Here is a 228,326-nt window from a genome sequence, read left to right as displayed (position 1 = left end):
GACGAGTTCGTCCGCATCTCGGCCGATCCCTCTCGCCACGTTGCCTGGTTCGAGGAAGACATGGGCATGGGTTTTGAGCAGGTCTACGTCCACAATGTCGGACGCAATCAGTTGCAGTTCATCGATGTCTTCGGTGCACAGGTCATTCCGCGGCTGAAATGACCTGCCTTCGCCGCTCAGGCGGTCGCGCGTCGTCCTTCCGGCGCCACAAGGCGATCGGCAAGATCTGAAATGCGCTTCATGGCGATGAGCAGCGTATCGTCGGGAACCGTGAGGGAGATGCGGAGGAAGCCGTTGGCCTGCTGACCGAACGATCCTCCGGGCATGACCGCGACGCCTTCCTGCTGCAGAAGCTCCCAAGCAAATTGAAGCCCCGTGAGGCCGGTCGCGGAGATGTCGAGAAGGATAAACATTCCTCCTTCCGGCAGCATCGGTCTCACAAGATTGTTGCCGGCGAAAGCCTGAGCTGCAGTCTCCGCGCGCCGGCGGTAGTTCGCACGCATGGTCGGCGCCATGTGGAAGTCCTGCGAAAGCGCGAGCGCCGTCATGTCGGCAATGAAGGGCTGGACGCCAAACAGCATCGTCTCGGAGATGGGAAGCAAGCGTTTGCAGAATTCTGCAGGGCCTGCGGCCCAACCGCTGCGGAAGCCCGGCGCCGCATGAGACTTGGAGATCGACGACACCACGATGGTCCGCTCTGCCAGTTCCGGCATGTCGAATGGCGATGCAAACGGGACGTCATCAAATACTAGTTGCTCATAGACCTCGTCGCAGACGATCCAGAGGTCGTGCTTGCGACAGACTTCCCCGATCGCGTAAATTTCACTGGCCGTCAGTACGGCGCCGGTCGGATTGTGCGGTGTATTGAGGAGCACCACGCGTGAGTTTGGCGTGATAGCTCGTTCGAGGTCCTCGGCCTGCATGTGGAATCGCTTCTCAGGACGAAGCGGAACCATCACCGGATGGGCACCGGTGGAGGCGATCACGCCTTCATAGGTTGCGTAGAGCGGGTCGCCGACGAGTACGTCGTCACCGGTTTCGACCAGGCCCGTCATCACGGCGTAGAGGGCTGTCTGGGTCCCGGGGAAGCAGAGGAAGTTCTCCTCCGTCACGCCGGTGCGGCGCTTTGCATATCTCTCGACCAGCGCCTTCAGTACGGAGGGTTCGCCGCGTCCATTCGAGTAACGGATGCGTCCGGAATGCATGGACCTCGTCGCCTCGTCCAGGAGCGCCTTGTCCGGCGCGACATCCGGTTCGCCAATGGTGAGCTCGATGATATCGGCGCCCTCCTGCTTCATCTGGCGAGCGGTGGTGTGCACCGCCCAGCGGCCGGAACCGAGATCGGCAAGACGGTCTGTTATGGAGGCGTAACGCATTGTGGGTCCTCTATTCATCTTCAAGCCAGAGACAGATCACCCGGTGGAAGCCTCAGCAGCGCCTCCACCGAGACGATGGCTGTCCCGGCAATTTCGTTGTCGTCGAACATGTCCGGCGCGAGCGTCCCTTCGAGCCAGAGGCCGTCGATCAATCCGTTCAGCGCAATCGCGTAGGAGCGGCACTCGGTGGCGCTCACCGTCCGCTTGCGGTCTGCAAAGAAGTCCGAGAGGAGTCTTTCCAGCTCTCCAAGGAAAGCCAGATAGCTCTCGCGATGGATGGCGGCGAATGCGGGATCGAGCGGGATATGGCTGATAAAGGCGGCCCACAGGGACAGCGTCCGGCTGTCGGTCACGGGTGGCGTGACGTTCGCGACGATGAACTGGCGCAGCCGAGTGCGTGGGTCATCTCCTTGAGCCGCCGCCGTTGTGGTCTGCGTGATGCCGTTCATCAATTGCCGGTAGGCAGCCTGCAGCATCTGGTCCTTGGTCATGAAGTAGTGACGGATCAATCCGGGCGTCACACCGGCGCGCGCCGCGATTTGGCGCACCGTTGCGCCCTCTATTCCAGCTTCCGCTATACAGTCGAGCGTTGCTGCTATGAGCTCTTCTCGCCGCTCGCCTTCGCTGGCACGGTGATAACTGCGGCGCGTATTCATGCAAGCCTTGGTCCAGTGAGAGGGAGCATACGATAGGGACACGGTGATATCACTTTCGTGTCCACCTTATCCGCTGTTGTTATACGTTTGGATAATAACCTGCAAGCGCCAAGTCAGCGGCGTCCATTCGCGAGCCGGGTCGCGGCAGGCAGCCGACGCAGGTACAGCATGGCAGCAGCGCCGACGAAGGGTCCGACCGCAAGCACGGAGAAAGTCCATTGCCATCCGCCCAGCAATTCGGCCAGTCTGGGCAGCGCCCAAATCATGCCGATCGTCAGCGCGAAACCCATGCCCATCTGCAGGGAGAGAGCGGTGCCGATGTAATTACGATCGGCAAGTTCGGTGACCGCCGCCGAGAACTGTGCGGAATCGCCGATGATGCTGATCCCCCAGACGACGACCACGATGGCAAGGAGCCATAGCGGTCCGTCATAGACGAAGCCGACGGTCAACGCGCAGAGGCCCGAGGCGATCATCATGCCGGCGGTCGTCGCGGTGCGCCCGATGCGATCCGAAAGCACGCCGCCAGCGAAACAACCGGCTACCCCGAGAGCCACGGTTGCAAAGGTCAGGAGGGATGCATCCTGCGCCGTGCCGTAGTCGCCGGCCTCGAAGGCCGCGGTCAGGTAGGTCAAGAGCCATGCCCACATGGCATAGAGTTCCCACATGTGACCGAGGTAGCCGATATTCACCAGGGCGACATGGCGGTCGCGCAGCACACGGCCGATCTGGCGTGGGTCGAACATAGCCTTGCCGTATGGGAACGGACCTTCTCTCACGCAAAGCAGGAAGAGCACCATGCTTGCGAGGGCGGCGATGGTCGACAGCACGACGACCTGTTGCCAGGCGATTCCGGAGGTCGTGCCACGGAAAAGATGCGGAAGAGCTGACCCGGCCGTTATCGCCCCGATTACGGCGGCGAAGGCAAGGCCTCGGCCGGCCACGAACCACGTGGAGACGAGCTTGAGCGCCGGCGGATAGACACCGGCAAGCGCGAAACCGGTGATGATCCGGCAGAGGATCGCGACGATGGGAGGCGGCTCCAGCAAGAGGGCAGCATTGGCGATGACGGCCAATGTCGCCGATCCGGCCATGAGGCGGTTCATCCTGATCAGGTCCGGCAGATTGAACAGGCTCGCAAGCAAGGCGCCGGTGACGAAGCCGATCTGGACACCATTGGTCAGCCAGGTCGCTTCAGCGGTCGAGAGGTTCCAGGCGCGGGTCAGCTCTGGAGCGATGGCGGTCGCTGAAAACCAGGTCGAGAAGGACAGGACGACCGCACAGCAGAGAAGGGCAAGGGTCGTCCAGCGTTGGCGCGCTTCGCTATCCCGTTGCACCAGTGGTTCTGCGGCCAAGTCCCGTCGCCTCCTTACATGCCGATGCGCCGCATTCCGCGTCCGCTCAAGCTCAGGCGACTGTAACCTGTTTGACGGTGGCGTCCAGCCGCTGCATCCCGCTTGGTGGCAGGTGGTGTCGGCGCGCACCGCGTCGAGAGATGGACTTAGGTACCGAGCCAGAGCTTGATGACTAGCCCGACGACAGTCACTGCAAGGACGCCCGCCAGCCACAGGCCGACGAACCACGCAAGCCGCCTGAGGGTCCCAGACGCTGCCATCAGTGGTAGCCTTCCTCGGGATTCACCTTGCCCCGGAACACCCAGTAGGCATAGGCGGTGTAGGCGAGGATCAGCGGCACGAGGACCAGCGCACCGACCAGTAGGAAGGCGAGGCTCTCGTCGGGAGCCGCAGCATCCCAGATCGTCACCGAGGTGGGGACAATATAGGGATAGAAGCTGATCCCGATCCCGGCATAGCCGAGCACGAAGAGACCAAGCGACGCAATGAAGGGGCGGCTGTCGTGACGGGTGCGCAGGCCGTGGGCCAGCACCAGGAAGCAGGCGGCGACCAGAGCGGGGACGATCAGGCTGAAGGCTGCGGTCGGCCAGCTGAACCAGCGCTGGAGATAGAGCGGCTCGAGGAAGGGCGTCCAGAGGCTGACGATACCCATGGCCACCAGCGTGGCGACCCCGGCCATATAGGCATAGCGCCGTGCCCTTTCCGCCAGTTCTCCGCTCGTCTTCATGATCAGCCAGGTCGCCCCGAGCAGCGCATAACCGATCAGGACGGCTAGCCCCGTGGCGATTGAGAAGGGCGTGAGCCAGTCCCACCAGCCGCCCGTATACGCCCGGTTCTCAACCGGAATTCCCTGCACCAGTGCCCCCAGCGCCACGCCTTGGGCAAAGGCTGCGACGACCGACCCGCCCGTGAAGGCCCAGTTCCAGAGCGGCTCCGCCCGCTTGGTGCGCCAGCGGTATTCGAAGGCGACGCCGCGGAAGATCAGCCCGAGCAGCATGGCAATGATTGGAGCATAGAGCGCCGGCAGGATGGTAGCGTAGGCAAGGGGGAAGACGGCAAGCAGCCCGCCGCCGCCGAGGACCAGCCATGTTTCGTTGCCGTCCCATACGGGTGCAACGCTGTTCATCATCACGTCCTTATCATGCTTCTCCGGAAAGAACGGGAAGAGGATGCCGACGCCGAGGTCGAAGCCGTCGAGGATGACGTAGGCGAGGACCGCGAAGGCGATGATGGCGGCCCAAATGAAGGCGAGATCAAGCTCCATGACGCACTTCCTCGTGTTTGGCTGCCTGAGGGGCAGGCGTGATGCCCGCCGTACGGATCGGCCCCTCATCGAGGTCGCCCATCGGGTCGCGCGGCAGGCGGGACATCAGCCGGAGAATATAGAAGGTGCCCGCGCCGAAGATCAGGAAATAGACAATGATGAAAGCGATTAGCGAGGTGGCAACCGCCGGTGCCGCAATCGGCGAAACGGAATCGGCCGTCAGCAGGTGCCCGTAGACGGTGAACGGCTGTCGCCCGACTTCGGTGGTGATCCATCCTGCCAGGACTGCAACAAATCCTGCAGGTCCCATCACGATCGCAGACCGGTGCAGCCATTCGCTGCCATAGAGGGAGCCGCGCCAACGACAGTAGAGGCTCCACAAGCCGAGGCCGAACATCGCAAAGCCAATGGCGATCATGATGCGGAAGGACCAGAAGACGATCGGAACCGGTGGATGCAGTTCTTCGGGAACTGTGTCGAGGCCATCCAGAGGCGCGTTGAGATCGTGCTTCAGGATGAGACTGGAGAGTTTGGGAATCTCCACTGCGTAATCGACCCGTTTCTCCTCAGGATTGGGGAGGCCAAAGAGGATCAGCGGGGCTCCATCGGGATGGCTTTCGTAGTGGCCCTCCATGGCCATGACCTTGACCGGCTGATGCTCGAGCGTGTTGAGGCCGTGCATGTCGCCTGCGAGGATCTGGAGGGGTGCGACGATCGTCAGCATCCACATGGCCATCGAGAACATCGTTCCCGCGCGAAGCGGCGATGTGCGGCGCAACAGGTGGTAGGCCCCCACGGCACCCACAACCAGTGCAGTGGTCAGATAGGCGGCCAGCACCATGTGCACCAGCCGGTATGGGAATGAAGGGTTGAAGATGATGGCCCACCAGTCCACCGGCACAAACTGTCCTGCGTCGTTCATGGCGAAGCCGACCGGCGTCTGCATCCAGGAATTCACAGCGAGGATCCATGTCGCCGACATCAGCGTGCCGAAGGCAACCATGAGCGTGGCGAAGAAATGCAGGCCGGGGCCGACGCGATTCCTCCCGAACAGCATGACCCCGAGGAAACCGGCTTCGAGGAAGAAGGCCGAAAGGACCTCGTATCCCATCAGCGGACCGATGATGGGCCCAGCCTTGTCGGAGAATACGCTCCAGTTCGTGCCGAACTGGTAGGACATCACGATGCCCGATACCACGCCCATCCCGAAGGCCAATGCGAAGATTGTCTTCCAGAAGTCGAAAAGCTCGAGATAGACCTCCTGCTTCGTCCACAACCACAGGCCCTGAAGCACCGCCAGATAACTTGCGAGGCCGATCGAGAAGGCGGGGAAGATGATGTGGAAAGAAACAGTGAAGGCAAACTGAACCCTGGCCAGGAGTGTGGCGTCGAGGTTTTCGAGCATCGTCCATCCTCACTTAACAACTGCAGCGACGGGTCCGCTGGTTGAAAAATGGGTTGAATGCCAGGGAGGTCAATACGGGCGGATCGACGCAGAGCCGTCGGAAGAAAGACGGCGCACTCCCGAAGGAGGCGCCGAGTTGGGGAGGGTACTATGACGCTGTCGTCCGCATTCTAGAGCTTTCGACGGGTGATCAACCGCGGACGCAGCAGAAAGGTTCCCGCTGTCGAGACAGGTTTCGGTCCGGAACAATCGCATCCGGCTCAGGTTCGGGTGCGAGATGTTCAAAGGAGGTCAAGATGAGCAAATCGGTAGAGACCACCGACCACAAGCAAATCCGCAACTGGATCGAGGAACGCGGCGGTCACCCGGCGCGGGTCAAAGACTCTGGCGAAGGAGGCATCCTACGGGTGGATTTCGGCGAGCCGGAAGAGTCGCTGGAGCCGATCGAGTGGGATGACTTCTTCGAAATATTTGACAAGAACGAGCTGTGCTTCCTCTATCAGGAAGAGACCTCCAGCGGGAAGACCAGCCGGTTCAACAAGTTCGTATCTCGTGGCAAGCACTGAAGCTTGCTGCAGAACAGGGGCGATTAAGGTAGGTATGCCATTCAAAGGCGAATAGTCGCCAGTAGCGGCAGGTGGTCCGATGCCCGGCGTGTCAGCGAGGTGGAGATCACTTCCGCGTCGAGCACTTCGATACCCTCCGATACGAAGATGTGATCGAGGCGCATCATCGGATAGCGGGATGGGAAGGTGGGCTGCGGCCGGCGCGGCGCTTCCAGTTGGACATCCTTCAGATGCTTCGTAACAAGGCGATAGGAGGCGGACCTGCCGATGGAATTCAGGTCGCCGATGAGGATGCGCGGTTTGTCCGCATTGTCCGGATTGCCGAGCCAGCCGGGACCAAGCAGTGTCGTCATCTGGCTGACGCGATCCCTGCGGCGCAAGCCCAGGTGAGTATTGAAGACCTGCACGGTCCGATCTCCGGCAGTCACTTCCGTCCACAAGGCCCCGCGCTGCTCTCCGGAGGATGGAAGCATGGCTCCCTTTACGAAACGCATCGGCAACGCGGTCAAAACAGCGTCGCCATAGCGTTCTTCCGCCACGTGAAGTGCAGCATGGAAGTGAAATTCCATGCGCAGGAGCGACGCGACGATATGTGCCTGATCAGCGCCACCGGTCCGTCGGCGGCCGACATCCAGTTCCTGCAGGCCGATGATATCGGGAGCAATGGTTGCGATCACCTCGGCAATGCGCGCACAATCGAGCTTGCGGTCGGTGCCGATGCAACTGTGGACGTTGTAGCTGAGGACCTTGAGGATGGTGCCGGGCTTGGCTGGTGGTTGCTGCGGAGTGGCTGACATGAGCGGGGGAACCCGTTTGTCCGGTTTTCGTTCCCCGTCCACGAACTGAGAGAGGAGCGGATGGTTACGAGGCGACGCGTTTTCAAAATTCTGGCTGCGTTGGCGATCGTGGTCGCGGCCTTCCTCGTCTACCGTAGTCTCGGACGCTATAGTCTAGAGGAGATCAGGCTGTCGGTGGCTTCCATCCCGCAGCAGAGGTTGCTCTTCGCCTTCGCATTCGTCGTCGGCTCCTATACGTGTCTCTCTGGTTTCGACTGGCTCGCCGTGCGCTATGCGGGTCACGCCTTGCTCTATCGGCAGGTGGCGCTGGCGTCCTTTTGCAGCCTTTCCATCGGCCACAACGTTGGGATGGCTGCCCTGAGCAGCGGTGCGGTGCGCTACCGCTTCTATTCGCGCTGGGGGCTTTCGGGCGAGCAGGTTGCCAAGGTCATCATCTTCTGCGGCGTCACCGTTGGTCTAGGCCTGGTCACCCTTGCCGGTTTAGCGCTGATCATAACACAGGGGCGGGGCGGAGACCTGCTCGGCATCAACGAAATGACGGCGGTTGCTCTGGGCTGCATCTGTCTGCTGGTGCCGACGCTGTACCTGCTGATCTGCTGGCGCGTGCGGCTACCCCTTATCCTGTACCGGTGGAGCTTCCAGCCACCCTCCGTCTGGCTTGCGCTTGGCCAAATCGCGGTCGGCACGCTCAACTTTGCCTGCGTCGCCGCATGCATTCATCAACTCCTACTGGGCATTTCTGCGGTCAACTACCTGACGGTGGCCACGGCCTACGTCACTGCGAACATCGCTGCCCTGATCAGCCACGTGCCGGGAGGCCTGGGCGTGCTGGAAGCCACCATTCTCGGTGTTCTTCCCATCGATGCGTCGATTGGCGCGCTGGTTGTCTTCCGGATCCTGTACTTCTTCGTTCCGCTGATGGTGGGGGTGCCGACGCTGGTGGCGAGCGAAACCTATTTTCGCCGCCAGCCGCGCGGGAGGATATCAAAGCAGCCGGCGGGTTAGGCGGGAAAAGCTGCGCCTTACGAATGCCAGCATGGGGCGAATCGGCCAGAAGGGCTGCTTGGGATCGATGATACCCGTGCCCACCACCGATTCCGTGTCGCCCTCCTTGGGCCCGACGTGAAATTGGCGCAGCCCGCGTGGAGATGTGTTAAGTGACTCAATCGCCGCGATGAGGGAGCCGGTGTTGCGGACCTGTGCGGATACCTGCTCCGGTGACGCATCCAGGTGCTCCGCAATGAGATCGTCGCGCACCCGCTCGATCGACTGGCGTCCTTCAGCGCTATATGTCTCCAGGGCAATATCGCATTCCGTGTCCAAGCCCTCGGACCGGTTATTGAGGTTCGAGGAGCCGACGCGGATGAACCGATCATCGACGATAATTACCTTCGAATGAACCACGATCTCACGGTCATTACCCTGTGCGTCCGGGGTTACCGCATAGTAGACACGCAGCCGGTTATACCGATCAGCCCGCATGAGCCTGCGGATCAGGCGGTTGCGGTTCTTGCCCATCATCAACTGCTCGACGAAACCGTGGGATTCGCGCGTCACGACGACCACGATCTCAGGCCCGCGCGGCTCCTTCAGCCGTCGCGCAATCGTTCTGGCGACACCGAAGGAAGCCAGATATTGCGTCTCGATATACAGGTGGCGCTCCGCAGCGCGTAACGCGTCGTGCGTCAGGCGGATGGCCTCCCTGTGGCCGCGCCGACCCTTCCATTTCCATGCTTCGGTCAGGGCCAGTGCCGCAGAGCAATCTCTCAAGGTGGCGTCGAGATCGTCAGGCCAGGGGTTGGAGCCCTCCAGGGAGGGTAGCGGCTGAAGCGTCTCGCCCGTCAACTTGCGCCACCGGCGCCGCGCAACATCGCCTATCAGAACGGCTGCAGGCCCCGTGACAATGCTCTGGACATCATGAACCGGGCCATAGGCCGTGCCGTCGGGAGATTTTCGGAGCGGGTTATCAGATCGGTGCTCGCGATCATCCCATCTGCGGGCGGTGAGGTCGATGCCGCCGAGAAACGCGGTTTTATCGTCGATGGCGACGATCTTCTGGTGATGGCTGGCGCGCAGCGGATGGTCGAAGTCGAATTTCAGGATGATCCGCTCGTGGTCGCTCCAATCCATCTTGCCGAACATCTTCAGGCTCTTGCCGGAGTAGACTGGCCCCATGCCCCAGACGATGAGCCGCACCTCCAGGTCCGGCCGGCTCTCGACCTGACTCCGAAGCCGCTCGCCGAGCGTCGGGCAGTCCGGATCTTCCGGTCTCAGTCGAATATCCGGATTAAAGTCCCAGCCGATGATGAAGATAGAGCGCCGGGCATGCTCCAGAACCTGGTCCAGGCGACGGAAGTAATCGGCTCCGTCGACCAGAAATGCAGCTTTCTCAGCGCGCGAACTGCGCCATGCATTGTGTCCGGGCTTGATGATTGGATTTTTACGGGATTCCTGGTCTGCCGGAAAAGCGGTTGTTGTCACGTCCACCTACGCACCCCTTGATAGCGATCATAGATGAACGCGCGCAGATTACTCTAGTTCCATGAGAGTCAGCGAGTGTACTAGGCGTAGACAGGCGGTTCGCTTGTCTCGTCAGGATTGGGCACTGGATCTTCGTCCGGCAGCCGATCTGGTTCAGGCTCGTCGATCGGTGGCACAGGGTTGAGATCCGGTGCCGGAACCGGCGGGGTTTCGTGGGGCTCTCTTGGATCTGGCGAGTTGATGTCCGTCTCCTTCGTACCTGATCTAGTTCTTGATCGCCGCCGCGCCTATCATCGCGCATGCGTGGTTCAAGTTCCGCATCAGGCGACCTTGTTCTTCATGGCTATGATCGATGAACTGCAGATGCCGCCCTAAGTTCCCATTTTTGTCGGAACCGGTCTGATAAAGGTCGAGTTGAGGGCAAGCGCTCGAGTCCCTGAGGAGATCAAGATGCACATGAAGGATCGCTTTATTGCCTGGCTACGCGACGCGCATGCGATGGAGGAGCAGGCGCTGACCATGCTGACCGCGCAGGCCAAGCGGATACAGAGTTATCCGGAACTGAAGGCGCGGATAGAGAGGCATGTTCTGGAGACACAGGAGCATCTGCGTCTTCTCCAGGAATTGCTGGATACCCTACCATCCGGAGGGATTTCGCTGGTCAGGGATCTGACGGGGAGACTGGCGGCAACGGCTCAGGGGCTCGGGGGTGTCCTGACATCCGACGAGGTTGTGAGGGGAGCGATGGCGGGTTACGCTTTCGAGCACATGGAAATCGCTGCCTATCGTGTTCTCATCGCTGCGGCTGACGAACTCGGCGAGGTCGAAGCAAAAGCGGTCTTCGAACGAATCCTCCAGGAAGAGATTGCCATGGCCGATTGGCTTGAAGGTAATCTGGACGACACCACACGTCTCTACCTTCTCCGGGACGAGCGAGACCTCCAGGCCAAGCGATGAGTTGTGGCAACTTATGCCAGCAGGTGAGAACCTAGATCCTTCTCTTCTCGCAGGCCCTGCTGATAGAGTTCGAAGATGCGAGCGGCGAGCTGGTTGGCCGCTTCCCCCTTGCCGTCGACGCCTCGTGCGGCGCAGGCTGCGCTGAACAGCCTCTGCATGCAGGCCAGATCCTGCGGCTCGAATGCACTTCCCTGAATATGCTGAGTCATTGGTGGCCCTCGTGGTCCGGAGCAACGTCCTGGCGCATGTGGTCCCGGCGCTTCCAAGGTATGACGCAAAGCCTACTCCTCCCACGGCAACATGCAAGCGCCGTGGGAGGTTAGAATCGTTTACGAACGGCCGATGTCTGAATTCTCACGCAGACTTTACAGGTTACCTCTCCAGGTGATTGTCCTGGTGGTCATGAAACTGGTCGGTCTGTACAGTCTTGCTGTCCAGACCGCGCTCTCGCGAATGCTGCGCCTTGTCACGGTTCGACAGGACCATGTTGTCCGGCAGAACATCCTTGTCCACGTCGGTGAGTGCTCCGGTTCCGGAGGACTTCCCGTGCGCGCCGGATCCGATGTGCTTTGAACTCGCGTTCGCCATTGCGATTTCTCCTTCCTGTTTGGGCAGGCGGCGCGAATGAGCGCGCCCCATGCCACCGTCACCCAACCACATCGATAGCGATTTGATCCCGTTGCCGGCGGATAAGGGATCAGTCGAGTTCCAGCAGGAAGAAGGTTGTCGGGCCGAAGGGGGTATCGTTGCTGAGAGTGAAATCCACCGGGCCAGCGCGTTGAAGCACCGGCTGATGGACCGTGCCGTCCAGTCCGACCGGCAACAAACGCCAAGAGCCGGATCTCTGAGGCAAGGACAGTGAAACACTTCCCTTTCGGATAAGTACGGGAAGCTTTCCGAAGTCGTCGATCACCCTGTTTCCGGCATCCCGAAACCGCATGCCGGTGTTGCGGGCATCGGTCGCGTAGATAATGAGAATACGCCGGCTTTGCGCGAGGGAAGGGGCGCCATCGGTGACCGAGGCCGCCAACAACCCTCCTCCCTCGGCGCCAATGATACGCAGGGAGCCAAGAGAAATGGGCGCTGTGACGGATGAAAACGCCGCAGCTTCCGTTCGCGGCGTAACCACTTGGAGGGTCTTTTTCGCGACATCGAACAGGAGCTCGCGCGTGTCGCTTTCGAAAACCCCGATGGAAGGATCGGTACGGTTGGTAGAGGCCAGAAGGCCAGCATCTTTCATGGAGCGCAGGAGGTTTTCGGCCTGACCATCCGATCGCGGCTGCCCGATGGTGTAGGGCGTTCTGAGGCCCTCGCTTTTCTGCAGGCCGATGCTAGAAACCAGGGCCAGAAACGTCAGCCCATCCGGCTCCGCCGCCTGCATGTCTCCCGTCAGATCCGAAACGCCTTCGACGAGGAAGGGAATGGTGTTCCTTGCCCGGGAAACATCCTGTCGCCTGAACAGCAGGGCCGCAAGGGTTTCCCCGGCCCGTGCCACCGGATCGAGTGCAATGGCATAGGGAAGCATTGCCCGCTTGTGCGCGAACGGCTCCCCATAGCGCAAGGCAATGGGGCCGTGCCCATGGCGGCAAAGCGCATCCCAGCCCTGCAGGGCTGCGTAGGACGGAACAGCAAGTCCGGCCTCGTAGCGGTAGGGGTTCCAGAAGAGGTGGTCGTATTCGCTCATGACGAACGGCTTTCCCAGCCAGCGCGCTGCTGCCGCCATGCGCAGATAGGCTGCCCCATCGCCGATCGAACTTTCACCCGTGATCTTCGCGCCGGACTGATACCCGCTCACCCAGTCGTGGTAGGTATTCATGGTGACCGCCTGTAGTCGTGAGCGTGTGAGTGCGGTCTGGTTGGTCGTCCAGTTGTTATAGGAGCTGACGAGGCCGTCATATCCGAGGCGGTGAACCACCTCCGTCATCTTCTCCAGGAGTGCTTGTTCGGCGCTGACGAAGTAGGCCTGCAGATCCCGCATTCGAGCCGTGTCATTGTATCGGTCGGCGGGCAATCGGATCGTACTCGACTGCAGGCTTTCGCTTGGCTGCAGGTCACCCCATGCCTGCTGGAGCTCCGCATCGCTCGAATAACGCCGCTGCAGCCATTCATTTAAGGGCTTACGCAACCCCTCCGGATAGTGCGGCTTTCCATTCCTTCCATGGACGACGGTCTCGAATTCCATTCCGCCTTCGTTGGCAAGGATCAGCAGTGCGAGAGCCTCGTCACGGATCGGAGCGACACCGGTATACGGGTTCACCCCGGCCAGAAGGCTGGTGACCAGTCGTCGCCAGTGAGAAAAAGCTTGTTCATCGTAGTGCATCTCGAGCTTCAATCCCGGAGTGGGGTCCCAGCGATGCTCGATATCGCCATAGCCTCCACTCCAAGATGTGAGGCCATCGATCATCCAGTAGATGCCCTCTTTCTTCAGCGCGGCCATCAGGTAGTGGATCCGATCCAGCGTCTCAGGGTCGAAGTCGAAATCCCGGTCGCGCCCCATCATCAGGCTGGCGTCGACGAAGTGGAGACGGGCGAGGTTATAGCCGCGCATCGCCAACTGGCGGGCGTAGATGTCGGCAGTGGCGTGATCGGGGAAACCGCCGGAAGCCGGGCTCCAGGCCAGTGACGCACAGTGCAGTCGCAACGGTTCCGCCGGCGCCTCGGCGCGCGCCATGCGTCCGCCTTCGCCGGCTATCAGGCGAGCGCCGGACCCATTTATCGGGAGGTTGGGCAGAAAGGGCGAAAAATCGAGCGGACTGCCTGCTGCGATGGCAAGGTTTGTCTCCCGCACCGGAAGCCAGTCATCCGACGCGCTGGCAGACTCCGGTCCAGCGATTGCCATCGCCATCCAGACCAGCCGGAGCATTTTCCGCATCCTGTCCTCCCAGTTCGCGGCTCTCGATCCATTGCCGCGGATCTCGTCGCGGTCGAAGATAACCGAACGGCACGGCGGTGGTATGGAAAAGCCAGGCAACGACCGTGTAGAGCCCCATCGTGAAGCTGCGTTTGCGTATCGACATGGCGGCGACTACAGCCGCCGCCAAGACAAGTACGGCCGACACGGCCAAAGCCTTCGCCGGAACGAAAACCAGCATTGCGAGCGATGCCAGCATCCAGCATGCAACCAGTGCCCACAGCCTCAATTCCGGCAGATCAGCCAGAACGTTCTTCCAATATGGTTGCCCTACCGAGGCACGCAGCAACTCTCCAATCCCGAAGAGATACTTCGTGCGCCAACGTCGAACCAGCAGCCGATATGAATTGATGCTGTGGCCGTAGTGGGAGACGAAGCGCCAGTCGAGCCGGTGGAGGAGCCATCCCTTGCTCCGCAAACGGACGCCCAGGTCGAATTCCTCATGGCAATGGAGATTTCGGTCGGTGAAGTAGCCAACGCTCCCTATCGCCGCGCGACGATAGAGACCACCGCCATTCATTCGGTCGATACTGCCTGTCCTTGCTTCCGGAGCGTTTCGCGTCACGCGTCTGGTGTATTCCAAGCTATCGAGCATCTTCTCCTCGACGTGACCCGTGACTCCTGCGACGTTCGGGTTCTTTGCGAGGAAGTCCAGTCCCTCGCCCAGGAAGGTCTCGTCCAGTTCCATGTCGCCGTCGATCAAGCAGATATAGCTGCCTTTGGCATACTGGTAGCCAAGCTGGGGACCAATGCCGCAGCTCGGTTCGGCCGGAGGCATGATCTGCACGATACGCACCGGATAGGCAGAGGCAATTTCGATCGTGCGATCGGAGGAGCCGCTGTCGGCGACGATGATCTCGCCGTCGACGGACGCGATTGCCGCCAGGGCGGTCTCTATGGTCCGCCTGATCCGCCTTTCCTCGTTCAGTGTCTTTATGATGACGGAGACGATCAATGGCGCTTCCCGACCTTCCCGCCATCAAGGACGGATTGATAGACCGCAGTCGTGGCCCCAGCGATCGAGGACCAGGTGTAGTTCTTCTCCGCATAGCGGATACGCGCCAGGGCCGCTTGTTCATTGAAAGGCTCGGCCAGTTTGCGGCGAAGTGCGGCAGTGAGGGCGTCAACGTCCCCCGGAGGGAAATAGTCCTGATCGGGAAGCTCAACCTCATGATTGGCGGGAATATCGCTGGCAAGCACGGGGAGGCCATAGCTCATGGCCTCGAGAAGGGAGATCGGCATGCCTTCGTGGAGGGAGGGCAGAACGAACAAACCCGCCTGCGACAAAAGTCCCGCGAGGTTATCGCCACTTTGGAAACCGGTCATCACGACGCCCGGAACTTCTCTCGCAAGGGCCTCTACTTCCTCGTGGTAACGGCTCTTGTGATCGGCTCCGCCGATAATGGCGAGTTTCCAGTCCGCGCTGCGCAACTGAGCGAAGGCCTTGATGAGGTCCGTCTGGCGCTTCTCTGGCACGATCCTTGCGACCATGACGACGTAGCGGCGTCGTGTCAGGCCAAACCTCTCCAGAATTTCGGGATGGGGAGCGGCTGGCCGAACCAGGACGCCGTTCGGCACGTGGCTGAGGCGGCGATCGTAACGTTCCTGCATCGTCTCGGTCACATCGCGGGAGACGGCAATCGCCGCATGCGACATCCTTACCGCAAGCCGCTCTCCAAGCCGCAGGATCTTTTTTGCATTGGCGCCCCATTTCTCGCGGTCGTAGTCGTAGCCATGGTGAGTGGTGACAACCCGCAGACCGAACAGCCTTGCAAGGGGCACGAGCAGGCCAGGGCCGATTGCATGAATATGAAGAATGTGAGGACGCTTCAGGGCCGCATAAAGGATGCCGGAGAAGGTATGGACAAATGCCTCCAGCATCATCGAACGCGGTGCGAGAAGCGGCGTCACCCTCATCCCTTTCCAGGTGAAAGGCTTGTTTTCCTTCAGATAGGGGCGACGCCCGAGAACTTCGACCGACCAGCCCTCGCGGGCCAGTTCCTGGCCAAGCATCTCCACATGCCGTTCGATACCTCCCTGAACGTCGGGAACGCCGCGCAGGCCGAGCATCATGACAAGGGGTCGGGCGCTCCCGCCGCGATCAGCGTTGGATCTCGCGGCGGCCAAATCCTTGAATGCAGGGTGTGGCTGAAAACTACCGGCGACGGAAACCGCAGCCGTCCCATTCGCCTCGACTTGTTCGAATTGTTCAGCCGAGTAGGCATCAGCTCCGTCGAGCGCGGGTGGCGCGATCGACTGCCGCTGTGCCGGCTCTGCTCCCGCCGCTGGCTCCCGATGCTTCGTTTTCATGGTGTCCGGTCCGGAAATCATTTCTGCGAAGGTTCTACAGATGGAACATTCGATTTCCGAGAACGTGATCAGTAGAATTTGATCGATCCTGTGCCTGTTTGGCACAGGATCGAGGAAAAAAGCCTTGCTCTCGTGCTATTGCGGGACTGCTTGCGCCTGGGCGGAGATGCCGGGAGAAAGCTCCCCGTACAGCGCCAGCATTCGTTCGCGGTAGGCGGTACGCGAAAAATCGCGGGAGACCCATTCGCGGCCGGCCGCGCCCATCGCTGATCTTCGGGCGGCGCCAAGTGCTGCCATTTGCGACAGGGCGTCGGCAAGGTCCTCCACCGAGCCCGCTTCGGGCGTGAGTCCCGTATCCCCGACCCTCACCATCTCCGGTATGCCGCCGATCGCTGCGCCGATGACGGGACGGCCAAGTGCATAGGCTTCGAGGATGCTGATCGGGGCGTTCTCGTACCATTCCGAGGGCAGCACCAGCGCCTGGGACTGACCGATCAGCCGGTGAAGAGCCTCGCCCGCGACGAAGCCTGCAAAGATGACGTCTGCGCCGGTCTCCTCGACGAGCTTACGCAGCGCTGCCTCTTCCGGTCCAGTCCCGGCGATAATCAGCCGCTGCTTTGCCCTCGCAGCAGCTCGGATCAGGGTAGTCAGGCCCTTTTCGGGTGCGAGGCGCCCGGCGAAGACGAAGTAGTCGCCTTCATTCCAGCCAGTACCGAACCCGTCCAGATCGACAAAATTGGGGACATAGCTCAACTGCTTGGCCGGCCATCCCCATTCCATAAGCTTGGCACGATAGAAGCGGCTCGGTACGACAATGCGGTCCACCTTGTTGCGGTAGAGGCCAAGCATCCTGTGCAGGACCGTCTCGGCAAGAACGACCGTGCTGAGCGGGAGTGAGTCCTTGATGCACCTGTGCCGCACGACGTTGTGAATGCGACCGCCGCGGCAGTCTTCACAGATCCGCCCATCGCGCAGCATCTTGTAGGCCGGACAGGCAATCTTCAGGTCGTGGGCAGTCATGACCACCGGAATGCGCGCCGCTTTCAGTGTCGAGAAGATCGCCGGGGAGAGGTGGTGATAGACGTTGTGGGCGTGGGCGATGTCCGGCGGCGCCTCTGCTATCAGTTTCTTCAGCCGGGACTGCGCCTCGAACGAGTAGATGACCTTGGACGCCTGCAGGACCTTTCCAAGTCCACCAGCTTCCCGGCCATATTCGATTTCGGAGACAAAGTGGTCCGACCAGGGCGATGGGAGGTTCTTCTCGTGCTGCATCGAAAAGGGAACGACATCCCAGCCCGCTTCCTCGAAGAGCGTCGAGTGGTCTAGGAAGACTGCCTCCGCTCCGCCGCGCCGGTAGAAGTAGTTGTTGATATTGAGCAGGCGAGGCGGTGAGGCATTGCGAGCAACGAAATTCATCGGACGTCCCCCCATCCAAGCCGACCAACCGCTTCGGCAACGGTCACCACCTGACAACCCGTCCGAACTGCGTGCCCGACCAAGTGGTCGAAGGTATCCGGCGTACAGCCGTAAGGAGTGGGGCGGTCGGCGATGTCATGGGTGAAGAAGATGAGCCAGCCGCTGTCGGCAACGACGTCGTCGATCCAACGGCTCAGTTCTCGCGCGTGCTTTTCCGGCTGGCGAATTTCGACGGACTTCAGCATCCACGGGTCCACGTGTCCCCGATTGATCGCCTCGCCAGCGCCGCGACAGGTCGCATAGCGAGCCTTCAGTGTCTTCCGTGCCAGCGGCCAGGCGGCATTGTATGGGAAGGCGAAGTTTTTGGGAGCACGGCTCACGCCCGCTTTCTCGAGGAACTGCCTGTTTCTTTCGAGATCCCGGGATAGCGTGCCGCCATAGCTGCGGACGCTGCGATGGGCGAAGGTATGGCAGCCGATCTCATGGCCACGCATTTCCAGCTCCTGGCAGCCGCTGGGCGAGATCAGCGTCCGGTCTGGCTCGACTTGTCCGGCGAGGCCGCCGGCAATGTAGAAGGTACCCCGCACTCCATGCTTCTCGAGGATCGCCGCTCCATTCGTGAGGGCGGTGTCAGGCACGTCGTCGAAGGTGAAGGAGACAAGGGGAACCTTGGTCTCGACAGTGCGGCTTCTGGAGGCCAGGCGCCAGATCAGCCGGTTGCCCAGGCGGTCGATGAACTGTCCCAGCGACGGGGAGGTTTGCTTCATGACGTGCAGGCCCCCCTAGGGCGTTCCCTGACCTGCTGGGCGTCGGCCTCGTACCGAAGACCGAAAAGAGCCAACGCGAACATGAACCAGGCGAGGTTGTAGCCGCTCGCGCTTTCGAAAAAGAGACTTTCCAGCGTGGACGCAAAGAGAAGGTAAAGCCAGATTCTCAAGAAAAGCCGGGCAGCATGGCTCGGCGGGCCGGCCTTTTCCAGACTATTGAAGGCGCGCAAGGGAACAGCGAGGAACCACAAGAGCGAGAGGATCAGGCCCGGAAATCCGACGCTAAGTAAAATTTCCACATAACCGTTATGGCTATGAGCAGCTTGTACCGCCCAGGTTTCGATGCCTGTGCCCCCATAGACGAGTTCCTCGGTGCGCCAGAACGACTTGAGGCCATATCCAGCCAATGGAAACTCGGAGACGGCATTCATTGCGAGCCTCCATATGTCGGCCCGGTTCGTGAATGTCGCGTCGACACCAAGTGACGTAATGAAGCTCGTCAGTCCGGGCGATACGGCCGCTCCTACGGCGACGACGTTTACTAGCAGCACACCGCCGAAGGCGATGGCAGTGCGAAGCCATGCGAAACGCTCGAAGATGAACGCCAGCAGCAGGATGGCGGGAAGCATGGCCGAGGCAGTCTTGCCGCCTGTGTGAAGCAGAAACCATACCGATCCTGCCAGCAGAACAAGACCTGTCCACTTCGACCAGGCGCGCATGACGAAGATTCCGCAGAACGCCAACAGCACCATGGCGCTTGCAGCATTGTTCTTATGCGGGAAGTACCCGCGCCACAGCCCGGCATGCATCGGTTCCATGACCTCTGCTGCCGAATGGATCGAGAGATGCGGGAGAAAGTAGAGCCCGTAGTAGCAGAGCAGAAGAACAGCGCCGGTGCCGATTGCGATAAGCTTCGCAAAGTGCACCTGCGATCGCGGGAGAAGAAGGCAGCAGTTGGCGCCCAGGACGACAAGGTAGGAAAGGATCAGGGCCTTCAGGCTGTTCAGCGTGTGATTGGAGACCAGCGAGGCCAGCAGGAACCACAAGAAGATCGGTACCGTCAGTGCCAGTGGCTGTAGCAGCTTGCCGCGCATGGGGGTCGCCATTGCCATGGCCACGGATGCAAGTGGCAGGCAAAGGAACAGAATCTGGTTCAGTTTATTGGAGTTGTCGGTCGCGATGCTGGCGCTGGCCTGCAACGTCAGGTCGACAAAGGGATTGAGCGAGATCCAAAAGAACAGGAAGATCCCAAGAAAAAGCAGTCCGCCCAAGACCTTCCTGTCCATGGCGAAGGGAGAAATTGCCTCTGCGGCAGCGCTCCTCAACTGAACCTCCTCAGGCAAAGCGCCGGCCTAGGCCGGAGCGTGCTCTCCACAGATGTCCCCACAGGCCAAGTCCGAGTGCAAGGATGATTCCAAAAGCGGCACCAGCCGCTGCTCCTCCCGCAGCCATTATGATTGTCCGGGGCGGCCAGCTCTTTGATTGCGGCGGTACGGCGGGGGAGATCACCCTGACATTGGTGGTGTCGATCTGTTGGCGCTCGGTGATCTGGGTGGTGCGAGCGAGAAATGTCTCGTAGACCGTTGCCTTGGCCCGCGCCTCCCGCTCCAGCTCGCGAAGCCGCACCTGCGCATCATTGTTGCCATAGACGGTCGTCCGCCCATCCTCGGCAGTGGTTCGCAGTTCCTCCAGGGCCGCCTTTGCCTGTTCCGTGTCGGTCCTTGCGGACTGCAGAATGCGTCGGGCTTCGTCGGTGATGGCGTTTTCGAGTGCCGCCTCTTCGGAGCGCAGGGCGATCAGGCGTGGATGCCGGCTGCCGTAGGTCCGCTCCATGGAGCCAATCTGCTGGCGCAGCACGTTGTAGCTACCGCGAAGCGTCGTCATTGCCGGGGACTCGAAGACCGCCGCCGTGGCCGCCTGGCCGTTGGCAACCGCGGCCTGCATCTGCGCGTAACGGGCGTCGGCCTGGATCAGTCTCTGCTGGGCTTCAACGACCTGCGTATCGACCAATGAGGAGATACGGCTGTTCGCCAACTCACCGGCGGTCGCCTGCAGGTCGTTTTCCCGCCGGAATGCTTCCACTTTCTCCTCGGCAGCCGTGACAGCCGCCCGGAGTTCGTCCAGTCGCTCATTCAGGCCCGCCGCAATGCGTCCGGCACTCGTGGCTGCCGATTCGAACAGCTCCGACTCGAAGGCGCGCACGATGGATTCCGACAGCCGGACGGCCTTGTCAGGCTCTTCGCTCCAGACGGAAAGGACGACCACGAAGGACCGCTCTTCGCGGCGCGCGTCTACCCGTTCACTCAGTTGGCGCAGGACACCCAGTTCCCTGTCCTGCAGGGAAGTGGCCGGAGAGAAGAACCGGAAAAGAGGCTCGAGAAGGCCCGGCTTCACAAATTCCGGATCCTCCGTCAGATTGAGGTCGAAGATGACCTGTCGAAGGACGTTTCGCGACGTCAGCACCCTGAGGCGGCTCTCCACCTCCAGCAACTGCGCCTCGCGCTGCGGGTTCGACGCGAAGACATCATCCGAGACGACGTTCAGGTTCTGCGGGTCGATGATCAGGTCGGTGTAGACGGTGTAGCGGGGCGTGGCAGTCAGTCCGTAGGCCACGGCTGCACATATTCCCAATATCGTAGCGACGATGACCAGAAGCAGTCGTTGCTGCAGCCACAGGATAATGTCCGCCGGGCCGAGTTCGCGCAGGCTGCCTAACTGCGCATTGAGCCGGTTCTGAATCCATGTGCGATGGCTGTCCGGAGCCTGTTCTTCCGTCGCGTTGTCAATCTCCGGGGCATTGCCTCGGTTCTCCGGAACTGCGAGCCGGCGATATGTTTCGGCACCTTCTTCTGTCTGTGGGTGGCCGATGAGGTCAAGGAGCGATGCGGGAGAGCGGCCGGGCGACGCCTGACCTGCGTCCGGTCGTCGGGTTTCAGGCTCCTTCGGCCGATACATCTCCTACCTCCAACCGGGCCGGGTCGCGCGGGGAGAGCGCGGTTCTGCGACAGCGAATATCCTGTTGAACCTAGTCTCGCGCGATGAATATTGGGTTAATCCGGTTCAGCGGAAGTCCGTCAGTAGCCGGCTCCAGCTTTCGGAGGCGAGGCCGCCGACGTAGAGATCATCATGCACGACGGCACTGCGCACATCCTTGCGATCCGTCGTCATGCAGAAGTAGCCGCGGTTCGCAAAGCTCGTCCTGCCGGTTCGCAGCAGCGCGTTCATCAGGAAGGGCTGCGCCATCCCGCGCGCCGCCACATGCTCCGATGCCTCGAGCTCGGCAAACATCGCTTCGACCACTTCCACCTCGTGCCCCGGTTCGCTCAGCACGTTCAGCACATGAGCCGTCCGGCGGGGGCTGTGGAAGTAGATGCAGGCTCCGATCTCCTTGTCCTCTCGGTCCAGCAGGACCTTGGATGTCAGCGTGCCCTGCATCCGGTTCGAGGCAGCGTTTTCGAGCAGCCAGACAAACTCATCCTTCGACCAGGAAGGGCGCAGGGGAAAGTGGCGTGTCATGGTTTGGAAGCAGTGCAGCAGGCTGTCGGCGTCCGCAGTGACCCAACGGCCCCGCAGTTCCTGCCGTGCGGCGAGCGAAGGCATCATGCGGCGTGCCATCTGGTCGACGGGGTACGCCAGGATGGAGAGGAACGGCTCGTTCAACCACGGCAATTTGGTCCGTATCCGCTCCATCATCGCGCCTGTCGGGCGGAATGTCCGGCGCCATTCCAGGCTCTGGACCGGAAGCAAGCTGCCGCCTCCGGCCATCCAGTGGTCGGCGCTGACGGGAGAAGCGTTGTCGGAGAAGCAGAACTCCGGATCCGAGACCCGGATGGCGCGGGCTATGCGTGCCGCCCCCGCCAGTCCTGCCCTGCCGTCGGCCATGAAGGCGCAGAGGAGGCGTGCGGTGATCCTCCTGTTCTCGATTTCGAAGGTCATGGGTAGCGCCAGGAGGGCGCTGTCAATCCGCCCGGCGGCGTTTCGATGCACGAGAGATCCAGCTTCTTCCGTGTAGTTGGGCGAAGAAAGGAAGAGGTGATCCAGGTAGGCGACCAAATCTCGGGAAGGTGCCTTGGCCACCTGCCGGAAGGCCTGGTTGAAAAGGCGGCCAACATCCTCGAGGTCGCCCCGGGACATTGGCTGCACCCCGCGAGATGGGGCTGGCGTCGAAGACCCTACAGGTGAAGGAGCGTGGAGGGCGGGGGCGAAGTGGTTCATTCGGCCGGCACACCGGACCGAATGGAGACGTCACCATTACGGGATCTGGCGAGGACGCGGAAATAGACCAGCCAGGCCGCGATCGTCATGGCGATCTCGATCACATAGTAGGAGACGATCGTACCAGCCGGCGGGGCATACCAGGTCGCCCAGGCGGCGAGTGCGGCCCCGAGCAGGCTGCCGCCGCCAAGAACCGCGCCACGGGACCCCTGGTGTCCGGCCGCGCCCAGCGCCTCGAGCGCGATCGCCCAGCAGGAGACCGGGATCAGCACCCAGCAGAGGTAGCGGACGAACTGCACGAGCGAGGTGTACTCGTGGCCGAACAGGTAGGGCAGCACCGGCGCCAGCAGGAACACCGCCACTGCCGCTGCGACACTGATCGCAAGCGCCACGAGGAAGATCCGTCCCACCCGCGCCGAGGCATGGTGCAAGCCGGCGGCGCTTGCCCGGGCAGTTCCCGGATAGAGGATGCGGTTGAGGGCATCCACCGAGAGGTAGCTGCTCTCGATGATCCGTCGGGCAACGCTGTAGCTGGACATGATCTCGGCGCTGGTCACGAGGCTCAGCACGACGAGATCGGCGTTCTGCCTGGCTGCCTTCAGAATGAACGGGATGCTGAAATAGAGCCCGAGCCTGAGCTCTTCCCGGACTATGCGGAACCGAGGTGGGCCGAGAGGGCGCAGAGCGGCGACACATGCAGCCAGAAACAGAGCGTGTGCCGCAAACTGCCAGATGATCCAGCCCTGCAGGGTGGACACCCCGAAGACGATACACGCGAGCGCCGCTGCGGCAGTGCGTATCAACGCAAAGCCCATGACAGCCTTGTTTGCAGCCCCGAAGTTGGAGAAGGCGATGAAGACCTGTTCGGTGAAAAGGATGGCCCGGACAAGGACGATATTCGTCGCCAGCATCGTCGTAATCAGCAGGACGTTTGCCAGCCGGCTCTCGGCGACCTGGAAGAAGAATGGCAGGGCGGCGGCGCCGATCGCAAGCAGAAGAAGCCCGGTTGCCGCGATCAGGATGAGATTGTGACCCAGGAGCATCGGGTAGATTGCCTGGTCCCGCGCGACCCTGCGCACGAGGCATTCCGTCGCCCCTAGTCCGCAGAGATGCACGGCGACGTTGGAAAGAGCCGTTATGGCAACGAAGAGGCTGAACTCATCGACGCCGAGGAAGCGGGCAAGGATGGCGAAGGTGAGGAGCTGCGCGGCCGAGCTGACGATCAGGCTGCCGCCGGATGCGGCATAGGCTGCCGCGTGCGGCAGGAGGGCGCGAAGGTTGCGGATCCGCGACGCGTGCTCACCCATTGCGCTCACCCTGCAACAGGCGCCGCGACGCGGGCGGAGGCGACGCCATGACGGTTGTTTTGCACGTACTGCCGATGCCACAATTGTGTGGAGAGGATGCCGACGAAGGCGGCGTTGTCGCGGAAGCCGGTCAGCGGGCGAGAACGGGATTTGTCGTGAAGGCGCGAGACGGCGCGGGGATTGAAAAGTCCGGTGCCCGCGATCGCCTGCTCGCTCAGGCACTCTCCGACATAGGCCTGAGCCTGCCCGTCGACGAAGGAGCTGCTGTCCGGCGCCCGGTAGGGCTGCTTTGGCCGGTGGATAACCGTATCAGGGACAAGGCCTTTCGCCACGCAGCGCAGGATGTGCTTTTCCTCTAGCCCCTTCAGCTTTGCCTCAGGCGAAAGCCGGCCAGCGAATTCCACCACGCGATGATCGAGGAACGGGAAGCGGCCCTCCACCCCGTGCGCCATCGCCATCCGGTCGCCCTGGCTGGAGAGGATGTAGCCCGGCAGGAGAAAACGCGCTTCGAGGAATTGGGCCTGGTGGAGCGGATGCCAGCGGCCAAAGTCTCGCGGGAGGCGCGACGTCAAGTCTTCGGCAGCATCGTAACTGCCAAGGGTCGCCTTGAATTCATCCGAATAGAAGATCTTTGCGGCGGTGGTGCTGCGGAAGCGCGGCCGGTGTGAGAAAAGCAAGTCGTCGGGCCGGTCGGTGCCAGCGCCGAAGTAGGCCGCCAGATACTGGGGTGATTGCTGCTTCAACCCCGGCAGATAGGGGTAGAGCTTGCGGAACAGATGCGGCCGGATGCGGGAGTGCGGTTGGCGGCCGCAGAAGCGCCGGACGCGTGCCTCGCGAAAGATATCGTAGCCGGCAAACACTTCGTCGGCACCCTCGCCGGTCAGCACCACCTTCATCCCCTCATCGCGTACCAGGCCGGAGAGGCGGTAGAGAGGCGCGGGGGCAGTCCTTAGGACCGGGCGTTCCGCATGGTGCACCACATCTGGAAACCACGAGGCGATTTCTGAGCCAGCGCAACGGACGGACCGATGGTGCGTGTTCAGGCTTTCGGCAACAAGCCGCTGGAAGCTGCTCTCGTCATGCTCGGTGCTGTCGAAGGTTACGGAGAATGTGTTGAGGCCGCTCGGAGCCATCGGAGCCGCGAGCGCAGTTATGAGGGAGGAATCCAGGCCTCCGGAAAGATAGGCTCCCACCGGCACGTCGGCGCGCATGCGCAGTCGCACCGAGTCTGTCAGGAGTGCCTGCAGTTCCTCCTGCCGATCAGCTATCCGACCGGGATCGATATCCCGCGCGTCCGGAAATTGCATCGTCCAGTAGGCCCTGTCCGTGACCTGGCCGCCTTGCGCCATCAGGACGTGGCCGGGTTCTAGCTCAAGGATCCCCTTGAAGGTGGTGCGCGGCGCAATCGGCGCCCACATCGTGAAGATCTGGTCCAGCGCGAAAGGATCGAGTTCCGCCTCCACGCCCGGGACCTCCAGCAGCGCCTTGATCTCCGAGGCAAAGTAGAGGGTGTCACCGGACCGAGTGTAGAAAAGGGGACGGACTCCCATCCTGTCACGGGCCAGAAGGAGACGCCGACGTCGCCCGTCCCAGATGGCGAAAGCGAAATCGCCGTTCAGGTGCTGGAGGCATTGCTCGCCGATGGATTCGTAGAGCTGCAGCAGAACTTCGGTATCGGTTTGGGTGTGGAAACGGTGACCCTTCGCTACCAACTCGTCCCGCAGTTCGACATAGTTGAAGATCTCGCCGTTGAAGGCAATGGCGATGTCCCCGGTGCAGTTGCTCATCGGCTGCCTTCCGTCGGAAAGGCCGACGATCGAAAGGCGCACATGGGCAAGACCCACGCCGTCTGCGGTGAAGGTCCCGCGTCCGTCAGGCCCGCGATGGGCAATCGCCTCCGCCATTCCGTTCAGGAGGCGTTCTTTTCCGCCGGGATGAGTTGTTTCACCCAGAAATCCTGCAAATCCGCACATATCCGGCCACCTTCTCGCGCCGAGAACCTAGCGGACACGCCTGCAATCCGAGTTAAGAATGATCGGCAAAAGGCAGAAACGGTGAACGGAATCTTAAGGCGGTGACATCTGCGAAATCACCGTCGGCCAGAGCTCGGATACCGTCGGATGGATTGGTACGGCCCAGCGAAGCGAATCGACGGTCGCTCCTGCGTTCATGACGTCCAGGACGCCGTGGATTGCCTCGTCCCCGCCGGTTCCGAGGATGGCGGCTCCAAGGATTTGTCTGGTGTCGGCGTCAGCGACGATCTTCATGAAGCCCTGCGTCTCTCCCTTCTCGATCGCTCGCCCCACGCGGCTCATAGGACGCCTGCCAACCAGGACCTTCTTTCCCGCCTTCAATGCTTGAGCTTCGGTCATCCCCACGCGCCCCAGGGGCGGGTCGATATAAAGTGCATAACCCAGAATACGGTCGGAGACGCGTCGGTCCTCCCCATCGAGGAGATTGGCGGCGACGATTTCGAAGTCGTTGTAGGCGGTGTGGGTGAAGGCGCCTTTGCCGTTGCAGTCGCCCAGAGCCCAGATGCCTTCGGCCGTCGTTGCGAGGTCGTCGCCAACCTTGATATAGCCGTGGTCGTCGACTTCCACCCCTGCCGTGTCGAGGCCGAGGTCATCGGTGTTGGGTCGCCGGCCCGTCGCCATAAGCACGTCCGATCCGATGATGGTCGGTGCGCCTTCACTGCAATCCACGCCGACGGCAACGCCATCCGGATGAGGCTCCAGGCGAATGCATTCGGCCCCGATCCGTACTTGGATGCCCTCCGCCTCCAGGATCTCGCGTATGGCGTCGGAGACTTCGTGATCCTCCCGGCCGATGAGACGCTCGCCTTTCTCGATCACAGTAACCTCAGCGCCGAACCGGCGGTACATCTGCGCAAACTCCAGGCCAATATAGCTGCCGCCGACAATGACGAGGTGGCGGGGCACCCGCTCCAGCAGGACAATGCTGCTGTTGGTCAGATAGGGCACCTGATCGACACCGGGGAAATCGGGAATGGCGGCCCGGCCGCCGACGTTCAGAAATATCCGCGGAGCCCGCAGAAGCTCCTCGCCCACCCGTATGACATGGCGGGACTCGAAGCGTGCATGGCCTTCGATCAGGCTGCATTTCTCCATCGACTGCAGCCAATCGCGATTGTTCCTTCGCGCGTTCAGCGTCACCTGGTGAGAGCGCGCCATGACCTTCGGCATGTCCACCGTCGGCACACCTTCCAGTTCAATGCCGTAGTCGGACGCGCGGCGCGTCAGGTGGGCAGCATAGGCGCTGGCAACGAGCGCCTTGGTCGGCATGCAGCCGGTGTTCACGCAGGTGCCACCCACATGCTTGCGTTCGATGATCGCAACGGACATTCCCGCCGCCGTCAATCGACCGGCGAGCGGCGGGCCCGCCTGTCCGGTGCCGACAATGATGGCATCGAAATCCTTCATGAGACGGCAAACACGGTGAGTGCGTTGATGATCAACCAAGCGCCGACGATCGCAATCGCGTCCTCGATGAATGCCGCGGGTGCATCGCGCCGGAACGCCTTGGCCATTACGGACCGGAAAGCCGCGCCACCAAATGTTCCCGCCACAGCACCTATAGCTCCGGCTGCAAGGCCGCTCGTCCATTGCCCAAAACCTGCGCCGATCGCCGCGCCGGCGACGGCTCCCATGATCACCCTGGTTGCGAACTGAACTGGAACGGTTCGGCTGGGCGTGGCGGGAAGCTGATCTGTCACCAGTTCGGCGACGGCCAGCATCGTCAGGATCAGGGCAGCCCAGATCGAGCCCAGGAAGGCCATCCAGGTGCCCGTCAATCCTATGAAACCGAAATAGGCTCCCCAGCTTACCGCCGCAGGCGCGGTCATGGCGCGCAATCCGGCGATCACGCCCATCAATAATGCAAGCAGATAAATCATTGGGCGCCTTTCTGTGGGCGATGTCTCTAATGCTCATCGAGACAGTCATGCGATGCAAGCACGACCACAGGATTAGTCAAGCGGAAAGCGCCGCCGCAATCCTCGGTCCCGAGCGGATGGCCTGTTGACACTGCCGAAGCATATGGAAACCGGCGCGGTATTCTCTATGATGACAAGTCGTTGTCCGTGGGAACTGCTGTCTTGCGTCGCCGTACCGTCATCCTGTCCCTAGTTTTTGTTGCACTCAGTCTCGGCGTGATATTCGGCGGTGGCGAGATCGTCGCGCGCCGGTACATGGACGAAACGGCTGCCCAGGCCGGCACGACGCTTCGTCTGGCGGTCTCGGCACTTGAAGGTCACTTGAAACGTTACGAAGCGCTGCCTGCGCTCATCGCCGATCAGGCACTGGTCGAGGAACTGGTGCAGAAGCCGCATGACGAGCAACTGCGGGAACGGACCAGCCGGTACCTGAAGGAGATCAACACCCTTCTCACGTCCTCCGACATCTATGTGATGACGCCGGACGGCGATACGATCGCGGCGAGCAATTATGACGGTCCGCTGAGCTTCGTCGGCGAGAATTTCAGCTACCGGCCCTATTTCCAGGACGCCGCGAACGGCAAGCAGTCTCGCTTCTATGCTTTGGGTACGACTTCGCTGAAGAGGGGCTATTATTTCGGTTCGCCGATCAAGGTGGGCGGTGCGGTGCTCGGCGTCATCGTCTTCAAGGTCGATATCGATGGCATCGAACGTTCCTGGACCGGCGGTGACAGCCGTATCTTCGTGTCGGATCCGGAAGGCATCATCTTCATGACCGGCTCGCCCGAATGGCTTTACTCGGCGATCGAGCCACTGACCCCGGAGCGTCTCGCCCGCACGGAAGCGTCTCGGCGGTATGCCGATGCCTGGCTGAGGGAGTTGCCGATCCGTCGCGGTAGCTATGCCGGACACGAAAGCATCGCGATTTCCGATACGGCCGGTGAGCGGGAATATCTGGTGGTATCGACCCTGATGCAGGAGGCAGGATGGACGGTCAACGTGCTCATGGATACCGGCACCGTCCGTGCTCAGACCAAGACCACCGTCGTGGCGATCCTCCTGTTCATCTGCCTCGCCGCACTCTTCATGGCAATCATCATGCAGCGCCGGGCGCGGCTGAACGAGCGGATGCAGATGCAGGCGGAGGCAAAGCATGAACTGGAGAGGCGGGTCGCGGAGCGGACGGCCGATCTTGCCCGCGTCAACAGTCGCATCGAAAAGGAGATCGCCGAGCGGCGACTGACGGAGCAGCGCCTTCGGCAGACGCAGGCCGATCTGATCCAGGCGGGCAAGCTCGCCGGGCTCGGGCAGATGTCGGCTGCCCTTTCGCACGAGTTCAACCAGCCGCTTGCGGCAGCGAAGACCTATGCCGAAAGCGCGGACGTCCTCATCGAACTGGGGCGTGTCGACGAGGCTCGTGACAATGTACGGCGTATCTCGGCACTGATCGATCGGATGGCATCGATCAGCAGGCATTTGCGCAACTTCGCTCGCAAGCCGAACGAGAAACTGGGTGCGATAACCGTCAGCGAGGTGGTGAAGGATACGTGCGAGATCGTCGATGCACGCCTGAAGATCGCCAAGGCGGAACTCAGGATCGACCTGCCGCCGGATCTGCCACAGGTCAGGGCAGGGGCTGTTCGTCTGCAACAGGTTCTCGTCAACATCATCACCAACGCCGCCGACGTGGTGGAGGGGCAGGAGCACAGGGTGATCGAGCTCTCCGCGCATCATCAGGCGGGCAAGGTCGTGATACTTGTCCGGGACCAGGGGACGGGAGTTGCGGCAGCGATACGGGAGCGAATATTCGATCCCTTCTTCACCACCAAAGGTGTCGGCAAGGGGCTCGGGCTTGGGCTCTCGATCTCCTACAACATCATCAAGGATTTCGGTGGCAGCCTGACCGTGTCGGATCATCCCGACGGCGGCGCGGTCTTCCGCGTCGAGCTCCATGCCGCTTCCGAAGCCCTGAAGGCGGCGGAATGAGCGAGCAGCGCGTCTTTCTGGTCGACGACGAGGAGGAGTTGCGCCGTTCAACAGCGCAGGCGCTGGAACTCTTCGGTCTGCCGGTCGTCACCTTTTCCAACGCCGACCATGTGCTGGAGCTCATGGGCTACGGCTTCGACGGCGTTGTAGTCACGGATATCCGGATGCCCGGAACGGACGGGATGACGCTGCTGCATCGGATTCGCGACCTCGACAGCGAAATCCCCGTCATCCTGGTCACTGGTCATGGCGATGTGCAACTGGCGGTGAAGGCGATGCGGGAGGGGGCCTACGACTTCCTGGAAAAGCCCTTCACCCCCCAGCACCTCGCTGGCGTGATCCGCAGGGCGATGGACAGACGAGGCCTGGTCCTCGAAAACAGGCGGTTGAGGGCGGTTGCCGGCAAGCGGGACGACCTTGAGGCGCGCTTGCCCGGCCGAACCCAGGTCATGGTGGATCTGCGATACCGGATCCGTGCCATCGGCGCGACGGATGCCGACACGCTGATCATCGGCGACACGGGGGCCGGCAAGGAGGTAGTCGCCCGTGCGCTGCACGATATCAGCCCAAGGGCAAACCGTCCCTTCATCGCGATCAACTGTGCGGCCTTGCCGGAGAACCTGATCGAAAGCGAGTTGTTCGGTCATGAGGCCGGGGCCTTTCCCGGTGCCATCCGGGCTCGCTTTGGCAAGTTCGAGCACGGGCGAGGCGGCACGATCCTGCTGGACGAGATCGGGTCGCTTCCCTTCGACTTGCAGGCGAAGTTCCTGCGTGTCCTGCAGGAACGTGTCATTACCCGCCTTGGATCGAATGAGGTCGTTCCGCTCGACGTACGGTTCATTGCCACCAGCAAGGTCGACCTGGAGGCAGAAGTGGGTGCCGGGCGCTTCCGTGCCGACCTTCTCTACCGTCTCAACGTGGCGACAATTCATGTCCCGTCGCTGGAACAGCGCCGTGCCGACATTCCACTCCTGTTCCTGCAACTGGTCCGTGAAGCAGCGGCCCGCTACGGCCGGGAAGATGCCGAGGTGCCGCCGGATGTGATATCCGCCGTTGCACAGAGGGAGTGGCCCGGCAACGTTCGGGAACTAAGGAATGCCGCGGATCGCTTCGTTCTGGGCTTGGACGCAGGTCCGGGTGACCCCTTGATTATCCGCGAGGGAAGCGAGAGGCTTTCCGACAAGGTGGCAGCCTTTGAGCGCAGCGTTATTGCCAGCGCCATTGCTGCGCATGGCGGAGCCCTGCGACCAGTCTATGAGATGCTCGGGATCTCGCGGAAGACTCTTTACGAGAAGATGCAGAAATACGGATTGGACAAGAAAATGCTCAGTCCAGAGCACGCGGGCTCGGAAGACCGCGAGGGCTGACGCCTCATCGATTTGTCTAGTGGGTGGATTTCCACCCACTATTCTCGGGGCTTGTTTCCTTTTCCACCCATCGTTCTGATCAGAGAAGGCTCTATCGCCCGTTAAACAATCTTGAACAATTGCCTCGTGCTAAATTGCGGCAACAAGGTGCATCACGGCTGGCGACGGAGGAACTTGCGCTGGCTGATTACTGTACTGTGGAGGAATCTCATGAAGATACTGAACGCCATTCTCGGCGCGACGGCTGTCGCCGCCGTTTCGCTGTTTTCAGCCACTGCCGGCGCACAGACCTATCCCGATCGTACGATCACCATGGTCGTGCCGTTTTCCGCAGGCGGACCAACCGACACGGTTGCCCGTCTCGTAGCGGAATCGATGTCCAAGGATCTTGGCCAGCAGGTGATCGTCGAGAACGTCGGCGGTGCCGGTGGCACGCTCGGAGCGGCCCGGGTCGCCAATGCCGAGGCTGACGGCTACACCGTGCTGCTGCACCACATCGGCATGGCGACCAGCGCGACGCTCTACCGGAAGCTTCCCTATGAGCCTCTCAATGCCTTCGAGTACGTTGGTCTCGTGACGGAAGTGCCGATGACGATCGTGGCCCGCAAGGACCTCGAGCCTACGGACATGGCCGGCCTCATCGAATACGCAAAGGCCAACAAGGATACCGTGACCGTTGCTAACGCCGGTATCGGCGCTGCATCGCACCTGTGTGGCATGCTGTTCATGAGCGCCCTCGAAACGCCGCTCGTAACGGTACCCTACAAGGGCACCGGCCCTGCCATGACTGATCTTCTTGGTGGACAGGTCGACATCATGTGCGACCAGACGACCAATACGACGAAGCAGATTCAGGCGGGCACGATTAAGGCCTATGCCGTGACCTCGCCGGAACGCCTCGACGTGCTGAAGGATGTCCCGACGACCGCCGAAGCGGGTCTCGCGGACTTCCAGGTCGGCATCTGGCACGGCATCTACGCGCCGAAGGGCACGCCCGCCGAGGCCGTGGAGCGCCTTTCCAAGTCTCTCCAAGTTGCGCTGAAGGACGAGAACGTCGCGGCCCGCTTCGCAGAACTCGGCACCGAGCCTTCTCCGGAAGCGGATGGCACGCCTGACGCACTGAAGGCGAAGCTCGAAAGCGAGATTGCGCGCTGGAAGCCGGTAATTGAGGCTGCCGGTCAGTACGCGGACTGAGTTCCGTCAAAATGCTGACGCCGATTCTCTCCCTTCAGTGGGCGAGGGTCGGCTTTGCGGCGCCGTCTCGCCGGCGCCGCCTCCTCTTAACGGAGCGACCATGAAATCCTTCAGATTTGACGTCCCCAATGTCATTTGCGGACTCCTGTTTATTGCTCTCGCCCTCTTCTTCGGCATGCAGTCCTATGATTTGGACCTGGGAACGGCCTTCCGCATGGGGCCGGGCTACTTTCCCTTCGTGCTTGCCTGCTGCCTTGCGCTATTCGGATTAATTCTCATCATTCAATCAGTTCGCGTCGAGGGCGAGGCAATCGGACATATCGCCTGGCGAGGCATGCTGTTCATCCTGCCGGCACCGATCTTCTTCGGCTTCACCGTCCGCGGCCTTGGTTTCGTGCCGGCGCTGTTCCTGACAGCGCTGATTGCGTGCTTTGCTTCAAGCCGTATGAAGCCGGTCACTGCCGTACTGCTTTCCGCTGGCCTGACGATCTTCTGCTTCCTCGTGTTCAGCTACGGGCTCAATCTGCCGTTCCGGTCGGTCGGCCCCTGGCTCGGCTATTAAGGGAGGACGCGCCATGGATTTCATCAGCAATCTCGAACTGGGGTTCGCGACGGCAACTTCGTTCAACAACCTGTTCTTCTGCCTTATCGGTGTCCTTCTCGGAACCCTTATCGGCGTCCTTCCTGGGATCGGACCAACGGCGACCATTGCCATGCTGCTGCCGATCACGTTCCAGCTGGAGCCGGTCTCCTCGCTGATCATGCTGGCGGGGATTTACTACGGTGCGCAGTATGGCGGCTCGACGACGGCGATCCTCATCAACCTGCCGGGTGAGTCATCATCGGCTGTGACGGCGATCGACGGCTACCAGATGGCACGAAAGGGCAGGGCGGGCGTCGCGCTCGCAATCGCTGCACTCGGATCGTTCTTCGCAGGCAGCGTCTCAACCTTCCTCGTGGCAATCTTTGCGCCGCCACTCACGGCAATCGCCCTGCAGTTCGGTTCCGCCGAGTACTTTTCCCTGATGGTCGTGGGTCTCGTCTCCTCCGTGGCGCTCGCCCATGGCTCGATCATCAAGGCGCTTGCCATGGTCACGCTCGGCCTCCTGCTGGGGCTGGTCGGTACGGACATCTATACGGGCACCCCGCGCTTCACGTTGGGTATTCGCGAATATGCCGACGGCCTTAATTTCGTGGCAGTGGCGGTAGGCGTTTTCGGCATTGCCGAAATCCTTCGCAATCTGGAAAGCGAAAAGACCCGTTCGCTGCTGATGGCCAAGGTCACCAATCTTTTCCCGACCAAGGACGACTTCAAGCAGATGGTTGCGCCGGTGCTGCGGGGCACGGCAATCGGTTCGGCGCTCGGCATATTGCCAGGTGGCGGTGCAATCCTTGCAGCCTTCGCCTCCTATACGGTGGAAAAGAGGGTGTCGAAAAACCCTGAGGAGTTCGGCCAGGGGGCAATCGCAGGCGTGGCTGGACCTGAATCCGCGAACAATGCCGGCGCGCAGACCTCGTTCATTCCGCTCCTGACGCTTGGCATCCCTGCGAACCCCGTGATGGCCCTGATGATCGGCGCCATGATCATCCAAGGCATCGTGCCGGGTCCGAACGTGGCCACCGAGCAGCCGGCGCTGTTCTGGGGCATCATTGCCTCGATGTGGATCGGCAACCTGATGCTCGTCGTCCTGAACCTGCCCCTGGTGGGGCTCTGGGTGAAGCTCCTGACCGTGCCTTACTACGTGCTGTTCCCCATCATCATGGCGTTCTGCTCGATCGGGGTCTACAGCGTCAACTCCAACGTCTACGACCTCTATGCCGTAGCCTTCTTTGGGTTCATCGGCTACGTGCTGGCAAAACTGCGGTGCGAGCCGGCACCCCTGCTGCTTGGCTTCGTGCTTGGCCCGTTGCTGGAGGAGAACCTCCGGCGTGCGATGATCCTGTCGCGCGGCGACCCGACCACGTTCTTCACGCGGCCGATCAGCGCGACGCTCCTCATCATTGCGCTTGCGGTCCTCGTCGTCGTGCTGCTGCCGAGCGTCAGGAAGAAGCGTGACGAGGTCTTCCAGGAAGAGGACTAATGGAAAACTGCAGGTGCTCAGATCGAATGGAGCACCTGCAGTTCCGAAACCTGCGGCTGCTCCGCGATCCGCCGCAGCAGCAGGCGGCCCATAGTCGCCCCCGCGGCAGCAAGATCCTCGTAGATTGTTTCGATGCGTGGCCTGATCTGGTCAAACAGGCCGGATGTCTGCTTTGCAACGAGGCGGATGTCGCTGCCGAGATGCAGGCCCTTGTCATAGGCTGCGGCCATGGTGGCGAGTGCGGAAACCTCGCCGCCGCAGATGAAGCCGTCGGGAGGCGACGTCTCGCTCAGCAGGCGAAACATTGCCAGCCTTATCTCCTCCGACTTGCTGTCGAGCGTGACGTCCCCCGCGATCTCGAAGGGAACGCCGGCTTCTCGGACGGCCGTCATGAAGCCATGCCGCATGTGGTGGGCGAAGGTGAACCTGTCTGGTGGAAGGATGATGCACAGTTTCCTTGCGCCCGCGGAGATCAGCTTGCGGGCAGCCTCGTAGGCGAAGACATGGTTGTCGAAATCCACATAGGGATGCTGCGTCGCGAGTTCCGTCCTGCCGTGACAGATGAAGGGAAAATTCCGTTCCAGCAGCAGTTTCACCCGTTCATCTGAGGGTTCGGTGCGGGTGAAGATGATGCCATCGGCCATCCGGTTGCGCATGATGTAGCGGACCGGGTCCAACGGTGGCGTGTCTGAGAAATGTGGGGTGATGACCAGATGATATGGCGTGCCGCGCAATGCCTCGGTAAGGCCGTTGATCATCGACGTCGCGTAGCCGAGAATTTCCTCGTGTGGATCGAGCACCAGACTGATCACATTGGTGCGGCCGGTGCGAAGCCGCTGCGCCGCGCGGTCGGGAAAATAGCCGATCTCCTCTGCCACCCGCCGCACACGCTGGCGGGTTTCGAGCGCAATCTGCGGCGCGTCGGCCAAGGCGCGCGATACGGTTGTGACCGCTAGGCCCGTCAATTCGGCGAGGGTCTTCAGGGTCGGCTTTACGTCTTCCGTACCGTAGGGTCGGGTCTGCGGCATCAAGGTTGACGCAGCGCCTCTCTTCTTCCGATTGCTCATCGGCGTAGCATTTCCTCCACCGGACAGATCCCAGCTCCCACGATAACTATATCGTTATAAATTTGAGGGGCAATCGACCTGTCCCGGCAGCGGAATAAAAAATGACAAATGATAACAGACGGATGAATCGATGGCGCGAGACGCTTTAGTCCATGTGGCTCGGGTTGACAGCTCCCGTGTTTGTATCGTTATAAATTGATTATCCGGAGAGGAGCCCGGATCAAGAGGAGATTCCCATGAAGATCGGAATATTTTCAAAGCTGGCCGCCGGCGCTGCCATGATTGCGCTGACGGCCGGGGCAGCGAAGGCCCAGGAAAGCGTCGAAGTCCTGCATTGGTGGACGTCTGGCGGCGAGGCTGCCGCGCTGAACGTCCTGAAAGAAAACCTGCAGAAGCAGGGCATCGGCTGGCAGGACATGCCGGTTGCCGGTGGCTCTGGCGTGCAGGCGATGACGGCGCTTCGCGCACGTGTCACCTCCGGTGATCCGCCGACCGCGGTACAGATGCTCGGTTTCGATATCAAGGACTGGGCGGAAATGGGCGTGGTGGGCAACCTCAACGACCTCGCAACGGAGCAGGGTTGGGACAAGGTCATCCCCGCAGCCCTTCAGGAATTCTCCAAGTTCGACGGCGACTGGATCGCAGCGCCCGTCAACGTACACTCCACGAACTGGCTGTGGCTGAACAAGGCGGCGCTCGACAAGGCCGGCGGCGAGCCGCCGAAGAACATGGACGAACTGTTTGCGCTGCTCGACAAGTTCAAGGAGCAGGGCATCACGCCGCTCGCACACGGTGGCCAGCCCTGGCAGGACGGCACGCTCTGGGAGTCGGTCGTTCTCTCCGTGGGCGGCATGGACTTCTACAAGAAAGCCGTGATCGAGGCAGATGCCGAAGCGCTTTCCAGCGATACGATGCGCCAGGTCTTCGACAACATGTCGAAACTGCGCGAGTACTTCGACGCGAACTTCTCCGGGCGCGACTGGAACCTCTCAACTGCGCTCGTCATCGAAGGACAGGCGGGCGCCCAGCAGATGGGTGACTGGTCGAAGGGTGAGTGGCTGCGCGCGGAGAAGAAGCCGGGCGAGGACTTCGTCTGCATCCGCTTCCCCGGGACGCAGGGCTCGGTGCTCTTCAATTCCGACCAGTTCGTGATGTTCGACGTTGGTGAGGACAAACGCAATGCGCAGCTCAAAATGGCTGCAGCCGTCGAGGATCCTGCCTTCCAGATCGCCTTCAACACGGTCAAGGGTTCGGTCCCGGCCCGGACAGACGTTCCGGACACGGAATTCGACGATTGCGGCAAGAAGGGCATGAAGGACCTTGCCGAGGCTGCTGCAAGCGGTAACCTCGCCGGGTCGCTCGCCCACGGCCACGCCCAGCCGTCGTCGGTTAAGGAAGCCGTGTTCGACGTCGTGACCCAGCATCTCAACGGCCAGATCACGACCGATCAGGCGCTCGAGCGCCTGCCGCAGGCCGTTGCAGCGGCTCAGTAAAGCTGGGGCCTTGAAGACATCTCTGAAAATGGCCGGGAATTCCCGGCCATTTTCTCACCCAGTCCACGCGAGTTGAGCCGGGATCTGCCGGAGGTGGTGCATGACAACCATTGAGCCCGTTCCCTACGTCACGCCCGAGCGACCACGGCGCAGGCTTGCGGCGCGTCTCGGCGCCGCGTTGCCCAAGATCGTGCTGGCACCCTCCTTTGCGATCAGCCTGATCTTCGTTTACGGATTCATCCTGTGGACCGTCTACCTGTCCTTCACGCGCTCCCGAATCCTGCCGATCTACGACCTTGTCGGCTTTGATGCCTACTACCGCCTCTGGTCGCAGCCGAACTGGTACATGGCGATCAAGAACCTCGCGATCTTCGGCGTTCTCTATATCAGCCTCTGCATCGCCATCGGCCTGTTCATCGCGATCCTGATGGACCAGCGCATTCGCGCGGAAGGCGTGCTGCGGCCGATCTTCCTTTATCCGATGGCGCTTTCGTTCGTCGTTACCGGCACTGCCTGGAAATGGTTTCTCAACCCGGGGCTCGGGCTGGAGAAGACCATGCACAACCTCGGCTGGGAGAGCTTCAAGTTCGACTGGCTGATCAACACCGACATGGCGATCTATACCATTGTCATTGCAGGCGTCTGGCAAGCGTCCGGTTTCATCATGGCGATGTTCCTTGCAGGCCTGCGCGGCATCGACGGGGAAATCATCAAGGCGGCGCAGATCGATGGCGCACCGACCCTTGCCATTTACCGCCGGATCATCATCCCCATGCTCCGGCCGGTCTTCCTGTCGGCCGTCATCGTGCTCGCGCACATGGCGATCAAGTCCTACGACCTTGTGATTGCCTTGACGGGGGGCGGCCCCGGCAACGCGACCGAACTGCCGTCGACCTTCATGTATTCCTACACATTCACGCGCAGCCAAATGGCTGTCGGTTCTGCAAGTGCGGTGATGATGCTGATGGGCATCACGGCGATCATCGTTCCCTATCTCTATTCCGAGCTTCGGGAGAAGCGCACATGAGCGCCGCCAGCGATTCCGTCAGTGCAGGTTCGGCGAGAACCGCTCGCATCGTCATCTACACGCTTCTGATCGCTCTGGCAGCAGTCTACCTCCTGCCGCTCTACGTGATGCTGACGACCTCCTTCAAGTCGCTCGCCGAGATTCGCGGCGGCGACATGTTGGCCCTGCCGCGCGATCCTTCCTGGGCCGCCTGGACGAAAGCCTGGGGAGACGCATGCATCGGCGTGACCTGCGAAGGCATCAAGGGATACTTCTGGAACTCCATCAAGATGGTGGTGCCGGCGGTGGCGATCTCCACGGTGCTGGGTGCGCTCAACGGTTATGTGCTGACCAAGTGGCGCTTTCCCGGCCACAAGATCGTCTTTGGCCTCATGCTGTTCGCCTGCTTCATTCCCTTCCAGGCGGTTCTCATTCCCATGGCGCGGGTGCTCGGTATCTTCGGCCTTGCCAATTCGACGTCCGGGCTCGTCTTCGTCCATGTCGTGTACGGTCTCGGCTTCACCACCCTGTTCTTTCGCAACTATTACGAAGCCTTTCCGGATGAGCTGATCAAGGCGGCAATGATCGACGGCGCCGGCTTCTTCAAGATATTCTGGCGGATACTGCTGCCGAGTTCGGGCCCGATCATCGTCGTCACCGTGATCTACCAGTTCACCAATATCTGGAACGACTTCCTGTTCGGCGTGTCCTTCTCCTCCGGCTCGGAATCGCCGATGACCGTCGCACTCAACAACCTCGTTTCCTCATCCACCGGCGTCAAAGAATACAACGTCGACATGGCGGCGGCCGTCTTCGCCGCCCTGCCGACGCTCTTCGTCTACATCGTCGCCGGACGCTATTTCGTGCGAGGCCTGATGGCCGGCGCAGTCAAGGGATAACCGCAATGAGCTTTCTTCGGATCAGCAACCTCTACAAGAAGATCGGCAACAACGAGGTTCTGAAGGATATCAACGTCGAGATGGAGAAGGGCGACTTTCTTGTCCTGGTTGGACCGTCGGGCTGCGGCAAGTCCACCCTGCTCAATGCGATTGCGGGGCTGATGCCGCCGACCTCCGGCGAGATTGTCCTCGACGGCCAGGTGATCAACGACCTGCATCCTTCCAAGCGGGACATCGCCATGGTGTTCCAGAGCTATGCGCTCTATCCAAACATGACGGTGGAGGAGAACATTGGATTCGCGCTCGAGATGCGCGGGGTGGGCAAGGCGGAACGCGCCGAGGCCGTCAAGAATGTCGCCGGAACGCTGCAGATCGAGCATCTGCTGAATCGGCGGCCGAGTCAGCTTTCGGGCGGGCAGCGCCAGCGCGTGGCAATGGGTCGGGCACTGGTCCGGCAACCGCGCGTCTTCCTGTTCGACGAGCCGCTCTCCAATCTGGATGCGAAGCTGCGCGTGGAGATGCGGGCCGAGATCAAGTCGCTGCACCATAATACCGATGCGACCATCATCTACGTCACCCACGACCAGATCGAGGCGATGACCCTGGCAACGAAGATCGTCGTCCTCAAGGATGGCGGTATCCAGCAGGTCGGCACGCCCTCGGAGATCTACAACCGTCCCGCCAACCTCTTCGTGGCTGACTTCATGGGGTCGCCCGCCATGAACATGCTGAAGGGGCGTACCTTGACAAGCAACGGCGTCCGGCAGATTGCGCTCTTTGGTGGCAAGGTGAATGTGGCCATGCCTTCGTCCGTGACGACAGACGTTCCGGACGGCAGGGAGGTCATTCTCGGCCTGCGGCCCGAAGGCATCACCGACGAAGGAATGGTCGACCCCACCGCCCATGCGATCGCAATGGTTGAGGCCGATGTGAGCCTTGTGGAGCCGACTGGCTCGGACACCTTCGTGACTGCCCGCCTCGCAGGTGAAACGTTCACCGGACGTGTGCGTGCGGATGTCGCCATCGCTCCGAAACAACGCTTCACGTTTGTGTTCAATCTCGACAAGGCCGTGGTGTTCGATCCCTCGACCACGCAGCGTCTCGCCTGAGCCGTCCCCACGGAACAATCATTTCCCGCGTCTGTTGGAAGGTGACCGAAATTACCGAAGAGAGGCGTTATCATGAGCAAGGATCAGACACTGTCTGACGGCTACCGCAAAGACGGATTGCGGGACGAGCGCGACGTCCCAAGCGATCGACCCCCTTCCGCCGACAATCGGGAAAGCCCCTCCGCGGCAACTGCCGAAGATTCCTATGGCCGAAACGAGATGTCAAAGGCGTGGGCACGCGAGTCTTATCGCGCCGATTACCAGCGTGCCGGCACCGGCAGCCGCAACGAATTCGGGTCGAAGCGCGTTGAAGGCCGAGAGACGAAGCGCGAGCCGGAGTGACTCCGGCTGTCGTATACTGGCACAGACAGGAGTAGACGATGACTTCCTCTAAAAAACCGGCCGATGCGAAGACAGTCGAGCGTGACGCGACGGGTCAGTTCGCGAACGTGAAGGCGGGCGGGCACAGTTCTGGGGTCGCTAGCGCAAAACCCACCGTGATTACCGGGTCGGAAGACGCCACTGCACATAAGGTTCCGCCAGGCAAGGATGAGCCCGCGAATGAGTGGGATTCGAACTTCGACGTTGGGGAGCATCCTGCGGATCGATAGGGCGTGCTCGGCCACATGTTTCGAAGCGGCGCAACATTGCTTCGATCTGTGACTCCGCATGTCGGCCGAGGCCGTTGCGCGCAGGCAGCCTTTACCCCGGCACGCAAATTTTCATCGCGGACGATCAAAAGATTGGCCCCCTTTGAAAAGTCGCTAAATTACGTCCTCGTGCATATCACGTGAGGGCGGACATATGAGGCTTTCTGCGGATGCGGCCGTTTCAGACGCCGCGGGAGGTAAGATGTAGTGCGGAAGCTGTTTCGGTTTTCACCGACCTTCCCCACTGCACCGATCAGCGTCTATCTGATGGCCCTTTCAGCGGTCGTGGCCCTGCCGCTCGTGGTGTTCGTGCTGCTCCTGATGATGGAGCTGGAGCGCCGCGACCGCGAGATTCTTGCTGCCAATACTGCAGAGGACGCGCAAGTTGTGGCGCGTTCGGTTGAGCGGACGCTGCAGGATATGACGACGACTCTGCGGATTCTCTCCACTTCGCCCGAACTGGAGCAGGGCGATCTTCGAGCCTTCCACAATCGCACGCAAAATAGCCTTCGCTCCAATTCGCTCTATGTTCTGGCGGTGGACGCCGAGGGACAGCAGCTTTTGAACACGCGCCTGCCCTACGGCACGCCGCTCAGGAAAGTGTCGAATCCATCTGCCCTCGCTACTGCGCTCGAGACGGGCGTCACGCATGTCTCCGACGTCTTCTTCGGCGCAACGAGCGAGCAGTTCGTCTTTAACGTCACAATGCCCCTTCCAGAGAGGATGACTCGCTCCTCTGACGCTGTCGCTTTGATCATGACGCAGAACGCGGCCGATCTCGCCAGAGTGATCAGCACGGACAACCTGCCCCCTGGCTGGTCGGTGGCAATCGTGGACGGCGCAGGCACGATAATCACCTCCATGGGAGCCAGTAACGCTTCGCCGATCAGTGCCTTTCCACAAGAGACACTGAAATTGATGACGGGCATCAACGGGACGATCGAAGATGTGGATGGCAAGCCACGGCAGATCTACGGATATGGACAGGTTGTGGGATCGACCTGGAGGGCGGTGATCTGGGGGCCGATCGAGGCTGCTCAGAGTGAAATCGTCGAAGCCTCCCGGAGCCTGATAATCGGCAGCCTGCTCTTTCTTGGTATAGGCATGCTTTGCGGCTACCTGATTGCCCGCCAGTTGCGGATACCCATCCGGCAGATTGCCCAGATGGCGGAGCGTATCGGCAAGGGAGAAATCGTTTCGCCCGTGGAGACGCGAATCCGCGAAGCCAGCCAGATCTCCGTGGCTCTCTCCAACGCATCCTTCGACCGCAGCCAGGCGGAAGACCGGATGCACCTTATCCTCCAGGAACTCGTCCATCGAACCAAGAACATCCTCACCCTGGTCCAGGCCATGATGCGACAGCTGGCTCGCCAGTCAAAGGACATGGATGAGTTCCAGAAGGCGATCTCCGACAGAATCCAGGGTTTGGGGAAGTCTATCGAGGCCCTCGCGATCGAACAGTGGACCGGGGTGCCGTTGCGGCGCCTCGTCACTGTGCAACTTGATACCTTCGCAAACGTCGCGGACCGCGTGGAACTGCAGGGCGACGATTTCCTCCTGCGCGCCGAGGCGGTCCAGAATCTCGGTTTGGTCCTGCATGAACTTGCCACCAACTCCATAAAGTACGGTGCACTTTCGGTTCCTGATGGCCGGGTTCGCATGTCGTGGCGACAGGAAGATCCGTCTGACCCGAAGTCCCTGCTCCACCTGTCATGGGAGGAGATCGGCGGTCCCCCTGCCGTCGAACCGCAGACGACCGGCTTCGGCACGACCATCATCAGGCGTCACGCTGCTGCGGCCTTTGGCGGACAGGTCGAGATCAGCTATCTCGCCACCGGGCTCGTCTGGACCCTTGTTGCGCCGAGGGACGCCTTTGAGCGGGGCCCGGGGGAGGCGGCGCAGGAATTCCTTCTGTGATTTCGCCGCAGCGGAACGAAGGTCAGGGGCCGCCGTTGTTAGGCCCATGGATGCCATCACAGATCTCCCCACCTTCGATGAACAGTCCCTCAAGGCTGCAGGTCTCACCTATGTGAGCGACGTCGAACCCGGAATACGCCGTGAAAGGAGGGGCAAGGGTTTCTGCTATCGTTTACCCGATGGGAGCGTCCTGAGTGACCCGGAGGAGAAGCGCCGGATTGTGGCTCTTGGACTGCCCCCGGCCTATGAAAATGTCTGGATATGCATGGATCGCCGAGGACACCTGCAGGCGACCGGGTATGATGCCCGCGGGCGCAAGCAGTATCGGTATCATCCGGAATGGCAGAGTCTTCGGAGCGAGCTGAAGTTCGATCAACTTGCCCGTTTTGGGGAGGTGCTGCCGCGAATCCGGCGGCGGATCGAGCGGGATCTGGCTTTAGGACTGGACACCCCCGAGGCGGTCCTCGCCGCGATCATCGCGTTGATGGATACCGCGCATCTGCGCGTCGGCAATCAAGCTTATGCAAAGGAAAACAGGACCTACGGGGCGACGACCCTGTTGAAGCGACACATGACGTTGACGGAAGAGGCCGTGGTCCTTCGCTTCACGGCAAAGGGAGGAAAACGGGTCAGTCACACGATCAAGCACCCACGGCTCCAGCGGATATTCGAGGAGATAGCCGATCTGCCAGGGCGTCAACTCTTTTCCTGGCCCGATGATGGTGGTACCGCCCATCCCGTCGATTCCGGCCGGCTCAATGCCTATCTCGCCGACGTCGCGGGTTTTCCGGTCTCGGCGAAAACGTTTAGGACCTGGGGTGGGAGCCTTGCCGGCTTTGCCGCCGTCTGGCAGGCCTGCAAGGAAGGCTCTCAGCCCCGTGTGAAGCTGATCTGCAAGGCCGCATCCGAGCGGCTCCACAATACCCCCGCCGTCTGCCGCTCCAGCTATATCCATCCGGCCGTGCTGGCCCTCGTGGATGACGCATCGCCGGTGGAACGGCTGCTCAAGAACGAGCTTGAGCTTCCGCAGCTGCGTGGCTTGCGCGCCGATGAGCGGCGTCTGCTGGCAGTACTGAAGAGCTCAAGCCTTCAGACGCAAACGGGTGCGGCTGCGGACCCCCTCCAGCGGTGGAGGGCCGCAGCCGCAGAGGCATGATCAGGCCGCGCGACGGGCGTGGCGACCTTCCTTGACTTCCTCGACAATCTTGGCGACGAAGGGCTGCAGGTCCTTCGGCGAGCGCGAAGTGATGATGCCGTTGTCGACAACCACGGCCTCATCCACCCACTGCGCGCCAGCGTTACGTAGGTCGGTCTTGATCGATGAGTAGGACGTTGCCTTGCGGCCGCGCAGCGCGTCGGCTTCTACCAGAAGCCATGGCCCATGGCAGATGGCGGCCACGGGTTTGCCGCTCTTCACGAAGCTCCGGACAAGCTCTACCGCACCTTCGTCGGTGCGGAGGACATCGGGGTTGATTTGCCCGCCGGGAAGCACAATGGCGTCGAACTCCTCGACGTTCACCTCCGAGATGACGAGGTCGACGTGGACGCTATCGCCCCAGTCCGTCTCGTCCCAGCTCTTGATCTGTCCCGGCTTGATCGAGGCGATCCGCACCTCAGCACCCTGTTTTCTGAGTTCCTCGAGGGGGACGCGAAGTTCCGACCGTTCATAACCATCGGTCGCGAGAATAAGAATGGACGCAGACTTGAAGTCAGCCATTGTTTGCTCCTGTTGAGTTTGTTACGTGGGCGAGGCTTAAAGCCTGCCGCTGGAGAGGTCCCGCCCGTTGATCGACGCCGGTACGCTGATTTCCTCCTGGGGCCCCTTGGGCAGGGGCAGTTCCACGGCTTCAGGTACCAGGACCTGCACTTCTTCGGATGCGTGCTCTGTGTGCAGATCCGGATTGGAGGTTCTGGTCCGGCCAAACAAGCGCTGGAGAAAATTGAACATCGTCGATCTTCCTTCTTGAAGGCCTCTCCGAGGAGCAAACCCGCGAGACCGTCCTGGGTTCCACTTTCTTTCCCCTTGAAATTTAACTTGAACCCCTTCCGGGAACAAATCTTCTTTGGATCGGTTACGCCACGAGGCCTTAGGGTGACGCGGACGGGAATACCGGGGGGTGAATTGACGCGACATACAGCTTGCCTGAGCGTTGGAAGAGACGAGCCAAGGCACCTCACTGCCCGCCTTGTCGAGCGGAGGCAGAGACTATTTAGGCACACCCCTTGGGTAATCGCCGTTCCCCTGCTGACCTCCTGCAGCGGTATTCAGTCTGCCCTGGATCCGGCCGGTCCCGAGGCTTCTGACGTGGCCCGCCTTTTCTACGTCATGCTGATCGGAGGTGGCCTGATTTGGGCCGCCGTGGTGCTGGTGCTGTTCTATGCCGCACGCAAGGCGCGCGAGCCGCATTCTGAACGGGTGGCCGGTCGCGTCATTCTCTGGTGCGGGGCGATCGGTCCGGTGATCGTGCTGACGATGCTCCTTTCCTACGCCGTCTGGCTGATCCCAAACCTGCGACCCTGGTCTTCGGCCATTGCAGAGGGCGTTCGCAAGATCGAGGTTACCGGAGAACAGTTTTGGTGGCGGGTGCGCTATCTGGATGAGCAAGGCGAGGTCCTTCTGGAACGTGCGAACGAGATAAAGATGCCGGTCGGCCAGCGTGTGGTCTTCCTCGTCAAGTCTCCGGACGTCATCCACTCCTTCTGGGTTCCCTCCCTCGGGGGCAAGATGGACATGATTCCGGGCCGAACCAATCACATCATGCTGGAGGCGTCCAAGCCCGGCATCTATCGCGGTGTTTGTGCCGAGTTCTGCGGTCCGTCGCATGCGCTGATGGCTTTCTTCGTGGAGGCACTCGAGCCCTCGGATTTCGAGGCGTGGCTTGCGGGGAGCGGAACAGCCGAGACCGATGGAGCCAGCGAGGGGCATGCCCTTTTTCTGCGACACGGCTGTGGAGCCTGCCATGCGATCGACGGAACGGAGGCGCAGGGGAGGATCGGTCCGAACCTCACCGCCTTCGGCGCGCGCGGCAGCGTCGGCGCCGGAACCATGCCAAACACGCCGGAAAATGTCGCCCGCTTCATTCGTCACCCCTCCGAGATCAAGCCAGGATCACGGATGCCGTCCTTCGGGATGCTTCCAGACGGAGATGCCGAACGTATCGCCACTTACCTTGCGGGGCTGAAATGACAGAGGTACTCGGCGATTTCTCTCCCGAGGAGCGGGCTGCGCAGGAGGAGCGACTGCGGAAGGTCTGGAAGACGCCGGGCGGCTGGCGTTACTGGACCTCCGTCAACAACAGCGAAATCGGCCTCTGGTACGGCGTCGCCTCATTCGGCTTCATGCTGTTTGCTGGCGTGCTTGCATTGCTGATGCGGCTGCAACTCGCGGTGCCGGACAATGATCTGCTGACGGCCGATTTCTTCAACCAGGCCTTCACCCTGCACGGCACAGTGATGATGTTCCTGTTTGCCGTACCGATCTTCGAGGCGATCGCGATCTTCCTCCTTCCCTCCATGCTGGGCGCCCGGGAACTGCCGTTTCCGCGCCTCTCCGCCTTCGGCTTCTGGAGCTTTCTCCTCGGTGGCATCTTCGTCTGCGGCTCGATCTTCTTCAATTCGGCGCCGAGCACCGGCTGGTTCATGTATCCGCCCCTGGCGACGAACAAGGAATTCTCGGGGATCGGCGCTGACATATGGTTGCTGGGCCTCTCCTTTATCGAGGTCGCATCCATCGCTGCCGCCGTCGAGATCATCGTCGGGATCATGAAATGCCGCGCGCCCGGCATGCGGATCAACATGATGCCGATGTTTGCATGGTATCTGCTGATCGTGGCGGGTATGATCCTGTTCGCGTTCCCGCCGCTGATTGCTGGCGACCTCCTCTTCGAAATGGAGCGGATGTTCGACTGGCCGTTCTTCGACGCAGAGCGCGGCGGGGACCCGCTCCTCTGGCAGCATCTGTTCTGGATATTCGGGCATCCGGAGGTCTACATCATCTTCCTGCCGGCCATCGCGCTGATGGCGATGATCGTGCCGACTTTTTCCCAGCGGCCGATCGTGGGCTATTCTTGGATCGTGCTTGCGGCGGTGGGAACCGGATTCCTGAGTTTTGGCCTGTGGGTCCACCACATGTTCACCACCGGCCTGCCGCAGATATCGCTTGCCTTCTTTTCTGCGGCGTCGGAGGCAGTTGTCATTCCGACAGGCGTGCAGATATTCGTCTTCATCGCGACGATGCTTGCCGGCCGGGTGATATTCTCGGTGCCCATGCTGTTCGGTGCTGGCGGCCTGATCACCTTCGTGATCGGCGGGTTGACGGGCGTCATGGTGGCGCTGGTGCCGTTCGACTGGCAGGCGCACGATACCTATTTCATCGTGGCCCACCTGCACTACGTGCTGATCGGCGGGATGCTGTTCCCGGTGGTTGCCGGCATCTACTATTACTTCCCGTTCGTCACCGGCAAGAAGCTGAGCGATGCTTGGGGCAAGGTGGCCTTCTGGCTGATGTTCATCGGCTTCAATGTCGGGTTCTTCCCGATGCATTTGTCGGGGCTTCGCGGCATGCCGCGCCGGGTCTTCACATATCCCGAGGATATCGGCTGGGACTGGTTCAACCTGGTCTCCACCATCGGCGCCTTCATCTTCGCCAGCGGCGTCCTCACCATCGTCGTGGACATCTTCAGGCCCAAGCCGAAGATTGGGGACCTCAATCCCTGGCGATCCGGGACGCTTGAATGGACGAACGATCCCGATGAGAACTGGGGCATGCGATCGGTTCCGATCATCGAGAGCCGCTATCCACTCTGGGACCAGCCAGACCTCCAGAAGAATATCGACGAAGGACGCTATTACCTTCCGGATGCCAAGTCGGGTCGACGCGAAACGCTCGTCACCTCAGTGCTGGACGCGGAGCCTATCCAGTGCCTGCGCGTGGGAGGCACGTCCCATGTCACAATCATCGCCGCCATGGCACTAGGTGGCGTCTTCATCGCGCTGACATTCCATTGGTGGGCGGTGACGATCGTCTGCGCCATTATCACCCTCCTTGCCATCCTCTACTGGCTATGGACGGGCACGGCAGAGATACCGGAGGCCCCGGACATGGATGTCGGCCTGGGCAAGCGCCTGCCGATCTACCGGTCAGGCCCGGCTTCCGTCGGGTGGTGGGCGATGTTCATCACCATGGTGGGTGACGGCACAGCCTTTGCCAGCCTGATGTTCGGCTACTTCTTCTACTGGACCATCCATGGCGACTTCACTGCGGGTCTCGGCGGGCCCGGCATCCTCTGGCCGATGACGGCACTCGTGCTGTTTCTCATTTCATGGGGCCTCATGCTGGCTGCGCGACACCTCAACCGAAAGGACAGGGCAGGTGGAGCCCGGGCCGCAATCGGCCTGTCCCTGATCGTCACGGTCGCCGCCGCAGTGGCCGGGCTGCTCGGCCCCTATACCCACGACATGCAGCCGACCATCCACGTCTATCCGGCTACGGTCTGGATCATTGCGATCTGGACCGTGGTCCATGCGGGGGCTGGCTGCATCATGCAGGGATATTGCCTCGCTCGAAGCCTCACCGGCAGGATGACCGCGCGCTATGACCAGGACATCGTCAACGTCACCCTTTACTGGCACTTCCTGACCGTAACCGCCGTGGCATCCTTTGGCGTGCTTGGCCTCTTTCCGTTGATGAGGTAGGCCATGCGACACATCCTGCCCCGCGAAGTCGAAACCCTGTGGACGCTGTTCACGGCGCCGGTCGTCTGGGCGCTGCACTTTATGGTCTGCTACGTCGTAGTCGCGATCTATTGCGAGAAGGCTGCCCTTTGGGGCATCGAGTTCGGCAAGATCAGGGTTGCGCTTGGCGCGGTCACGCTGCTTGCATTGGCAATGATTGTCCTGTCGGCCTATCTCGCCTGGCGTCAGTGGGGGTTCGGCTCGGGCGATCCGCCGCATGACCAACCGACGGCCCTGGACCGCCGCCGCTTCCAGGGTTTTGCCACGCTGCTTCTGTCGGGGCTGAGCTTCGTCGCCGTAATCTATGTCGCCATCCCGCTGATCCTCATCGACGGGTGTTACCAATGAGGAGGGCGTCTCTCGCGACGGGTCTGCTTCTCTTGGCGGTGGCATGGATCATCGTACTGCCCTTCGGCGGACGGGAATCCTTCACTATACACATGATCGTCCACATGTCGGTGGTGGCAGGCGCTGCTCCGCTGCTTGCAGTCGGGCTGTCCGGCTCCCGTCATGACCTTACTGTGCGCTGGCCGTGGTTCACACCGGTCATCGCCTCCCTCGTTGAACTCCTGGCAGTATGGGGATGGCATCTTCCGGCTGCGCGGGTGATGGCTGAGGCGTTCTGGATCATCACGGCGCTGGAGCAGGCGACGTTTCTCGCGGCCGGACTGCTGCTCTGGCTTTCCTGCCTTGGCGGCGCCCAGGAGGGGCGGGAGGCTCGTCAGCTTGCCGGCACCTTCGGCCTGCTGTTCACGTCCATGCACATGACCTTGCTCGGTGCCCTGCTTTCGCTGTCACCGCGACCGCTCTACGGCACCGAAAACGTCACATGCTTCGGCGTCACGCTGGGGGCTGCCGTCGACCAGCAGGCCGGCGGCGTCGTGATGTTGCTCGTCGGAGCGGTCGTCTATCTCCTCGGCGGCGTCCTGCTGCTGTCCTCGGCCTTGGGGCCACGCGAACATTCGGGAGGGCGTCTGTGATCGTCCGGCGCAAGTACATCATCGCAGCGGCTGTCCTGCTCCCGGTCGTCGGACTTCTGGTGGGTTGGTCGGGCCTGATCGGCGTCAGGGCGAGTACCGGGCACTGGGCAGTTACCGACTGGTTTCTTCACTGGGTCATGCGGAATTCCGTCCGCACCGCCGCGCTTTCGCATGAAGCTCCGCCGCTGGACCATCCAGCCTTGCTTCCTCCTGCAGCAGGCCACTACGAAATCGGCTGCGCCATGTGCCACGGCTCACCGGCGCGGCCGAGATCGGAGACGGTGAAGCAGATGCTTCCGGAGCCGCCGGATCTGGTGCCCGTGATTTCGAGCTGGACGGACGAGCAGTTGTTCGAGATCGTCCAGCACGGGGTGAGGTTCACCGGCATGCCGGCCTGGCCGACCCAGAAGCGTCCTGACGAAGTATGGTCCATAGTCGCCTTCCTGCGCCACCTACCCAGCATGGAGGCCGAACGCTACCGGGAGCTGTCGGGGCTCTACCCGCCACCCATGGAAGGAGAGGTGGATAATCTGCCTCTCAGCTGCGAAAGCTGCCATGCGGAGCGGAGGCTTAATGCGGAGAGCCTCGTGCCGAGCCTTGCGGGACAGTCGGAGACCTATCTGGTCGAAAGCCTACGTGCTTATGCTGACGGCAGGCGTGCAAGCGGTATCATGCAACTGGCGGTCAGTTCGCTTCCCGAGGAAGCGTTCGGGGACCTCGCACGGTACTATGCCGGACAGGAGCGGTCAGTGCGCAATCCTGCGGACGTCGATGCCGGACTGGTCGAGCAGGGCCGAATACTGGCACAACAGGGACGCGCTGCCGACAAGATCCCGGCCTGCCTGTCCTGTCACGAGAAGCCCGATGGAAATCCAGCCTATCCGAGGCTTTCCGGGCTGAGCCGCCCTTATCTCACTCGCCAGCTTCAGCTGTTCGTCGACGGTGTACGGGGCGGAACCAAGTATAGCCACCTGATGAATGAGGTGGCGAAAAATCTCGAGCCCGAAGATGTCGCGGCCGCGGCGGCCTATTTCTCACAACGATCGGAATGACCCAGACCTGTCAGATCGGAACCACCATCATGTAACAGGCGGCGACGACCATCACGAGTCCGGCGGCTTCGACCCAATCCTTGACCATCTGTGCCTCCCTCCATACGCGTTTGGCGATATGGTGAGTGAACGAGCGTGGTGGCCATCATGTTCCACATATGAGACGCGAATGTGTCGAGCCTGTCACGATTATGGCGCCTAGGAGGCGTCTGCAGCAGCACGTGCTTGCGCCGCCTGAAGAACCGTTCGCAGCTCCCGGGCGGCGGCATTCTCGATCGCGAAGCCACCCTCGGGGAGTACGCCGGGATCCTCTTCGTTGTCCTTGAAGGTCGCGTCGTCGCGAAGCCTCTGGATAAACCGGGTGATCTGCATTTCACCGCCGATCATGGCGGCGAGCATGTCGATCAGCAGTTCCCGGTGGGCATTGAGCCGACCTTCCAGTTCCTCGGGTGTCAACGTGCTCATGTCTTCATTCCTCCGTAGCGGGAGAAATAGGCGCTTTGCTCGAAAGGGAACCCGTGAGGGGGCCTCAAAGTTATCCGCGGGAACGAAGACGCGGAATGGTGTCTGCCGCGATACCGCGAGGCAAACCTTCAGGGCATGCCGGATCGACAGACATGAGGAAGGAAAACCAATGAAGAAGCTCACAATTGCCCTGGCTGCTGGCCTGCTCCTCAGTGCCTGCAGCGATGGCGGCAACAACCAGTCCGACACCGTCGATAATACGCCGCCGGGTGGCCCTGCTGCTTCTGCTCCGACAGACGCCGACCCGACCCCCCAGAGCGGAACCGGCGGCCAAAGCCCAGTCGACAGTTCCACCGGCACCGTAAAGCGCTAAATCGGCTGCTTCTGCGGGAACGAATGCTGCGTCGCCCCATTGTTAGATGGTTCTTCAATGGGGCGACGTATGAAAAGCGACAACGCGATTTTCAACATCCTGCCGGGCAGCTGGACTGAGCTCGGTGCGATCTATGACGGCGAAGGCACCAACTTCGCTCTTTTCTCCGCCCACGCCGAAAGGGTCGAGCTCTGCCTTTTCGACAGCAGCGGCAGGGCTGAGATCGCGCGGCTTGAGCTGCCCGAATATACGAACGAGATCTGGCACGGCTACGTCCCCGGGTTGAAACCCGGAGCCCTTTACGGCTATCGCGTCTACGGCCCTTATGATCCCGATAACGGACATCGCTTCAATCCGAACAAGCTTCTTGTCGATCCGTATGCACGAGAGCTTGTGGGAGACGTGGATTGGAACGATGCCCACTTTGCCTACGACCTTCTTCACGATGACAGGGATCTGACATTCGACGATCGGGACAGCGCTCCATTCATGCCCAAATGCCGCGTCGTTGATCCGAACGGATTCGATTGGCATGATGCGAACCGGCCCAACATCCCGTGGTCCTCAGCCGTTGTCTACGAAACACATGTGAAGGGCTTCACGCAACTCAATCCCGCGGTTCCTCAGGAACTGCGCGGTACGTTCGACGGCATGGGTCACGCTGCCTCGGTGGACTACATCAGAAGCCTCGGGATCACGTCGGTGGAACTGATGCCGGTTCACTACTTCCCGGACGACCAGCACCTCCTCGACAAGGGGCTCCATAATTTCTGGGGCTATAACACTCTCGGCTTCTTCGCACCCGCATCCCGCTACTACGGCCCGCGGGGGCTGGAAGGCTTCCGGGAGATGGTCAGAAATTACCATGATGCCGGCATCGAGGTGATACTTGACGTCGTCTACAACCACACGGCTGAAGGTAACGAGCTGGGGCCGACACTCTCTTTCAAGGGTATTGACAACTTCTCTTACTACCGGACCATGCCGGACCAGCACCGCTACTACATCAACGACACCGGGACCGGAAACACCGTCAACACGTCCCATCCGCGGGTATTGCAGCTGATCATGGATTCGCTACGCTATTGGGTGCAGCACATGCATGTCGACGGCTTCCGCTTCGACCTCGGAACAATTCTGGGCCGCGAACCGGAGGGCTTCGACCAGCGTGGCGGCTTCTTCGATGCGGTGACGCAGGATACTGTCCTGTCGAAGGTGAAGCTGATCGGCGAGCCATGGGACATCGGGCCCGGCGGATATCAGGTTGGCGGCTTCCCGCCAGGCTGGGCAGAATGGAACGACAAGTATCGCGACACCATCCGGGACTACTGGAAGGGCGATAACGTCGCACCCGACTTTGCGGCTCGTCTGCTGGGGTCCGGCGATATCTACGACCTGCGCGGTCGCCGGCCCTGGGCAAGTGTCAACTTCATCGCCGCCCATGACGGGTTCACGCTGAATGATCTCGTCTCCTACAACGAAAAGCACAACGAGGCGAATGGCGAGGACAACAACGACGGCCATAACGACAACCGCAGCTATAACTATGGCGCTGAGGGCCCCACAGAGGATGAGGCCATCAATGGGGTTCGCGAGCGCCAGAAGCGCAACTTCCTGGCGACCCTCTTCCTTTCTCACGGAACACCGATGCTCCTCGGCGGCGATGAATTCGGCCGCAGCCAGATGGGAAACAACAACGGCTATTGCCAGGACAGCGAGATTTCCTGGGTCCGCTGGGAGGGGCTTCCCGAGACGAACGAGCAGTTGCGGGAGTTCACCCGTCACATCATCGCCTTGCGGAAGGAGCAGCCCATCTTCCGCCGTGAAAACTGGCGCGACGGCATGGAGGTTCGCTGGTTCAACGCGGGTGGGGGTGAGCAGCTTCCCGAGCATTGGCAGGAAGGCACGACCCTTGGTCTCAACCTCCGTCGCGTCGATCTCGAGCGTGAGGAGGGTCTCTGGTCTAACGTGCTGGTGCTTTTCAACCCGTTCGAAGGCAACGTCCCCTTTTACATTCCGCCAATGGTTGAGGGGCGCTGGATCCTCGAACTCACGACGGCGGATCCGTCGCTGCGAGGCGTGGAAGTAGAGCAGGATCAGGAGTTCGAGCTTGAGGGCCGTACTCTGGTTGTCCTTCGGAGAGCCTGACTGTTCAAGCAGCTGAAGCAAGTCAGCCGCTCTCGGACGGTTGCCTTCTTCAGGAGACGGCTTTGGGCAGAGGCCGCGAAGGCGATGTTTTCGATCGATTCATGAGCGAGGCGTAGACCGCGGCATATTGCTGGGCACTACGGTCCCAGGAGAACCTGGCCTTCATGCCCTGGTTCTGCAGTCTCGCCCATTGCTTCGGGTCCGCATAAGCTTCGACCGCCCGCCTCAGCGCCGTCCGCAGGCCGTCGGTTGTGACCGGATGAAACTGGAACCCGGTGGCCACGCGTGCAGACATTGCTGCGTCATTGGCGTCGATAATCGTTTCAGAAAGGCCGCCCGTCCGGGAGACCACCGGCACGCAGCCGTACCGAAGCGCGTAGAGCTGGGTCAGGCCGCAAGGCTCGAAGCGGGACGGCTGGATGATCGCGTCCGCTCCGGCGTGCATGAGATGCGCGATCGCCTCGGCATAGCCGATATGGACGGTCATCTGGCCAGGATGCCGCGCCGCAGTCTCCAGGAGCTGGCGCTCGATCTCCCGGTCCCCTTGTCCGCAGACGATCAGCTTGCCACCGCTGTTGATGATCTCGTCTGCAGTCTCTGCCAGCATGTCCATGCCCTTCTGCCATGTCAGGCGGCTGACCGCGGCGAAAACAGGCCCTGCGCCGTCTGTGTCCAGGCCGAACGCCTCCAGCAGATGTCGACGGTTCTGGCGCTTCTTGCGAAGGCTGGCAGCGTCGTAGTTCACGGGTAGGTAGGGATCGGCGGCCGGGTCCCAGACCTCTAGGTCGATCCCGTTGACGATACCGCGAAGGACGTCGAGCCGTTGGTTCAGAATGCCATCCATGCCCATGCCAAAGCGAGGCGTCAGGATTTCCCTGGCATATGTCGGACTGACCGTGGTGATGGCATCAGCCGTCTGCAGACCGCCTTTCAGGTAACTGATGTCCCGGAAGTATTCGAGGCAGTCGGTCGCGTAGAGTTCGGGCCGCAGCCCCAGTGCCGGCAGAAGTGAGGCAGAGAATTGTCCCTGGAAGGCGAGATTGTGCACCGTGAGCACAACTGGAGTGGGTACCTCCAGTTCCCGCATGTAAACTGATGTCAGGGCCGTTTGCCAGTCGTGGGGATGAACGATGTCCGGTATCCAGCCGGGGAGCGCTCCGCCCGCCACTTCGGCGGCTGCAAGGCTCAGCGCTGCGAAGCGTTTCCAGTTGTCGGCATAATCAACCCCCGCAGCGTCAACGTAGGGGCCACCGTCGCGTGCATAGAGGGCAGGGCAGTCAAGAACCAGCAGGCTGAGGCCTTCGATCTGCGCGTAGAGCAGAGAGGCCCGTTCGCCCAGCAGTTCGTCGAAAACGAGCAGCGGCGGCGCCGTCCTGAGCTGCCCCATTACCGACGGATAACCCGGGACCAGTGAGAGTGTCTCGATCCCAAGTCGTTCCAGCGCCTTCGGCAGGGAGCCGGTGACGTCGGCGAGGCCGCCTGTCTTGATAAGGGGGAAGATTTCGGAGGTGACGGAAAGTACCTTGATGGCGCCAGAGGCACCTCGTCGCTTCACGGTGCCGGATGTTTCCGCCGTACTGACCGAGCCAGGATCCTCGAAAGAGAAGAAAGCGTCCGTCATGCCAGCCTCCACCGTGCACTCGGCCGGTCCTGCCGAACGCGCGGAGGGCCGCAAGCGTTCCAACGAAATGAGAGAAAGAAAGTCTTGTAGCGCACGGCACCCACGCAGCAGGTAGAGCAGAGATTGCGGCGGCAGGTCTGCCGCAGCCGCATGTCAGGATGTCAGCTGCTGGTCGTCTTTTTCGTCCGCGCAGCCTTCTTCTTTGGAGGAGGAGGCAGCGCCTCTGAACCCTTGCCTTCCGGCTTTATGCTCGCTCCTTCCGGCTTTATGCTCGCTGGCTTCGCACTAGCCGCGGCGGGCCGCGACGTCGCACGTTTCATGCGACCCGGCTTAAAGCTATCCAACTCTCGTTTCGCCCGCTCCCAGTGCTCCAGATCCTTTCCTGCCGGATATCCCTCCTCTTCCCAAAGTGAATAGGCGCGCTTGCGTACCCAGTCGTCCTCGTGATCCGCCATCAAGGTCTCCACTTTTCGTGGACGAAGAACGATCAAGAAAACCGAAAGTTCCTGCTGGCGACGAATAATTCGAGGTCTCGGCTTACGAAGGCGGAACCTTATGGGAGGTCGGGAGTTTAGGGCCGCTGAAGGGAGCCGCCATGAACAACTTCTGCGATATCATACCTCACCCTGACGGATGGACCTACGTCATGAACGGGATCGAGTCCCGTTGCTCATTTCACACCTATGAGCTTGCCGTCGCAGCTGCGAGGGTGGAGATGGCGAAGCGCAAGCACAGCCGCGTTTTCCGGCGTATGGAGCTTAACGGGGATATGCTGCCAGTCCAGCCACAGCCGGGTTCCGGCCTGAATGCCTGACGGCTCTGCAACGCCCAAGCAAAAGGCCCGGTTCAGCGAACCGGGCCTTTTCATAGCGAGGATCAGGCAGCCTTCCGGGCAGCGGAGTTGACCGCCGTCTTGGCAAGGCCCGTCAGCTTCTCGTCGGTCTTGCTTTCCTCTGCAAGCGTCTCCTCCAGAAGCTTCACCGCATCCTTCAGGCCAAGCTGCTGGGCCCAGGAGCGCAGCGTGCCATAGCGGCTGATTTCATAGTGCTCGACAGCCTGGGCGGCGGCAAGAAGGCCGGCGTCGAGGGCGGGCGTATCCTTGAATTCTTCCATGATTTCTTCGCCCTCGGAGATGATCCCCTCGATGGCGTCACAGGTCTTGCCGCGAGCTCGCTTGCCGATAATTTCGAAAACCTGCTTCAGGCGCTCGATCTGGCCCTCGGTCTCTTCCTTGTGGTCCTGGAAGGCGGTCTTGAGCTTCTCGTCCTGGGCAGCGCGCGCCATCTTCGGCAGCGCCTTCAGGATCTGACGCTCGGCGTAGTAGATATCCTTGAGCGTCTCGTAGAAAAGGTCGTCGAGGGTTTTCGTTGCCATGATTGCAAGTCTCCTGGGTGAAGGTTCAGGGTTGATCTTTCCGCTGCAGATAACGAAGCGACCTGTTAAAAGTTCCGCGTCTCAGTTCTGCCTGTAGCTGGGTTCGCGACCACCCTCGGGCTTGTCGTACAAGCGCTCAACGGCCTCTTCCTGCCGAGCTTTCTCGACCGTCCCGATGCGTCTCTTACGCATCAAGCCAAAAGCGATGACGAGGCCCAGCAGGACAGGGCCTATCGCGACGATCATGAACCATAGTTTGTCGGCCATGTTCTTTCTCCCGGTTGATCCTCAGTGGTGTTCGCCAGCTATGTGCAGGTTGTTGGTGCATCCCTTCAGCCCATCGACCGAGCGACAGCAGTCCTCTGCGCGGCGGACATCATCAGCGCTTGCCACCGTGCCTTCCAAGGAAGCGATGCCGTCATTTACGGAGACTGTGATGCCTCGGGGATCCAGAAATGCGTCCTGCGTGAGAGCTTCATTGACGGCGGTTTGCAGATCACTGTCGGAGCGTTCGTATCCGTCCGGAGCGAGGCAGCGTTTCTTCTCCTGGCCGCTGCCCTCCGCAAAGATATTCGCTTCTCCCTGCAGGTATCCGCTGGGGCGATTTTCAGCGGGTCCCTCCCAGCGCGGCCACTGCGAGGTTTCGCCGGGTCGTCCGGATTTTGGCTGTTCGTTCTTCATCGGAGTTTCTCCTTCGCAAGGTCCATGCCGAGACAACCGGATTCCCCTCGCGAAGGTTCCTTCATGCCCACCAGTCGAGGACTTCCGGGACGCTAGAGAGGCGCAGCTGGGTCGAAAACCGCGATGCGTAGACGCCGAGGGTCGCATCATGCGTGGCGTCCGAGGTGCTGCAGATTGCATCCTTCAGGAGGATGATCGAATATCCCAGGTCGACCGCACCCATCACGGCAGCGAGGACGCAGACATCTGTCTCTCCACCGGAGATGACGAGGGTGGTGACATCCTGCCCGCGAAGATATCGATGCAGGCGGCCCTCCAGCCATGGGGAATAGATGGGCTTGTCGAAGACTGTCGCGGGAGGAACAAGCTCCCGCAGTTCCGGCAGTATGTCGACCATCTCGTCGCCAAGGACCTCGCGGGTCATCATCGGCCATTTCTGGTAGTATTCGCGCCAGGTCCCGGTGACATCGGCGGGATGAACGGGCGGTATGAAGCGAGTGAAAATGGTCTCAGCCGCGTGGGCCGAGGATAGTATGGTGACCGGGTCGCGGACCTTCTGCATCCATGGGACGTTCCAAGGGGTATCTTCGGCAAACAGCCTCTGCATGTCGACGCAAAGATGGCGGCAACGTCTCGGATCTTCCATTCTCTCCTCCGGATCGGACTGGCTCCAACGAAGCGGACGGGTCAAGGTTCCGAGCGGCTAGGGCGGTCACTCAAGAGAGAGAGAGAGAGAGAGAGAGAGAGAGAGGGGCTGCCGCGTCAAAGGACGAGCCGGTGTGAGGCTGCAAAGCCGAACGTCGTGGAATGAGAGATCGCTTGCCACGCGACCAGGCCGATAAAGGTCAGCTACTGCTCGTATTTCTCGCCGAGCGCCTTTTGAAGCTGCTGAGCGAGTTCCAGAAGACGATCGGGAACAGGCTCCTTCTCGATCTCGTGCAGGAGAACCGATACTTCGCGGCTGACGCGCCGCCCTAGTCGAATTTCCGCCTCTGTACTGGGATCGATCTTTTTCGCCATTCCGACCTCGGACGATGCTGTGACGGTCATCGTCCACCTTCTGCACTAGAGCTTATCTCAGTCCTCCTTACAGCAATATTCCAATCTTCGGAAATCCCGAAAATGTCACAGGTGACAAAATGCAAAAAGGCGATCCACGGGAGTGAATCGCCTCGAGAAGCAGATCGCCGTGCTTCACCTGCGTGGGGGAGGAGGTGTTCCCGCTGGAATGGACGTAACCGTCGTGGCTACGGGGTCGCTCGCGGGGAAGGTATCTTCCAGTCCTTCCTCAAGTTGTTCTTCCAGATTTGCCGCGTCGTCCTTTTCGCGCGCCGAGGGGGTCGTGCGCTGTCCTTTGTCCGGCATCTTCTGCGTATCTTGTTCTGTAGTCATAGCATGTCCTCCGTGCCTGATTGTTCCAGGGGAAACGTTGGCGTGCGATCTTGGTTCCGGAGGGAACCTCCGGCGCGCACACGACGTTTGCGCAGCACGTAGGAGACTGTCATGGCGCCCCGATCGTTCTGGAAAGGCTATCTGAAGCTGTCACTGGTGACGTGCCGGGTAAGCATGACGCCGGCGGTTACCGAGTCCGGCAAGGTCCGCTTCCACAATCTCAATCGTAAGACGCACAACCGGGTCATGAGCCAGTATGTGGACGCTGTCACCGGAGAAGCGGTGGAGGACGAGGATCAGGTCAAGGGATATGCCAAGGGAGAAGATGACTATGTCCTGATCGAGGACGAGGAGTTCGACGATGTCGGCCTCGAAAGCACTCGCACGATCGACATTTCCACCTTCGTGCCTGTCGAGTCGATCGGCTGGATCTGGTATGACCGCCCGCACTATCTCGCGCCTGATGACGAGGTGAGTGCGGAAGCTTTCGCGGTGATCCGTGAGGCCATGGCGAAGACCGGCACGGCCGGTATTGCGCGCCTCGTCATGTATCGCCGCGAGCGCGCTGTCCTTCTCATCCCGAAGGACAAGGGGATCGTCGTGTGGACGCTTCGCTACGGTGACGAGGTGCGTGATGCAGGCTCCTATTTCCATGACGTCGGGAAGGAGAAGCCGTCCTCGCAGCATCTCACCATGATGAAGAAGCTGATTGGAGAGCGTACTGCGCGCTGGGACCCGAGCATGGCGGACGACCCTGTTCAGGATCGCCTGCTCGATATCGTCGCTGCCCGCCAGAAGGGCAAGAAGGTGAAGAAGCCAGCGGAACCGAAGCAGGAGACGCCCAGCAACGTCATCGACATCATGAGCGCGCTGAAGAAGAGCCTTGCTGCGGAGCGCAAGTCCTCCAGGTAGAGACTAGCGCTTCTGGCGCTTTGTCCGAGACGTCTTGATCTCCGCCTCTGCTTCCCTGAAATCCGACCACGGATCCCTGTCCAACTGCTCGTGGCGGCTCGTTGCGTTGTTCACCGTGAAGTACGCCGGCCCGATTGCCTGCTCCAGCTCCTCCCAGGCGATGGGCATGGATACCGGGGCTCCAGGGCGAGCCCGCGTCGAATAGGGGGCCACAGCCGTGGCGCCTCGCCCATTGCGCAGGTAGTCGATCAGGATCTTTCCCTTCCGCTTTGACTTGGTGATGGTGGAGACATAGCGGTCGGGGCTATCGCCGGCCATGCTGTCGGCGAGCGCCTTCATCGCCGCCTTGACGTCCGGCCACTCCGCCTTGGGTTTCACCGGTGCGACGACGTGCAGCCCCTTGCCACCGGACGTCTTGACGAATCCGGAAAGCCCCATCGCCTCGAAGCGTTCGCGAACCTCATAGGCGGCTGCGATGACGTCCTCCCAGGTCGTTCCGTCGCCGGGGTCGAGGTCGATATTGACCATGTCCGGCTTTTCCCACTGGTCGATGGTCGAGCCCCAGGGATGGATTTCGAGCGTCCCGCCCTGAACGAGACCGAGCAAGCCGTCGAGGTCCCGGATGATGATATCCTCTTCGGAAGGATCGGCGGGATCCTTCGCCGTGCCGATATGCTTGTTCATGCCCTTCCAGGCATGCTTCTGGAAGAAAAGAGGTTTGCCGATGCCATCGGGACCTCGCACCAATGCAAGGGGGCGGTTGACCACAAACGGAGCCATGTGCCGCCAAACCTCGACGTAGTAATCGGCAAGGCCAGCCTTGGTCACGCCGGCATCCGGCCAGTAGATGCGGTCCGGGTGGGTGAGCGTTACCGTCCGGCTCCCCAGTTCCTTTTGGTCATCGCTGCTTGCCATGGCTGGACCGGCCTCTTGCACCACATCCCTTGCCTGCTTGTCCTCCCTCATACCACGAAAGGAGGCGTGTCTGATGTGAGCATCAGCAGTCCAGCCACGGAACTCGACTTCCGCCACCAGTTCGGGTCTGAGGAAGACGACATCCTTCCGCTCGACCGCCGTCAGTTTCTCCTCGAACGGGCTCTTCGTGACCTTCAGCTCCTGCATCTGGCGGAAGAGCGTCTGGGCGACCTTGTTGCTGTAACCGGTGCCCACCCGGCCAGCATGCATCAGCTTGCCGTCCTGGTAATAGCCCATCACCAGCGAGCCAATGGCGCTGCTGGAGACGGAGGAGGGGACATAGCCGGCGACAACGAACTCCTGCCGCGCCGAGCATTTCGACTTCACCCAGTCTTTTCCCCGCCCGCCGCGGTAGGGGGCATCTCCGATCTTGGAGATGATCCCCTCGAGGCTGAGGCGGCAGGCGTGCTTCAGCACAAGCCCTCCTTCGTCATCGAAATGCTCGCTGTAACGAACGATGTCGCTGCTGCCGGACAGGATGCCTTCCAGCGTCTGCTTGCGATCCACAAGCTTGGAGGGAGTCAGATCGAACCCATCGAGATGGAGGAGATCGAAGGCGAAGAAGACCAGCCGATCCGTTCGCCCCTCGCTCAGATCCTGCTGGAGAAGCGAGAATTCGCTTGCGCCCGATCCGCCGTTGACCACCACTTCGCCGTCCAGCACGGCCTGCTGCACCGGCAGGCGCTTGAGTGCATCCACGATCGCATCGCCGAATTTGTGGGTCCAGTCGAGGCCGGTCCGGGTCAGGAGCTTGACGTCGCCGCCGTCGATACGTGCCTGGACACGGTATCCATCCAGCTTGATTTCGTGGATCCATCGCTTCCCGGAAGGCGCACTCTTCACGAGCGTCGCAAGCTGAGGTGTCACGAAGTCAGGCAGCTCTGCCTTCTTCGCTCCCTTCAGCTTCGGTAAGCTGTTATTCTTGACGGGTCCATTCAGCGCCTCGTCCGAAGGAGAAGGGTCGGATGTCTTCGGCGGCGTTTTTCGCTTGGCCTTCGCCTTCGTGCCGCCTTGCAGTTCCTCGAGAAGCCGTCCGGTCTTCACGGACTTGGGAAGCTCCTCCAGGATGTCGGCATCGCCTTCGGCCCGCGCGAATTCATCTTCCCCCTTGATGAGGAGCCAGTTCTCCCGCTTTTCACCACGGCGGTTGGCCATGCGCACGAGATGCCATCGGCCCTCGAGCTTCTCCCCCTTGAGCTCGAACTCCATGTGTCCCTTGCTGTAGCCGCGTTTCTGATCTCCGATCGGATGCCAGGTGCCGCGATCCCAGAGGAGGACCGAGCCTGCTCCGTAGTTTCCTTGCGGGATCGTTCCTTCGAAATCGCCGTAGTCGAGCGGGTGATCTTCGACATGGACGGCGAGCCTCTTCTCACCTGGCACAAGGCTGGGGCCACGCGTGACCGCCCAGCTCTTCAGCACGCCATCCATTTCCAGCCGGAAGTCGTAGTGAAGCCGGCGCGCTGCATGCTTCTGGATGACGAAGCTGTTTCCCCCGGACTTGACTTTTCTCCCCTTCGGCTCGGGCGACGCCTTGAAATCGCGTTTCTCGTTATAGGCCTCGAGTGCCATGGTCAGCTCGCTTTCCTCTGCGGGGCGCGCGTCTTCGGCTTGCGGGCAGACTTGCTCTCCGCTGTCGTTTTCTTCTTTGTGCCTGAGCCGGAGCCGGCGCTCTGACGCAGCGCGTCAAGCAGGCTGGAGACCTTCTTGGGTTCGGGCTTCGGCTTCTTCGGCAGCTTGCGGCCTTCTATCTTCGCCTGGATGAGCTCAGTAAGCGCCGCCTCGTAACGATCGTCGAACTCGGTCGGATTGAATTCGCCTTTCTTGGTGGAGATGATGTGGCGGGCGAGGTCGAGCATCTCGCCTTCGATCTTGAACTCCGGGATATCGGAGAAGATCTCCTCAGCGGCGCGAACCTCATAGTCGTAATTGAGCGTGCTGGCTATGAGGCCCTCGTCGCTCGGACAGATCAGCAGCGTCCGCAGCCGGCGGAACAGGACGGTGCGGGCGAGGGCGGCGACGTTCTTCTCTTCCAGCCCCTTCCTGATCAGCGCATAGACATCCGCTGCGGCCTTGTCGGCAGGGGCAAGGTAATAGGGTCGATCCAGGAAGATGGTGTCCACTTCTCCGCAAGGGATGAACGTTTCCAGTTCCAGCGTCTTGTCGCTGTTCGGCACGGCATCCTTTATCTCGTCGGGTTCGAGTATGACGTATTCTCCGCTCGCCACCTCATAGCCCTTGACGATGTCGTCATTGTCGACTTCCTTGCCGGTATCGGCATCGACCAGCTGACGGTGGACGCGGTGGCCGGTCTCGCGGTTTATGATGTTAAAGCTGACGCGGTCTGCAGTCGACGCCGCCGTATAAAGCGCGACCTGGCAGCTTAACTCCCCGACCTTCAAGTAACCCTTCCAGTTTGCACGCGGCGCCACGACTCAAACTCCCCGAAAACCCTATCAACAGGGGCGGTGGAACTTTGTTCCGTTCGTCAGGTTTCCCGCGAGAAAGCAACAACCAAGCCCGATCCCATTGCGGAACCAAAGCCATAACGGTGCGTTTGCCACCATCATCCCGCCCAGTGATACGACGGAGAGGTAGGCCCCGGTGTCTGAATCACAGTTGAAACGTGATCCTGCACGCGCAGATATTGTAAAACTCATCCCCGCTCTCCGCGCGTTCGCCCGCACCTTCTGCCGCAATCCGACGGATGCGGATGATCTCGTTCAGGAGACGTTGATGAAGGCGCTGGCGAACCTGGACAAGTTCGAGCCCGGCACGAAGCTTAAATCGTGGCTATTCACCATCATGCGCAACACCTTCTATACACGGTCGAAGGTGTTGGGACGTGAGGCGCCTGGGCTGGACGAGCCCGTATCCGGTGATACACCGATGCCGGCCACACAAGAGGTGAGCGCCCGAGCAAAGGAAGTGCAGCGCGCGCTGCAGAAGCTGCCGCCGCACTACCGGGAGGTACTGACCCTCGTCGCGATTCTCGGCGAGAGCTATGAGGCGACCGCAGAGATCTGTGACTGCGCAGTGGGAACAGTAAAGAGCCGGCTCAACCGCGCAAGGCATCAGATACTGCTTGAACTCGGCGAAGAGCCGGCCTGAGAAACAAAGGGAGGAACCTATGGTAGCGCGACTTTGCACAGCAGCTTTCGTATTCGCGACACTTTCGGCGAATGCCGGAGCGCAGGAAGCCACGGCAAATGCGTCGTTCGTCGGCGCCGACGGTGCAGAAGCGGGTGCTGCGACTTTGACTTCGACGCCCGCCGGCGTCCTAATCGACGTCGAGGTGTCCGGCCTGCCGGGCGGGCAATGGGTAGGCTTCCACTTCCATGAGACCGGGCAATGCGACCATACGGGCGGTCATGAAAGCGCCGGTGGACACTTCAACCCGGGTGGGAAGGAGCATGGATTCAACGCTGCCAACGGGCCACATGCCGGCGACATGCCGAACCAATACGTTGGCTCCGATGGAACCCTGCGGGCACAGGTGCTCAACACCTTTGTCTCCCTGGACGATGGAGAGAAATCCGTAAAGGGCAGGGCCCTGATGGTCCACGGCGGCGCCGACGACTACGAGAGCCAGCCCTCGGGCAAGGCCGGAGAGCGACTGGCCTGCGCTGTCGTGGAGTAAGAGGCGGGTGCTAGCCTAGGCCTCGACGTCCAGTTCCGGATAGTGGCGGAAGATGCCGGATTCGTTAAACGGCAGCCGCCGCTGTGAGGACAGGTAGTCGCGAAGGCGGGGGCGCGCCTTCACTCTCGCCTGAAGTGTGGTGATCCCGGGCCAGCGATTGCCGCTGTCCCGCATGGCGCGGGGAAATGCATAATGCAGCCCCTCCATCACCTGGAAAAGCGATAGATCGATATAGCCGATCTGCCCTCCGATCAGATTTCCCTCGTTTCCGTGGTTCGCCGACAGCACGGTCTCGAAGTAGTGAGGAACTTTGGAAGCCTCGAGGAGAGGAAGCGGGCTGTGCGGCCTTGCGCCTCCACCTTCTGATCCTCGTAGTAGGCATCCACGCCAAGCGGATGATGAGTATCGTGGATCTCGGTGAGGAAATCCGTCAACGTCAGTTGCAGCCGGTGGGCAAAAGTCCGGGATGCCTCATCGGCCGGTACGAGTCCGAGCTTCGGGCCGAGATATCGAAGAATGTTGGCAACATGGGAGATGACGAGATCGTCATCCTTCAGGAATGGCGGCGCGAATGGGACATGCGGGCCGCGTTCGCCGTTCAGGAACGCCATCATTTCCCGCATCCTGCCGGGCTCTCGCGCCACGTCACGATAGTCTGCCCCGGCATCCTCCAGCGCCAGTCGGACGAATTCGCCGCGGCCGGGAATGCCGTCCCAGTAGTAGAGTTCGTAGGTCATCAGAATCTCCAAGGGTCAAAGATAATCCTCGATCTGGCGCAACTCGTTCACGAACCGCTGGCGCTCCTGTGCTGCGTCGGGTCGGCCCCGCGCCCTCAGCAATGCCGAGGGGTGGATGGTGACAAGAACCGGTGGCAGGTCCTGCGCCGAGAGGATGCGCCCCCTGTCTCGGGTAACTTTCGCATCCTTTCCGAGAAGCGCATGAAGGGCGGTGGCCCCGAGTGCTACCACGAGTGACGGCTGGATCATGCGAAGCTCGGCCGACAGCCACCATGCGCATGCTCTAATCTCACCCAGGTTTGGTTTGGAGTGGATGCGTCGCTTGCCCCGCACCGTGAACTTGAAATGCTTGACTGCATTGGTGACATAGCAGCGCGTGCGGTCAATGTTTGCCTCCTCAAGGCAATCGTCAAGGAAGCGGCCCGCGGGACCAATGAAGGGTCTACCGGCGAGATCCTCCTTGTCGCCCGGCTGCTCTCCGACAAGAACGACGTTGGCGTCAGCGGCGCCTTCACCAAAAACAAGATGTGTCGCTGTCCTGTAGAGGTCGCAACGGGTACAGTTTTCGGCGGCACTCCTGATCGCGCCCAGATTCTTCCCTGGCTCCCCACCTGACCCGAATGCCCGACCTGTTGCCGCCATCGCTGCCTCCAGCCCCGCAACCGTATCTGGCCGGATTGGTTCCCGCATCTGTTCCCGAAGGGAACTTTCGCAAAGGCGATGTGTTGAGGCCCGGGGGGTTGCGGTGCCGAGCCGCAGCCCGATGACGTAATCGGGACAGGACCAACAGCATGGCTATTTTGATCACGACAATCTTGTTCGGCCTGGTGGGGCTTGCGCTCGCCGTAGGTGGAGGGCAGTTGCTCGCGCTCGATGGCAGTATCTACTATCTGATCACCGGCATCGCATTTATCGTGACGGCTGTGCTGCTTTACCTGCGCCGGTCAACGGCCCTGACGCTTTATGCCCTTATCGTGCTGGGGTCGCTCGGCTGGGCGATCTGGGAAGTCGGCTTCGACTGGTGGCAGCTTGGTCCGAGGGGCGGGGTCATCATCCTGCTCGGAATCTGGTTGCTGACGCCTTGGATGCGCAAGCCGCTCGGCTTCCAGAGCCCCACGGGCGCACGTTATCCCGTTGGTGCGGCACCGCTTGCCGCGTCTGTTGCGCTGGCGATCCTGATCGCCGTCATCTCCATGTTCACGGATCCCTACGACGTCGAGGGGGAACTTCCAGAGGACGCTGTGGCGGCGGCCCCGACCATGGGCAATCCTGTTCCTCCGGGTGAGTGGCACCAGTATGGTCGCACGAACTACGGCCAGCGCTATTCGCCGCTCGATCAGATCAATGTCGAGAATGTCGACGAGCTGGAGGAGGTTTGGCGCTATCAGACCGGCGACGTAAAGCTCCCGGAAGATGTCACGGAGACGACCTATCAGGTCACGCCGTTGAAGGTGGGCAACAGCCTTTTCATCTGCACGCCTCACAACTGGGCCATTGCGATCGACGCGACGACGGGTGAGGAAAAGTGGAAGTACGACCCCAATGCAGGACTCAATCCCGATCGACAGCACCAGACCTGCCGCGGCGTCACCTATTACGCGGATCCGCAAGCGCAGGCGGATGCGCCTTGCGCGGAGCGGGTCTACCTTCCGACGTCCGACGCGCGGCTGATCGCGCTCGATGCTGCGAGTGGTGAAGTCTGCACGTCATTTGCAGATCAGGGGGTTCTACGCCTCGAAACCGGGATGCCCTACAATCCGGCGGGTTACTATTATTCCACCTCTCCGCCTGTAATTGCGGCCGGCAAAATCATCATCGGCGGCGCCGTCAATGACAACTACTCCACGCAATCCCAGTCCGGTGTCATCCGCGCCTTCGACGTCAACAGTGGCGAACTTGTCTGGAACTGGGATTCGGGAAACCCCGAGCAAACGGAGCCACTGCCGCCGGGGCAGACCTATACCGCCAATTCCCCCAACAGCTGGTCCATATTCAGCGTCGATGAGGAGTTAGGGCTCGTCTATATTCCGCTTGGAAACCAGGTTCCCGATCAGCTCGGCATGGGGCGTAGCGAGTCCGTGGAGAAGTACTCCTCCTCTATCGTCGCGCTTGATATCAATACCGGCGCCGATCGGTGGGTCTTCCAGACCGTCCATCACGACCTGTGGGACATGGATGTGCCGGCACAGCCGGTTCTCCTCGATCTTACCCAGGATGACGGGACGGTTGTGCCGGCACTGGTTGGGCCCACCAAGCAGGGCGACATCTACGTGCTCAATCGCCAAACCGGTGAGCCGCTCCTCGACGTGACGGCAGAGCCGGCACCTGGGGGTGCCATACCGGAAGACTTCACCGCCCCGACCCAGCCCACCTCGGCCCTGACCTTCAAGCCCGAGCCGCTGGAGGAAAAGGACATGTGGGGCATTTCGATGTTCGACCAGATGGTCTGCCGCATCCGGTTCCACGAGTTGAACTATGAGGGTCGATACACGCCGCCGTCGATCAACGGTACGCTGGTCTACCCCGGCAATTTTGGCACGTTCAACTGGGGTAGTGTTGCCATCGATCCCGAGCGTCAGGTGATGTTCGGCATGCCGACCTACCTGGGCTTCACGGTACGTCTCGTGCCGCGGGAAGAGATTCCCCCGAAGGGTGCCGACGAGAAGGCGAGCGAGCAGGGGCTGAACCGCAATGAAGGCGCGCCTTATGGCGTCTACATGGGGCCCTTCCTCGGGCCGCTGCAGATCCCGTGCCAGGCGCCGCCGTGGGGTTATGTCGCCGGCGCCGACCTCAGGACCGGCGAGATCGCCTACAAGCACCGCAATGGTACCGTCTACGACATGACGCCGTTGCCGCTGCCGTTCAAGGTCGGGGTGCCGGGTATCGGCGGTCCGATGATCACGAAGGGCGGCGTCGCTTTCCTGGGTGCGGCCGTCGACAATTATCTCCGCGCCTATAACCTCACCACCGGTGAGGAAATCTGGCGTGCGCGCCTGCCGGCTGGAGGTCAGGCAACGCCGATGACCTATGCCGTTGAGGACGGGCGGCAGTTCGTGGTCATGGTCGCGGGTGGTCACGGTTCGGTCGGAACGAAGCCCGGCGACTATGTTATCGCATACGCTCTGCCGAGGGATTAACTCGGCAGGCAGAGGCGGTGGTTGGCAACCTCCGCCACACCGTTGCTCGATCAGGCAATCCTGCCGGACTTGATGTCATTGCGCACATTGCTGACGCCAGCGACGCTTCGGGCGATCTGCTCTGCGCGGGCGACTTCGGCCTCGGACATGACTGATCCTGTCAACATGATCGTGGAACCTTCCGCGACAACGTGCACGCCGGTCGCGTCGATGCCGCCAGCCGCGGCGAGCGCATCGGAGACGGCACTTTCCAAGGCAGCTGCCGGAGGAAACTCGTTCTCTACCGTTGGTGGATGTTCGTGGAAGCTTTGATGCTTGAAGACCATGATCGTTTTTCTCCGGATTGAAACCCCGGATCAACGCATGGCTATACCGTTTTGTTCAGCGCCCCGGCAGTGCCAAGGCGAGTATCTCGGCCAACTGGCTCTGGGAAAACGGCTTGGAGAGTTTGGGGAGCTTTCCGCCTTCTCCCGAGGGGAGTTCAGCATAGCCGGTCGCGAGAACGACCGGAAGGCTCGGCCAGCGCTCATGGATGCGGCCCGCCAGCTCAGCACCCGTCATCTTGGGCATGGAGTGATCGGTGAGCACGAGATCGAACCTCTCGCCCTTTTCCAGAACCTCGAGAGCCTGAGCGCCGTTGAACGCCTCGACGACCTGATGCCCGAGATCCTCCAGCATCAGCGTCGTGTTCATGAGGACCAGAGCATCGTCATCGACAGCAAGTATCTTCAGAGAGGCCGGCAACTCAGGCAATGCCTGCCTGGGTGTTGCTTCCAGAGAAGGCTGGGAGGATGCGGTCGGGTGCGCCAGCGGGAGGAGGAGCGAGATAGTCGTTCCTTCGCCCTTGCGGCTCTCGATAAGCAGCTTGCCCCCGGACTGCTCGACAAGCCCCTGAACCATGGAGAGGCCAAGGCCGGTCCCCTTGCCGACGCCCTTTGTCGTGAAGAAGGGCGTGGCCGCCCGCTCCAGCGTCTCCTCGTCCATGCCCTCGCCGGTATCGCTGACGGAGAGGCGAAGAAGTCCGGGGGTTCGGGGCTCGGAGAGATCCGCTTGAGCCTGCATTCGAGTAGCGCCTATCGTGATGGTGCCACCATTTGGCGTGGCATCGCGGGCGTTGACGATAAGGTTCAGGAGAGCGGTTTCCAGCTGGACCGCGTCAGTCAGGACGGCGGGAAGTCCTTCTTCGAAATCCGTCTGGATCTGGATTGCCGCGCCGACGGATCGCTGCACGAACTCCATCATGCCGGCCACGACCGAAGGGATGTCCACCGCCGCCAGATCCAGATCCTGTCTTCTCGAATAGGCGAGCATGCGCTGGATCAGCGCGACGCCCCGGTCGGCGCCCTGAATCGCATTGTCGAGGAGAGGCATCATCGACGGGTCGTCTGGAAGCCGTTTCTTGAGGATCTCGAGGCTGCCGAGGATTGCCATGAGCAGGTTGTTGAAGTCATGGGCGATGCCGCCGGTCAGTTGTCCGATCGCCTCCATCTTCTGGGCCTGGAACAGCTCCTCCCGCGCTCTGTTCAGCGCGTTCTGGGCCTCGACCTTCTCGGTGATGTCGTGGGTGACTTTCGCAAAGCCGAGCAGTTCCCCCGTTTCGTCGCGGATGGCGTCGATGGTCACGTGGGCGAGAAACCGCGAGCCGTCCTTGCGAACCCGGGTTCCTTCCTTCTCGAACCGGCCCTCCCGCCGCGCCGTTTCCAGGCCGAATTCAGGCAAGCCGGAAGCCCGGTCTTCGTCGGTATAGAAGCGTGAGAAGTGGGAGCCGATAATTTCGTCGGCGCTGTAGCCCTTTATGCGTTGCGCGCCGGAGTTCCAGTTGGTGATGTGGCCCGTCGGATCGAGCATGTAGATCGCATAGTCACTGACGGCCTGCACCAGCAGCTGAAACTTCTGCTCGCTGGATTTCAGCTCCAGTTCCGCCTGTCGCCGCTCCGTCAGGTCCCGAGTGATCTTCGCAAAGCCGAGGAGGCTGCCTGAGGGACTCCAGATGGGGTCGATGATGACGTGTGCCCAGAAACGGCTTCCGTCTTTCCTTACCCGCCATCCTTCGTTCTCGAAGCGGCCTTCCGTCTGCGCACGATGCAATGCTGTCGCCGGAAGACCGCGCGCCCTGTCCTCCGGCGTGTAGAACCGCGAAAAGTGATGCCCGAGGACCTCCGGTTCACGATAGCCCTTAAATCGTTCCGCCCCGGGGTTCCAGCTGCTTATCCGCCCCTCGGGGTCCAGCATGTAGATGGCGTAGTCAGTGATCGCGTCGACGAGGAGGCGATAACGCTCGTCCTGAATCGCGGTCACGGGTAACTCATGTGGCATTGAAATCTGTTTCCCCCTCAGATTCGGCCTTAAATCGATCAGGAATGACAAACGTCAAGTGCTGGCTGCGGTTCCAGTTCGAAGACGGACAGTCTGCACAGGCGCCTGTTTCAGGTCGCGTTGCGTCTAATTGAGCTCCTGTTGGAAGGTCCGACTGCCCGCTCCTGATGGGGGACGCAGGAAAGCATCCTGGCTTGCCCGCACCGCAGCGTAGATGAAGTCCGACACGGACCGCACTCTCGGCACGTTGCTGAGGTCGCGGTGGCAGGCGAGCCAGTAGTTGCGAGTGAGCGTGATCTCCTGCGGCAGGACGATCTGGAGATCCGGCTGCCGACGGGCGATGAAATGGGGCAGCACGCAAAGGCCGAGGCCGTTCTTCGTTGCAGTGAGCTGTGCGAAGATGCTGGAGCTCTGGAACTGCGGCCTGATTCCCGGATGGACGTCGCCGAGGTAATCCAGGCCCGGCGCAAAGATCATGTCCTGGATATAGCCGATGAACGGATGCGCCAGGAGATCGTCACGTTCGCGAATCGGGGCCGCCTGGGCGAGATAGTCGCGCGAGGCATAGACGTTCAGCGTGTAGTCGGTGATCTTCTCGGTGCGATAGGGGCCGGCCTTTGGCGGGTCGAGCGTAACGGCGATGTCTGCCTCCTTGCGGGAGAGCGACATGATCTGCTGGATTGTCACCAGTTCCAGCGAGATATTCGGATGGTGTTCGAAGAAGGCTCCCATCTGCTGCGAAAAGAAGAAGTTGGCAAAGCCTTCCGGCGCGCTCAACCGGATGACGCCGCGCTGGATCATCGCGCCGGCGGCGACATCCGCCTGAAGCCGATCGGTCTCGGCCTCGATCTTCTCTGCGGTTTCGACGAAGCGCTGGCCGACGGTCGTCAGCACATAGCCGCGCGGATTGCGCTCGAAGAGCTTCACCTTCAGCACGAATTCCAGCCTGTCGATCCGTCGTGAAACGGTCGCGTGGCTCGTTCGCAGGTGACGGGCAGCGGTGGATAGCTGGCCTGTCCTGGCAACCGCCAGGAAGTACTGCAAGTCGTCCCAGGTAAAGCTCGGATTGGCTGACATTGTCTCTTCTGTTCAAAAATGCACAGACCTTGTTTGCAATTAGATGCTCATATCGCCTTGCGTCAATCACCGAATTCCGGAACGATGCGTCGCGGTAAGGGTCGCCTTGAGGAGGGCGATCTTCCAAAATTGAACAGATTCACAATCTGGCTTTCTCTGGGAGGAGAACATCATGCGGAAGAACATCGTCACGTCGCTCGCAATCCTGCTGGCGGGTAGCACCGCCGCACTGGCGCAAAGCGCCTCGGACGGCAAGGTCAAGATCGGCATCCTGAACGACCAGTCCGGCGTCTATGCCGACTTCGGCGGCAAGTCGTCTGTCGAAGCCGCGAAGATGGCAATCGAGGATTTCGGTGGGAAGGTGCTGGACGTTCCGGTCGAGCTGGTCGATGCCGACCACCAGAACAAGCCCGACATCGCGTCCAACATTGCTCGCCAGTGGTATGACACGGAGCAGGTCGATGCGATCATGGAGCTGACGACATCGTCGGTTGCGCTCGCAGTACAGGCGCTGAGCAAGGAAAAGAAGAAGATCAACATGGTCACGGGTGCCGCGACGACGGACCTGACCGGAAAGCAGTGCAGCCCGTACGGCTTCCATTGGGCCTATGACACGCACGCACTCGCCGTCGGCACCGGTGGCGCGCTCGTGAAGCAGGGCGGCGACAGCTGGTTCTTCCTGACGGCGGACTATGCCTTCGGCTACTCGCTTGAAGAGCAGACGGGTACTTTCGTGAAGTCGGCTGGCGGAAACGTGGTCGGTGCCGTTCGTCATCCGCTCGCCACGAATGACTTCTCGTCATTCCTGCTGCAGGCGCAGTCCTCCGGTGCCAAGGTCATCGGCCTCGCCAATGCCGGTCTCGATACCGCCAACGCGATCAAGCAGGCTGCCGAGTTCGGCATCACTGCGGGTGGTCAGAACCTCGCGGCCCTGTTGTTTACGTTGGCGGAAGTTCATGGTCTCGGCGTCGAGGCAGCGCAGGGGCTGACGCTGACGGAAGGCTATTACTGGAACCTCGATGACCAGAGCCGCGAGTTCGGCAAGCGCTTCTTCGAGCGGACAGGCAAGATGCCGAACATGGTCCATGCAGGCACCTATTCCTCCGTGATGCAGTATCTGAAGGCCATCGAGAAGGCTGGAACGGATGAGACTGAAGCGGTTGCCAAGGCTCTTCACGAGATGCCGGTCGATGACTTCTTCGCTCGTAACGGCAAGGTCGGAGCCAATGGCCGTATGATCCATGACATGTATCTGCTCCAGGTCAAGAAGCCGGGCGAAAGCGACGAGCCGTGGGACTACTTCAGTGTTCTGTCGACGATCCCGGGCGACGAAGCCTATATCGACCCCGCCAAGAGCGGCTGCGAACTGGTGAAGTAAGCCGTCATGGCAATTAATGCGGTTCAGACGCATGAGGAGCCGCGGGTGGTGCTTTCCGCCCGCGGCCTCACCAAGGTGTTCGGGGCTTTCGCGGCGGTGAAGGATGTCGATCTCGATGTCCATCACGCTCGCGTGCACGCGCTGATCGGGCCGAACGGTGCCGGCAAGACCACGGTCTTCAACCTTCTCACCAAATTCCTCCAGCCTTCGGCCGGCACGATCAACCTGCTGGGAACGGACATTACCAACACCGCGCCTGACAAGGTGGCGCGCATGGGGCTGGTGCGCTCGTTCCAGATTTCGGCGGTCTTTCCGCACCTGACGGTGCTGGATAACGTGCGGGTGGCGCTGCAGCGGCCCAACAATCTGGCAACGCAATTCTGGCTGCCGATGTCGTCGCTCGATCGCCTGAACCAGCGCGCCGAGGAGCTCCTTGCGGCGGTTGGGCTGGCTGACGCCCGCAACACGGTCGCGGCAGATCTATCCTATGGCCGCAAGCGCGTGCTCGAAATCGCCACCACATTGGCGCTCGATCCCAAGGTCCTGCTGCTCGACGAGCCCATGGCCGGCATGGGGCAGGAGGACATCGGCACCGTTTCCAGCATTATCCGCAACGTCGCCAAGGAGCGCGCCGTGCTGATGGTCGAACACAATCTTTCAGTCGTCGCCGATATCTGCCATCACGTGACCGTCCTGCAGCGCGGCGAGATCCTTGCCGAAGGCGATTATGCGACCGTCAGCCAGGACCCGCGGGTTCGCACCGCCTACATGGGCACCGAGGAGGCCTGACATGAAACCGCTGCTTCAGGTTTCCGGCCTCAATGCCTGGTACGGAGAGAGCCATGTCCTGCACGGCGTCGACATGACGGTCGGCGAAGGTGAGATGGTCACCATTCTCGGCCGCAACGGCGTCGGCAAGACGACGACACTGAGGACGATCATGGGCATCGTTCGCGAGCGCAAGGGCCAGATCCTTTTCGACGGCCGGGACATGATGGAGGTGCCGCTCCATCGCACGGCTCATGCGGGGATTGGCTTCGTGCCGGAGGAGCGGGGAATATTCGCGACGCTGACGGTCGAGGAGAACCTCATGCTGCCGCCGGTCGTCGCCGGTACCGGCATGGGGCTCGACGAGATCTACGAACTCTTCCCCAACCTCCTCGAGCGGCGGACGAGCCCGGGCACGAAGCTTTCCGGCGGTGAACAGCAGATGTTGGCGATCGCCCGCATTCTTCGCACCGGTGTCCGGTTGCTGGTCCTTGACGAGCCGACGGAGGGCCTCGCGCCCGTCATCGTCCAGAGGATCGGCGAGGTTCTGAAGAAACTCAAGGAACGGGGCATGACCGTGCTTCTGGTGGAGCAGAACTTCCGCTTTGCCAGCCGCGTCGCCGATCGTTTCTATCTCATGGAGCATGGCCAGATGGTGGCCGACTTCCCCGTCGGCGAACTGCCCGAGCGGATGGACATGCTTCACAAGGTTCTGGGGGTTTAACCATGACGATGATCTTCGGGATCCCGATCCAGGCATTTCTCGGGCAGTTGCTCATCGGACTGATCAACGGCTCCTTCTATGCCCTTCTCAGCCTCGGGCTGGCGGTGATCTTCGGCCTATTGCGGGTGATCAATTTCGCTCACGGGGCGCAGTACATGCTGGGTGCCTTCGTGGCGCTGCTCCTCCTGCAGTATTTCGGCATCAACTACTGGATCGCTCTCTTCGTTGCGCCTGTCATCGTAGGAGTTGTGGGTGCCGCCATCGAGCGGACAATGCTGAGCCGGCTCTACAAGCTAGACCATCTCTACGGCCTGCTCTTCACCTTCGGACTGGCGCTTACGATCGAGGGAACCTTCCGCTACCTTTACGGCGCGGCCGGACAACCCTATTCGGTTCCCGCAGCCTTGGCCGGCGGCACCAATCTCGGCTTCATGTTCCTGCCGATCTATCGCGGCTGGGTCGTGGTCATCTCTCTTGTCGCCTGCATCGCCACATGGCTGCTGATCGAGAAGACCAAGCTCGGTTCCTATCTCCGGGCTGCAACCGAAAATCCGGTGCTCGTGCAGGCCTTCGGCGTTAACGTGCCCTTGCTCCTGACCTTCACCTATGGGCTCGGAGCGGCACTGGCGGCCTTTGCCGGCGTGCTTGCGGCTCCGATCTACCAGGTCTCGCCGCTGATGGGTACGAACATCATCATCGTCGTCTTCGCCGTCGTCGTCGTCGGTGGCATGGGCTCGATCATGGGCGCCATCATCACGGGCTATATGCTCGGCATTGCAGAGGGACTGACCAAGGTCTTCTATCCCGAAGCCTCCAACATCGTCATCTTCGTCATCATGGCGATCGTGCTGCTCATCAGGCCGGCAGGCCTCTTCGGACGGGATGCGTGACATGAGCCATACCACCGACACAACAACCGGCATCCGGAGCGAAAAGGCCCCGACGGTATCGTTCACATACGCGGCGTTCCTTCTGGCGGGACTTGCCTTCCTGCTGGTCGCGCCGATGTTCTTCTATCCGATCTTCCTGATGAAGCTCCTCTGCTTCGCCCTCTTTGCCTGCGCCTTCAATCTGCTGCTCGGCTATACGGGGCTTCTGTCCTTCGGGCATGCCACCTTTTTCGGGGGTGCAGCCTATTTCACCGCGCATGCGGTGAAGGAATGGGGCTGGACGCCGGAGCTTGGCGTACTGCTCGGCGTGGCGGGCGCGGCCGTGCTCGGCCTCGTCATGGGCTTCGTCGCCATCCGCCGCCAGGGCATCTATTTCGCGATGATCACGCTGGCCTTGTCGCAGATGTTCTTCTTCTTCTGCCTTCAGGCAGAGTTCACACGCGGCGAGGACGGCATCCAGCAGGTGCCGCGCGGACATCTCTTCGGCTTCATTGATCTCAATGTGGCGACGAACATGTACTACTTCGTGCTGGCCGTCTTCGTCATCGGCCTCGCCGTCATATGGCGCTTCGTCAACTCGCCCTTCGGCATGATCCTGAAGTCGATCCGCGAGAACGAGGCACGGGCGACGTCGCTCGGCTACTCCGTCGCACACTACAAGCTCGGCGCCTTCGTCATGTCGGCAGCGCTCGCCGGCCTCGCCGGCGGTGTGAAGTCGCTCGTCTTCCAGTTCGCGACGCTGACGGACGTGACCTGGCAGATGTCGGGCGAGGTGATCCTGATGACTCTGCTTGGGGGGATCGGCACCCTGATCGGACCGATCTTCGGTGCTGGTCTGGTGGTGACGCTACAGAACTATCTGGCTACCTCCGATTTCCCGGTCACGATCATCACCGGCGTCGTCTTCATGGTCTGCGTGCTCGTCTTCCGTCGCGGCATCATCGGCGAGTTCTACGCCTCGCGGCTCGGTCGCAGGCTCGGGTTCGAACACAGGCAGTAGGCGGACCGGACGCGCCTGGGCGCGCGTCCATCGCACAAAATCGAGGCCACTGGACTGCAGGCTCCGCCTGTGGTGACGGCGAGCCTTTGGAGACGTGGCATGGAACAGTACGACTACATCGTCGTGGGGGCAGGAAGCGCCGGATGCGTGCTCGCCAATCGGCTGTCGGCTGACAGCCGCAACCGTGTGCTGCTCTTGGAAGCAGGGGGCACCGACAATTATCACTGGGTTCATATTCCGGTCGGCTATCTTTACTGCATCAACAACCCGCGCACCGACTGGTGCTTCACCACCGAGAAGGAAGAGGGGCTGAACGGCCGCTCGCTCTCCTATCCGCGCGGCAAGCTGCTGGGCGGCTGCTCATCCATCAACGGCATGATCTACATGCGCGGTCAGGCGCGAGATTATGACCTCTGGCGTCAGCTGGGTTGCGAAGGCTGGGGGTGGGACGATGTGCTGCCCTATTTCAAGAAATCGGAGGACCATTACCGTGGCGCCGACGACCTCCACGGCGCTGGCGGTGAATGGCGGGTGGAGAAGTCGCGGGTGCGCTGGGCGGTGCTCGATGCGTTCCAGAAGGCGGCCGAGGAGGCCGGCATCCCGATCACCGAAGACTTCAACCGCGGCTCCAACGAAGGTTCCGGATATTTCGACGTGAATCAGCGGTCGGGGATACGCTGGAACACCTCCAAGGCCTTCCTTCGCCCGGCCAAGGGAAGGCGCAACCTGACTGTCCTGACCAAGGCCCATGCACGGCGCCTGATCGTCGAGGGCGGCGAGGTGAAGGGCATCGAATTCCAGCATGGCGGAGTTGCAAAGCGAGCCTTCGCCTCCCGCGAAACCATCCTGAGTGCCGGTTCCATCGGCTCGCCGCAGATCCTCGAACTCTCCGGCATCGGCCGCGGCGACGTGCTGCAGCAGGCGGGCGTCGAAGTCGTCAAGGAGGTGAAGGGTGTTGGCGAGAACCTGCAGGATCACCTGCAGCTGCGCATGGTCTACAAGGTGACAGGCGTCCCGACGCTCAACGAAAAGGCATCCCGCCTTATCGGCAAGGCGGCGATCGGTCTCGAATACGCCTTCCGCCGCTCAGGGCCGATGTCCATGGCGCCGAGCCAGCTTGGGATATTCACGCGGTCAGGCCCGGACAAGGAGATGCCCGACCTGCAGTACCACATCCAGCCGGTCTCGCTCGACAAGTTCGGCGACCCTGTGCATGGGTTCCCGGCCATGACTGCGAGCGTGTGCAACCTCAGGCCGGAAAGCCGTGGCTCGGTTCACGTGAAGAGCAGCGATTTTGCTGCAACGCCGGCGATCAGGCCAAACTACCTGTCGTCAGCGGCCGACCGCGAGGTCGCCGTCAAGGCGATCCGGCTCACGCGCGAGATCGTCCGGATGCCATCCTTCGCGCGGTACCATCCGGAGGAGTACAAGCCGGGGCCCAGCTACGACAGCGACGCCGATCTTGAAAAGGCGGCGGGCGATATCGGAACAACCATCTTTCACCCGGTCGGCACCGTGCGCATGGGAGCCGATCCCGACAGCGTTGTCGATCCGCGCCTGAGGCTGCGAGTGCTCGGACGGCTGCGCGTAGCGGATGCGTCGATCATGCCGAATATCGTTTCCGGCAACACCAATTCCCCGACTATCATGATCGCCGAGAAGGCGGCGGAGATGATTCTGGCCGACAATCAATGAACAGGGAGGCAGGGCGATGAGCGACGAAGTCATTCTCGACAGGGTGGGATCGGCGGCGGTGATCCGGCTCAATCGGCCGAAGGCGCTGAACAGCCTCAACCTGCCAATGGTTCGCGCGATCCGCGAGGCGATGGAGCAGTATCTGGACGATGCGTCCATCAAGGCGGTCATCCTGACGGGAGAAGGCGAGCGAGGTCTCTGTGCCGGCGGCGACATTCGCGTGCTCTACGACATGGGAAAGGCGAGAGATCCGGAGGCGACCCGATTCTGGCGGGAGGAATTTCCGCTCAATTATGCCATTTCGCACTATCCCAAACCGTATGTCGTTCTGATGGACGGCATCACAATGGGGGGCGGTGTCGGGCTTTCGGCGCATGGCCGTCATCGCATCGTGACCGAGCGGACGCGGCTCGCCATGCCCGAGACCGGCATCGGCTATTTCCCGGATGTGGGTGCCACCTGGCTCCTGCCGCAGGCTCCCGGTGAAGTGGGAACCTGGATGGGGCTCACCGGCATCGAAGTCGACGCAGCCGGTGCGATCTACGCGGGACTTGCCGACGTGCTTGTACCGTCCGATCAACTGGATGCGCTTGTGGAAGCGATCGGGGCGTTGGCTGGAGAGGCAGAGGACGGAAATGTCGAAGCGACGATCGCTCGCTTCACACTCCCTCCGGGGGAGAGCGCACTCGAGAAGAACCGGTCTGTGATCGATCGCTGCTTTGGCTTCGACCGTGTCGAAGACATCCTTGAAGCACTCGCCGATGAGGGTGGGGAGTTCGCCGCCACCACCCGCGACACCATGCTCAAGCGTTCTCCGACCAGCCTAATGCTGACATTGCGCCTGCTGCGCGCGGGGCGGCAGAGCTCGGGGCTCGTGGAATGTCTCGAACGGGAGTTCAGCGCGGGCGTGGAGATTCTGCGCAATCACGACTTCTATGAAGGGGTGCGTGCGGCAATCATCGACAAGGACCGCAACCCGCAGTGGTCGCCTGCAAGCCTCGATGAGGTGCAGGCGGAGAGCATCGACGCCTATCTCGGCGGCAAGCACGGCAGCCTGTTTCCCGACCATCGCCTCTGAGTACCCCAAAGTGGGCTTCTCTCCTGGCGGTGGGAGAATCTGTCGTGCGGCTACCGATAAAAGGAACAGAATTCCCATGCGCGCTGCGGCGTGGGGCGCCGGTTCCTCGCAGTCGCAAGGATCAATCGGTACCTTCCGGGCATCAACGAATTCCGGAGACCTCCATGAACCGCCTCCTCGTCCTTGGCACTGCTCTCGCCGCCCTGTTTGCCGCGCCGGCCTTTGCGCAGTCGCCGAACACCCTCCTCAATGCGTCCTATGATATTGCCCGCGAAATTTTTGCGGCGGAGAACGAAGCCTTTGTGAAGCAAAATCCCGGCGTCACCATCGACCAGTCGCATGCCGGTACGTCGAAGCAGGCGCGTGCAATCGTCGAGGGCCTGGAAGCGGATGTCGTCACCTTCAACCAGGTCACGGACATCGACTTCCTGGTGAAGCAGGGCTTCGTTTCGGATGACTGGCAGCAGGATTTCCCAAATAGCGCCTCTCCCTTCTACTCCTTCCCGTCCTTCCTGGTGCGCGAGGGCAACCCGAAGAACATCAAGGACTGGAACGACCTGGCGCGCGACGACGTGCAGGTGATCTTCCCGAACCCGAAGACCTCGGGCAATGCCCGCTACACCTATCTCGCGGCAACCGCTTACGCGAAGGAAGCCTTCGGTGGAGACGAGGAGAAGGTCGAAGAGTTCATCAGCAAAATTTTCGACAACGTCCCGGTCTTCGACACTGGCGGCCGCGCCGCAACGACCACATTCGTCGAGCGCGAGATCGGCGATGTGATCATCACGTTCGAGGCCGAGACCCGCGCTATCGCCAAGCAGTATGGCGAAGACAAGTTCGACGCGGTCGTGCCGTCCGTCAGCCTGCTTGCGGAGTTCCCGGTGGCGATTGTCGACAAGGTGGTGGACAAGCGTGGCTCCCGCAATCTCGCAAAGAGCTATCTCGACTTCCTCTATACGGAAGAAGGGCAGCGGATTGCCGCCGAATTCGGTCACCGTGTCCACAACGAAACGGTTTCCGCCGAATTCAAGGACCAGTTCCCGGATATCCGTCTCGTCAACGTCGATGATGTCTTCGGTGGCTGGAGCAAGATTCAGGAGGAGCACTTCGCCTCCGGCGCCACGCTCGACACGCTGTACGGCAGCCGCTGATCCGTCTCCCAGGACGACCCTCCCGGCGGTCGAGAGACCGTCGGGTTTCGCATTCCAAGAACAGGGGAATACGCTTGAGACGCAATGTCCTGCCGGGACTGTCACTTTCGCTCGGCGTCACGCTCTTCTATGTCGGCCTGATCGTGGTGCTGCCCCTCACGGCACTGATCTTCAAGGCGGCCAGCCTTGGTCCTGCCGATTACTGGTCGATCATCTCGTCGCCGCGGGCGGTGGCAAGCTACCGCGTGACGGTGCTCACTGCACTGGGCGCGACGGCGTTCAACCTGGTCTTCGGTCTGGCGTTGGCCTGGGTCCTGACCCGCTACCGCTTCCCCGGCTGGCGGCTCGTCGATGCCATGGTCGACCTCCCTTTCGCCTTGCCCACCGCCGTTGCGGGAATTTCGCTGACCGCGCTGTTTGCCAGTAACGGCTGGTTCGGCTCGTTCCTTTCCGACCTGGGAATCAAAGTCGCCTATACGCCGCTCGGCATCATGATCGCCATGTGCTTCACGTCGCTGCCCTTCATCGTGCGGACGGTGCAGCCGGTGCTGGAGGATCTCGATCCGGCGCTGGAAGAGGCAGGGCAATCACTGGGCGGCTCGGACTGGACGATCTTCTGCAAGGTGATCTTTCCCCTGCTGAAGCCGGCACTCCTGGCCGGGCTGTCGCTCTCCTTCGCGCGCTCGCTGGGCGAGTTCGGTGCCATCATCTTCATCGCCGGCAACCAGCCCATGTCGACGGAGATCACGGCTCTTCTCGTCTTCATCCGCCTGGAGGAATACGACTACCAGGCCGCCGCCGCCATCGCCTCCGTCCTGCTCTTCACGGCCTTTGCAATGCTGGCGATTACCAACCTGCTGCAGGCGCGGGCCTTGCGCTACACCGTGAGGAACTGAAGATGTCTGCCGCCCATCCCGGCCGCAAGCCGCCGCGCGTCGGCGACCAGCCACTATTCCGCCGGTCCCTGATCGCACTCGTACTGATCATCGGCGCGCTACTGATCCTGGCCCCGCTCATCGTCATCGGGTTCGAGGCCTTCTCGGAAGGCTGGCGCGTCTATGCCTCGACCCTCGTTCATCCCGACACACGCCACGCCATTTTCCTGACGGTGGTAACCGCGTTGATCGCCGTCCCGATCAATACGATCTTCGGGGTGGCCGCAGCCTGGGCGATCACCAAGTTCGATTTCCCTGGTCGCCGTTTCCTGCTGGTGGTGATCGAAATCCCATTCTCGATTTCGCCGATCGTCGCCGGTGTCGCCTATCTTTTCGTCTACGGTTTGCAGGGTTATCTCGGGCCACTGTTCGACGCCTACGATGTGAAGGTGCTGTTCGCGCTGCCTGGCATCGTGCTTGCCTCCATGTTCGTCACCGCACCCTTCGTGGCGCGTGAACTTATCCCGCTGATGCAGGCGCAGGGGCGGGACCTCGAGGAAGCTGCGACCTCGCTCGGGGCATCGGGCTGGCGAACCTTCTTTTCCGTCACGCTTCCGAACATCAAGTGGGCCCTGCTCTACGGGGTGGTGCTCTGCAATGCCCGCGTGATGGGTGAGTTCGGCGCCGTGTCCGTCGTGTCCGGAAATATCCGCGGCCAGACGAACACCCTGCCGCTGCACATCGAGCTGCTCTACCATGACTACCAGGCGGCCGGCGCCTTCGCCTCGGCCTCCATACTGGCGGTCATCGCCGTATTCACCATCATCGCCAAGGTCGCGCTGGAGCGGCAGGGTGCGGGACGTGTTCGTCGTCCCGCCTTGTCTGCGCCGGTTGTGCCTGCCGTGGAGCCAAAGCCATGAAGATCCGCCTCGAGCACGTCGTCAAAACTTTTGATACCTTCCGCGCCGTCCGGGACGTCTCGCTGGACATTGAGAGCGGTGAACTGGTCGCCCTGCTCGGACCCTCGGGTTCCGGCAAGACGACGATCCTGCGCATGGTCGCCGGGCTCGAATACGCCGATGGCGGGCACATCTATTTCGGGGAGCAGGACGCGACGGACATTCCGGTGCGCGAGCGCGGCGTCGGTTTCGTCTTCCAGCACTATGCGCTCTTCCCGCACATGACCGTGGCGGAGAACATCGCCTTCGGGATGAAGGTCTCGAAGGTCAAGCGCGAGAAGGCGGTGATCGCCCAGCGCGTCGAGGATCTGTTGCGGCTCGTGCGGCTGGAGGGTCTGGGGGAACGGTTCCCGGCACAGATTTCCGGCGGGCAGCGTCAGCGTGTCGCCCTGGCCCGGGCCCTTGCCGTTGATCCGAAAGTGCTGCTGCTCGATGAACCCTTCGGCGCACTCGATGCCGCCGTTCGCCGCGATCTGCGGCGCTGGCTGCGAGAGATCCACGACGAACTCGGGATTACCACGCTCTTCGTGACCCACGATCAGGAAGAGGCGCTCGACCTTGCGGACCGGGTGGTGATCCTGAACGAGGGGACGATCGTGCAGGAGGGAACACCGGAGACCGTTTGCCGCGATCCGAAGTCTGCCTTTGTGACCCGCTTCCTCGGTGACGCCAACCGGTTTTCGGCGGAGGTGCGCGGCGGCGTCGCCTATTCGGGAGGCGCTTCGGTGCCTGCTCGTGGCGTGGAAGATGGCGCGGCAGAGGTCTATGCGCGTCCCGGTGATCTCGATTGGTCACCTACGGGGCCCGGTATCGCTGCGACCATCACGCGTGTCCTCGATCGGCCCGGCGGACGTCGCGTCATGGCGATCACGGTGGACGGTGAACATATGGAGTTCGACGTGGAGCCGGAACTGGCGATCCGAGCGGGCGAGCAGGGTTTCGTGACGCTGCGGCGGGCACAGGTGTTTGCTGCCGAGTAGGCGAGATACGTAAAAAGGCCGGCGGATCGATCCGCCGGCTTTTTTACATAGCGCGAGGACGCCTCAGTTCATCTGGGTGACGAAACGGGTCTCCAGGTAGGCCTCGACTGCTTCGGAGCCGCCTTCCGTGCCGTATCCGGAATCCTTGATGCCGCCGAAGGGCACTTCCGGGATCGACAGTCCGTTGTGGTTGATGGTCAGCATACCGGCCTCCATGTTGCGGCTCAGCGCGTGCGCCGTCTTCACGGAACCCGTGAAGGCGTAGGAGGCGAGCCCGAAGGGCAGGCGGTTCGCTTCCTCGAGCGCGTCCTCAACCGACGAGAAGCGGTTGATGATGGCGAGCGGACCGAACGGCTCGTCGTTCATCATCTTGGCCGAAGTCGGCACGTCTGCGAGCACGGTCGGCTCGAAGAAATGTCCCTTGTTGCCGATGCGCTTGCCGCCGCTCTTCAACTCCGCTCCGTGGGAAATGGCGTCGTGAATCATCTCCTCCATCGCGGGGATGCGGCGCTCGTTCGCAAGCGGCCCCATGGTCACGCCTTCTTGCAGCCCGTTGCCCACCTTGATCGCCTGGGACGCCTTCACGAAACCTTCGAGGAAGCGATCGGCGATACCGTCCTGCACCAGGAAGCGGGTGGGTGCGACGCAGACCTGGCCTGCATTGCGGTACTTCGCGGCCGCGGTCACCTCAATTGCCTTTTCCAGATCGGCATCGTCGAAGATGATCGCCGGGGCATGGCCGCCGAGTTCCATCGTGGCGCGCTTCATGTGCTTGCCGGCCAGGGCTGCCAGGTGCTTACCCACCGGAGTGGAACCGGTGAAGGAAATCTTGCGGATGACCGGATGCGGGATCAGGTACTCAGAGATTTCGGACGGAATGCCATAGACCAGGTTCACGACGCCCGCCGGCACACCGGCGTCAACGAAGACGCGGATCAGTTCCGCCGGAGAGGCGGGAGTTTCCTCGGGCGCCTTGACGATGATGGAGCAGCCCGTGCACAGCGCTGCGGAGAGCTTGCGGACGATCTGGTTGATCGGGAAGTTCCAAGGCGTGAAGGCGGCAACGGGGCCGACGGGGAGCTTCACCGTCATCTGCGATACGCCGCTGAAGCGCGACGGGATGACCTGCCCGTAGGTGCGACGGCCCTCTTCGGCGAACCAGTCGATCGTGTCGGCCGCGCCGAGGATCTCGGCCTTGGACTGTGCCAGCGGCTTGCCCTGTTCGCGGGTCATCAGCCAGGAGACGTAGCCGACGCGTTCGCGCAGCAACTGGGCGGCCTTGCGCATGATCTTCGAACGCTCGAGAGGAGAGGTTTCCCGCCAGGTCTTGAAGCCGCGTTCAGCTGCGTCAAGCGCCAGGTCGAGATCTGCCTGACGGGCATGTGCAATCTTGCCGATCACCTCTTCCGTAGCCGGATCCGAAACAGGAATGGTCTCGCCGCCGGCGGCGTCGCGCCAGGTGCCATCGATAAAGAGCTGAACGTCGGGATAGGAGTGCATCGCGTAAACCTTCGTGATCTGGAAGACCGGAGCCGGTGGTGCCGGAACGGACATGCCGGCGGCAGAACCTGCTGGCTGGACGCCGGAGGAGCCCCGGGAAATGGCGTGAATAGCGGCAAGATCGCTCTTTCCGCTTCCCTCACATAGGCCTTCCTGCAGATCGATCCAAGGCCCCCGACGACACCGGCGGCCTATGCCGGCGGAAAGCGGCCGCCGGCATAGGTTCAGTGTATCAGAAGAATGCCTGGATGCCGGTCTGGGCACGGCCGAGGATCAGGGCATGGACGTCATGCGTGCCCTCATAGGTGTTAACCGTCTCGAGGTTCTGCGCGTGGCGCATGACGTGATACTCGATCTGGATGCCATTGCCGCCATGCATGTCGCGCGCCTGGCGGGCGATGTCGAGCGCCTTGCCGCAATTGTTGCGCTTGACGATCGAGATCATTTCCGGCGCCATCTTCTTCTCGTCCATCAGGCGGCCGACGCGGAGCGATGCCTGCAGGCCGAGGGCGATCTCGGTCTGCATGTCGGCTAGCTTCTTCTGGTAGAGCTGGGTGCCGGCGAGCGGCTTGCCGAACTGCTTGCGGTCGAGGCCATACTGGCGGGCGCGGAACCAGCAGTCTTCCGCCGCACCCATGACGCCCCAGGAGATGCCGTAGCGGGCGCGGTTGAGGCAGCCAAAAGGCCCTTTAAGTCCGGAGACATTGGGAAGCAGTGCATCTTCACCAACTTCCACGCCCTCCATGACGATCTCGCCGGTGATCGAGGCACGCAGCGACAGCTTGCCGCCGATCTTCGGCGCCGACAGGCCCTTCATGCCCTTTTCGAGCACGAAGCCGCGGATCTCATTGTTATGAGCTTCCGATTTTGCCCAGACGACGAAGACATCCGCGATCGGCGCGTTTGAGATCCACATCTTGGAGCCGCGCAGGCGATAGCCGCCGTTGATCTTCTCGGCGCGGGTCTTCATGCCGCCGGGATCGGAGCCAGCATCCGGCTCCGTCAGTCCGAAGCAGCCGATCAGTTCGCCGGAGACCAGCCCGGGCAGGTACTTGTCCTTCTGCTCCTCGGAGCCATAGGCGTAAATCGGATAGATCACCAGCGAGGACTGGACGCTCATCATCGAACGGTAGCCGCTGTCGATACGCTCGACTTCGCGCGCAACCAGCCCGTAGGCGACGTAGCTTGCATCGGCCGCGCCATATTTCTCCGGAAGCGTCACACCCAGAAGTCCGGCCTGGCCCATCAGGCGGAAGAGTTCCGGCTCGGTCGTTTCATTGAGATAGGCGTCCTGGATGCGAGGCAGAAGCTCCGACTTGCCGAAGGCGGCGGCCGCGTCGCGGATCATGCGCTCTTCATCGGTCAACTGGTCGTCGAGAAGGAAGGGGTCTTCCCAGGAAAATGCTGCGCGTCCGCTCACGGTGAACCTCCAATTGTTGTTGCCGGATTATCGGTCAGCGCCTTAGACACGGCAAGGCGCGTTTACTCATTCTCCCATGACTGATAGTAATACCGGAACATGACCAGCCTCAGTCGACGACTGCTTCCCTCCACTGCTGCGCTTGCGGCATTCGAATCCGTTGCGCGCCTGCGCAGCTTTTCGGCGGCCGCGGAGGAGCTCGCGCTGACGCAGGGGGCGATCAGCCGGCAGGTTTCCGGGCTCGAAGACCTGCTGGGAATCCTTCTCTTCGAGCGAACGAGCCGCGGCGTCGTGCTGACATCGGCGGGGGCGGAATACGCGAAATCGGTCGGTGCCGCCTTGTCGCAGATACGGTCTGCCTCGCTGCAGGCCATGACAAAACGGCATAGCGACACCCTGAACCTCGCGATCCTCCCGACCTTCGGCACACGATGGCTGATGCCCCGCATTCCAGGCTTCGTCGCCCGCCATCCGGAGATCACGCTGAACTTCGCCACCCGCATCGGTGTCTTCGACTTCGATCGGGACGGCATCGACATGGCGATCCATATCGGCCAGCCCGACTGGCCGGGCGCCGACTGTACCTTTCTGATGGAGGAAATGGTTGCGCCGATCTGCAGCCCCGCCTTCCTTGCGGAGCATCCGATCACGCGTCCGGAAGATATCCTGAGCCTGCCGCTGTTGCACATGGCTTCTCGGCCCGGTGCCTGGGCTCACTGGTTCCAGAGCATGGGCATTGCCGGCGGACCTGCCCAAGGCATGCGGTTCGAACAGTTTGGCAGCGTCGCGCAGGCCTGTGCGGCCGGACTGGGCGTCGCTCTGATGCCGCTCTTCCTGATCGATTCCGAACTTGCAACAGGCCAACTGGTGCAGGCCTATCCGCATCAGGTACGCAGCCCGAGCGCCTATTACGCAGTTGCGCCCCTCACCAAGACGGACTTCCGTCCCGTGGTCGCCTTCCGCTCCTGGCTTCTGGAAGAGGTGGAACGCTATCGCGGTGGCGAGGTGATCGCCTGGTAGCATTGCTCAGCTGTTCAGGATCACGAAATTGGGCTTGCGGCCATAGGCGTGCTGGATAGGATTGGCGAGACATCCGCATCCGACTCCCCTTTCAAGCTTCTCAGGACATTCCATGGAACTCGTGTTCGACGGCCACAACGACGTGCTCTTGCGGCTCTGGCGAACGATGAAGGCGGGCGGTGATCCGATTGCCGAGTATATCGGCGGGGTGACGAACGGACATATCGATTCCCCGCGCGCCAGAGCGGGTGGGCTCGCAGGTGGCTTCTGCGCCATCTACATCCCGTCCGGCGACCTGATCCTCAAGGAGCCGGACGCATCCGGCCACTACGACACGCCGCTGGCCGCGCCGCTAGTGCTCGAACCCTCGCTCGAGATCGCTCTCGAAAAGACGGCAATAGCGCTACGGCTGGAAAGGGCAGGGGCGTGGCGCATCTGTCGCTCTACGGCGGACATCCGCCAGGCGATGGCAGACGGGGTGTTTGCATCCGTTCTTCACATGGAGGGTTGCGAGCCGATCGATGCCGATCTCGACAATTTGGAGGTCTTCTATGCGGCGGGGCTGCGGTCGCTGGGACCGGTCTGGAGCCGCAACAATATCTTCGGCCACGGTGTTCCGTTCTCCTACCCGAGGTCGCCGGACGCGGGGCCGGGGCTCACCGAGGCGGGCTTCGAGCTGGTGCGCGCCTGTAACCGGATGGGCATTCTCGTTGACCTTGCGCACATAACCGAACAGGGCTTCTGGGACGTCGCAAAGACCACTGACCAGCCGCTGGTCGCCAGCCATTCGAATGCGCATGCCCTGACACCCGTCGCCCGCAACCTGACCGACCGGCAGCTCGATGCCATCCGGGAGACGAAGGGTATCGTGGGGTTGAACTACGCCGTTACCATGTTGCGGCCCGATGCACGCGACAGTGCCGATACCCCGATTTCGGACATAGTCCGTCATGTGGACTACCTGGTGGAGCGCATGGGAATCGAGCATGTCACCCTCGGATCTGACTTCGACGGGGCCACGATTCCAGCGGCCATAGGGGATGCCGGAGGCACTCAAAATCTGGTTGCGGCCCTCCGGGGCGCGGGATACGGTGACGACGATTTGAAGAAGATTTGCCGGGAGAACTGGCTCAGGATCCTGGCGTCGGCCTGGCGCGAATAGCGGGCCGACTGCCGGAAAAGCAACTGATCAACAGGGGAACAAGAACAATGATCGACTTGCTGAACAAACGCGTGCGCCTGATGGCAACGAGTGCCGCAGTGGCGCTGCTTCTGGCCGGTGCGCCGCAGGCATTTGCGGCAACGCCGGCCGACACGTTGGTGCAGGGCTGGGCCTTCGACGACATCATCACGCTCGATCCCGCGGAAGCCTTCGAGATCTCGACGGCCGAAGTGACCGCCAACACCTACAACAAGCTCGTCGGGCTTGACCTCAACGACACGTCGAAGGTCGTGGGAGAGCTTGCCGACAGCTGGACCGTCTCCGATGATGGACTGACCTACACGTTCAAGCTGAAGCCTGGCCTCACCTTCGCTTCGGGCAACCCGATCACCGCGGACGATGTTGCCTTCTCGTTCGAGCGTGCCGTCAAGCTCGACAAGTCCCCCGCCTTCCTGCTGACCCAGTTCGGGCTCACCGGCGACAACGTCACAGAGAAGGCGAAGGCCGCCGACGAAAGCACGTTCGTACTCACCGTCGACAAGCCCTATGCACCGAGCTTCGTCCTTAACGTGCTGACCTCGACTGTGGCGTCGGTCGTCGACAAGAAGCTGGTCATGGAGAACGCTCAGCCAGTCACTCCGAGCGAGGACTACAAGTACGACAGCGATTTCGGCAATGCCTTCCTGAAGACCGGCTATGCCGGTTCGGGCCCGTTCAAGCTGCGCGAATGGCGTGCGAACGAGGTCGTCGTGCTGGAGCGGAACGACAGCTATTTCGGCGAAAAGGCCCCTCTGGCACGGGTCATCTACCGCCACATGAAGGAGAGTGCAGGCCAGCGCCTTGCGCTCGAGAACGGCGATATTGATGTGGCCCGGAACCTCGAGCCCGGCGACATCCAGGCGATCTCGGACAAGGAAGGTCTCGACACCACATCTGCGCCGAAGGGCACGATCTACTATTTCAGCCTGAACCAGAAGAACGAGAACCTGGCGAAGCCCGAGGTGGTGGAGGCTTTCAAGTATCTCGTCGACTATGACGCGATCGGTGAGACCCTGATCAAGGGGATCGGCACGATCCACCAGACATTCCTTCCCGCCGGCCAGCTCGGAGCGTCGAACGACACGCCGTACAGCCTGAACGTCGAGAAGGCCAAGGAACTGCTTGCCAAGGCAGGACTTGCCGACGGCTTTTCGGTGACCATGGACGTGCGCAATACGCAGCCGGTGACCGGCATTGCCGAAAACGTGCAGCAGACGCTGGCCCAGGCTGGCATCAAGCTGGAGATCATCCCCGGCGACGGCAAGCAGACGCTGACCAAGTACCGCGCGCGCCAGCACGACATCTATATCGGTCAGTGGGGTTCGGACTACTTCGATCCGAACTCCAATGCCGAGACCTTCACCTACAATGCGGACAATTCGGATGAGGGCACCAACAAGACGCTGGCCTGGCGCAATGCCTGGGATCCGCAGGATCTGACTGAGAAGACCCAGGCCGCCCTTCTCGAGAAGGACAGCGACAAGCGCGCGGCCATTTACGAGGAGCTTCAGAAGGAAGTCCTGGAGCGGGGTCCCTTCGTGATTATCTTCCAGCAGACGGAAGTAGCCGGCTATTCGGACAAGCTGAAGAACTACAAGCTCGGTCCGAGCTTCGATACCAACTTCCTCCATAGCGTCTCCAAGGAATAGTCGGGTCGAACCTTGGCTATTTCTGACACCAATGCGACGCTTCGGCGCGGCGAGAGCCGCGCCAGGCGTCGCGGGCTGGCCATCCTCGGCTTCCTGCTGACGGTCGCCACCACATTCCTCGGCCTGCTTGCCGTCACCTTCTTCATCGGCCGCGTCGTGCCGATCGATCCGGCGCTCGCGATCGTCGGTGATCGTGCGCCGGCGCATGTGGTCGAACGGGTAAGGCTGGAGCTCGGCCTTCACCTTCCGCTCTACCAGCAGTTCTGGATCTACCTGAAGCAGGCGCTGTCGGGCGATTTCGGAACCTCGGTCCTGACCACCCACCCCGTGCTCACCGACATCAAGCGGGTCTTCCCCGCGACGATCGAGCTTGCGACCGTCGGCACGATCATCGGTGCGGTCCTGGGCGTGCCGCTTGGCGTGCTCGCAGCCGTCAAGCGGGGCTCCATCATCGACCAGATCGTCCGGGTGATTGGTCTCGTCGGATACTCGGTGCCGATCTTCTGGCTTGGCCTGCTCGCGCTGCTTCTCTTCTATGCGAGGCTCAACTGGGTCGCCTATCCGGGCCGCGTCGACATCGTCTACGAATACAGCTTTACCCCAGTCACCGGGTTCTTCATCCTCGATGCGGCCATGCAGCGACAGTGGGACGTGCTTTGGGATCTCTTCCGGCACATCATCCTTCCCGGCTCGCTGCTCGGCTATTTCTCGCTCGCCTATATCAGCCGCATGACCCGGTCATTCATGCTGAACGAGCTTTCGCAGGAGTATATCGTCGCCGCGCGGGCGAAAGGCCTATCGGAGGCCAGGATCATCTGGTTCCACGCCCTGCGCAACGCGGCGGTCCCCCTCGTCACCGTGATCGCGCTGTCCTATGCGGGTCTTCTCGAAGGCTCTGTGCTGACGGAAACGATTTTTGCCTGGCCGGGGCTCGGACTCTACATCACCAACTCACTGCAGAATGCGGACATGAACGCCGTGCTCGGCGGGACCGTGGTCATCGGCTCCGTCTTCGTCGGCATCAACCTTCTGTCCGACCTTCTCTACCGGACGCTCGACCCAAGGACGCGCAGCCGATGAGCATTGCCGAGACACCTCCCAGACCCTACAGCCGCGAGTGGCTGCTGTCGGACAGGCCGTCGTCGCGCCGGCAGGCGCGGCTCGGTCGCGCCTATGTCATCTGGCGGCGCTTTTCGGAAAACCGCCTCGCCCTTCTCGGTCTGCTGATCCTGCTCGCGCTGCTGTTCGTGGCGGCGTTCGCGGATGTCCTTGCTCCGCACAATCCGTTGCAGGGCGATCTGCGAAACGCACGGCTGCTGCCGCCGGGCGCCGACGGCTATATCCTCGGCACGGACGACCAGGGTCGTGACATCCTCTCGCGCCTGATCCACGGTTCGCGCCTGACGCTGCTGGTCGTGGTGCTGGTCGCGGTCATCGCGGCACCTGTCGGACTGATCGTCGGTACGGTCTCCGGCTATGCCGGTGGATGGGTGGACGCCGTACTGATGCGGATCACCGACATCTTCCTCGCCTTTCCGAAGCTGGTGCTGGCGCTTGCGCTGGTTGCGGCGCTCGGACCCGGCATCGAGAATGCGATCCTGGCGATCGCCGTCACCTCCTGGCCACCCTATGCACGCATCGCCCGGGCGGAGACGATGACCTTCCGCAACTCCGAGTTCATCTCCGCCGTGCGGCTGATGGGTGCTTCTCCGTCGCGGATCGTGCTGCGTCATGTCATGCCCCTCTGCCTCTCGTCGCTGATCGTCAGGGTGACGCTCGACATGGCGGGCATCATTCTGACGGCCGCCGGTCTCGGTTTTCTGGGGCTCGGTGCCCAGCCGCCGCTGCCGGAATGGGGGGCGATGATCGCCTCCGGCCGCCGGTTCATTCTCGACCAGTGGTGGGTGGCCGCCATGCCCGGATTTGCCATCCTGATCGTCAGCCTCGGCTTCAATCTGCTCGGCGACGGACTGCGTGATGCGCTTGATCCGAAGGAGGCGGGGCAATGACGCCGCTCCTGAGCGTGAAGAACCTGCAGGTCAGCTTTCCCACGCGCGCCGGACTGGTCAAGGCCGTTCGCGGGGTCTCCTTCGAACTCGGCCGTGAGCGCTTGGGGATTGTCGGGGAATCGGGCTCTGGAAAGTCCCAGACCGGCCGCGCCATCATGGGGCTGACGGCGCCGCAAGCGGTGATCAGCGCGGATCGATTGACCTTCGCGAACGAGGATCTGCTGCGGTTGTCGCTCAAGGAGCGGCGTCGACTGCGCGGTAGGCGAATGGCCATGGTTCTGCAGGATCCGAAATACTCGCTGAACCCGGTGATGACGATCGGACGTCAGATCGTCGAAACCCTGCAGACGCACGAGGATGTCGGCCGGTCGGAAGCGAAGGCGAGGGTGCTCGCCATGCTGGAGGCAGTACAGATCAATGATCCGGAGCGGGTCTTTACCCTCTATCCGCACGAGGTCTCGGGCGGGATGGGCCAGCGGGCGATGATCGCCATGATGCTGATCTGTGGCCCGGAACTGCTGATCGCCGATGAACCCACGTCTGCGCTCGACGTCACCGTGCAGATCGAGGTACTCGGGATTTTGGACAAGCTCGTAGCCGAACGCGGCATGGGGCTGATCTTCATCAGCCATGACCTGCGCCTGGTCTCGACCTTCTGCGACAGGGTTCTCGTCATGTATGCAGGGCGGGTCGTCGAGGAGCTTTCTTCGGCCAATCTGCACGCGGCGAAACATCCCTATACGCAGGGTCTGCTGAACTGCCTGCCACAGATCGGCGAACATCGCCATCCGCTTCCCGTACTGGAGCGAAAGCCGGAGTGGGCACTATGACGACGGCCCTTTCGGTACGCGACATGACAGTCGTCTATGACGGGTTCGCGGCTCTCGACCGGGTGAGCGTCGACGTCAGTCACGGCGAGTCCTTTGGCATCGTCGGGGAGTCGGGGTCCGGGAAATCCACCCTGCTGCGGGCGGTCACCGGGCTGACCCGCTTCCAGGAGGGAAGCCTGACGGTGGATGGCCGCAGCTATGACGGCCGGAAACGCGACGCGGATTTTTACCGCACCGTCCAGATGGTGTTCCAGGATCCCTACGGCTCACTGCATCCGCGTCAGACGGTGGACAGGCTGTTGCTGGAGCCGCTGGTGATCCACGGTTTCGACGAGGTCGACCGGCGTATTGCAAGGGCCCTGGATGAGGTGGGGCTCGGATCCGGTTTCCGCTTTCGGTATTCGCACCAGCTTTCAGGCGGGCAGCGGCAGCGCGTCGCAATTGCCCGGGCGTTGATCGTCGAGCCGAAGATACTGCTTCTTGATGAGCCCACCTCTGCGCTTGACGCGTCGATCCAGGCGGAGATCCTGAACCTGCTCGAACAGGCCCGCCGCGACCGGCACCTCACCTTCATCATGGTCAGTCACGATCTCGGCGTCATCAGCCACATGTGCGAACGGGTGGCGGTAATGAAGGGCGGTGAAGTCGTGGAGACGGTGCCCGTGGAGGCGCTCGAGAGGCGCGAGTTCTCACAGGACTACACACGTCGGCTGTTGACGGCGAGCGAGGGCTTTCGTCGTGACTGACGGGAGGCCAAGGGAATGAACCTTCGCGCCCTCATGTATTTCGACGAAGTCGTCCGTACCAACTCGATGCGAGCGGCTGCAGAGAACCTTAATGTTGCCGCGACCGCGGTGAGCCGCCAGATCGAAAATCTGGAAGAGCATTTCGGCGCCCAACTCGTCGAAAGGACCAATCGCGGTATCCGGCTGACGGCGGCCGGCCGGCTGCTGGCGGATCGTGCAGGAAGGACATTGCGCGAACTGGAGCATGTCCATCAGCTGATCAACGACCTGCAGGGCCTGGAGGGTGGTAAGGTCGTCATCTATGCCAATGGGGCCACGGTCGCCAACGTCATCGCGCCGGTGTTGGCGCAATTCAGTCTTCGTCATCCGAAGCTGAGGTTCGAAGTTGCAATTACCAGCGCCCGGCAGGCGATCGAGGCGCTTGGTTCCGGCGATGCCGACCTTGCGGTCTCCTTGTTCGCCCCTTCGACCTCAGGGGTGAAGCTCCGGCTGCGTTCCGAGATCGTCTATGACGTCATTGTCAGTGCCAATCACCCTTCAGCAAAGGCGAGCAACATCCCTCTGGAGCAACTGGCGCGCATGCCGCTCGCCCTTCCCGAGCGCGGCTTTGCCGCTCGCCAGGCGATCGAGGATATTTTTGCCCGTGAGAGGATCGATGTCGATCCAGTCTTTGTCAGCAGTTCGGTCGAGATGCTGAAGGAACTGGTCCTGCGCGGCGCTGCGGTAACCTTGCTCCCGGCGCTCTCCGTCCAGCGAGAGATAGAAGGTGGCCTGTTGGCTGCGGTGCCGGTCGCGGACGGGAAGGCCGTCCACACATCCATCGATCTTTGTGTCTCCTCCGACCGGCAGCTGTCTCACGCGGCCAACGCGCTGGTTCAGTTCATTGAGGAATACATGGCTCAAGCGCGTCCAGCCCACATCTAGCATCTCGCATACCTCCCTGTGTAGCCGTTTCGGCAACGCATGTGCTTCTTTATTACTATTGTGTGCTCGCAGGTGACATGCCATATGCCTTCTGGTTCTTTCCAGTTGGAGGCTTGACCCATGCGTACTCGTTCCAAGATCGCCGCCGCGACGATCAGCGCCTGCATCGTAACTGCAGCATTTGGCGCGGGTGCACCCCGTAATGCGCTTGCGGCTCCGAAGACCTCGGTCACGATCGGCATGTCGGTCGAGCCGACGGGTCTTGATCCGACCATTGCCGCACCTGTCGCGATCGGACAGGTCACCTGGCAGAACATTTTCGAGGGGCTGACGACCATCGACCGGGACGGGCAGGTCCAGCCCCAGCTGGCCGAAAGCTGGGAGATTTCCGAAGACGGGCTGACATATACATTCAAGCTGCGGACGGGCGTCACCTTCCATGACGGCGAAGCCTTCGATTCATCCGTCGCCAAGTTTACGATCGAGCGGGCTCGCGGGGAGGATTCCGTCAATCCGCAGAAACGCTATTTTGCGACGGTCGAATCCGTCGAAACGCCTGATGCGCAGACGCTTGTGCTAAGGCTTTCCAAGCCGACCGGCAGTCTTCTCTACTGGCTGGCATGGCCGTCCTCCAGCATGGTTGGCACCCGTTCAGCCGAGAACAACAAGACGACGCCGATTGGCACTGGTCCGTTCAAGTTCGTCAGCTGGGCTAAGGGGGACAAGGTAGAGCTGGCGCGCAATCCGGACTATTGGAACCCCGAAGCCGCAGCCCGGCTGGAAACGGCTGCCTTCCGCTTCATGTCGGACCCCCAGGCGCAGGCAGCAGCGCTGAAGGCAGGGGATGTGGACGCATTTCCGGAATTCGCGGCACCTGAACTGATGCAGAGCTTCGATGGCGACGAACGGCTGACCACGGTCATCGGCAATACGGAACTGAAGGTCGTCGCCGGCATGAACAATGCCCGCAAACCCTTCGACGACAAGCGCGTGCGCCAGGCCCTGATGATGGCGATCGATCGTAATATGGTGGTGGAGGGTGCCTGGTCCGGCTTCGGCACGCCGATTGGAAGCCACTATACCCCCAATGATCCGGGCTATGTCGACCTGACTGGCGCCTATCCTTATGATCCAGAGAAGGCGAAAGCCTTGCTGGCGGAGGCAGGGTTCGCAAGCGGCCTGAGCTTTACGATCAAGGCGCCGCAGATGGCTTATGCGCAGCGGACTTCGCAGATCATGCAGGCCATGTTTGCCGAGATCGGCGTGACGATGAACATCGAAACCACCGAGTTTCCCGCCAAATGGGTGTCAGACGTGCTGAAGGCGGCGGACTACGAGATGACGATCGTCGCCCATGCCGAGCCGATGGACATCGACATCTATGCCCGTGACCCATACTACTTCAACTACAAGAAGCCTGCCTTCAACGAGGTGCTGGACAAGGTACAGCAGACCAGTGACGCTAGCGAACAGGCAGCCCTCTACGGAGAGGCTCAGAAAATCCTGGCTGAGGACGTTCCGGCGCTCTACCTCTTCGTGATGCCGAAGCTGGGCGTCTGGGACCGCAAGCTGAAGGGCCTGTGGGAGAACGAGCCCATTCCTTCGAATGTGCTGGCGGAGGTCTACTGGGAGGAGTGAGTGCCGAGGTTCCGGAATGACTGACAGCCGCTCCGTGGTGCTTCAGGTTGGGCATGTGGCTGGACTTCAATCCCTCGACCGCGTTTTGGTGATGCTGGGGGACAGAACCCTCAGCATTGGGAGCAATCGCGGGACCAGACGGCGGGCCGCCCAGCGATCATGACCGGCCTTGTCGCTCGCCGCTTTGCCGGCCTGATCCTGACGCTTGTTGTCGTGTCGGTGTTCATCTTCACGGTGATGGACCTGCTCCCGGGGGACCCGGCCTCGATCATGCTCGGCACCTCGGCGAGCCCCGACACGCTGGCGGCACTACAGAGGGAGTTGGGACTGGATCGACCGCTTCCGCTTCGCTATGTCGAATGGCTTGGTGGTGTGCTTCAAGGCGATCTCGGCGTCTCGTACACCTATGGGGTGCCGGTCGCCGGCCTGATTGGCGAACGCCTTGCCGTGACGCTGCCGTTGGCATCCATGACCATCCTCATGTCACTGGTCATCGCCATCCCGCTCGGGGTGCAGGCAGCACGGAGCCACCACCGATCCGTGGACCTAGCGGTTTCCCTCTTCTCCTATGCCGGCATTGCAGTTCCTTCATTCTGGTTCGGGCTGCTGCTGATCATGTTCTTTGCGACTGGCCTGGGATGGTTTCCGGCGGGCGGATTTCCGGGTTGGAGTGACGGCTACGCGACCGCCCTCCGGGCGCTCCTGCTGCCGGCACTTGCGCTCTCCCTGCCGCAGGCCGCAGTGCTGACGCGCGTAACCCGTTCGGCGATCCTCGATGTGCTTGCCGAGGATTACATCAGGACGGCCCGCGCCAAGGGGTTGAGCGAGCGGGCGGCCGTCTGGCGGCACGCACTCCCGGCTTCGCTCGTGCCGATCGTCACCGTCCTCGGCCTGCAGTTCACCTTTCTGGTGGCGGGTGCAGTCCTGGTGGAGAATGTCTTCAATCTTCCGGGCCTCGGCCGTCTCGCCTTCCAGTCACTGTCCCAGCGCGACGTCATCGTCATGCAGGATGTGGTGCTGTTCTTCGCGGCACTCGTCATCATCGTTAACTTCCTCGTGGACATCCTTTATCTCGTCATCGACCCCAGAATGCGGGTGGCAAGCCGATGAGCCGTGCCATGCTTCGTCGACCGCTGCTCCTTGCTGGGCTGGTGTTGACCACGGCTTTGTCGCTGGTTGCCATCCTTTCTCTGTTCTGGACGCCATTTTCTCCGGCCAAGATGCAAATCGCGTCCAGGCTGAAATCTCCCTTGGAGTACGGCTTGCTTGGCACCGACCAGTTCGGGCGTGATGTTGCCTCCCTGCTAATGGCAGGAGCCTGGAACTCCCTTTCGACCGCGGCTGTGGCGGTCGCAATCGGAGGCTGCATTGGGACGGTGCTCGGACTTGCGGTCGCGGCACGCGGCGGGTGGCGGAGCGCCGTCGTGATGCGGGGATGCGACATCATTTTTGCGATCCCTCCGATCCTGTCGGCGATGATGCTGGCGGCTTTCCTTGGGGCAGGGCAATTTACCGCCATCATCGCCATTGCGGTCTTCATGGTCCCGGTCTTCGCCCGCCTGACGCTCGGTGCGGCGACGCAGATCTGGACATTGCCTTATGTCAGTGCAGCCATCGGCATGGGTCGGGCGGAGTGGAAGATCACGCTCGTGCATGTGCTTCCCAATATTGCCGGGCAGATCATCGTACAGGTGACGATCCAGCTAGGGCTCGCGATCCTTACGGAAGCCGGCCTCAGCTTCCTGGGGCTCGGCATGGCGCCACCCGCTCCGAGCTGGGGAAGGATGCTGGCAGATGCCCAGACCTACGTCGGTCAGGCGCCGTGGCTGGCGCTTCTCCCGGGGCTGGCGATCTTCCTCTCGGTTCTCGGATTCAGTCTTCTTGGGGACGGCCTGCGGGATCATCTCGATCGCCGCTCTTGATGGTCGGGAACTTTTTCTGGAACAAAACCGCCCTGAGCCCATTCACCGCTTGCAACGAGGAGGGGGCGAGCCGCGCGTGCCACGGTTGCGTTCGCCTCAGGAGGTTCCTATGAAAGGATATTCTTCTGTGGCTGGTTGGGTTTCCCCATCCCCGCGATAATCTTGCTCTAGCTCTTCGGCTTTCGTCGAGACGGCCGAAGGACTGCGCCGAATGATTTTCTTGCCGAGACGATAACAGGAGTAAGTGATGGCACCCGTCAATACACCGAACGAGCCGATGGGCTCTTCCGCATCCCGGAGCGATATCGAGGCCCAGCTCCAGCAGCTTCGCGATGATATCGCAAATCTCGCACGTACCGTTGCCGCGGTAGGCTCCGACAAGGCCGGCGATTACCGCAATCGCGTGCGGAAGGCGACCAATGACGCCACAGATGTCTCCATGCAGATGGTTGAGGCGGCGCGCGACCAAGCTCTTTCCCTTGAAAAGGACCTCGAAGGCAAGATCCGCACGAACCCGCTGCAGGCCGTGGCCATGGCCGCGGGCGTAGGCTTCCTGATCGCTCTGCTGGTCCGCCGCTGATGCTCTCGGGACTGGCACCGCTTCTGGCATCGGTGGCAGCGATCGATGCGGCGGCCTTCGTGAACCGTCTGCGGCGCAATGCCGTCTTGTACGCGCTGATGCTGCTCTTCGTGCTGACGGCCTATGGTGCCCTGGTAGCAGCAGCGGCCCTTGCGATCGCGCAGCACCTCGGGGCGGTGGGGGCGTTGCTCACCATCGCCGGAGGCGGTCTCTTCCTCGCACTGGTCATCTTCCTCATCGCAGGATCCATGGCCCGCGCAGAAGAGAGACGAAAGCGGGAGGCTGCCGCAAACAGCGGTGGTCGCGCTCTGATGATCACAGCGGGGCTTTCTGCCTTGCCGATTCTCGTCCGCTCGCGTCCACTGGCCGCGCTTGCAATTGCCGGCGGGTTGGGTTTTCTCGCGATGCGCAGCATGGATAGGATTGCGCCGATGATGGGCAAGCGCGAGAACAACCCTCCGCGCCAAGACATGCCGCCTAGATGAAAGGCCGGGCTCCCTCCTTAGGGGGGCGCCATTCCGCCGCTCGATAAAGACCTGCGGCATCGATGATCTCGCAGCCGCGGTCGAGCCAGCGCACAAGCCCCTGATCCATCAGCTTTCTCAAGGTCTTGTTGGTGTGGACAAGTGACAGGCCAAGCGTGTCCGCCACATGCTGCTGGGTCAGCGGTAGTTGCCGAAGCTCAGTGTGGGAGGCTATAGCCGCCTGCGCGCGTGCATCCAGGAATGCAAGAAGATAGGCGGCGCGCTCGTATGCGCTGCGTCGGCCGACGCTCAGCAGGTGCTCGTCCAGCATGGATTCTTCCCGCGCCGCAATCCAGGTGATGTCGAAAGCCAGCGTCGGCTGGCTGCGGAAAAGTTGCGGGAACCGTTCCCTTTCGAAGGTGCAAAGCGTCATTCGGGTCAGCGCTTCCACCGAATGCTGCATCTCCTTCATGACGTTTCCCTGCAGGCCGATCATGTCGCCCGGCAGGACGTAGTTGAGGATCTGGCGCCTGCCGTCCTCAAGGATCTTGTAGCGAAAGCCCCAGCCACTCATCACGGTGTAGAGCGAGGGATTACGCTCCCCTTCAACCATGATCGCCATGCCCGGCTCGGCTGGCGTCTCCGCGACTTTGAAGCTCGCGACGAAATCAAGCTCGTCATCGGTAAAATCCCGGAAAGAAGGTCGTGGCCGCAGCGGACACTGCTGGCACGGGATGCGCGGCGGTACGGCAGGCTTCGATATGGCCATGATGAATCACGTGTGGCGAGGTAACCGCTCCTAGCTTATCGCGGACCGACGCACTGTGTCTTTTTTAAATGACCGTGATTTTTCCTGCTCCCATAGAGGTTCTTTCGGAAGGAGAGGGCGATTCCGTCGATCCCGACTATCCTTATTGCAGAACGGGAATATCTTGTCGCGATGGAGGCCGAGCGCATCCTCGCCGAGGCGATGCCGTGCGAAATCCGGATCGCAACGCCGGCTGAGCTCGGCAGTCTGCTCGATGAGGATCTTTTCGAACTGCTGGTGCTGGATGTCGACCTTGTCGAAGAGGTTGCGCCATTGCTCAGACGCCGGCAGGAATCCGGCACCCGGGTCATCCTGACCACGCTCATGGCAGAGGATCTTGCCCGGGTGGATGAGTTTCCGGGTTCCGCGGCGGTCGCGAAACCCTTTTTCGGGGACGAGCTTGCGGCAGCGGCACGCGCCGCCTTCCGGCTGGTGCCGGAGCTGGATCACTAACTGCCGAATGCACGAGCCGTGATTGCGGCGTGCCCAGCATCAGGCCCGAAGTCACCCTCGCCCGAAACGCCTAGCAGTTCCTGCAGACGGGTACGCGCTCGGCTGACGCGGCTCTTGATGGTCCCGACGGCGCAGCCGCAAATGGTTGCCGCTTCTTCGTAAGCAAATCCCGCGGCGCCGACGAGGATGATTGCCTCGCGCTGGTCGTCCGGGAGGGTGTCGAGAGCCTTGCGGAAATCCTGCAGATCCAGCCGCCCGTACTGTTCAGGGTGGACGGAAAAGCGTTCGCTGAACAGCCCGTCCGTATCCTGCACCTCTCGCCCGCGCTTGCGCATCTGGCTGTAGAACTCGTTGCGGAGAATTGTGAAGAGCCATGCCCGCATGTTCGTACCGGCCGTGAAGCTTGTCTGGTTGGCCCAGGCCTTCATGATCGTGTCCTGGACCAAGTCGTCCGCCTTGTCGTGGCGCCCAGTCAGGGAGACCGCAAAGGCACGGAGATTCGGGAGGGATGCGAGAAGGTCGCGCTTGAATCCGCGATCATCGTTCTCGGTCATCGTCATTTCACCTTAACCGACTGCGCATTGCGTTCAGCAGTCTCGAGCTTCTCGAGAAGATCCAGAAACCGATCGGGAATGCCCTCTTCCTGCACCGCGTCGTAGAACTCGCGCAGCTTCCTGGAGATCGATGCGTTCGGCGGCACCGATCCGGGTCTCATGTCATGCGGGGAAAGGGTCATATCTTGCTTTTTTCTGTTGTCGTCACTCATCACGCCGGCAGCCTGTTGCGATATCGTGAGGAAACAATGCGGCAACGGAAAAAAAGTTCCACCCCTTGCGGAACTTTTTTTCCGGCACCACGTTCTTCCCACGTAATTGCCCGCCGGGCGACAGGGGAGAATTCTGTATGTCACTTACTACACGCGTTGCGTCACACCTTCCGTACTTGCGCCGTTATGCACGTGCCGTCACCGGATCCCAGACTTCCGGAGACGCCTATGTGGCCGCCGTACTGGAAGCGTTGATCGCGGATGTCTCGATCTTTCCCGAAACGTCCAAGGACCGTGTTTCGCTTTACAAACTGTTTGTCGCGATCTTTGGTTCCACATCGATCGAAATCCGGCCCATCGAATCCCCCTTCGCCTGGGAACAGCGTGCGGCTGCGAATCTTTCCTCGCTGCCGTCGATGGCTCGCCACGCCTTCCTTCTCGTTTCCGTAGAAGGCTTCACAATTGAGGAAACCGCGGAAGTTCTGGATGTCAGCGTACAGAAGGCGACCGAACTTCTTGATGAAGCGTCAAGAGAGATTTCCCGCCAGGTTGCGACCGACATCATGATCATCGAGGACGAGCCGCTTATTGCGCTCGACATCGAGCAGATGGTCCAGGAACTCGGCCATCGCGTCACGGGTATCGCCCGGACCCACAAGGAAGCGGTCGACCTCTTCCAGAGTTCGAAGCCCAAGATGGTACTTGCCGATATCCAGCTTGCCGACGGAAGCTCCGGGATCGACGCGGTCAACGAGATCCTGAAGACCTCCACGGTGCCTGTCATCTTCATCACCGCTTTCCCGGAGAGGCTGCTGACTGGCGAGCGTCCGGAGCCCGCCTTTCTGGTGACTAAGCCGTTCAACCCGGACATGGTGAAGGCGCTGATCAGCCAGGCTCTGTTCTTCAACGAAACTGTCAAGGCGGCTGCTTGAGCAGGTATCGAAATCTGTCGTTCGCTGAGGGGTGACGCGCCTGCCGGTTGTATTCCTCCGGCAGCAGTTTTCCAGCCTTATTTTTTTGAGCGTAGAGCATTTGGGTGGGGAACTCATCGAGCGTCTCCCCATTCACCCCTGGCTCCTCGGAGACAGATTGGCGGGTTGTTGCCCCGGTTGCCAGTCTCTATAAGGACAAAGGCAGGTCGGGAAAGTGCGCGGGTGTTGCCGGTTCTTTCCTTCAAGTTGGACGAGGTGAGAAATTGGTGCATCCGCTGACATGGCAGCGAGCTGGTCAGAGTGATGACAAGTTGCGAGAGTTTCTGCTGCCTGCGCTGGTCGACCTCGGCGCCAGCGTCATCATCCAGGATGCTCGCCACGATTATCTTCTCGTCGCTAACCTTCCAGAGGTATGGCTTCCGGATGGCTGGGAGAGCGGTACGCTTGCCTCACCCACCGACAGCAGCCTTTTCGGAGCAGAAGTTGCCGCCCGCCTGACGTCGCTGAAGGCGGAAATGCTCGAGGCCGGCCAGAAAGGCCAGCTTGAGGTGATGGTCGGGGCGGAGCAGTTTTTCGAGTTCCGGGTCCAGGCCGTCGAATTCGCCCATGGCGGGCTTCATCTTGTCACGACCATAGTGGACCGCTCGGAAGAGCGGCATCGCGAGCGCCTCCTGCGGGCGCTGCTGCGCGAGGTGAGCCACCGGTCGAAAAACCTGCTCGCGATCATCCAGAGCATTGCGCTGCAGACTGCGCGCTATTCGGGTTCGCTGGATCTCTTCCTCCACAAGTTCCGCGGGCGGCTCTATTCGCTGTCGCAGTCGCAGGACCTAATCACGGATTCGAGCTGGCGCGGGGCGTATTTCTTCGACCTCGTGCAGCAGCAGACCGAGAAGTATCTTCCTGAGAATCGGGATCTGGTGAGCGTCAGGGGCGTCAATCTTCTGCTAAGCCCCAATGCGTCGCTTCATCTGGGGCTGGCGCTGCACGAATTGATCGTCAATGCAGTCAGCCACGGCTCGCTGTTGCACAGCAGCCTGCCAATCGAAGTGTCCTGCACGCGAAAGCGCATCGACGGCCATGACATGGTGCGAATGGTCTGGAATGAGCCGCTTTCGCTCGCCGCAGACGAGAAAAATGACCCGCAGGACATGAAGGCGCATTTCGGCAGCACCGTCCTTGAGCGCGTGGTTCCCGCATCGGTCAACGGCAAGGCCGAATATATCATCGCGAAAGACAGAATTTCCTACCACCTGACGTTCCCGCTGGAACCCGGCGTGACCGACGAAGGCTGAAGTCGCTCATACAGGAGAGAGTGACGCGTTCTGGGCCAGATGCAGAATTGGCCCGGTTCCAGGGGAACCGAGCCAACTCATCTCTTCGAGGGGGACTGAAGAGTATGTCTGGAAGCTTTGTAGGGCGGGGGACGGGGGGTGCTTCCAGACATCCACATAACGACCATCTCTCCGGAACGTTCCTCTCGTCTGAAGATATTTTCGATTTTTTTCGCCCGGTCCGAATTCTCGTCAGCGCTTGAGCGTTCGCGGGTCAAGCGCGTCACGAATTGCGTCACCCATGAAGTTGACGCTCAGGACCGTCAGCGAGATAGCCAGCCCCGGCCAGAGTACGCGTGAGGGTGTGAGCTGCATGAAGTTGGCACCGTCATAGAGCAACCGCCCCCAGGTCGGAAAATCGGAAGGAAAGCCGAGACCGAGGAAGCTCAGCGCCGACTCGGTGATGATCGCCGATGCGATGCCGAGGGTCGCAGAGACCATGATGGAGCTCAGCACGTTCGGCAGGATGTGACGTAGGATGATGCGATGCTCGCGCATCCCGCTGCTCCTGGCGGCAGTAACAAATTCCTGGCTCTTCACCGCCAGCACGTCGCCGCGGACGATGCGCGCGGTGTGCATCCAGCTCGTGATGCCGATGACGAAGACGATCAGGATGAATATGCCCGTCTCTGGTCCGAACGAGGCCCGCAGCGTATCGCGAAAAAGCATGATGATGACGAGTAGCAGTGGCAGCAGCGGCAGGGCAAGGAAGAGATCGGTCACCCGCATCAATGGTCCGTCCAGCCGCCGGAAGTAGCCGGAGAGCAAGCCGACCAGCGTTCCGAGAAAGAGGGCCAGCAGCATTGCGGTGATGCCGACGGCGAGGGAAATACGCCCTCCGGCGAGCACCTGCGCCAGCATGTCCTTGCCGAGATTGTCGGTTCCAAAGGGATGCGCCAGCGATGGCCACTGGTTCTTGTCGCGGATGTTGATCGCGTTCGGTGCGACGGTGTGGATATAGGGTCCGACATAGACCGCCAGGACGATGAAGACGAAGACGCCAAGTCCGACGACACCGCCCCTGTGGGCACGGAATTGTCTCCAAATGTCGCGGGCGGCGGAGCGGGCCGGGCTTTCGGCCTTTGCCGGGACTGCGGGAAGTACCGTGTCAGTCATACCGGATCCTCGGGTCGAGAATGCCGTAAAGCACATCGGCAATCAGGTTGAAGAGGACGATCAGCACCGCGAAGATGAAGGTCAGGGTCTGGACCAGCGGAATGTCTGCGCCCTGGATGGCGATGATCAGCAACTGGCCGAGGCCGTTCACGCGGAAGATCTGTTCGGTGATGATGGCGCCGGAGAAGATGGTCGGCACGCCGAGCGCAATGACCGTCACTACGGGTATCAGGCTGTTGCGGAGCACGTGTACAAGCAGAACCGCCTTTTCCTTCACGCCCTTGGCGCGGGCAGTGCGCACGTAGTCCTGATGCAGGTTGTCCAGCATCGAGGCGCGGACGAAGCGGGCGATCTGGGAGGCGTTGTAGAGCGCCAGTACGGCGACCGGCAGCGCCATCTGCCGCATCTGCGCGACGAAGCTTGAGAAGTCCGTGACCCGGAGATTGGTGTCGTAGACGGAGGGAAACCACTGCAGGTAGGAGGAGAAGATGACGATCAGCAGGACGCCGGTGAAGAAGGTCGGCACGGAATAGCCGACCATGGAGACGAAGGTGCCGATCTGGTCGAAGATGGAATACTGCTTGTAGGCGGAGATCACGCCGATCGGAATGGCGATCAGTATGCCGAAGAGATAGGCGAGGCCGACCACCCAGAGGGTCTGCGGCAGGCGCTGGACGATGAGATCGACGACCGGGCTTCGCGTCGCCCATGAAAGGACGCGCATGCGCTCGCCATCGCCGAACTGCCAGCCGGTGATGCTTTCCAGGATGTTCAGCGGTTCGTTGATGAAGAACTGCTGCAGCCAGCGGAGGTAGCGAACAAGGAAGGGCTGGTCGAGGCCGAGCGAGGCGCGGATTTGCTCGCGGACTTCCGGCGGGATGGTGAGTGGCAGGTCGCCCGTCGGGTCGTTCGGTGCAAGGTCGAGCAGCGCAAAGATGACGAAGCTGATGACCAGCAGGGTCGGGATCGCAAACAACAATCGCCGCAGCGTGTATGTGAACATCGATGTTCCCCGGACTGCAGCTTGGTGCCCGCTTCGGGGTCTTCAAGGCTGCAGGTTTCTGAAACTGCGACCATCGCCGGGGCGCTCCGGCGATGTGCCAGCGCAGAAGGGATGCCGGGGCTCATGCTGCAAACCCCGGCTGCTCCTTACTTCTTGCGATGCCAGTCGGCGATGTTCCAGACCTGGGAGTCCCAGGAATTCATGAGGATGCCGTCCAGGGTAACCGCGAATGACGACTGGTCGCCGCGATGGACAAGCGGAATATGGGCGCCTTCTTCGGTCAGCATGTCGTTGAGCTGCTTGGCAAGTTCCGCCCGCTTGTCGAGATCCGATGTCCGGGACAGTTCGCCTACGAACTTGTCGTACTCGGGATTGCAGTAGCGGGGGATGTTCTGACCCTGCCAGCCATTCTCGGGCGACGGCATCTTGTCGCACAGCCACTCTGCCAGATATTTCTCCGGATCGGTTCCGTCGAAGTTGTTGGTGTACATTTCGACGTCGGCATAGAACTTCTGGAAGGTATCGGGGCTTGCCGGGTCGCCGCCGAAGAAGACCGAGGCGCTGGCATTGCGGAGTTCCGCATCGACGCCGATCTCCGCCCACATCGCCTTGACCAGTTCCTGCGTCGCCTGACGGACCGAGTTCGTGGAGGTCTGGTAGAGGAAGGAGAGGCGTACGCCATCCTTGGCGCGGATGCCATCGGGACCGCGGGCCCAGCCGGCATCGTCGAGCAGCTTGTTGGCCGCTTCGATATCCTGCTTCAGGCACCAGCTGTCATTCTTGGTGGAGGCGACTGCTTCGGGCGCCGGCACGATGTTGCAGGTGGGCTTGCCCGACTGACCGTAGCCCGCTTCGACGATGATGTCGCGGTCGATCGCCAGCGACAGCGCGCGGCGGACGGCGGGATCGCTCAACGACGGATGCGGACCGGCTTCCGTCGTCGAGCGCTTGTCGCCAAGAGCTGGATCCGGATTGGTGAAGTTGATGTTGATGCGCTCGACCTGGGTGCCGAAGGATATCTCCAGTCGGCCCTTGCCGGCAGCCATCATCGCCTCCAGCACCTCCGGTTCGACCTGAGCATTCCAGGCATAGTCAAACTCGCCGGTTTCGAGCACGGCGCGCGCGGCCGAGGCCGCATCGCCGCCGCCCTTCAAGGTTACGGAAGCAAAGGCCGGCTTGTCCGGATCGCGATAATTCGAGTTGGCTTCGAACGTGATCACGTCGTTTGGCTTGAAGTCCGTGACGACGAAGGGACCGGTGCCGACGGGCTTGAAGTTGGCGTCCGTGCAGCCGGGGGCTTTGGCTCCAAGGCAATCCTTGAACTGCGCGGCCTGGATGATGGGTGACTGGGCGCCGACAAAGGCGCTGTAGGGATAAGGCTTCGGTTCTTCGAAGGTCACCTTCACGGTCTGAGGATCGACCGCTTCGACGTTCTTCACCCCTTCATACTGGGCGCGCTGGGCGCAACCGCCATCTGGCGCCGTGCAGTATTTCCAGGTGAAGACGACATCGTCGGCCGTGAAGGCAGAGCCGTCCGACCACTTCAGGTCAGGCATCAGCTTCCATGTCATGCTGAGTAGATCTTCTGAAATGCCGCCGTTCTCTACCGTCGGGATCTCCGTCACGAGCCAAGGAACGAGCTCGCCCTTCTCGTCATAGCGGGCCAGCGGCTCGATCACCATCGACGAGGCATAGACTTCCTTGGTGCCTGCCGACAGGAAGGGGTTCATGGTGGACACTGCCTGCCAGAACAGGATCTTGAGCTCACCGTCGGCGCCTCGCTCGGCATGGGCAAGCGATGTCGAAAGTGCCAAGCATGCTACAGTCCCCGCAAGCAGGGTATTGAAGGTCTTCATGCTGCTGTCCCCTTATGTTTATCGTTAGGGTTGTGATGGGTACGGCCGCCAGTTCCCGGCCGGTATCACTGCCGCTGCAAATTCGCTCTTATAAGTTGTTGGTTTCGCAGACGGCGGTCTCATATCCTCCTTGAGGTAGAGCTGATGGTCGCGTGGCTGGTCATGCACTCCCAGTTGTGCCTGACCAAATTTTGGGCCATCTAAGCATAGGCCTATTTTGCGTTCAAGCGCGAAAATTGGCGCTTGCCAAGACCCGGTCTGGCTGCACAGTATCCACCACGAACGGTGGAAATGGTCACAACAAGAACGGGGTATGCATGCCTGTCCTCAATCGCGCCGCTGAAATGCAGGAAGTCGTTGCGGGTTGGCGGCGTCATCTGCACGAGCACCCGGAGATCCTCTACGACGTGCACCAGACGGCAGCGTTTGTCGCTGACAAGCTCCGGTCCTTCGGGTGTGATGTCGTCGAGACCGGTATCGGCCGCACGGGCGTCGTCGGCATCATCAAGGGACGTCACGGCGAGGGAAACGTAATCGGTTTCCGAGCCGACATGGATGCGCTACCGATCCTGGAGACGAGCGGCAAGCCATGGACATCGAAGACGCCGGGAAAGGCACATTCCTGCGGCCATGATGGCCATACCGCCATGCTCCTTGGGGCGGCACAATATCTGGCAGAAACCCGCAACTTCAGGGGCTCCGTGGCAGTGATCTTCCAGCCTGCGGAAGAGGGCGGCGCGGGAGCGCTCGCCATGGTCGAGGATGGCTTCCTCGATAAGCACAACATCAGCCAGGTCTACGGGATGCACAACTCGCCCGGCCTGCCGCTCGGGCAGTTTGCGATCCGCAAGGGATCGGTCATGGCTGCGGCCGATACATTTGAAATCACCGTCACCGGGCGCGGCAGCCATGCGGCCCAACCCCATCTTTCCGTCGATCCGGTGCTGACGGCTGGTCATATCGTGGTGGCCTTGCAGTCGATCGTGTCCCGGCAGACCGATCCGCTGAAGTCGCTCGTAGTCACCGTCGCCTCCATCCATGGCGGGGATGCCAACAATGTCATCCCCGATACCGTCAAGCTGGGCGGGACAGTGCGCACGCTTCTGCCCGAGACGCGGGATTTCGCAGAGAAGCGGCTGAAGGAACTGGTGCAGGCGACGGCGCTTGCGCATGGTGCAACGGCCGATATCGCCTACCGCCGCGGCTATCCGGTGACCTTCAACCACGAGGCGGAAACGGAGTTCGCAACCGGGATCGCCGCAAAGGTCGGCGGGCCAGGCTCCGTTGACACGGACATGGCGCCGCACATGGGTGCCGAAGACTTTTCCTACATGCTTGAGCGGAGGCCGGGCGCGTTTATCTTCATCGGCAACGGCGATACTGCCAACCTCCACAATCCGGCCTACGACTTCAACGACGAGGCGCTCCCCTACGGCATCAGCTACTGGGTCAACCTTGCCGAGACGGCGCTGGCCGCCTGACGTCGCAACCCCTTGACAGGGAGAGTGGAATGTCTCTCGCGGAAACCTCCACGGAAGCAACCGGTGAACCGGCCGGGACGGTGCTTTCGGTGCGTGACCTCAGTACCTCATTCAAGGTCGAGAACCGCTGGCACACCGTTGTCCGCAACGTCTCCTTCGACGTTGGTGCGCGGGAGACGGTGGCCATCGTCGGCGAATCCGGATCAGGCAAGAGCGTCACCTCGCTGTCGATCATGCGCCTTCTGCCGAAGGCCTCGAGCCGGATCGAGGGCAGCGTCCGGCTCGAGAACCGTGAACTGTTGACGCTGCCTGACGAGCAGATGCGGCAGGTTCGCGGCAACGAGATCTCGATGATCTTCCAGGAGCCGATGACCTCCCTCAACCCGATCTTTCCGATCGGCAAGCAGATCGCCGAGGCACTGACGGTCCACAGGGACATCAGCAGGGCGGAGGCGAAGTCCGAGGTCATCCGGCTGCTGGAGAAGGTGCGAATCCCGAACGCGAAGAATCGGTACGACGAGTTTCCGCACCAGTTCTCGGGAGGCATGCGCCAGCGCGTGATGATCGCGATGGCGCTGGCGTCGAAGCCGAAGCTGCTCATTGCCGACGAGCCGACGACGGCGCTGGACGTGACCATCCAGGGCCAGATCCTCGATCTCATCAAGACACTGCAGGACGAGGAGGGGATGTCCGTCCTGTTCATCACCCATGACATGGGTGTCGTTGCCGAAGTCGCGGACCGGACCATGGTCATGTTCCGTGGCGAAGTGGTGGAGTCCGGCGCGACCGGCGACATATTCCATCGAGGCCAGCACCCCTATACCCGAGCGCTGCTTTCGGCCGTACCGCGTCTCGGTTCCATGGTGCAGCGGACGCTCCCGCAACGGTTTCCGCTCATCGACGTGAAGACGGGAGAGCAGCAGATCCAGGTCGACGTGACCGACACCGTCTCGCGTCGCAAGACGCCGATCCTCCAGGTGCGCGACCTCACCACCCGTTTCGATATCCATTCCGGGCTTTTCGGCCGCAAGACAGGCGCCGTCCATGCGGTCGAGAAGGTATCCTTCGATCTCTTCGAGGGCGAGACGCTGTCGCTGGTCGGCGAGTCCGGTTGCGGCAAGTCCACCACCGGAAGATCGATCACGCGGCTGATCACCCCCACGAGCGGCCAGATCATGATTGACGGGTTCGATGTGATGAGCCTCGACAAGCACGCGCTGCGGACCATGCGGCGGTCGATCCAGATGGTTTTCCAGGATCCCTTCGCGAGCCTCAATCCGCGCATGAGTATTGGCTCGGCGGTCATGGAGCCCTATCTCGAGCACAGCCTGGGTTCGAAGCAGCAGGCGCGCGACAAGGCGGCGGATCTTCTCGAGAAGGTGGGGCTTTCGGCCGACATGATGCGGCGCTTCCCGCACGAATTCTCCGGCGGGCAGAGGCAGCGCATCGCGATTGCGCGGGCGCTGATGCTCGATCCCAAGGTAATCGTCGCGGATGAGGCGGTTTCGGCGCTCGATGTCTCCATCAAGGCGCAGGTCTGCAACCTGTTGCTCGACCTGCAGCAGAGCCTGAAGCTGGCCTACCTGTTCATCAGCCACGACATGGCCGTCGTCGAACGGGTCAGTCACAGGGTAGCCGTGATGTATCTCGGCGAGATCGTCGAGATAGGCCCCCGAGCCGCCGTCTTTGAAAACCCGCAGCATCCCTATACGCGCAAGCTGATGGCGGCAGTGCCGATCCCCGATCCTTCTCGGCGGGGTCTCAAGCGAAACATATCCACCGACGAGATCAAGAGCCCGATCCGCCCGGTGGACTACGTGCCGCCGGCCCGACACTACAGGGAGGTTTCGCACGGACACCTGGTGCAGGTTCCCTGACGGCGGGTCTCTCCTTGCCGTTTGGCGGGGGATCGGCAAACATGGAAGCATTGATTGCGGCGGGGAGGAGTGGATAGTGGCGAGACGGTCCGATGTGCACGGGCGGCTGGATGATGCGGCAAGGGCTGGTTGGCTCTATTACGTGGCGGGTCGCACGCAGGACGAGATTGCCGCGGCCATGGGAATTTCCCGGCAGTCGGCGCAGCGACTGGTTTCTCTCGCCGTTGCCGAACGGCTCATCAAGGTTCGCCTAGACCATCCGATTGCCGCCTGTCTGGAACGCGGCGAAGCGCTCAAGCGCAGGTTCGGCCTTCGTCAGGTCGAGGTCGTACCCAGCGACCCGATGGGAAGTTCCACCACGGTTGGCATCGCCGAGGCCGGTGCCGCGGAGATCGAGCGCTGGCTGAAGCGTCAGGAACCCACCATCCTGGCGATCGGCACGGGCCGTACGTTGAAGGCTGCCGTCGACCAGTTGCCGCCGATGGACTGCCCCCAGCATCGGATCGTTTCGTTGACGGGAAATATCGGACCCGACGGTTCGGCGGCCTACTACAATGTCATCTTCTCCATGGCCGACGCGATCAAGTCACGGCATTTCCCCATGCCCTTGCCCGTTCTTTGCTCATCACCGGAAGAACGCGAAACGCTTCATGAGCAGGCGCTGGTGCGATCCACTCTTGCGCTGGGCGCGCAGGCGGGCGTCACCTTCGTCGGCATTGGCGAACTCGGCCCGGAGGGGCCGCTCTGCGTCGACGGGTTCCTCGGGCGTGAGGAAATGGAGAACCTCGTAGGGGAAGGAGCCGCCGGGGAAATATGCGGCTGGATGTACGATCACGAAGGCCGCCTTCTATCCGACTCGATCAATGATCGCGTCGCCAGCGTCCCTATCCCCTCTATAGAAACCTGCTGCGTCATCGGATTGGCACAGGGAGTTCGAAAGCTCACGGCGATCAAGGCGGCCTTGAGGGGCCGGTTGATCAACGGTTTGATCACGGATGAGAAGACTGCCGAGCAATTGCTCGGCTGACGAGCAGAAATCTTTTCGGATTTTCATTCACTTGCGTATCTTCGTTGCGGTGCAGCACGGAATCCGAATTGACTTCGCTGCCTGATCGATGAGTAATTGCCCATGGGCAAAGCGAATGCTCGTTTCAATCTTCGGGAGGAAGATATGACTTTGAAGACGATCTTGCTGAGCGCGTGCTCGGCGCTGGCTCTCGCCGGCACGGCTTCGGCCGAAACGCTCACCATCGCAACCGTCAACAACGGCGACATGATCCGCATGCAGGGGCTGACGGAGGACTTCACGTCGAAGAACCCAGACATCCAGCTCGAATGGGTGACGCTGGAGGAAAACGTCCTTCGCGAGCGCGTGACGACGGATATTGCGACTTCCGGCGGCCAGTACGATATCATGACGATCGGCAACTACGAAGTTCCGATCTGGGCAAAGCAGGGCTGGCTGACCGAGCTCAGCGGCCTTGGCGACAACTACGATGTCGATGACCTGCTTCCCGCCATCCGTGGCGGCCTCACCGTCGATGGGAAGCTCTATGCGGCACCCTTCTACGGGGAGTCGGCGATGATCATGTATCGCACCGACCTCTTCGAGAAGGCCGGCCTGGAGATGCCGGAGAGCCCGACATGGGAGTTCATCGCAGACGCCGCGCGCAAGATCACCGATCGTGATGCCGACATCAACGGCATCTGCCTGCGCGGCAAGGCCGGCTGGGGCGAGAACATGGCCTTCATCACGGCGCTGACGAATTCCTTCGGCGGACGCTGGTTCGACGAGAACTGGCAGCCGCAGTTCGACCAGCCGGAATGGAAGGAAGCTCTGCAGTTCTATGTCGACCTGATGAAGGATGCAGGCCCGGCCGGTGCGTCATCGAACGGCTTCAACGAGAACCTGACACTCTTCCAGCAGGGCAAGTGCGGCATGTGGATTGATGCCACGGTGGCGGCGTCCTTCGTTTCCAACCCCAATGACTCGACGGTTGCCGACAAGGTCGGCTATGCGATCTTCCCGTCCAAGGAAGGCGTCGACAATCATGGCCATTGGCTGTGGTCCTGGAACCTTGCCATCCCGGCGAGCTCGCAGAAGGCGGAAGCGGCGCAGAAATTCATCGCCTGGGCAACCAGCAAGGAATACACCGAGCTCGTGGCTTCCAAGGAAGGCTGGGCTAACGTTCCCCCGGGCACCCGCACCTCGCTTTATGAGAACGAGGAATACAAGAAGGCTGCCGCCTTCGCAGAACCCACTCTTGCCGCCATGAACGCCGCCGACATCACCAAGCCTTCGGTGAAGCCGGTGCTCTACACGGGTGGCCAGTTCGTCGCGATCCCCGAATTCCAGGCGATCGGCACGAATGTCGGCCAGCTGTTCTCGGCAGTGGTTGCGGGCCAGAGTTCCGTCGATGATGCGCTGGCCCAGGCGCAATCCGCAACCGTCCGCGAGATGACCCGCGCGGGCTACATCAAGTAAGCTCCTCCCGAGCAGTTGCCGCCCGGCTTGACGTCGGGCGGCCTTTTTCCAGTCTGCCTCGTTGAACGGAGAACATGCCGCCTCGGTCCTCGACGATCGGAACCCGCGGCATTTGGAGGAGGGCGCCAGGATGGCAACACAGAATACGCGAGGGCTGGCCCGCCTGATGATGGCGCCGTCCGTCATCCTTCTTCTGGTATGGATGATCGTGCCGCTATCGATGACGCTGTGGTTCTCGTTCCAGAACTACAACCTTCTCAATCCGGCCAATGTCAGCTTCGCCGGCCTTTTCAACTACCGCTTCTTCTACACGGATCCTGCTTTTTTCCAGTCGATCTGGAACACCCTGATGATTGTCGGTGGCGTGCTGCTGATCACGGTCGTCGGGGGGACGTTGATTGCACTTCTGATCGACCAGCCGATCTTCGGGCAGGGCATCGTGCGCATCCTAGTGATCTCGCCCTTCTTCGTCATGCCGCCGGTTGCGGCGCTGGTGTGGAAGAACATGATCATGCATCCGGGCTATGGGGTGCTGGCGGATATCAATCGCCTGCTGGGTCTGCAGCCTGTCGACTGGTTCGCCCGGTACCCACTGCTGGCAATCATCATCATCGTTGCCTGGCAGTGGCTGCCCTTCGCGACGCTCATCTTGCTGACCGCTCTTCAGTCGCTCGACAGCGAGCAGAAGGAGGCGGCCGAGATGGACGGTGCGAACGTCCTCAACCGCTTCATCTATCTGACCCTGCCGCATCTCGCCCGGGCGATCACCGTCGTCATCCTGATCCAGACGATCTTTCTGCTGGGCGTCTACGCCGAAATCCTGGTCACGACCAATGGGGGACCCGGCTACGCCTCCACCAACCTGGTCTTCCTGATCTACCGCACCGCGCTGCTCGGCTACGACGTCGGCGGTGCGTCTGCAGGCGGCATCATCGCCATCATCCTCGCCAACATCGTCGCCATCTTCCTGATGCGCGCGGTGGGCCGAAACCTGGACCGATAGGGGAAGACCATGGCACGCGCAGTCACCACCCGGCACAAGATCATCGCCACCGCCGCCGCCTGGGCCGTTGCCCTCGTGATCTTCTTTCCGATCCTCTACACCCTGATCACCAGCATCAAGACCGAGCCCGAAGCGATCGCCGGCTTCAACCTGATCCCCTCCTTCACGTTTGAGAACTACGTGACGGTGCAGACCCAGCGGGACTACATCAAGCCGTTCATGAACTCGGTCATTCTCTCCGTCGGCTCCACCATTCTGGCGCTGGTTATCGGCATCCCGTCCGCCTGGGCCATGGCGTTCTCGCCCACAAAACGCACGAAGGACGTGCTGATGTGGATGCTGTCGACGAAGATGATGCCGGCTGTTGCCGTGCTGGTGCCGATCTACCTGATGTTCCGCGACTTCGGCCTTCTTGATACGCGCATCGGCCTGACGATCATGCTGACGCTGATCAACCTGCCGATCGTGATCTGGATGCTCTACACCTATTTCCGCGAGATACCGGGCGAGATCCTCGAAGCCGCGCGGATGGACGGAGCGGGGCTGTGGCAGGAGATCGTCTACGTGCTCACGCCGATGGCGGTGCCGGGAATCGCCTCGACGCTTCTCCTCAACATCATCCTGGCCTGGAACGAGAGCTTCTGGACGATCCGGTTGACGACGACAAACGCGGCACCGCTGACGGCCTTCATTGCCTCCTTCTCCAGCCCCCAAGGCCTGTTCTGGGCGAAGCTGTCGGCCGCCTCCACCATGGCGATCGCGCCAATCCTGATCATGGGCTGGTTCAGCCAGAAGCAACTCGTTCGCGGCCTGACCTTCGGCGCGGTTAAGTAAGGAAGACGGACATGGGCAGCATCACGCTCAGCAAGGTGTCGAAGTCATTCGGGGAAGCAAAGGTCATCCCGTCCATCGACCTCGAGATCCAGGACGGCGAATTCGTCGTCTTCGTCGGACCCTCCGGTTGCGGCAAGTCGACTCTGTTGCGCCTGATCGCGGGTCTGGAAGACGTCAGCGGCGGCCAGATCCTGATCGATGGGAAGGACGTGACGCAGAAGGCGCCGGCGCAGCGGGGACTTGCCATGGTGTTCCAGTCCTACGCCCTCTATCCGCACATGAGCGTGCGCAACAACATCGCCTTTCCGCTCAAGATGGCGAAGGTGGACAAGTCGGTCATCGACAAGAAGGTGAGGGACGCCGCAGGCATCCTGAATTTGACGGACTATCTGGAACGCCGCCCGTCGCAGCTTTCGGGCGGGCAGCGGCAACGCGTCGCAATCGGTCGCGCGATCGTTCGCGAACCTTCGGCTTTTCTTTTCGACGAGCCACTATCCAACCTCGACGCCGCTCTTCGCGGCACGATGCGGCTCGAAATCAGCGAATTGCATAACCAGCTGAAGACGACGATGATCTACGTCACGCACGACCAGATCGAAGCCATGACCATGGCGGACAAGATCGTCGTCCTGAACCGCGGCAACATCGAGCAGGTGGGTTCGCCTCTGGAACTCTATTCCAGGCCACGCAACCTCTTCGTCGCAGGCTTCATCGGTTCCCCGCGCATGAATCTGATCGAAGGTGAGTTCGCTCGCGCGAAGGGCGCCAAGACGGTCGGCATCCGCCCGGAGCACTTCACGCTGTCGCACGAAAGCGGCCTATGGAGCGGCACCGTAACTGTTGCCGAGCACTTGGGGTCGGACACCTTCCTTCACGTCAACGTTGATGGGATTGGGCAGATCAACGCCCGTTGCGATGGTGAGTTTGGGGCGCGCCATGGCGACCGCATTTATCTGACGCCGAACGGAACGAAGCTTCATCGGTTCGACGAGCAAGGCCTGGCGATCTAGCGTCGGAATGGAGCAAGCTATGACAGTGAAACTATCCTCAGCGGCACTGGGTGAGATTGCCCATACGGCCGCCGTTCCGGCCTATGATCCCATCATGCTGACGCCCGGCATCCTCCATTTCGGGGTCGGCAACTTCCACCGTGCCCATCAGGCTGTCTATCTCGATGACCTGTTCAACAAGGGTCATGGGTTGGACTGGGCGATCGTCGGCGCCGGCGTGATGCCATCGGACGCTCTGATGCGTGAGAGGCTTGCCGCACAGGATTTCCTGACCACGGTCGTCGAGCAGGACATGAACAAGACTGCAGCGCGTGTCACGGCGCCGATGATCGACATCATCGCCCCCGACGATACCGACAAGATCATCGCAGCACTTGCCGACCCGCGAATCCGGATCGTCTCGATGACGATAACGGAAGGCGGCTACTTCATTGATGCGTCTGGTGCATTCAACCCCGGCCATCCGGCAATTTTCCAGGACGGCCAGAATCCCGACCGGCCCAAGACGGTCTTCGGGCTCATCGTCGCCGGACTGAAACGTCGAAGGGCTGCGGGCATTCCGCCCTTTACCATCATGTCCTGCGACAACATTCCTGGAAACGGGGAGGTGACCGAGAATGCCGTCGTCGGGTTGGCGGCGCTGTCGGATCCGGCCTTTGCGCAATGGATCGCCGACAACGTGGCGTTTCCTAACTCGATGGTCGATCGTATCACGCCTGCGACGGGCCAGCGGGAGATTGACTTCCTGCGCGATACCTTCGGCATCGAGGACAATTGGCCGGTCTTTTGCGAAGAATTCAAGCAGTGGGTGATGGAGGACGATTTCCCCGCCGGCCGCCCGCCGCTCGAGGAAGTCGGCGTCCAGTTCGTGCCGGATGTAGCGCCGTACGAACACATGAAGATCCGCATTCTCAACGGCGGACATGCAGCCATCGCCTATCCGGCAGCACTCCTCGACATCCATTTCGTCCATGAGGCGATGGAGCATCCGCTGATCCGTGCCTTCCTGGAAAAACTCGAGAAGGAAGAGATCATCCCGATCGTGCCGCCGGTGCCGGATACGGATCTCAACCAATACTACGACCTGATCGAGCGCCGCTTCTCCAACCCGAAGATCGGTGACACCATCCCGCGTCTGGCGCAGGACGGTTCGAACCGGCAGCCGAAGTTCATCCTGCCGTCCACGGCGGACCGGTTGCGCGAGGGCAAGGACATTGTCGGACTTTCACTCGTCTCGGCGCTCTGGTGCCGCTACTTCGAAGGCACCAGCGACAGCGGCAGGCAGATCGTCTTCAACGATACGAGCGCTGACAAGCTGCACGCAGCGGCGAAGGAAGCACGGGACAACCCGAGCGCCTTCCTTGTGTTCGAGGAGATCTTCGGCGAGGTTGCCGGATCGGAGCTCTTCCGCCAGCGGTTCTCGCATGCGCTGAAGACGCTCTGGGCCGAGGGGACGGCGAGGACACTGGAGCTCTATCTTCAGGATGCTCTGGTCAAATGACGGGGTGAGGGTGGTGCAAGGGACGCGGCCGCTGGTGATTTTCGATTGCGACGGCGTGCTCGTCGATAGCGAGCCCTTGTCCGTCCAGGTCTTGGTGGATGCGCTCAATCGACGGGGCGTCGAGATCGATGAAGAAGAGGCCTATGCCCGTTTTCTCGGTCGAAGCCTATCCACCCTGGCCCAGATCCTGCACGACGACTTCGACCACAGCATCGACGCCGCCTTTCTCGAAGATCTCCGCCATGAACTCTATGATCGGTTTCGCCAGGAACTGAAGCCGGTGCCGGGAATCGCAGGGGTGCTGGAGACGCTCGATTCCACCATATGCGTCGCATCTTCTAGTCAGCCCGAGCGCATCCGCCTGTCTCTCTCGCTGACCGGTCTGCTGGAGCGCTTCGAACCTTTCATTTTCAGTGCCAGCATGGTCGAGAACGGCAAACCTGCTCCTGATCTTTTCCTGCACGCGGCCCGCGCCATGAAGACGGATCCGGCGGACTGCATCGTGATCGAGGACAGCCCGGCGGGGATCGAGGCCGCGCAGCGCGCAGGGATGGCGGTGTTTGCCTTCACTGGCGGGTCGCATGCCGGTGCGCCTGGGTACAGCGAGCGCATTGCGGGCCTGGCCCCCGATGTCGTGTTTGACGCCATGCCGGATTTGATCCACCTTGTCCGCCAACACATGGAAGGCCCGGACAGGCATCGGTCTCCTCGCGCCAGCTAGCGGCGGGGACGCGATGGAAGGGCCCGCGGGGCAGGGAACACGTCCAGATGCGAGATCACGTCGTTGCTGTCGATATCGGCACGACCAGCGCCCGCGCCGGTGTGTTCGATCGTAGCGGGCGGCTGCTCGCGCGCGCCAAGCACCCGATCGCTATGCAGCGACCGATCGAAAATCATGCGGAACATGACTCCGAGGACATATGGCGCGCCGCCTGCCGGGCCGTTCGCGCGGCGATGATGGAGGCAGGGATCGCCGCGGCCCGTGTCGCGGCACTGGGTTTCGACGCTACCTGCTCGCTGGTGGCGCGGGATCGCGATGGTCGGCAGATCAGTGTTTCGACCACCGGAGACGATCGCTTTGATACGATCGTCTGGCTCGACCACCGGGCCATCGCGGAGGCCGATGTGCTTTCGGCGACCGGCCATCCGGTGCTGGATTATTCCGGAGGCTCGCTTTCCCCGGAAATGGAAATGCCGAAGCTTATGTGGTTGAAGCGCCACCTGCCGCGGACCTGGGAGCGGACAGGATATCTCTTCGACCTCGCCGATTTCATGACATGGAAGGCAACAGGATTGCCTGCGCGATCCCGTTGCACGCTGACCGCGAAATGGAACTACCTGGCCCATCGTGACGAGGGCTGGCAGGAGGATTTTCTGGCGCTGGCGGGCCTGGAGGACCTCCTGGAGCGGGGCGGCCTGTCCGCCGAGACCGTTCCGGCCGGTCAGGCGATAGGCGAGTTGTCGACGGAGGCTGCACGGGAACTGGGGCTCGATACCGGTTGCAGGGTGACAGCAGGACTGATCGACGCCTATGCGGGTGCCTTCGGCGTTCTCGGCGGCGTGGACGAGGGCGCGGCGCTCGAGCAATCCGTCGCACTGATCGGCGGCACGTCGAGCTGTATCGTCTCCTTCGCAACGGACGCCAAGTCCGGCCGCAGCATCTGGGGTCCCTATTACGAGGCTGTCCTGCCGGGTCGCTGGCTGGTGGAAGGCGGCCAATCGGCGACCGGTGCTCTGCTCGATCACGTGGTGCGAATGCACGCGGCCGGCGGAGAGCCCGAGGCGGATACCCACGCCAGGATCGTGGCTCGCGTGCAGCAGTTGCGTTCGGATGAAGGCGGTGATCTCGCCGGCGATCTCAACATCCTGCCGGACTTCCACGGTAACCGGTCGCCGCTGGCGGACCCCCATGCCAGGGGTGTCATCAGCGGCCTTACCCTCGACACATCCTTCGACGGCCTCTGCCGCCTCTACTGGCGAACCTGCGTGGCCATCGTTCTCGGCATACGACACATCCTGGAAGTCATGGAGCAGTATGGCTACCGGTTCGAGACGCTGCACCTCACCGGAGGACATGCCCACAATCCCCTTCTCCTCGAACTCTATGCCGATGTCACGGGCCGCAAGGTGGTTGTCCCGCAGACGCAGGACGCGGTGCTTCTCGGGACCGCAATGACGGCCGCAGCAGGAGGTGGCCTTTTTCCGGATATTGCCTCGGCCGGACGGGGCATGGCCGCCGCCGATCGGGAGTACCATCCTGATGCCGGGCGGAGCGGAACCTATGACCGTGACTATCGGCGTTTTCTGGCGATGCTCCGCCACCGGGACGAGTTGAACGAGATCCACTAGCTCCGCCCCATCGCGGGCTTGCACTGGAGGACTGATCATGTATTTCGCAATCCTCGCCTATCATGCAGAAGGCATCGTCCAGTCCTGGAGCGAGGAGGAAGACGCCGCCCTCATGACCGAGTTGCTCAGGATCAACGACCGACTGGTGGAAGAGAAATCGCTTGGCCCCGCGGCGCGCCTCGGCCCCACGTCGGAGGCCGTGACGCTCCGCGGCAAGGGCGACGGAATGGTGATTGACGGTCCATTCGCCGAGACGAAGGAGCAGTTTCTCGGCTTCTACGTTGTCGACTTTCCAGACATCGACGGCGCAATTGCGGCGGCGCGAGAACTTCAACGCGCCAACCCGACTGCTGTCTACGAGATCCGGCCCATCCTGCTCTATCTGCCGGGCGCGCCGCTGAGTACTGACGGGCAAAGCTGACGCGGTCAGGCGGCGCTTGTTCCAGTGGCCTGAGGAACCTACATCCTTCCGGCAACCGGAGACCCTTCATGATCCTCGACGCCGCCCGCCTGTCGCTCATAAACCTGTTTGCGCCGGAGACGCGCTCCGTCTTCTGGAAGGTCCTCGGGCTTACCATCCTCGTCCTTGTCGGCCTTTGGCTGGCGCTGCGGCAGACGTTCGTCTCCGTGGTCTGGCCGTGGTTTGCCGTCTACATGCCGGATGTGCCGGACTGGGCGGGCTGGCTTACCCTTGTCGCCGCCATCTTCGCCGGCGTGGGGCTGGCGCTTGCGCTTGCCCTTCTGATCGCGCCGATCACCGCGCTGATTGCGGGGCTCTTCCTCGACGACGTCGCCGAGGTGGTGGAGAAACGCGACTATCCAGGCGATCAGGCCGGGCAAGCCATGCCGCTTGGCCAGGCCATCATCAGTTCGCTGCAGTTCCTCGGCGTGGTGATCGCGGGCAATATTCTTGCCCTGCTGCTGCTCTTCGTGCCGGGGATCAACCTGATCGCCTTCTTCCTGGTGAACGGCTACCTGCTCGGCCGCGAGTTCTTCGAGTTTGCCGCCATGCGTTTTCGTTCGCCGCCGGAAGCGCGCGCGTTTCGGTCGAAGCATCGCGGCACCGTCTTCCTGGCGGGCCTGCTGATCGCATGCTTCCTGGCGGTCCCGATCGTCAACCTGCTGACGCCGCTCTTTGCCGCCGGGCTGATGGTGCATCTCCACAAGAAGATTTCGCGTCGCGACCCGACTTTCCGCCTGGAGCCCCACGGCGCCGGCCGATGATCTGTTGACGGGCCGTGCCGCCCTTGCGAAGGCGGTGCAGGGTATGGGAGAAGAGGGCCTCTCCCGCGAAAGCCACGTTATGCCGCAACCCAGCACCATCAATTCTGCCCTGTTCGACACTCCCTCGACACGTGACCCACTGGCGGTGCTGCGGCACGTCTACGGATATGACAGCTTCCGGGGCAAGCAGGCGCCGGTGATAGACCGGGTGATGTCGGGCGGCGACGCCGTGGTCTTGTTCCCGACCGGGGCCGGCAAGTCACTTTGCTTTCAGGTTCCGGCGCTATGCCGGGACGGCGTCGGCATCGTCGTCTCGCCATTGATCGCGCTGATGCGCGACCAGGTGGAGGCGCTGAGGCAGCTCGGCGTGCGTGCTGCCGCCCTCAATTCGTCGCTGTCGCCGGATGAGTTCTCTGAAGTTCGCCGCCTGCTCAACCAGGGCGCTCTCGATCTTCTTTATGTGACGCCGGAGCGGATCGTGACGCCTGGCTTCCGCGACATCGTCGGCTCGGCCAAGATCGCACTGTTCGCGATAGACGAGGCCCATTGCGTCAGTCAGTGGGGGCACGACTTTCGCCCGGAATACCGGGAACTGGGGCAACTGGCGGACCTCTTCCCAGGCGTGCCGCGCATGGCGCTGACGGCGACTGCCGATCCGCATACGCGCGACGACATCATCGAGCGGCTGGGGCTGCATTCAGCGGAGGTCTTCACCACCTCCTTCGATCGGCCCAACATCGCCTACGAGATTGTCGAGCGTGACCAGCCGCGTCAGCAACTCCTGCGCTTCCTGTCTCGCCACAAGGGCTCGAGCGGGATCGTCTATTGTCTCTCGCGGGCCAAGGTCGAGGAGACCGCAGACTGGCTGAACGAGCAGGGCGTGAGGGCGCTCGGCTATCATGCAGGAATGGACCGCGCCGTCCGCGATGCCAACCAGGACGCCTTCCTGAAGGAGGAGGACCTCTGCCTCGTCGCGACCGTTGCCTTCGGCATGGGCATCGACAAGCCGAATGTCCGTTACGTCGCCCATCTCGACCTGCCCGGCTCCGTGGAGGCCTATTACCAGGAGACGGGACGAGCCGGACGGGACGGTCTGCCGTCGGAAGTCTGGATGGCTTATGGGATGACGGACGTCATCCAGCGCGGCCGGATGATCGATGGCGGCCAGTCGAGCGACGAGGTGAAGCGGGTCGAACGGGCGAAGCTGAACGCCCTCCTCGGCATCTGCGAAACCGCCGGCTGCCGGCGGCAGGCGATTCTGGCGCATTTCGGCGAGGCCCATCCTGGCGGCTGCGGCAATTGCGACACCTGCCTGAAGCCGGTCGAGACCTGGGACGGGACAGAGGCGGCAATCAAGGCGTTGGCCGCGGTCTACCGCACCGGCGAGCGCTTCGGTACGGGGCACCTGATCGACGTGTTGACCGGCAACGAGAACGACAAGACCATCCGCTTCGGCCATGTCGACATGCCGGTCTTCGGCGCTGGAAGGGACTTACCCGCGAAGACCTGGCAGTCGGTCTACCGTCAGCTTCTCGCAGCCGGCCTCGTCAGCATCGACCACGATGCCTTTGGCGCCCTCAAGCTTGGCCCAGATGCGCGATCCGTTTTTCGACGTGAACGGGAGGTCCGCTTCCGCAAGGACCGGCCCAAGGCCGGCCGATCCTCGAGAAGCTCCAGCACCGGCGCAAGCCGCTCGGCACTGGAGGGCGCGGATGCGGAACTGTTCGAGGCGCTTCGCCAGACGCGGCTGGAGATCGCGAAGTCCCTCGAAGTTCCACCCTACGTGGTCTTTCCGGACACCACTCTCGTGGCTTTTGCAACCAACCGGCCCACCACGCGAGAGGCCCTGCTCGGCATCTCCGGCGTCGGCCAGTCCAAGCTCGAGCGCTACGGGGATGATTTCCTGGAAGTCATCCGGACACACACGCAGTAGTCGCTACTTCTCCATCTCTCCGATGCGCTGCGGCGGCAGTTCCACCAGTGCTGCCGGGATATCGCAGGTTTTCTCTGGAGACTTGCAGAGATCGGCGATCACACAGTGCTCGCACTCGGGCTTGCGTGCCTTGCAGGTGTAGCGGCCATGCAGGATCAGCCAGTGATGGGCGTGGAAGAGATACTGCTTCGGGATCACCTTGAGGAAGCGCTCCTCCACCTCGTCCGGTGTCTTTCCCGGCGCCATCAGCAGCCGGTTGCCGATACGGAACACATGGGTATCGACGGCGAGCGTGGGTATGCCGAAGGCCATGGACATGACGACATTCGCGGTCTTTCGTCCGACGCCCGGCAGCGTCACCAGCTCCTCCCGCGTCCTCGGGACTTCACCACCGAACTGTGCAATCAGCTTCTGCGACAGGGCAATGACGTTCTTCGCCTTGTTGCGGTAAAGGCCGATGGTCTTGATGTGCTGGATCACGCCATCCTCGCTGAGAGCCAGCATCTTCTCAGGTGTGTCGGCAACCTTGAACAGGGCGCGCGTCGCCTTGTTCACGCCGGCGTCCGTTGCCTGTGCCGACAGCGCCACGGCCACCAGCAGGGTGAACGCGTTCGTATGCTCCAGTTCCCCCTTCGGTTCCGGCCGCTGGACGGAGAAGCGGCGGAAGATCTCCTCCATTTCCGCCTTGGAATAGCGACTGCGGATATGCCTGCGGGCGCGGGTGCCGGCGGAGCTTGATTTTTGTGAAGAAGCCGTGCTGGACTTGGATTTCGGAATGGCCATATCGTCTCTATATCCAGCGCACGCGAAGAAAGGCAACGTGCAGATGACCGATGAGCAGCCCGTTTTTGCCGCGGAACTCACTCCTTACCGCTCGCTCGGCCGCAAGGGCTTTCACGTCCTGCTCATCCTCACCGGCGGCATCTGCCTCATCTACGGCGTATTCTTCCTTGTCACGGGTGCCTGGCCGATCGGACTGTTCCTCGGGCTCGATTTTCTCGCCCTCTATATCGCCTTCAAGCTGAGCTATCGCTCCGGGCGGGCCCGCGAGGAGGTGACGGTCACGCGAACAAATCTGTCCATCCGCAAGTACTCCCCGGCGGGACGCATGATTGAGCACCGCTTCAATCCCTTCTGGGCCCGATTCCGCGTCAACCGCCATGACGAATTCGGCATCACCTCCATGTATGTGACCGGCGAGGGACGCCGCACGGATGTGGGCTCGTTCCTCAATCCTGACGACCGGGAGAGTTTTGCGAAGGCGTTCCGCGGAGCGCTTGCGACCGTGACGCAGAGGCTCTGACAACTGCAAGAATCGGGTGGTCTCGCGCTCGTGACTGCGTCATTCTGCAGGCAAAGGAGACGACCGATGAACGCACTTGCCCAGTTTGCCGAGCCCGCATTCGACGCCACACCACATGGCAACGATTACGAGATCGTTCGCAAGGTCATCGAACGGATTACCCTCGACTACCGTCAGCAGCCGTCGTTGGAGGCGATCGCTTCCGAACTCGGCCAGTCGCCGACACAGTTGCAGAAAGTATTCACCCGCTGGGCCGGGCTGTCGCCCAAGGCATTCCTGCAGGCGGTAACGCTCGATCATGCCAAGCGACTGCTTGGACGGGAGGGGCTCCCGCTACTCGACACCTCCTATGAACTCGGTCTTTCCGGGCCCGGACGCCTGCACGACCTCTTCGTGACGCACGAGGCGATGTCGCCCGGAGAGTGGAAGGCCAGGGGCGGCGGACTCACCATCCGCTACGGTTTCCATCCGTCACCGTTCGGCGTCGCCCTGGTGATGGCCACGGATCGCGGTCTCGCCGGTCTGGCATTCTCCGATCTAGGTGGCGAGCGGGCGGCGCTCGACGACATGACATGTCGTTGGCCGATGGCGCAATATGTGGAAGATCTGGAGGCGACGGCGCCCTATATCCGCCGCATCTTCGACCGCTCTCAATGGTCGTCGGAGCAGCCGCTGAAGGTCGTGCTGATCGGCTCGGACTTCCAGGTACGCGTCTGGCAGAGCCTCCTGAAGATCCCCTTCGGCAAGGCGGTCACCTATTCCGACGTAGCGCGCGACATCGGCCAGCCATCGGCCAGCCGCGCCGTCGGCGCCGCGATTGGCCGAAACCCCATCTCCTTCGTCGTCCCCTGCCACAGGGCGCTCGGCAAGAGCGGTGCACTTACCGGCTACCACTGGGGGCTGACGCGCAAGCGGGCTATCCTCGGCTGGGAAGCGGGCAACCTCTAGTTCTTCGCCAGCCGCAATAGCTCCCTGGCCGCGCTCTCATCCGTGATGAGGGTGTTACAGCCGATGCGACGGATGGTGGCGCGGATGGCGAGGGCGCGGTGGGCGCCGCCGGAGGAGAGCACGATGTGCTTTGCCTTTTTCAACGTGTCGAGATCGACCGACATCACCCGCTCGTTGATTGGATGGTCGACCGAGCGCCCGTCGGCATCGAGGAAGTTGAACATGGTGTCGCAGACGCAGCCGGCGTCGATCAGTTCGGCCAGTTCCGCCTTGGAGATGAAGCCTTCCGAGAGCGACGTGGAATGCTGGCCGATATCGCCGCAGCTGACGACGGCGAGATCCATTTCTTCCGCGAGGTCATAGATCGCTTTCAGCCCGCACCTCTCGATGAGGGCGCGCTTGGTCGCGCTGGAATCGACGAGCAGCGGCGCCAGAAAGAGGTAGCATTCGGCCCCGAGCTGGCTGGCCAGCCGCCATGTGTAGTCGATCGGGTTGGTCCTGTGCACGGCGACGATACCGCCAAGCAGTGAGACCACCTTGCAATTCTGGCGGCGCGGCGGCCGGAAGCTTGCCAGCGAGGCGGTCATCGTGCGGCCCCAGCCGACACCGATCGTCATGTCTTCCTGGATCGCCTCCGACAGGAACTGGCCGAGTGCCAGGCCAACGGCCTTCGCCTGGGCTTCGGCACTCGCGTCACGCGGTTGTGGCACGACGATCGCTTCATCGAGGCCGTAGGCCTGCTCCAGCTGGGTCGCCAGCGCCAGGCAGTCGTCGACACCGGCATCGATCCAGATCTGGACCTCCGACCGCTTCATGGCCTCGTCCAGCATGCGGATGACGGTGGAACGGCTGACGCCGAGGCGTTCCGCGACCTCCTTCTGGGTCAGTCCCTGATTGTAGTAGAGCCATGCTGCCCGCAGCCGCGTCGAAGAGGCTTCGGTTATGCCGGGATGGGTTTCGCGCCTAAGCTTTGCCAAGAAAACACCGTCTGAGGTCTTTGTCGAAGGGCATGATACTTATGTCGATGCGAATGAGCAAATGTCTTGACTTGGCCATGTTCGGCTGTTGATAGTCGATGTGAGGTCGGCCATATGGTCGTCCAGTCGTCCACTCACCATCCGAAGGATTGCCGGCATGACGTCGAAACTAGAACAGCTCCGTTCGATGACCACGGTCGTCGCCGATACCGGCGATATCGAAGCGGTCACACGCCTGAAACCGGTAGATTGCACGACCAATCCGACGATTGTCCTGAAGGCGCTAGGCACACCAATGTTCGCGGATGCCGTCAAGGAGGCCATAACCTGGGGCAAGACACAGAACGGCGGCTCGGATGCAGTGATTGCCGCTGTCGCGGATCGTCTGGCCATTTCGGTCGGCGCAGCGCTTGCCAACATCGTGCCGGGCCGCGTCTCGACGGAAGTCGATGCCGATCTCTCCTTCGATACGGAAGCCTCCATCGCCAAGGCGCGCGGCATCATCGCAGCCTACAAGGAACGCGGCATCGAGCGGGACCGCATCCTGATCAAGCTGGCGTCCACATGGGAAGGCATCAAGGCAGCGGAAGTGCTGCAGACTGAGGGTATCGACTGCAACCTGACGCTGCTCTTCTCCAAGGCCCAGGCCATTGCCTGCGCCGATGCCAAGGTTTTCCTGATCTCGCCCTTCGTCGGCCGCATCCTCGACTGGTACAAGAAGTCGACTGGAGAGGACTATACCGCCGAGACGGATCCGGGTGTCATTTCGGTCCGCCAGATCTACAATTACTACAAGGCGAACGGCATCGAGACGATCGTCATGGGCGCGTCGTTCCGCAATGCCGGTGAGATCGAAGCGCTGGCAGGATGCGACCGCCTGACGATCAGCCCGGCACTTCTCGACGAACTGGACAAGGACCAGGGAAAGCTGGAGCGCAAGCTCTCGCCGGACAACATCACCGAAGATCCCTTCCAGCCGATAGACGAAAAGAGCTTCCGCTGGATGCTGAACGAGGATGCCATGGCGACGGAAAAGCTCGCCGAGGGCATTCGTTCGTTCGCCAAGGACCTCGTCGCACTCCGCACCATGGTGAAGAAGGAACTGGCTGCGGCCTGATTATCGCAGACGTCGGAATGAAGAGCGGCTTCTCGTCGAGAGGCCGCTCTTTGCGTTCAGGTGGCCGAGGTGCGGCCTTTTTCGGCAAGCGTCGTTTTCGCGAAGGCGACGATGAACATGGCCGTCATCACCAGCACGATCGTGGGTGCCGGTGCGCTGTCGATGAAGAAGCTCAGATAGATGCCGGCGAGCGTGGCAGTGACGGCAACAGCGGTGGCGGCGAGCAGCATTGCCGCAAAGCGTCGCGTGAGCAGGAAGGCGATGGCTCCCGGGGCAACCAGCAGCGCGATTGCCAGGATGATGCCGACCGCCTTCAAGGCACCCACCACGACCAGCGACAGCACTGCGAGCAGGCCGTAATGCAGCAGACGGGTCGGGAGGCCGATCGCTCGGGCGTGCTGCTCATCGAAGGACTGCAGGAGAAGGTCCTTGCGCAGGATCACCAGGAAAAGCGTTGACGCCAGCGCGATCAAGCCGGTCTCAACCATGTCGTAGGGTGTGATGCCCAGCATGTCTCCGAAAAGGATGTGGTCGAGGTGCACGTCGCTCTGCACCTTGACGTAGAGGACGAGGCCGAGGCCGAACATGCCGGAGAAAACGATGCCGAGCACCGTGTCCTCCTTGATCCGGCTGTTCTCCTTCAGGAAGCCGGTTGCCAGCGCGCATGTCATTCCCGCCGCAAAGGCGCCGATGGCAAGGGGAATGGAGAAAATGTAGGCGAGCACCACGCCGGGAAAAACGGCGTGCGATACTGCATCGCCCATCAGCGACCAGCCCTTCAGCACTAGGAAGCATGAGAGAATGGCCATCGGCACTGCAATCATCAGCGTCACCAGGAAGGCGCGCTGCATGAAGTCGATCTGGAAGGGGAAGGTGGCGAGGTCGATGAAGTCGAGAAAGCCGCTCATGCTGTCTCCTCCAGCGTCGTGCGGAGCCGTCGGCGCGCCGCCAGCATGCCGTGCTTCGGAGCGAACAGGAAAGCGAGGAGGAAGAGCCCCGTCTGGAGGACGACCATAATCCCACCAGTCGCGCCGTCGAGGAAGTAGCTGAGATAGGCGCCGGCAAAGCTAGTTGCGGCGCCGATGGCGAGGGCAAGGACGATAACCCGCTGGAAGCGATCTGTCAGCAGATAGGCAGTCGCACCAGGCGTCACCACCATGGCGACCACGAGGAATGCGCCTACCGTTTGCAGTGCGGCGACGGTGGATGCGGAAAGCAAGGTGAAGAACAGCAGACGAAGGAGGTCCGGCCGGAGGCCGATGGTGCGCGCGTGGTTCTCGTCGAAGAAGGCGACCATAAGATCCTTCCACTTGAGCGTCAGGATCACGAGGCTGACGCCGCCGATGATGACGAGCTGGAGCGTGTCCGCGGGCGTGATCGCGAGGATGTTGCCGAGTACGATCGTCTGGATGTTCACCGAGGTCGGCGAGAGCGAGACCATGAACAGGCCAAGCCCGAAGAAGGAGGTGAAGATCAGCCCGATGATGGCGTCCTCCTTCAGCCGGGTGCGCTGGTTGAGGAACAGCATGGCGCCGGCGGCAAGCCCGCCGGACAGGAAGGCACCGAGCGCGAAGGGCAGGCCCAGCATATAGGCTCCGGCGACGCCCGGCACGATGGAGTGGGAGAGGGCATCGCCGATCAGCGACCAGCCCTTCAGCATCAGATAGGCGGACAGGAAGCCGCAGACAGCTCCCACCAGCGCGCTGACCCAGATGGCGTTGCGCATGTAGTCGTAGGTAAACGGCTCAAGAAGCGTCTGGAGCATCGTCTCTCGTCTTCTGCTTCTGCTGCCGGTCGCCATAGACCACGAACGGCCGCTCGTCGTCGCTGATGACCTTGAGATGGCGCGGATCGGCGTCGTCGTGCAGGTCGGTTCCACTCAGGATGAAGTGGCGCAGGACGCCGCCGAAGGCCTTTTCCAGGTTCGCCTCCGTAAAGGTGTCCTCCGTCCTGCCATAGGCGAGCACGGTGCCCTTGACGAAGACCGTTCGATCGCAGAAGTCCGGGACGCTCCCAAGGTTGTGCGTGGAGACGAGCATCACCCGTCCCTCATCACGCAGGCTCTTCAGCAATTCGATGATCTGCTCCTCGGTCGTGACGTCGACGCCCGTGAACGGTTCGTCGAGCAGGATGATCTGGCCCTCCTGCGCCAGCGCACGGGCAAGGAAGACGCGCTTGCGCTGGCCGCCGGACAATTCGCCGATCTGGCGCTTGCGGTACTCCAGCATGTTCACCCGCTGCAGGGCTTCCGTCACCAGGTCGTGGTCGCGGCGGGAAGGGATGCGCAGGAAGTTCATGTGGCCGTAGCGGCCCATCATCACGACGTCTTCGACGAGGACAGGGAAATTCCAGTCGACCTCCTCGGCCTGCGGCACGTAGGCCACCATATTTTGGCGCAGGGCGTCATGCGCAGGCATGCCGAGGATTTCCACCGATCCATTGGTCAGCTGAACGAAGCCCATGATCGCCTTGAAGAGGGTGGACTTGCCGGCCCCGTTGACGCCGACAAGCGCAGTGATCGTTCCTCTGGGGACGGTGAAGCTTGCATGCCGCAGGGCCGTCAGGCCGTTGCGATAGGCTACCGTGATGTCATTGACCCGGAGCCCGGCGGGTGCAGGCTTCGCCCTGCCCATCATCATGAGGCGAGACCCTTCGCAACCGTATCGACCGTCACTGTCAGCAGATCGAGATAGCTGGGCACCGGCCCGTCTTCTTCACTCAGCGAGTCGACATAGAGGACGCCGCCATAGGCAGCGCCGGTTTCACGCGCCACCTGTTCCGCGGGATCGGAGGATACGGTGCTCTCGCTGAAGACGACCTTGATCCTGTGTTCGCGCACGGCGTCGATCACGGCGCGAACCTGCTGCGGCGTACCTTGGCTATCCGCATTGACCGGCCAGAGATAGAGCTCCTTCAGCCCGAAATCGCGGGCGAGGTAAGAAAAGGCGCCCTCACTGGTGACGAGCCAGCGTTGCTCTTCCGGAAGTGCGGCGAGCTGGTCGCGGATCGGCTGCACGGCTGCCTTCAGCTTTTCGGTATAGGCTGCCGCATTGGCTGCATAGGTCTCGGCATTGTCCGGATCGACCTCGCTCAGGCCCCTGCGTATGTTCTCCACATAGATCACGGCGTTCTCCAGAGACATCCAGGCATGTGGGTTTGGCTTGCCCTCATAGCTTCCCCCGGCGATTGCCATGGGCTCTACTCCGTCGGAGGCCGTCACGCTGGGAACGTCGCCGAGGTTGGCGAGAAACTTCTCGAACCAGAGCTCCAGGTTGAGGCCGTTGCGCAGGATGAGGTCGGCGTCCCGGGCACGCAGCAGGTCGTGCGGTGTCGGCTGGTAGTTGTGAATCTCGGCGCCCGGCTTGGTGATGCTTTCGACATCAGCAACATCTCCCGCAACATTGCGAGCCATGTCGGCAATGACCGTAAAGGTCGTGACGACCTTCACCTTGTCCTCCGCAACGGCAGATGCCGTGGGCGCGATGACCATTGCTGCGAGGAAGAGACCGCGAAAAAGAAACTGGGATGCCGTCATGTCGATAGTCAACCTCTTTTGCAATTAAGTTGCAATAACAATATTTACCGGAGACCCTGCTGTCAACGCTAATGAAAGTCATTCGCATAATGTCCGGAGCTGCAGGGGGAACGACGGCTCGCATCTGAAGGTTCCGTTTAAACTTTCCTCAACGACCTTGAGGCACTGTCACTCCCGCCGCCCCTTGAGTGTTGCGTAGTGAGGTTGGAATGCCGGAGCTTTGCGGATGAAATCGATCGTGTCCCGCATCCCGCGAAAGCTCCTCCTGATCCTTGCAGGGGTGACCGTCCTCGGCGGCGGCAGCGGCGCGGCGGCCGTCTATATAGGTGCCGACAGGCTGCTTGGGCCCTCCTATGGTGATCTCAACGGGCTCTCCTGCACGACGATCGAGACGGTGAGGATCAAGAAGGCCGACCGCTACTGGATCCGCAAGTATGTCACCACCGACAAGCCGGGCGATGGAATTGCCAGGCTGAAGACGGCCCTGCGGGTGGCGCGCTCTGTCCAGCAGGCCGAACATTCCGATCTCGTTCAGGTCACGGTGCTGGATCCTGCAGGCCCTGCCGATCGCTCAAGAATGCGCGGGCGTGCGATTGGGGCACAAGTCGTCTATGTCCCCGATACGAGCAGGCTGCCTGCTGGTAGCCCTGACCAAGCCATCAGCGCCTATTACGTCGACGGCAGCGCCAGCGCCACCGGCGAGTTCTGGGGGCTCAGGATCGACCTGCCGCTGGAAGATGCGCAAGCCATGTCCGCCTCTCTTACGGACGATGCCGATTGCGTCGATCCGGTGATCGAGGGGGGCGACGGCCACGGCACAGCTGCCGATCACCGCAAGACGAAGGAACAGGGAGAGGCCGCCGGTCACGGCGAGATCCCTGACGCCGGTCATGGCGGCGCCGACGAAGCGCATGGCCCGGAAACGCCTGCCGTGGAGCATGGCAAGGATGACGGCCAGGGTCTCGTCGCGTCCCTGATGGGAATGGTCGGTCTCGGTAGTGAGGAATTACCTGTCGGGACACAGGGCGATGACCACGCCGGCGAGGCGGACCCAGCCTCCAAAGGCTGGCTCGATTCAATCAAGGGCATGGCTGGTTTCGGCACGGATGCCGAGCATTCGGAGCAGGTAGCGCCGGCACATGAGGCCGAGCATCCGGCCAAAGATCGCAAGGACGAGATGGCCACGCCTGCCGGACCGGATGAACATGACGCAGAGCGGGCGGTGCCAGTGCCGCATGATAGCGGGGAGACGCCGGCCAAGGCGGCTGGGGAAGATCACGGCGCAGCTTGGCTCGCCAAGCTGCGGGCCCAGCCGATGACTTCAGAAGCAGCAAGCCACAAAGAGCCAGAAGGGCAGGAGGCAGCGCCTGCCGCCGAGGCGTCGCATGCGCCTGTGGTGGCGGAGGACGACGACCCAGAAAAGCATCGCAGAAAGCCGGAGCTGCAAGAGACGCATTGAGAACGTCGGACTGCGGATACAAAAAAGGCGGCCAGGGCCGCCTTTTCTTGTGGGAAATCAGTTCGTCCGGCTCCGTTGAGCGGGGAAGAGGATCACGTCTCGGATGGATGGAGCATCCGTCAGCAGCATAATGAGACGGTCGACGCCGATACCGAGGCCGCCTGCCGGAGGCATGCCCTGGTCGATGGCGTCGAGGAATTCGTCGTCCAGCTGCTTGTCCTTCTCGCCGCGCGCATGCGCCTGCTCGAGCTGCTCGATCATGCGGGCACGCTGTTCCTCGGGATCGTTCAGTTCCGAGAAGGCGTTGCCGATCTCCCAGGTGTTGCAGTAGGTCTCGAAGCGCTCGACAAGGCGCGGCTCACCCGGCACTTCCTTGGCGAAGGGCGAGATGTCCTTCGGGAAGTGGGTCACGTGGGCCGGCTGGATCAGCGTTGCTTCCACCTTCTCCTCGAAGATGAAGGCAAGGCATTCGCCCCAGGTCCAGTCCTTCTCGACCTCGAAGCCGGCGGCCTTGGCCGCAGCGCGTGCCTCCTCGTCCGTCTTGATCGCCAGGAAGTCGATGCCGGTGGCCTCCTTGACGGCGTCCGGCATGGGCACGCGGCGGAACGGTCCCTTGAAGGAAAGCTCCTTGTCTCCGTACTTGAATTCCGTGGAGCCATGGACGGCCATCGCAAGCCGCGCGAAGAGGCGCTCGACGAGGTCCATCATGTCCTCGTAATCGGCATAGGCCCAGTAGCACTCCATCATGGTGAATTCGGGATTGTGCCGGGTGGACACGCCTTCATTGCGGAAGTTCCGGTTTACCTCGAAGACCTTGTCGGAAAGGCCGGAGACCAGCGTGCGCTTGAGGAACAGTTCCGGCGCGATGCGCAGGTACATGTCGAGCTTCAGCGTGTTGTGGTGCGTCTTGAAGGGTTCGGCCGTTGCGCCGCCGTAGATCGACTGAAGCATCGGCGTCTCGACTTCCATGAAGCCGTCGTCTTCCATGAAGCGACGAATGCCGGAAAGGATCCGGCTGCGCTGCTGGAAGCGAAGCTTGGACTCCTCGTTCGACAGTATGTCGAGGTGGCGCTTGCGGTAGCGCATCTCGATGTCCGCGAGACCATGATACTTCTCCGGCATGGGCAGGAGAGACTTGGTCAGCATGGTGATCTCTTGCGCGTTGATCGTCAGTTCACCGCGCTTGGTACGGCGGACGACGCCGGTGACGCCGATGATGTCGCCGAGGTCGATCATCGGCAGCATGTCGCGCGCCTCCTCGGGCGTCGTATCCTTGTGGCTGAAGATCTGGATCTTGCCGGAAGCGTCGCGCAGGTCGATGAACATGCCGGAGTTGCGCATGGAGTAGACGCGGCCCGCCACAGTCACGACGTCCTGCGTCTCGACGTCCGCCTCGAGGTTCTCGTATTTCTCCGCCAGATCCGCATTGGTCATAGTCCGGTGAAAATGCGCCGGGTAGACGTCGCCGATCTTCTCGCGCAGGAGCTTCAGCTTCTGGGCACGGACTTCCGTGGCGTCGGAGGAGAGGGTGGTTTCGTTCTTGGTATCGGCCATTCTGCGGGACCTTCCTTCTTTATTGTGCGCCGACCATGGAAGCCACCACGGTGGCCGCGATCTTCAGGCGCTGGCGCACGACCGAACGGCCAAGGAGCGCCATGGAATCGAAGAGCGGCAGAGAGCGCGACGAGCCCGACATGGCAACGAAGAGCGGCGGGGTGACGACGCGCAGCTTCTTGCCCAGCTTGTCGGCAGCATTGCGCAGTTCCTGATCGATCGTCTCGACATTCCATTCGAGGATCTTCTCGAGATCCGCCTGGACCGTATTGATGATCTCCAGCGTCTCCGCCGGGGTCGTCTTCAGCCCCGAGAAGGATGCGGGCGTCAGGCCGACGTCGTTGGCGAGCAGGAAGCCAGCCAGGTTCGGCAGTTCGCCAAGCTTGGAGATGCGGCTCTGCGACAGCTTCAGACCTTCGGTCAGCCGCTCGTTCTCCGATGCCCAGTCAAGGGTGCGGGAGATGAACTCCTCCGGCGTCAGCTTCTCGCGGATCCATCGGCCGTTCAGCCAATCGAGCTTCTGGATGTCGAAGATGGCGCCAGCCTTGGAGAGGTTGTCCGGATCGAACTTCTCGATCAGCTCCTCCATGGACAGCAGTTCCTCGCCCTCGGCAATCTGGATGAAGAACAGGCCGAGGAAGTTCATCAACGCTTCAGGAAGGTAGCCGAGCGCCGAATAGTAGGAGATCGAGGTCGGGTTCTTGCGCTTCGACAGCTTCGACTTGTCGGCGTTGCGCATCAGCGACAGGTGCATCCATACGGGCTCCTGCCAACCGAAATAGCGGTAGAGCAGGATGTGCTTCGGAACCGAAGCCAGCCATTCCTCGCCGCGCGCCACATGGGTGATCTTCATCAGATGGTCGTCGATGACGTTCGCCATATGGTAGGTCGGCATCCCGTCGGCCTTGATCAGCACCTGCATGTCCACCGAGTCCCACGGGATCGAAACATCGCCGTAGACGCCGTCGGTGAAGTCGCAGGAACCCTCAGTCGGGATCTTCATGCGGATGACGGAGGCTTCGCCGGCTTCCATGCGGGCGGTGACTTCCTCGGCCTTCAGGTTGAGGCAGAGCCCGTCATACTTCGGCGGCTTGCCGGCAGCACGCTGCGCCTCGCGCATCTGCTCAAGCCGTTCGGGCGTGCAGAAGCAGCGGAAGGCGTGGCCCTTGTCGAGCAGTTCCTGGCCGTAAGGCTGGTACATCGCCTTACGTTCGGACTGGCGGTATGGGCCGTAGGGGCCCCCTACATCCGGACCTTCCGACCAGGTGAGGCCTGTCCACTTCAACGCGTCCAGGACCTTCTGCTCGAATTCCAGCGTCGAGCGCGTCGCATCGGTGTCCTCTATGCGCAGGATGAACTCGCCGCCGTGCTTCTTTGCAAAGAGATAATTGAAGAGGGCGATGTAGGCGGTGCCGACATGGGGCTCGCCGGTCGGCGAGGGGGCGATGCGGACGCGGGGACCGGAAGTGCTCATGGATAATGCTCGATTTGGCGCCGGATGCGGCGCGGACCTGCGTGTCTCGGGATTGCTGGCCTTAGCGCATATTCAGGCGCGAGCGTCAAGACGTGGGACCCAAGCTAGGCCACCGGCCAGATCCAGAGCAGCACAGGGACACTGACCAGCACGATGATGATGGATAGCGGAAAGCCAAGCCGCGGATAGTCGCTGAACTTGTACCCCCCCGGACCCATGACCAGCGTATTGCACTGGTGTCCGACCGGAGTCAGGAAGTCACAGCCGGCCCCAATGGCGACCGCCATCAGGAAGGCTTCGGGCTTGTATTGCAGGGCGGTCGCGAAACTGGCCGCGATCGGCCCCATGACCAGCACCGTGGCGGCATTGTTCAGGAAGGGCGTCACGCCCATTGCCGTCAGCAGGATCATCATCAATGCCGCATAGGCGGGCATGCCGCCAGCGATCTGCCCCAGCCAGGCCGCGATCAGTTCACTCGCGCCGGATGTCCGCAAGGTGTCCGAAACCGGGATCAGCGCCGCCAGCATGACGAGGATCGGGCCGTCGACAGCCTTGTAGACATCGGTCAAGGGGATGGCGCGGAACACAGCCATGCCGAGGGCGGCTGCGAAGAAGGCGACCGCGACGGGCGCCCAGCCCACTGCCGTGGCAATCATTGCGGCAGCGAGAATGGCGAGCGGGATGAAGGCTCGCCGCTGCGTGCCCAGCATCACTTCCCGCTGGGCCAGCGGCAAAAGGGCGAAGTCCTGCATCACGCCGGGCAGTGCGTTGCGATTTCCCTGCAGCACGATCACGTCGCCTGCCATCAGCGTCAGATCTCTCAGGCGTTCGCTCAATCGCTGCCCGCGCCGGCTGACCGCCAGAAGGTTGACTCCGCGGGTATAGGAAAGCGCCAGTTCCCGCGCCGAAAGTCCCGACAATGGCGATTCCCTCGAGATGATCGCCTCTATGGAGACCAGATCGTCGCCCTGTTGTCCCTTGCCCTTGAGCGGCTTGCCGGACAGTTGGAGCTTGGCGCTGGATACGACGCGGTCGATCGCCGCGGAGCGACCTTCCAGGATCAGCGTGTCGAACTCGCGCAGGGCAAGATCAGGAAAAGGGGACATGCGCGTCGTTCCGCGGAGAACTGCGGTCGCCAGTACCTCGCCATCGCCCAGCTTCAGCAGTTCGCTCAACGGCCTGCCCGCAATCGGGGACTGGGCCGGGACCGTTGCCTCGGACGTATAATTGGCAATCTCCACCGCATCCTCGATGGAGCTGTTCTGCTTGGTGCGGGACGGTACCAGCCAGTGGAAGAACATGAGGAAGGTTATGCCCACCAGCGTCAGGATCACCCCGACCGGGGTGAAGTCGAACATGGTGAACGGGGTGCCGGTGAGGTCTGCGCGGAGTTGCGAGACGACAATGTTGGGCGAGGTGCCGATCTGCGTCATCAGGCCGCCGAGCAGCGCGGAGAAGGCCATCGGCATCAGGTACTTGGAGGGAGAAACACCCGACCGACGGGAAAACTGGAATGCGACCGGCATCATGATGGCCAGCGCACCGATATTTTTGATGAAGGCGGACATGACGGCGACGACGATCATCAGCAGCGCCAGCTGAGCCCGTACCGAGTTGAGGTTCGGGAAGAACTTCTTGATGGCGATATCGACTATGCCGGAGCGAGCGACCGCCGCACTCACCACCAGCGCGCTGCCGACGATGATGACGATATCGTCGGAAAATCCGGAGAAGGCCTCCTCTATGGGGACGATTCCCACCGCCACTCCGGCAACCAGAGCGCAGCAGGCGACGATGTCATAACGAAATCTGTCCCAGATGAAGACGGCCATCATCACGCCGATGACGGTAAAGGCGAGGATCTGATCAGTCGACATATGGCCCCGGAAATAAGGTGAAGTGCGTCGTCTGGAAGAGACGCCGCACCGCAAGGTATCCATAACACCCGGAGCGCGAGAAGGTATCCCTGGGTATGAAAATAAAAACGGCCCGGACTAAGCCGGGCCGAGAGATGACAGTCAGTGGAGCGTCGTTTCCGCCTTTTTCCGCCGACGCGCGTTGCGAGCAAACATGTTGAGAACCTCCACGAGGGCCGAAAATGCCATCGCCGCGTAGATATATCCCTTCGGCACATGGAAGCCCATGCCCTCGGCGATCAGCGTGGTGCCGATCATCAGCAGGAAGCCCAGTGCAAGCATGACGATCGTGGGGTTCTTTTCGATGAAGTTTGCTAGGGGCGTGGCGGCCATTAGCATGACGGTTACGGCGGCAATAACCGCAATAATCATGATAATGAGATGCTCAGTCATGCCGACCGCCGTGATGATGCTGTCGATCGAGAAGACCAGGTCGAGGAGAAGGATCTGGGTGATCGCGGAGCCGAAGGTGATTGCCGCTGCGCCGCCCACCATGTCCTCCTTGTGATCCACCGGGTCCACCGAATGGTGGATTTCCCGTGTCGCCTTCCAGACGAGGAAGAGGCCGCCCGCGATGAGGATCAGGTCCTTCCACGAGAAGGGGTGGCCAAAAGCTTCGAAAAGAGGGTTGGTCAGCTGGACGATCCAGGCGACAGTGCCCAAAAGCGCAAGCCGCATCACCAGCGCAAGACCGATACCAATCTTGCGCGCCCTTTCGCGGTTCTCCTGGGGCAACTTGTTGGTCAGAATCGAAATGAAGATGAGGTTGTCGATGCCGAGCACGACTTCCATGACGACGAGCGTCACTAGCGCGACCCAAGCTGTCGGGTCCTGAATAAGCCCCAATATATCCTGCACGTTATGCCCCTCAAATCGGCGTGAATTTCATCTGCGATTTAAGCTGTCGGTGCGCAAAGGCAAGAGGAGCAGCGGCAGGTGATGCCGCTGTCCTCTCAAACCTTGCTGGCAGTGGAGCCCGAGCGGCCATAGGCCGCCATGAACATGCGGATCGCGCTCCTGACCGTTCGGTCGAGATCAGCCTCCGGCGGAACATCGTCCAGATCGCCGAAGAGGCGCAACTTGAAGAAGGTGCCGCTGGCAAGCTCGATGAACTGGCGAGCCGCAAGATCGGTATCCTCCACCTCCAGATTGCCGAGCGCGACGTGGCGGTTGATAAAGTCCTCCAGGACGGTTCGGACATTCGCCGGCGAGTGGAAGAAGCGGCTGCACAGCTTCGGCATCCGCGTCGTTACACCGATCAGGGTCCGCATCGCGTTGATGGTCTGCGGAGCGGTGATGTGGGTCGCGAATCCCATGCCGAAGCGGTAGAGGCCGTCCTCCACTTCCTCGCTGCCGGCCAGGATATCCTTCAGCATGAGCGTGATACGCTGGCGTTCCTGCTCGATTATGGCGCCGAAGAGATCTTCCTTGTTCTCGAAATAGACATAGATCGTGCCCTTAGAGACGCCTGCTTCGCGGGTGATATCGTTCATGCTCGCGGCGTCAAAGCCCAGCGTCATGAACACACGTTTTGCGCCTTCGATAATCTGCCCACGCTTGGCTGGGTCCGCGCCCGCAGCGAAGCGGCCCTGCTGGTGGGGGATCGAACAACGTTCTTCCGTTTTTTCCTCGGTCATCTCAGTTCTTCTTAACTTTCCGAACCAATTGGTTCGATTTGACCTTGATATGCGCAGCGACACGATCTATGTCAAGCACACTGAACCGATCGGTTCGATTAACCAGCGCAACAGTGGTAACTCTCATGACCGCATCCTCCTCTGCAAGTGCACTTCGTGCCGTAGCGACAGACGGCGAAGCCGAACAAGGCAAGGCGGGCGACGCGCAACCGGCGCCGCCGGCAGCCGAGCAGGTACGCGCTCCGGAAAAGAAGAAGCGGCGTAGCCCGGTCCTTCCCCTGATCCTTGCGGCATTGCTGTCCGGGGCTGGCTGGTATGGTTATGGCTGGTGGACGGACGGTCGCTTCCTGATCTCGACGGACGACGCCTATATCAAAGCGGACATCGCAATCGTCTCGCCCAAGGTCGCCGGCTACGTCGAAAAGGTGAATGTGGTCGAGAACCAGCAGGTGAGGGCAGGCGATCCGCTCGTGACGCTCGATGGGCGGGATTACCAGATCGCACTGGAGCGGGCGACCAACGCGATCGAGAGCGCCAGGCTCGCCGTCAAGCGGATCGACGCACAGATCGTCGGTGCCGAGGCGGCGTTGAAGCAGGCGGAGGCGCAGCGCGGCGCTCTTGAAGCAGCATTGCGCGGCGCTGAGATCACCGAGCGACGCGCGGGCGAACTGGCGTCGAAGTCGATCGGTACGGCAGCTGACCTCGACAATGCGCGGGTGGCCCTCGACCAGGCACGCGCCAATCTTGTCGCCGGTGAAGCCAGCGTCGCCTCTGCAGAGGCCAATATCGGGCTCCTGCGGGCGCAACGCGACGAAGCCCTGAACAGCATCCGCGCGCAGGAACTGGCGCGTGACCAGGCCCAACGCGATCTCGACTTTACGGTTCTGAAGGCGCCCTATGACGGCGTGATCGGCAATCTTGCGGTCCAGACCGGCGATCTCGTATCGGCCGGCAAGCGGCTGGCGGCCCTTGTCCCGCTCACCGAACTCTATGTCGAGGCGAATTTCAAGGAAACGCAGATCGGCAATCTCGAACCCGGCTCCAAGGTGCGCGTCCATGTCGATGCCTTCGAGGAGCACGATCTGGTCGGGACGGTCACCTCGCTTGCTCCGGCATCCGGCTCGGTCTTCTCCATGCTGCCGGCGGAAAACGCCACGGGCAACTTCACGAAGGTGGTGCAGCGGGTGCCGGTTCGCATCGCCCTTCCGGAGGAGGCGCTGGCGCAAGGGCGTCTGCGGGCGGGCCTGAGCGTCGTGGTCGATGTCGACACCCGCACCGCCCCTTCGGGCGATGCCTTGGCTGCTGCCGACTAACGGCAGACCACTCGAGCCTCTTCAAGGAGAACGGCCATGGCAACAGCGGCCGCAACGGCGGGTGCCATTCCTGCCGATCAGCCCATGGACAAGCGCAAGCTCATCGCCTTCTTCGCGATGGTCTTCGGCATGTTCATGTCGATCCTCGACATTCAGATCGTCTCCGCGTCGCTCGCCGAGATTCAGGCCGGCCTCGGGGCGGGCTCCGACGAGGTCGCTTGGGTGCAGACCTCCTACCTGATCGCGGAAGTGATCATGATACCGCTGTCCGGCACGCTGGCGCGGATCCTCTCGACGCGCGTCCTGTTCAGCATCTGCGCAGCCGGCTTCACGATCGCCAGCGGCCTGTGTGCGACGGCAACCAGCATCGACCAGATGATCGTCTACCGTGCGATCCAGGGGTTCATCGGCGGCGGTATGATCCCGTCGGTCTTCGCGGCGGCGTTTACTATCTTCCCGCCCTCCAAGCGGGCGATCGTCTCGCCTATCATCGGTCTGGTCGCGACGCTGGCGCCGACCATCGGTCCAACGGTCGGCGGCTATCTCAGCCATGCCTTCTCCTGGCACTGGCTCTTCCTCGTCAACATCATCCCGGGCATTCTGGTGACGGCCGTTGCCTGGAGCATGATCGATTTCGACGAGCCGCAGAAAAGCCTGTGGAAGAAGTTCGACTGGTGGGGCCTGCTTTCGATGGCCTTGTTTCTGGGTTCGCTCGAATACGTACTGGAAGAGGGCAACAACAAGGACTGGTTCAACGACGAGCATATCCTCGTCGGTTCACTGGTGATGGTTGCCGGGGCGGTCGTCTTCTTCTGGCGCGCCTTCAGGGTCGATTTCCCCGTCGTCGATCTGAAGGCCTTCGCTAATCGCAACTTCGCCTTCGGCTCGCTGTTTTCCTTCGTCATGGGCATCGGGCTCTACGGACTGACCTATCTTTATCCTCTCTATCTCGGCCGCATCCGGGGCTATGACTCGCTGATGATCGGCGAGACGATGTTCGTTTCCGGCCTGGCCATGTTCTTCACCGCGCCGGTTGCCGGCATGCTCTCCAACCGGCTCGATCCGCGGGTGATGATGGCAATCGGCTTCTTCGGCTTTGCGCTCGGCACCTACATGATGACCGGGCTGACCGGCGACTGGGACTTCTACGAACTCCTCATCCCGCAGATCCTGCGTGGCTGCTCAATGATGCTGTGCATGGTGCCGATCAACAACATTGCCCTTGGCACGCTTCCGCCCGCACGTATCGGCAACGCCTCCGGCCTGTTCAACCTCACCCGCAATCTCGGCGGCGCAGTCGGCCTCGCCATCATCAATACGATGCTCACCCAACGCTCAGACGAGCATTACGCGCGGCTTTCGGAACATCTGAGCTACACCAATCCTGCAGCGCTCGACTGGCTCGGCAGTGTCGGGGCGAACTATGACAGCTTCGGACTCGATGGTGCTGCCGTCGCGCTGCAGAAGCTGTCCGGCATGGTGACACAGCAATCCTGGCTGTTGTCGTTCATCGACGTGTTCACCGCGTTGACAGCGCTGTTCGCAAGCCTGATCCTGCTGGTCATGCTGATCGCCAAGCCGTCCGGCCAGGCGGGTGGCGGTGCCGGCCACTAGCGGCGTCCTGCAGGTCGGCGAACCTCCCAAATTGCCGCAGGCTGCCGGTTTCGAACATTTCTGATTTACGTACCTCAAAAATTCCGCTACCACGAAAGCGGGAGGACGTATGAAGCCGACGGTCCATGACATTGCGCGCATCGCGGGCGTCAGCCTTGCCACGGTCGATCGTGTCCTGAATGGCCGGCCAGGTGTCAGAGGCGTCACGCGCGAGAAGGTGGAGAAGGCGATCGCATCGCTCGGCTATGTTCGTGATCTCGCCGCGGCCAACCTCGCCAAGGGCAGGACATATCGCTTCACCTTCATCCTGCCGTCGAACGACAATTCCTTCATGATCGGCCTCGGGCGGGAGGTCGAGGCGGCCATGCAGCGCTCGTCGGTGGAGCGCACGCGCATCGACATCGTTCGGGTTCCCGCGTTCGATACCCCGGCGCTTGTTGCGGCGCTCGAGGCGGTCCGTTCCGTACCGCCTGACGGCGTGGCTCTGGTCGCCATCGACGAGCCGGGCGTGCGGGCGGCGGTGGAGAAGCTTGCGGAGGCCGGTATCGCAGTCGTAACGCTGGTTTCCGACCTCAGCGGCTCCGCCCGCCATCACTATGCGGGCATCGACAACATCGCGGCAGGACGCACCGCGGCCAATCTCATGGGGCGCTTCCTCAGCAAGGTGGATGGCCGGGTCGGCGTGCTCGCCGGTTCGATGATGGTCCGCGACCACCGCGAGCGGCTCGAAGGCTTCCTTTCTGTCCTGTCGGAAGATTTCCCGCAGGTGGCGATCCTCCCCGTCATGGAGGCGCGCGACGATGCAACTGCTGCAGAGGCGCTGGTGTGGGAGGCGCTTCGCCGTCACGTGGGGCTGAACGGCATATACAACCTGGGTGCCGGCAATCGTGGCCTCATCCGCGCGCTTCGCGCGGTGGCGCCGGAGAAGCGGCCGGTGGTGATCGCCCATGAACTCACCGCCTCGACGCGGGAGGCGCTCCTCGATGGCACGATCGATGCCGTCCTCAACCAGGATGCCGGCCACGAGGTGCGCAGCGCCATCCGCGTGCTGAAGGCGAAGGCCGACGGCTTGCCGGTGCTCGCCGCCCAGGAGCGGATCCGCATAGACATTTTCCTCAAGGACAACCTGCCCTGAGGCGGAAGGAAGGAAACGGCATGTATCTCGGTCTCGATCTCGGAACGTCAGGCGTCAAGGCGATGCTGATCGACGGCGAGCAGCGCATCATCGGCTCCGCCAGCGGAGCGCTCGACGTTTCGCGTCCGCACACGGGCTGGTCGGAGCAGGATCCGGCACACTGGATACGCGCGACGGAAGAGGCGGTTGCCGGCTTGAAGGCGAAGTTCCCGAAGGAGCTTGCGGCGGTGAAGGGCATCGGGCTTTCCGGCCAGATGCATGGGGCAACCCTGCTCGACGCAGACAACAAGGTTCTGCGGCCCTGCATCCTCTGGAACGATACGCGCTCCTACGAGGAGGCCGCGAAACTGGATGCCGATCCGCGCTTCCGCAGCGTTACGGGTAATATTGTGTTCCCGGGCTTCACGGCGCCCAAGCTAGTCTGGGTAAAGAACAACGAGCCCGAGATATTCGCCAAGGTTGCGAAAGTGTTGCTGCCGAAGGACTATCTCCGCCTGTGGCTGACGGGCGAGCATATCTCTGAGATGTCGGATTCTGCCGGCACTTCCTGGCTCGATACGGGTGCGCGCAAATGGTCCGCTGAGCTGCTGGCTGCGACGGATCTGTCCGAAGATCACATGCCTTCGCTGGTCGAGGGAACGGAGCAGGGGGGGACCCTGCGCGGCGAACTCGCCTCGCAGTGGGGCATGAGGGATGGCGTCGTCGTAGCCGGCGGGGCAGGGGACAATGCAGCATCCGCCTGCGGCATGGGCACCGTCGCGGAAGGTCAAGCCTTCGTCTCGCTCGGCACCTCCGGCGTGCTCTTCGCCGCCAACGGCTCTTACCTGCCGAAGCCGGAAAGTGCGGTGCATGCCTTCTGCCACGCGCTGCCGGATACCTGGCACCAGATGGGTGTCATCCTTTCTGCCACCGATGCACTGAACTGGCATTCGCGTGTCACGGGCAAGAGTGCTGCCGAACTTACTTCGGAGCTTGGCGAGACGCTGAAGGCGCCAACGGGCGTCACCTTCCTGCCCTACCTCTCCGGCGAACGCACACCGCACAATGACGCGCAGATCCGCGGCGCCTTCGTCGGCCTCGGTCACGAATCGGAGCGTGCCGTGCTGACGCAGGCGGTGATCGAAGGCGTGACCTTCGCAATTCGTGACAACCTTGAGGCGCTGAAGTCCGCCGGTACGTCGATCTCCCGCGTCACCGCGATCGGCGGCGGCTCGCGCTCGCGCTACTGGCTCGCCTCCATCGCCACCTCCCTCGGCGTCCCCGTCGACATCCCCGCAGATGGCGACTTCGGTGCTGCCTTCGGCGCGGCCCGGCTTGGCCTCATCGCTGCAACGGGCGCCGACCCCATCGCGGTCTGCCAGCCGCCGAAGACGGCAGAGACGGTCGATCCCGTCTCGTCGTTCACGCAGGCCTACGAGGCCGCCTACGCACGTTACCGCGCCGCCTATCCGGCGATCCGCTCCCTCACGCACTAAGACAGATCGGGCTCCCAGGAGGAACACATGAGCACAGGCTTTTTCGGAGACATCCAGAAGATCAAGTACGAAGGCCCCGACAGCACCAACCCGCTGGCCTTCCGCCACTACAACCCGGACGAGCTCGTTGCCGGCAAGAGGATGGAGGACCATCTGCGGTTCGCCGTCGCCTACTGGCACACCTTCACCTGGCCGGGCGGCGATCCCTTCGGCGGCCAGACCTTCCAGCGCCCCTGGTTCGAGGATACCATGCAGGCGGCGAAGATGAAGGCGGATGTCGCTTTCGAATTCTACCAGCTGCTCGGTGCGCCCTTCTACTGCTTCCACGATGCGGACGTACGGCCGGAAGGCAATTCCTTTGCGGAGAACACCAAGAACCTCAACGAGATCGTCGACTATTTCGAGAAGAAGCAGGCCGAGACGGGAGTGAAGCTTCTCTGGGGGACGGCGAACCTCTTCTCGCACCGCCGTTTCATGGCAGGCGCCTCGACCAATCCGGATCCGGACGTCTTCGCCTTCTCTGCGGCGACAGTAAAGACCTGCCTGGACGCGACCAAGCGCCTCGGCGGCGTGAACTATGTCCTTTGGGGTGGCCGCGAAGGCTACGAAACCCTGCTCAACACCGACCTTTCGCGCGAGCTCGACCAGATGGGCCGCTTCCTCAACCTCGTGGTCGAATACAAATACAAGATCGGCTTCGGGGGCACGATCCTGATCGAGCCAAAGCCGCAGGAGCCGACCAAGCACCAGTACGACTACGACGTCGCGACCGTTTACGCCTTCCTGCAGAAGCATGGGCTGGAGAAGGAAGTGAAGGTCAACATCGAGCAGGGCCACGCCATCCTCGCCGGCCATTCCTTCGAGCACGAGATTGCCATGGCGAACGCCTTCGGCATCTTCGGCTCGATCGACATGAACCGCAACGACTACCAGTCGGGCTGGGACACCGACCAGTTCCCCAACAACGTGCCGGAAATGGCGCTCGCCTATTATCACATCCTGCAGGGGGGTGGCTTCCGCAACGGCGGCACTAACTTCGATGCCAAGCTGCGCCGCCAGTCGCTCGATCCGCAGGACCTGCTGATCGGCCATATCGGCGGCATGGATTGCTGCGCTCGTGGCCTGAAGGCGGCAGCCAGAATGATCGAAGACGGCGCGCTGTCGAAGCCGCTCGAGGAGCGTTATTCCGGCTGGGAAAGCCCCGAGGCGCAGAAGATGCTGCGCGGCGAATACAAGCTCGACGACATCGCGGCCATGGTGGAGCGGGAGAACATCAATCCGGAGCCGCGCTCCGGCCGTCAGGAATACCTGGAAAACGTCGTCAACCGCTACGTCTGATCAGATCATGGCGGGGCGGGCATCACGTGCCGGCCCCGCTCTTTTCTCAATCATCCTGCCTGGGCTCCTTGGCGCCAGGCGGTGAAGGAGCCGTGTAGAGCTGCCCCCTCGTCCAGCTCGGCGGAAGGTCGAGATCGCTCTGGCCCCAGAGGGTCAGCCGCCCTGTCTTGTAGGCCGCGCTGTCGCGCAACCGATCATGAACCGCCTGCATGGCGAGCGTCAGCGCCTGCACGCCATCCTCGCCGCAGGTGCGATGGGCCATTTCACCCTCGGGCCACCCGATCGACCACCGGCACTGGAATTCGCCGGTCGGAGCCATGGCAGGGACCTGAAACCTCACCACGAGCGGCGCGCCATCGAGTTCGAACCGGCGTTCCACGAAGGGCGTGTTGTCCATCTGGATTCTCGCGGTCAGCCTGCCTTCTCAGCGGTTGGAGCCTGATGCTCCACTCGTTCGCAAGCAGATGATAGGCGTGTCTTTTCGCAGCAGCAATGGGATCGCGTCACCAATGTGAATTCTGCACGCAAAGCTGCTTTACGTACCTCAAAATCTTGGCTAGCCTGAAATCGGGAGGAAGTTCAGGTGCATCTAGTCCTATCAGGATCTGCTGGCGCTGGTCGCGCGGGCGCGCTCGTGATGACTTCCGGGCGTCGGGCTGCAGGTGATGGCCCATGACACCTCAACCCTCTTCCGACCGCCTGCCGATCCTGGAAGCGCGAAGCCTTTCCAAGGCATTCGGGCCTGTCGAGGTGTTGCGCGACGTCAGCCTCACGGTACTGCCGGGTGAGGTACATGCCATCATCGGAGAGAATGGCGCCGGCAAGTCGACCTTGATGAAGATCCTCGCCGGCAACCATCAGCCGACGCGAGGCGAGATCCTCATCGATGGTCAGCCGGTACATCTGGCCGGTCCTGTGGATGCGGAAAACCGCGGCATCGTGCTGGTGCACCAGGAAATCCTGCTGGCGCCGGATCTCACCGTTGCCCAGAACATCTACCTCGGCCGTGAACTGCCGAAGGGCCTGACACTCGATGACCGCGCAATGAACGAGGGTGCTGCCAAAGGCCTTCGGGAGCTTGGCGCCGACATCTACCCGCAGGCCATCGTCGGCACCCTGTCGATCGCCCAGCGCCAGCTGGTCCAGATCGCCCGTGTGCTGCTCGTCCCGCACCGGATCGTCATCTTCGATGAGCCGACGGCGTCGCTGACGCCGTTCGAGACGGAAGCGCTGCTGAAGGTCATCAAGGACATTCGCGCCCAGGGGGTTGGCGTACTCTACATCTCGCACCGCCTGCCGGAGGTGAAGGAAATCGCGGATCGCGTGACAGTGCTCCGGGATGGTGGGCTCGTTGGCACCCACCTGGCATCCGAGCTCGAGCCTGCCGACATGGCGCGGCTGATGGTGGGGCGCGACGTCGCCAAGCTCTATCCCGAGCGACAATCGGCGGCAGCGCGTGAAACGGTGCTCGAGGTCGAGAACTTCGACGTGCCGGGCTATGCGAAGAACGCCAGCTTCCAGCTGCGCAAGGGAGAGATCCTGGGCTTCGCAGGTCTCGTCGGCGCCGGGCGCACGGAACTGATGGAAGGCCTCGTCGGCGTCAGGCGCGCGAGCGGAACCGTTCGCCACAACGGCCAGGCAGTTCATTTCCGGGATGCCAGCCAGAGCATGAAGGCAGGCATCGTCTACCTGTCCGAAGACCGCAAGGGCAAGGGCCTCTTGCTGCTGAAGGACCTCGCTACGAACCTGACGCTTGCCTCCATCCGTCGCTTCGTGCGCGGTCTCCAGATCGACAGGAACAGAGAGGCCGAGGCGCTTGATGGGGCAATCCGCGAATTCGACATCCGCACCGGCCGGAAGGACCTGCTTGCAGGCCAACTCTCAGGGGGCAACCAGCAGAAGCTGCTGATCGCCAAGATGATGATGCTCGATCCGTCGATCGTCATCATCGACGAGCCGACGCGCGGTATCGACATCGGCACGAAACAGCAAATCTACAAGTTCATCGCCCGGTTGGCGGAAGAGGGAAGGTCGATCATCGTCGTCTCCTCCGAAATGCCGGAGCTGATCGGCATCTGCGACCGCATCCTCGTCATGCGGTCAGGGCAGATCGTCGGCGAAGTGACGGGAGAACACATGACCGAGAATGAGATCGTGGTGCTCGCCACGGGCGTGAAGACCGGGGAGGCTGCCTGAAGCCATGACGACTGCCGCAACTGAAACGGCCAAGCCGAAGACCTCGCGCGACTGGGATCTGCGCGCGGTGGCACCCTTCGTCGCGCTCGCGCTGCTGCTCGTGCTCGGGGCGCTGGCCAACGAGAACTTCATCTCTGTTGCCAACCTGTCGAACGTCATCACCCGCAGCGCCTTCATCGCGATCATCGCCCTTGGGGCCACCTATGTGATCTCGTCCGGCGGTCTCGATCTTTCCGTCGGCGCCATGGTGGCTTTCGTCGCCAGCCTGATGATCATGTTCCTGAATTCTGGCGCAATCGCCGATCCCTTGCTGCTGCTCATCGCGGGAATGGCGCTCGCCGTGGCGATCGGTGCCGCCTGCGGGCTATTCAACGGCCTCATTACCACGGTCGGCCAGATCGAGCCCTTCATCGCGACGCTCGGCACGATGGGCATTTATCGCGGCCTGACCACCTGGCTCAGCCAGGGCGGGGCGATCACGCTGCGTGACCGCGAGCTTCAGTCGCTCTACCGGCCGGTCTATTTCGGCGAGGTGCTGGGCGTCCCGGTGCCGATCATCGTCATCTTCGTGACCGCAGCAATTGCCGCGTTCGTGCTCTACCGCACGCGCTACGGTCGCCACCTGATCGCGGTCGGTTCGAACGAGGACGTCGCTCGGTATTCCGGCATCTCGGTCAAGCGCGTGCGCACCGTTGCCTATGTCGTGCAGGGGCTTTGCGTCGCCATCGCGGTGCTGCTCTACGTGCCGCGCCTCGGATCGACCTCTGCCACCACCGGTATCCTCTGGGAGTTGCAGGCGATCACGGCCGTCGTGGTCGGCGGCACCGCTTTGCGAGGCGGTGTCGGGCGTATCTGGGGCACGCTCTGTGGCGCCTTCATCCTGGAGATCGTCGGCAACATCATGCTGTTGTCGAACTTCGTCAGCGAATACCTCATTGGCGCCATTCAGGGCGCGATCATCATCATCGCCATGCTCGTGCAGCGCTCGCTGTCACGGCGGTCGTGAGAACCGGCCGGGCTCACGGGTCGCGCCCAGCCGAAATCAAAGACCCAAACTTGGGAGAGAGAACATGCGTAGAAGAACTTTCGGGATCGCGGTTGCGGCACTTGCGGCTTCGGTAGCCATGGGTCCCAGCCTTGGCTGGGCGCAGGAAGAGAAGAAGGCAACCATCGGCGTGTCTATTCCGGCAGCCGATCACGGCTGGACCGCGGGCGTCGTATACCATGCCGAGCGCGTGGCAAAGCTCTTGATGGAAGAGCATCCGGGCCTCAACGTCATCGTCAAGACGTCGCCTGATCCGGCAAGTCAGGCAAATGCCGTGCAGGACCTCGCGGTGCAGGGCATCGACGCGCTGGTCATCCTGCCGACGGATCCGGATCCGCTCGTCAACGCCATCCAGCAGGTCAAGGATTCCGGCACCTTCGTCGCGCTCGTAGACCGCGCGCCTTCGAATAACGACAACTCGGTGCGCGACCTCTATGTCGCGGGCAACAACCCGGCGCTCGGCGAAGTGGCCGGGAAGTACATTGCCGAGACCACGCCGGATGCGGAAGTCGTCGTCATCCGCGGCCTGCCGATCCCGATCGACCAGCAGCGCCAGGACGGCTTCGACAAGGGCATCGAAGGGTCCAACGTGAAGGTGCTGGAGCGCCAGTACGGCAACTGGAACCGCGACGACGCCTTCCGCGTGATGCAGGACTACCTGACCAAGTATCCGAAGATCGACGTGGTCTGGGCGCAGGACGACGACATGGTCGTCGGTATCCTTGAAGCGATCGAGCAGTCCGGCCGCACGGATATCCAGTATGTGGTCGGTGGTGCCGGCTCCAAGGACATGGTCAAGCGAGTCATGGATGGCGACAAGATGGTGCCGGTCGACGTGCTCTATCCGCCGGCGATGATCGCAACCGCGATGCAGCTTACCGCCGACGGCTTGCTCGACCAGGTTCCGGTGAACGGCGAGTACATCCTCGATGCGACGCTCGTCACCAAGGACAACGCGGAGCAGTTCTACTTCCCGGATTCGCCGTTCTGATCAACCAGCGGCGCGCGCTTTCCATGGCGCGCGCCTTTTTCATGTCCGCCACACCGAGAGATCATCGAAGGAGCAAGCTCATGAAGACCATCAAGGGACCGGCCATTTTCCTCGGCCAGTTCGCTGGCGACGAGGCGCCGTTCAACTCCTGGGACGCGATCACCAAGTGGGCGGCCGAAAAGGGTTATGTCGGCGTGCAGGTGCCGACCTGGGCCGCCCAGCTCATCGATCTGAAGAAGGCGGCTGAATCCAAGGATTACTGCGACGAATTCGCCGGCGTCGCCCGCCAGAACGGGATCGAGGTGACGGAACTTTCCACCCACCTTCAGGGCCAACTGGTTGCCGTACACCCGGCCTATGACGAAGCCTTTGACGGCTTCGCAGCTCCGGAAGTCCGGGGCAATCCGAAGGCGCGGCAGGAATGGGCGGTCAACCAGGTCAAGATGGCTCTTTCGGCGTCCAAGCACCTCGGCATCAAGGCGCATGCAACCTTCTCCGGCGCGCTCGCCTGGCCCTTCATCTACCCTTGGCCGCAGCGCCCCGCCGGCCTCATCGAAACCGCCTTCGAGGAGCTTGCCCGCCGCTGGACGCCGATCCTCGACCATGCCGACTCCTGCGGCGTCGATGTCTGCTACGAGATCCATCCGGGCGAGGACCTGCATGACGGCGTCACCTTCGAGATGTTCCTCGAGCGGGTGAAGAACCACCCACGCGCCAACATGCTCTATGACCCGTCGCACTACGTGCTGCAGTGCCTGGACTATCTGGACAACATCGACATCTACAAGGACCGGATCAAGATGTTCCACGTCAAGGACGCGGAGTTCAATCCAACGGGGCGGCAGGGTGTTTATGGCGGCTACCAGGGCTGGGTGCAGCGTGCCGGCCGCTTCCGGTCGCTGGGTGACGGGCAGGTCGATTTCGGCGCTGTCTTCTCCAAGCTCACCGCCAACGACTTCGACGGCTGGGCTGTGGTCGAGTGGGAATGCGCGCTGAAGAATTCCGAAGACGGCGCGCGCGAGGGTGCGGAGTTCGTCAAGGCGCACATCATCCGGGTCACGGAGAAGGCGTTCGACGACTTTGCCGCCGGCGGCACGGACGAAGCCGCAAACCGCCGGATGCTGGGCCTGTAAGGGAGAGAAGACGATGGCTATCGAAGGCAAGGACGAACAGGCACGTGAGCCGCGCATCCGGCTCGGCATGGTGGGCGGGGGGACAGGTGCCTTCATCGGCGCCGTCCATCGCATGGCGGCAAGGCTGGACGACCAGTTCGATCTGGTTGCCGGTGCTCTCTCCTCGACGCCGGAAAAGGCGATGCAGTCCGGGCGCGACCTCGGGCTCGATCCGGCCCGCACCTACGGCTCATACAAGGAAATGGCGATCCGCGAGGCGCGGCTGAAGAACGGCATCGAGGCCGTGTCCATCGTGACCCCGAACCATGTGCACTATGAAGCCGCCAAGGAATTCCTGCGCCGCGGCATCCATGTCATCTGCGACAAGCCGCTGACCTCGAACCTGGCAGACGCAACGAAACTGAAGAAGGTGGCGGACGAGAGTGACGCGCTGTTCATCCTGACCCATAACTACACCGGCTATCCGATGGTGCGGCAGGCGCGCGAGATGGTGCAGAACGGCGACCTCGGCGCGCTCCGAGTCGTGCAGGTGGAATATCCCCAGGACTGGCTGACGGAAGCGGTCGAGCAGACCGGCGCCAAGCAGGCGGTCTGGCGCACCGACCCGGCACAGTCGGGGGCGGGCGGTTCCACCGGCGACATCGGCACGCATGCCTATAACCTTGCCTGCTTCGTCACCGGTCTCACGCTGGAAAGCCTTGCGGCCGATCTCGACAGCTTCGTCGAGGGCCGGCGGCTGGATGACAATGCCCATGTCATGCTGCGTTTTCAGGGCGGCGCCAAGGGCATGCTCTGGTGCAGTCAGGTCGCGCCGGGCAACGAGAACGGGCTTAGGCTGCGTGTCTACGGTGAAAACGGCGGGCTCGAATGGAGCCAGGAGAACCCGAACTACCTCTGGTTCACCCCGTTCGGCGAACAGAAGCGGCTGATCACCCGCAACGGCGCCGGGGCAGGGAGTGCGGCCGGTCGCGTGTCCCGAATTCCATCCGGGCATCCGGAGGGCTATCTGGAAGCCTTTGCAACAATTTACACGGAAGCAGCCCGGGCCATCAATGCAGCCAAGAAGGGCTCAAAGCTCGACAAGGACGTCGTCTTTCCGACGGTCGACGACGGCGTGAAGGGCGTCGCTTTCGTCGAGGCCTGCGTCGCTTCGTCGAAGAAGAACGGCGCTTGGGTTAAAGTCTGAGGCCCGCAGGTTGAGCCCTCTCCCTCGTGGCGAGGGCCTGGCCCTGCCGGGCTCATGCTCCGACCCGGCTCGTCATCCGCCAGACAAATCCTTCGGGCGGGAAGTCGATCGTCACCTCTGCTTCCAGCCCGCTCCTGACCATGTCGACGATGACGGTCTGACCAAATCCCTTCCGTTCCGGTGGGGCAGGTGGCGTGGAGGCTTCTTCCCTCCACTCCATTCGCCAGGCTCCCTCGCCGGTCCGCTCCCAGCTCAACCGCACCTTGCCCCTGTCGTCGGAAAGCGCGCCGTATTTCAGGCTGTTCGTGCAAAGCTCATGCAGTGCCATGCTCAGTGTCTGTGCCTCGCGGGAGCCGATGCGGATGGTGGGACCTGAGGCAAGGATACGATCCTCGGCGATGCCGGAAAGATGAGACATCTGCGCGGCGACCAGTTCGTCCAGTAGCACGCCCGACCAGTCGGTGCGCAGCAGCAGGTCGTTGCATGCAGAGAGAGACTGCAAACGCTCCCCGAAAGACCGCAGGAAGTCCCTGGGGTCCCGAAAGATCGTGCTGCGGGCGATCGCTTGGACAACCGCGAGGATGTTCTTGGTCCGGTGGTTCAGTTCCGCCATGAGGAGGCGTGTATGCTCCTCCGCGGCAAGTTCGTCCGTTACGTCGATATTCACTCCGGTCATGCCGAGGAACGCGCCGTTCTCGTCAAACCGCGGGTTCGCGAGCGTCCTCATCGTCCGGTAGGCGCCGTCCGCCCTTTTGTAGCGGGCTTCCACGGTGAACGATGTGTGGTCCGCCATCGCTTGGCCAAAGGGACCGGACAGTTTCTCCACATCGTCCGGATGCACCGTCGAACTCCAGTCGAATTCCGCCAGGTTCTCCGGATCCACCCCCCAGAACGAGCGCAGCGCGCGGTTCAGGAAGACGCACTTGCCGACTTCGTCGCCCATCCAGAGCATGGCCGGTGAAGTCTCCGCCATGGCACGGACGAATTCTAAACGGGCGTTGCCGGCAGGTTCTGCTCGATCATCGGACGCGGCCGGTGATGCCATTACGGTACGTCTTTCCACTACGCGTTTCGGGGGGAAGATCGCATATCCTCATCATAGCCACAATGTCTGCAAGAGATGACCGCGTGGCGGCATAAGCATCTGCCCTGTTTGCTATCACTGGCGCTGTCGCGGAGGACTGATATCCAACTTCTGCAACGTTGCAGTTTTTTCCTCAGCAATCTTCCCTGCCTCCAAGCTTTCGTCTAAACCGCACCCCGCAACAAAGCGCATCCATCAAGTACTCGGCCTAGCGACCAGAGGACCGTAACATGTCTGATCCCAAGATTCTTGCTGCCCGTTTCCCCGGCGATTTCACATTCGGCGTTGCCACCGCCTCCTTTCAGATCGAAGGAGCGACGAAGGAGGACGGCCGCAAGCCTTCGATCTGGGATGCCTTCTCGAACATGCCTGGTCGCGTCTATGGCCGTCACAACGGCGATGTCGCCTGCGACCATTATCATCAGCTGGACGAGGATCTCGACCTGATCAAGGAGATGGGCGTCTCCGCATACCGTTTCTCTGTCGCCTGGCCGCGGATCATTCCCGAAGGGGTCGGTCGGGTGAACGAGAAAGGGCTCGATTTCTACGACCGGCTGGTCGACGGCTGCAAGGCGCGCGGCATCAAGACCTACGCGACGCTCTACCACTGGGACCTGCCGCTTGCCTTGATGGGCGATGGAGGCTGGACGGCCCGCTCCACTGCCTATGCATTCCAGCGCTATGCCAAGGTCGTGATGTCTAGGCTCGGCGACCGGCTGGATGCCGTCGCGACGTTCAATGAGCCCTGGTGCTCCGTCTGGCTCAGCCATCTGTACGGCGAACACGCGCCGGGCGAGCGCAACATGGAAGCAGCCCTTTACGCCATGCACTACACCAACCTCGCCCACGGCCTTGGCGTCGAAGCCATTCGCGAGGTCACCCCGAACGTGCCCGTCGGGCTGGTTCTCAACGCGCATTCCGTCATCGCCGGTTCCGAAAGCACCGAGGACAAGGCCGCCTCCGAGCGCGCCTTCGATTTCCACAACGGCGCCTTCTTCGGACCGGTGTTCAAGGGCGAGTATCCGCCGGCGCTTCTCGAAGCGCTGGGGGACCGCATGCCGAAGATAGAGGAAGGCGATCTCGCAACGATCAGCGGCAAGCTCGATTGGTGGGGGCTCAACTATTATACGCCGATGCGGGTGGCTGATGATGCGGCACAAAGCGGCGACTTCCCCTGGACGAAGGACGCGCCGCCAAAGAGCGATCAGAAGACCGACATCGGTTGGGAAATCTATGCGCCGGCCCTGAAGCTGCTCGTCGAAGACCTCTACCGGCGCTACGACCTTCCTGAGATGTACATCACCGAGAACGGCGCGGCCTACAATATGGGCGTCGGTGCAGACGGAGAGGTGGATGACAAGCCACGGCTCGACTACTACGCCGACCACCTCTCGGTCTGCGCGGATCTGATCGCTGACGGCTTTCCCCTCCGCGCTTACTTCGCCTGGAGCCTGATGGACAACTTCGAATGGGCAAAGGGCTATCAGATGCGCTTCGGCCTCGTCCATGTCGATTACGATACGCAGATCCGGACCATCAAGAAGAGCGGCAAGTGGTATAGCGCGCTTGCATCCGAGTTTTCCAAGGGCAACCACAGGATGAAATCTTAACCTCTCTCATCTCTACTGGCGGCCTTCTCGAACGGAGGCTTTGGTGATGAGTTGTGCGGGCTGCAGGGACGGAGAAGGCTTCGAGCTTCCCTTCTCGATGGCGTTCCAGCCGATCGTAGATGTATCTAGGGGCAACGTCTTCGCCTATGAAGCCCTCGTCCGAGGGGTCAATGGAGAAGGTGCCGGTAGCGTTCTTTCTGCCGTCAACGAGGCCAATCGCTACGCCTTCGACCAGAGCTGCCGCCAGAAGGCTATCGAGCTTGCCTCCCGTCTCAGGAGCGACCGGGATGCCAGCCTCTCCATCAACTTCATGCCCAACGCCGTCTACGAGCCGCGCGCCTGCATACGCGTCACGCTTGCCACCGCGTCGCGCGTGTCCTTCCCGCTGAACCGCATCATCTTCGAGTTCACCGAAGCCGAGCAGGTCGATACCAACCATCTTCTCAACATCCTGCGGACCTACAAGGGCATGGGCTTCAGGACCGCGATCGACGATTTCGGGGCCGGTCATTCTGGGCTCAATTTGCTGGCCAGGTTCCAGCCCGATATCGTCAAGCTCGACATGGACCTGATCCGCGGCATCGATCTCGACCGCGCGAAGCGCGTCGTCGTGCAGCACACATTGGCGATGCTTGCAGACCTTGGCGTCACAGCAGTGTGCGAGGGAATCGAGACCTCGGCGGAGATGGCGGTGCTCCGTGACCTGGGCGTGACGCTGATGCAGGGCTATCTCTTCGGTCGCCCCGCCTTCGAGGCTTTCTCGCCCCCGATGTTCGACCTCGCAGCCTGAGGCTGTGGCACGGTTATTTCCCTTTTCACGCTATGACTAGAAAGTCATGCCTCGGCCCGGCTGGTGGTGCAGTGCGATAAGCATGAGGCGAGCAGTCAAGCCGCAGCAGGCAAGGGTTTGATCAGGTGAATGCAAAGATGCTAGAGCGGTGCCAAACCGTCCGAATGTGTATGCGGAGCTGACGTTCCGGCACTCGTTCGTCTTTCCGCATGTGCGGCATTCACCACAGAGAAGTTCATGACCTACCTGCCCATATACCGTGAAGCCTCCCTGCGAGGCCTCCGATGAACCGCGTCGATCCCCATCAGTCTCCGGCCGCTGTCCCGATGGTCACGTTCGAGGAGGTCACCAAGCGCTTCGGCGGCACCGGGAACCAGCCCGCATTCACCGCGCTCGACGGCGTGAGCATGGTTGTCCCGCGGGGCGCGATCACCGGCATCATAGGCCGGTCGGGCGCAGGCAAGTCGACGCTCATCCGGCTGGTCAACGGCTTGGAGAAGGCGACGTCGGGACGAGTCGTCGTCGACGGCGTCGAAGTGGGCAGCCTTCCGGAGCCGGGCCTGCGTGACCTGCGCCGACAGGTCGGCATGATCTTCCAGCACTTCAATCTCCTCTCGTCGCGTACGGCCTTCGACAACGTGGCGCTGCCGCTCGAGATCGCAGGCATGGACCGCAAGGCGATCCGCGATCGCGTTGCGCCGCTCCTCGACCTCGTCGGTCTCGGTGACAAATCCGGCCGCTACCCGGCAGAACTCTCCGGCGGGCAGAAGCAGCGTATCGGCATTGCCCGGGCGCTGGCGACGGAACCCAAGCTTCTGCTGTCGGACGAGGCAACCTCGGCACTCGACCCGGAGACGACGCAGTCGATCCTGGAACTCCTCAAGACGATCAACCGCGACCTCGGCCTTACCGTCCTGCTCATCACCCACGAGATGGAGGTGGTGAAGACGATCGCCTCGCAGGTCGCGGTCATCGACAAGGGCAAGATCGTGGAAAATGGACGGACATTCGACGTGTTCACTGCTCCCCAGCACGAGACCACCCGTTCGCTCCTGTCGGCCGCGATTGGCGCGAAGCTGCCGGAATGGATCAGTTCCGATCTGAAGCAGACGCCGGCCGAGGGTGATCGTGCGCTCGTACGGCTGATCTTCTTCGGGGAGACGGCCTTCCAGCCGCTGACCGCGCGCCTGGTCGCCGAGATCGGCCCTGACGTCAACATACTGGCCGGCGCGATCGACGAGATCGCCGGCGAGCCTTACGGATCGCTTGTCGTTTCCTATCCGGCCGATCCGGATACCCTCACAAGGGCCGGCGACTTCTATCGGCAGACCGGTCTATCGACGGAGGTGCTCGGCTATGGCGCCTGACATGCTCTTTTCCCTTCTCTGGAAGGCTCTCCTGCAGACCATGTACATGGTGGCCGTTGCAGGCTTCATCGGCTCGTTGATCGGGATGCCCATCGGCATCTTCCTTGCCACCAGCGGGAAGGGCGAGTTGTTCCCGGCGCCGACGGTCAACAAGATCTTCGGTGCGATCGTCAATGCGACGCGCTCCACGCCGTTCATCATCCTCGTCGTGGCGATCATTCCCTTCACGCGGCTGATCGCCGGAACCTCGATCGGAACCGCTGCAGCCATCGTGCCGCTGACGATCGCGACCATTCCCTTCGTTGCGCGGCTGATCGAGTCCTCGATCCGCGAAGTCGACAAGGGCCTGATCGAAGCGGCAAGGGCCATGGGCGCGACACCCCTGCAGATCGTCACCAAGGTCCTGCTGGCGGAAGCTCGCCCGGGTATCGTCCTTGGCCTGACGCTGACGCTCGTCAGTCTGGTTGGCTATTCCGCCATGGTTGGCGCAGTCGGCGGCGGCGGACTCGGCGACCTCGGCATCCGCTACGGTTACCAGCGCTTCATGCCGGAAGTCATGCTCGCTGTCGTCGTCGTGCTGATCGTCGTCGTCCAGGCGATCCAGAGCGCCGGCGACATACTCGCGCGCCACTTCGACAAGCGGACCCGCAAGAACTGAACCCATAAAACCAACAAGGAGAGAACCATGAAGAAGATCATCCTGGCAGCCGCCATCGCTGCCTTTGCCGCCGGCTCGGCGCTTGCCGAGGACATCAAGATCGGCGTCACCCCTGGCCCGCATGCCCAGATCATGGAGAAGGTGAAGGAAATCGCCGCCACGAAGGGGCTCAACATCGAGATCCTCGAGTTCTCCGACTATGTCGTGCCGAACCAGGCGCTGGCCGATGGCGATCTCAACGCCAATTCCTTCCAGCACCAGCCCTATCTCGACAACCAGGTCGCAGACCGCGGCTTCGACATCGTCAGCGTTGCCACGAACGTCAACTTCCCGATGGGCATCTATTCCAAGAAGGTAAAGAGCCTCGACGAACTCCAGGACGGCGCTTCCGTCGCCATTCCGAACGACCCGACGAATGGCGGCCGAGCGCTGCTGCTGCTCGCGGACAAGGGGCTCATCAAGGTTGACGAGGCCAAGGGCGTCAAGGTCACCATCGCCGACGTCACCGAAAACCCGAAGAACATCCAACTCGTCGAACTGGACGCAGCGCAACTGCCGCGGTCGCTCGATGACGTCGACGCTTCCGCCATCAACACCAACTATGCCATCGAAGCGGGCATGAACCCGAAGACGGACTCGATCGCGCTTGAAGGCGAGAAGGCCCCCTATGTCAACGTCATCGCCGTTCGCTCGGAAGACAAGGATGCCGAGTGGCTGAAGACGCTGATCGCTTCCTACCACAATGACGAAGTGAAGGCATTCGTCGCCGAAGAGTTCAAGGGTGCCGTGATCGCCAGCTGGTAATAGCGGCCCAGGAAATAGAGAAAAGGCCGCGTCCCGTGGGGCGCGGCCTTTTGCGTGAGGACCTATGGAACGAACGTCACCCGCCGATATGCTTCTGCCCACGCTGCTTCGCCAGCGCGATCTGGTGCTGGCGCTGGCGGTAGCGTTCCCGATCGGCTTCCGTGCGCGTGTCGTAGCAATGGCTGCAGGAAACGCCTTCCTCGTAGTAGGGAGAGTTCACTTCTTCGGCCGTGATGGGGTTGCGACAGGCGTGGCAGAGCCTGTGGTTGCCTTCCTTGAGGCCGTGCTCGACCGAGACGCGCTCGTCGAAGACGAAGCAGGCGCCCTCCCACAGGCTCTCTTCGGCGGGCACTTCTTCCAGATATTTCAGGATGCCGCCCTTGAGGTGATAGACGTCATCGAAGCCCTGCTCCTTCATGAAGGCCGTTGCCTTTTCGCAGCGGATGCCGCCGGTGCAGTACATGGCGATCTTCGGCTTATTGTGCAGGCCGGTGTTGTTCTTCACCCAATCGGGGAATTCCCGGAAGGTCTTCGTCTTCGGATCGACCGCGCCCTTGAATATCCCGATCGCCGTCTCGTAGTCGTTGCGGGTATCGATCACGATCGTCTCCGGGTCGGAGATCAGCGCGTTCCAGTCCTTCGGATCCACATAGGTGCCGACGATCTTGTTGGGGTCGATGTCCTCGACGCCCATGGTGACGATTTCCTTCTTCAGGCGGACCTTCATGCGCAGGAAGGGCATCTTCGAGGCGCGGCTCTCCTTGTGCTCCAGCTTCGCAAATTCCGGCTGGGCGCGCAGGAAGGCGAGAAGGCGCGCAATTGCCTCATCCGTCCCGGCGACGGTGCCGTTGATCCCCTCGCGGGCGATGAGCAGCGTGCCCTTGATGCCGTTCTCGTCGCAGACCGCCTGCAGCGGCGCGCGGAAGGTCTCGTAGCGCGGAAAGGTCGCAAAGTGGTAGAGCGCGGCCACGCAAGTGGTGCCTGCTGCCGGCCGGTCGATGGTCGTGGTGTCGGTCATGGTGGGGAAATACTACCAGACGGTCGGCCACGCAACGCGCTTTCTGTCGCTGTCGGGCCCTCCGCTACCTGCGCGATGCCGCCTCCTGCCAAAGGAGCGCGATGCGGGTGGCCTCCGTATCGGCATCGTCCGCGAACACAAGCCTTGCCTGCTCGATCGCCCGCTGACGCAGGTCCTGCTGGCGGGCGATGATCGCTCCGATCAGTCTTGCCAGAGTATCGCTGTCGCCGAAGAGCTCGGGGTTTTCGTTCACCACCTGGGTCAGGACCGAAAGATCGTGCTCATGGCCGAGCACATCCACCAGTGCCTTCGCCTCCCTCCGCTTGGCCTGCATGGCCGATGGCCAGAGGTCGGAAAGGAGTGCCAGGTGCATCCAGTAGATCTGGCCCACCTTGCGGAGGTCGTGGAAGGCTTCGGCATCCGCGCCTTCCTCACAGGCGACAAGATCAGCCGCCGCGCGCGACGCCTGCTTTCGCCAGGCTTTTGCCAGTCGCCGCGAGGTCTTGCGGGAACCGTCATCGAGTTCCAGTTCGTCCAGTGCATCGATTGCCTCGCGGCATGTGCCGATGGCGGCGGCGATCTTGTCCGCCAGGTCCAGCTCCTCCGATGCGATCTGGTCGCGTCGCTCGATCAGGGCCTTGGAGGCGAAGGCAAGCGCCGAGATCTCGTCTGGTGATGTCGCTTCAGAAGCAAGGTAGTCGACCGTCTCGACCAGCGCAGTGGCGTCGCGTACCGCCGAAAGCGTCTTCGCCATGTCGCGGATGCGGGCGTTCTCGCGCTGCCGGAACTCCTTGGCATCCGGCTGGATCAGGCGGTAGAGGGCGCGGACGCGCTTGAACTTCTTGCGCGCCCCATGGATTGCCTCGTGGGGGCCCTCGGGCTGGTTCTCCAGGAAATGGATCGCCTTTTCCAGCTGCGTTCGGGCAACCTTCCTGAACTCGGCGGTGAATGGGCGATCAGGCCGAATGCGAAACGCCACCGCAAAGCTCCCCGCTCAGGTCCTCGGTCGCCATCACCAGATTGGAGAACCGGCGGTCCCCCGTTACCTCCTGCCCGACCCAGGACGGCAAGGGGGGCTGCTGGTCTTCATGTTCCATCTCCACCTCGGCCACGACCAGGCCTTCATAGGCCCCGGCATAGACGTCCACTTCCCAGGTGAAGCCTTCGTGCTCCACCTCATGGCGCGTCTTCTCCAGCACGATGCCGAGGGCGCTGCCGATCAGTTCGCGGGCATCCTCGACGGGGATGTCGTATTCAAATTCGTCGCGGCTGATGAGCTGCCGGCCGATCTTGATGGTAAGGGTGGCGCGCTTGTCGTCGATCAGCCGCACGCGCAGCGATCGATCCTCCTGCGTGGCGACATAGGCCTGGATGAAGGTGGAAGCCGAGACCGCTTCTGCGCGCCACCCGTCGTCCTTCACCAGAAACTTCCGCTCGATTTCCTTGGCCATGCGCATCCCCGTTCCCGGTCTTGCTGAAACCTATGGCAAAACCGCCATTTGGCAAACCTTCACAGCGGCGGAAGGTTTATTTTTCCTCGACAAGTCGGGGGGAGGGGGATAATCGGAGCGGATCAGTTCAATCGTTTGAAACGGAAGCGCCGATGACCGCCAAGACCGAAAAACTCCTCGCGATCCTGAAGGCCCAGCCGGTGGTTCCGGTGCTGATCGTCGATGACGCAAAGTCGGCGGTACCGCTTGCGCGGGCGCTCGTTGCGGGCGGATTGAAGGCGATCGAGATCACCATGCGTACGCCGGCCGCACTCGATGCAATCCGTGCCGTTGCTGCCGAGGTGGAAGGTGCGAATGTCGGCGCGGGCACCATTCTCAGCGCCAGGGACTGGGACGCAGCCGTTGCCGCCGGCTCCACCTTCATCGTCAGCCCGGGCGTGACCCTTGGCATCCTCGATGCTGCCAAGGCTTCCGACGTGCCGATCCTGCCGGGTGCGGCGACGCCGAGCGAGGTCATGGCGCTGCGCGAGGAAGGCGTGGAGGTGATGAAGTTCTTTCCGGCCGAACAGGCGGGCGGCGCTGCCTACCTCAAGGCGCTCTCGTCGCCGCTTGCCGGCACGCTGTTCTGCCCGACCGGCGGCATCTCGCTGAAGAATGCGAAGGATTACCTGTCGCTGCCGAACGTCGTCTGTGTCGGCGGCTCCTGGGTTGCGCCCAAGGAACTGGTTGCCGCCGGCGACTGGGCGGGCATCACGAGGCTCGCCAGCGAAGCCGCGGCGATCAAGGCATAACTTCTTCCGTTGCCGCTTTTGTAATTCGGCCCTTGCCACCCTATCTCCCTGTCATCATCAACAGGGAGATCACGATGTTCGACGCCAAGAAGCTTCTTGACCAGTTCCTCGGGCCGCAGATGGGCGGCAAGTCGGGGGATATACTCGGCCGGGCCGGCCAGTTCGGCGACATCGCGAAGAACAACCCCTGGAAGACGGCGGGTATTGCTGCGGCGCTGCTCGGCACCAAGACGGGGCGAAAGCTCGCCGGCAATGTCGCCACCGTGGGCGGGCTCGCGGCGATCGCGGGTCTCGGCTACATGGCCTACAAGAACTACCAGTCCGGCCAATCGCCCCAGACGGTGACGCATAAGGAACCTGAGATCCTGCCGCCGCCGGTGGATTCGCCCTTCAACCCGCAGTCCTCCGCGCTCAGCAATGACTTTGCCCTGACCCTGATCCGCGCGATGATCGCCGCCGCCAAGGCCGACGGCCACATCGATGCCGCGGAGCGGGCGAACATCATGGACAAGGTGCATGCGGTCGACCTCGGATCCGAGGCTGAAGCCTTCATCGCCAACGAGCTCGCCAATCCCGTCGATATAGACGATCTCGTCGCCTCAGCTCGCACCGAGGAGCAGAAGGTGGAGCTCTACACCGCCACCCGGCTCACCATCGATCCGGATACGCGCGCCGAACGCGGCTATCTCGACCTCCTCGCGGGTCGCCTCGGCCTGCCGGATGCGCTGCTCGACCACATCGACGCCACAGTCTCGGCCGCCAAGGTTCAGGCCTAGGTTCCCCTTCGGCCGGTTGCCTTTGTCCGGCAGCTGGCCTAAGCCTCGACCCGGACAAGAGGCAGACCATGCGTGATCTCAGGAACTACAAGGTTGAAGCACCCGGCCCCGTCACGTTGCGGGGCCGCTTCGTGACGCTGGAGCCCTACGAGGCCGGACGCCACCTTGAGCCGCTATGGGAAGGACTGGGAGGCATGGGTGTCAACCAGCTCACCCGCTACTTCCCCAATGATGACTTCGCCGGGATCGACGATTTTGGTGCGTGGCTCGAAAAGGCTCGCACGCAGAGTAATTTCGTGACCTTGGTCTTCCGGGACAATATCAGCGGGCGGATCGTCGGCATGGCGAGCTATATGCGGCCGGATCCGAAGAATGGTGTCGTCGAGGTCGGCTCGGTGGCCCATGGCCCGGATGTCCAGCGATCGCCGCTGACCACCGAGGCGCATTACCTCATGGCTCGACACGTGTTCGAGGATCTCGGCTACCGCCGCTACGAGTGGAAATGCCACAACGAGAACGAGGCCAGCAAACGCTCCGCTGTCCGCTACGGCTTCACCTTCGAAGGTGTCTTCCGCCAGCATGTCATCTCGAAAGGCGCCAACCGCGATACCGCATGGTTCTCGATGATCGACAGTGAGTGGCCGGTGCTGAAGCAGGCTTTGGAGGCATGGCTTGCCCCGGCCAACTTTGAGCCCGACGGAAGCCAGAAGCGGCGCCTGGAGGATATCCGCTCGGAGCTTTCGCAGGGAGCGGCGGCATGAGCGGCGAGGGCGGACGCAGCCCCGCAGTGGCTGCGGCACTTATCTTCGTCGGCTTCATGACGCTGTTCTTCGTCATGCCGCCGATCATGATCTGGTTGGCGGAGACCTTCTCGCCCTATCTCGCGGCAGCGTTCGGCGTGCTGGCGGTCGCCTCGTTCTTCCTGATCTTCTGGCTGCGAGCCCGCCATCAGCGGCGCAAGACCGACGTCTAGGCCTGGAGTGCCGCCCCGAGCAGCGAGAGGCCGATCAGCAGGATGAAGAGCGCGCCGGCGATCTCGAAGCCGGTCGCGACCCGGCCTGCGGTGCGTGATCCGGGACCGGCAAAGCGAACGGCGAGATCCTTCGCCGTCACGGCGATGATAGCGAGGACAGAGACGGTAATGGCGGTGCCGAGCGACATCGCCAGTACCGAGAGCATTCCGCCGAGATAGAGGCTATTCAGGAGCGAGAAGCTCATGACCAGGATCGCGCCGGAGCAGGGACGCAGCCCGACGGCAACAATGGCCGACCAGGCTTCCCGGGCTCCGAAGCGGTTCCCGCCGAGGAGGCTCGGATCCGGCGCATGGGCGACGCCGCAGGTTTCGCAGGCGTCGCCGCTTCCCCGATAATAATGGTCCGTCACGTCGATCGCCTGGAAGGCGGACGCGGCAGGCGGCTTGGGCCCGAGCCGCATGGGCCGGGGCGACATTGCGTTGCCTGCGCCCGCCAGAACGGGCCCGGGTGCCGCACGAAGCACCATCAGCTTGCGGACCAGCAGCCAGGCGCCGAAGGCGGCAATCAGCGCGAAGCTCGCGATTTCCATGGCGCGGGTTGCGGCCGTCATGGTGATGCCGCTGCCCCTGAGGAGGAAGAAGGCCGTGCCGACCAGGAGTACTGCCACAAGCCCCTGAAGGAGCGAGGAGATGAAGGATATCGCCACGCCACGCCGAAGCTCGACCTCGTTGGCGATCATGTAGGAAGAGATCACCGCCTTGCCGTGCCCCGGTCCGGCTGCGTGGAATACACCGTAGGCGAAGGAGAGGCCGACCAGCCCGCTCAGCGCCCACGGATCGTCGCGCATCGCCTTCAGGGCGCCGGTGAGCGCGCGGTAGAAGGTCTGCTGATAGTCGTTGATCCAGCCGAGGAAGCCACCGAGCGGGCCGCCGATGCTGAAGGCCGGTTCAGCCGACCCGACGCCGAGCGGCGACTGCGCATGCGCGGCTCCAGCCAGCGCCAGCCCCACCAGCAGCAGAACCAGACGTCTCGACCGCATCAGCAGGTCAGCTCCAGTCGTGTTGCAAAGAGCTTGGACATATCGTTACCCGAGGGGTCTTCGAAGAAGGCTTCGGTCAGCGTTTCGCTGTTCTGGGCAATGATCTCGTCGGGATCGGGGCGAACGACCTGCCGCTGGCATGCGTCGGCCGCCTTGCCCTGCGCGACGAGGTCTTCGTCGGTCGGGAAATCGATGGCCGTGTACATGGAGGGATCGTAGACGCCGAAGGCGAGCTTGCCCTTCAGCGGCAGCGGCGCCTCCGGCCGGACCGCGAAGAAGATGAGAATCTGGTTCTCCTCGAACGAGACATGGATCGCGTCCGGTTTCACAATCGCTGCACTCTTGCCGTCCACAGAGATTGTCGTGAAGTAGTCGAAATCCGCAAGCGAGGCCCGCATGATCTCGCCGAGCTCCGCCAGTTCGGCCTCGTCAAGCTTGAGGTTCGTGTTCTGGTCGAAATCGAGCAGCACGCTCGACGAGAACACCTCGTCGAATCGCCATACGTGACGCAGTTCCGAGATGCTGCCATCGTCGGCGGCTACGACCTCCAGTCGCGCCTCCGCGAAGATGTGAGGGTGCGCGGCGGCCATTCCCGGCAGCGCCAGCGCCAAGGCAGTCACCGAAGGCAGGAGGTATTTCATGCGAGGACCGTGTCTCCGGATTGGAACATCTGCCGTATTTGGGCAGGAAATGGGTCGGAATTTCGACCTGCTGTCAACGCTGGTGCCTGCGGAACCAGACGGCCAGGTAGTCGACGAAGCTGCGCACCTTGGCGGGCAGGTAGCGGCGATGCGGATAGACGGCGTAGATTCCGCGGTCCTTGGCGATATATTCATCGAGAAGCGTGACCAGATCGCCCGCCTGAATGGCGGGGTTTGCGATGAAATCCGGGATGATCGCAACGCCCAGACCCGCCTTCGCGGCACGCAAGGTTGCCTGCGGGCTGTTCACCTCGACCGGGCCGCTGACCGGTACGGAGATCGTGTTGCCGTCGGAGCCGGAGAAGCGGACATTGTTGTGCCAGCGGGAATTGGTATCGATCAGAAAGGGGATGCGCGAAAGATCCTGCGGCGTGTCGATCGGGCCGTGCCGTGCTACGAAATCCGCGGACGCGCAGGCATAAACCCGGAAATCGGCGATCTTGCGGGCGATCAGCCCGGAGTCCTCAAGCTTTGTGATGCGGATCGCGAGGTCGAAGCTCTCCTCGATCAGGTCGACGAAGCGATCCTCCGCGACGATTTCCAGCGAGACATCGGGATGCTCCTTGGCGAAGTCGATCAGCGACTGGCCGACTTCGGCATCCACGAAGGTGCGCGGCACCGATACTCTGAGTCGGCCTTTCAGGTCCGCATTGTTCTCGCGCACCAGGTCGGCGAGGTTGTCGATCTCCTTCAGGATGTCGGCCGCCGTCCGGTAGTAGGTATGGCCGGCCTCGGTCATGGAGAACTGCCGCGTCGTGCGGTTCAGGAGCAGGGCGCCAAGATCGTCCTCCAGCTCCTTCACATACTTGGAAAGCAAGGCTTTCGAGCGGCCCGTCCGCCGCGAGGCAGCCGAAAAGCCCTCCGCTTCCACCACGTCGATGAAGGCGCGCATGCGCGTCAAGGTGTCCAATACGATCGTCCCTTTTCTGGCCCCACGCCTAGTTGGGAATTCAGGTTCCCGGCGGCAATGTGAAAAATAGATAAACAGCCGAAAAAATCTCTTGATTGTGAAGGCGAATATTCTTATCTCCCGTGCTGCCCAAAGTCGCACGTGCCTGTGGGTGTCCGCCGACCCTCGAACTGGGATTCATCCCTAAGGTGAGGTCATCGGTAAGGTACCTGGAACTAACCCCTCCAGTCGCTATTCCGGCCAACCGGGAAATGCGAGGACATCTTGAAGCAACGACGGTGCGGGCCTTTCTGGTTCTCTTCCGGCTTTCCATCAGCCGGGGTCACTGAAGAGGCACACCATCATTGCCGGAAGTGCGGTGGGATAATCCCTCCAATCCATGGCAGACAAAGCCGGATCTTTGCCCGTGGCAGGGCGCTGATCCATTGTTTGCGCGTATGAGCGTGTAGCGGCGTCGGGGTCTCCACCGGCTGGCGCGATCGCATACCTCATCCGCCCTTTGTCCTCCGGTCCGCCGGAGCTTGGAATTTTGAGGGACTGCAAGATGACGACCGCTCGTATTCTCGATTTCATCAAGACCCGACGCCCCGAAGGCCCCTGCCTCGTCGTCGACCTCGATGTCGTGCGCGACAATTTCCACGCATTCCGCCACGCCCTGCCGGACAGCGCGATCTACTATGCCGTCAAGGCGAACCCGGCGCCGGAAATCCTGAAGCTGCTCGCCTCTCTCGGCTCGAGCTTCGACTGCGCGTCGGTTGCGGAAATCCAGATGGCGCTCGACGCAGGTGCGACGCCGGACCGGATCTCCTACGGCAACACGATCAAGAAGGAACGCGACGTTGCCCGCGCACACGCGCTCGGCATCGGTCTCTTTGCCGTCGACAGCCACGAGGAAGTCGAGAAGATTTCCCGTGCCGCTCCCGGCGCGAAGGTCTTCTGCCGCGTGCTGACTGATGGCGAAGGTGCCGAATGGCCGCTGTCGCGCAAGTTCGGCTGTGTGCCGCAGATGGCCGTCGACGTGCTCGTCTACGCGCACCAGCTCGGCCTTGAATCCTACGGCGTATCCTTCCACGTCGGCTCGCAGATGATGAAGGTCGATGCCTGGGATTCCGCGCTTGCCGATGCCAAGCGGGTCTTCGCTCAGCTGGCCAAGCAGGGCATCCACCTGCAGATGGTCAACATGGGCGGTGGCTTCCCGACCAAGTATCTCCGCGACATCCCGTCTGCGGAAGCCTACGGCCAGGCGATCTTCGCTGCTCTGCGGTCGCACTTCGGCAACAACCTGCCGAAGACGATCATCGAGCCGGGCCGCGGCATGGTCGGCAATGCGGGAGTGATCAAGGCGGAAGTGGTTCTCGTGTCGAAGAAGTCCGACAACGACAACCATCGCTGGGTCTTCCTCGACATCGGCAAGTTCGGCGGCCTCGCCGAGACGATGGATGAGGCGATCCGCTATCCGATCCGCACGGAGCGCGACGCGGACGAAATGGAGCCTTGCGTGCTCGCCGGCCCGACCTGCGATTCCGCCGACGTGCTCTACGAGAAGAACATGTATCCGCTGCCGATCTCGCTGACGATCGGTGACGAGGTACTGATCGAAGGCACCGGTGCCTATACGACGACCTATTCGGCGGTTGCCTTCAACGGCTTCGATCCGCTGAAGAGCTACGTCATCTAAGGCCTGACACCGCCGGCCCCGTAACCAGCCGGGGCGGCAAGCTCACAATTCCTCTTCATCGCCGCTGATAACGGTATTGGGTACGGGAGGCCGCCATGGCCGCTGTTCTTGACACTGTGCGCGCATTCTTTGCGCCGACCACCTATACGATCGATAGCGAAACGCCGGCAGATGTCGTCGCGCGTGAAAACCTGCTCGACCGGGTCATGGGACCGGAGCGCCGCAGGAAATCGTCGGAGAAGATCCGCCGCGGCAGATTGCCGGCCGAAGGCCTCGCCCTTGTTGCCCGCGACGAAGGCGGTCACGTGATCGGTACCGTGCGCCTGTGGAACATCGAAGCCGGCATCAGCCAGCAGGGCGCGCCGGTCGAGGCGCTTCTGCTCGGCCCGCTCGCCGTCGACTGCACGCAGGAAGGCCACGGCATCGGCGGGGCCCTCATGCGGGCGGCGATCGCGGAGGCTGATCGGCGCGGCCACGGCGCAATCCTGCTGATGGGCGATGCCGCCTATTACGAGCGCTTCGGCTTCTCAAGCCAAAAGACCCGGCACCTCGTCATGCCCGGCCCCTCTGATCGTGACCGCTTCCTGGCGCTGGAGCTCAAGTCCGGCTGGCTGGACGGTGCCGCCGGCATGATCGTCGCGAGCGGACGCAAGCTTGCCTTCTGACGGCGGAGACCCGTGCAAGCTCCGGGCCTGCCTGACGCAGTCCGCGGTTCACCTTATGGAGTAGGCCGCCGCTGCCAATTTGTGCAGGTTTGCCTTATTGTAGGATGGGCGCTTATCTACCGACCCCTTGTTGCTGCTGTTACTTTCTAGAGCAGCAAGGGGGATGCAATGCGCGAATTGTCAGGGCGGTTCACGGTTGTCGATGCGTTGCGCGGCGCGGCGGCGATGGGCGTGGTTTTGTATCATGCTGTTTCGGCCGGACATGTGGAACGTTTGATGGCGCTGTTTCCGGCGTGGGTTGAGGCGGGGGTGCTGCATGCCGGCCTCGGCGTCGCCGTGTTTTTCGTACTGAGCGGCTTCGTCATCGCCCATTCGCTTTACAACCGACCGATGACTCTTCGGGAACTCGGCCGTTTTACCCTGAAGCGTTCGCTTCGGCTCGATCCGGCCTATTGGGTTTCGATCGCGGCCACTATCGCCTTCGCGGTGCTCTCCTCTTACGTGGTAGCCGGCCGGGAAATGCCGATTTACACTGCTCCGCAGATCCTCGCACACATTTTCTACGTTCAGGACCTTTTGGACTACCCGGCAATCAGCCCCGTCTTCTGGACGCTATGCCTCGAAATCCAGTTCTACCTCGTCTACGCCCTGCTCATCGGAGTGAGCGGCTTCAGACCAGCCGGAATCGTTGCAGCCTGCGCCGTCAGCCTTGTTTGGCCGCTCGGCCTCGGACCTGAACTCTGGTCCGGGCTCTTCTTGCCGCTGTGGTATGGCTTCCTTCTCGGGGTGGCAGTCTACTGGACATGGCAGCAGCCGAGACTTGTACCTCTATTTCTGATCTACGCGACAGTGCTGCTTCTATCCGGCCTATGGGCGGACGACGCCTTTAGGGTCGTGTGCTCGGCGACGGCGCTGTCCCTTTTCTGGGCATCCATCTACGGGCAAATCAGCGTCGGGCTGAACTGGCGATGGCTGCAGTTTCTGGGCCTGATCTCCTATTCGCTCTACCTGACGCATAATATTGTCACTGGCGGGATTTTTCGCATCGCGACCATGCTGGGGCCCCGCTCGTCACTGGGGGATCTGGTTTGGTGGGGACTTTCGATCCTGGGCTGTGTCAGCTTTGCGACCGTCTTCTGGTGGCTTTTTGAGCGGCCAAGCATGGATCTGTCCAAGAGAGTGGGGCAGCGGAAGAATGCCGGTTGTCCACCTCAAAGCCCTGCCCCCATAGCAGTATCACAGGTGCCGCACTAGTTCGGCCCCAACGCGCAGGGTCCACCGACGGAGAAGGCTAAAAGGGATGGGCGAGTTGGGCGCCGTTGCGACGACTGCTTTCAAACGATGAACTGGCCGCTCCCGGGAAAGGAGCGGGCTGAACCGTCTCACATGCGCTGCTCTGACAGCGCCAGCTGCGGCGCGGGAAGCGCCTTGACCGGCGCCTCGCCCTCCTGTTGCCCATCGCGGCGGGCAGCCTCGACGCCATTGGGGAAACCGCTGCGGTCGCTGTAATCACGGATGTCGTTCTCGTCGCGCCTGCTCTGTTGCCGAGTTGCGAGTGCGGCCGCAACGTCGAGCAGCGTCACCCCGGACACCATGGCGAGTGCGAGCGCCGCATTGCCGCGCTTCGGATTGTCGTCCGTGACTGCGGTGCTCAGCACGGCGAGGTCGACCGCGTCACCTGCGACCCGGCTATAGAGCCCTGCCTTCTTGTCCACCGAAAGCGTCAGCATGCCGCTGGCGATCTCGCGGGCGCCGAAGGCGCGGATCAGGCTTTCGGATCCTTCCATGCCGATGGCGCGGCTGATGCGTCTGGCGGCGACCAGTTCGGCGATGCCGAGCCCGATGCTGAACCAGCCGAGATTGCGGGCGAGGCGATCGGTGCTGGAGAGGGAGCTCGGGCCCGTTTCGATCACCCTTGGATTGTCCGAGCGCTGTACGGCGTTGGCGATATGGTTCATCACTGTTCTCCGATCCTCAAGTCTTCAGCACGACCTTGACGCAGCCGTCCTGCTTGTTGCGAAAGACCTTATACATGTCCGGTCCGTCCTCGAGCTTCGCCGTATGGGTGATGACGAAGGAGGGATCGATCTGGCCTTCCTCGATCCGGCGGACGAGATCGTCGGTCCAGCGGTTGACGTGGGTCTGGCCCATGCGGAAGGTGAGGCTCTTGTTCATCGCCGGCCCCATCGGGATCTTGTCGACAAGCCCGCCATAGACGCCCGCAATCGAGATGATGCCGCCGGGCTGGCAGACGTAGATCATCTCGCGCAGCACATGCGGCCGGTCACTCTCCAGCATCACCATCTGCTTGGCGCGGTCGAGAAGCGTATCCGGCTGGCCCATCGAGACATGGGATTCAAGTCCGACCGCGTCGATGCACTTTTCCGGGCCCTTGCCCGCGGTGAGGTCGTTCAGACGCTCCACCACGCTTTCTGTCTGGAAGTTGATGGTGATCGCACCACCTGCCTCGGCCATGGATAGCCGTTCGGGAATGCAGTCTATCGCGAGGACCTGCTTGGCGCCGAGAAGGACGGCGCTGCGGATCGCCATCTGTCCGACAGGGCCGCAGCCCCAGATGGCCACAGTGTCGGTCGGCTGGATGTCGCAATTGACCGCAGCCTGCCAGCCGGTGGGGAAGATATCGCCGAGGAAGAGGGCCTGTTCGTCGGTCAGGCTATCGGGCACCTTGATGTGGGTCTTGTCGGCAAAGGGTACGCGAAGATATTCCGCCTGGCCGCCTGGATAGCCGCCCGTCAGGTGCGTATAGCCGAAGAGGCCTGCGGTTGCGTGGCCGAAAACCTTGTCCGCCATGTCCTTGTTGCGGTTGGAGCGCTCGCAAACGGAGAAGTTGCCCCGCTTGCACTGGTCGCATTCACCGCAGAGGATGGTGAAGGGTACCACGATCCGGTCGCCCTTCTTAAGGGCGCCGTTGATGCCGGAGCCCACTTCCACCACCTCGCCCATCATCTCGTGGCCCATGACGTCACCCGGCTCCATCGCCGGAATGAAATTGTGGAAGAGGTGAAGGTCGGAACCGCATATGGCACAGCTGGTGACCTTGATGATCGCGTCGCGAGCGTCCTCGATCTCGGGATCCGAGACCGTGTCGCAGCGGATATCCTCTTTTCCGTGCCAGACGAGAGCTTTCACAGGCTTCTCCTTCGGTTGATGTGCGCGCACTCACGCAGCGTGCAGGGCACCACAACCTTCGAAAGGGCCTGAGGTTTCAGATTTTCACTAACTTCACGAAGGGTTGCCCGGGCGATGCCCGAACAATCCGGGGAACAGCCATCGCCGGATCCCGGCGGCAACGCCGCCGGGAGGCACCAGCTTTGGACGCTTATTCCGCCTCACGTGCGCGGTAAGCGTCGGGGATGACGTAGATCTCATCGGCGCGGCCATAGCCGCCATCCTTGACCTCCTCGATCAGCACCATGGTATGCGGACGTGCCGCTTCGCTGAAGTAACCGACCAGCAGGTCTGTCGTGCGGTGCGCGATCTCCTCCTTCTGGGCCCGCGTCAGCGAGCCCTCCGGGGTCTTGATGTTGACGAATGGCATGGGTTCTTTCCTTTTCGCTGTCTGGTCCCGTCAGAGCATGCCGCCATTGGCGCGGAGCACCTGGCCGTTCACCCATCCGCCCTCGGGGCTTGCGAGGAAGGACACGACCGGGGCGATGTCGTCCGGCTGGCCGAGCCGTCCGAGCGGAATGCCTCGGACGATGCTCTGCACCAGTTCTTCCGATTTGCCGTGCATGAACATCTCGGTTTCCACCGGCCCCGGCGCGACGGCGTTGACCGTAATCCCCCGGCTTCCAAGTTCCTTCGAAGCCACATGAGTCATGGCTTCGACACCGCCCTTGCTTGCCGCGTATCCTCCGTAGCGCGGGCCGTATGCCCCGATGACGCTGGAGGAGAAGTTGATGATCCGGCCCCCGTCGCGCAGCCGGCGGCCTGCCTCGCGGATACCGTAGAAGGTACCGGTGAGGTTGACGGCGATGTGCCGCTCGAAGGTTGCATCATCCATTTCCGTCAATGGGATGAGCGTCATCACGCCGGCATTGTTGACGAGGACGTCGGTGCCGCCGAAATGCTGTTCCGCAGCGTCGAACAGCGCCGCGATGCCGGCCGATGTGCTGACATCCGCCTGCACGGCGAGCGCCTTGCCGCCGGCCGCTTCAATCTCCGCGACCACCTCGTCGGCAGCGGCCGGGCTTGAGGAATAGTTGACGATCACCGCGAAGCCGTCGGCTGCAAGGCGAATGGCAGCAGCCCGGCCAATGCCCTTCGAGGCCCCGGTGACGATGGCGACGCGTTGTTCTGTGTGTGTCATGGCATGTCTCCTTTCGTTCCTACCCAGGATACGAAGCCTCAGCCGAAGAACAATGAACGCGAATTGACATGATAATTCATCCATGCTGAACAATGGAAAATGGATCGCCTGACGCGCATGGAGCTCTTCGTCCGGGTAGTGGAACGCGGCAGCTTCGCCGCGGCCGCCGCCGATCTGGGGCTTGCGCGCTCCACCGCGACGGCGGCGATCAAGGCGCTGGAGGCGAATCTCGGGGCGCGCCTCCTCGAACGGACCACCCGGCACGTCGCCGTCACGCTCGACGGCCGTGCCTTCTACCAGCGCTGCCTGTCGATCCTTGCCGAGATGGCGGAGGCGGAGACGATTTTTCGTAAGGCAACGCCGCAAGGCGTGCTGCGGGTGGACGCCCACCCGATGCTGACGCAGACATTCCTGCTCCCGCACCTTCGCGAGTTCCTCGACCGCTACCCGGCCCTGGAACTGCAGATCGGCCAGACGGATCGCTATGTCGACCTAATCCGAGAGGGCGTCGACTGCGTCATCCGCGCCGGCGAAATTTCCGACAGTTCATTGATCATCCGGAGGCTCGGCTCGATCACCGAGCTGACCTGCGCCAGCCCCGCCTATATCGAGGCCCACGGCACGCCTGAAACCCCGGATGCGCTGGAGGGGCACGAGGCGATCGGCTTCATCTCCTCGCGCACCGGGCAGGTCCTGCCGCTGGAGTTTACCGTTGACGGGCAGATCCGCGAAGTTACGCTGCCGACGCGCATACGGGTCAACAATTCCGACACGATCGTGGACCTCGCCTGCCGTGGCTTCGGCCTGATCCAGGCGCCGCGTCACCGCCTTCGGCCTTTCATCGAGAGGGGTGAACTCGTAGAGGTGCTGGCAGATTTCCTACCGGCGCGAACGCCGCTTTCGGCTCTCTATCCGCAGAACCGGCAGCTCTCACCGCGCGTGCGCGTGTTCCTCGACTGGATCAGCGAGATCTTTGCAAAGGCCGAGCTCTAGCAGCCGCAGTTGCCTGCCTTCACGCGCCATCACCTTGGCGTGAATCGGCAGGGCGGCCATAGTTCAGGACCCACGTCGCACTAGATTGGCGTTCATGATCACAAGACGCACCCTGATTTCTGCCATTCCCCTCGCTCTCACTGCCCCTCATGCTCTCGCCCAGGCTGTTCCGCAGGCGCCGGAGCCCGGCGCATCCCTCGGCGCTGTCTTGGACGGGGCGAGAGGCCTGGAGCCTCTCAAGGTGGTGCTGGCTTCCCGGGAAGGAGAAATGCTCGCCGAACGCGCCTTCAACGGGCATTCCATTGGCGAATCGACGAACATCAAGTCGGCCTCCAAGTCGATTATCTCCGCCATGGTCGGCATCGCCATCGACAAGCGTCTGCTGCAGGGAGCCGATCAGAAGATCGCGCCGATCCTCGAACGCGAGCTGCCGCGCGAGCCGGATCCACGCATGTCCGAGATCACCATCGGCAACCTTCTCTCCATGCAGGCGGGTCTCGCCCGCATGTCGGGTCCCAACTACGGTCGCTGGGTGTCGAGCCGCAACTGGGTGCGCTTTGCGCTGTCGGAGCCCTTCGACGGCGAGCCGGGCGGGCAGATGCTTTACTCCACCGCCTCCACCCATCTCCTCTCGGCCATCCTCACCCGCGTCGGGGAGAAGTCGACGCTGGCGCTGGCGCGCGAATGGTTCGAGCCGGTGGAAGGTTTCCGTATCGGCTCCTGGGAGCAGGATCCGCAGGGGATCTATCTCGGCGGCAACCAGATGGCGATGACGGCGCACTCCTTGCTGGCCTTCGGGGAAGTCTACCGCAACGGCGGCAAGGCAGAGGACGGCACGCGCATCATCTCCGAGGGCTGGATAGAGCAGTCATGGATACCGCGGACCAATTCCCGCTTTTCCGGCGATGGCTACGGCTATGGCTGGTTCCTGCGCAGGATCGGCGGCGAGGAGGTCAAGTTCGGCTGGGGTTATGGCGGTCAGATGCTCTATGTCGTCCCGTCGCTCGGGCTCACGGTGGTGATGACGTCGGACGAGAATTCACCCTCCGCCCGCACAGGCTATCGCGACGACCTGCACGCCCTCCTGGCGGAGATCATCGGTGCCGTTCGCTCCGCCTGACGTGAGCAATGATGTTGCGCGAGCGAGAAATTGGGCTGGCGTTTCAAGGGACCCGACCCGCTATTCTTCCCCGTCCATCCCCGCAGCCTTGCCTCGTCCTATCCTGAAGCAGTCATAGGGCAGGGGCCGGGTTCGCGAACCGGTTGCCTCCCCCGGGAAGCACCCGGCGCCCGGTGATGGTTGCAGACGGTGGCGGGCTGGCGTCAGGCCGGTCCCCACCCGAAGCTCCGGAAAGAGAACTGACACCTCTCCTCCGGATCTTCGGGAAAGCCGGAAGCAATCGGGCAGGCAGTCACGCCTGACACCCCAATACCCTCAATGCCGATTGCCTGCCCATCCCCTGATCCCGTCGCGGAGTTCTCCGGCGCGGTTCCTCCTGCTGCCGTTCGGCAGGTGCAGAGGTTCTAGCGAACCTGCTTCACGCCAAGCCAAATCATGTGCTTCGCCCCGCGTCCCTTGGTGCTGGCACGCGTCGGCACTTCTTCAACTGTGAAGCCTGCCGCTTGCAGTTTTCGGGTAAAACGGGCGTCGGGCGCGGAAGACCAGACGGAAAGCACGCCGCCCGGCCTCAGCGCAGATTTGGCCGCTCCCAAACCGCCTGCATCGTATATGCGGTCGTTCTCGTCTCGCGTCAGCGCCTCCGGCCCGTTGTCGACATCGAGAAGGATGGCGTCAAAGACAGCCGTCTCGCGACGGATCAGCTCGCCGACATCCGCTTCCACGATCATGACGCGAGGATCGTCCAGGCACCCCTTGAACACCTCGGCCATCTCGGTCTTCGCCCAGCGGATCACCGCCGGAACGAGTTCCGCGACAACGACGCGTGCTTCTTGCGGCAGTTCGGCGAGCGCAGCGCGGAGAGTGAAGCCCATGCCGAGGCCGCCGATCAGGATCACGGGCCGTTGGCGATCGCGGATCTTGTCGATGGAGAGACGCGCCAGCGCTTCTTCCGATCCGGATAGCCGGCTGTTCATCAACTCGTTGGTGCCGAGCATGATCGAAAACTCGGTGCCGCGCTGCTTGAGGCGAAGCTCACCCCCGCCTGGAACGGTCGCGGTATCGATCAGGGCCCAGGGGATCACGGGCTCAGGCCGAGATGTCGATGACGCCGCAGTCACCGGCTTCGGAGGAAAAGGCGAGCAGCTTGCCCGTCGCGCTCCAGCTCAGGCCGGTGATGGCCCCCTTGCCGGGACGACGCAACAGTGCCTCCTTGCCGTCGGCGATCCGCACGCCGAGGATCATGCCGTCGACGAAGCCGATTGCCAGGACCTCCTCCGCCGGATGGAAGGCGACCTGGGTGACCATGATGTTGGCGCGCGTGCCGAGTTCCAGCGGCGCCTTGCCCATCGGGCCGTCCTTGGCCGAGAAAGGCCAGACGATCGCGGCCGGCGCACCGGAGGAGGCCAGCCACTTGCCCTTCACCGACCAGGAGAGCGACTTCACCTTGGCAGGGTAGCCGGTCATTCGCATGTGGCGCGCGTCCCCGGGCTTGCCGTCAAGCTTCCAGCCGTGCAGCGCGTTTTCCTGCATGGTGGTGACGAGGAAACGACCATCGGGGGAGAATGTCACGCCGGTGTGGGCACCCTTCCAGTCGAGATCGACGGGTGCGCCATTGGTGCCGACCCAGTGTAGAGTGACGCCATTGTAACGCGCCACGGCAATCCGCAGGCCCTTCGGGGCGAAGGCAACGCCTTCCACCGTTCGCTCTTCGGAAAATTCGCGCGTCGTGCCGTCCGAAAGGCGCACGAAGCTCGTGCGCCCATGCGCATAGGCGACGGCCCCCTGCGGGCCGCCGGCGACCACGTTGATCCACTTGCGCGGCGCTTCTGCCAGCTGCGTCACGCTGCCCTCATGGGCGATGCGCAGGACCTTGCCGTCCTCGCCGCCGGTAAGGAGGGTGGCGCTGTAGGGGTCGCGGATGCAGGTGAGCAGGCCCTCATGCGCTTCTGTCACCTTCTCGCCGCCATCGAGACGGTGGATGGTGCCGGCAGCAGAGGCGAAGAGCGGAACCTCGCCGAGGAAATGCGTGGCGACGACGTGGCCTTCGAGATCAAGCGGTGCGACGGTCGGCATCAGGCTGGCGTCGCCTCGCAGGCCTTGAAGCTCTTCTCGATCTTCTCGACATCGAGATCGCGTCCGATGAAGACGAGGCGGCTTTCGCGCTTCTCGTCCTCCTTCCAGGGTCGTTGGTGGTCGCCCTCCACGATCATGTGGACGCCCTGCACCACGTAGCGTTCCTCGTCGCCCTTGAAGGCGATGATGCCCTTGAGCCGCAGGATATTGGGCCCATCGGTCTGGGTGACCTTCTGGATCCACGGAAAGAACCGGTCCGGGTTCATCTCGCCACCGCGCAGCGAGATGGACTTCACCGTCACGTCGTGGATCGGCGAGGGGGCGTGATGGTGGTGATCGTGGCCATGGTCATGATCGTGATGATGGTGGTGATCATGATCGTGGTGGTGATGGTCGTGGTCGTGGTGATGGTGACCATGGTCATGGTCGCAATCCGGACCGCAGACATGATCTTCGTGGCCATGCTCCAGGAACTGCGGATCGTTCTCCAGCGCCCGCTCCAGGTTGAAGGCGCCCTGATTCAGGACCTTGGCAAGGTCGACGCCGGACCGGCTCGTCTTGTAGATGCGTGCGCCGGGATTGATGGCCCGAACGACATCCTCGATCTGCGCCAGTTCTTCCGGCGTCACGAGATCGGTCTTGTTGATGACGACAACATCGGCGAAGGCAATCTGGTCCTCGGCCTCGCGGCTGTCCTTCAGGCGGAGCGGCAGGTGCTTCGCGTCCACCAGCGCGACCACGGCATCGAGCTCGGTCTTGGCGCGCACGTCGTCGTCCATGAAGAAGGTCTGCGCAACCGGAACCGGGTCGGCAAGGCCAGTCGTCTCGACGATGATGCCGTCGAAGCGGCCGGGGCGGCGCATCAGGCCTTCCACGACGCGGATCAGGTCGCCGCGCACCGTGCAGCAGACGCAGCCGTTGTTCATCTCGTAGATTTCCTCGTCGGATTCCACAATCAAGTCGTTGTCGATGCCTATCTCGCCGAACTCGTTGACGATGACCGCATACTTCTTGCCGTGGCTCTCGGAGAGGATGCGATTCAGGAGCGTCGTCTTCCCGGCGCCGAGATAGCCGGTGAGAACGGTGACGGGAACGGGCGTGGCGGTGGTCGTGTCGGTCATGGGAAACCTCGAAGGATGAGCCGGCGCCGGGCCGGCGCGCAAAAGGTGTCGGCCTGATATAAGGGCAAGCCGGAAGCAGTTCAAAGGGTTTTGAATGTTATAAGGTGACAGCGGTTGTCACGGCTTGGTGTCGACGTCTGTCTCCCGCAGGAGACGGTCTGTGGTCAGGATAGGCTGCCCCATCGCCTTCGCATGAGCGTAGTGGAAGCAATCGAAGTTGCTCAGATGCCGACGGCCGATGCCGCGATCCTGCGCCACCGCGACGGCGTGGTGCAAGATCTCCCGGGGCTGGCCTGTCTCCCTCAACTCGATATTGCGGTCGTCCAGCCACTCAAGAACAGCCCCTTCCGCGTCGCGATAGCTACAGTCGAGCTGATCAGGACGCGACAGGATGATGATCGCCTCCCAGGCAGCGAGTGCTGAGGTGAAGGGCGAAGCTGCGCCGAGTAAAGCCTCTTCATAGGCATCGGCCGTGTCTTCGCCCGCCATCAACGATATGATCGCGCAGGCGTCGACAAACATCAGTCAGATGCCAGTTCGTGGTCGAGTTCGTGGAACGCTTCGGCAGGAACAGGACGTCGGTTCGGCTTGAATGCGAGGCCGCGTCTAGCGAGTACGCGCCTTGCAGTCTCACGTGGGCTTTCGTTCTTTAGGCGGCTTGCGATGGTTTCGCGCAGCGCATTGACGACTGCGTCTGTGATCGTCGTGCCGTCAAGCTCCGCCAGTTCGCGTGCCAGAGCATCCGCTTGCTTGTTTCGGATATTGAGGGTCATCGTGGCCTCCTGTGTAGCAGCAACATAGCCTTTTGTGTAGCTAGTTGCAATGCGAGCTATGACAGTTCCACCGCATCGAACGCCGCCACATCTTCCAGAAGTTCCACGATTCCCTTCACCGCGTGGGCCAGGATGGTCTCGCCCTTTGCCGCGGTCGCGGCGGCGGCGTTGCCGGCGACGCCCGCCTTGTTGAGGTCCGACATCTTCCAGCCGAAGGCATGGGGGCCATAGGCGCGCAGGTGCCGGAAGCGGCTGGCGAATTCCCTCTGGCGGGATTGGAAGGCTTCGGCCCTCGCCATGTCCACCCGGTCCGGATGGAGCGCCAGCATGACCGATGTCTCGATATCACCGCCATGGATGTCGATCGCCTTTTCCTCAGGGCTGATCAGCCCTTCGGGTACCCCGAAGCGTGTCCAGCTTGTCGCGACTGCCAGCATGTTGAACCGGACACGGGCTTCGGTGGCGACGATGGTCATTAGAGGGGAATTGCCGCCATGGGCATTGAGCATCGCCAACTTGCGGATTCCTTGTCGGTGCAGGCCCTCCGCAATCCCCACCCAGCGCATCACCGCCTCGTCGAATGCCAGTGTCTTCGTCCCGGGTACATCCATGTGCTCGATGGAATAACCGACGGGTTCGACGGGAAGGAAGGTGACCGGAAGGCGAGGGGGCAGGGTGTTGATCAGCCGGTCGACGATCCCCATCGCGATGAGCGTATCGGTCTCGAAGGGCAGGTGCGGTCCGTGCTGTTCATGGGCGCCGAGCGGCAGGACGGCAATCCAATCGCCGCGGTCGACGGGCGAGAGCGTCGGATCATTGTCCCTGAAATGCGGCCGTGGGTGAGGCATCTGGCGGTCCATCCCTCGTTTCGCTATGCATGGGGACAAAGTCTATAGCCGTGCGGGCCTCAGCACGGAAGCAGGAAGGGCAGATGGCCAAGAAGAAGGACGGCAAGAAGGGCAAGGACGGCAAGAAGAAGGATAGCGAAGCCTTTGCTCCCGCCGATCTTGCAGTCGGCCTCACCCAGGCGGCCCGGTCGCTGCGCACCGTGCTCAGCCGCAGCCTTGCGGAAAGCGGCCTCTATGCGGGGCAGGATGGCGTGATCCTTGCACTCGCCGAGCAGGACGGCTTGACCGCCGGCCAGTTGGCCGCCCATCTCGGCGTCAAGGCCCCGACCATGACGCGCACCATCGGACGCATGGAGGCGCAGGGTTTCGTCCTGCGCAGCGAGGACGGCGAAGACGGACGCCTGACAAAAGTATTCCTCACCGAGAGCGGCAGAGCGAGCGTGACACGGATCGAGAAAAGCGTTGCGGCCTGTGGGGAGCTAGCCTTGAAGGATTTCTCGGGCAAGGAGATCCGGACACTGATGCGGCTCCTGCGCGCCCTGGACAACAATCTCCATTCGCCTGAATAACCTGTTCGCTAGGCCTTACCGGGCAGTTGCGATTTCCCATTTAATTATTTAAAGGATTTTAAATCCGGCCGCAGCCGGTGCTTGCCTGGCCGGAGGGGACGTGGCGCAAAAGATCAAGCTGTCGACCATTGCCGAGAGCCTCGGGCTTTCCACGGCCACCATCTCGCTGGCGCTTCGCGACAGTCCGCTGGTCGCAGCCGACACCCGGGAGAAGATCAAGGAGCAGGCCCGCGCGCTGGGTTATATCTACAATCGCCGCGCGGCAAGCCTCAGGACCTCCCGCTCCGGCATTGTCGGCGTCGTCGTGCACGACATCATGAACCCCTTCTACGGCGAAATCCTGAAGGCGATCGAGAGCGAGCTCGACCGCAGCGGCCAGACCTTCATCCTGTCCAACCACTACGATTCCGTCGAGAAACAGCGGACCTTCATCGAAACGCTGCTACAACTCGGTGGCGACGGGGTCATCATGTCTCCGGCGATCGGCACTCCGATCGAGGACGTCAAGCTCGCCGAGGCCAATGGCATGCCGGCCATTCTGGTTGCCCGGTCCATGGAGGGCGTCAACCTGCCCATGTATCGCGGCGACGACAGCTACGGCATCTCGCTCGCTACCAACCATCTGATCGGGCTCGGCCACCGGGTGATCGCCATGATCGGCGGTACGGATCAGACCTCCACCGGGCGCGACCGCTACCAGGGCTATGTCAACGCGCTGCGCAAGGCAGGCATCGAAGTCGATCCGAACCTGCGCATTCCCGGCCCGCGCTCCAAGCAGGGCGGCTTCGAGGCGGCCGTACATTTCCTGTCGCTGCCGCAGAAGCCGACGGCGGCCGTGTGCTGGAACGATCTCGTGGCCATAGGCCTGATGAACGGCATCGCCCGCGCCGGCCTCGTCCCGGGCCAGGATATTTCCGTTACCGGCTACGATGACCTGGAAGAGGCATCGATCGCCACGCCGGCGCTCACCACCGTCTGGAACGGCCAGAGCGAGGTGGGCCGGCTTGCCGCGCGCGCGCTGCTTGACCGCCTGGCCGGGAGCCACGAGCCGGACGGCATCCATCTCATCAAGCCGGAGATGCGCATCCGCCAGTCAACCGGCATCTACCGACCCCGCAGCTGAATTCGAAGGAGGAGAGACAAGATGTCCGACCAACCCGTAGCCATACTCGTGCCCGGCCGCATCCATCCGCGGGTGCTCGAACGGCTGAAGGAGGACTTCGAGATCGTCGCCGTCCCGATGGGCCCCCCAACCGATATTGATCCCGGCATTCGCGACAGGATCAGGGGCGTTGCCATCTCGGGCGTCCTGGACAATGGCTGGATCGACAGGCTGCCCAACCTGGAGATCGTCTCCAACTTCGGCGTCGGCTACGACGGGGTCGATACGGCAAAGGCGTTGCAGCACGACATCATCGTCACCCATACGCCCGATGTGCTGAACGACGAGGTCGCCGATACGACCATCGCACTGCTCCTCAACACGCTTCGGGAATATCCACGGGCCGAAAATTATCTGCGCGAGGGGCGTTGGAAGAGCGAAGGGCCCTATCCGCTGACACCGCTTTCGCTGCGCGGCCGCCACGTCGGGATTCTCGGTCTCGGCCGCATCGGCATCGAGATCGCCAGGCGGCTCGAGCCGTTCAAGGTTCGGATCGGCTACCATACCCGCACCCGCAGGGACGGGCTCCCCTATACCTACTATCCATCGCTGAAGGCGATGGCCGAGGAGGTGGACACGCTCATCTCGATCGTGCCCGGCACGGCTGCGACCCACAAGATATTCACCTCGGAGATCTTCGCCGCCCTTGGGCCGAACGGCGTCTTCATCAATGTCGGTCGCGGTACGAGCGTCGACGAGGAGGCGCTGGCCGAGGCTCTGCGCAGCCGCACCATCGCCGCGGCCGGACTGGACGTCTTCTACGACGAGCCGAACGTCCCGCAGGCGCTCCTCGATCTTCCGAATGTAAGCCTCTTGCCGCACGTGGCCTCTGCGTCGGTGCCGACGCGCAATGCCATGGCCGACCTGGTGGTGGACAATCTCATCGGCTGGTTCCGCGAGAAGAAGGTGATCACGCCGGTTCCGGAAACGCCGGTAAAGGCCTGACCAACCCTCGTTGCTGCCGGCCGCTCAGCCGGCAGCAGCGGCCAGCTTCGCGGGCCGTGTGCCGGCTCCACGAGTGGCGGCGTAGTCCCTCACGGCGTCGCCAAAGGCTTTGAACAGGGCACGCGACGGTGCATCCGTCTCGGCCCAATATTCCGGGTGCCACTGGACGCCAACGGCAAAGCCCTTCGCATCGATCACCGAAACCGCCTCGATCGTCCCGTCTTCAGCCGTTGCCTCGACCGTCAGCCGGGGCGCAGTCTCGGCGATCGCCTGGCGGTGCAGCGAGTTGATCTGCACCTCGCCCGAAAGGCCGAGGTGACGGGCGATGCAAGTACCTTCGCGAACAAATACAGGCTGGCGGATCGCGTACATGTGGTCCCGCTCCGGCACGTTCGGCTTGCGGTGGTCCCACATGCCAGGCTGGTCGTGTATTTCGCTCGCAAGCGTCCCGCCCAGCGCGACGTTCAGTTCCTGGAGCCCGCGGCAGATGGCAAGCATGGGAATGCCGCGCTCGATGGCGCGTCGGATGAGAGGCAGCGAGGTGGAATCCCGCGCAATGTCGAAAGGCCCATCCGCCTCCGTCGCTTCTCGACCGTAGAGCGAGGGATGGACATTGGTTGCGGAGCCGGAAACGAGAATTCCGTCGACCCGGTCGAGGATGGCATCGGTGTCATTGCCTTCCTCGAAGGCGGGAATGATGAAGGTCATCACGTCCGCCACCTTGAGGGCCGCCTTCACGTACTGGTTCGGAGTGGCGTGCCAGACTGTACCCTCGAATTCGCGAATATCTGCGGGTAGGGCGACGATCGGTTTGGGCATCTGAAGTCTCCGAGACGAAACCGATTTCTGGCGCCGGATCATCCTTGCTGTCAAGCGGTTCCCGCGGCTCCTGTCGCCCATAGTTTGGGCAGCGTTCTTGGCGGTGTGTGAAATCTGCGGAGAAATTGCGCAGGTCTCGGATTCTGTTAGGAAAAGAACATCCGAGACCAAGGGATAATGCCAGATATGCTTGCGCGCGCGAGGGGGACATGTTTACCTCCGCGGCGGACCGGGGGAGGGCAAGAAGACCGTCCCCTGCGGTTTTTGTTTTGTTGGGAGGTAATACATGGATCGTCGTTCATTCTTCAAGAAGGCGGCAGTAACCAGCGCCGGTGCAGCCGCCGCCACGACGCTGGCGGCTCCGGCCATCGCTCAGGAAAATCCGAAGATCACCTGGCGTCTGACGTCTTCGTTCCCGAAGTCGCTCGACACCATCTATGGCGGTGCTGAAGACATCGCACGCCGCGTCTCGGAAGCCACGGGCGGCAACTTCACCATCCAGCCCTTCGCGGCCGGTGAAATCGTTCCCGGCCTCCAGGCAGCTGACGCCGTCAGCGCCGGCACGGTCGAAATGTGCCACACCTGCTCCTACTACTATGTCGGCAAGGACCCGACCTTCGCGATCGGTACGGCCATCCCCTTCGGCCTCAATGCCCGCCTGACCAATTCCTGGTTCTACGAAGGCAACGGCAACAAGCTTCTCAACGAATTCTACGCCACTCATGGCCTCTACGGCATGATCTCCGGTAATACCGGCGCCCAGATGGGTGGCTGGTTCCGCAAGGAGATCAACACGGTCGACGACTTCAAGGGCGTCAAGATGCGCATCGCCGGCCTCGCCGGCAAGGTGGTCGAGAAGCTCGGCGTCGTGCCGCAGCAGATCGCTGGCGGCGACATCTATCCCGCTCTCGAGAAGGGCACCATCGACGCAGCCGAGTGGGTCGGTCCCTATGACGACCAGAAGCTCGGCTTCTACAAAGTCGCCAAGTACTACTACTATCCCGCATTCTGGGAAGGCGGCCCGGTCATCCACTCCTTCGTCAACCTGGAGCAGTGGAACAACCTGCCGAAGCACTACCAGGCGGCGCTCACCGACGCCTGCGCCTATGCCAATACCAGCATGATGGCGAAGTACGACGCCAAGAACCCGGCCGCCGTGAAGCAGCTCGTTGCCGACGGCACGATCCTGCGTCCGTTTAGCCAGGAAATCCTCGAGGCTTGCTTCAACGCCGCGCAGGAAGTCTATGCCGAGCTCACGGCGTCCAACGAGTGGTTCAAGAAGATCTACGAAGACCAGGTCGCCTTCAAGAAGGAAGGCTATCTGTGGATGCAGCTGTCGGAATACACCTTCGACACCTTCATGATGATCCAGCAGCGTAACGGCAAGCTCTAAGCTTGCGACGATTACGGTAAGCACTGGGGCCCGGATCGCAGGATCCGGGCCTTTTCTGTTGCAGCCCCTGGAGCAGGCAAAAAAGAAAGCCCGGCTTCTCGCCGGGCTTGGGTTCGGGCAGATCGATCCGTCTAGTGCTTCATCGCCTTGACGATGTCCTCGGTCATCTTCTTGGCGTCGCCGAGCAGCATCATCGTGCCGTCCTTGTAGAACAGCGTGTTGTCGATGCCGGCATAGCCGGAGCCGAGGGAGCGCTTGACGAAGAGGCAGGTCTTGGCCTTGTCGACGTCGAGGATCGGCATCCCGTAGATCGGCGAGGTCTTGTCGTCGCGCGCCGCCGGATTGGTCACGTCATTGGCGCCGATCACGTAGGCGACGTCCGCCTGGGCGAACTCCGCATTGATGTCTTCCAGCTCGAAGACCTCGTCATAGGGTACGTTGGCTTCGGCGAGTAGCACGTTCATGTGTCCGGGCATGCGGCCGGCGACAGGATGGATCGCGTACTTCACCTCGACACCGTGTTCCTTCAGCGTATCGGCAAGCTCGCGCAGCGCATGCTGCGCCTGGGCGACGGCCATGCCGTATCCCGGCACGATGATCACCTTCTCGGCGTTCTGCATCAGGAAAGCTGCGTCGTCGGCCGAGCCTTGCTTCACGGTCCGCTGGACCCCGTCGTCGGCACCGGCCGCAGCCGTTTCACCGCCGAAGCCGCCGAGGATGACGGAGATGAAGGAGCGGTTCATCCCCTTGCACATGATGTAGGAGAGGATCGCACCCGAGGAGCCGACCAAGGCGCCGGTGATGATCAGTGCCAGGTTCCCGAGGGTGAAGCCGATGCCGGCTGCCGCCCATCCCGAATAGGAGTTCAGCATCGACACGACGACCGGCATGTCGGCGCCACCGATAGGAACGATGATCAGCACGCCAAGCGCCAGCGACAGGATGACGATCAGCCAGAACTGAGTATGGCTCTCCGTCTGCGTCAGCGCGACGATCAAGACGATGATCGCCACCAGCAGGCCGATGTTGATCAGGTGCCTGAAGGGCAGGAGGATCGGCTTGCCGGACATGCGTCCGTCGAGCTTGAGGTAGGCGATGACCGAGCCGGTGAAGGTGATCGCGCCGATCGCGGCGCCGAGTGCCATCTCGACGAGCGCCTGGCCGTGGATCGTGCCGACATCGCCGATCCCGAAGGAGACGGGATCATAGAGGGCGGCGGCAGCAACCATGACGGCGGCGAAGCCGACCAGCGAGTGGAAACCTGCCACAAGCTGGGGCATGGCCGTCATCGGAATGGTACGAGCGATATAGGCGCCGGCACCGCCGCCGATGGCGAGCGCGAGGACGATCAGCACAAGCCCGCCGAAGTCCGGCGTGGCAAGCAGAAGCGTCGTGCCGATGGCAATGCCCATGCCGACCATGCCGTAGACATTGCCCTGGCGGCTCGTGGTCGGATGCGACAGGCCGCGGAGGGCCATGATGAACAGCACGCCGGAGACGAGGTAGAGGAAGGCTGCAAGGTTCTGTGACATCGTTCAGGACCCTCAGCGATCTTTTTTCTTGTACATGGCGAGCATTCGGCTGGTGACTAGGAAGCCGCCGAAGATGTTCACCGAGACAAGCACCAGTGCCACGAAGCCGAAGCCGGTGGCATAGCCGCTCGCCGAGATGCCGACGGCGAGGAGCGCGCCGACCACGATCACCGAGGAGATGGCATTGGTGACGGCCATCAGCGGCGTGTGCAGCGCCGGCGTCACCGACCAGACGACGTAATAGCCGACGAAGATGGACAGCACGAAGATCGCCAGCCGGAACACGAAGGGGTCGATCGCGCCGCCTGACACTCCGTGTGCTGCCTGGGCGACAGCTTCGGGAGCCTGTTCTGCCGCAACCCTTACAGCTTCGACGGCATGTTCGAGCCGATCAAGAGCCGAATTCATCACTTCGCTCGCCATCAAAGCCCCTCCTTCTTGTCAGGCGTTGCTGCTTCAGTCTTCTTGCGCGTTCGCTTGGGCTTGTCCGGCGAGGTCTCGCCCGAGACCGGAGATGCAGTCCTGGCCAGCTTGCGCCCGGGTGCCGCAGCAGCGGGTGTCGTCGTCTCGGCTACAGATGCCGCGGAGGCCGCGAACGATGCCGCCGCCTCGGCAAAATTGGGATGCACCACTTGGCCGCCATGGGTCAGCATAGTCGCCTTCACCAGTTCGTCGTCCGGATTGACGGCAAATTCCTTGGTCTCCTTCGAAACCATGGTCTCCAGGAAGGCGAAGAGGTTCTTCGCGTAGAGCGCCGAAGCAGAGGCCGCAACGCGGCCCGCCACGTTGGCGTAGCCGATCACCTTGACGCCTTCCACACTGGCGACCGAACCCTTGACGGAACCTTCGATGTTGCCGCCGCGCTCGACGGCGAGGTCGACTGCTACGGCGCCGGCCTTCATGGAGGCAAGCATGGCGCGTGTCACGAGGCGAGGCGCCGGCCGACCGGGAATGAGGGCGGTGGTGATGACGATGTCCTGCTTGGCGATGTGCTCGGCCACGAGTGCCGCCTGCTTCGCCTGATAGGCTTCCGACATCTGCTTGGCATAGCCGCCCGCGGTTTCCGCTGCCTTGAATTCCTCGTCCTCGACGGCGATGAACTTGGCCCCCAGCGAGGCGACCTGTTCCTTGGCGGCCGGCCGGACATCCGTTGCCGAGACCACGGCACCGAGGCGACGGGCGGTCGCAATCGCCTGCAACCCGGCAACGCCTGCGCCCATGACGAAGACCTTGGCGGCCGGAACCGTTCCGGCGGCGGTCATCATCATCGGCAGCGCGCGGCCATATTCATGCGCCGCGTCGATGACGGCACGGTAGCCGGCGAGGTTTGCCTGGGAGGAAAGCACGTCCATGGACTGGGCGCGGGTGATGCGCGGCATGAGTTCCATGGCGAAGGCGGTGATGCCGGCGCGTGCCATTTCGGCCAGTGCGGCCTCGTTGCCGTAGGGGTCCATGCTGGCGAAGACGGCCGCGCCGGACCTGTATCCCATGATCTCGCTCGACGTCGGACGGTTCACCTTCAGGATCACGTCCGCGCCAGCGGCATCAGAAGCGGAGCCGATGCGCGCGCCTGCTGCCTCGAAGTCGCCGTCGAGTATGCCTGACGCCGTCCCGGCGCCGGTCTCGACCACGATGGAAAAGCCCATCGCCGTGAGGCGCTTCACCGTTTCCGGCGAGGCTGCCACCCTCTCCTCACCAGCCCCTTCGCGGGGTACGAAAATCACCTTTGCCACGATATGCCCTCCCAAATTCGTGTGCTGGACAGGCATGAATGTCATGCCGGTCCTTCCGATCAGGTCGGTAGAGGGATCAGCGAAGCAGGTAGAAGCCGGCAGCGTTGAGAACGATGAAGACGATGAGGGCGCCGAAGAAGCCAACGCCGCCGAAGAAGCCGGCAGCCATGGCGATCAGCAGCACGATCATGTGCATGGTGCCCCATTTCGTCAGCGCGAGGAACATGTTGTAGGTCTTTTCGTGTTCCGCATAATCCATGGAAGCACCCGTCTCGACTGGAGCGCTGTTGTGATTGTCCATGCGTCGTCTCCCTGATGCGGCCGCTCCGACCACCTTCTCGGCGCGGCCGTTGAAACCTGTCCGACCGGCCACGAGCAAAATGATCGGGGCCGATTTGGTTGGATTCTGGCCTTACACAAAGCCGCCACAAAGCGCAATGGCACCTTCTGGCGCAGGCGGTCGCGCTCCCGATGTTTCAGCTCGCGAGCGGCATGGAATGCTGCCGGGCAAGTCGTGCCGTCGGCAGGATCGTCAGCGGCGCCATGCCGCTGAGCGGCGATCGGTCGAACATCAGACGGCGTTCGTAGGGCTGGGATTCGTAGATCGGGAAGCGGCTCAAGAGCTTCGGCCCGATCTCGCGGGTGCGGGACGCAAGAAGCGTCAGATCGAAACCGTATATGCTGGCGAACGTCGGTGGGACGACGGTATCGGCATAGAAATACCGGCGGTAGAAGGCGGAATGGGCGGGACGGATATGCTGCAGCATGCGGTCCGCATTGAAGTAGATCGCCGCCATGATCGTCGGCCTGACCGTCAGGAAAGGCAGGGCCGAGCGCTCGCCGTCCAGTTCGGGATCGATGGCTAGCCTTGCCGGGTCGATCAGCGTCATGCCGGCATCGAGGAAGGCATTCACTGCATCGGGAAAGACGCCGGCCGACTGACTGATCCGGTGGGTCGGGGTCACATGGTGCACCCTTATGGTGCTAACCAGTTCCTCATACAGGTAGACGCCGAAGACGTAGGCGTGGTCGTCGAAGTCGACCTCGTCGAGCATGCTGCTCGCGGAGAGCGGCAGGACGCCTCGCTCCTGGTAGGACTTGTAGCGAAGCCGGGCAATGTCTTCGAAATCCTCCTGGCTTTCGATGCGGCGATACTCGACGGCGTCCAGGATCGAAAGAAGCTTGGTGGAAAATTCCTTGGTGGTAACGGCACTATTATTGAGCATCTGCGGCAATCTCCTCAGAGTTAATGAGAAGTTAACCCGAGATTGTCCGCTTCGGATGTACTGCCGCCCCGAACGGGCGGTATTTTGACGATTATGGTTAAGACCGGGAGGGGCGCGGCGCCTCCGTTACGGGGATGCTATGTCACTGGCTTTAGGCGCTTGCGCGATGCCTTGACGGCCACAGCCTGACCGCTTGCACGAAGCATCCTGGTCGCGGTCTCCGCATCAACGGGTGGCGCAAAGACGTAGCCCTGGATCAGGTCCGCAAAGCGGTTCTCCTTGATGAGTTGAAGCTGTTCCTGTGTCTCAACGCCCTCGATCACGATCCTCAGAGCAAGATCACGCGACAGTTGCGCAATTCCCTTCAGCAGCTTCATCTGGCGCGGATCATGGTTGATGTCCCGGATGAACGCCCGGTCGACCTTGACGATGTCCAGCGGCAGGGAGGTTAGATAGCTGAGACTCGAAAAGCCGGTGCCGAAGTCGTCGATCGCGATCGTGACACCCTTCTCCCGCAACTGATGCAGGACCTTGCTTACCGCGGCGGGGTCATCGATGAAGCAGCTTTCTGTCAACTCCACGTGCAGGCGCCATGGTGGCAGGCCGGTGCGCGCCAGAATTCCGAGTATGTCGCCAACGATGTCCGGAGTCAGGAGGTCGTGAGCGGAAAGGTTCACGGAGACCGCTGCCGGCTGCTCCCAGGCGGCGCAATCGCGGCTGGCCCGTTCCAGCACGAAGCGCGTAATGCTGGAGATGATGCCCATCTCCTCTGCCATCGGAATGAAGACGTTGGGCGCGATCATGCCTTTTTCGGGATGCTTCCAGCGAACGAGTGCCTCCATGCACTCAATCCGGCTGCCGTCGACCGTGTACATGGGCTGGTAGACAACCTGGAGCGCCTCGTCCTCGACCGCCTGTCGCAACGCAGCCCGCAGCTTCTGCTCCTCGACATAGCGAGCATCCATTTCGGGTCGGAAGAAGGAGAGGGAGCCCTTGCCCTTCACCTGCGCATCGCTGAGCGCGAGATCCGCCTTGATCAGCCATGTCTCCATCTCGAATTCGTCGGCTCGACCGACGATGGCACCGCCATTGACGCAGATCTCGATCCGGAAGTCAGGGAGATCGTACGCCCGCTGGATCTCCTCATGCACCTTCCGGACCTGCGCCTCCAGTTGGGGGCGGTCCTCGGCCATTACAAAGAGGGTGAATTCGTCGCCCACCAGGCGCCCCGTGAGCAGATCGGGCCCAGCCTGGGCCGACAGCCTCGATGCGACGGCCGCCAGTAGCCGGTCGCCGACCACGTGGCCCCGTAGGTCGTTGACGTGCTTGAAGGCTTCGAGATCGAGCACGACAAGGGCGGCAAGGCTGTCAGCCGGGCGCCGTTTGAGCTCGGCCGTTGCCATTTCGGCAAAATGAGACCGATTGGCCAGTCCCGTCAGCGTATCGAACTGCACCATGTGCAGGATCTTCGCGTCCGCCTCGACGCGAGCGCTGACGTCCTCGAAAATCAGTACGACCCCGCCATCCTCGCGCCGGCTGGCGGAGAATTCCACATGCAGCCCTTCCTTGAGCTGAACAAGGGTGCGGTCCACGTCGCCGCTCAACAAATGCCGCAGTTCACCGACGGCCCGCGTGCGGCGATAGCCGTTATGGGCTTCCAGCACACCAACCAGCGGAAGCCCGCGAATCTCGGAAGCGTCCGGCAGCCCGAGCAGGTCGGAGGCGCGACGGTTGACGACTTCGATGCGGCCTTCGCTGTCCAGCATGACGAGTCCGTGGGCGATCGTCGTCAGCGCCAGATCAAGCTGGTTGGCGATAAGGCGAATCTTTCGGGCCGCCAGGACGTTCTTGTAGAGAAACTCGCGTACGCCATTGGCCATGGAGCGGGTCGTCAGGCCGAAAGGGATGAGCAGTAGCGACATCATGGCAAGATGCGTGTCGCCGCTGGCGACGCAGGCGATGATGATGGGGACGCAACAGCCGAGCGTCTGGAAGTCTACCGCATGGCGCGAGCCGTAATTGCGGCCGACGATGGACATCATCGATCCCATCGTCATTGCGATGCAGGTAAAGGCGACGAAGCTGTCCTTGAGGACGAGCATGGCGTGGCCGCTCGTCGTTCCCAGAAGGAGAGCGGTCATGGTGGCGCCCATGACGTAGCGCCGCTCCCAGCGAGCGATCTGCTTGTCCGTCAGCGAGGTCTTGTCGACCTTGTCGAACCTCAGGAAATCGAAGAACCGGAGGGCGAAAACGAGCGGAAATCCAGCCGCCGCATACAGATAGAACTGCGATCCCGTATAGCTGAAGACGATAGCGCACCACACGACGTGGACCACCACGCCGGTAATCAATGTGCCGCGGTTTTCAAACAGCGAGCTCACGAAGGACAGGTAGACGTCCGTCGGCAGCGTCGTTGCGTCTTGCGCTTTCATGGGTTGCCCCTCGTCTCGGCCCAACCCTGCCTGAGACAGCTTAATTTCGTCCGAATCGGCACCCCTTCCCCCATGAACCTGAGGGGTTGTTCGTTTTCTGCTTAACAGAAGTCAAAGAAAGCCCCGCAGGAATTCGCACTCCATCTTCACAGATTTCCGAACGGTGGCAAGCGGATCACAGTCTCGAGACGATTCGAGCATTTCCAGCGGACAGACTGTCGCGGCTGGGCCGCAGAAGCCTTGAAAACCAGCGCATCGCGCGCCCAGCCAATTGATTTTTGCGGCTCCAGCCAATACAGGTCGCGCACTAACAACGGGACCCGGCAATCGCCCAGGCCGGTGGCGATGGCTGCAAGGTTCGACAGGAGGGGAAAAAATGGCTGCGCTGCTCGCGCTCAGTCGCGTGATCGATGCCGTCACCACGGTCATCGGAAAATCCGTATCATGGCTGCTGCTCGCGGCTGTCCTGATCAGCGCCGGAAATGCCGTCCTGCGCAAGGCTCTCGACATGTCGTCGAACGCATGGCTGGAAGTGCAATGGTACCTGTTCGGCGCCGTCTTCATGCTGGCCGCGGCCTATGCGCTGCTCAAGAACGAGCATGTCCGCATCGACATCGTCTCGTCCATGTGGAGCAAGCGGACGCGCGACATCATCGACCTCGTGCTGCATATCATCTTCCTCGTTCCGTTTGCCGGGCTGATGGCCTATCTCGCGTGGCCCTGGTTCTGGCTGTCCTTCAAGTCCGGCGAGATCTCGTCGAATGCCGGCGGTCTAACCATCTGGCCGGCCAAGCTGGTGGTGCTGCTGGGCTTCCTGCTGCTCCTGCTGCAGGCCTTCTCCGAGATCATCAAGCGCTACGCCGTCATCACCGGTCGGATCGCGGACCCTCGCCATGACACGGCCGGCGAAATGCCGACTGCCGCGACGGAGGTCTGAGCGTGATCGACTTCATTGCCCACAACCTGCCGCTGGTGATGTTCTCCAGCGTGATGCTGATGCTGCTGCTCGGCTATCCGGTGGCCTTCACGCTTGCCGCAGGCGGCCTGATATACTTTGTGATCGGCGTCGAACTCTCGACGATTTCGCCGGAAATCCGGCTATTCTGGCCGCTGCTGCAATCCCATCCGGAGCGCATCTACGGCATCATGTACAACGATACGCTCTTGGCGATCCCCTTCTTCACCTTCATGGGGATCATCCTTGAGCGGTCGCGCATGGCAGAAGACCTGCTCGACACGATCGGCCAGCTGTTCGGCCCGATCCGCGGCGGCCTAGCCTATGCCGTCATCCTCGTCGGCGCGCTTCTTGGCGCCACGACCGGGGTCGTGGCCGCCTCGGTCATGGCCATGGGCCTGATCTCTCTGCCGATCATGATGCGCTACGGCTACAACAGGCCGCTCGTCTCCGGCACGATCGCCGCCTCCGGCACGCTGGCGCAGATCGTCCCGCCGTCGCTCGTCCTGATCGTCATGGCCGACCAGCTCGGTCGCTCGGTCGGCGACATGTATCTCGGCGCGCTTTATCCGGCGCTTCTGATTGTCGGGGCATACTGCCTCTACATCTTCGCCGTCTCAATGGTGAAGCCGGAATGGGCGCCGGCGCTGCCGATGGAGGCCCGCACGCTTGGCTCCGGTGTCACCTCGCTGGTCGCCATGCTGGTGATCGCCATCGCTCTCTATTATCTCGGCATGTACGTCCTGTTCACCGGGATTCAGTCGCCGGAGTGGCAGCTGGTTGCAGCCATGGTGTTCGCGGTGGCCGTGGTATACGTCGTCGCACTGATCAACAGCCGGGTCGAGAAGAAGCTCATCTCTCGGCTGGCCGAGCAGGTCATCATCGTGCTCATCCCGCCACTGGCGCTGATCTTCCTGGTGCTCGGCACGATCTTCCTCGGTATCGCCACTCCGACCGAAGGCGGCGCGATGGGCGCCACTGGCGCACTGCTTCTCGCCCTCGCCAAGGGGCGCCTGAGCTTCGGAACGATCAAGAATGCACTGGACGCCACGACGAAGCTGTCCGCCTTCGTGATGATGATCCTCATCGGCGCACGCGTCTTCGGCCTGACCTTCTACGGCATCAACGGCAATGTCTGGATCGAGGAACTGCTGCTGGCCCTGCCCGGCGGCGAGTACGGCTTCCTCGTCGTGGTGACGATCATCGTCTTCATCCTTGGCTGCTTCCTCGACTTCTTCGAGATCGCTTTCATCATGGTGCCGCTGCTGGCGCCGGTGGCCGAAGCGCACGGGATCGACCTCGTGTGGTTCGGGATCATCCTCGGCATCAACCTGCAGACTTCCTTCCTGACACCGCCCTTCGGCTTCTCGCTGTTCTTCCTGCGATCCATCGCGCCGGCTGCACCTTGGCTGGACAAGGTAACAGGCAAGACCATGCCGGCGATGAAGACCACGGAGATCTACAGGGGCGTCTTCCCCTACATCATCATCCAGTTCGTCATGATCCTCGTGGTGATCTTCTTCCCCGGGCTGGTGATGCACTACAAGACCGATCATCCGAGCGCCGATCCCACCGATATCCAGATCGAGATCCCAGGCTTCGGCGGCCAGGGTGGCGGGCTCGGCCTGCCGCCGCTGGGCGGCCAGGGAGGCGGTGGAGGTGGCGGAGCGGGCGCGCCACCCGCGATGGGCCTTCCGCCCCTCAATCTTGGCGAGCCGCCTGCCTCGGGCGCCCAGCCCGCGGCGCCGCCGGCCTTTGGCCTGCCGCCGCTCAACCTGGGTGGGGAGCAGCCGCAACCTTCGGCACCGTCAGAGCCCGAGGCTCCTGCCGCCCCGCCGGCCTTCGGATTGCCGCCGCTCCAGGGACTGCCGGGGCAACAGGCCCCGCAGCCACCGGCTCAACAGCCGGCACAGCCACCCGCACAGCCGGACCTGAGCCAGCCGCCACCGATCAATCAGTAGGTACCAAGAAAAAGCCCGGCACGTCCGGAGCTTTTTCCTCGCTCCTGACCTGCCCGGTGCAGTGTCAGGCCGCGGGACCGGCTGCATCGTTCAGCATGAGCGAACGGTCCGTCCGGCGGCCGGAATGAGCTGGTACCTGACGCCGAGGCCTCCACGTGCCATATAAGCCGTAACGCCACCGGCAGGAGCATGCCATGAAGAAGATCGGTTTCCTTTCCTTCGGCCACTGGATGCCGTCACCACAGTCGGGCACACGCTCGGCCGGGGATTCTCTGCTGCAGTCCATCGATCTGGCCGTGGCAGCCGAGGAGCTTGGTGCCGACGGCGCCTACTTCCGCGTCCACCATTTTGCCCGGCAACTGGCCTCGCCCTTTCCACTGCTCGCGGCAGTAGGAGCCAGGACCAGCCGCATCGAGATCGGCACGGCCGTGATCGACATGCGCTACGAGAACCCGCTCTACATGGCCGAGGATGCTGGTGCGGCAGATCTCATCGCCGGTGGGCGCCTGCAACTCGGCATCAGCCGCGGCTCCCCCGAGCAGGTCATCGATGGGTGGCGCTATTTCGGCTACGAGCCGGGCGAGGGACAGAGCGATGCAGACATGGGGCGTCGCCATGCGGAGGTCCTTCTCGACGTCCTGAAGGGGGAGGGCTTCGCCCAGCCTAACCCGCGGCCGATGTTCCCCAACCCGCCGGGGCTGCTTCGCCTGGAGCCCTATTCGGAGGGCCTGCGCGAGCGTATCTGGTGGGGTGCCGGTTCCAACGCGACGGCAGTGTGGGCTGCCAAGCTCGGCATGAACCTGCAGTCGTCGACGCTGAAGGACGACGAGACGGGCGAGGCCTTCCACATCCAGCAGGCCAAGCAGATCCGCGCCTATCGCGATGCATGGAAGGAGGCGGGCCATGACCGTGCGCCGCGGGTTTCCGTCTCGCGCTCGATCTTCGCAATCGTCAACGACATGGACCGGGCCTATTTCGGCCACAGCAAGGACGAGGATTCGATCGGCTATCTCGACGCCAATACCCGCGCCATCTTCGGCCGTTCCTACGCGGCAGAGCCGGATGCGCTGGTTGAGGAACTAAGGAAGGACGAGGCGATTGCAGAGGCCGACACGCTGCTCTTGACGGTGCCGAACCAACTGGGCGTCGAATACAACGCCCACGTGATCGAGGCGATCCTTAAGCATGTCGCGCCAGCGCTGGGCTGGCGCTAGGCTTCTGCAGCGGCCGGTTCCGGCCTAGCTGCTGCGGGTGCGAGCGAGGCCGTCCTTGGCGGGCTGGTAGTTGGGGTCCAGACGGGCGGCATGGGCAAACGACTTGGCGGCGCGGGCCCTGTCGCCGCGGGTCTCGTAAACGAGCCCCTGGTTCGTCCAGGATTCCGCGAGCTTGTCGTTGTAGGCGATCGCCGTGTTGATGTCCGCGAAGGCGTTTTCGTCGTCGCCCATTGCGAGGTAGGAGACGGCGCGGCCGTTATAGGGCTCTGGCGAGTTGGGCGACAGCGAGATCGCCCTGGAGAAGTCCTCGATGGCCTGCGCATGCTGGCCACGAAGCTGATAGATCAGTCCGCGGTTGTGGTAGGCGCGACCGTCGGTCGTGTCGAGCTGGATGGCGCGGTTGAAGTCGTTGAAGGCTTCGTCATTTCGGCCCGCCTGGCGGTAGATGTTGCCGCGGCCGATATAGGCGACGTCGTAACTGGAGTTCAGCTGGATCGCGCGGTTGTAGTCGTTCGCGGCTTCCACGGGCTTGCCCATGTTGCGGTAGACGAGGGCCCGGTTTGCATAGGCCTGGTAGAACTGCGGATTGAGCTGGATCGCCCGGTTGAAATCGTCGAGCGCCTGCTTGAACTGGCCGGCGCGCCCATAGGCGGAGCCGCGGACATTGTAGCCTTCCGGATCCCCGGGATTGGCATTGATGACGGACGTCAGCGAGGCGATGTTCTCTTCGGAGCCCTGGGCGCGGTCGACCGTGATGAGATCGGTCGTCTGCGATGTGGTCGAGCAACCGGCCAGCAGGACGCCGGAGGCGAGAGCGAGTGCAGAGAGCGTGGCCTTGCTGCGAATCGGGGCGGTGATGGTCGAAAAGACGAGTGTTGCGGACGAAGGAGCAGCAGTCTTGAAGGCCATCAGGCTAAGTTCCTCGTATCGTTCAGGAGCGGAATCGTGATCCGGTAAAAGCGAAAGGCGGCGGCGCCCAAGTCGCCACCGCCTCATTAGCACGTCAAAAACGTCAGAAAAACGGCCGATTAACGGCTCGGGCGCGGAGCGGCAATCAGGCCTTCGCGCTGCATGCGCTTGCGAGCCAGCTTGCGGACGCGACGAACGGCCTCAGCCTTTTCGCGAGCACGCTTCTGGGAAGGCTTTTCGTAGTAGTCGCGCATCTTCATTTCACGGAAGATGCCTTCGCGCTGCATCTTCTTCTTGAGAGCGCGGAGAGCCTGATCAACGTTGTTGTCGCGGACAAGTACCTGCACGTGTAATCCCGTTCCTTGGTTTGGTTGCTCGCCGGAATCCATGCCGATTCGAGGCGAAAGAATAACTGTGCCCGGCCGGAAAGCCGTGCGATTAGTTCGGCAGATAGCAGAGGCTGGGTCGGAAGTCCAGATACTCCGATGCGGCGGCCTGCCGAAAAAATATCGTGCGTGGCACGGGCGATCTCCTCCAGTCAGACAATTTCGCCAACTCGGGATAGCTTATGGTTGCATATTTCTATAGTTGCAAGTTGCGGTATAGTTGCCATAATGTTTTCCGCGGAAGGCGGCGAAGGGCGGAGGGGTGTGATGCGGACGCAGGTGCTCGCGGCTTTGATGGCGGTGCTGCCGCTGACGGCCTGCTCGCCGAACGCCGGCGCAGGCAAGATCGCTTTCGGCGAAACCATTGGCCTCTCGACCACCGGCAATCTCCGGATCATCACCGAGCGCCAGCGCTACGGCATGCCGCCCGTCGTCTGTACGGAGCCCAGTCCCGACTACGCGATCGCCTTCGGCTTCACCCGCAAGGCGAAGCTCGACCTGCCGTCGCCGGCGGGAACGCAGGTTCTGGACGGCGACCTTTCTTCGACCGAGGCGGTCACCCCTGGCCAGGGGCGTGAGGCGGCGGTGCTTGCCTTGCGCGACGGTCTCTACAATGCCTGCCAGAGCTATGCGAACGGGGTGATAGGCCACGATGCCTATGCCATGATCCTCAGCCAGTACGGCGCCCTGCTGGTGGCGCTCGTCGGGAGCGACACGGCGAAGGGGGCGCCGGTAGCGTCCTCCATCGGAACGCAGAATGCCACCCTCTCGGCCCTCACCGTCGCCTGCGTCAGCAGCTATGACAGGTCGCGCGGCGTGCAGACGAACGCGCTGCTGACACCGGCGTTTTGTCACAGTGTCTTCCAGCGTGCGATGGCACCGCGCCGCTGATTCAGGCGTCTGGCGACATTAGCAAAACAATCCTCTGCATGCGTCGCAAAAGAGCCATTGCGGGCCGTGTTGATTTGCGATGGTTATGTCTCTAACAGAACTCCGTTCTCCAGGGAGTCGAAGGCGACATGCGCAAATATTCGGTCTTCGCCGTGGCCCGCGAAGCACTTCGCGGCCACAAGGGTTGGGAAGCCCAGTGGTCCTCGCCGGAGCCCCGCTCCAGCTATGACGTGATCATTGTCGGCGGCGGCGGGCATGGGCTTGGAGCGGCCTATTACCTTGCCAAGGAACACGGCATCACCAATGTGGCGGTACTGGAGAAGGGCTGGCTCGGGGGCGGCAATACCGGCCGCAACACGACGATCATCCGCTCCAACTATCTCTACGAAGAGAGCATGGACATCTACGAGCATTCCCTGAAGCTGTGGGAAGGCTTGAGCCAGGACCTCAACTACAACGTCATGTATTCGCCGCGCGGCGTGATGATGCTGTCGCACAACACGCATGACATGCAGAGCTTCAAGCGGCACATCAACGCCAACCGGCTCTATGGAATCGACAACGAATGGCTGACGCCGGAAGAGGCGAAGGCCTATGTGCCGGTTCTCGACATCTCGAAGACCGCCCGCTATCCGATCAATGGTGCGGCGCTGCAGCGGCGCGGCGGCACGGCACGCCATGATGCCGTCGCCTGGGGTTATGCCCGCGCCGCCTCCGACCGGGGCGTCCACATCATCCAGAATACCGAAGTCACCGGCATCCGCCGCGGCCCGAACGGCGAGGTGACGGGGGTCGAGACCAATCGGGGCTTCATCGGGGCGAAGAAGATCGGCGTCTCCGCCGCCGGCCATTCGTCCGTTGTGATGGAGATGGCGGGGGTGCGCATGCCGCTTCATTCGACGCCGCTGCAGGCGCTGGTCTCCGAACCGCTGAAGCCGATCTTCCCCTGCGTCGTCATGTCGAACACGGTGCATGCCTATATTTCGCAGTCGGACAAGGGCGAACTCGTCATCGGCGCCGGTACCGACCAGTACAACTCCTACAGCCAGACCGGCGGACTGCAGATCATCACCCATACGCTCGATGCCATCTGCGAACTTTTCCCGATGTTCCGCCGCGTCAAGATGATGCGCCAGTGGGGCGGTATCACCGACAACACGCCGGACCGGTCACCGATCCAGGGCGTCACGCCGGTGCCGAACCTCTTCGTCAACTGCGGCTGGGGGACGGGTGGCTTCAAGGCCACGCCGGGTTCCGCCAACCTCTTCGCCCACCTGATCGCCAAGGGCGAGCCGCACAAGCTGGCGGCCGGCCTGACGCTCGACCGCTTCCGCACCGGCCGGCTGATCGACGAGGCGGCCGCCGCCGCCGTCGCGCACTGATTGCGAGGTTCCAGAGATGCTGCTGATCCATTGCCCCTATTGCGAGGAAGATCGCTCGGAACTGGAATTCCGCTGGGCGGGCGAAGCCCATATCGCAAGGCCGGAAAACATCTCCGGCATCACCGACGAGGAGTTCGCCGAGTTCTTCTTCCTGCGCAACAACGAGAAGGGCCTGACCTACGAGCGCTGGCGCCATATCCATGGTTGCGGGCGCTTCTTCAACGCGGCGCGCGATACGGTGAGCGACAAGTTCCTGACGACCTACAAGGCGGGCCTGCCGAAGCAGCCGGTGCCGGGCGTCCCGGCGACGGAGAAGACCGTCGAGACTTATGAGCAGACCGAGGGAGATGCCCGATGAGCGCTTCGGCGAAGAACCTCGGCGCCTACCGCATCACGGGCGCCGGCCGCCTGACGCCGGCGCGCACGGCGCGTTTCACCTTCGACGGCAAGAGCTACACGGCGATGGAGGGCGATACGGTCGCTTCCGCGCTGCTGGCCCATGGGGTTCACCTTGTCGGACGCTCGTTCAAGTATCACCGGCCGCGGGGCATCCTGACCGCCGGACCGGAGGAGCCGAACGCGCTTCTCGACGTTTCCCGCGACGCTGCCCGCCGTCAGCCCAACGTGCGGGCCACCGTGCAGGAGGTCTTCGACGGGGCGAAGATCTCGTCGCAGAACCGCTGGCCGTCGCTTTCCTTCGATGTCGGCGCCGTCAACAACCTCTTCTCGCCCTTCTTCGCGGCCGGCTTCTACTACAAGACCTTCATGTGGCCGAAGGAGGCTTGGACGAAGGTCTACGAGCCCTTCATCCGCCGTGCCGCCGGCCTCGGCGTCGCGCCGACGGAAGAGGATCCGGACCGCTATGCCAACCGCTTCGCCCATTGCGACGTACTGATCGCCGGCGCCGGGGTTACCGGCCTGACGGCCGCTCTCTCGGCTGCCTCCACCGGTGCGGAGGTCATCCTCGTCGACGAGCAGCCGGAGGTGGGCGGCGCTCTCCACTTCGACACCTCGACGACCATCGACGGCCAGGACGGCTATGACTGGGCGCAGGACACAGCCGCGAAGCTGCGGGCGATGCCGAATGTGCGGGTGCTGACCCGAACCACCGTCTTCGGCTACTACAACCACGGCTTCCTCGGGCTTGCGGAACGGGTGAGCGACCACCTCGACCGCCCCGGACGTGACACGCCTCGCGAGCGCCTGTGGCAGGTGCGGGCGAAACGCGTGATACTCGCGACCGGGTCGATCGAGCGGCACATGGTGTTCGCCAACAACGACCGCCCGGGCATCATGCTGGCGTCCGCGGCCCGCACCTTCCTCAACCACTACGGTGTTGCCGTCGGCCGCAACGTCGGCGTCTACACCGCGCATGACAGCGCGTATGAGGCCGCCTTTGACCTGAAGCGGGCGGGTGTCCATATCGTGGCCGTCGTCGACTGCCGCGAGCGGCCGGGCGAGGCAGTGCTGGAGGAGGCGCGGGCGCTCGGCATCAACGTGCTGACCGGCCATGCCGTGATGGATACTGCAGGTCACCTGCGGATCAGGTCGATGACGGTGGCCCGCAACGGAAATTTCGACATCCGCAAGATCGCAGTCGACGCACTGATCGTCTCGGCGGGCTGGACCCCGTCCGTGCACCTCTTCTCCCAGTCGCGCGGCAAGCTGCGCTGGGATGAGGCGAGCCAGCGTTTCCTGCCGGACCTCTATGCGCAGGACTGCGTCTCGATCGGCGCCTGCAACGGCACTGACGACATCGGTGAGGCAATCGACGAAGCGATCTCCGGCGGCGGTGGCAGGATTGCCGTGCAGGGCGAGAGCCGGTTCGCCTGGAGCGGCGGCATGATCGGTGCCGCGGAAGGCGCGGGTCCGGATACGACGGTCAAGGCCTTTATCGATTTCCAGCACGACGTGACGGCGAAGGATATTCGTCTTGCGGTGCGCGAAGGCATGCACTCGATCGAGCACATCAAGCGGTTCACGACGAACGGCATGGCGTCCGACCAGGGCAAGCTGTCGAACATGCACGGGCTGGCGATCGCCGCCGAGATGCTGGACCGGCCGATCCCCAAGGTCGGTCTCACGACCTTCCGCGCACCCTATACGCCGGTCACCTACGGAACGCTGGTGTCGCATTCCCGCGGCGAGCTTTTCGACCCCGCTCGCAAGACGCCGATGCACGAGCTCGAAGCGGCCGAGGGTGCCGAGTTCGAGGATGTCGGCAACTGGAAACGCGCCTGGTATTTTCCGCGGCGCGGCGAGGACATGGCGACCGCGGTCAACCGCGAGTGCCGCACCGTCCGCGACGTGGCGGGCGTGTTCGATGCCTCGACGCTCGGGAAGATCGAGGTCGTGGGACCGGATGCCGCGCAGTTCCTCAACCTGCTCTACACCAACGCCTGGGACACGCTGCAGCCCGGCAAGTGCCGCTACGGCATCATGACCCGCGAGGACGGCTTCATCTATGATGACGGCGTCGTCGGGCGGCTGGCCGAGGATCGCTTCCACGTCACCACGACGACCGGCGGGGCGCCGCGGGTACTGCACCACATGGAAGACTATCTCCAGACGGAGTTCCCGCACCTGAAGGTTTGGCTAACCTCGACCACAGAGCAATGGGCGGTGATCGCGGTGCAGGGGCCAAAGGCGAGGGAGATCATCCAACCGTTCGTCGAGGGCATGGATATCTCCAACGAGACCTTCCCGCACATGAGCGTGGCTGAATGCACGGTCATGGGCGTTCCGGCCCGGCTCTTCCGCATGTCGTTCACCGGCGAGTTGGGTTTCGAGGTCAATGTGCCCGCAGATTACGGTCCGGCGGTGTGGAAGGCGATCTGGGAACGGGCGAAGGGCATGGGCGGCTGCCTCTACGGTACGGAGGCCATGCACGTGCTGCGCGCCGAAAAGGGCTATATCATCGTCGGCCAGGATACCGACGGAACCGTGACCCCTGACGATGCGGGGCTGGGCTGGGCGGTTTCGAAGAAGAAGACCGACTTCGTGGGTATCCGCGGGCTGAAGCGGCCCGATCTCGTGCGTGATGGCCGCAAGCAACTGGTGGGGCTTCGCACCAACCGGCCAAGCGATGTGCTGGAAGAGGGGGCGCAGATCGTTGCGGACCCGAACCAGCCGAAGCCGATGACCATGCTTGGCCACGTCACGTCAGCCTACTGGTCGGAGAACTGCGGCCGCTCGATCGCCATGGCGCTCGTCGCCGGCGGCCGGGAGCGGATCGGCCAGACGCTCTATATCCCGATGAAGGATCGTACCATTGCCGTTGAAGTGACCGACACGGTGTTCTTCGACAAGGAAGGAGGCCGCATCCATGGCTGATGTCGCGCAACGCACGCTGCCGCTTGCCGGCGTCCATGGCGGTTCCGCCAGCGTGAGGTTGACGCCCGCCCAACCGGGCGAGCGGATCTCTCTGAGGGCCCGGGCGGAGGACGTGACTGCCCTTTCGCAGGCTCTCGGACTCGACCTGCCCACAAGGCCGAAGACGTCCGCCTCCGCGAACGGACGCACCGCCCTCTGGCTCGGACCGGATGAATGGCTGGTGATCGGCGAGGCCGGGTCGGGCCTGATGCGGGCGGCGCAGGAACTCGGCGTGCTGCATTCCGCTGCCGATGTCTCCCACCGCAACACGGCGATTCTCGTCGAAGGACCGGGCGCTGCGGCAGCGATCAATGCCGGCTGCCCTCAGGACCTGTCGCTCAAGAGCTTCCCCGTCGGCGCCTGCACCCGCACCATCTTCGGAAAGGCCGAGATCGTGCTGTTGCGGACGAGCGAGGAGAGCTTCCGGGTGGAGGTCTGGCGATCGTTCTCGGACTATGCCTTCGGGCTGCTCGCCGAAGGAGCGGGGGACGCCTCCATCTGAAGTGATGGGGCCCCCTCACACCGCGAGGTTCAGCGCCTTCTCCCGCTCGATGTATTCGCGCTGCTTGTCGGTAATGTAGTCCCTGACGATCGGGGCAGCGTCGCGCTTGCGCGACATCTGCATGTGGAAGACGAGCTGGCTGCCGGTTCGGAACATCATCTCGGCGCTGACCAGATAGAATTCCCACATCCGGGCAAAGCGGTCGTCATACATGGCGATTACCCGCTCGCGGTTCTTCTCGAAGCGCTCCGCCCAGTGGGCAAGCGTGGTGGCATAGTGGACGCGGAGGAATTCGAGATCCATGACCCAGAGGCTGTTCCTTTCCACGCTATCGAAGACTTCCGACAGCGCCGGCGAATAGGCACCGGGAAAGATGTATTTCCTGAGCCACGGGCTGGCCATGCCTGGCGGGCTCATGTGGCCGATCGAGTGGAGAACGGCGATGCCATCGTCCGGCATCAGCTCGTTCAGGTGGCCGAAGAACTCGTCATAGTGCTGCACGCCGACATGCTCGAACATGCCGACGGAGACGATGCGATCGAACTTGTCGTCGACGTCGCGGTAATCGCGCAGCTCGAACGTCACGCGATCGGAAAGCCCCGCCTGCCGGGCCCTTTCCGAGGCGAGCTTCTGCTGCTCCTTCGAAAGGGTGACGCCGGTGACATGGACGTTCTCCAGCTTGGCGAGGTAGAGCGCCAGATCGCCCCAGCCGCAGCCGATGTCGAGGACGCGCATCCCATCTGCCAGGCATAGCTTGGAGGCGAGAAGGCGCAGCTTGTTCCGCTGCGCCTGCTCCAGCGTTTCCCCCATGTCCCGAAAATAGGCGCAGGAATAGAGCATGTTTTCATCGAGGAAGAGCCGGTAGAAATCGTTGCCGAGGTCGTAATGGTGGGCGACGTTTCTCTGGGCCTCGCCCTTGACGTTCGACTGCTGGCGCTTGCGGAAGCGCATCTTGATCGCGCGAAGTGCCTTTTGCAGCGGGTAGGAGCCGAGCGACAGGCGGTTGATCGAGAAGAGCGTCAGGAAGTCCCGCAGCGTCGAACCGTCCTCGAAGCGCATGGTGCCATCCATGTAGGCCTCGCCGGCGGCAAGCTCCGGATTGAAGACGAGCGTTCGATAGAGCCGCTTATCCGTCAGCCGCATGGTCACCTCCGGTCCGGGCGTACCGGCGAAGATGTGACGCTGTCCATCGGCATCGATGACGGTGAGGCGGCCCTTGCGGATGAAGGACTTCATCATGTGGGAAAGCGGAAACATTCGTACCTCGCATATCGGCAGTGATCGATAGGTGGGTATGCGTATGCGTCTGCTGCGGATCAGGCGTCCGCGGGTCTGTCCTTGGGGTCGAACTGGACGATGGTGATCCAGTTGGCGGTCAGTGCCGGCTTCTTCTCGTTCTCGATCTCGACGGACACGTCGTAGGTGGTCATCAGCAGCCCGGCGCCGCGGAAGCGGCACTCCGTGAGCGTGAATTGCCCGCGGACCCGGCTGCCGCACCGGACCGGCGACATGAAGCGGACCTTGTCGAAACCGTAGTTCAAGCCCATGGTCTGCTCGCGGATCTTCGGCAGGCAATCGTAGTTCATCGCCGAAAGCAGCGAAAGCGTGAGGAAGCCGTGCGCGATCGTCCCGCCGAACGGGCTCTCCGCCGCGGCACGGTCAGGATCAACATGGATGAACTGATGGTCGAGGGTCGCATCGGCGAACGTGTCGATCATCTGCTGATCGACCGTGATCCATTCGGAGGTCCCCAGCACCTGTCCAACCAGGCCCGGCACGTCTGCTAGCGAAATCTCGCGCGGCATGTTCCCTCTCCGATTCCCGTCTTCGGCTGCAATCTATAGGTGTTCATCGCGCTTGGACAGGCGAAGCATGACCAGCCTGCGGATCTTCGACAAGAAAGGTGACCGAACGTGGCGGAGACATGCCGTCCCACTCTTCGCCTTCGTCGAGGGTCACCCAGCAGGAGGGCAGGGTGAAAAGCTGCTCCCGATGTGCCCGGTTGAAGACCACCGCGATGCGCGTGACGAGGTCCGTCTGATGGTCCCGCGTCTTCAGGGTGACGGCGAGCTGGGCGGCCTCGGGCTGCTGCCAGTCTTCCTGTGCCACGGGCTTGCCCGAGGGACCGTACCAATCGATATCGTCGCCGGCGTCGACGAAGAAGCCGCATTCCGAGAACACCGAAAATCGCTTGCGCCAGCGGGCCAGGCGGGCCGTGTGCTGGACCAGCCCCTCGTCCATACCTGCCCAGTTAAGCCAGGTGATCTCATTGTCCTGGCAATAGGCATTATTGTTGCCGCCCTGGCTACGGCCCGCCTCGTCGCCCATGGTCATCATGATGGCGCCACGGCTGGCAAACAGGGTGGCGAGAAGCGCCATCACGTCGCGTCGGCGGGCTTCAAGCACAGCAAGGTCCTGAGTCCGGCCTTCGACGCCATTGTTCCAGGAGAAGTTGTCGTGATGGCCGTCGCGGTTTTCCTCGCCGTTGGCGTGGTTGTGGCGCTCCTCGTGCGAAACCATGTCCATCAGCGTGAAGCCGTCATGGGCGGCAATGAAGTTGACGCTGCGTGTCTGGTGGTGTCCGTGGCGGGCAAAGATGTCCTGCGAGCCTGTGAGCCGGGTTGCGAGCTCCCCAAGGGTCCAGTGGTCGCCTCGCCAGAAGCGGCGGATGTCGTCGCGGGCGCGGTCGTTCCACTCCATGAAGGGAGGCGGGAAGTTGCCCAGCTGGTAGCCGCCGGGGCCGATGTCCCAAGGCTCGGCGATCAGAATGCGGTCGGAAAGCACCGGATCCCTGATCATTGCCTGCAGGGTCTCGCTTTGGGCGGAAAAGCCGTGCGGTCCGCGGCCAAGGATCGGCGCGAGATCGAAACGGAAGCCGTCAATGCCGGCGTTCAGCACGAAATGGCGAAGGCTGTCGATGATCAGCCGGCGGATGAAGGGATGATCGCAGGCGACGGTGTTGCCGGTACCGGTATCGTTGACCAGAGTGCCGGGATGGCCTTGCGCGTGGCGGAAGCAGGCGAGGTTGTCGAGGCCGCGAAGCGAGAGTGTCGGGCCGGCGCGGTCGCTCTCGCCGGTATGGTTGAAGACGAGGTCGAGGATGACGCCGATGCCGGCTTCGTGCAGTGTCACGACCGTGTCGCGCAGCTCGGCCACGCCACCGGGGCAGAGGCGCGGGTCTAGTGCCATGAAGCCGACCGGATTGTATCCCCAGCCGTTGGTGAGCCCGAGCGGTGGCAGGTGCCTTTCGTCGATCCAGGCCGCGATCGGCATCAGTTCGACCGCGTCCACGCCGATGCGCTTGAGGTGGGTGAGGACGGACGGATGGGCGAGGGCGGCGACGGTGCCTCGCTGATGCTCCGGGACGTCCGGATGCAGGATGGTGAAGGGGCGGACCGCAAGTTCGTAGATCAGGCCGCCAGCTCGGAACAGCGGCTTCGAAGGCGTCACGGGGTCGTGCCGACGCAGGAGGGCCTTCGGCATAAGGTGGGCGGTGTCTGTGCCGAAGTCTGCCAGGCGCCGGTCATAGACAAAGGGGCGGTCGATCTCGGTGGCGTAGGGATCCAGGAGCAGCTTCGAAGGATCGAACCAGAGGCCACGATCGGGGTCGTAGGTGCCGTGGGCGCGATAGCCGTAGCGGGTCCCTTCGTCGATGTGCGGGACCGAGACGCTGTGAATTTCGTCAGCACCACGGACCATGACATGGCGGGCGGTTTCCACGGTACCTTCCGGGTTGAAGATGCAGAGCTCGATCTTCGCGGCGTTCGCGGACCAGACCGCAAACTCTGCGCCGTGGGGCGCCAGGGTCGTCCCGAGCTTCATTCCGGATCCTTCTCATAGACGGCAAGGCCGTCCGGCAGTTGAACCCAGTCGTGCCTTCGGCAGTCATAGACCGAGACTTGCGGCGGTGGGAAGGAGGGATCGGCGAAGCCGCCCACGGCCACGGCGACCGATCGGTCGCCGACGCCTTCCTCCGTATGGAAGAGGTTGGTGCCGCAGACCGGGCAGAAGCGGAAACGGTAGCTTGCGCCCTGGTCTCCCGTGCGCAGATATTCGCTGGGCTTGCCGATGACCCGATAAGGCGTGGGGAAGGCCGCGAGTGCTGCGAACACGCTTCCGGTGCGCTGCTGGCAGGCGAGGCAATGGCAGACGCCGACATTGAGCGGCTCGCCGTTCACTTCGATCCGGAGCTGCCCGCAACTGCAGGACGCTGTTCTCCTCACCACTGTCTGGCTTCCTCCTGTCTCTGCGATCAGGTGATTACGGTCGGTCCCGTGCGGCCGGTGCGTGTCCTGATCCCGGCAATCTCGTCGGCCACGGCGATCAGGTCAGCCAAGGCCGCCTGCGTCTCGATGCCATGACGCGACGCGTCCGGCTCGTAACGTTCGACATAGACGCGCAGGGTCGCGCCGGAGGTGCCGGTGCCGGACAGGCGGAAGACGACGCGGCTGCCGCCCTCGAAAAGGATGCGGATGCCCTGCCTGGTGCTGATAGAGCCGTCGATCGGATCGGTGTAGGAGAAGTCGTCCGCCGCCTCGACCTTGAGATCGCCGAAGCTCTGTCCGGGGAGCGATGACAGCTTGCCGCGCAGCGCGTCCATCAGCCCGTTCGCCGCATCGGTATCGACTTCCTCGTAGTCGTGGCGGGAATAAAAGTTGCGGCCGTACTCGGCCCAGTGCTTGCGGACGATCTCGGCGACGCCTTCCTTGCGGGCGGCGATGATGTTCAGCCAGAAGAGGATTGCCCACAGGCCATCCTTCTCGCGCACGTGATCAGACCCGGTGCCGAAGCTTTCCTCGCCGCAGACGGTGACCTTGCCGGCGTCCATCAGGTTGCCGAAATACTTCCAGCCTGTGGGCGTCTCGTAGATGCCGAGCCCGAGCTTTTCCGCCACGCGGTCGGCGGCAGCGCTGGTCGGCATGGAACGGGCGATGCCGGCTATGCCCTTCGCATAGCCGGGCGCGCATTTCGCATTGGCAGCGATGATGGCGAGGCTGTCGGAGGGGGTGACGAACATGTCCTTGCCGACCACCATGTTGCGATCGCCGTCGCCATCGGAGGCAGCGCCGAAGTCCGGGCCATCGGCGCTCATCACATCGTCATACAGCTCCTTCGCGTGGACGAGGTTCGGGTCCGGGTGGTGGCCGCCGAAGTCCGGCAGCGGCGTTGCATTGCGGACGGAGCCTGCCGGTGCGCCGAGACGCTTCTCGATGATCTCCTTGGCGTAGGGACCGGTAACGGCACCCATGGAATCCACGGCAATGCGAAAGCCGCCCGAGATCAGATTCCGGATGGCAACGAAATCGAAAAGGCTCTCCATCAGTTCCGCATAGTCGGCGACCGGGTCGACCACCTCGACCGTCATGCCCGCGAGGGCGAAACTGCCCGCCATGTCCAGGTCGATATCGGGTGCGTCGGCAATCTTGTACTCGCTGATGATCTTCGACCGCTCGAAGATCGCCTCGGTGATCTTTTCCGGTGCCGGGCCGCCATTGCCGATATTGTACTTGATGCCGAAGTCCTCGCTCGGCCCGCCCGGATTGTGACTGGCCGACAGGATGATGCCGCCGAAGGCACCGTACTTGCGGATGATGTTGGAGGCGGCGGGGGTGGAGAGGATGCCGCCCTGGCCGACCATGACCTTGCCGAAGCCCGCAGCGGCGGCCATCTTCAGCGCTTTCTGGATGACCTCGCGGTTGTAGTAGCGGCCGTCGCCGCCGATCACCAGGGTCTTGCCCTCAAAGCCCTCGAGCGAGTCGAAGATCGACTGGATGAAGTTCTCCGCGTAATTCTCCTGGGCGAAGACGGGCACCTTCTTGCGGAGCCCGGAGGTGCCGGGCTTCTGGTCCTTGTAGGGGGCGGTCGGAACGGTCCGGATCATGTCAGCGGCCTTTCATCGTCATGTTCTTGTAGAGCTGGGCATAGAGCCCGGCGCTCTTGTCCCAGGAAACGTCGGTCTTCATGCCCTGCTTCTGCATCTCGGCCCAAGTTTTCGGCTCGCGGTAAAGGCGGAAGGTCCTGTTGACGGCGCGCTGCAACGCATGGGTCGTGGCGGGGCTGAAGCTGACCCCGGTCGCGGCCCGCGCGGCGAGCGCGGCGGGGCTGGCATCGATCACGGTGTCGTTGAGGCCGCCGGTGCGGGCGACGACCGGGACGCAGCCGTAGCGAAGGCCGTAGAGCTGGGTCAGCCCGCAGGGTTCGAAGCGAGAGGGGATCAGGATCGCATCGGAGCCCGCCTGCATCAGGTGCGACAGCGGCTCGTCATAGCCCGTATGGATCGAAACGCGGCCGGGGTGGCGGGCGGCCGCGGCGTGGAAGGCGTTCTCCAGCCCCGCATCGCCCGCCCCGAGAACGGCAAGGCGACCACCCTGGGCAACGATCTCGTCGATGACGTCCGCCAGCAGGTCCATGCCCTTCTGCCAGGTGAGCCGCGAAACGACGCAGAACAGCGGTCCGTCGTCGTGCTTCAATCCGAAGCGCTCGGCGACGGCATGCTTGTTCTCGCGGCGGCGCTTGAGCTTCGACGGACCGTAGGTGGCGGCAATCAGCGGATCGTGCTCCGGGTTCCAGACACGGGTATCGATGCCATTGACGATCCCGTGCAGGTCTCCTGCGCGGGCCGCGAGCACGCCTTCAAGCCCCATGCCGAATTCAGGGGTCAGGATTTCTTCCGCATAGGTCGGGCTGACGGTGCTGATCGCCGTGGCTGCCCGCAGCCCGGCCTTCAAGTAGCCGACGCCGCCGTAATATTCCACGCCGTCGATGGCATAGGCATCCGGCGGCAGGCCGAGATGCGGGAAGATGTCGACGCCGTACTGGCCCTGGAAGGCGATGTTGTGGATCGTCATCAGGCTCGGCGGCACGGGGCGTCCGGCATAGCGGAGGTAGGCTGGCAGGAGGCCTGTCTGCCAGTCGTGCAGGTGGACGAGGTCCGGACGCCAGCCATCCAGGACGCCGAGCGCGATCTCGGCGCCGGCCCGCGACAGGGCGGCGAAGCGGCGCCAGTTGTCCGGGTGATCACGCCCGTCCGGCCCCACATAGGGACCACCAGCTCGATCGAAGAGTGACGGCGCATCGAGGATGAGCAGGTCGAGGCCGTGATGCTCCACCTGCAGGATGGTTGCGGGATGGCCGAGCAGATCGTCGAAGGCGTGGCAGCGCGTTGCATGTTTCACTGCAGCCATGACGGCCGGATATCCAGGCACCAGCGTGCGGGTACGCACTCCGTGTTCCTTCAGCGCAAGGGGCAGGGCGCCCGCCACGTCGGCGAGCCCGCCGGTCTTGATCAGCGGATAGACTTCGGAGGCAACCGAAAGGACGCTCATGCGGCTCTACAGATCCAGTTTGTCGATCATCGGCTGGGTGATCAGGCAGATGCCGTTCTCGGTGCGGCGGAAGCGCTTGGCATCGAGTTCGGGATCCTCGCCGACCACCAGACCTTCCGGAATGGTTACATTGGAGTCGATGACGACATTGCGAAGCTGCGCCCGACGGCCGATGCGGACATTCGGCAGAACCACCGCACCGTCGAGCCGGGAATAGGAATTGGCGCGGACGCCGGTGAAGAGCAGGCTGCGGTGCAGCGTTGAGCCGGAGATGATGCAGTCTCCCGACACCACGGAGGAGATTGCCGAGCCGCGCCGGTCCTCGTCGTCATGGACGAACTTCGCAGGCGGCGTGATCTCGGCATACGTCCAGATCGGCCATGACTTGTCGTAGATGTCGAGCTCGGGAAGGATGGCGGTGAGGTCGATGTTCGCCTGCCAGTAGGCCTCGATCGTACCGACGTCGCGCCAGTAGGATTCGCGCTCGAAATCGGAGCGGACGCAGGACTTGTGGAAGCGGTGGGCGACTGCACTGCCGTTCTTGACGATGTAGGGGATGATGTCCTTGCCGAAGTCGCGGTTGGAGGAAGGATCCGCCGCATCGCGCTTCAGCACTTCGGCCAGGAACTTTGTGTGGAAGACATAGATGCCCATCGAGGCAAGCGCGAAGTCTGGCTTGTCGGGAATACCTGGTGGATTGGCGGGCTTCTCGACGAAGTCGATGATCTCGTCCTTCTCGTTGACATGCATGACGCCGAAGCCGGTCGCCTCCATGCGCGGCACTTCCAGGCAGCCAACGGTGACATCGGCGCCGGAATCCACATGCTGCTGGAGCATGTATTCATAGTCCATCTTGTAGACGTGATCGCCGGCCAGGATGACCATGTACTCCGGATTGTAGGCCTCGATGATATCGATGTTCTGGTAGACGGCATCGGCCGTGCCTTCGTACCACTGCGTTTCCGAGACACGCTGGGACGCCGGCAGGATGTCGAAGCTCTCGTTGCGTTCCGGCCGCAGGAAGCCCCAGCCGCGCTGCATGTGGCGGATCAGCGAATGGGCCTTGTACTGGGTCGCGACGCCGATGCGGCGAATGCCGGAATTCAGCGCATTGGAAAGGGCGAAGTCGATGATGCGGGCCTTGCCGCCGAAATAGACGGCCGGCTTGGCACGCCGGTCGGTCAACTCCTTGAGGCGGCTTCCGCGGCCGCCCGCCAGGACATAGGCCATGGCATCGCGAGCCAGTGGCTGATAGCGCTTGTCGTCCATTCTGCTCCCCCTCTCTTCTATACTTGTTCCAGTTCCAGCATGATCGTCGCCAGGGGCGGAAGCGTCATGGTGGTACTGATATCTCCTCCGGCGTCGACCGCCCGTACCCGGCCGCCATTGCCCTTGCCGCTGCCGCCATAGATCTCCGCATCCGTGTTGAGGATTTCCCGCCATCTTCCCGCGGTTGGCAAGGGGACGCGGTAATTTTCCCGGTAGGTCGGCGTGAAATTGGTGATGACCGCCACCGGCCGCTCGCCCGGTGCCATGCGCAGCCAGGCGAAGACGGAGTTGTCGTGGTCGTCGGCAATCAGCCAGCGGAACCCCTCCGGTTCGCAGTCGCGCGCGTGGAGTGCGGGCTTTGCCCGGTAGCAGAGGTTGAGATCGCGGACGAGCCGACGCATGCCCTCGTGCTGGTGGTAGTGCAGGAGGTTCCAGTCGAGGGCTTTCGCCTCGCTCCATTCGCTCCATTGCGCAAATTCCTGGCCCATGAACAGGAGCTTCTTGCCGGGATAGCCCCACATGAAGGCATAATAGGCGCGCAGGTTGGCGAATTTCTGCCAGTCGTCGCCGGCCATCTTGGCAATCAGCGAACCCTTGCCGTGGACCACTTCGTCATGGCTCAAGGGCAGGACGAAGTTCTCGGAGAATGCGTAGACGAGACCGAAGGTGATCTCGTTGTGGTGATGCTTGCGGTGAATGGGCTCCCGCTTCAGGTAGCTCAGCGTGTCGTGCATGAAACCCATGTTCCACTTGAAGCCGAAGCCAAGTCCGCCTTCGTGGACGGGATGCGACACCTTCGGCCACGAGGTGGATTCCTCGGCGATCGTCATCACGCCGGGGTGGTTGCCGTAGGACAGGCTGTTCAGCTTCTGCAGGAAGCGCACCGCCTCGAGGTTCTCGCGGCCGCCGTATTCGTTCGGAACCCACTCGCCCTCCTTGCGGGAGTAGTCGAGGTAGAGCATGGAGGCCACCGCATCGACGCGCAGCCCGTCGAGATGGAATTTCTCAGCCCAGTAAAGCGCGTTGTTGATGAGGTAGGACAGAACCTCCAGCCGCCCGAAATTGTAGATGGCGGTGTTCCAGTCCGGATGGAAGCCCTGGCGTGGGTCCTCATGCTCGTAGAGGGCGGTTCCGTCGAAGCGGCGCAGTCCGTGTTCGTCGGTGGGAAAATGCGCCGGCACCCAGTCCAGGATGACGCCGATGCCGACCTTGTGGCAGCCGTTGACGAAGCGCGCGAAACCCTGCGGATCCCCGAAACGAGAAGTCGGCGCGTAAAGGCCGGTGGTCTGGTAGCCCCAGGAGGGGTCATAGGGATGCTCAGTCACGGGCAGGAATTCGATATGGGTGAAGCCCATATCGGTGACGTAGGGGATCAGCCGCGCAGCGAGTTCGTCCCAACTGAGGAAGGTTCCGTCGTCACGACGCTGCCATGACCCGGCATGGACCTCGTAGATCGATATGGGCTGGCGGCGATGATCGGCTTTTTGCCAATGGGTGCGGTGAGCCTCGTCCTCCCAATCCTGCTTCAGCTCCGGCGTCGTCACGGACGCGGTGTTCGGCCGCATCTCCGCCTTGCGCGCATAGGGATCGGCCTTGAGAAGGCGTTCGCCGTCCCTGCCGATGATCTCGAACTTGTACGGTGAGCCTCCCCGCACGTCCGGCGCGAAGATTTCCCAGATGCCGGTATCCTGCCGCAACCGCATCACGTGCAGGCGGCCGTCCCAGTTGTTGAAGTCGCCGACCACCGAGACCCGCCGGGCATTGGGTGCCCAGACCGCGAAGTGGAAGCCATCCACGCCCTGATGGCGGATCGGATGGGCGCCCATCTTGTCGAACAGGCGCAGGTGGGAGCCTTCGCGGACGAAGTAATCGTCCATGGGGCCGAGCACGGGGCCGAAGCTGTAGGGATCGGTCACCGCCCATTCGTCGTCTCCGCCGCGGCGAGCGCGATAGCGGATCGGTTTCGGTGAGGGGACATCGACCGGCCCCTCGAAGAAGCCAGCGTCATGGCGCCGCTTCAGCAGGCCAAGCCGCGTTCCATCGAGAAGGTAGGCGGCAACCTCCTCGGCGCCAGGGATGAAACAGCGGACATGATAGCCGGTCGGCAGCTTGTGGGGGCCGAGCACCGCGAAGGGATTGCTGTGCCGGCCTTCCAGGATCGCCTCGATCTCCGACAACGGAATTTCGCCAGGGGCTCTTCCGTCGTCGGGCGACTTCGGCGCTGTCGTCATCAGGCTCTCCAGATTTCCGACGCGTATTGGCGAATGGTTCTGTCAGACGAGAACCATCCCATCCGGGCGGTATTTCGAATTGTCTTTGAATACCATGATTTAGGGTTGGTCCAGATTTGGTCAACGGTCCGCTGTGCTGCCGCGTAGGCATCAAAATCCGCGGTCAGCATGAACCAGTCGTGATTGTAGATGCCGTCGATCAGGCCGGTGAAGCGGGAGCGGTCGTCGGGCGAGAAGACGCCGGACGCGATCGCATCGAGCGCCTGCGAGAGTTCCTTCGACTTCTCGATGATGGCGCGCGGCTCATGACCGTCAGCTCGGGCCTGCGCCACCTCTTCTGCCGTCAAGCCGAAGATGACGATGTTTTCCGCGCCCACGTGATCGCGCATCTCGACGTTTGCGCCGTCCAGCGTGCCGATTGTCAGGGCGCCGTTCAGCGCGAACTTCATGTTGCCGGTGCCGGAGGCTTCCATTCCGGCCGTGGAGATCTGTTCCGAGAGGTCAGCGGCCGGCACCATGACTTCGGCAAGCGAGACATTGTAGTTCGGAACGAAGACGACCTTCAGCAGGCCGCGCACGGCCGGGTCGTTGTTGATGACGCGGGCCACGTCGTTCGCCAGCTTGATGATCAGCTTGGCGTTGTGATAGCTGGGTGCCGCCTTGCCGGCAAAGAGCTTGACGCGCGGCACCCAATCGAGCTCCGGATGGGAGCGGATCTGGTCGTAGAGAGCGACCGCCTCGACGATGTTGAGAAGCTGGCGCTTGTACTCGTGGATGCGCTTGATCTGGATGTCGAACATAGCCGACGGATCGAGGCGCACGCCCATACGGCTGCCGACGAGATGCGCAAGCTGGACCTTGTTCTCGCGCTTTACGGCGGCGAACTTCTCCTGGAAGGCGGCATCGTCCGCGAAGGCGTCGAGAGCGTGCAGCGCTTCCGTGTCATCCAGGAACTTGTCGCCGATCGCTTCGCGGATCAGCGAAGTCAGCGCCGGATTGCACTGCATCAGCCAGCGGCGCGGTGTGATGCCGTTGGTCTTGTTGTTGATCCGATCGGGGTAAAGCGTGTGAAGGTCGGAGAAGACGGTGACCTTCATCAGGTCCGTGTGGAGCGCCGACACGCCGTTGATGGAATGGGAGCCGATGAAGGCGAGGTTACCCATGCGCACCCGGCGGTCGCCGTTCTCATCGATCAGGGAGATGGCGCGGATCTGCTGATCGCTGAAGTTCTTCGCCTTGCGGGCCTCGACCAGGATCTTCGCGTTGATCGCGTAGACGATCTGCATGTGGCGGGGCAGCAGGCGCTCGAAGAGCGGCACGGGCCAGCTTTCCAGCGCCTCGGGCAGGAGGGTGTGGTTGGTGTAGGAGAAGGTGCCGCGGGTGATCTCCCATGCCTCGTCAAACTCCAGTCCGTGCACGTCGGTGAGCAGGCGCATCATCTCGCCGATCGAAACCGCCGGATGCGTGTCGTTCAACTGGATCGCCACCTTGTCCGGAAGATTGGAAAAATCCGGATACTGCTGCAGATGGCGGCGCAGGATGTCCTGGAGCGATGCGGAGGAGAAGAAGTACTCCTGCCGCAGCCGCAGTTCCTGGCCGGCGGGATTTGCATCAGCCGGATAGAGGACGCGGGTCAGCGCTTCGGCCTTGTTGCTCTCGCGAAGGGCGCCTATGTGGTCGCCGGCATTGAAGGCATCGAGCAGGATCGGGTCGATGGGCTGGGCCGACCACAGGCGCAGGGTGTTGACCCGCTGGGCGCGCCAGCCGACCACCGGCGTATCGTAGGCGGTCGCGATCACCCGTTCGGCCGGTTTCCAGACATAGCGCGGCGGCTCGTCATAGCCGCCGATGGTTTCCACCGAACCGCCGAAGCCGATCTCGTAAGAGCTTTCGCGCCGCTCGAACTCCCAGGGGTTGCCGTGGGCAAGCCAGGTTTCCGGCAGTTCCACCTGCCAGCCATCCGCCATCTGCTGGCGGAAGAGGCCGTGGACATAGCGGATGCCATAGCCATAGGCGGGGATGTCGACTGTCGCCATGGACTCCATGAAACAGGCCGCGAGACGACCGAGGCCGCCATTGCCCAGCGCTGCATCGGGTTCGAGGCCCGCGATGACGTCGAAATCGACGCCAAGAGAAGCCAGCGCATCGCGCAGTTCATTCATGAGGCCGAGATTCGACACGGCATCGCGCATCAGCCGGCCGATCAGGAATTCCAGCGAGAGATAGTAGACCCGCTTGTCGCCTTGCTCGTAGACGCGGCGTGTGGAATCCATCCAGCGGTCGATGATGCGGTCACGGACCACGAGGATGGCGGCCGTCAGCCAGTCGTGCGGCTTGGCGACCTTGGCATCCTTGCCGATGCGGTAGGTCAGGCGCTCGATGATTTCTGCGGCGAGGATTTCGGGACGGGTGCTGCGGGGGCTTGGCTGCGGGATTTCCACGGCCGGGAGGCTATTATTCATGGTCTGCCAACTCTTCCGGTAGGGCAGGCGGGGAGGCGGCCTGCGTGAACCTTCGGTCTTCCTGTATTCGAGTCAGTTTACGCACCGACGCGGGAAGCTGGCAATAAATCGATTGAGGCGGCGGAAAAAAGGCGGGGATAGGGGTGGCCGTGAAGACGCGACGAACCCGCCGCTGGGGCGGGTTCGTCAGGAACTTGTCCGGCCTCAACTGGTCAGGCGGGTCGCAGACTTCGCCGCCTTCTGGCCGATTGCCTTGAACGCTTCGATCAGGGTGTTGGCATCCTCCGGCTGGAAGTAATGAGCCGGGGTGGAGGCGCATTGTGACAACAGCTTCTGGCCAGCCGTGGGCGCCATGAAGGCAATGGCATAGACTTCCATGCCGGCGTCCTTGGCGTTCTTGCACGCCTTTAGCGTCTTGTTGTCTGCACCCGAGATGTTGTTTTCGCCGTCCGTCATGAAGACGATATATTTCGACGGATCTTCGTCACCGTTCTTGTTCTTGTGATAGGTGTTCTCCATCGAGTTGGCCAGGGACGTGTAGGCGGTCTCTACTGCTTCTCCGGAATTGGTGTATCCGGACGCCGGTAGTGCATTCACATAGGTAAGCGCCGCCGACGTTCCCCAAGCAAGCGGAGAGGGCGACTGCATGACCTCGTTATAGGAGACCGCGCCCGTCCGAACGAGCTTCTTGTCGGGATCGACCTTGTCCAGTTCCGCGAGCAGCTTGCCGGTTGCATCCTTCAATGCCTCCATCTTGGTCTGGGTGACCATCCAACAAACGTTCTGACCATAGATCACGACGCACTTCTGGACCTTGCTATTGGTATTGTCTCCCATCGAGCCCGAGCGATCGAGAACGAGATAGAGAGATAGCGCGTTGGCCTTTTTCTCCGTCCCACTCGTCGACGTACCGCTGGTGGCAATGTTCATCGAACCTTGGCCGAGCACGCCCATCAGTGGGGTTAGGGCGAGGTCGTAATTCGAACCGACCTGAACCTGGAATTTCTTGCCGGTGGCGGTCGCTGTGGTCTTGATATCGATGTCGAGCGTCTCGGCAAGGGCACTCGCGGCGTCGGCGCCCATCGTGTTGGACGCCTGCCCGAGGAAGAACTGCTTCGCAAGCTCGCGGGCCGCCGCTTCATCGGCGGCTTCGCCGCTGGCGAGCGCCGTGGAGGCTGCAAGCGCCGCGGAGTCGGCGGCTTCCTGCAGCTGCGTCTTGGAAACCATCATGTTGGTGAGATCCAGCGCGACACCGGCTGCTCCAAGCAGGACGGGGAGCAGGATTGCCGTCATCATGCCGAAATTGCCGCTGCGGTCATTCAGGAGCCGCGAGAAATTCTGCCACGCCATCATCTTCCCATCCGCCCAAAACAGCTGAACCTCGGCATTGGATAACAGGAGGCCGTGGAGGAAGAGCTAAGCGGAAAGCTCAGATTTTAATCAATGGCCTGATTGGTGCCAAAACGGCCCGAAGCAGGGACGGAAGTGCCTAGAGGAGCGAGCTCTCGGCGTCAGCTCGCAAGGCGGGGCCGCCTTGCGAGCGCGCAGGCCTCAGCCGCGACCAAACTCGTCGACGATGCGGATGATGTCGTCCTCGCCGAGATAGGAGCCGGTCTGCACCTCGATCATCTCGAGCAGGATCTTGCCCGGGTTGGCGAGGCGATGGACCTCGCCTTGCGGGATGTAGACGCTTTCGTTCTCCCGCACCATCTTCACCTCGTCGCCGACAGTGACCTCGGCCGTGCCCTTTACACAAATCCAGTGCTCGGAACGGTGATGATGCTTCTGCAGCGACAGCTTCTTGCCCGGCGAGACGAACAGGCGCTTCACCTGGAAGCGGTCACCGTTGAGAATGGAAGTATAGCCGCCCCAAGGGCGGTAGGAGGTGGGGTGGGTTTCTGTGAGTGGCGACGTCGCCTTGTCGGCAGCGAGCGTCTTGACCATGCGGCCGACATTTTGGCTCTGCTCCAGTCGCCCGACATAGACTGCATCCTCGCTGGCGATGACGACGACTTTTTCCAGTCCCTGCACCGCGAGGTGGCTGGTGCGGGACATGACGAGAGAGTCTCGCGTATCCATCAGCGTCGCGTTGCCGGAAACCATGTTGCCGGCTTCGTCGCGCGTGCCGAGCTTCCACACTGAATCCCAACTGCCGAGATCGGACCAGGTGAAGGACGAAGGAACGACGGCGGCGTTCGAGGTCTTCTCCATGACGGCGTAGTCGATCGAGATGTCCGGACTCCTGGCGAAGGCTGCAGCATCGAGACGGATGAAATCGAGGTCAGTGACCGCGTTTGCGACGGCCTCGCGAGCCGCTTCGGCCACCTCCGGCGCGTGAGCTTCCATTTCCTCCGTCAACTTGCCGGCCGTGAACATGAAGATGCCGGAGTTCCAGTAGAAGCCGCCAGCCGCGAGCATGCGCTCGGCTTCCTCAAGCGGCGGCTTTTCGACGAAGCGCCTGACGGCATAAGCGCCGCCTCCGAGGGATTCGCCGGCCTCGATATAGCCATAGCCGGTGGCGGGCTCGGTCGGGGTGATGCCGAAGGTTGCGAGCCTGCCGGCGATCGCGGCGTCCCGGGCAGACCGGATGGCGTCGAAATAGAGCTGATCGGCCACAATCTCGTGGTCCGATGCGAGCACCTGCATGAGGGCATCGGGACCATGGCGATCGAGGGTCAGGGCGGCAGCGGCGGCGATTGCGGCGGCCGTGTTGCGGGCGACCGGCTCCAGCAGCGTGCCCGCCAGCCTGACCCCGGCTTCGCGGGCCTGCTCCGCAACAAGAAAGCGGAAATCCTCGTTGGTAACGATGATCGGCGGCTCGTAGAGCGTGGGGTCTGCCAGGCGCGTCAAGGTCGCCTGGTAGAGCGTCCGGTCACCGACGAACTGGATGAACTGCTTGGGAGCACTTGCGCGCGACAGTGGCCACAGGCGGGTCCCCCGTCCACCCGCCATGATCACGGGGATGATCTTCTGAGTCATGTCCGTCCTTGAATTCGCGTGTCGATGCGCAGACTGTCAGTCTATATCCTTTAGCGGCTGTCGTCGGAGAAACAAACGGGGCCCGATGAAGCACGCTTAGAAATCACGACGACGTGGCAAACTCCGCTACGTCGGTTGCCGGCGACAGGACAAGATGACGACAGTGTCGGACGAACAAGAGAAGAAGGGCGCGAAGACCGCGCATTGCGTCGTTTGCGGCCGCAGCCTGCCTATCCGGCAGATGCATGAAATCCACGAGCTGAGGCCGGCCCTGCAGGCGATGATCGCGGAGCAGGTCGGTGACATTGACGACCAATCGCTGATCTGCGAGCGCGATGAACGATGAGCGAGGGGAACTGTCGGAACTGGACAGGCGGGTGCTCGACAGCTTCGTGACGGGCGGCTCGACGGTACAGTCGAGCGCCGACCTTGTGCTGGAGTCCGAGCGCCGCTTTGGCGAACGGGCCGCCGATGCGGTGGCATCCTTCGGTGGCTCCTGGAGCTTCATCCTCCTGTTCTGCGCCGTTCTTCTCCTCTGGATGAGTGTCAACATCTCGGGCCTGTTTATCGAGCCGTTCGATCCTTATCCCTTCATCCTGCTCAACCTCGTGCTGTCCTGTGTAGCCGCATTACAGGCGCCAATCATCATGATGAGCCAGAAGCGGCAGGAGGCAAAGGACAGGCAGCGGGCCGAGAGCGACTACATGGTCAACCTGCGGGCCGAACTGGAGATCCGCCAGTTGCACGAGAAGATCGATCATCAGATGGCGAAGCAGTGGGAACGCCTGACGGAACTCCAGCAGATCCAGATCGAGCTGCTGGAGCGAAATGATCCATGGCAGGGCGAACGCAACTGAGTTTCGCCTGACGAGTATCCGGTCGAATCAGAAGACCAGGCTGCCGCCGATGATGGCGAGGACCAGGAAGATCACGAACACAAGCAGTGCGAGGAAGAACAGTACCTTGGCAATCGACGCGGTCGCCGCCGATACTCCCGAGAAGCCCAGGAAGCCTGCGACGATCGAGATGACGAGGAAGATCAGTGCCCATTTCAACATGGCGTGTCCCTTTCGCTTGAAGCCGGAAAACGCAGGCGAGAAATGAATGTTCCGCGGTCTTTTTAAGCAGCGGCGGGTCAACCCAGTAGATGGACCAGAAGCGGTCGCGGCGACCAGCGCGAGCCATGCTCGCGCCTGCAAGATATCTACCAAGGTGAAGGAAAGGATGGTGGGCGTGACAGGGATTGAACCTGTGACCCCTACGATGTCAACGTAGTGCTCTCCCGCTGAGCTACACGCCCATCCGATGTCGGCGCATAGACCATAAGGTGGCCGGGCCGTCAACTGGTTTTGATGTGAAATGCGAAGCTTTTTCACCGGCTTCGCATCATCCCGAAAATGCCGTCAGGCGGCGGCGAGCATCTTGTTAACTTCGTCCACCAGATCGCGCAGATGGAACGGTTTAGAGAGGACTTTCGCATCCTTCGGCGCCTTCGAATCGGCGTTCAGTGCGACGGCGGCGAAGCCGGTGATGAACATCACCTTGAGGTCGGGGTCGAGTTCGGTGGCTCGACGGGCGAGTTCGATCCCGTCCATCTCCGGCATGACGATGTCAGTAAGAAGGAGCGAGAAAGGTTCCTCACGCAAACGGTCATAGGCGCTCGCGCCATTGTCGAAGGAAGCGACGTTATAGCCAGCCTTCTCGAGCGCCTTTACGAGGAAGCGCCGCATGTCGTTGTCGTCTTCGGCGAGAAGGATTTTTTGCATCGTTCGGGGGCCGTGTTCCATATTTTCGAATTTTCGGAGCGTCAGCCTAGCCAATGGCTGGTAAAAACCCATTTAACGGCGGCAGGCGCGAATCCTGACAGGACATAGATAGTATGGACTTCGGCGGGGGCAACTGGCAACATGCCCGTTCTGGAAGTTCATGACATGGTAAAGGCTAGATGGACCGGGCGACAGGCGAATTCGAGCAGTTCGAGATCAGAGAGCCCACCTGCCAGACCATTCCCTTCGTCTATAATTCCCCCCATAGCGGGCGCTGCTATCCGACGGCCTTCCTGGCTGATTCGAGGCTTGATTCGGTCGCCATCCGCCGCTCCGCCGATCACTATGTCGACGAGTTGTTTGCACCGGCGCCCGAACTCGGCGCACCTCTTCTCGCCGCCAATTTTCCGCGGGCCTATCTCGACGTGAACCGCGAGCCCTATGAGCTCGATCCGAAGATGTTCGACGGGCCGCTTCCCTCGTTTGCCAATATCAGCTCGCTCCGGGTGGCGGGCGGTCTTGGGACCATTCCGCGAATCGTTGCCGAGAACATGGAGATCTATCGCCGTCGCCTCAGCGTCGAGGAGGGACTGGCGCGGATCGAGAGGATCTACAAGCCGTATCACACGGCGCTCCGCAGGCTGATCGCCCGCACGCATGCGCGGTTCGGCACGAGCATCCTGATCGATTGCCACTCGATGCCCGGCAATATCCGCCTTTCCGGCTCCGACATCAGGCCCGACTTCATCATCGGCGACCGCTATGGCACCAGCGCATCGGCGGATCTGTCGCGGGCGGCAATCTGCATCCTGAGCGAGCTCGGTTTCACGGCGGTGCGCAACAAGCCATATGCCGGCGGGTTTATCACCGAACATTACGGTCGGCCGACACGCGGGCTGCATGCGCTACAGATCGAGATAAACCGGGCGCTCTACGTGGATGAAGTGACGCTCGAGAAGAGGCGGGACTTCGAAGCGGTCGCAGGCAATCTCTTCACCTTCATGCGGCAGCTGGCGGAGGTCGCCGATGAACTGGCCGGCACCACCGCTCTCGCGGCCGAATAAGGCTTCCCGATCATAGCAGGCAAAAAAAACCGCGCCGAAGCGCGGCTAGTCTAGGGAGGAAACACCCAAGGAGGGCATTACAGTCAAAGACTGTAATGCAACACTATTATTGCAGTGCACAATTGTCAAGCAGATCCTGACCTTGTCCACATTTTGATCAGACGCTGTTGCACGCTTCCCACATTGCTTCCTGGGCTCTTGCGGTTACAAGCAGGTTTCAGTCCTTGCCGCCACGAGGTTTCTTATGCTTCCCGACCGTGCCTTCTTCTATGCGCTTGCCGACGCCGCCAAGGCGGAGACGCTGCCACGGTTCCGGACCGGCGGCTACGTCACCAACAAGTTGGAGGGTGGGTTTGATCCGGTTACGGAGGGGGACCAGGCCGCAGAGGCTGCGATCCGGGCCCTCATCGAAGACCGCTTCCCCGGCCACGGCATATTGGGGGAAGAGCACGAGAACATCGGTCTGGATCGGGAGCACATCTGGGTGATCGACCCGATCGACGGCACGCGTGCCTTCATCTCCGGCGTGCCGGTCTGGGGCACGCTGATCGGTTTCCAGAGTGGTGGGCGATCGGTGATGGGGCTGATGGACCAGCCTTTCACCGGCGAACGGTACTTCGCCGATGGGAAGCGCTCCTGGTATAGCGGCCCGGACGGCGAGCGGCAGATCAGGACGCGCGACTGCGAGCGCTTGTCGGACGCCATCCTGTTCACGACCTCTCCACACATCTTCACGGGCGAGGATGCCGAGCGCTATCATGCGGTGGAGCGGCATGTGCGCCTGTTCCGCTACGGCACAGACTGCTACGCCTACGCGCTTCTCGCCTCCGGCCATGTGGACCTGGTGATCGAGAATTCGCTCAAGCCCTACGACGTGGGCGCGCTGATACCGCTGATCGAACACGCAGGCGGGATAATCAGCACTTGGGACGGCGGTCGTCCAGAAGGGGGAGGCAATATCATCGCCGCTGGAAGCCGTGCGCTGCATGAACAGGCGATGAGCATCCTCAACGGCGCCTGACCGGTCAGGCCGCAGTCTCCGACAGGTCAAGCCCGCCATCCAGGCCCGGCATGAAGGCTTCGATCGCAGCCAGCGCCTGGGCGCGATAGATGTCGCGCTCCTGGAAGAGTTCGTGCCGCGCGCCGTTGATGGTCACCAGCTGGCCGGCCCGGAAGTTGCGGGCGAGTTCTTCCTGCTCGGCATAGGGGATGATGCCGTCGAGTACAGGCGCCAGGATCAGGGTCGGAATGGTAATCTGGGTCAGGTGCTCCTGACGCTTGACCCGGTTAGCCCCCTTCAGCGTTTCATGCAGCCATCGATAGGTGGGTGGCCCGACCGTCAGTTCTGGGTGCGCCGCGATAACGGCAGCGTTACGGGCGAAGCGGGCGGTGTCGGAGGTCAGCGGATTGCCCGGGAAGGGCCGGTCGATGCGCTCCTGCTCGGCCGATAGCCGACCGAGCCCGGTCCAGCACGCAAGCGCGGCGATCTGGCGGATCACGGCGACCGGCCAGGTGTCGTGGCGCAGCCCGACATAGGGCGCCGACAGTGCCATGCGGCTGATGCGGTTCGACAGCCTGGGTGCCGCGGAAAGCGCGATCAGCGCACCCGTCGAGTGGGCGACGAGAAAGAAGGGCAGGCGCGTATCCGGCAGCACGATCTGCTCCAGGAATATCTCCAGGTCTCGCTCGTAGTCCGACATGCGGCGTACGTGACCCTTGCGGGGATCCTTCAGCAGCCGGTCCGAGCCGCCCTGGCCCCGGAGATCGAAGGTCGCCACCCAGAGCCCCATCGCGTTGAGGTCGCGGATCGTCTCAAAGTATTTCTCTATGAAGTCATTGCGCCCCTGCATGAGGACCACGGTTCCGCGCGCCGGGGAGATCTGCGACCGGAAGATCGCATAGCGCAGCTTCGCCCCCCTGTACCCGGTGAAATGACCGGCAGTGTAGTTCTCGGGCGCGGGGTTTTCGGGCGTCGGATAGAGTATGTCGGGCATGGTCCCACGGGAGCGTTGGCGATCCCACAGCGATAGGTGCTCATGCTGCAAGGTCAAGGAAAAAAGCCGGATCGACACCTGAGGACAAGCATCGACCCGGCCAGCAGACTGAAGAGAAGGGACGTGCTTCAGTCGTCGACGGAGCGTGTGTCCGCCGATGCAATGACGTTTACGCGCCCCATCCTGAACCCGCGCGAAACCTCGTGTTCATGGGAAGTTCATGCGGTGAGGAGGTGGTTGCGTAGGGCTCTTGAAGCGTCGCGGCGGAATTCCCATCTTCATTTTGCGGGCGCCGGAAGGGCCCGTTAAACCCTGCCTCATCGCCATTCCGGGACGAGGCAGGAGAACAAAAATCGCAACACGTCGCTTCCCAGGAGGACAATAATGCGTCACGTCGATTTCTCCCCCCTCTATCGGTCCACCGTCGGTTTTGACCGCCTCTTCAACCTGCTGGACACCCGCGGCCAGCCGGAGCAGGCGCAGACCTATCCGCCCTACAACATCGAGCGTACGGGCGAGAACACCTATCGCATCACCATGGCCGTTGCCGGTTTCGACGAGAAGGAACTCTCTATCGAAGCGCATGCGCATGTGCTGACGGTGAAGGGTGAAAAGACCGAGGAAGACAAGGCCGAACAGAGCGAATACCTTTATCGCGGCATCGCCAAGCGCGCCTTCGAGCGCCGCTTCCAACTCGCCGATCACGTCGAGGTGCAGTCTGCCTCGCTGAAGAACGGCCTGCTTCATATCGACCTTCTCCGGAACATCCCGGAAGCCATGAAGCCGCGCCGCATCGCCATTGCCGCCGAGGCAGGCGAGGCGCCAAAGACGATTGAAGCGCAGGTCGCGCCGCAGCAGGTCAACTAACGCCTCTGCCTCTCCCAAGGCCCGGACGGCTCCTCCTCGCGGAGGGGCCGTTTTCATTTAGGTCAGCCTATAACCGCCAAAAAGGCGTCGACGTCGTCGGCCGTGGTTGCGAAGCTCGTAACGAGGCGGATCAGCATCTCGCCTTCGCCCGCCGGTTCAGACATGTCGCGCGGCTCGAGCCAGTCGTAGAACTTGGCACCTTTCTCATGGGCGTTCTTCATTGTGTCGATCGGCACGATCGCGAAGACCTCGTTGGATTGGGTGGGCCAAGCGAGGCGGGCGCTGTTGGAGCCGGAGAGACCGTCGCGAAGGCGGTCGGCCATGGCATTGGCGTGGGTGGCGAGATCCAGCCACAGCCCATCCTTAAGATAAGCTTCGAATTGTGCCGCGATGAAGCGCGATTTGGAAAAGAGCTGTGCCGTCCGCTTGCGAATGAAGGGCAGTTCCCTGGCCATCTCTGGATTGAAGAAGACGATGGCTTCCGCACACCAGCAGCCGTTCTTCGTGCCTCCGAAGGAGAGGATGTCGACGCCGCGCCTCCACGTCATCTCAGCCGGAGTGGCGTCGAGCGCAACAAGCGCATTGGCGAAGCGGGCGCCGTCCATATGCAGCGGCAGTGCGTGCGCCCTGGCCATCTGCGCAATCGCGGCAATCTCATCCAGCGTGTAGACGCTGCCAACTTCCGTCGCCTGGGTCATGGTAATTGCCGCGGCTCGGCCATGGTGGACAGCGTCCTGGGGGTAGCGGACCATCCTGGCCTCCAGGTTCTTCATATTCATCTTGCCGAGCGGTCCCTCCACCGGAACCATGCGCATGCCGCTGAAGAAATCCGGCGCGCCGCATTCGTCCTCAATGACATGCGCCTCGGAATGGCAGAAGACGACGCCGCCGGGGCGGGCGACGCTTGCAAGGGCCAGCGAATTGGCGGCCGTGCCGGTGGCGACGAAGAAGACCGAGACCTCACGCTCGAAGATCTCGTTGAACCGTGCCTCGACGGCACGGTCGAGTTCGCTCGTTCCATAGGCAGCGGCAAAGCGTGTGGATTCGCGCAGCAGGCGCTCGTTGATGGCCCGGTGAGCGCCGGCCCAATTGTCAGAGGCAAAGAACATGAATGGCCCTTTCGTATGCCACCGAAACCTATCGCGTTCCGGCCGCCAATCAATCGAGCGCTTTCCCAAATTTTCAGTCGGCAAGCAAGAAACGGAATCGACATCCTTCTGACAACTAAGTTTCGCAGATTGGCTACGTGGCGAAAGCTTCGGTCGCGAACGACACAATTTGTGAGCCAGCGGGTCTTGTGAGGCGGGGGCAAGTATGTCATACCACGCGGCGAATTAGGTCAGAACGGTTGACCTAATTTCGCATCTCCCCTCTCTTCGAGGAGGAGGCTTGAAGCGAATTCCGCAAGAACAACCACCTTGTCCGCCGGACCGAAGGAGGATGACGATGACGATGATTGTTGAAATGCGCGCCGCTGCTCGCGAAGCTGTAAACGCGCCCGAGAAACGCACGTCCGTCGCAGCCTCCGGTCTTCCGCCTGCGCAGGGCCTTTATGACCCGCGCAACGAGCACGATGCCTGCGGCGTCGGCTTCATCGCCCACATGAAGGGGCAGAGGTCGCACCAGATCGTCAAGGACGGGCTGTTCATCCTCGAGAACCTCACTCATCGCGGTGCTGTCGGTGCCGACCCGTTGATGGGCGATGGCGCAGGCATTCTCGTCCAGATCCCGGACCGCTTCTTCCGCGAGGAGATGGCGAAGCAGGGCGTAACGCTGCCAAAGGCCGGTGAATATGCTGTCGGCCACTTCTTCCTGCCGCGCGATGCGGAGCAGATCGACCACTTCAAGAAGGTGATTGTCGATGTGATCGCCGAGGAGGGGCAGCAGTTCCTGGGCTTCCGCGAAGTGCCGGTGGACAATTCCTCGCTTTCCAAGGCGCCCGAGATCGCCGCGACCGAACCCTATCACCTGCAGGTCTTCATCGGCGCGGGCCGCGATGCCGCGACGAACCACGAGTTCGAGCGCAAGCTCTTCCTCGTCCGCAAGGTGATCTCCAATCGCATCTACGACCAGTTCGGCGGACAGGAGACCGGTTTCTATCCCGTGTCGCTCTCGTCCTCGACCATCGTCTACAAGGGAATGTTCCTCGCCTATCAGGTGGGCGCCTATTACAAGGACCTGTCCGACCCGCGTTTCGAATCGGCTGTGGCGCTCGTCCACCAGCGGTTCTCGACCAACACCTTCCCGTCGTGGAAGCTGGCGCATCCCTATCGCATGGTCGCCCATAACGGCGAGATCAACACGCTGCGCGGCAATGTCAACTGGATGGCCGCCCGTCAGGCTTCTGTCTTCTCGCCGCTCTTCGGCGACGATATCTCCAAGCTGTGGCCGATCTCCTATGAGGGCCAGTCGGACACCGCATGCTTCGACAACGCGCTCGAATTCCTGGCCCGCGGAGGATATTCCTTGGCGCATGCGGTGATGATGCTGATCCCCGAAGCATGGGCCGGCAACCAGTCGATGAGCCCGGAGCGGAAGGCCTTCTACGAATACCATGCCGCCCTGATGGAGCCGTGGGACGGGCCCGCTGCGGTCGCCTTCACCGATGGCAAGCAGATCGGCGCGACGCTCGATCGCAACGGCCTGCGCCCGGCGCGTTACGTCGTGACCTCCGACGACCGCGTCATCATGGCCTCGGAAGCGGGCGTGCTGCCGGTGCCGGAAGAGACCATCATCAAGAAGTGGCGGCTGCAACCGGGCAAGATGCTGCTGATCGACATGGAGAAGGGTCGCATCATTTCCGACGAGGAAGTGAAGAGCGAACTTGCCACCAAGCATCCCTACCGCAACTGGCTGGACCGCACACAGCTGATCCTGGAGGACCTGCGACCTGTCGAGCCGCGGGCGTTGCGCCGCGACGTGTCGCTGCTCGATCGCCAACAGGCCTTCGGCTACACGTCCGAGGACACGAAGATCCTGATGTCGCCAATGGCGACGACCGGCCAGGAAGCCGTCGGCTCAATGGGGACGGACACGCCGATCTCGGCGATGTCCGATAAGTCGAAGCTGCTCTACACCTATTTCAAGCAGAACTTCGCCCAGGTCACCAACCCGCCGATCGACCCGATCCGCGAGGAACTGGTGATGAGCCTCGTCTCCTTCATCGGTCCCCGTCCCAACATCCTCGACCATGAGGGCATGGCGAAGGCGAAGCGCATGGAAGTGCGCCAGCCGATCCTGACAAATGGCGACCTCGAAAAGATCCGCTCCATCGGTCACATGGAGGATCACTTCGACACCAAGACGCTCGACTTCACCTATGACATTGAGCGCGGCGCCGAAGGCATGCCGGAGATGCTCGACCGGTTGTGCGAGCGGGCGGAGGCTGCCGTTCGCGGCGGCTACAACATCATCGTGCTCTCCGACCGCCAGATCGGTCCGGACCGGATCGCGATCCCGGCGCTGCTTGCGACCGCTGCCGTCCACCATCACCTGATCCGCAAGGGTCTTCGGACTTCGGTCGGTCTTGTCGTCGAATCCGGCGAGCCGCGCGAGATCCACCACTTCTGCTGTCTCGCCGGCTTCGGCG

Annotated in this window: 215 protein-coding genes, 1 tRNA gene and 1 pseudogene (2 of these 217 only partly in view); 115 read left to right on the top strand and 102 right to left on the bottom strand. The window is 62.2% G+C overall.

From position 1 onward, the window contains the following. Window positions 1-162, top strand: partial view of a TIGR03885 family FMN-dependent LLM class oxidoreductase gene (locus tag NT26_RS14155; protein ID WP_052639589.1) — the 3' portion only. 807 nt of this gene lie to the left of the window's left edge; 162 of the gene's 969 nt are visible here — the last part of the coding sequence; its start codon lies beyond the left edge, outside the window; its stop codon occupies window positions 160-162. A 14-nt stretch (window positions 163-176) separates the two neighbouring features. Here NT26_RS14155 and NT26_RS14150 read toward each other — a convergent pair whose 3' ends face one another. The 5 genes from NT26_RS14150 to NT26_RS14130 form a co-directional block, all read right to left on the bottom strand. Continuing rightward, complete coding sequence (locus tag NT26_RS14150) at window positions 177-1,376, bottom strand: pyridoxal phosphate-dependent aminotransferase (protein WP_052639588.1); 1,200 nt, start codon at window positions 1,374-1,376, stop codon at window positions 177-179. Window positions 1,377-1,396: 20 nt separating this feature from the next. Further along, the gene (locus NT26_RS14145) at window positions 1,397-2,032 is read right to left on the bottom strand and encodes a TetR family transcriptional regulator C-terminal domain-containing protein (RefSeq protein ID WP_082077708.1); all 636 of its coding nucleotides are present in this window, start codon (window positions 2,030-2,032) and stop codon (window positions 1,397-1,399) included. A 113-nt stretch (window positions 2,033-2,145) separates the two neighbouring features. Next, complete coding sequence (locus NT26_RS14140; protein WP_052639587.1) at window positions 2,146-3,387, bottom strand: MFS transporter; 1,242 nt, start codon at window positions 3,385-3,387, stop codon at window positions 2,146-2,148. A 259-nt stretch (window positions 3,388-3,646) separates the two neighbouring features. Further along, on the bottom strand, window positions 3,647-4,651 hold the full coding sequence (cydB, locus tag NT26_RS14135) for a cytochrome d ubiquinol oxidase subunit II (RefSeq protein WP_052639586.1): 1,005 nt from the start codon (window positions 4,649-4,651) through the stop codon (window positions 3,647-3,649). Continuing rightward, window positions 4,641-6,056: a cytochrome ubiquinol oxidase subunit I gene (locus NT26_RS14130; protein ID WP_052639585.1), complete on the bottom strand. Its 1,416-nt coding sequence runs from the start codon at window positions 6,054-6,056 to the stop codon at window positions 4,641-4,643. The genes cydB and NT26_RS14130 overlap by 11 nt, the downstream gene beginning before the upstream one ends. Before the next feature lie 296 nt (window positions 6,057-6,352). Here NT26_RS14130 and NT26_RS14125 point away from each other — a divergent pair, with 296 nt between their 5' ends. Continuing rightward, the gene (locus NT26_RS14125) at window positions 6,353-6,622 is read left to right on the top strand and encodes a hypothetical protein (RefSeq protein WP_052639584.1); all 270 of its coding nucleotides are present in this window, start codon (window positions 6,353-6,355) and stop codon (window positions 6,620-6,622) included. Between the two features lie 41 nt (window positions 6,623-6,663). Here the strand turns inward: NT26_RS14125 and NT26_RS14120 are convergent, their stop codons facing one another. Then, a complete protein-coding gene (locus NT26_RS14120; RefSeq protein WP_052639583.1) occupies window positions 6,664-7,419 on the bottom strand; it encodes an endonuclease/exonuclease/phosphatase family protein in 756 nt (251 codons plus the stop codon). 60 nt (window positions 7,420-7,479) lie between these two features. On the opposite strand from NT26_RS14120, the gene NT26_RS14115 reads away from it, so the two are divergent. After that, window positions 7,480-8,424, top strand: a complete 945-nt coding sequence (locus NT26_RS14115) for a putative bifunctional lysylphosphatidylglycerol flippase/synthetase (RefSeq protein ID WP_052639582.1) — start codon at window positions 7,480-7,482, stop codon at window positions 8,422-8,424. On the opposite strand, the gene NT26_RS14110 is transcribed toward NT26_RS14115, so the two are convergent. Next, window positions 8,404-9,906, bottom strand: coding sequence for a phospholipase D-like domain-containing protein (locus NT26_RS14110; RefSeq protein WP_052639581.1), 1,503 nt, complete (start codon window positions 9,904-9,906; stop codon window positions 8,404-8,406). The genes NT26_RS14115 and NT26_RS14110 overlap by 21 nt on opposite strands. Before the next feature lie 444 nt (window positions 9,907-10,350). Between NT26_RS14110 and NT26_RS14105 the strand changes: the two genes are divergently transcribed. After that, complete coding sequence (locus NT26_RS14105; protein WP_052639580.1) at window positions 10,351-10,857, top strand: ferritin-like domain-containing protein; 507 nt, start codon at window positions 10,351-10,353, stop codon at window positions 10,855-10,857. A gap of 11 nt (window positions 10,858-10,868) precedes the next feature. Here the strand turns inward: NT26_RS14105 and NT26_RS14100 are convergent, their stop codons facing one another. The 14 genes from NT26_RS14100 to NT26_RS14035 form a co-directional block, all read right to left on the bottom strand. Next, window positions 10,869-11,066 carry a hypothetical protein gene (locus NT26_RS14100; protein ID WP_052639579.1) on the bottom strand — a complete coding sequence of 66 codons (198 nt, stop codon included), beginning with the start codon at window positions 11,064-11,066 and terminating at the stop codon, window positions 10,869-10,871. Between the two features lie 163 nt (window positions 11,067-11,229). After that, the gene (locus NT26_RS14095) at window positions 11,230-11,445 is read right to left on the bottom strand and encodes a hypothetical protein (protein ID WP_052639578.1); all 216 of its coding nucleotides are present in this window, start codon (window positions 11,443-11,445) and stop codon (window positions 11,230-11,232) included. A gap of 109 nt (window positions 11,446-11,554) precedes the next feature. After that, complete coding sequence (locus NT26_RS14090; protein WP_425287735.1) at window positions 11,555-13,720, bottom strand: glycoside hydrolase family 5 protein; 2,166 nt, start codon at window positions 13,718-13,720, stop codon at window positions 11,555-11,557. Beyond that, window positions 13,656-14,723 (bottom strand): glycosyltransferase family 2 protein, encoded by a 1,068-nt coding sequence (locus NT26_RS14085; protein ID WP_052639576.1) that lies wholly within the window; start codon window positions 14,721-14,723, stop codon window positions 13,656-13,658. Before NT26_RS14085 ends, NT26_RS14090 begins: the two co-directional genes overlap by 65 nt. Continuing rightward, window positions 14,720-16,078: a glycosyltransferase family 4 protein gene (locus NT26_RS14080; protein ID WP_244467612.1), complete on the bottom strand. Its 1,359-nt coding sequence runs from the start codon at window positions 16,076-16,078 to the stop codon at window positions 14,720-14,722. Before NT26_RS14080 ends, NT26_RS14085 begins: the two co-directional genes overlap by 4 nt. Window positions 16,079-16,213: 135 nt before the next feature. Beyond that, window positions 16,214-17,494 (bottom strand): glycosyltransferase family 4 protein, encoded by a 1,281-nt coding sequence (locus tag NT26_RS14075; protein ID WP_052639575.1) that lies wholly within the window; start codon window positions 17,492-17,494, stop codon window positions 16,214-16,216. Next, window positions 17,491-18,261 (bottom strand): polysaccharide deacetylase family protein, encoded by a 771-nt coding sequence (locus tag NT26_RS14070; protein WP_052639574.1) that lies wholly within the window; start codon window positions 18,259-18,261, stop codon window positions 17,491-17,493. The genes NT26_RS14075 and NT26_RS14070 overlap by 4 nt, the downstream gene beginning before the upstream one ends. Further along, entirely contained in the window at window positions 18,258-19,586 is a 1,329-nt protein-coding gene (locus NT26_RS14065; RefSeq protein WP_244467611.1) for an O-antigen ligase family protein, read from the bottom strand. Before NT26_RS14065 ends, NT26_RS14070 begins: the two co-directional genes overlap by 4 nt. A gap of 10 nt (window positions 19,587-19,596) precedes the next feature. Further along, entirely contained in the window at window positions 19,597-21,216 is a 1,620-nt protein-coding gene (locus NT26_RS14060; protein WP_052639573.1) for a GumC family protein, read from the bottom strand. A 105-nt stretch (window positions 21,217-21,321) separates the two neighbouring features. Further along, a complete protein-coding gene (locus NT26_RS14055) occupies window positions 21,322-22,395 on the bottom strand; it encodes a hypothetical protein (protein ID WP_052639572.1) in 1,074 nt (357 codons plus the stop codon). A gap of 77 nt (window positions 22,396-22,472) precedes the next feature. Then, window positions 22,473-23,783 (bottom strand): lipopolysaccharide biosynthesis protein, encoded by a 1,311-nt coding sequence (locus NT26_RS14050; RefSeq protein WP_052639571.1) that lies wholly within the window; start codon window positions 23,781-23,783, stop codon window positions 22,473-22,475. Window positions 23,784-23,788: 5 nt separating this feature from the next. Further along, window positions 23,789-25,756 carry an asparagine synthase (glutamine-hydrolyzing) gene (gene asnB / locus NT26_RS14045; protein WP_052639570.1) on the bottom strand — a complete coding sequence of 656 codons (1,968 nt, stop codon included), beginning with the start codon at window positions 25,754-25,756 and terminating at the stop codon, window positions 23,789-23,791. 93 nt (window positions 25,757-25,849) lie between these two features. Then, window positions 25,850-27,223 carry an FAD-containing oxidoreductase gene (locus NT26_RS14040; RefSeq protein ID WP_052639569.1) on the bottom strand — a complete coding sequence of 458 codons (1,374 nt, stop codon included), beginning with the start codon at window positions 27,221-27,223 and terminating at the stop codon, window positions 25,850-25,852. After that, window positions 27,220-27,696: a DUF4126 family protein gene (locus tag NT26_RS14035; protein ID WP_052639568.1), complete on the bottom strand. Its 477-nt coding sequence runs from the start codon at window positions 27,694-27,696 to the stop codon at window positions 27,220-27,222. The genes NT26_RS14040 and NT26_RS14035 overlap by 4 nt, the downstream gene beginning before the upstream one ends. 201 nt (window positions 27,697-27,897) lie before the next feature. Here NT26_RS14035 and NT26_RS14030 point away from each other — a divergent pair, with 201 nt between their 5' ends. The 5 genes from NT26_RS14030 to NT26_RS14010 all read left to right on the top strand — a co-directional run bounded on the left by NT26_RS14030 (window position 27,898) and on the right by NT26_RS14010 (window position 34,363). Then, the gene (locus tag NT26_RS14030) at window positions 27,898-29,721 is read left to right on the top strand and encodes a sensor histidine kinase (protein ID WP_425287712.1); all 1,824 of its coding nucleotides are present in this window, start codon (window positions 27,898-27,900) and stop codon (window positions 29,719-29,721) included. Further along, window positions 29,718-31,088 (top strand): sigma-54-dependent transcriptional regulator, encoded by a 1,371-nt coding sequence (locus NT26_RS14025; RefSeq protein ID WP_052639567.1) that lies wholly within the window; start codon window positions 29,718-29,720, stop codon window positions 31,086-31,088. Before NT26_RS14030 ends, NT26_RS14025 begins: the two co-directional genes overlap by 4 nt. Window positions 31,089-31,298: 210 nt before the next feature. Continuing rightward, the gene (locus NT26_RS14020; protein ID WP_052639566.1) at window positions 31,299-32,282 is read left to right on the top strand and encodes a tripartite tricarboxylate transporter substrate-binding protein; all 984 of its coding nucleotides are present in this window, start codon (window positions 31,299-31,301) and stop codon (window positions 32,280-32,282) included. A gap of 100 nt (window positions 32,283-32,382) precedes the next feature. Further along, the gene (locus tag NT26_RS14015) at window positions 32,383-32,844 is read left to right on the top strand and encodes a tripartite tricarboxylate transporter TctB family protein (protein WP_052639565.1); all 462 of its coding nucleotides are present in this window, start codon (window positions 32,383-32,385) and stop codon (window positions 32,842-32,844) included. Between the two features lie 13 nt (window positions 32,845-32,857). Next, the gene (locus NT26_RS14010; RefSeq protein ID WP_052639564.1) at window positions 32,858-34,363 is read left to right on the top strand and encodes a tripartite tricarboxylate transporter permease; all 1,506 of its coding nucleotides are present in this window, start codon (window positions 32,858-32,860) and stop codon (window positions 34,361-34,363) included. A 17-nt stretch (window positions 34,364-34,380) separates the two neighbouring features. Here the strand turns inward: NT26_RS14010 and NT26_RS14005 are convergent, their stop codons facing one another. Beyond that, a complete protein-coding gene (locus NT26_RS14005) occupies window positions 34,381-35,391 on the bottom strand; it encodes a LacI family transcriptional regulator (protein WP_052642194.1) in 1,011 nt (336 codons plus the stop codon). A gap of 275 nt (window positions 35,392-35,666) precedes the next feature. Between NT26_RS14005 and NT26_RS14000 the strand changes: the two genes are divergently transcribed. The 8 genes from NT26_RS14000 (at window position 35,667) to NT26_RS13965 (ending at window position 43,660) form a co-directional block, all read left to right on the top strand. Then, window positions 35,667-36,923, top strand: a complete 1,257-nt coding sequence (locus NT26_RS14000) for an ABC transporter substrate-binding protein (RefSeq protein ID WP_052639563.1) — start codon at window positions 35,667-35,669, stop codon at window positions 36,921-36,923. A 100-nt stretch (window positions 36,924-37,023) separates the two neighbouring features. Further along, on the top strand, window positions 37,024-37,950 hold the full coding sequence (locus tag NT26_RS13995; protein WP_052639562.1) for a carbohydrate ABC transporter permease: 927 nt from the start codon (window positions 37,024-37,026) through the stop codon (window positions 37,948-37,950). Further along, window positions 37,947-38,828 (top strand): carbohydrate ABC transporter permease, encoded by an 882-nt coding sequence (locus tag NT26_RS13990; RefSeq protein ID WP_052639561.1) that lies wholly within the window; start codon window positions 37,947-37,949, stop codon window positions 38,826-38,828. Before NT26_RS13995 ends, NT26_RS13990 begins: the two co-directional genes overlap by 4 nt. A gap of 5 nt (window positions 38,829-38,833) precedes the next feature. Next, window positions 38,834-39,937, top strand: coding sequence for an ABC transporter ATP-binding protein (locus NT26_RS13985; protein WP_052639560.1), 1,104 nt, complete (start codon window positions 38,834-38,836; stop codon window positions 39,935-39,937). Window positions 39,938-40,009: 72 nt separating this feature from the next. Continuing rightward, window positions 40,010-40,279 (top strand): hypothetical protein, encoded by a 270-nt coding sequence (locus NT26_RS13980; protein WP_052639559.1) that lies wholly within the window; start codon window positions 40,010-40,012, stop codon window positions 40,277-40,279. A gap of 38 nt (window positions 40,280-40,317) precedes the next feature. Further along, window positions 40,318-40,548, top strand: a complete 231-nt coding sequence (locus NT26_RS23145) for a hypothetical protein (protein ID WP_052639558.1) — start codon at window positions 40,318-40,320, stop codon at window positions 40,546-40,548. A gap of 246 nt (window positions 40,549-40,794) precedes the next feature. Then, a complete protein-coding gene (locus tag NT26_RS13970) occupies window positions 40,795-42,504 on the top strand; it encodes an HWE histidine kinase domain-containing protein (RefSeq protein ID WP_052639557.1) in 1,710 nt (569 codons plus the stop codon). A 46-nt stretch (window positions 42,505-42,550) separates the two neighbouring features. Next, window positions 42,551-43,660, top strand: a complete 1,110-nt coding sequence (locus tag NT26_RS13965) for a DNA topoisomerase IB (protein WP_052639556.1) — start codon at window positions 42,551-42,553, stop codon at window positions 43,658-43,660. On the opposite strand, the gene NT26_RS13960 is transcribed toward NT26_RS13965, so the two are convergent. Beyond that, window positions 43,661-44,221 carry a type 1 glutamine amidotransferase domain-containing protein gene (locus tag NT26_RS13960; RefSeq protein ID WP_052639555.1) on the bottom strand — a complete coding sequence of 187 codons (561 nt, stop codon included), beginning with the start codon at window positions 44,219-44,221 and terminating at the stop codon, window positions 43,661-43,663. A 36-nt stretch (window positions 44,222-44,257) separates the two neighbouring features. Further along, complete coding sequence (locus NT26_RS13955) at window positions 44,258-44,452, bottom strand: hypothetical protein (RefSeq protein ID WP_052639554.1); 195 nt, start codon at window positions 44,450-44,452, stop codon at window positions 44,258-44,260. 357 nt (window positions 44,453-44,809) lie between these two features. Between NT26_RS13955 and coxB the strand changes: the two genes are divergently transcribed. Genes coxB through NT26_RS13930 form a run of 5 tightly spaced genes read left to right on the top strand, consistent with a single transcriptional unit; the run spans window position 44,810 to window position 50,269 of the window. Continuing rightward, window positions 44,810-45,691, top strand: a complete 882-nt coding sequence (gene coxB / locus NT26_RS13950) for a cytochrome c oxidase subunit II (RefSeq protein ID WP_244467610.1) — start codon at window positions 44,810-44,812, stop codon at window positions 45,689-45,691. Beyond that, window positions 45,688-48,198: a cytochrome c oxidase subunit I gene (gene ctaD, locus NT26_RS13945; RefSeq protein ID WP_052639553.1), complete on the top strand. Its 2,511-nt coding sequence runs from the start codon at window positions 45,688-45,690 to the stop codon at window positions 48,196-48,198. Before coxB ends, ctaD begins: the two co-directional genes overlap by 4 nt. 3 nt (window positions 48,199-48,201) lie before the next feature. Beyond that, entirely contained in the window at window positions 48,202-48,585 is a 384-nt protein-coding gene (locus NT26_RS13940) for a hypothetical protein (RefSeq protein WP_052639552.1), read from the top strand. Then, window positions 48,582-49,217: a cytochrome c oxidase assembly protein gene (locus NT26_RS13935; protein WP_052639551.1), complete on the top strand. Its 636-nt coding sequence runs from the start codon at window positions 48,582-48,584 to the stop codon at window positions 49,215-49,217. The genes NT26_RS13940 and NT26_RS13935 overlap by 4 nt, the downstream gene beginning before the upstream one ends. Further along, the gene (locus NT26_RS13930; protein ID WP_052639550.1) at window positions 49,214-50,269 is read left to right on the top strand and encodes a c-type cytochrome; all 1,056 of its coding nucleotides are present in this window, start codon (window positions 49,214-49,216) and stop codon (window positions 50,267-50,269) included. Before NT26_RS13935 ends, NT26_RS13930 begins: the two co-directional genes overlap by 4 nt. A 198-nt stretch (window positions 50,270-50,467) precedes the next feature. On the opposite strand, the gene NT26_RS13925 is transcribed toward NT26_RS13930, so the two are convergent. Next, window positions 50,468-50,734 (bottom strand): hypothetical protein, encoded by a 267-nt coding sequence (locus NT26_RS13925; RefSeq protein ID WP_052639549.1) that lies wholly within the window; start codon window positions 50,732-50,734, stop codon window positions 50,468-50,470. Window positions 50,735-50,903: 169 nt separating this feature from the next. On the opposite strand from NT26_RS13925, the gene NT26_RS13920 reads away from it, so the two are divergent. Further along, a complete protein-coding gene (locus tag NT26_RS13920; RefSeq protein WP_052639548.1) occupies window positions 50,904-51,107 on the top strand; it encodes a hypothetical protein in 204 nt (67 codons plus the stop codon). A 69-nt stretch (window positions 51,108-51,176) separates the two neighbouring features. Beyond that, window positions 51,177-53,255, top strand: coding sequence for a glycogen debranching protein GlgX (gene glgX, locus NT26_RS13915; protein WP_052639547.1), 2,079 nt, complete (start codon window positions 51,177-51,179; stop codon window positions 53,253-53,255). 49 nt (window positions 53,256-53,304) lie between these two features. Here the strand turns inward: glgX (NT26_RS13915) and glgA (NT26_RS13910) are convergent, their stop codons facing one another. Together glgA (NT26_RS13910) and NT26_RS13905 are read right to left on the bottom strand one after the other, a co-directional pair. Beyond that, complete coding sequence (glgA, locus tag NT26_RS13910; protein ID WP_052642190.1) at window positions 53,305-54,783, bottom strand: glycogen synthase GlgA; 1,479 nt, start codon at window positions 54,781-54,783, stop codon at window positions 53,305-53,307. A 254-nt stretch (window positions 54,784-55,037) separates the two neighbouring features. Next, window positions 55,038-55,331: a DUF2934 domain-containing protein gene (locus NT26_RS13905; RefSeq protein WP_052639546.1), complete on the bottom strand. Its 294-nt coding sequence runs from the start codon at window positions 55,329-55,331 to the stop codon at window positions 55,038-55,040. Between the two features lie 140 nt (window positions 55,332-55,471). Between NT26_RS13905 and NT26_RS13900 the strand changes: the two genes are divergently transcribed. Continuing rightward, the gene (locus NT26_RS13900; protein ID WP_052639545.1) at window positions 55,472-55,690 is read left to right on the top strand and encodes a hypothetical protein; all 219 of its coding nucleotides are present in this window, start codon (window positions 55,472-55,474) and stop codon (window positions 55,688-55,690) included. Between the two features lie 62 nt (window positions 55,691-55,752). Here the strand turns inward: NT26_RS13900 and NT26_RS13895 are convergent, their stop codons facing one another. From NT26_RS13895 to NT26_RS22400, 6 genes are all read right to left on the bottom strand, one after another. Then, window positions 55,753-56,250, bottom strand: a complete 498-nt coding sequence (locus NT26_RS13895; protein ID WP_052639544.1) for a YciE/YciF ferroxidase family protein — start codon at window positions 56,248-56,250, stop codon at window positions 55,753-55,755. Window positions 56,251-56,331: 81 nt separating this feature from the next. After that, window positions 56,332-56,517 (bottom strand): hypothetical protein, encoded by a 186-nt coding sequence (locus NT26_RS13890; RefSeq protein ID WP_052639543.1) that lies wholly within the window; start codon window positions 56,515-56,517, stop codon window positions 56,332-56,334. A 21-nt stretch (window positions 56,518-56,538) separates the two neighbouring features. After that, entirely contained in the window at window positions 56,539-56,931 is a 393-nt protein-coding gene (locus NT26_RS13885; protein ID WP_052639542.1) for a BON domain-containing protein, read from the bottom strand. A 61-nt stretch (window positions 56,932-56,992) separates the two neighbouring features. After that, window positions 56,993-57,577 (bottom strand): cysteine hydrolase family protein, encoded by a 585-nt coding sequence (locus tag NT26_RS13880; RefSeq protein ID WP_052639541.1) that lies wholly within the window; start codon window positions 57,575-57,577, stop codon window positions 56,993-56,995. Window positions 57,578-57,780: 203 nt separating this feature from the next. Beyond that, on the bottom strand, window positions 57,781-57,981 hold the full coding sequence (locus NT26_RS13875; protein WP_052639540.1) for a hypothetical protein: 201 nt from the start codon (window positions 57,979-57,981) through the stop codon (window positions 57,781-57,783). Window positions 57,982-58,125: 144 nt separating this feature from the next. Further along, complete coding sequence (locus NT26_RS22400) at window positions 58,126-58,323, bottom strand: hypothetical protein (protein WP_082077706.1); 198 nt, start codon at window positions 58,321-58,323, stop codon at window positions 58,126-58,128. Between the two features lie 111 nt (window positions 58,324-58,434). Here NT26_RS22400 and ku (NT26_RS13870) point away from each other — a divergent pair, with 111 nt between their 5' ends. Further along, window positions 58,435-59,235, top strand: a complete 801-nt coding sequence (gene ku / locus NT26_RS13870) for a non-homologous end joining protein Ku (RefSeq protein ID WP_052639539.1) — start codon at window positions 58,435-58,437, stop codon at window positions 59,233-59,235. 3 nt (window positions 59,236-59,238) lie between these two features. Here the strand turns inward: ku (NT26_RS13870) and ligD are convergent, their stop codons facing one another. Both ligD and ku (NT26_RS13860) read right to left on the bottom strand, forming a co-directional pair. Continuing rightward, a complete protein-coding gene (ligD, locus tag NT26_RS13865) occupies window positions 59,239-61,779 on the bottom strand; it encodes a DNA ligase D (RefSeq protein WP_052639538.1) in 2,541 nt (846 codons plus the stop codon). A gap of 2 nt (window positions 61,780-61,781) precedes the next feature. Further along, window positions 61,782-62,639, bottom strand: a complete 858-nt coding sequence (gene ku / locus NT26_RS13860) for a non-homologous end joining protein Ku (protein ID WP_052639537.1) — start codon at window positions 62,637-62,639, stop codon at window positions 61,782-61,784. A gap of 172 nt (window positions 62,640-62,811) precedes the next feature. Here ku (NT26_RS13860) and NT26_RS13855 point away from each other — a divergent pair, with 172 nt between their 5' ends. Then, entirely contained in the window at window positions 62,812-63,318 is a 507-nt protein-coding gene (locus NT26_RS13855) for a sigma-70 family RNA polymerase sigma factor (RefSeq protein ID WP_082077705.1), read from the top strand. A 19-nt stretch (window positions 63,319-63,337) separates the two neighbouring features. After that, entirely contained in the window at window positions 63,338-63,847 is a 510-nt protein-coding gene (locus NT26_RS13850; protein WP_052639535.1) for a superoxide dismutase family protein, read from the top strand. A 15-nt stretch (window positions 63,848-63,862) separates the two neighbouring features. Here NT26_RS13850 and NT26_RS13845 read toward each other — a convergent pair. After that, window positions 63,863-64,584 (bottom strand): annotated as a pseudogene (locus NT26_RS13845) (glutathione S-transferase). Between the two features lie 15 nt (window positions 64,585-64,599). Next, the gene (locus NT26_RS13840; protein WP_052639534.1) at window positions 64,600-65,226 is read right to left on the bottom strand and encodes a UdgX family uracil-DNA binding protein; all 627 of its coding nucleotides are present in this window, start codon (window positions 65,224-65,226) and stop codon (window positions 64,600-64,602) included. Between the two features lie 149 nt (window positions 65,227-65,375). Between NT26_RS13840 and NT26_RS13835 the strand changes: the two genes are divergently transcribed. Then, a complete protein-coding gene (locus NT26_RS13835; RefSeq protein ID WP_052639533.1) occupies window positions 65,376-67,721 on the top strand; it encodes a glucose/quinate/shikimate family membrane-bound PQQ-dependent dehydrogenase in 2,346 nt (781 codons plus the stop codon). A 50-nt stretch (window positions 67,722-67,771) separates the two neighbouring features. On the opposite strand, the gene NT26_RS13830 is transcribed toward NT26_RS13835, so the two are convergent. From NT26_RS13830 to NT26_RS13820, 3 genes are all read right to left on the bottom strand, one after another. Further along, window positions 67,772-68,047, bottom strand: coding sequence for a BON domain-containing protein (locus tag NT26_RS13830; protein WP_052639532.1), 276 nt, complete (start codon window positions 68,045-68,047; stop codon window positions 67,772-67,774). 55 nt (window positions 68,048-68,102) lie between these two features. Next, complete coding sequence (locus NT26_RS13825; RefSeq protein ID WP_425287711.1) at window positions 68,103-70,019, bottom strand: hybrid sensor histidine kinase/response regulator; 1,917 nt, start codon at window positions 70,017-70,019, stop codon at window positions 68,103-68,105. 144 nt (window positions 70,020-70,163) lie between these two features. Next, window positions 70,164-71,114 carry a LysR family transcriptional regulator gene (locus NT26_RS13820; protein ID WP_052639530.1) on the bottom strand — a complete coding sequence of 317 codons (951 nt, stop codon included), beginning with the start codon at window positions 71,112-71,114 and terminating at the stop codon, window positions 70,164-70,166. A gap of 172 nt (window positions 71,115-71,286) precedes the next feature. Between NT26_RS13820 and NT26_RS13815 the strand changes: the two genes are divergently transcribed. From NT26_RS13815 to NT26_RS13765, 11 genes are all read left to right on the top strand, one after another. Next, a complete protein-coding gene (locus tag NT26_RS13815; protein WP_052639529.1) occupies window positions 71,287-72,492 on the top strand; it encodes an ABC transporter substrate-binding protein in 1,206 nt (401 codons plus the stop codon). 6 nt (window positions 72,493-72,498) lie between these two features. Then, window positions 72,499-73,281, top strand: a complete 783-nt coding sequence (locus NT26_RS13810; RefSeq protein ID WP_052639528.1) for an ABC transporter ATP-binding protein — start codon at window positions 72,499-72,501, stop codon at window positions 73,279-73,281. Between the two features lies 1 nt (window position 73,282). Further along, window positions 73,283-73,984 (top strand): ABC transporter ATP-binding protein, encoded by a 702-nt coding sequence (locus NT26_RS13805; RefSeq protein ID WP_052639527.1) that lies wholly within the window; start codon window positions 73,283-73,285, stop codon window positions 73,982-73,984. Window positions 73,985-73,986: 2 nt separating this feature from the next. Beyond that, complete coding sequence (locus tag NT26_RS13800) at window positions 73,987-74,874, top strand: branched-chain amino acid ABC transporter permease (protein WP_052639526.1); 888 nt, start codon at window positions 73,987-73,989, stop codon at window positions 74,872-74,874. After that, on the top strand, window positions 74,867-75,874 hold the full coding sequence (locus tag NT26_RS13795) for a branched-chain amino acid ABC transporter permease (protein WP_052639525.1): 1,008 nt from the start codon (window positions 74,867-74,869) through the stop codon (window positions 75,872-75,874). The genes NT26_RS13800 and NT26_RS13795 overlap by 8 nt, the downstream gene beginning before the upstream one ends. Window positions 75,875-75,973: 99 nt before the next feature. Next, window positions 75,974-77,569: a GMC family oxidoreductase gene (locus tag NT26_RS13790; protein WP_052639524.1), complete on the top strand. Its 1,596-nt coding sequence runs from the start codon at window positions 75,974-75,976 to the stop codon at window positions 77,567-77,569. A 16-nt stretch (window positions 77,570-77,585) separates the two neighbouring features. Then, on the top strand, window positions 77,586-78,647 hold the full coding sequence (locus tag NT26_RS13785; protein ID WP_052639523.1) for an enoyl-CoA hydratase/isomerase family protein: 1,062 nt from the start codon (window positions 77,586-77,588) through the stop codon (window positions 78,645-78,647). A 164-nt stretch (window positions 78,648-78,811) separates the two neighbouring features. Beyond that, window positions 78,812-79,798, top strand: coding sequence for a thiosulfate ABC transporter substrate-binding protein CysP (gene cysP / locus NT26_RS13780; protein WP_052639522.1), 987 nt, complete (start codon window positions 78,812-78,814; stop codon window positions 79,796-79,798). Between the two features lie 74 nt (window positions 79,799-79,872). Next, window positions 79,873-80,694, top strand: coding sequence for a sulfate ABC transporter permease subunit CysT (gene cysT, locus NT26_RS13775; protein ID WP_052639521.1), 822 nt, complete (start codon window positions 79,873-79,875; stop codon window positions 80,692-80,694). A gap of 2 nt (window positions 80,695-80,696) precedes the next feature. Next, window positions 80,697-81,593: a sulfate ABC transporter permease subunit CysW gene (gene cysW / locus NT26_RS13770; RefSeq protein ID WP_052639520.1), complete on the top strand. Its 897-nt coding sequence runs from the start codon at window positions 80,697-80,699 to the stop codon at window positions 81,591-81,593. Then, window positions 81,590-82,612, top strand: a complete 1,023-nt coding sequence (locus NT26_RS13765; RefSeq protein ID WP_052639519.1) for a sulfate/molybdate ABC transporter ATP-binding protein — start codon at window positions 81,590-81,592, stop codon at window positions 82,610-82,612. The genes cysW and NT26_RS13765 overlap by 4 nt, the downstream gene beginning before the upstream one ends. Before the next feature lie 63 nt (window positions 82,613-82,675). On the opposite strand, the gene NT26_RS13760 is transcribed toward NT26_RS13765, so the two are convergent. After that, window positions 82,676-84,112 carry an NAD-dependent succinate-semialdehyde dehydrogenase gene (locus tag NT26_RS13760; RefSeq protein WP_052642189.1) on the bottom strand — a complete coding sequence of 479 codons (1,437 nt, stop codon included), beginning with the start codon at window positions 84,110-84,112 and terminating at the stop codon, window positions 82,676-82,678. Window positions 84,113-84,344: 232 nt separating this feature from the next. Then, on the bottom strand, window positions 84,345-85,532 hold the full coding sequence (locus tag NT26_RS13755; RefSeq protein WP_052639518.1) for an acyl-CoA dehydrogenase: 1,188 nt from the start codon (window positions 85,530-85,532) through the stop codon (window positions 84,345-84,347). A 99-nt stretch (window positions 85,533-85,631) separates the two neighbouring features. On the opposite strand from NT26_RS13755, the gene NT26_RS13750 reads away from it, so the two are divergent. The 13 genes from NT26_RS13750 to NT26_RS13690 all read left to right on the top strand — a co-directional run bounded on the left by NT26_RS13750 (window position 85,632) and on the right by NT26_RS13690 (window position 98,536). Further along, window positions 85,632-86,552 (top strand): LysR family transcriptional regulator, encoded by a 921-nt coding sequence (locus NT26_RS13750; RefSeq protein ID WP_052639517.1) that lies wholly within the window; start codon window positions 85,632-85,634, stop codon window positions 86,550-86,552. A 112-nt stretch (window positions 86,553-86,664) separates the two neighbouring features. After that, window positions 86,665-87,714: a dipeptidase gene (locus NT26_RS13745; RefSeq protein WP_052639516.1), complete on the top strand. Its 1,050-nt coding sequence runs from the start codon at window positions 86,665-86,667 to the stop codon at window positions 87,712-87,714. Between the two features lie 47 nt (window positions 87,715-87,761). Continuing rightward, window positions 87,762-89,402 carry an ABC transporter substrate-binding protein gene (locus NT26_RS13740; protein ID WP_052639515.1) on the top strand — a complete coding sequence of 547 codons (1,641 nt, stop codon included), beginning with the start codon at window positions 87,762-87,764 and terminating at the stop codon, window positions 89,400-89,402. Window positions 89,403-89,420: 18 nt separating this feature from the next. Continuing rightward, window positions 89,421-90,482, top strand: coding sequence for an ABC transporter permease (locus NT26_RS13735; protein WP_425287734.1), 1,062 nt, complete (start codon window positions 89,421-89,423; stop codon window positions 90,480-90,482). Then, window positions 90,479-91,411: an ABC transporter permease gene (locus tag NT26_RS13730; protein WP_052639513.1), complete on the top strand. Its 933-nt coding sequence runs from the start codon at window positions 90,479-90,481 to the stop codon at window positions 91,409-91,411. The genes NT26_RS13735 and NT26_RS13730 overlap by 4 nt, the downstream gene beginning before the upstream one ends. After that, window positions 91,408-92,241, top strand: coding sequence for an ABC transporter ATP-binding protein (locus tag NT26_RS13725; protein WP_052639512.1), 834 nt, complete (start codon window positions 91,408-91,410; stop codon window positions 92,239-92,241). Before NT26_RS13730 ends, NT26_RS13725 begins: the two co-directional genes overlap by 4 nt. Continuing rightward, a complete protein-coding gene (locus NT26_RS13720) occupies window positions 92,238-92,987 on the top strand; it encodes an ABC transporter ATP-binding protein (protein ID WP_052639511.1) in 750 nt (249 codons plus the stop codon). Before NT26_RS13725 ends, NT26_RS13720 begins: the two co-directional genes overlap by 4 nt. A 15-nt stretch (window positions 92,988-93,002) precedes the next feature. Beyond that, on the top strand, window positions 93,003-93,911 hold the full coding sequence (locus NT26_RS13715) for a LysR family transcriptional regulator (protein ID WP_052639510.1): 909 nt from the start codon (window positions 93,003-93,005) through the stop codon (window positions 93,909-93,911). A 120-nt stretch (window positions 93,912-94,031) separates the two neighbouring features. Then, the gene (locus NT26_RS13710; protein WP_052639509.1) at window positions 94,032-95,549 is read left to right on the top strand and encodes an ABC transporter substrate-binding protein; all 1,518 of its coding nucleotides are present in this window, start codon (window positions 94,032-94,034) and stop codon (window positions 95,547-95,549) included. A 159-nt stretch (window positions 95,550-95,708) separates the two neighbouring features. Next, a complete protein-coding gene (locus tag NT26_RS13705; protein WP_052639508.1) occupies window positions 95,709-96,659 on the top strand; it encodes an ABC transporter permease in 951 nt (316 codons plus the stop codon). Further along, complete coding sequence (locus NT26_RS13700) at window positions 96,656-97,471, top strand: ABC transporter permease (RefSeq protein WP_052639507.1); 816 nt, start codon at window positions 96,656-96,658, stop codon at window positions 97,469-97,471. The genes NT26_RS13705 and NT26_RS13700 overlap by 4 nt, the downstream gene beginning before the upstream one ends. Window positions 97,472-97,718: 247 nt before the next feature. After that, window positions 97,719-98,051 (top strand): ElaB/YgaM/YqjD family protein, encoded by a 333-nt coding sequence (locus tag NT26_RS13695; RefSeq protein ID WP_052639506.1) that lies wholly within the window; start codon window positions 97,719-97,721, stop codon window positions 98,049-98,051. Then, entirely contained in the window at window positions 98,051-98,536 is a 486-nt protein-coding gene (locus tag NT26_RS13690; protein WP_052639505.1) for a hypothetical protein, read from the top strand. Before NT26_RS13695 ends, NT26_RS13690 begins: the two co-directional genes overlap by 1 nt. On the opposite strand, the gene NT26_RS13685 is transcribed toward NT26_RS13690, so the two are convergent. Next, on the bottom strand, window positions 98,529-99,284 hold the full coding sequence (locus tag NT26_RS13685; protein WP_052639504.1) for a Crp/Fnr family transcriptional regulator: 756 nt from the start codon (window positions 99,282-99,284) through the stop codon (window positions 98,529-98,531). The genes NT26_RS13690 and NT26_RS13685 overlap by 8 nt on opposite strands. Before the next feature lie 171 nt (window positions 99,285-99,455). Between NT26_RS13685 and NT26_RS13680 the strand changes: the two genes are divergently transcribed. Beyond that, entirely contained in the window at window positions 99,456-99,776 is a 321-nt protein-coding gene (locus NT26_RS13680) for a hypothetical protein (RefSeq protein ID WP_052639503.1), read from the top strand. Here NT26_RS13680 and NT26_RS13675 read toward each other — a convergent pair. Beyond that, window positions 99,773-100,330, bottom strand: a complete 558-nt coding sequence (locus NT26_RS13675; protein ID WP_052642188.1) for an RNA polymerase sigma factor — start codon at window positions 100,328-100,330, stop codon at window positions 99,773-99,775. The two genes, NT26_RS13680 and NT26_RS13675, sit on opposite strands and share 4 nt — an antisense overlap. 2 nt (window positions 100,331-100,332) lie before the next feature. Further along, window positions 100,333-100,512, bottom strand: a complete 180-nt coding sequence (locus NT26_RS13670) for a NepR family anti-sigma factor (RefSeq protein ID WP_052639502.1) — start codon at window positions 100,510-100,512, stop codon at window positions 100,333-100,335. A gap of 167 nt (window positions 100,513-100,679) precedes the next feature. On the opposite strand from NT26_RS13670, the gene NT26_RS13665 reads away from it, so the two are divergent. Together NT26_RS13665 and NT26_RS13660 are read left to right on the top strand one after the other, a co-directional pair. Beyond that, entirely contained in the window at window positions 100,680-101,474 is a 795-nt protein-coding gene (locus NT26_RS13665; protein WP_052639501.1) for a response regulator, read from the top strand. 311 nt (window positions 101,475-101,785) lie between these two features. After that, the gene (locus NT26_RS13660; RefSeq protein WP_244467609.1) at window positions 101,786-102,766 is read left to right on the top strand and encodes a sensor histidine kinase; all 981 of its coding nucleotides are present in this window, start codon (window positions 101,786-101,788) and stop codon (window positions 102,764-102,766) included. Between the two features lie 231 nt (window positions 102,767-102,997). Here NT26_RS13660 and NT26_RS13655 read toward each other — a convergent pair whose 3' ends face one another. The 3 genes from NT26_RS13655 to NT26_RS13645 form a co-directional block, all read right to left on the bottom strand. Then, on the bottom strand, window positions 102,998-103,921 hold the full coding sequence (locus NT26_RS13655; RefSeq protein WP_052639499.1) for an ABC transporter permease: 924 nt from the start codon (window positions 103,919-103,921) through the stop codon (window positions 102,998-103,000). Beyond that, window positions 103,914-104,924: an ABC transporter permease gene (locus tag NT26_RS13650; protein WP_052639498.1), complete on the bottom strand. Its 1,011-nt coding sequence runs from the start codon at window positions 104,922-104,924 to the stop codon at window positions 103,914-103,916. The genes NT26_RS13655 and NT26_RS13650 overlap by 8 nt, the downstream gene beginning before the upstream one ends. Window positions 104,925-105,070: 146 nt before the next feature. Beyond that, complete coding sequence (locus NT26_RS13645; RefSeq protein ID WP_052639497.1) at window positions 105,071-106,780, bottom strand: peptide ABC transporter substrate-binding protein; 1,710 nt, start codon at window positions 106,778-106,780, stop codon at window positions 105,071-105,073. A 317-nt stretch (window positions 106,781-107,097) separates the two neighbouring features. Between NT26_RS13645 and NT26_RS13640 the strand changes: the two genes are divergently transcribed. From NT26_RS13640 to recQ, 13 genes are all read left to right on the top strand, one after another. Further along, window positions 107,098-108,261 carry a M20 aminoacylase family protein gene (locus NT26_RS13640; protein ID WP_052639496.1) on the top strand — a complete coding sequence of 388 codons (1,164 nt, stop codon included), beginning with the start codon at window positions 107,098-107,100 and terminating at the stop codon, window positions 108,259-108,261. A 29-nt stretch (window positions 108,262-108,290) separates the two neighbouring features. Then, window positions 108,291-110,138 (top strand): ABC transporter ATP-binding protein, encoded by a 1,848-nt coding sequence (locus NT26_RS13635; RefSeq protein ID WP_052639495.1) that lies wholly within the window; start codon window positions 108,291-108,293, stop codon window positions 110,136-110,138. A gap of 76 nt (window positions 110,139-110,214) precedes the next feature. After that, the gene (locus NT26_RS13630; protein WP_052639494.1) at window positions 110,215-111,165 is read left to right on the top strand and encodes a sugar-binding transcriptional regulator; all 951 of its coding nucleotides are present in this window, start codon (window positions 110,215-110,217) and stop codon (window positions 111,163-111,165) included. 144 nt (window positions 111,166-111,309) lie between these two features. Further along, window positions 111,310-112,623 (top strand): ABC transporter substrate-binding protein, encoded by a 1,314-nt coding sequence (locus NT26_RS13625; RefSeq protein ID WP_052642186.1) that lies wholly within the window; start codon window positions 111,310-111,312, stop codon window positions 112,621-112,623. A 130-nt stretch (window positions 112,624-112,753) separates the two neighbouring features. After that, on the top strand, window positions 112,754-113,626 hold the full coding sequence (locus tag NT26_RS13620; protein WP_052639493.1) for a carbohydrate ABC transporter permease: 873 nt from the start codon (window positions 112,754-112,756) through the stop codon (window positions 113,624-113,626). Window positions 113,627-113,635: 9 nt separating this feature from the next. Continuing rightward, window positions 113,636-114,460: a carbohydrate ABC transporter permease gene (locus NT26_RS13615; RefSeq protein ID WP_052639492.1), complete on the top strand. Its 825-nt coding sequence runs from the start codon at window positions 113,636-113,638 to the stop codon at window positions 114,458-114,460. An 11-nt stretch (window positions 114,461-114,471) separates the two neighbouring features. Then, complete coding sequence (locus NT26_RS13610) at window positions 114,472-115,470, top strand: ABC transporter ATP-binding protein (RefSeq protein WP_052639491.1); 999 nt, start codon at window positions 114,472-114,474, stop codon at window positions 115,468-115,470. Window positions 115,471-115,489: 19 nt separating this feature from the next. Further along, window positions 115,490-116,971: a mannitol dehydrogenase family protein gene (locus tag NT26_RS13605; RefSeq protein WP_052639490.1), complete on the top strand. Its 1,482-nt coding sequence runs from the start codon at window positions 115,490-115,492 to the stop codon at window positions 116,969-116,971. Between the two features lie 10 nt (window positions 116,972-116,981). Further along, a complete protein-coding gene (locus NT26_RS13600; RefSeq protein WP_425287733.1) occupies window positions 116,982-117,692 on the top strand; it encodes an HAD family hydrolase in 711 nt (236 codons plus the stop codon). A gap of 47 nt (window positions 117,693-117,739) precedes the next feature. Next, entirely contained in the window at window positions 117,740-119,320 is a 1,581-nt protein-coding gene (locus NT26_RS13595; RefSeq protein ID WP_052639488.1) for an FGGY-family carbohydrate kinase, read from the top strand. Window positions 119,321-119,357: 37 nt separating this feature from the next. Next, entirely contained in the window at window positions 119,358-119,741 is a 384-nt protein-coding gene (locus NT26_RS13590) for a YciI family protein (RefSeq protein ID WP_052639487.1), read from the top strand. A gap of 68 nt (window positions 119,742-119,809) precedes the next feature. Continuing rightward, window positions 119,810-120,544, top strand: coding sequence for a sulfate transporter family protein (locus NT26_RS13585; RefSeq protein ID WP_052639486.1), 735 nt, complete (start codon window positions 119,810-119,812; stop codon window positions 120,542-120,544). Between the two features lie 79 nt (window positions 120,545-120,623). Further along, window positions 120,624-122,477 (top strand): DNA helicase RecQ, encoded by a 1,854-nt coding sequence (gene recQ, locus NT26_RS13580; RefSeq protein WP_052642184.1) that lies wholly within the window; start codon window positions 120,624-120,626, stop codon window positions 122,475-122,477. A 3-nt stretch (window positions 122,478-122,480) separates the two neighbouring features. Here the strand turns inward: recQ and nth are convergent, their stop codons facing one another. Continuing rightward, window positions 122,481-123,260 carry an endonuclease III gene (gene nth / locus NT26_RS13575; protein WP_052639485.1) on the bottom strand — a complete coding sequence of 260 codons (780 nt, stop codon included), beginning with the start codon at window positions 123,258-123,260 and terminating at the stop codon, window positions 122,481-122,483. A 43-nt stretch (window positions 123,261-123,303) separates the two neighbouring features. Between nth and NT26_RS13570 the strand changes: the two genes are divergently transcribed. Next, window positions 123,304-123,780 (top strand): DUF2244 domain-containing protein, encoded by a 477-nt coding sequence (locus NT26_RS13570; protein ID WP_052642183.1) that lies wholly within the window; start codon window positions 123,304-123,306, stop codon window positions 123,778-123,780. Window positions 123,781-123,846: 66 nt separating this feature from the next. Next, window positions 123,847-124,728, top strand: coding sequence for a methylated-DNA--[protein]-cysteine S-methyltransferase (locus NT26_RS13565; protein ID WP_052639484.1), 882 nt, complete (start codon window positions 123,847-123,849; stop codon window positions 124,726-124,728). Here NT26_RS13565 and NT26_RS13560 read toward each other — a convergent pair. Further along, window positions 124,725-125,705: a sugar-binding transcriptional regulator gene (locus NT26_RS13560; RefSeq protein WP_052639483.1), complete on the bottom strand. Its 981-nt coding sequence runs from the start codon at window positions 125,703-125,705 to the stop codon at window positions 124,725-124,727. The two genes, NT26_RS13565 and NT26_RS13560, sit on opposite strands and share 4 nt — an antisense overlap. A 157-nt stretch (window positions 125,706-125,862) precedes the next feature. Between NT26_RS13560 and tal the strand changes: the two genes are divergently transcribed. Next, on the top strand, window positions 125,863-126,822 hold the full coding sequence (gene tal / locus NT26_RS13555; RefSeq protein WP_052639482.1) for a transaldolase: 960 nt from the start codon (window positions 125,863-125,865) through the stop codon (window positions 126,820-126,822). A 56-nt stretch (window positions 126,823-126,878) separates the two neighbouring features. Here the strand turns inward: tal and NT26_RS13550 are convergent, their stop codons facing one another. Genes NT26_RS13550 through NT26_RS13535 form a run of 4 tightly spaced genes read right to left on the bottom strand, consistent with a single transcriptional unit; the run spans window position 126,879 to window position 130,312 of the window. Then, window positions 126,879-127,730, bottom strand: coding sequence for a metal ABC transporter permease (locus NT26_RS13550; RefSeq protein WP_052639481.1), 852 nt, complete (start codon window positions 127,728-127,730; stop codon window positions 126,879-126,881). Beyond that, complete coding sequence (locus tag NT26_RS13545; RefSeq protein ID WP_052639480.1) at window positions 127,727-128,587, bottom strand: metal ABC transporter permease; 861 nt, start codon at window positions 128,585-128,587, stop codon at window positions 127,727-127,729. The genes NT26_RS13550 and NT26_RS13545 overlap by 4 nt, the downstream gene beginning before the upstream one ends. Continuing rightward, window positions 128,568-129,461, bottom strand: a complete 894-nt coding sequence (locus NT26_RS13540; RefSeq protein WP_052639479.1) for a manganese/iron ABC transporter ATP-binding protein — start codon at window positions 129,459-129,461, stop codon at window positions 128,568-128,570. Before NT26_RS13540 ends, NT26_RS13545 begins: the two co-directional genes overlap by 20 nt. Continuing rightward, complete coding sequence (locus NT26_RS13535) at window positions 129,458-130,312, bottom strand: metal ABC transporter substrate-binding protein (RefSeq protein WP_052642181.1); 855 nt, start codon at window positions 130,310-130,312, stop codon at window positions 129,458-129,460. The genes NT26_RS13540 and NT26_RS13535 overlap by 4 nt, the downstream gene beginning before the upstream one ends. Window positions 130,313-130,583: 271 nt before the next feature. Between NT26_RS13535 and NT26_RS13530 the strand changes: the two genes are divergently transcribed. After that, window positions 130,584-131,816, top strand: a complete 1,233-nt coding sequence (locus NT26_RS13530; protein ID WP_052639478.1) for a hypothetical protein — start codon at window positions 130,584-130,586, stop codon at window positions 131,814-131,816. Between the two features lie 57 nt (window positions 131,817-131,873). On the opposite strand, the gene lysS is transcribed toward NT26_RS13530, so the two are convergent. The 5 genes from lysS to NT26_RS13505 form a co-directional block, all read right to left on the bottom strand. Further along, on the bottom strand, window positions 131,874-133,370 hold the full coding sequence (lysS, locus tag NT26_RS13525; protein WP_052639477.1) for a lysine--tRNA ligase: 1,497 nt from the start codon (window positions 133,368-133,370) through the stop codon (window positions 131,874-131,876). 19 nt (window positions 133,371-133,389) lie between these two features. Beyond that, complete coding sequence (gltX, locus tag NT26_RS13520; protein WP_052639476.1) at window positions 133,390-134,844, bottom strand: glutamate--tRNA ligase; 1,455 nt, start codon at window positions 134,842-134,844, stop codon at window positions 133,390-133,392. Between the two features lie 104 nt (window positions 134,845-134,948). Further along, window positions 134,949-136,721, bottom strand: a complete 1,773-nt coding sequence (locus tag NT26_RS13515; RefSeq protein ID WP_052639475.1) for an SLC13 family permease — start codon at window positions 136,719-136,721, stop codon at window positions 134,949-134,951. A 141-nt stretch (window positions 136,722-136,862) separates the two neighbouring features. Continuing rightward, the gene (locus tag NT26_RS13510) at window positions 136,863-137,618 is read right to left on the bottom strand and encodes a TerC family protein (protein WP_052639474.1); all 756 of its coding nucleotides are present in this window, start codon (window positions 137,616-137,618) and stop codon (window positions 136,863-136,865) included. A gap of 95 nt (window positions 137,619-137,713) precedes the next feature. Continuing rightward, window positions 137,714-138,397 carry a TetR/AcrR family transcriptional regulator gene (locus tag NT26_RS13505; RefSeq protein ID WP_052639473.1) on the bottom strand — a complete coding sequence of 228 codons (684 nt, stop codon included), beginning with the start codon at window positions 138,395-138,397 and terminating at the stop codon, window positions 137,714-137,716. 125 nt (window positions 138,398-138,522) lie between these two features. Here NT26_RS13505 and NT26_RS13500 point away from each other — a divergent pair, with 125 nt between their 5' ends. The 5 genes from NT26_RS13500 to xylA all read left to right on the top strand — a co-directional run bounded on the left by NT26_RS13500 (window position 138,523) and on the right by xylA (window position 145,272). Then, on the top strand, window positions 138,523-139,710 hold the full coding sequence (locus NT26_RS13500) for an HlyD family secretion protein (protein WP_052639472.1): 1,188 nt from the start codon (window positions 138,523-138,525) through the stop codon (window positions 139,708-139,710). 36 nt (window positions 139,711-139,746) lie between these two features. Further along, window positions 139,747-141,324 carry a DHA2 family efflux MFS transporter permease subunit gene (locus tag NT26_RS13495; protein ID WP_052639471.1) on the top strand — a complete coding sequence of 526 codons (1,578 nt, stop codon included), beginning with the start codon at window positions 139,747-139,749 and terminating at the stop codon, window positions 141,322-141,324. 109 nt (window positions 141,325-141,433) lie between these two features. Next, window positions 141,434-142,459 (top strand): LacI family DNA-binding transcriptional regulator, encoded by a 1,026-nt coding sequence (locus tag NT26_RS13490; RefSeq protein WP_052639470.1) that lies wholly within the window; start codon window positions 141,434-141,436, stop codon window positions 142,457-142,459. Between the two features lie 20 nt (window positions 142,460-142,479). Beyond that, on the top strand, window positions 142,480-143,934 hold the full coding sequence (xylB, locus tag NT26_RS13485; RefSeq protein ID WP_052639469.1) for a xylulokinase: 1,455 nt from the start codon (window positions 142,480-142,482) through the stop codon (window positions 143,932-143,934). A 27-nt stretch (window positions 143,935-143,961) separates the two neighbouring features. After that, complete coding sequence (gene xylA / locus NT26_RS13480) at window positions 143,962-145,272, top strand: xylose isomerase (RefSeq protein ID WP_052639468.1); 1,311 nt, start codon at window positions 143,962-143,964, stop codon at window positions 145,270-145,272. A 46-nt stretch (window positions 145,273-145,318) separates the two neighbouring features. Here xylA and NT26_RS13475 read toward each other — a convergent pair whose 3' ends face one another. Then, the gene (locus NT26_RS13475; RefSeq protein ID WP_052639467.1) at window positions 145,319-145,669 is read right to left on the bottom strand and encodes a DUF6968 family protein; all 351 of its coding nucleotides are present in this window, start codon (window positions 145,667-145,669) and stop codon (window positions 145,319-145,321) included. Window positions 145,670-145,944: 275 nt separating this feature from the next. Between NT26_RS13475 and NT26_RS13470 the strand changes: the two genes are divergently transcribed. From NT26_RS13470 to NT26_RS13450, 5 genes are all read left to right on the top strand, one after another. Then, a complete protein-coding gene (locus NT26_RS13470) occupies window positions 145,945-147,468 on the top strand; it encodes a sugar ABC transporter ATP-binding protein (RefSeq protein WP_052639466.1) in 1,524 nt (507 codons plus the stop codon). Window positions 147,469-147,472: 4 nt separating this feature from the next. Beyond that, on the top strand, window positions 147,473-148,474 hold the full coding sequence (locus NT26_RS13465; protein WP_052639465.1) for an ABC transporter permease: 1,002 nt from the start codon (window positions 147,473-147,475) through the stop codon (window positions 148,472-148,474). A gap of 64 nt (window positions 148,475-148,538) precedes the next feature. After that, window positions 148,539-149,504, top strand: coding sequence for a substrate-binding domain-containing protein (locus NT26_RS13460; protein WP_052639464.1), 966 nt, complete (start codon window positions 148,539-148,541; stop codon window positions 149,502-149,504). A gap of 80 nt (window positions 149,505-149,584) precedes the next feature. After that, window positions 149,585-150,637, top strand: a complete 1,053-nt coding sequence (locus tag NT26_RS13455; protein WP_052639463.1) for a sugar phosphate isomerase/epimerase family protein — start codon at window positions 149,585-149,587, stop codon at window positions 150,635-150,637. A 13-nt stretch (window positions 150,638-150,650) separates the two neighbouring features. Further along, entirely contained in the window at window positions 150,651-151,823 is a 1,173-nt protein-coding gene (locus NT26_RS13450) for a Gfo/Idh/MocA family protein (RefSeq protein ID WP_052639462.1), read from the top strand. A 52-nt stretch (window positions 151,824-151,875) separates the two neighbouring features. Here the strand turns inward: NT26_RS13450 and NT26_RS13445 are convergent, their stop codons facing one another. Then, window positions 151,876-152,868, bottom strand: a complete 993-nt coding sequence (locus tag NT26_RS13445) for an HWE histidine kinase domain-containing protein (RefSeq protein ID WP_052639460.1) — start codon at window positions 152,866-152,868, stop codon at window positions 151,876-151,878. A 269-nt stretch (window positions 152,869-153,137) separates the two neighbouring features. Here NT26_RS13445 and NT26_RS13440 point away from each other — a divergent pair, with 269 nt between their 5' ends. The 5 genes from NT26_RS13440 (at window position 153,138) to NT26_RS13420 (ending at window position 158,136) form a co-directional block, all read left to right on the top strand. Next, the gene (locus tag NT26_RS13440; protein ID WP_052639458.1) at window positions 153,138-154,517 is read left to right on the top strand and encodes a GH1 family beta-glucosidase; all 1,380 of its coding nucleotides are present in this window, start codon (window positions 153,138-153,140) and stop codon (window positions 154,515-154,517) included. Between the two features lie 46 nt (window positions 154,518-154,563). After that, window positions 154,564-155,307, top strand: coding sequence for an EAL domain-containing protein (locus tag NT26_RS13435; protein WP_052639456.1), 744 nt, complete (start codon window positions 154,564-154,566; stop codon window positions 155,305-155,307). A 326-nt stretch (window positions 155,308-155,633) separates the two neighbouring features. After that, window positions 155,634-156,674, top strand: coding sequence for a methionine ABC transporter ATP-binding protein (locus NT26_RS13430; protein ID WP_052642179.1), 1,041 nt, complete (start codon window positions 155,634-155,636; stop codon window positions 156,672-156,674). Beyond that, complete coding sequence (locus tag NT26_RS13425) at window positions 156,664-157,332, top strand: methionine ABC transporter permease (protein WP_052639454.1); 669 nt, start codon at window positions 156,664-156,666, stop codon at window positions 157,330-157,332. The genes NT26_RS13430 and NT26_RS13425 overlap by 11 nt, the downstream gene beginning before the upstream one ends. A 27-nt stretch (window positions 157,333-157,359) precedes the next feature. Then, window positions 157,360-158,136 carry a MetQ/NlpA family ABC transporter substrate-binding protein gene (locus tag NT26_RS13420; protein ID WP_052639452.1) on the top strand — a complete coding sequence of 259 codons (777 nt, stop codon included), beginning with the start codon at window positions 157,360-157,362 and terminating at the stop codon, window positions 158,134-158,136. A 76-nt stretch (window positions 158,137-158,212) separates the two neighbouring features. Here the strand turns inward: NT26_RS13420 and trhO are convergent, their stop codons facing one another. The 3 genes from trhO to NT26_RS13405 all read right to left on the bottom strand — a co-directional run bounded on the left by trhO (window position 158,213) and on the right by NT26_RS13405 (window position 160,605). Next, entirely contained in the window at window positions 158,213-159,154 is a 942-nt protein-coding gene (gene trhO, locus NT26_RS13415) for an oxygen-dependent tRNA uridine(34) hydroxylase TrhO (RefSeq protein ID WP_052639450.1), read from the bottom strand. 64 nt (window positions 159,155-159,218) lie between these two features. Beyond that, window positions 159,219-160,133: a CHAD domain-containing protein gene (locus NT26_RS13410; RefSeq protein WP_052639447.1), complete on the bottom strand. Its 915-nt coding sequence runs from the start codon at window positions 160,131-160,133 to the stop codon at window positions 159,219-159,221. Next, window positions 160,111-160,605: a CYTH domain-containing protein gene (locus NT26_RS13405; RefSeq protein WP_052642177.1), complete on the bottom strand. Its 495-nt coding sequence runs from the start codon at window positions 160,603-160,605 to the stop codon at window positions 160,111-160,113. Before NT26_RS13405 ends, NT26_RS13410 begins: the two co-directional genes overlap by 23 nt. 152 nt (window positions 160,606-160,757) lie before the next feature. On the opposite strand from NT26_RS13405, the gene NT26_RS13400 reads away from it, so the two are divergent. From NT26_RS13400 to NT26_RS13385, 4 genes are all read left to right on the top strand, one after another. Continuing rightward, window positions 160,758-161,396 carry a 2-dehydro-3-deoxy-phosphogluconate aldolase gene (locus NT26_RS13400; protein WP_052639445.1) on the top strand — a complete coding sequence of 213 codons (639 nt, stop codon included), beginning with the start codon at window positions 160,758-160,760 and terminating at the stop codon, window positions 161,394-161,396. A 74-nt stretch (window positions 161,397-161,470) separates the two neighbouring features. After that, window positions 161,471-162,172, top strand: a complete 702-nt coding sequence (locus tag NT26_RS13395; protein WP_052639443.1) for a tellurite resistance TerB family protein — start codon at window positions 161,471-161,473, stop codon at window positions 162,170-162,172. 68 nt (window positions 162,173-162,240) lie between these two features. Continuing rightward, a complete protein-coding gene (locus NT26_RS13390; protein WP_052639439.1) occupies window positions 162,241-162,933 on the top strand; it encodes a GNAT family N-acetyltransferase in 693 nt (230 codons plus the stop codon). Further along, entirely contained in the window at window positions 162,930-163,145 is a 216-nt protein-coding gene (locus tag NT26_RS13385) for a hypothetical protein (RefSeq protein WP_052639436.1), read from the top strand. The genes NT26_RS13390 and NT26_RS13385 overlap by 4 nt, the downstream gene beginning before the upstream one ends. Here NT26_RS13385 and NT26_RS13380 read toward each other — a convergent pair. The 3 genes from NT26_RS13380 to NT26_RS13370 all read right to left on the bottom strand — a co-directional run bounded on the left by NT26_RS13380 (window position 163,142) and on the right by NT26_RS13370 (window position 165,796). Beyond that, the gene (locus tag NT26_RS13380) at window positions 163,142-164,191 is read right to left on the bottom strand and encodes a nickel/cobalt transporter (RefSeq protein ID WP_052639434.1); all 1,050 of its coding nucleotides are present in this window, start codon (window positions 164,189-164,191) and stop codon (window positions 163,142-163,144) included. The genes NT26_RS13385 and NT26_RS13380 overlap by 4 nt on opposite strands. After that, window positions 164,185-164,826 carry a DUF1007 family protein gene (locus NT26_RS13375; RefSeq protein WP_052639432.1) on the bottom strand — a complete coding sequence of 214 codons (642 nt, stop codon included), beginning with the start codon at window positions 164,824-164,826 and terminating at the stop codon, window positions 164,185-164,187. The genes NT26_RS13380 and NT26_RS13375 overlap by 7 nt, the downstream gene beginning before the upstream one ends. 73 nt (window positions 164,827-164,899) lie before the next feature. Further along, the gene (locus NT26_RS13370) at window positions 164,900-165,796 is read right to left on the bottom strand and encodes a LysR family transcriptional regulator (RefSeq protein WP_052639430.1); all 897 of its coding nucleotides are present in this window, start codon (window positions 165,794-165,796) and stop codon (window positions 164,900-164,902) included. A gap of 544 nt (window positions 165,797-166,340) precedes the next feature. On the opposite strand from NT26_RS13370, the gene odc2 reads away from it, so the two are divergent. From odc2 to NT26_RS13355, 3 genes are all read left to right on the top strand, one after another. After that, window positions 166,341-167,474: an ornithine/lysine decarboxylase gene (gene odc2 / locus NT26_RS13365; protein ID WP_052639429.1), complete on the top strand. Its 1,134-nt coding sequence runs from the start codon at window positions 166,341-166,343 to the stop codon at window positions 167,472-167,474. A 95-nt stretch (window positions 167,475-167,569) separates the two neighbouring features. Continuing rightward, window positions 167,570-168,139 carry a GNAT family N-acetyltransferase gene (locus tag NT26_RS13360; protein WP_052639428.1) on the top strand — a complete coding sequence of 190 codons (570 nt, stop codon included), beginning with the start codon at window positions 167,570-167,572 and terminating at the stop codon, window positions 168,137-168,139. A gap of 168 nt (window positions 168,140-168,307) precedes the next feature. Then, window positions 168,308-169,393 (top strand): acyltransferase family protein, encoded by a 1,086-nt coding sequence (locus NT26_RS13355; protein ID WP_052639426.1) that lies wholly within the window; start codon window positions 168,308-168,310, stop codon window positions 169,391-169,393. Window positions 169,394-169,521: 128 nt separating this feature from the next. Here the strand turns inward: NT26_RS13355 and NT26_RS13350 are convergent, their stop codons facing one another. The 4 genes from NT26_RS13350 to NT26_RS13335 all read right to left on the bottom strand — a co-directional run bounded on the left by NT26_RS13350 (window position 169,522) and on the right by NT26_RS13335 (window position 172,469). Beyond that, window positions 169,522-170,097, bottom strand: coding sequence for a hypothetical protein (locus NT26_RS13350; protein ID WP_052639424.1), 576 nt, complete (start codon window positions 170,095-170,097; stop codon window positions 169,522-169,524). A gap of 16 nt (window positions 170,098-170,113) precedes the next feature. Next, window positions 170,114-171,289, bottom strand: a complete 1,176-nt coding sequence (locus NT26_RS13345; RefSeq protein ID WP_052639422.1) for a zinc-dependent alcohol dehydrogenase — start codon at window positions 171,287-171,289, stop codon at window positions 170,114-170,116. Between the two features lie 190 nt (window positions 171,290-171,479). Next, the gene (locus NT26_RS13340) at window positions 171,480-171,698 is read right to left on the bottom strand and encodes a tautomerase family protein (protein ID WP_052639421.1); all 219 of its coding nucleotides are present in this window, start codon (window positions 171,696-171,698) and stop codon (window positions 171,480-171,482) included. Between the two features lie 30 nt (window positions 171,699-171,728). Continuing rightward, window positions 171,729-172,469 (bottom strand): SDR family oxidoreductase, encoded by a 741-nt coding sequence (locus tag NT26_RS13335; protein WP_052639420.1) that lies wholly within the window; start codon window positions 172,467-172,469, stop codon window positions 171,729-171,731. 99 nt (window positions 172,470-172,568) lie between these two features. Here NT26_RS13335 and NT26_RS13330 point away from each other — a divergent pair, with 99 nt between their 5' ends. Both NT26_RS13330 and NT26_RS13325 read left to right on the top strand, forming a co-directional pair. Next, window positions 172,569-173,462 carry a LysR family transcriptional regulator gene (locus tag NT26_RS13330; protein WP_052639418.1) on the top strand — a complete coding sequence of 298 codons (894 nt, stop codon included), beginning with the start codon at window positions 172,569-172,571 and terminating at the stop codon, window positions 173,460-173,462. A 94-nt stretch (window positions 173,463-173,556) separates the two neighbouring features. After that, entirely contained in the window at window positions 173,557-174,582 is a 1,026-nt protein-coding gene (locus NT26_RS13325; protein WP_052639417.1) for a serine hydrolase domain-containing protein, read from the top strand. Window positions 174,583-174,986: 404 nt separating this feature from the next. On the opposite strand, the gene NT26_RS13320 is transcribed toward NT26_RS13325, so the two are convergent. The 6 genes from NT26_RS13320 to NT26_RS13295 all read right to left on the bottom strand — a co-directional run bounded on the left by NT26_RS13320 (window position 174,987) and on the right by NT26_RS13295 (window position 179,397). Then, on the bottom strand, window positions 174,987-175,664 hold the full coding sequence (locus NT26_RS13320) for a spermine/spermidine synthase domain-containing protein (RefSeq protein WP_052639416.1): 678 nt from the start codon (window positions 175,662-175,664) through the stop codon (window positions 174,987-174,989). A gap of 4 nt (window positions 175,665-175,668) precedes the next feature. Further along, entirely contained in the window at window positions 175,669-176,655 is a 987-nt protein-coding gene (locus tag NT26_RS13315; RefSeq protein ID WP_052639414.1) for a WD40 repeat domain-containing protein, read from the bottom strand. Next, complete coding sequence (locus tag NT26_RS13310; RefSeq protein ID WP_052639412.1) at window positions 176,655-177,776, bottom strand: CobW family GTP-binding protein; 1,122 nt, start codon at window positions 177,774-177,776, stop codon at window positions 176,655-176,657. Before NT26_RS13310 ends, NT26_RS13315 begins: the two co-directional genes overlap by 1 nt. 117 nt (window positions 177,777-177,893) lie before the next feature. Further along, window positions 177,894-178,298, bottom strand: coding sequence for a type II toxin-antitoxin system VapC family toxin (locus tag NT26_RS13305; RefSeq protein WP_052639410.1), 405 nt, complete (start codon window positions 178,296-178,298; stop codon window positions 177,894-177,896). Next, the gene (locus NT26_RS13300) at window positions 178,298-178,549 is read right to left on the bottom strand and encodes a type II toxin-antitoxin system VapB family antitoxin (protein WP_052639408.1); all 252 of its coding nucleotides are present in this window, start codon (window positions 178,547-178,549) and stop codon (window positions 178,298-178,300) included. The genes NT26_RS13305 and NT26_RS13300 overlap by 1 nt, the downstream gene beginning before the upstream one ends. 56 nt (window positions 178,550-178,605) lie before the next feature. Next, window positions 178,606-179,397, bottom strand: a complete 792-nt coding sequence (locus NT26_RS13295) for a creatininase family protein (protein WP_052642175.1) — start codon at window positions 179,395-179,397, stop codon at window positions 178,606-178,608. An 83-nt stretch (window positions 179,398-179,480) separates the two neighbouring features. On the opposite strand from NT26_RS13295, the gene NT26_RS13290 reads away from it, so the two are divergent. The 3 genes from NT26_RS13290 (at window position 179,481) to NT26_RS13280 (ending at window position 182,073) form a co-directional block, all read left to right on the top strand. After that, entirely contained in the window at window positions 179,481-179,966 is a 486-nt protein-coding gene (locus NT26_RS13290) for a MarR family winged helix-turn-helix transcriptional regulator (RefSeq protein WP_052639406.1), read from the top strand. Between the two features lie 100 nt (window positions 179,967-180,066). Further along, complete coding sequence (locus NT26_RS13285) at window positions 180,067-181,089, top strand: LacI family DNA-binding transcriptional regulator (protein WP_052639404.1); 1,023 nt, start codon at window positions 180,067-180,069, stop codon at window positions 181,087-181,089. Between the two features lie 21 nt (window positions 181,090-181,110). Further along, the gene (locus NT26_RS13280) at window positions 181,111-182,073 is read left to right on the top strand and encodes a 2-hydroxyacid dehydrogenase (RefSeq protein ID WP_052639402.1); all 963 of its coding nucleotides are present in this window, start codon (window positions 181,111-181,113) and stop codon (window positions 182,071-182,073) included. A 24-nt stretch (window positions 182,074-182,097) separates the two neighbouring features. Here the strand turns inward: NT26_RS13280 and NT26_RS13275 are convergent, their stop codons facing one another. Continuing rightward, a complete protein-coding gene (locus NT26_RS13275) occupies window positions 182,098-182,892 on the bottom strand; it encodes a gamma-glutamyl-gamma-aminobutyrate hydrolase family protein (RefSeq protein WP_052639400.1) in 795 nt (264 codons plus the stop codon). Between the two features lie 286 nt (window positions 182,893-183,178). Here NT26_RS13275 and NT26_RS13270 point away from each other — a divergent pair, with 286 nt between their 5' ends. Continuing rightward, the gene (locus NT26_RS13270) at window positions 183,179-184,285 is read left to right on the top strand and encodes a TRAP transporter substrate-binding protein (protein ID WP_052639398.1); all 1,107 of its coding nucleotides are present in this window, start codon (window positions 183,179-183,181) and stop codon (window positions 184,283-184,285) included. Between the two features lie 131 nt (window positions 184,286-184,416). Here NT26_RS13270 and NT26_RS13265 read toward each other — a convergent pair whose 3' ends face one another. The 6 genes from NT26_RS13265 to NT26_RS13240 form a co-directional block, all read right to left on the bottom strand. Continuing rightward, window positions 184,417-185,817: an NAD(P)(+) transhydrogenase (Re/Si-specific) subunit beta gene (locus NT26_RS13265; RefSeq protein WP_052639396.1), complete on the bottom strand. Its 1,401-nt coding sequence runs from the start codon at window positions 185,815-185,817 to the stop codon at window positions 184,417-184,419. A gap of 12 nt (window positions 185,818-185,829) precedes the next feature. Continuing rightward, complete coding sequence (locus tag NT26_RS13260; protein ID WP_052639394.1) at window positions 185,830-186,240, bottom strand: NAD(P) transhydrogenase subunit alpha part 2; 411 nt, start codon at window positions 186,238-186,240, stop codon at window positions 185,830-185,832. Beyond that, the gene (locus NT26_RS13255; RefSeq protein ID WP_152338619.1) at window positions 186,240-187,550 is read right to left on the bottom strand and encodes a Re/Si-specific NAD(P)(+) transhydrogenase subunit alpha; all 1,311 of its coding nucleotides are present in this window, start codon (window positions 187,548-187,550) and stop codon (window positions 186,240-186,242) included. The genes NT26_RS13260 and NT26_RS13255 overlap by 1 nt, the downstream gene beginning before the upstream one ends. Before the next feature lie 76 nt (window positions 187,551-187,626). Beyond that, window positions 187,627-187,851 (bottom strand): aa3-type cytochrome c oxidase subunit IV, encoded by a 225-nt coding sequence (locus NT26_RS13250; RefSeq protein ID WP_052639392.1) that lies wholly within the window; start codon window positions 187,849-187,851, stop codon window positions 187,627-187,629. 175 nt (window positions 187,852-188,026) lie between these two features. Next, window positions 188,027-188,776: an N-acyl amino acid synthase FeeM domain-containing protein gene (locus NT26_RS13245; RefSeq protein WP_052639390.1), complete on the bottom strand. Its 750-nt coding sequence runs from the start codon at window positions 188,774-188,776 to the stop codon at window positions 188,027-188,029. Window positions 188,777-188,913: 137 nt separating this feature from the next. After that, window positions 188,914-191,208 (bottom strand): putative bifunctional diguanylate cyclase/phosphodiesterase, encoded by a 2,295-nt coding sequence (locus NT26_RS13240; RefSeq protein WP_052639388.1) that lies wholly within the window; start codon window positions 191,206-191,208, stop codon window positions 188,914-188,916. Window positions 191,209-191,584: 376 nt separating this feature from the next. On the opposite strand from NT26_RS13240, the gene NT26_RS13235 reads away from it, so the two are divergent. The 3 genes from NT26_RS13235 to NT26_RS13225 all read left to right on the top strand — a co-directional run bounded on the left by NT26_RS13235 (window position 191,585) and on the right by NT26_RS13225 (window position 195,338). Continuing rightward, entirely contained in the window at window positions 191,585-192,145 is a 561-nt protein-coding gene (locus NT26_RS13235; protein WP_052639386.1) for a TRAP transporter small permease subunit, read from the top strand. Window positions 192,146-192,147: 2 nt separating this feature from the next. Then, the gene (locus NT26_RS13230) at window positions 192,148-194,124 is read left to right on the top strand and encodes a TRAP transporter large permease (protein ID WP_052639385.1); all 1,977 of its coding nucleotides are present in this window, start codon (window positions 192,148-192,150) and stop codon (window positions 194,122-194,124) included. A gap of 194 nt (window positions 194,125-194,318) precedes the next feature. Continuing rightward, entirely contained in the window at window positions 194,319-195,338 is a 1,020-nt protein-coding gene (locus NT26_RS13225; protein ID WP_052639383.1) for an LLM class flavin-dependent oxidoreductase, read from the top strand. 24 nt (window positions 195,339-195,362) lie between these two features. Here NT26_RS13225 and NT26_RS13220 read toward each other — a convergent pair whose 3' ends face one another. Both NT26_RS13220 and rpsU read right to left on the bottom strand, forming a co-directional pair. After that, on the bottom strand, window positions 195,363-196,247 hold the full coding sequence (locus NT26_RS13220; RefSeq protein WP_052639381.1) for a tetratricopeptide repeat protein: 885 nt from the start codon (window positions 196,245-196,247) through the stop codon (window positions 195,363-195,365). 119 nt (window positions 196,248-196,366) lie between these two features. After that, window positions 196,367-196,594, bottom strand: a complete 228-nt coding sequence (gene rpsU / locus NT26_RS13215; RefSeq protein WP_052639379.1) for a 30S ribosomal protein S21 — start codon at window positions 196,592-196,594, stop codon at window positions 196,367-196,369. A gap of 306 nt (window positions 196,595-196,900) precedes the next feature. On the opposite strand from rpsU, the gene NT26_RS13210 reads away from it, so the two are divergent. The 5 genes from NT26_RS13210 to NT26_RS13190 all read left to right on the top strand — a co-directional run bounded on the left by NT26_RS13210 (window position 196,901) and on the right by NT26_RS13190 (window position 202,780). Continuing rightward, window positions 196,901-197,524: a hypothetical protein gene (locus NT26_RS13210; RefSeq protein WP_052639377.1), complete on the top strand. Its 624-nt coding sequence runs from the start codon at window positions 196,901-196,903 to the stop codon at window positions 197,522-197,524. Window positions 197,525-197,652: 128 nt separating this feature from the next. Beyond that, complete coding sequence (locus NT26_RS13205; protein ID WP_052639375.1) at window positions 197,653-198,906, top strand: sarcosine oxidase subunit beta family protein; 1,254 nt, start codon at window positions 197,653-197,655, stop codon at window positions 198,904-198,906. A gap of 16 nt (window positions 198,907-198,922) precedes the next feature. Beyond that, the gene (locus NT26_RS13200; RefSeq protein WP_052639373.1) at window positions 198,923-199,264 is read left to right on the top strand and encodes a sarcosine oxidase subunit delta; all 342 of its coding nucleotides are present in this window, start codon (window positions 198,923-198,925) and stop codon (window positions 199,262-199,264) included. Further along, window positions 199,261-202,239 (top strand): sarcosine oxidase subunit alpha, encoded by a 2,979-nt coding sequence (locus tag NT26_RS13195; RefSeq protein WP_052639371.1) that lies wholly within the window; start codon window positions 199,261-199,263, stop codon window positions 202,237-202,239. The genes NT26_RS13200 and NT26_RS13195 overlap by 4 nt, the downstream gene beginning before the upstream one ends. Then, entirely contained in the window at window positions 202,232-202,780 is a 549-nt protein-coding gene (locus NT26_RS13190) for a sarcosine oxidase subunit gamma (RefSeq protein WP_052639369.1), read from the top strand. The genes NT26_RS13195 and NT26_RS13190 overlap by 8 nt, the downstream gene beginning before the upstream one ends. Before the next feature lie 15 nt (window positions 202,781-202,795). Here NT26_RS13190 and NT26_RS13185 read toward each other — a convergent pair whose 3' ends face one another. The 11 genes from NT26_RS13185 to NT26_RS13135 all read right to left on the bottom strand — a co-directional run bounded on the left by NT26_RS13185 (window position 202,796) and on the right by NT26_RS13135 (window position 219,046). Continuing rightward, window positions 202,796-204,037: an SAM-dependent methyltransferase gene (locus tag NT26_RS13185; RefSeq protein WP_052639367.1), complete on the bottom strand. Its 1,242-nt coding sequence runs from the start codon at window positions 204,035-204,037 to the stop codon at window positions 202,796-202,798. A gap of 59 nt (window positions 204,038-204,096) precedes the next feature. Next, entirely contained in the window at window positions 204,097-204,585 is a 489-nt protein-coding gene (locus NT26_RS13180; protein WP_052639365.1) for a MaoC family dehydratase, read from the bottom strand. 43 nt (window positions 204,586-204,628) lie between these two features. Continuing rightward, window positions 204,629-206,602, bottom strand: a complete 1,974-nt coding sequence (gene glgX, locus NT26_RS13175; RefSeq protein ID WP_052639363.1) for a glycogen debranching protein GlgX — start codon at window positions 206,600-206,602, stop codon at window positions 204,629-204,631. Then, entirely contained in the window at window positions 206,599-207,006 is a 408-nt protein-coding gene (locus tag NT26_RS13170; RefSeq protein ID WP_152338618.1) for a GFA family protein, read from the bottom strand. The genes glgX (NT26_RS13175) and NT26_RS13170 overlap by 4 nt, the downstream gene beginning before the upstream one ends. A 26-nt stretch (window positions 207,007-207,032) precedes the next feature. Beyond that, window positions 207,033-208,661, bottom strand: a complete 1,629-nt coding sequence (locus tag NT26_RS13165) for an alpha-D-glucose phosphate-specific phosphoglucomutase (protein WP_052639358.1) — start codon at window positions 208,659-208,661, stop codon at window positions 207,033-207,035. A gap of 1 nt (window position 208,662) precedes the next feature. Continuing rightward, window positions 208,663-210,105: a glycogen synthase GlgA gene (gene glgA, locus NT26_RS13160; RefSeq protein ID WP_052639356.1), complete on the bottom strand. Its 1,443-nt coding sequence runs from the start codon at window positions 210,103-210,105 to the stop codon at window positions 208,663-208,665. A 6-nt stretch (window positions 210,106-210,111) separates the two neighbouring features. After that, the gene (gene glgC, locus NT26_RS13155) at window positions 210,112-211,374 is read right to left on the bottom strand and encodes a glucose-1-phosphate adenylyltransferase (protein WP_052639355.1); all 1,263 of its coding nucleotides are present in this window, start codon (window positions 211,372-211,374) and stop codon (window positions 210,112-210,114) included. A gap of 17 nt (window positions 211,375-211,391) precedes the next feature. Continuing rightward, the gene (glgB, locus tag NT26_RS13150; RefSeq protein ID WP_052639353.1) at window positions 211,392-213,605 is read right to left on the bottom strand and encodes a 1,4-alpha-glucan branching protein GlgB; all 2,214 of its coding nucleotides are present in this window, start codon (window positions 213,603-213,605) and stop codon (window positions 211,392-211,394) included. Further along, window positions 213,605-216,067 carry a glycogen/starch/alpha-glucan phosphorylase gene (locus tag NT26_RS13145; protein WP_052639351.1) on the bottom strand — a complete coding sequence of 821 codons (2,463 nt, stop codon included), beginning with the start codon at window positions 216,065-216,067 and terminating at the stop codon, window positions 213,605-213,607. The genes glgB and NT26_RS13145 overlap by 1 nt, the downstream gene beginning before the upstream one ends. A 204-nt stretch (window positions 216,068-216,271) precedes the next feature. Then, on the bottom strand, window positions 216,272-217,420 hold the full coding sequence (locus NT26_RS13140; RefSeq protein ID WP_052639349.1) for a vWA domain-containing protein: 1,149 nt from the start codon (window positions 217,418-217,420) through the stop codon (window positions 216,272-216,274). 198 nt (window positions 217,421-217,618) lie between these two features. After that, window positions 217,619-219,046, bottom strand: coding sequence for a mannose-1-phosphate guanylyltransferase/mannose-6-phosphate isomerase (locus NT26_RS13135; protein WP_052639347.1), 1,428 nt, complete (start codon window positions 219,044-219,046; stop codon window positions 217,619-217,621). Window positions 219,047-219,200: 154 nt separating this feature from the next. Between NT26_RS13135 and NT26_RS22395 the strand changes: the two genes are divergently transcribed. Next, on the top strand, window positions 219,201-219,392 hold the full coding sequence (locus NT26_RS22395; RefSeq protein WP_082077702.1) for a hypothetical protein: 192 nt from the start codon (window positions 219,201-219,203) through the stop codon (window positions 219,390-219,392). Beyond that, entirely contained in the window at window positions 219,382-219,903 is a 522-nt protein-coding gene (locus NT26_RS13130) for a DUF1003 domain-containing protein (protein WP_082077701.1), read from the top strand. Before NT26_RS22395 ends, NT26_RS13130 begins: the two co-directional genes overlap by 11 nt. Window positions 219,904-219,930: 27 nt before the next feature. Here NT26_RS13130 and NT26_RS22190 read toward each other — a convergent pair whose 3' ends face one another. The 3 genes from NT26_RS22190 to cpdR1 all read right to left on the bottom strand — a co-directional run bounded on the left by NT26_RS22190 (window position 219,931) and on the right by cpdR1 (window position 220,812). Then, entirely contained in the window at window positions 219,931-220,104 is a 174-nt protein-coding gene (locus NT26_RS22190; RefSeq protein ID WP_065814535.1) for a DUF1328 domain-containing protein, read from the bottom strand. 167 nt (window positions 220,105-220,271) lie between these two features. Next, a tRNA-Val gene (locus NT26_RS13125) sits at window positions 220,272-220,346 on the bottom strand. 103 nt (window positions 220,347-220,449) lie between these two features. After that, window positions 220,450-220,812, bottom strand: coding sequence for a response regulator CpdR1 (gene cpdR1 / locus NT26_RS13120; protein ID WP_052642173.1), 363 nt, complete (start codon window positions 220,810-220,812; stop codon window positions 220,450-220,452). Window positions 220,813-220,991: 179 nt separating this feature from the next. Here cpdR1 and NT26_RS13115 point away from each other — a divergent pair, with 179 nt between their 5' ends. Beyond that, window positions 220,992-221,876 (top strand): N-formylglutamate amidohydrolase, encoded by an 885-nt coding sequence (locus tag NT26_RS13115; RefSeq protein WP_052639345.1) that lies wholly within the window; start codon window positions 220,992-220,994, stop codon window positions 221,874-221,876. Between the two features lie 244 nt (window positions 221,877-222,120). Then, on the top strand, window positions 222,121-222,897 hold the full coding sequence (hisN, locus tag NT26_RS13110) for a histidinol-phosphatase (protein WP_052639342.1): 777 nt from the start codon (window positions 222,121-222,123) through the stop codon (window positions 222,895-222,897). 4 nt (window positions 222,898-222,901) lie between these two features. On the opposite strand, the gene NT26_RS13105 is transcribed toward hisN, so the two are convergent. After that, entirely contained in the window at window positions 222,902-223,870 is a 969-nt protein-coding gene (locus tag NT26_RS13105; protein ID WP_052639340.1) for an alpha/beta fold hydrolase, read from the bottom strand. A gap of 384 nt (window positions 223,871-224,254) precedes the next feature. On the opposite strand from NT26_RS13105, the gene NT26_RS13100 reads away from it, so the two are divergent. Beyond that, window positions 224,255-224,737, top strand: coding sequence for an Hsp20 family protein (locus tag NT26_RS13100; protein ID WP_052639338.1), 483 nt, complete (start codon window positions 224,255-224,257; stop codon window positions 224,735-224,737). Window positions 224,738-224,799: 62 nt separating this feature from the next. Here NT26_RS13100 and NT26_RS13095 read toward each other — a convergent pair whose 3' ends face one another. Further along, entirely contained in the window at window positions 224,800-225,846 is a 1,047-nt protein-coding gene (locus NT26_RS13095; protein ID WP_052639336.1) for a threonine aldolase family protein, read from the bottom strand. A 355-nt stretch (window positions 225,847-226,201) separates the two neighbouring features. Between NT26_RS13095 and gltB the strand changes: the two genes are divergently transcribed. Next, on the top strand, window positions 226,202-228,326 hold the start of the coding sequence (gene gltB / locus NT26_RS13090; RefSeq protein WP_052642171.1) for a glutamate synthase large subunit. It continues 2,576 nt past the right edge of the window; only the first 2,125 of its 4,701 coding nucleotides appear in the window; its start codon is at window positions 226,202-226,204; its stop codon lies beyond the right edge, outside the window.

This window comes from Pseudorhizobium banfieldiae, from assembly GCF_000967425.1.
Classification (GTDB): Bacteria; Pseudomonadota; Alphaproteobacteria; order Rhizobiales; family Rhizobiaceae; genus Neorhizobium; species Neorhizobium banfieldiae.
Note: the sequence above shows the minus strand (reverse complement) of the source record. Positions and strands in the feature narration are given on the sequence as shown.

Bases quoted from the DNA above. Each gene is read 5' to 3' on its own strand.
- NT26_RS13990 (WP_052639561.1), top strand. From the start codon at position 37,947: ATGAGCGCCGCCAGCGATTCCGTCAGTGCAGGTTCGGCGAGAACCGCT.
- NT26_RS22395 (WP_082077702.1), top strand. From the start codon at position 219,201: ATGACGACAGTGTCGGACGAACAAGAGAAGAAGGGCGCGAAGACCGCG.
- NT26_RS13815 (WP_052639529.1), top strand. From the start codon at position 71,287: ATGCGGAAGAACATCGTCACGTCGCTCGCAATCCTGCTGGCGGGTAGC.
- NT26_RS13495 (WP_052639471.1), top strand. From the start codon at position 139,747: ATGGCAACAGCGGCCGCAACGGCGGGTGCCATTCCTGCCGATCAGCCC.
- NT26_RS14100 (WP_052639579.1), bottom strand. From the start codon at position 11,066: ATGACTCAGCATATTCAGGGAAGTGCATTCGAGCCGCAGGATCTGGCC.
- NT26_RS22190 (WP_065814535.1), bottom strand. From the start codon at position 220,104: ATGTTGAAATGGGCACTGATCTTCCTCGTCATCTCGATCGTCGCAGGC.
- NT26_RS13550 (WP_052639481.1), bottom strand. From the start codon at position 127,730: ATGAGCGGCTTTCTCGACTTCATCGACCTCGCCACCTTCCCCTTCCAG.
- NT26_RS13830 (WP_052639532.1), bottom strand. From the start codon at position 68,047: ATGGTCTTCAAGCATCAAAGCTTCCACGAACATCCACCAACGGTAGAG.
- NT26_RS13530 (WP_052639478.1), top strand. From the start codon at position 130,584: ATGAAATCGATCGTGTCCCGCATCCCGCGAAAGCTCCTCCTGATCCTT.
- NT26_RS13640 (WP_052639496.1), top strand. From the start codon at position 107,098: ATGCCTGTCCTCAATCGCGCCGCTGAAATGCAGGAAGTCGTTGCGGGT.
- NT26_RS13725 (WP_052639512.1), top strand. From the start codon at position 91,408: ATGACGCCGCTCCTGAGCGTGAAGAACCTGCAGGTCAGCTTTCCCACG.
- NT26_RS13895 (WP_052639544.1), bottom strand. From the start codon at position 56,250: ATGGCAACGAAAACCCTCGACGACCTTTTCTACGAGACGCTCAAGGAT.
- NT26_RS13805 (WP_052639527.1), top strand. From the start codon at position 73,283: ATGAAACCGCTGCTTCAGGTTTCCGGCCTCAATGCCTGGTACGGAGAG.
- NT26_RS13325 (WP_052639417.1), top strand. From the start codon at position 173,557: ATGATCACAAGACGCACCCTGATTTCTGCCATTCCCCTCGCTCTCACT.
- NT26_RS13435 (WP_052639456.1), top strand. From the start codon at position 154,564: ATGAGTTGTGCGGGCTGCAGGGACGGAGAAGGCTTCGAGCTTCCCTTC.
- NT26_RS13310 (WP_052639412.1), bottom strand. From the start codon at position 177,776: ATGACCGACACGACCACCGCCACGCCCGTTCCCGTCACCGTTCTCACC.
- NT26_RS13840 (WP_052639534.1), bottom strand. From the start codon at position 65,226: ATGGCGGCAACAGGTCGGGCATTCGGGTCAGGTGGGGAGCCAGGGAAG.
- odc2 (WP_052639429.1), top strand. From the start codon at position 166,341: ATGACGACCGCTCGTATTCTCGATTTCATCAAGACCCGACGCCCCGAA.
- NT26_RS13625 (WP_052642186.1), top strand. From the start codon at position 111,310: ATGACTTTGAAGACGATCTTGCTGAGCGCGTGCTCGGCGCTGGCTCTC.
- NT26_RS14035 (WP_052639568.1), bottom strand. From the start codon at position 27,696: ATGATTTATCTGCTTGCATTATTGATGGGCGTGATCGCCGGATTGCGC.
- NT26_RS13450 (WP_052639462.1), top strand. From the start codon at position 150,651: ATGGCTATCGAAGGCAAGGACGAACAGGCACGTGAGCCGCGCATCCGG.
- NT26_RS13240 (WP_052639388.1), bottom strand. From the start codon at position 191,208: ATGAAAGCGCAAGACGCAACGACGCTGCCGACGGACGTCTACCTGTCC.
- NT26_RS14025 (WP_052639567.1), top strand. From the start codon at position 29,718: ATGAGCGAGCAGCGCGTCTTTCTGGTCGACGACGAGGAGGAGTTGCGC.
- NT26_RS13405 (WP_052642177.1), bottom strand. From the start codon at position 160,605: ATGGCCAAGGAAATCGAGCGGAAGTTTCTGGTGAAGGACGACGGGTGG.
- NT26_RS13440 (WP_052639458.1), top strand. From the start codon at position 153,138: ATGTCTGATCCCAAGATTCTTGCTGCCCGTTTCCCCGGCGATTTCACA.
- NT26_RS14105 (WP_052639580.1), top strand. From the start codon at position 10,351: ATGCACATGAAGGATCGCTTTATTGCCTGGCTACGCGACGCGCATGCG.
- NT26_RS14115 (WP_052639582.1), top strand. From the start codon at position 7,480: ATGGTTACGAGGCGACGCGTTTTCAAAATTCTGGCTGCGTTGGCGATC.
- NT26_RS13785 (WP_052639523.1), top strand. From the start codon at position 77,586: ATGAGCGACGAAGTCATTCTCGACAGGGTGGGATCGGCGGCGGTGATC.
- NT26_RS13980 (WP_052639559.1), top strand. From the start codon at position 40,010: ATGAGCAAGGATCAGACACTGTCTGACGGCTACCGCAAAGACGGATTG.
- NT26_RS13165 (WP_052639358.1), bottom strand. From the start codon at position 208,661: ATGATCCGGACCGTTCCGACCGCCCCCTACAAGGACCAGAAGCCCGGC.
- recQ (WP_052642184.1), top strand. From the start codon at position 120,624: ATGCCGCAACCCAGCACCATCAATTCTGCCCTGTTCGACACTCCCTCG.
- NT26_RS13750 (WP_052639517.1), top strand. From the start codon at position 85,632: ATGACCAGCCTCAGTCGACGACTGCTTCCCTCCACTGCTGCGCTTGCG.
- NT26_RS13115 (WP_052639345.1), top strand. From the start codon at position 220,992: ATGGACCGGGCGACAGGCGAATTCGAGCAGTTCGAGATCAGAGAGCCC.
- NT26_RS13340 (WP_052639421.1), bottom strand. From the start codon at position 171,698: ATGCCATTCGTCAACATCAAGACCCCGGAGGGCTCGCTGACGCGGGCC.
- NT26_RS14005 (WP_052642194.1), bottom strand. From the start codon at position 35,391: ATGCCGCAGACCCGACCCTACGGTACGGAAGACGTAAAGCCGACCCTG.
- NT26_RS14120 (WP_052639583.1), bottom strand. From the start codon at position 7,419: ATGTCAGCCACTCCGCAGCAACCACCAGCCAAGCCCGGCACCATCCTC.
- NT26_RS13585 (WP_052639486.1), top strand. From the start codon at position 119,810: ATGATCCTCGACGCCGCCCGCCTGTCGCTCATAAACCTGTTTGCGCCG.
- NT26_RS13400 (WP_052639445.1), top strand. From the start codon at position 160,758: ATGACCGCCAAGACCGAAAAACTCCTCGCGATCCTGAAGGCCCAGCCG.
- ligD (WP_052639538.1), bottom strand. From the start codon at position 61,779: ATGGCACTCGAGGCCTATAACGAGAAACGCGATTTCAAGGCGTCGCCC.
- NT26_RS13545 (WP_052639480.1), bottom strand. From the start codon at position 128,587: ATGCTCCAGACGCTTCTTGAGCCGTTTACCTACGACTACATGCGCAAC.
- NT26_RS13710 (WP_052639509.1), top strand. From the start codon at position 94,032: ATGCGTACTCGTTCCAAGATCGCCGCCGCGACGATCAGCGCCTGCATC.
- NT26_RS13795 (WP_052639525.1), top strand. From the start codon at position 74,867: ATGCGTGACATGAGCCATACCACCGACACAACAACCGGCATCCGGAGC.
- NT26_RS13985 (WP_052639560.1), top strand. From the start codon at position 38,834: ATGAGCTTTCTTCGGATCAGCAACCTCTACAAGAAGATCGGCAACAAC.
- NT26_RS13210 (WP_052639377.1), top strand. From the start codon at position 196,901: ATGCGGACGCAGGTGCTCGCGGCTTTGATGGCGGTGCTGCCGCTGACG.
- NT26_RS13940 (WP_052639552.1), top strand. From the start codon at position 48,202: ATGCGACACATCCTGCCCCGCGAAGTCGAAACCCTGTGGACGCTGTTC.
- NT26_RS13265 (WP_052639396.1), bottom strand. From the start codon at position 185,817: ATGTCACAGAACCTTGCAGCCTTCCTCTACCTCGTCTCCGGCGTGCTG.
- NT26_RS13635 (WP_052639495.1), top strand. From the start codon at position 108,291: ATGTCTCTCGCGGAAACCTCCACGGAAGCAACCGGTGAACCGGCCGGG.
- NT26_RS13680 (WP_052639503.1), top strand. From the start codon at position 99,456: ATGGAGGCCGAGCGCATCCTCGCCGAGGCGATGCCGTGCGAAATCCGG.
- cydB (WP_052639586.1), bottom strand. From the start codon at position 4,651: ATGGAGCTTGATCTCGCCTTCATTTGGGCCGCCATCATCGCCTTCGCG.
- NT26_RS13715 (WP_052639510.1), top strand. From the start codon at position 93,003: ATGAACCTTCGCGCCCTCATGTATTTCGACGAAGTCGTCCGTACCAAC.
- NT26_RS14060 (WP_052639573.1), bottom strand. From the start codon at position 21,216: ATGTATCGGCCGAAGGAGCCTGAAACCCGACGACCGGACGCAGGTCAG.
- NT26_RS13790 (WP_052639524.1), top strand. From the start codon at position 75,974: ATGGAACAGTACGACTACATCGTCGTGGGGGCAGGAAGCGCCGGATGC.
- NT26_RS14090 (WP_425287735.1), bottom strand. From the start codon at position 13,720: ATGCTCCGGCTGGTCTGGATGGCGATGGCAATCGCTGGACCGGAGTCT.
- NT26_RS13900 (WP_052639545.1), top strand. From the start codon at position 55,472: ATGAACAACTTCTGCGATATCATACCTCACCCTGACGGATGGACCTAC.
- NT26_RS13690 (WP_052639505.1), top strand. From the start codon at position 98,051: ATGCTCTCGGGACTGGCACCGCTTCTGGCATCGGTGGCAGCGATCGAT.
- NT26_RS13850 (WP_052639535.1), top strand. From the start codon at position 63,338: ATGGTAGCGCGACTTTGCACAGCAGCTTTCGTATTCGCGACACTTTCG.
- NT26_RS13740 (WP_052639515.1), top strand. From the start codon at position 87,762: ATGATCGACTTGCTGAACAAACGCGTGCGCCTGATGGCAACGAGTGCC.
- NT26_RS13565 (WP_052639484.1), top strand. From the start codon at position 123,847: ATGAACGCACTTGCCCAGTTTGCCGAGCCCGCATTCGACGCCACACCA.
- NT26_RS13955 (WP_052639554.1), bottom strand. From the start codon at position 44,452: ATGTTCAATTTTCTCCAGCGCTTGTTTGGCCGGACCAGAACCTCCAAT.
- NT26_RS13140 (WP_052639349.1), bottom strand. From the start codon at position 217,420: ATGATGGCGTGGCAGAATTTCTCGCGGCTCCTGAATGACCGCAGCGGC.
- NT26_RS13675 (WP_052642188.1), bottom strand. From the start codon at position 100,330: ATGACCGAGAACGATGATCGCGGATTCAAGCGCGACCTTCTCGCATCC.
- NT26_RS13355 (WP_052639426.1), top strand. From the start codon at position 168,308: ATGCGCGAATTGTCAGGGCGGTTCACGGTTGTCGATGCGTTGCGCGGC.
- gltX (WP_052639476.1), bottom strand. From the start codon at position 134,844: ATGAGCACTTCCGGTCCCCGCGTCCGCATCGCCCCCTCGCCGACCGGC.
- NT26_RS13425 (WP_052639454.1), top strand. From the start codon at position 156,664: ATGGCGCCTGACATGCTCTTTTCCCTTCTCTGGAAGGCTCTCCTGCAG.
- lysS (WP_052639477.1), bottom strand. From the start codon at position 133,370: ATGGCCGATACCAAGAACGAAACCACCCTCTCCTCCGACGCCACGGAA.
- NT26_RS13330 (WP_052639418.1), top strand. From the start codon at position 172,569: ATGGATCGCCTGACGCGCATGGAGCTCTTCGTCCGGGTAGTGGAACGC.
- NT26_RS13250 (WP_052639392.1), bottom strand. From the start codon at position 187,851: ATGGACAATCACAACAGCGCTCCAGTCGAGACGGGTGCTTCCATGGAT.
- glgX (WP_052639363.1), bottom strand. From the start codon at position 206,602: ATGAAGCTCGGGACGACCCTGGCGCCCCACGGCGCAGAGTTTGCGGTC.
- NT26_RS14015 (WP_052639565.1), top strand. From the start codon at position 32,383: ATGAAATCCTTCAGATTTGACGTCCCCAATGTCATTTGCGGACTCCTG.
- asnB (WP_052639570.1), bottom strand. From the start codon at position 25,756: ATGTGCGGATTTGCAGGATTTCTGGGTGAAACAACTCATCCCGGCGGA.
- NT26_RS13135 (WP_052639347.1), bottom strand. From the start codon at position 219,046: ATGACTCAGAAGATCATCCCCGTGATCATGGCGGGTGGACGGGGGACC.
- NT26_RS13205 (WP_052639375.1), top strand. From the start codon at position 197,653: ATGCGCAAATATTCGGTCTTCGCCGTGGCCCGCGAAGCACTTCGCGGC.
- NT26_RS13935 (WP_052639551.1), top strand. From the start codon at position 48,582: ATGAGGAGGGCGTCTCTCGCGACGGGTCTGCTTCTCTTGGCGGTGGCA.
- ctaD (WP_052639553.1), top strand. From the start codon at position 45,688: ATGACAGAGGTACTCGGCGATTTCTCTCCCGAGGAGCGGGCTGCGCAG.
- NT26_RS13820 (WP_052639530.1), bottom strand. From the start codon at position 71,114: ATGTCAGCCAATCCGAGCTTTACCTGGGACGACTTGCAGTACTTCCTG.
- NT26_RS14095 (WP_052639578.1), bottom strand. From the start codon at position 11,445: ATGGCGAACGCGAGTTCAAAGCACATCGGATCCGGCGCGCACGGGAAG.
- NT26_RS13245 (WP_052639390.1), bottom strand. From the start codon at position 188,776: ATGCTCAATAATAGTGCCGTTACCACCAAGGAATTTTCCACCAAGCTT.
- NT26_RS13760 (WP_052642189.1), bottom strand. From the start codon at position 84,112: ATGCACTCCTATCCCGACGTTCAGCTCTTTATCGATGGCACCTGGCGC.
- NT26_RS13300 (WP_052639408.1), bottom strand. From the start codon at position 178,549: ATGACCCTCAATATCCGAAACAAGCAAGCGGATGCTCTGGCACGCGAA.
- xylB (WP_052639469.1), top strand. From the start codon at position 142,480: ATGTATCTCGGTCTCGATCTCGGAACGTCAGGCGTCAAGGCGATGCTG.
- NT26_RS13960 (WP_052639555.1), bottom strand. From the start codon at position 44,221: ATGGCTGACTTCAAGTCTGCGTCCATTCTTATTCTCGCGACCGATGGT.
- NT26_RS13705 (WP_052639508.1), top strand. From the start codon at position 95,709: ATGACCGGCCTTGTCGCTCGCCGCTTTGCCGGCCTGATCCTGACGCTT.
- NT26_RS13925 (WP_052639549.1), bottom strand. From the start codon at position 50,734: ATGAGCACGTTGACACCCGAGGAACTGGAAGGTCGGCTCAATGCCCAC.
- NT26_RS13130 (WP_082077701.1), top strand. From the start codon at position 219,382: ATGAACGATGAGCGAGGGGAACTGTCGGAACTGGACAGGCGGGTGCTC.
- NT26_RS13445 (WP_052639460.1), bottom strand. From the start codon at position 152,868: ATGGCATCACCGGCCGCGTCCGATGATCGAGCAGAACCTGCCGGCAAC.
- NT26_RS13570 (WP_052642183.1), top strand. From the start codon at position 123,304: ATGACCGATGAGCAGCCCGTTTTTGCCGCGGAACTCACTCCTTACCGC.
- NT26_RS13490 (WP_052639470.1), top strand. From the start codon at position 141,434: ATGAAGCCGACGGTCCATGACATTGCGCGCATCGCGGGCGTCAGCCTT.
- NT26_RS13605 (WP_052639490.1), top strand. From the start codon at position 115,490: ATGACAGTGAAACTATCCTCAGCGGCACTGGGTGAGATTGCCCATACG.
- NT26_RS13190 (WP_052639369.1), top strand. From the start codon at position 202,232: ATGGCTGATGTCGCGCAACGCACGCTGCCGCTTGCCGGCGTCCATGGC.
- NT26_RS13430 (WP_052642179.1), top strand. From the start codon at position 155,634: ATGGTCACGTTCGAGGAGGTCACCAAGCGCTTCGGCGGCACCGGGAAC.
- NT26_RS13620 (WP_052639493.1), top strand. From the start codon at position 112,754: ATGGCAACACAGAATACGCGAGGGCTGGCCCGCCTGATGATGGCGCCG.
- NT26_RS13200 (WP_052639373.1), top strand. From the start codon at position 198,923: ATGCTGCTGATCCATTGCCCCTATTGCGAGGAAGATCGCTCGGAACTG.
- NT26_RS14150 (WP_052639588.1), bottom strand. From the start codon at position 1,376: ATGCGTTACGCCTCCATAACAGACCGTCTTGCCGATCTCGGTTCCGGC.
- glgA (WP_052639356.1), bottom strand. From the start codon at position 210,105: ATGAGCGTCCTTTCGGTTGCCTCCGAAGTCTATCCGCTGATCAAGACC.
- NT26_RS13890 (WP_052639543.1), bottom strand. From the start codon at position 56,517: ATGGCCGACAAACTATGGTTCATGATCGTCGCGATAGGCCCTGTCCTG.
- NT26_RS13235 (WP_052639386.1), top strand. From the start codon at position 191,585: ATGGCTGCGCTGCTCGCGCTCAGTCGCGTGATCGATGCCGTCACCACG.
- NT26_RS13650 (WP_052639498.1), bottom strand. From the start codon at position 104,924: ATGTTCACATACACGCTGCGGCGATTGTTGTTTGCGATCCCGACCCTG.
- NT26_RS13745 (WP_052639516.1), top strand. From the start codon at position 86,665: ATGGAACTCGTGTTCGACGGCCACAACGACGTGCTCTTGCGGCTCTGG.
- NT26_RS13395 (WP_052639443.1), top strand. From the start codon at position 161,471: ATGTTCGACGCCAAGAAGCTTCTTGACCAGTTCCTCGGGCCGCAGATG.
- nth (WP_052639485.1), bottom strand. From the start codon at position 123,260: ATGGCCATTCCGAAATCCAAGTCCAGCACGGCTTCTTCACAAAAATCA.
- NT26_RS13225 (WP_052639383.1), top strand. From the start codon at position 194,319: ATGAAGAAGATCGGTTTCCTTTCCTTCGGCCACTGGATGCCGTCACCA.
- NT26_RS13500 (WP_052639472.1), top strand. From the start codon at position 138,523: ATGACCGCATCCTCCTCTGCAAGTGCACTTCGTGCCGTAGCGACAGAC.
- cysP (WP_052639522.1), top strand. From the start codon at position 78,812: ATGAACCGCCTCCTCGTCCTTGGCACTGCTCTCGCCGCCCTGTTTGCC.
- NT26_RS13280 (WP_052639402.1), top strand. From the start codon at position 181,111: ATGTCCGACCAACCCGTAGCCATACTCGTGCCCGGCCGCATCCATCCG.
- NT26_RS13695 (WP_052639506.1), top strand. From the start codon at position 97,719: ATGGCACCCGTCAATACACCGAACGAGCCGATGGGCTCTTCCGCATCC.
- NT26_RS13095 (WP_052639336.1), bottom strand. From the start codon at position 225,846: ATGTTCTTTGCCTCTGACAATTGGGCCGGCGCTCACCGGGCCATCAAC.
- NT26_RS13920 (WP_052639548.1), top strand. From the start codon at position 50,904: ATGAAGAAGCTCACAATTGCCCTGGCTGCTGGCCTGCTCCTCAGTGCC.
- NT26_RS14130 (WP_052639585.1), bottom strand. From the start codon at position 6,056: ATGCTCGAAAACCTCGACGCCACACTCCTGGCCAGGGTTCAGTTTGCC.
- NT26_RS14055 (WP_052639572.1), bottom strand. From the start codon at position 22,395: ATGTCCCGGGGCGACCTCGAGGATGTTGGCCGCCTTTTCAACCAGGCC.
- NT26_RS14020 (WP_052639566.1), top strand. From the start codon at position 31,299: ATGAAGATACTGAACGCCATTCTCGGCGCGACGGCTGTCGCCGCCGTT.
- glgB (WP_052639353.1), bottom strand. From the start codon at position 213,605: ATGACGACAGCGCCGAAGTCGCCCGACGACGGAAGAGCCCCTGGCGAA.
- NT26_RS13460 (WP_052639464.1), top strand. From the start codon at position 148,539: ATGCGTAGAAGAACTTTCGGGATCGCGGTTGCGGCACTTGCGGCTTCG.
- NT26_RS13105 (WP_052639340.1), bottom strand. From the start codon at position 223,870: ATGCCCGACATACTCTATCCGACGCCCGAAAACCCCGCGCCCGAGAAC.
- NT26_RS13195 (WP_052639371.1), top strand. From the start codon at position 199,261: ATGAGCGCTTCGGCGAAGAACCTCGGCGCCTACCGCATCACGGGCGCC.
- NT26_RS13965 (WP_052639556.1), top strand. From the start codon at position 42,551: ATGGATGCCATCACAGATCTCCCCACCTTCGATGAACAGTCCCTCAAG.
- NT26_RS13540 (WP_052639479.1), bottom strand. From the start codon at position 129,461: ATGATGATGGGCAGGGCGAAGCCTGCACCCGCCGGGCTCCGGGTCAAT.
- NT26_RS23145 (WP_052639558.1), top strand. From the start codon at position 40,318: ATGACTTCCTCTAAAAAACCGGCCGATGCGAAGACAGTCGAGCGTGAC.
- NT26_RS13305 (WP_052639410.1), bottom strand. From the start codon at position 178,298: ATGTTTGTCGACGCCTGCGCGATCATATCGTTGATGGCGGGCGAAGAC.
- NT26_RS13995 (WP_052639562.1), top strand. From the start codon at position 37,024: ATGACAACCATTGAGCCCGTTCCCTACGTCACGCCCGAGCGACCACGG.
- NT26_RS14080 (WP_244467612.1), bottom strand. From the start codon at position 16,078: ATGAAAACGAAGCATCGGGAGCCAGCGGCGGGAGCAGAGCCGGCACAG.
- NT26_RS13185 (WP_052639367.1), bottom strand. From the start codon at position 204,037: ATGTTTCCGCTTTCCCACATGATGAAGTCCTTCATCCGCAAGGGCCGC.
- NT26_RS13100 (WP_052639338.1), top strand. From the start codon at position 224,255: ATGCGTCACGTCGATTTCTCCCCCCTCTATCGGTCCACCGTCGGTTTT.
- NT26_RS14050 (WP_052639571.1), bottom strand. From the start codon at position 23,783: ATGGGTGAGCACGCGTCGCGGATCCGCAACCTTCGCGCCCTCCTGCCG.
- NT26_RS14000 (WP_052639563.1), top strand. From the start codon at position 35,667: ATGAAGATCGGAATATTTTCAAAGCTGGCCGCCGGCGCTGCCATGATT.
- NT26_RS14040 (WP_052639569.1), bottom strand. From the start codon at position 27,223: ATGAAGGATTTCGATGCCATCATTGTCGGCACCGGACAGGCGGGCCCG.
- NT26_RS13700 (WP_052639507.1), top strand. From the start codon at position 96,656: ATGAGCCGTGCCATGCTTCGTCGACCGCTGCTCCTTGCTGGGCTGGTG.
- NT26_RS13615 (WP_052639492.1), top strand. From the start codon at position 113,636: ATGGCACGCGCAGTCACCACCCGGCACAAGATCATCGCCACCGCCGCC.
- NT26_RS13765 (WP_052639519.1), top strand. From the start codon at position 81,590: ATGAAGATCCGCCTCGAGCACGTCGTCAAAACTTTTGATACCTTCCGC.
- NT26_RS13270 (WP_052639398.1), top strand. From the start codon at position 183,179: ATGGATCGTCGTTCATTCTTCAAGAAGGCGGCAGTAACCAGCGCCGGT.
- NT26_RS13835 (WP_052639533.1), top strand. From the start codon at position 65,376: ATGGCTATTTTGATCACGACAATCTTGTTCGGCCTGGTGGGGCTTGCG.
- hisN (WP_052639342.1), top strand. From the start codon at position 222,121: ATGCTTCCCGACCGTGCCTTCTTCTATGCGCTTGCCGACGCCGCCAAG.
- NT26_RS14145 (WP_082077708.1), bottom strand. From the start codon at position 2,032: ATGAATACGCGCCGCAGTTATCACCGTGCCAGCGAAGGCGAGCGGCGA.
- NT26_RS13885 (WP_052639542.1), bottom strand. From the start codon at position 56,931: ATGAAGAACGAACAGCCAAAATCCGGACGACCCGGCGAAACCTCGCAG.
- xylA (WP_052639468.1), top strand. From the start codon at position 143,962: ATGAGCACAGGCTTTTTCGGAGACATCCAGAAGATCAAGTACGAAGGC.
- cysW (WP_052639520.1), top strand. From the start codon at position 80,697: ATGTCTGCCGCCCATCCCGGCCGCAAGCCGCCGCGCGTCGGCGACCAG.
- NT26_RS13880 (WP_052639541.1), bottom strand. From the start codon at position 57,577: ATGGAAGATCCGAGACGTTGCCGCCATCTTTGCGTCGACATGCAGAGG.
- NT26_RS13180 (WP_052639365.1), bottom strand. From the start codon at position 204,585: ATGCCGCGCGAGATTTCGCTAGCAGACGTGCCGGGCCTGGTTGGACAG.
- tal (WP_052639482.1), top strand. From the start codon at position 125,863: ATGACGTCGAAACTAGAACAGCTCCGTTCGATGACCACGGTCGTCGCC.
- NT26_RS14070 (WP_052639574.1), bottom strand. From the start codon at position 18,261: ATGAAGCAAACCTCCCCGTCGCTGGGACAGTTCATCGACCGCCTGGGC.
- NT26_RS13610 (WP_052639491.1), top strand. From the start codon at position 114,472: ATGGGCAGCATCACGCTCAGCAAGGTGTCGAAGTCATTCGGGGAAGCA.
- glgX (WP_052639547.1), top strand. From the start codon at position 51,177: ATGAAAAGCGACAACGCGATTTTCAACATCCTGCCGGGCAGCTGGACT.
- NT26_RS13875 (WP_052639540.1), bottom strand. From the start codon at position 57,981: ATGACCGTCACAGCATCGTCCGAGGTCGGAATGGCGAAAAAGATCGAT.
- NT26_RS13730 (WP_052639513.1), top strand. From the start codon at position 90,479: ATGAGCATTGCCGAGACACCTCCCAGACCCTACAGCCGCGAGTGGCTG.
- NT26_RS22400 (WP_082077706.1), bottom strand. From the start codon at position 58,323: ATGACTACAGAACAAGATACGCAGAAGATGCCGGACAAAGGACAGCGC.
- glgC (WP_052639355.1), bottom strand. From the start codon at position 211,374: ATGGACGACAAGCGCTATCAGCCACTGGCTCGCGATGCCATGGCCTAT.
- trhO (WP_052639450.1), bottom strand. From the start codon at position 159,154: ATGACCGACACCACGACCATCGACCGGCCGGCAGCAGGCACCACTTGC.
- NT26_RS13350 (WP_052639424.1), bottom strand. From the start codon at position 170,097: ATGAACCATATCGCCAACGCCGTACAGCGCTCGGACAATCCAAGGGTG.
- cpdR1 (WP_052642173.1), bottom strand. From the start codon at position 220,812: ATGCAAAAAATCCTTCTCGCCGAAGACGACAACGACATGCGGCGCTTC.
- NT26_RS13905 (WP_052639546.1), bottom strand. From the start codon at position 55,331: ATGGCGGATCACGAGGACGACTGGGTACGCAAGCGCGCCTATTCACTT.
- NT26_RS13665 (WP_052639501.1), top strand. From the start codon at position 100,680: ATGTCACTTACTACACGCGTTGCGTCACACCTTCCGTACTTGCGCCGT.
- NT26_RS13360 (WP_052639428.1), top strand. From the start codon at position 167,570: ATGGCCGCTGTTCTTGACACTGTGCGCGCATTCTTTGCGCCGACCACC.
- NT26_RS13655 (WP_052639499.1), bottom strand. From the start codon at position 103,921: ATGACTGACACGGTACTTCCCGCAGTCCCGGCAAAGGCCGAAAGCCCG.
- NT26_RS13390 (WP_052639439.1), top strand. From the start codon at position 162,241: ATGCGTGATCTCAGGAACTACAAGGTTGAAGCACCCGGCCCCGTCACG.
- NT26_RS13260 (WP_052639394.1), bottom strand. From the start codon at position 186,240: ATGGCGAGCGAAGTGATGAATTCGGCTCTTGATCGGCTCGAACATGCC.
- NT26_RS13475 (WP_052639467.1), bottom strand. From the start codon at position 145,669: ATGGACAACACGCCCTTCGTGGAACGCCGGTTCGAACTCGATGGCGCG.
- NT26_RS13465 (WP_052639465.1), top strand. From the start codon at position 147,473: ATGACGACTGCCGCAACTGAAACGGCCAAGCCGAAGACCTCGCGCGAC.
- NT26_RS13505 (WP_052639473.1), bottom strand. From the start codon at position 138,397: ATGACCGAGGAAAAAACGGAAGAACGTTGTTCGATCCCCCACCAGCAG.
- NT26_RS13535 (WP_052642181.1), bottom strand. From the start codon at position 130,312: ATGGTCATCGCGCCCACGGCATCTGCCGTTGCGGAGGACAAGGTGAAG.
- NT26_RS13685 (WP_052639504.1), bottom strand. From the start codon at position 99,284: ATGGCCATATCGAAGCCTGCCGTACCGCCGCGCATCCCGTGCCAGCAG.
- NT26_RS14075 (WP_052639575.1), bottom strand. From the start codon at position 17,494: ATGAATTTCGTTGCTCGCAATGCCTCACCGCCTCGCCTGCTCAATATC.
- NT26_RS13420 (WP_052639452.1), top strand. From the start codon at position 157,360: ATGAAGAAGATCATCCTGGCAGCCGCCATCGCTGCCTTTGCCGCCGGC.
- NT26_RS14010 (WP_052639564.1), top strand. From the start codon at position 32,858: ATGGATTTCATCAGCAATCTCGAACTGGGGTTCGCGACGGCAACTTCG.
- NT26_RS13595 (WP_052639488.1), top strand. From the start codon at position 117,740: ATGCGAGATCACGTCGTTGCTGTCGATATCGGCACGACCAGCGCCCGC.
- NT26_RS13295 (WP_052642175.1), bottom strand. From the start codon at position 179,397: ATGCCTCACCCACGGCCGCATTTCAGGGACAATGATCCGACGCTCTCG.
- NT26_RS13335 (WP_052639420.1), bottom strand. From the start codon at position 172,469: ATGACACACACAGAACAACGCGTCGCCATCGTCACCGGGGCCTCGAAG.
- NT26_RS13515 (WP_052639475.1), bottom strand. From the start codon at position 136,721: ATGTCGACTGATCAGATCCTCGCCTTTACCGTCATCGGCGTGATGATG.
- NT26_RS14125 (WP_052639584.1), top strand. From the start codon at position 6,353: ATGAGCAAATCGGTAGAGACCACCGACCACAAGCAAATCCGCAACTGG.
- NT26_RS13645 (WP_052639497.1), bottom strand. From the start codon at position 106,780: ATGAAGACCTTCAATACCCTGCTTGCGGGGACTGTAGCATGCTTGGCA.
- NT26_RS13275 (WP_052639400.1), bottom strand. From the start codon at position 182,892: ATGCCCAAACCGATCGTCGCCCTACCCGCAGATATTCGCGAATTCGAG.
- NT26_RS13810 (WP_052639528.1), top strand. From the start codon at position 72,499: ATGGCAATTAATGCGGTTCAGACGCATGAGGAGCCGCGGGTGGTGCTT.
- NT26_RS13315 (WP_052639414.1), bottom strand. From the start codon at position 176,655: ATGCCGACCGTCGCACCGCTTGATCTCGAAGGCCACGTCGTCGCCACG.
- NT26_RS13455 (WP_052639463.1), top strand. From the start codon at position 149,585: ATGAAGACCATCAAGGGACCGGCCATTTTCCTCGGCCAGTTCGCTGGC.
- NT26_RS13670 (WP_052639502.1), bottom strand. From the start codon at position 100,512: ATGACCCTTTCCCCGCATGACATGAGACCCGGATCGGTGCCGCCGAAC.
- NT26_RS13720 (WP_052639511.1), top strand. From the start codon at position 92,238: ATGACGACGGCCCTTTCGGTACGCGACATGACAGTCGTCTATGACGGG.
- NT26_RS13800 (WP_052639526.1), top strand. From the start codon at position 73,987: ATGACGATGATCTTCGGGATCCCGATCCAGGCATTTCTCGGGCAGTTG.
- NT26_RS13385 (WP_052639436.1), top strand. From the start codon at position 162,930: ATGAGCGGCGAGGGCGGACGCAGCCCCGCAGTGGCTGCGGCACTTATC.
- NT26_RS13375 (WP_052639432.1), bottom strand. From the start codon at position 164,826: ATGAAATACCTCCTGCCTTCGGTGACTGCCTTGGCGCTGGCGCTGCCG.
- NT26_RS13220 (WP_052639381.1), bottom strand. From the start codon at position 196,247: ATGGCCTTCAAGACTGCTGCTCCTTCGTCCGCAACACTCGTCTTTTCG.
- NT26_RS13590 (WP_052639487.1), top strand. From the start codon at position 119,358: ATGTATTTCGCAATCCTCGCCTATCATGCAGAAGGCATCGTCCAGTCC.
- NT26_RS13145 (WP_052639351.1), bottom strand. From the start codon at position 216,067: ATGAATAATAGCCTCCCGGCCGTGGAAATCCCGCAGCCAAGCCCCCGC.
- NT26_RS13290 (WP_052639406.1), top strand. From the start codon at position 179,481: ATGGCCAAGAAGAAGGACGGCAAGAAGGGCAAGGACGGCAAGAAGAAG.
- NT26_RS13470 (WP_052639466.1), top strand. From the start codon at position 145,945: ATGACACCTCAACCCTCTTCCGACCGCCTGCCGATCCTGGAAGCGCGA.
- ku (WP_052639539.1), top strand. From the start codon at position 58,435: ATGGCGCCCCGATCGTTCTGGAAAGGCTATCTGAAGCTGTCACTGGTG.